The sequence below is a fragment of the Pseudomonas sp. Q12-87 genome (genome assembly GCF_001269755.1).
GTDB classification, from domain to species: Bacteria; Pseudomonadota; Gammaproteobacteria; order Pseudomonadales; family Pseudomonadaceae; genus Aquipseudomonas; species Aquipseudomonas fluorescens_S.
The window spans coordinates 55,994-259,874 of record NZ_LHVI01000011.1 but is presented as its reverse complement, the minus strand read 5'-3'; the positions used below and the strand labels follow the sequence as shown (position 1 = coordinate 259,874).

General features: G+C 59.6%; 202 protein-coding genes, 5 tRNA genes and 6 pseudogenes (1 of these 213 only partly in view). 69 read left to right on the top strand and 144 right to left on the bottom strand.

Annotated elements, in window-relative coordinates; genetic code table 11:
- Positions 1 to 445 precede the first annotated feature (445 nt).
- Positions 446 to 1,789 carry an aminodeoxychorismate synthase component I gene (gene pabB / locus AD663_RS07840; protein ID WP_003179564.1) on the top strand — a complete coding sequence of 448 codons (1,344 nt, stop codon included), beginning with the start codon at positions 446 to 448 and terminating at the stop codon, positions 1,787 to 1,789.
- Between the two features lie 115 nt (positions 1,790 to 1,904).
- Here pabB and thrH read toward each other — a convergent pair whose 3' ends face one another.
- Positions 1,905 to 2,522, bottom strand: coding sequence for a bifunctional phosphoserine phosphatase/homoserine phosphotransferase ThrH (thrH, locus tag AD663_RS07835; protein ID WP_003179563.1), 618 nt, complete (start codon positions 2,520 to 2,522; stop codon positions 1,905 to 1,907).
- 171 nt (positions 2,523 to 2,693) lie between these two features.
- On the opposite strand from thrH, the gene AD663_RS07830 reads away from it, so the two are divergent.
- The 3 genes from AD663_RS07830 (at position 2,694) to AD663_RS07820 (ending at position 6,203) form a co-directional block, all read left to right on the top strand.
- Positions 2,694 to 3,437 carry a phosphoadenylyl-sulfate reductase gene (locus AD663_RS07830; RefSeq protein WP_003179562.1) on the top strand — a complete coding sequence of 248 codons (744 nt, stop codon included), beginning with the start codon at positions 2,694 to 2,696 and terminating at the stop codon, positions 3,435 to 3,437.
- 451 nt (positions 3,438 to 3,888) lie between these two features.
- Entirely contained in the window at positions 3,889 to 5,415 is a 1,527-nt protein-coding gene (locus AD663_RS07825) for an NCS1 family nucleobase:cation symporter-1 (protein WP_053213516.1), read from the top strand.
- A gap of 59 nt (positions 5,416 to 5,474) precedes the next feature.
- Positions 5,475 to 6,203, top strand: a complete 729-nt coding sequence (locus tag AD663_RS07820; protein ID WP_003179559.1) for an aspartate/glutamate racemase family protein — start codon at positions 5,475 to 5,477, stop codon at positions 6,201 to 6,203.
- 37 nt (positions 6,204 to 6,240) lie between these two features.
- Here AD663_RS07820 and AD663_RS07815 read toward each other — a convergent pair whose 3' ends face one another.
- Positions 6,241 to 7,164, bottom strand: coding sequence for a LysR family transcriptional regulator (locus AD663_RS07815; RefSeq protein WP_053213515.1), 924 nt, complete (start codon positions 7,162 to 7,164; stop codon positions 6,241 to 6,243).
- Between the two features lie 126 nt (positions 7,165 to 7,290).
- Between AD663_RS07815 and AD663_RS07810 the strand changes: the two genes are divergently transcribed.
- Positions 7,291 to 8,037, top strand: a complete 747-nt coding sequence (locus AD663_RS07810; RefSeq protein ID WP_003179557.1) for a 3-oxoacyl-ACP reductase family protein — start codon at positions 7,291 to 7,293, stop codon at positions 8,035 to 8,037.
- Between the two features lie 82 nt (positions 8,038 to 8,119).
- Here the strand turns inward: AD663_RS07810 and AD663_RS07805 are convergent, their stop codons facing one another.
- The 6 genes from AD663_RS07805 to AD663_RS07775 all read right to left on the bottom strand — a co-directional run bounded on the left by AD663_RS07805 (position 8,120) and on the right by AD663_RS07775 (position 13,452).
- Positions 8,120 to 8,815: an HAD-IA family hydrolase gene (locus AD663_RS07805; RefSeq protein ID WP_003179555.1), complete on the bottom strand. Its 696-nt coding sequence runs from the start codon at positions 8,813 to 8,815 to the stop codon at positions 8,120 to 8,122.
- A 238-nt stretch (positions 8,816 to 9,053) separates the two neighbouring features.
- Complete coding sequence (locus AD663_RS07800; protein ID WP_003179553.1) at positions 9,054 to 9,437, bottom strand: hypothetical protein; 384 nt, start codon at positions 9,435 to 9,437, stop codon at positions 9,054 to 9,056.
- 91 nt (positions 9,438 to 9,528) lie between these two features.
- Complete coding sequence (locus AD663_RS07795) at positions 9,529 to 9,735, bottom strand: hypothetical protein (RefSeq protein ID WP_003179551.1); 207 nt, start codon at positions 9,733 to 9,735, stop codon at positions 9,529 to 9,531.
- Between the two features lie 59 nt (positions 9,736 to 9,794).
- Positions 9,795 to 10,007 carry a hypothetical protein gene (locus AD663_RS07790; RefSeq protein WP_053213514.1) on the bottom strand — a complete coding sequence of 71 codons (213 nt, stop codon included), beginning with the start codon at positions 10,005 to 10,007 and terminating at the stop codon, positions 9,795 to 9,797.
- A gap of 177 nt (positions 10,008 to 10,184) precedes the next feature.
- Positions 10,185 to 10,595, bottom strand: a complete 411-nt coding sequence (locus AD663_RS07785; protein WP_003179547.1) for a glycine zipper domain-containing protein — start codon at positions 10,593 to 10,595, stop codon at positions 10,185 to 10,187.
- Between the two features lie 667 nt (positions 10,596 to 11,262).
- On the bottom strand, positions 11,263 to 13,452 hold the full coding sequence (locus tag AD663_RS07775; RefSeq protein WP_003179542.1) for a response regulator: 2,190 nt from the start codon (positions 13,450 to 13,452) through the stop codon (positions 11,263 to 11,265).
- Between the two features lie 586 nt (positions 13,453 to 14,038).
- Here AD663_RS07775 and AD663_RS07770 point away from each other — a divergent pair.
- The 6 genes and pseudogenes from AD663_RS07770 (at position 14,039) to AD663_RS07750 (ending at position 17,508) form a co-directional block, all read left to right on the top strand.
- Positions 14,039 to 14,299: a hypothetical protein gene (locus AD663_RS07770; RefSeq protein WP_053213513.1), complete on the top strand. Its 261-nt coding sequence runs from the start codon at positions 14,039 to 14,041 to the stop codon at positions 14,297 to 14,299.
- Positions 14,296 to 15,036 (top strand): Fic family protein, encoded by a 741-nt coding sequence (locus AD663_RS07765; protein WP_003179526.1) that lies wholly within the window; start codon positions 14,296 to 14,298, stop codon positions 15,034 to 15,036. The genes AD663_RS07770 and AD663_RS07765 overlap by 4 nt, the downstream gene beginning before the upstream one ends.
- Positions 15,037 to 15,141: 105 nt before the next feature.
- Positions 15,142 to 15,612, top strand: a pseudogene (locus AD663_RS07760) (phytanoyl-CoA dioxygenase family protein); the annotation flags it as partial.
- A 100-nt stretch (positions 15,613 to 15,712) separates the two neighbouring features.
- Positions 15,713 to 16,768: an alpha/beta fold hydrolase gene (locus AD663_RS07755; protein WP_003179523.1), complete on the top strand. Its 1,056-nt coding sequence runs from the start codon at positions 15,713 to 15,715 to the stop codon at positions 16,766 to 16,768.
- A gap of 36 nt (positions 16,769 to 16,804) precedes the next feature.
- A pseudogene (locus AD663_RS29565) lies at positions 16,805 to 16,989 on the top strand (hypothetical protein); the annotation flags it as partial.
- Positions 16,990 to 17,118: 129 nt separating this feature from the next.
- Positions 17,119 to 17,508, top strand: coding sequence for a hypothetical protein (locus AD663_RS07750; RefSeq protein WP_053213512.1), 390 nt, complete (start codon positions 17,119 to 17,121; stop codon positions 17,506 to 17,508).
- Between the two features lie 356 nt (positions 17,509 to 17,864).
- Here AD663_RS07750 and AD663_RS07745 read toward each other — a convergent pair whose 3' ends face one another.
- Both AD663_RS07745 and AD663_RS07740 read right to left on the bottom strand, forming a co-directional pair.
- Entirely contained in the window at positions 17,865 to 18,881 is a 1,017-nt protein-coding gene (locus AD663_RS07745) for a sterol desaturase family protein (RefSeq protein WP_053213511.1), read from the bottom strand.
- A gap of 37 nt (positions 18,882 to 18,918) precedes the next feature.
- A complete protein-coding gene (locus AD663_RS07740) occupies positions 18,919 to 19,623 on the bottom strand; it encodes an HD domain-containing protein (RefSeq protein ID WP_003179514.1) in 705 nt (234 codons plus the stop codon).
- A gap of 679 nt (positions 19,624 to 20,302) precedes the next feature.
- On the opposite strand from AD663_RS07740, the gene AD663_RS07735 reads away from it, so the two are divergent.
- Entirely contained in the window at positions 20,303 to 20,845 is a 543-nt protein-coding gene (locus AD663_RS07735) for a hypothetical protein (protein ID WP_053213510.1), read from the top strand.
- Between the two features lie 13 nt (positions 20,846 to 20,858).
- Here AD663_RS07735 and dapF read toward each other — a convergent pair whose 3' ends face one another.
- From dapF to AD663_RS07720, 3 genes are read right to left on the bottom strand one after another with little or no spacing between them, the layout of a single operon-like run.
- The gene (dapF, locus tag AD663_RS07730) at positions 20,859 to 21,662 is read right to left on the bottom strand and encodes a diaminopimelate epimerase (RefSeq protein ID WP_003179511.1); all 804 of its coding nucleotides are present in this window, start codon (positions 21,660 to 21,662) and stop codon (positions 20,859 to 20,861) included.
- Complete coding sequence (locus AD663_RS07725) at positions 21,653 to 22,018, bottom strand: VOC family protein (protein ID WP_033045950.1); 366 nt, start codon at positions 22,016 to 22,018, stop codon at positions 21,653 to 21,655. Before AD663_RS07725 ends, dapF begins: the two co-directional genes overlap by 10 nt.
- 20 nt (positions 22,019 to 22,038) lie before the next feature.
- Positions 22,039 to 22,845, bottom strand: coding sequence for a helix-turn-helix domain-containing protein (locus AD663_RS07720; protein WP_003179507.1), 807 nt, complete (start codon positions 22,843 to 22,845; stop codon positions 22,039 to 22,041).
- Positions 22,846 to 22,962: 117 nt separating this feature from the next.
- Here AD663_RS07720 and AD663_RS07715 point away from each other — a divergent pair, with 117 nt between their 5' ends.
- On the top strand, positions 22,963 to 23,304 hold the full coding sequence (locus AD663_RS07715) for a hypothetical protein (protein ID WP_053213509.1): 342 nt from the start codon (positions 22,963 to 22,965) through the stop codon (positions 23,302 to 23,304).
- Positions 23,305 to 23,396: 92 nt separating this feature from the next.
- Here AD663_RS07715 and AD663_RS07710 read toward each other — a convergent pair whose 3' ends face one another.
- The 3 genes from AD663_RS07710 to AD663_RS07700 form a co-directional block, all read right to left on the bottom strand.
- Positions 23,397 to 23,798, bottom strand: coding sequence for a PaaI family thioesterase (locus tag AD663_RS07710; protein WP_053213508.1), 402 nt, complete (start codon positions 23,796 to 23,798; stop codon positions 23,397 to 23,399).
- Between the two features lie 94 nt (positions 23,799 to 23,892).
- Positions 23,893 to 24,456, bottom strand: a complete 564-nt coding sequence (locus AD663_RS07705; protein WP_003179503.1) for a GNAT family N-acetyltransferase — start codon at positions 24,454 to 24,456, stop codon at positions 23,893 to 23,895.
- Between the two features lie 46 nt (positions 24,457 to 24,502).
- A complete protein-coding gene (locus AD663_RS07700; protein ID WP_088021769.1) occupies positions 24,503 to 25,084 on the bottom strand; it encodes a hypothetical protein in 582 nt (193 codons plus the stop codon).
- A gap of 160 nt (positions 25,085 to 25,244) precedes the next feature.
- Between AD663_RS07700 and AD663_RS07695 the strand changes: the two genes are divergently transcribed.
- Complete coding sequence (locus AD663_RS07695) at positions 25,245 to 26,207, top strand: DMT family transporter (RefSeq protein WP_053213519.1); 963 nt, start codon at positions 25,245 to 25,247, stop codon at positions 26,205 to 26,207.
- Positions 26,208 to 26,224: 17 nt separating this feature from the next.
- Here AD663_RS07695 and AD663_RS07690 read toward each other — a convergent pair whose 3' ends face one another.
- The 6 genes from AD663_RS07690 to AD663_RS07665 all read right to left on the bottom strand — a co-directional run bounded on the left by AD663_RS07690 (position 26,225) and on the right by AD663_RS07665 (position 31,449).
- Complete coding sequence (locus tag AD663_RS07690; protein WP_003179500.1) at positions 26,225 to 26,863, bottom strand: type II toxin-antitoxin system HigA family antitoxin; 639 nt, start codon at positions 26,861 to 26,863, stop codon at positions 26,225 to 26,227.
- Positions 26,860 to 27,192 carry a type II toxin-antitoxin system HigB family toxin gene (locus AD663_RS07685; RefSeq protein WP_053213507.1) on the bottom strand — a complete coding sequence of 111 codons (333 nt, stop codon included), beginning with the start codon at positions 27,190 to 27,192 and terminating at the stop codon, positions 26,860 to 26,862. Before AD663_RS07685 ends, AD663_RS07690 begins: the two co-directional genes overlap by 4 nt.
- Positions 27,193 to 27,346: 154 nt before the next feature.
- A complete protein-coding gene (locus AD663_RS07680; protein WP_003179498.1) occupies positions 27,347 to 28,303 on the bottom strand; it encodes a 2-hydroxyacid dehydrogenase in 957 nt (318 codons plus the stop codon).
- Between the two features lie 203 nt (positions 28,304 to 28,506).
- Positions 28,507 to 29,265 carry an SDR family oxidoreductase gene (locus tag AD663_RS07675; RefSeq protein ID WP_003179496.1) on the bottom strand — a complete coding sequence of 253 codons (759 nt, stop codon included), beginning with the start codon at positions 29,263 to 29,265 and terminating at the stop codon, positions 28,507 to 28,509.
- A gap of 41 nt (positions 29,266 to 29,306) precedes the next feature.
- Positions 29,307 to 29,999: a fumarylacetoacetate hydrolase family protein gene (locus AD663_RS07670; protein ID WP_003179494.1), complete on the bottom strand. Its 693-nt coding sequence runs from the start codon at positions 29,997 to 29,999 to the stop codon at positions 29,307 to 29,309.
- Between the two features lie 100 nt (positions 30,000 to 30,099).
- Complete coding sequence (locus AD663_RS07665; protein ID WP_003179491.1) at positions 30,100 to 31,449, bottom strand: MFS transporter; 1,350 nt, start codon at positions 31,447 to 31,449, stop codon at positions 30,100 to 30,102.
- Positions 31,450 to 32,006: 557 nt separating this feature from the next.
- Here AD663_RS07665 and AD663_RS07660 point away from each other — a divergent pair.
- Together AD663_RS07660 and AD663_RS07655 are read left to right on the top strand one after the other, a co-directional pair.
- Positions 32,007 to 32,939, top strand: coding sequence for an AraC family transcriptional regulator (locus tag AD663_RS07660; protein WP_003179489.1), 933 nt, complete (start codon positions 32,007 to 32,009; stop codon positions 32,937 to 32,939).
- Between the two features lie 144 nt (positions 32,940 to 33,083).
- Positions 33,084 to 33,899 carry a DUF1206 domain-containing protein gene (locus AD663_RS07655; protein ID WP_033045948.1) on the top strand — a complete coding sequence of 272 codons (816 nt, stop codon included), beginning with the start codon at positions 33,084 to 33,086 and terminating at the stop codon, positions 33,897 to 33,899.
- Positions 33,900 to 33,940: 41 nt separating this feature from the next.
- Here AD663_RS07655 and AD663_RS07650 read toward each other — a convergent pair whose 3' ends face one another.
- Positions 33,941 to 35,014, bottom strand: a complete 1,074-nt coding sequence (locus tag AD663_RS07650; protein WP_053213506.1) for a UV damage endonuclease UvsE — start codon at positions 35,012 to 35,014, stop codon at positions 33,941 to 33,943.
- A gap of 1,267 nt (positions 35,015 to 36,281) precedes the next feature.
- On the opposite strand from AD663_RS07650, the gene AD663_RS28885 reads away from it, so the two are divergent.
- The 5 genes from AD663_RS28885 (at position 36,282) to AD663_RS07630 (ending at position 39,159) form a co-directional block, all read left to right on the top strand.
- Positions 36,282 to 36,488 (top strand): hypothetical protein, encoded by a 207-nt coding sequence (locus AD663_RS28885; protein ID WP_157062709.1) that lies wholly within the window; start codon positions 36,282 to 36,284, stop codon positions 36,486 to 36,488.
- On the top strand, positions 36,481 to 37,320 hold the full coding sequence (locus tag AD663_RS07645; protein ID WP_053213505.1) for an LPO_1073/Vpar_1526 family protein: 840 nt from the start codon (positions 36,481 to 36,483) through the stop codon (positions 37,318 to 37,320). The genes AD663_RS28885 and AD663_RS07645 overlap by 8 nt, the downstream gene beginning before the upstream one ends.
- A 162-nt stretch (positions 37,321 to 37,482) precedes the next feature.
- Entirely contained in the window at positions 37,483 to 37,848 is a 366-nt protein-coding gene (locus tag AD663_RS07640) for a hypothetical protein (protein WP_053213504.1), read from the top strand.
- 189 nt (positions 37,849 to 38,037) lie between these two features.
- Entirely contained in the window at positions 38,038 to 38,607 is a 570-nt protein-coding gene (locus AD663_RS07635; RefSeq protein WP_053213503.1) for a hypothetical protein, read from the top strand.
- A 186-nt stretch (positions 38,608 to 38,793) separates the two neighbouring features.
- Positions 38,794 to 39,159: a hypothetical protein gene (locus AD663_RS07630; protein ID WP_157062708.1), complete on the top strand. Its 366-nt coding sequence runs from the start codon at positions 38,794 to 38,796 to the stop codon at positions 39,157 to 39,159.
- Between the two features lie 110 nt (positions 39,160 to 39,269).
- Here the strand turns inward: AD663_RS07630 and AD663_RS07625 are convergent, their stop codons facing one another.
- Complete coding sequence (locus AD663_RS07625; protein ID WP_256217166.1) at positions 39,270 to 39,899, bottom strand: phage portal protein; 630 nt, start codon at positions 39,897 to 39,899, stop codon at positions 39,270 to 39,272.
- On the opposite strand from AD663_RS07625, the gene AD663_RS07620 reads away from it, so the two are divergent.
- Positions 39,795 to 40,841, top strand: coding sequence for a site-specific integrase (locus AD663_RS07620; protein WP_256217165.1), 1,047 nt, complete (start codon positions 39,795 to 39,797; stop codon positions 40,839 to 40,841). The two genes, AD663_RS07625 and AD663_RS07620, sit on opposite strands and share 105 nt — an antisense overlap.
- 1,127 nt (positions 40,842 to 41,968) lie before the next feature.
- Here AD663_RS07620 and AD663_RS07615 read toward each other — a convergent pair.
- Positions 41,969 to 42,058: transfer RNA gene (locus tag AD663_RS07615), tRNA-Ser, on the bottom strand.
- Between the two features lie 307 nt (positions 42,059 to 42,365).
- On the opposite strand from AD663_RS07615, the gene AD663_RS07610 reads away from it, so the two are divergent.
- From AD663_RS07610 to AD663_RS07600, 3 genes are all read left to right on the top strand, one after another.
- Positions 42,366 to 43,055, top strand: coding sequence for a crotonase/enoyl-CoA hydratase family protein (locus AD663_RS07610; protein WP_003179484.1), 690 nt, complete (start codon positions 42,366 to 42,368; stop codon positions 43,053 to 43,055).
- A 101-nt stretch (positions 43,056 to 43,156) separates the two neighbouring features.
- Positions 43,157 to 43,879: a 1-acyl-sn-glycerol-3-phosphate acyltransferase gene (locus AD663_RS07605; RefSeq protein ID WP_053213501.1), complete on the top strand. Its 723-nt coding sequence runs from the start codon at positions 43,157 to 43,159 to the stop codon at positions 43,877 to 43,879.
- Between the two features lie 133 nt (positions 43,880 to 44,012).
- Entirely contained in the window at positions 44,013 to 44,984 is a 972-nt protein-coding gene (locus AD663_RS07600) for a magnesium and cobalt transport protein CorA (protein WP_003179481.1), read from the top strand.
- A gap of 103 nt (positions 44,985 to 45,087) precedes the next feature.
- Here the strand turns inward: AD663_RS07600 and AD663_RS07595 are convergent, their stop codons facing one another.
- The 3 genes from AD663_RS07595 to AD663_RS07585 all read right to left on the bottom strand — a co-directional run bounded on the left by AD663_RS07595 (position 45,088) and on the right by AD663_RS07585 (position 49,267).
- The gene (locus AD663_RS07595; RefSeq protein ID WP_003179479.1) at positions 45,088 to 45,804 is read right to left on the bottom strand and encodes an amidotransferase; all 717 of its coding nucleotides are present in this window, start codon (positions 45,802 to 45,804) and stop codon (positions 45,088 to 45,090) included.
- Positions 45,805 to 45,892: 88 nt separating this feature from the next.
- Positions 45,893 to 48,037: a 3-hydroxyacyl-CoA dehydrogenase NAD-binding domain-containing protein gene (locus AD663_RS07590; protein WP_053213500.1), complete on the bottom strand. Its 2,145-nt coding sequence runs from the start codon at positions 48,035 to 48,037 to the stop codon at positions 45,893 to 45,895.
- A gap of 24 nt (positions 48,038 to 48,061) precedes the next feature.
- The gene (locus AD663_RS07585) at positions 48,062 to 49,267 is read right to left on the bottom strand and encodes an acetyl-CoA C-acetyltransferase (protein WP_003179474.1); all 1,206 of its coding nucleotides are present in this window, start codon (positions 49,265 to 49,267) and stop codon (positions 48,062 to 48,064) included.
- A gap of 609 nt (positions 49,268 to 49,876) precedes the next feature.
- On the opposite strand from AD663_RS07585, the gene AD663_RS07580 reads away from it, so the two are divergent.
- Positions 49,877 to 50,689, top strand: a complete 813-nt coding sequence (locus AD663_RS07580) for a cytochrome c (protein WP_053213499.1) — start codon at positions 49,877 to 49,879, stop codon at positions 50,687 to 50,689.
- A 105-nt stretch (positions 50,690 to 50,794) separates the two neighbouring features.
- Here AD663_RS07580 and AD663_RS07575 read toward each other — a convergent pair whose 3' ends face one another.
- The 14 genes and pseudogenes from AD663_RS07575 to AD663_RS07520 all read right to left on the bottom strand — a co-directional run bounded on the left by AD663_RS07575 (position 50,795) and on the right by AD663_RS07520 (position 59,948).
- The gene (locus AD663_RS07575; protein ID WP_053213498.1) at positions 50,795 to 51,604 is read right to left on the bottom strand and encodes a transglutaminase family protein; all 810 of its coding nucleotides are present in this window, start codon (positions 51,602 to 51,604) and stop codon (positions 50,795 to 50,797) included.
- Positions 51,601 to 51,750: pseudogene (locus tag AD663_RS28880) on the bottom strand (alpha-E domain-containing protein); the annotation flags it as partial. The gene AD663_RS07575 and the pseudogene AD663_RS28880, both read right to left, overlap by 4 nt.
- A 62-nt stretch (positions 51,751 to 51,812) precedes the next feature.
- Positions 51,813 to 51,927 (bottom strand): annotated as a pseudogene (locus AD663_RS29560) (hypothetical protein); the annotation flags it as partial.
- Positions 51,928 to 52,007: 80 nt separating this feature from the next.
- On the bottom strand, positions 52,008 to 52,349 hold the full coding sequence (locus tag AD663_RS07570; protein WP_003179463.1) for a ribonuclease E inhibitor RraB: 342 nt from the start codon (positions 52,347 to 52,349) through the stop codon (positions 52,008 to 52,010).
- 201 nt (positions 52,350 to 52,550) lie between these two features.
- A complete protein-coding gene (locus tag AD663_RS07565) occupies positions 52,551 to 52,787 on the bottom strand; it encodes a hypothetical protein (RefSeq protein WP_003179461.1) in 237 nt (78 codons plus the stop codon).
- Positions 52,788 to 52,925: 138 nt separating this feature from the next.
- Positions 52,926 to 53,534: an START domain-containing protein gene (locus tag AD663_RS07560; RefSeq protein ID WP_003179459.1), complete on the bottom strand. Its 609-nt coding sequence runs from the start codon at positions 53,532 to 53,534 to the stop codon at positions 52,926 to 52,928.
- 54 nt (positions 53,535 to 53,588) lie between these two features.
- The gene (locus AD663_RS07555; protein ID WP_053213497.1) at positions 53,589 to 53,843 is read right to left on the bottom strand and encodes a YkgJ family cysteine cluster protein; all 255 of its coding nucleotides are present in this window, start codon (positions 53,841 to 53,843) and stop codon (positions 53,589 to 53,591) included.
- 147 nt (positions 53,844 to 53,990) lie between these two features.
- Positions 53,991 to 54,467, bottom strand: coding sequence for a hypothetical protein (locus AD663_RS07550; RefSeq protein ID WP_053213496.1), 477 nt, complete (start codon positions 54,465 to 54,467; stop codon positions 53,991 to 53,993).
- Positions 54,468 to 54,551: 84 nt separating this feature from the next.
- On the bottom strand, positions 54,552 to 55,994 hold the full coding sequence (locus AD663_RS07545; RefSeq protein WP_003179454.1) for a PLP-dependent aminotransferase family protein: 1,443 nt from the start codon (positions 55,992 to 55,994) through the stop codon (positions 54,552 to 54,554).
- A gap of 199 nt (positions 55,995 to 56,193) precedes the next feature.
- A complete protein-coding gene (locus AD663_RS07540) occupies positions 56,194 to 57,003 on the bottom strand; it encodes an OmpA family protein (RefSeq protein WP_053213495.1) in 810 nt (269 codons plus the stop codon).
- A complete protein-coding gene (locus AD663_RS07535) occupies positions 57,000 to 57,359 on the bottom strand; it encodes a DUF4398 domain-containing protein (protein WP_003179450.1) in 360 nt (119 codons plus the stop codon). The genes AD663_RS07540 and AD663_RS07535 overlap by 4 nt, the downstream gene beginning before the upstream one ends.
- 9 nt (positions 57,360 to 57,368) lie before the next feature.
- Positions 57,369 to 58,193, bottom strand: coding sequence for an ABC transporter substrate-binding protein (locus AD663_RS07530; RefSeq protein WP_003179448.1), 825 nt, complete (start codon positions 58,191 to 58,193; stop codon positions 57,369 to 57,371).
- Positions 58,194 to 58,268: 75 nt separating this feature from the next.
- Positions 58,269 to 59,198, bottom strand: coding sequence for an electron transfer flavoprotein subunit alpha/FixB family protein (locus tag AD663_RS07525; RefSeq protein ID WP_003179446.1), 930 nt, complete (start codon positions 59,196 to 59,198; stop codon positions 58,269 to 58,271).
- Positions 59,199 to 59,948 (bottom strand): electron transfer flavoprotein subunit beta/FixA family protein, encoded by a 750-nt coding sequence (locus tag AD663_RS07520; protein WP_003179445.1) that lies wholly within the window; start codon positions 59,946 to 59,948, stop codon positions 59,199 to 59,201.
- A 544-nt stretch (positions 59,949 to 60,492) separates the two neighbouring features.
- On the opposite strand from AD663_RS07520, the gene AD663_RS07515 reads away from it, so the two are divergent.
- Complete coding sequence (locus AD663_RS07515) at positions 60,493 to 62,157, top strand: electron transfer flavoprotein-ubiquinone oxidoreductase (protein WP_003179444.1); 1,665 nt, start codon at positions 60,493 to 60,495, stop codon at positions 62,155 to 62,157.
- Positions 62,158 to 62,341: 184 nt separating this feature from the next.
- On the opposite strand, the gene AD663_RS07510 is transcribed toward AD663_RS07515, so the two are convergent.
- Complete coding sequence (locus tag AD663_RS07510) at positions 62,342 to 63,232, bottom strand: AraC family transcriptional regulator (RefSeq protein ID WP_003179443.1); 891 nt, start codon at positions 63,230 to 63,232, stop codon at positions 62,342 to 62,344.
- Between the two features lie 182 nt (positions 63,233 to 63,414).
- Here AD663_RS07510 and AD663_RS07505 point away from each other — a divergent pair, with 182 nt between their 5' ends.
- Positions 63,415 to 64,467 (top strand): NAD(P)-dependent alcohol dehydrogenase, encoded by a 1,053-nt coding sequence (locus tag AD663_RS07505; protein WP_003179442.1) that lies wholly within the window; start codon positions 63,415 to 63,417, stop codon positions 64,465 to 64,467.
- 6 nt (positions 64,468 to 64,473) lie between these two features.
- Here AD663_RS07505 and AD663_RS07500 read toward each other — a convergent pair whose 3' ends face one another.
- The 5 genes from AD663_RS07500 to AD663_RS07480 all read right to left on the bottom strand — a co-directional run bounded on the left by AD663_RS07500 (position 64,474) and on the right by AD663_RS07480 (position 69,656).
- On the bottom strand, positions 64,474 to 65,277 hold the full coding sequence (locus AD663_RS07500; protein WP_003179441.1) for an IclR family transcriptional regulator: 804 nt from the start codon (positions 65,275 to 65,277) through the stop codon (positions 64,474 to 64,476).
- 59 nt (positions 65,278 to 65,336) lie between these two features.
- On the bottom strand, positions 65,337 to 66,647 hold the full coding sequence (locus AD663_RS07495) for an MFS transporter (protein WP_003179440.1): 1,311 nt from the start codon (positions 66,645 to 66,647) through the stop codon (positions 65,337 to 65,339).
- 191 nt (positions 66,648 to 66,838) lie between these two features.
- Positions 66,839 to 67,987, bottom strand: a complete 1,149-nt coding sequence (gene dgoD, locus AD663_RS07490) for a galactonate dehydratase (RefSeq protein WP_003179439.1) — start codon at positions 67,985 to 67,987, stop codon at positions 66,839 to 66,841.
- Positions 67,988 to 68,035: 48 nt separating this feature from the next.
- On the bottom strand, positions 68,036 to 68,656 hold the full coding sequence (locus AD663_RS07485; protein WP_003179438.1) for a 2-dehydro-3-deoxy-6-phosphogalactonate aldolase: 621 nt from the start codon (positions 68,654 to 68,656) through the stop codon (positions 68,036 to 68,038).
- Between the two features lie 19 nt (positions 68,657 to 68,675).
- Positions 68,676 to 69,656: a 2-dehydro-3-deoxygalactonokinase gene (locus AD663_RS07480; protein WP_003179437.1), complete on the bottom strand. Its 981-nt coding sequence runs from the start codon at positions 69,654 to 69,656 to the stop codon at positions 68,676 to 68,678.
- 189 nt (positions 69,657 to 69,845) lie between these two features.
- On the opposite strand from AD663_RS07480, the gene AD663_RS07475 reads away from it, so the two are divergent.
- Complete coding sequence (locus AD663_RS07475; protein WP_003179436.1) at positions 69,846 to 70,478, top strand: glutathione S-transferase family protein; 633 nt, start codon at positions 69,846 to 69,848, stop codon at positions 70,476 to 70,478.
- A 5-nt stretch (positions 70,479 to 70,483) separates the two neighbouring features.
- Here the strand turns inward: AD663_RS07475 and AD663_RS07470 are convergent, their stop codons facing one another.
- A complete protein-coding gene (locus AD663_RS07470) occupies positions 70,484 to 70,966 on the bottom strand; it encodes a GNAT family N-acetyltransferase (RefSeq protein WP_003179435.1) in 483 nt (160 codons plus the stop codon).
- A 178-nt stretch (positions 70,967 to 71,144) separates the two neighbouring features.
- Between AD663_RS07470 and AD663_RS07465 the strand changes: the two genes are divergently transcribed.
- Positions 71,145 to 71,489 carry a hypothetical protein gene (locus AD663_RS07465; protein ID WP_003179434.1) on the top strand — a complete coding sequence of 115 codons (345 nt, stop codon included), beginning with the start codon at positions 71,145 to 71,147 and terminating at the stop codon, positions 71,487 to 71,489.
- 32 nt (positions 71,490 to 71,521) lie between these two features.
- Positions 71,522 to 71,903, top strand: a pseudogene (locus AD663_RS07460) (Rho termination factor N-terminal domain-containing protein).
- Between the two features lie 110 nt (positions 71,904 to 72,013).
- Here AD663_RS07460 and araH read toward each other — a convergent pair.
- The 23 genes from araH to AD663_RS07350 form a co-directional block, all read right to left on the bottom strand.
- Positions 72,014 to 72,982 (bottom strand): L-arabinose ABC transporter permease AraH, encoded by a 969-nt coding sequence (gene araH / locus AD663_RS07455; protein WP_003179432.1) that lies wholly within the window; start codon positions 72,980 to 72,982, stop codon positions 72,014 to 72,016.
- A gap of 10 nt (positions 72,983 to 72,992) precedes the next feature.
- The gene (araG, locus tag AD663_RS07450; protein ID WP_003179431.1) at positions 72,993 to 74,537 is read right to left on the bottom strand and encodes an L-arabinose ABC transporter ATP-binding protein AraG; all 1,545 of its coding nucleotides are present in this window, start codon (positions 74,535 to 74,537) and stop codon (positions 72,993 to 72,995) included.
- A gap of 75 nt (positions 74,538 to 74,612) precedes the next feature.
- Positions 74,613 to 75,617 (bottom strand): substrate-binding domain-containing protein, encoded by a 1,005-nt coding sequence (locus AD663_RS07445; protein WP_003179430.1) that lies wholly within the window; start codon positions 75,615 to 75,617, stop codon positions 74,613 to 74,615.
- A 174-nt stretch (positions 75,618 to 75,791) separates the two neighbouring features.
- Positions 75,792 to 76,610 (bottom strand): SDR family oxidoreductase, encoded by an 819-nt coding sequence (locus tag AD663_RS07440; RefSeq protein ID WP_003179429.1) that lies wholly within the window; start codon positions 76,608 to 76,610, stop codon positions 75,792 to 75,794.
- Positions 76,611 to 76,846: 236 nt separating this feature from the next.
- A complete protein-coding gene (locus tag AD663_RS07435) occupies positions 76,847 to 77,722 on the bottom strand; it encodes an SMP-30/gluconolactonase/LRE family protein (RefSeq protein WP_003179427.1) in 876 nt (291 codons plus the stop codon).
- Positions 77,719 to 78,465: a FadR/GntR family transcriptional regulator gene (locus AD663_RS07430; protein WP_003179426.1), complete on the bottom strand. Its 747-nt coding sequence runs from the start codon at positions 78,463 to 78,465 to the stop codon at positions 77,719 to 77,721. Before AD663_RS07430 ends, AD663_RS07435 begins: the two co-directional genes overlap by 4 nt.
- A 176-nt stretch (positions 78,466 to 78,641) precedes the next feature.
- Positions 78,642 to 79,202 carry a DUF1285 domain-containing protein gene (locus tag AD663_RS07425; RefSeq protein ID WP_003179424.1) on the bottom strand — a complete coding sequence of 187 codons (561 nt, stop codon included), beginning with the start codon at positions 79,200 to 79,202 and terminating at the stop codon, positions 78,642 to 78,644.
- A 15-nt stretch (positions 79,203 to 79,217) separates the two neighbouring features.
- Positions 79,218 to 79,823, bottom strand: a complete 606-nt coding sequence (locus AD663_RS07420) for a DUF4823 domain-containing protein (RefSeq protein WP_003179422.1) — start codon at positions 79,821 to 79,823, stop codon at positions 79,218 to 79,220.
- A 119-nt stretch (positions 79,824 to 79,942) separates the two neighbouring features.
- Positions 79,943 to 80,911 carry a GTP 3',8-cyclase MoaA gene (locus AD663_RS07415; protein WP_053213494.1) on the bottom strand — a complete coding sequence of 323 codons (969 nt, stop codon included), beginning with the start codon at positions 80,909 to 80,911 and terminating at the stop codon, positions 79,943 to 79,945.
- Positions 80,912 to 81,049: 138 nt separating this feature from the next.
- Positions 81,050 to 81,688 (bottom strand): TetR/AcrR family transcriptional regulator, encoded by a 639-nt coding sequence (locus AD663_RS07410; RefSeq protein WP_003179418.1) that lies wholly within the window; start codon positions 81,686 to 81,688, stop codon positions 81,050 to 81,052.
- A gap of 384 nt (positions 81,689 to 82,072) precedes the next feature.
- Positions 82,073 to 82,867, bottom strand: a complete 795-nt coding sequence (locus AD663_RS07405; protein WP_053213493.1) for a TatD family hydrolase — start codon at positions 82,865 to 82,867, stop codon at positions 82,073 to 82,075.
- Between the two features lie 10 nt (positions 82,868 to 82,877).
- Entirely contained in the window at positions 82,878 to 83,234 is a 357-nt protein-coding gene (locus AD663_RS07400; protein WP_053213492.1) for a PilZ domain-containing protein, read from the bottom strand.
- A 32-nt stretch (positions 83,235 to 83,266) separates the two neighbouring features.
- Positions 83,267 to 84,253 carry a DNA polymerase III subunit delta' gene (locus AD663_RS07395; protein WP_053213491.1) on the bottom strand — a complete coding sequence of 329 codons (987 nt, stop codon included), beginning with the start codon at positions 84,251 to 84,253 and terminating at the stop codon, positions 83,267 to 83,269.
- Positions 84,246 to 84,878, bottom strand: coding sequence for a dTMP kinase (tmk, locus tag AD663_RS07390; protein WP_003179410.1), 633 nt, complete (start codon positions 84,876 to 84,878; stop codon positions 84,246 to 84,248). The genes AD663_RS07395 and tmk overlap by 8 nt, the downstream gene beginning before the upstream one ends.
- A gap of 19 nt (positions 84,879 to 84,897) precedes the next feature.
- Positions 84,898 to 86,058, bottom strand: coding sequence for an endolytic transglycosylase MltG (gene mltG / locus AD663_RS07385; RefSeq protein ID WP_003179408.1), 1,161 nt, complete (start codon positions 86,056 to 86,058; stop codon positions 84,898 to 84,900).
- 3 nt (positions 86,059 to 86,061) lie between these two features.
- A complete protein-coding gene (gene pabC, locus AD663_RS07380; RefSeq protein WP_003179405.1) occupies positions 86,062 to 86,877 on the bottom strand; it encodes an aminodeoxychorismate lyase in 816 nt (271 codons plus the stop codon).
- Positions 86,877 to 88,121 (bottom strand): beta-ketoacyl-ACP synthase II, encoded by a 1,245-nt coding sequence (gene fabF / locus AD663_RS07375; RefSeq protein ID WP_003179403.1) that lies wholly within the window; start codon positions 88,119 to 88,121, stop codon positions 86,877 to 86,879. The genes pabC and fabF overlap by 1 nt, the downstream gene beginning before the upstream one ends.
- Before the next feature lie 108 nt (positions 88,122 to 88,229).
- Positions 88,230 to 88,466 carry an acyl carrier protein gene (gene acpP / locus AD663_RS07370; protein WP_003175607.1) on the bottom strand — a complete coding sequence of 79 codons (237 nt, stop codon included), beginning with the start codon at positions 88,464 to 88,466 and terminating at the stop codon, positions 88,230 to 88,232.
- 191 nt (positions 88,467 to 88,657) lie between these two features.
- The gene (gene fabG, locus AD663_RS07365) at positions 88,658 to 89,401 is read right to left on the bottom strand and encodes a 3-oxoacyl-ACP reductase FabG (protein WP_003179402.1); all 744 of its coding nucleotides are present in this window, start codon (positions 89,399 to 89,401) and stop codon (positions 88,658 to 88,660) included.
- Positions 89,402 to 89,416: 15 nt separating this feature from the next.
- Positions 89,417 to 90,355, bottom strand: coding sequence for an ACP S-malonyltransferase (gene fabD / locus AD663_RS07360; protein WP_003179400.1), 939 nt, complete (start codon positions 90,353 to 90,355; stop codon positions 89,417 to 89,419).
- Between the two features lie 124 nt (positions 90,356 to 90,479).
- Positions 90,480 to 91,490 carry a phosphate acyltransferase PlsX gene (gene plsX / locus AD663_RS07355; RefSeq protein WP_003179398.1) on the bottom strand — a complete coding sequence of 337 codons (1,011 nt, stop codon included), beginning with the start codon at positions 91,488 to 91,490 and terminating at the stop codon, positions 90,480 to 90,482.
- Between the two features lie 4 nt (positions 91,491 to 91,494).
- Positions 91,495 to 91,677, bottom strand: a complete 183-nt coding sequence (gene rpmF / locus AD663_RS28225) for a 50S ribosomal protein L32 (protein WP_003179396.1) — start codon at positions 91,675 to 91,677, stop codon at positions 91,495 to 91,497.
- A 13-nt stretch (positions 91,678 to 91,690) separates the two neighbouring features.
- Positions 91,691 to 92,218, bottom strand: a complete 528-nt coding sequence (locus tag AD663_RS07350; protein WP_003179389.1) for a YceD family protein — start codon at positions 92,216 to 92,218, stop codon at positions 91,691 to 91,693.
- Positions 92,219 to 92,323: 105 nt separating this feature from the next.
- Between AD663_RS07350 and AD663_RS07345 the strand changes: the two genes are divergently transcribed.
- Positions 92,324 to 92,902, top strand: coding sequence for a nucleoside triphosphate pyrophosphatase (locus AD663_RS07345; RefSeq protein ID WP_003179384.1), 579 nt, complete (start codon positions 92,324 to 92,326; stop codon positions 92,900 to 92,902).
- Positions 92,903 to 92,952: 50 nt separating this feature from the next.
- Here the strand turns inward: AD663_RS07345 and AD663_RS07340 are convergent, their stop codons facing one another.
- The 3 genes from AD663_RS07340 to rluC are packed head-to-tail and all read right to left on the bottom strand — an operon-like array spanning position 92,953 to position 95,571.
- Positions 92,953 to 93,942, bottom strand: coding sequence for a S49 family peptidase (locus AD663_RS07340; protein WP_003179382.1), 990 nt, complete (start codon positions 93,940 to 93,942; stop codon positions 92,953 to 92,955).
- 20 nt (positions 93,943 to 93,962) lie between these two features.
- Entirely contained in the window at positions 93,963 to 94,625 is a 663-nt protein-coding gene (locus tag AD663_RS07335) for an HAD-IIIA family hydrolase (RefSeq protein ID WP_003179381.1), read from the bottom strand.
- Positions 94,615 to 95,571: a 23S rRNA pseudouridine(955/2504/2580) synthase RluC gene (gene rluC / locus AD663_RS07330; protein ID WP_033046427.1), complete on the bottom strand. Its 957-nt coding sequence runs from the start codon at positions 95,569 to 95,571 to the stop codon at positions 94,615 to 94,617. Before rluC ends, AD663_RS07335 begins: the two co-directional genes overlap by 11 nt.
- Before the next feature lie 699 nt (positions 95,572 to 96,270).
- Between rluC and rne the strand changes: the two genes are divergently transcribed.
- Positions 96,271 to 99,492 (top strand): ribonuclease E, encoded by a 3,222-nt coding sequence (gene rne, locus AD663_RS07325; protein ID WP_003179377.1) that lies wholly within the window; start codon positions 96,271 to 96,273, stop codon positions 99,490 to 99,492.
- A 107-nt stretch (positions 99,493 to 99,599) separates the two neighbouring features.
- Here the strand turns inward: rne and AD663_RS07320 are convergent, their stop codons facing one another.
- From AD663_RS07320 to AD663_RS07265, 12 genes are all read right to left on the bottom strand, one after another.
- A complete protein-coding gene (locus AD663_RS07320; RefSeq protein WP_003179375.1) occupies positions 99,600 to 100,190 on the bottom strand; it encodes an NTP transferase domain-containing protein in 591 nt (196 codons plus the stop codon).
- 20 nt (positions 100,191 to 100,210) lie between these two features.
- Positions 100,211 to 101,182 (bottom strand): XdhC family protein, encoded by a 972-nt coding sequence (locus tag AD663_RS07315; RefSeq protein WP_003179374.1) that lies wholly within the window; start codon positions 101,180 to 101,182, stop codon positions 100,211 to 100,213.
- On the bottom strand, positions 101,182 to 103,497 hold the full coding sequence (locus AD663_RS07310) for a xanthine dehydrogenase family protein molybdopterin-binding subunit (RefSeq protein ID WP_003179372.1): 2,316 nt from the start codon (positions 103,495 to 103,497) through the stop codon (positions 101,182 to 101,184). The genes AD663_RS07315 and AD663_RS07310 overlap by 1 nt, the downstream gene beginning before the upstream one ends.
- A complete protein-coding gene (locus tag AD663_RS07305; protein ID WP_003179370.1) occupies positions 103,494 to 103,964 on the bottom strand; it encodes a (2Fe-2S)-binding protein in 471 nt (156 codons plus the stop codon). The genes AD663_RS07310 and AD663_RS07305 overlap by 4 nt, the downstream gene beginning before the upstream one ends.
- Positions 103,965 to 104,235: 271 nt before the next feature.
- The gene (murB, locus tag AD663_RS07300; protein WP_003179369.1) at positions 104,236 to 105,255 is read right to left on the bottom strand and encodes a UDP-N-acetylmuramate dehydrogenase; all 1,020 of its coding nucleotides are present in this window, start codon (positions 105,253 to 105,255) and stop codon (positions 104,236 to 104,238) included.
- A complete protein-coding gene (locus AD663_RS07295; RefSeq protein ID WP_003179367.1) occupies positions 105,252 to 105,716 on the bottom strand; it encodes a low molecular weight protein-tyrosine-phosphatase in 465 nt (154 codons plus the stop codon). Before AD663_RS07295 ends, murB begins: the two co-directional genes overlap by 4 nt.
- Positions 105,716 to 106,480, bottom strand: a complete 765-nt coding sequence (gene kdsB, locus AD663_RS07290) for a 3-deoxy-manno-octulosonate cytidylyltransferase (RefSeq protein WP_003179365.1) — start codon at positions 106,478 to 106,480, stop codon at positions 105,716 to 105,718. The genes AD663_RS07295 and kdsB overlap by 1 nt, the downstream gene beginning before the upstream one ends.
- Positions 106,477 to 106,662, bottom strand: coding sequence for a Trm112 family protein (locus AD663_RS07285; protein WP_003179363.1), 186 nt, complete (start codon positions 106,660 to 106,662; stop codon positions 106,477 to 106,479). The genes kdsB and AD663_RS07285 overlap by 4 nt, the downstream gene beginning before the upstream one ends.
- Positions 106,663 to 106,685: 23 nt before the next feature.
- Positions 106,686 to 107,696: a tetraacyldisaccharide 4'-kinase gene (lpxK, locus tag AD663_RS07280; RefSeq protein ID WP_003179356.1), complete on the bottom strand. Its 1,011-nt coding sequence runs from the start codon at positions 107,694 to 107,696 to the stop codon at positions 106,686 to 106,688.
- Positions 107,696 to 108,124 (bottom strand): biopolymer transporter ExbD, encoded by a 429-nt coding sequence (locus AD663_RS07275; RefSeq protein ID WP_003179355.1) that lies wholly within the window; start codon positions 108,122 to 108,124, stop codon positions 107,696 to 107,698. The genes lpxK and AD663_RS07275 overlap by 1 nt, the downstream gene beginning before the upstream one ends.
- A complete protein-coding gene (locus AD663_RS07270; RefSeq protein ID WP_003179353.1) occupies positions 108,121 to 108,756 on the bottom strand; it encodes a MotA/TolQ/ExbB proton channel family protein in 636 nt (211 codons plus the stop codon). The genes AD663_RS07275 and AD663_RS07270 overlap by 4 nt, the downstream gene beginning before the upstream one ends.
- Before the next feature lie 95 nt (positions 108,757 to 108,851).
- Positions 108,852 to 111,098 carry a DNA internalization-related competence protein ComEC/Rec2 gene (locus AD663_RS07265; RefSeq protein ID WP_003179351.1) on the bottom strand — a complete coding sequence of 749 codons (2,247 nt, stop codon included), beginning with the start codon at positions 111,096 to 111,098 and terminating at the stop codon, positions 108,852 to 108,854.
- 145 nt (positions 111,099 to 111,243) lie between these two features.
- Here AD663_RS07265 and AD663_RS07260 point away from each other — a divergent pair, with 145 nt between their 5' ends.
- Entirely contained in the window at positions 111,244 to 111,759 is a 516-nt protein-coding gene (locus AD663_RS07260) for a DUF2062 domain-containing protein (protein ID WP_003179350.1), read from the top strand.
- Between the two features lie 103 nt (positions 111,760 to 111,862).
- On the opposite strand, the gene AD663_RS07255 is transcribed toward AD663_RS07260, so the two are convergent.
- From AD663_RS07255 to AD663_RS07245, 3 genes are all read right to left on the bottom strand, one after another.
- On the bottom strand, positions 111,863 to 112,642 hold the full coding sequence (locus AD663_RS07255) for an ABC transporter permease (RefSeq protein ID WP_003179348.1): 780 nt from the start codon (positions 112,640 to 112,642) through the stop codon (positions 111,863 to 111,865).
- Positions 112,639 to 113,571 carry an ABC transporter ATP-binding protein gene (locus AD663_RS07250; protein WP_003179346.1) on the bottom strand — a complete coding sequence of 311 codons (933 nt, stop codon included), beginning with the start codon at positions 113,569 to 113,571 and terminating at the stop codon, positions 112,639 to 112,641. The genes AD663_RS07255 and AD663_RS07250 overlap by 4 nt, the downstream gene beginning before the upstream one ends.
- Before the next feature lie 135 nt (positions 113,572 to 113,706).
- Positions 113,707 to 114,330 carry a glutathione S-transferase family protein gene (locus tag AD663_RS07245; RefSeq protein WP_003179344.1) on the bottom strand — a complete coding sequence of 208 codons (624 nt, stop codon included), beginning with the start codon at positions 114,328 to 114,330 and terminating at the stop codon, positions 113,707 to 113,709.
- A 415-nt stretch (positions 114,331 to 114,745) separates the two neighbouring features.
- Between AD663_RS07245 and AD663_RS07240 the strand changes: the two genes are divergently transcribed.
- The 5 genes from AD663_RS07240 to AD663_RS07220 all read left to right on the top strand — a co-directional run bounded on the left by AD663_RS07240 (position 114,746) and on the right by AD663_RS07220 (position 120,472).
- The gene (locus tag AD663_RS07240; protein ID WP_003179342.1) at positions 114,746 to 117,193 is read left to right on the top strand and encodes an acyl-CoA dehydrogenase; all 2,448 of its coding nucleotides are present in this window, start codon (positions 114,746 to 114,748) and stop codon (positions 117,191 to 117,193) included.
- An 89-nt stretch (positions 117,194 to 117,282) separates the two neighbouring features.
- Positions 117,283 to 117,690, top strand: a complete 408-nt coding sequence (locus AD663_RS07235) for a PA2817 family protein (RefSeq protein ID WP_003179340.1) — start codon at positions 117,283 to 117,285, stop codon at positions 117,688 to 117,690.
- A 499-nt stretch (positions 117,691 to 118,189) separates the two neighbouring features.
- Complete coding sequence (locus AD663_RS07230) at positions 118,190 to 119,413, top strand: type II and III secretion system protein family protein (protein WP_053213490.1); 1,224 nt, start codon at positions 118,190 to 118,192, stop codon at positions 119,411 to 119,413.
- A gap of 56 nt (positions 119,414 to 119,469) precedes the next feature.
- The gene (locus AD663_RS07225) at positions 119,470 to 120,180 is read left to right on the top strand and encodes a tetratricopeptide repeat protein (protein WP_033045945.1); all 711 of its coding nucleotides are present in this window, start codon (positions 119,470 to 119,472) and stop codon (positions 120,178 to 120,180) included.
- 22 nt (positions 120,181 to 120,202) lie between these two features.
- On the top strand, positions 120,203 to 120,472 hold the full coding sequence (locus tag AD663_RS07220; RefSeq protein WP_003179335.1) for a DUF3613 domain-containing protein: 270 nt from the start codon (positions 120,203 to 120,205) through the stop codon (positions 120,470 to 120,472).
- A gap of 381 nt (positions 120,473 to 120,853) precedes the next feature.
- On the opposite strand, the gene AD663_RS07215 is transcribed toward AD663_RS07220, so the two are convergent.
- The 12 genes from AD663_RS07215 to AD663_RS07160 form a co-directional block, all read right to left on the bottom strand.
- Complete coding sequence (locus tag AD663_RS07215; RefSeq protein ID WP_053213489.1) at positions 120,854 to 121,819, bottom strand: type II secretion system F family protein; 966 nt, start codon at positions 121,817 to 121,819, stop codon at positions 120,854 to 120,856.
- Positions 121,820 to 121,846: 27 nt separating this feature from the next.
- Positions 121,847 to 122,833 carry a type II secretion system F family protein gene (locus tag AD663_RS07210; protein WP_053213488.1) on the bottom strand — a complete coding sequence of 329 codons (987 nt, stop codon included), beginning with the start codon at positions 122,831 to 122,833 and terminating at the stop codon, positions 121,847 to 121,849.
- Positions 122,830 to 124,269, bottom strand: coding sequence for a CpaF family protein (locus tag AD663_RS07205; RefSeq protein ID WP_053213487.1), 1,440 nt, complete (start codon positions 124,267 to 124,269; stop codon positions 122,830 to 122,832). Before AD663_RS07205 ends, AD663_RS07210 begins: the two co-directional genes overlap by 4 nt.
- A gap of 3 nt (positions 124,270 to 124,272) precedes the next feature.
- Positions 124,273 to 125,493: an AAA family ATPase gene (locus tag AD663_RS07200; protein ID WP_003179327.1), complete on the bottom strand. Its 1,221-nt coding sequence runs from the start codon at positions 125,491 to 125,493 to the stop codon at positions 124,273 to 124,275.
- On the bottom strand, positions 125,487 to 125,981 hold the full coding sequence (locus tag AD663_RS07195) for a TadE family protein (protein WP_003179326.1): 495 nt from the start codon (positions 125,979 to 125,981) through the stop codon (positions 125,487 to 125,489). The genes AD663_RS07200 and AD663_RS07195 overlap by 7 nt, the downstream gene beginning before the upstream one ends.
- Positions 125,981 to 126,463 carry a TadE/TadG family type IV pilus assembly protein gene (locus tag AD663_RS07190; protein ID WP_053213486.1) on the bottom strand — a complete coding sequence of 161 codons (483 nt, stop codon included), beginning with the start codon at positions 126,461 to 126,463 and terminating at the stop codon, positions 125,981 to 125,983. The genes AD663_RS07195 and AD663_RS07190 overlap by 1 nt, the downstream gene beginning before the upstream one ends.
- 8 nt (positions 126,464 to 126,471) lie before the next feature.
- Entirely contained in the window at positions 126,472 to 127,806 is a 1,335-nt protein-coding gene (locus AD663_RS07185; protein WP_053213485.1) for a TadE/TadG family type IV pilus assembly protein, read from the bottom strand.
- A gap of 73 nt (positions 127,807 to 127,879) precedes the next feature.
- Positions 127,880 to 128,695 carry a Flp pilus assembly protein CpaB gene (cpaB, locus tag AD663_RS07180; RefSeq protein ID WP_053213484.1) on the bottom strand — a complete coding sequence of 272 codons (816 nt, stop codon included), beginning with the start codon at positions 128,693 to 128,695 and terminating at the stop codon, positions 127,880 to 127,882.
- Between the two features lie 15 nt (positions 128,696 to 128,710).
- Positions 128,711 to 130,039 carry an AAA family ATPase gene (locus AD663_RS07175; RefSeq protein ID WP_053213483.1) on the bottom strand — a complete coding sequence of 443 codons (1,329 nt, stop codon included), beginning with the start codon at positions 130,037 to 130,039 and terminating at the stop codon, positions 128,711 to 128,713.
- Positions 130,040 to 130,041: 2 nt separating this feature from the next.
- Complete coding sequence (locus AD663_RS07170; RefSeq protein ID WP_053213482.1) at positions 130,042 to 130,572, bottom strand: prepilin peptidase; 531 nt, start codon at positions 130,570 to 130,572, stop codon at positions 130,042 to 130,044.
- Positions 130,573 to 130,596: 24 nt separating this feature from the next.
- A complete protein-coding gene (locus AD663_RS07165; protein ID WP_053213517.1) occupies positions 130,597 to 130,788 on the bottom strand; it encodes a Flp family type IVb pilin in 192 nt (63 codons plus the stop codon).
- A gap of 156 nt (positions 130,789 to 130,944) precedes the next feature.
- Entirely contained in the window at positions 130,945 to 131,139 is a 195-nt protein-coding gene (locus AD663_RS07160) for a Flp family type IVb pilin (protein ID WP_003179316.1), read from the bottom strand.
- Positions 131,140 to 131,429: 290 nt separating this feature from the next.
- On the opposite strand from AD663_RS07160, the gene AD663_RS07155 reads away from it, so the two are divergent.
- The 6 genes from AD663_RS07155 to AD663_RS07130 all read left to right on the top strand — a co-directional run bounded on the left by AD663_RS07155 (position 131,430) and on the right by AD663_RS07130 (position 136,796).
- Complete coding sequence (locus tag AD663_RS07155; RefSeq protein WP_003179315.1) at positions 131,430 to 132,299, top strand: DNA-binding response regulator; 870 nt, start codon at positions 131,430 to 131,432, stop codon at positions 132,297 to 132,299.
- A 219-nt stretch (positions 132,300 to 132,518) separates the two neighbouring features.
- Entirely contained in the window at positions 132,519 to 133,619 is a 1,101-nt protein-coding gene (locus AD663_RS07150; RefSeq protein ID WP_003179314.1) for a zinc-binding dehydrogenase, read from the top strand.
- A gap of 31 nt (positions 133,620 to 133,650) precedes the next feature.
- Positions 133,651 to 134,325 (top strand): dihydrofolate reductase family protein, encoded by a 675-nt coding sequence (locus tag AD663_RS07145; RefSeq protein WP_003179313.1) that lies wholly within the window; start codon positions 133,651 to 133,653, stop codon positions 134,323 to 134,325.
- On the top strand, positions 134,325 to 134,978 hold the full coding sequence (locus AD663_RS07140; RefSeq protein ID WP_053213481.1) for an HAD family phosphatase: 654 nt from the start codon (positions 134,325 to 134,327) through the stop codon (positions 134,976 to 134,978). Before AD663_RS07145 ends, AD663_RS07140 begins: the two co-directional genes overlap by 1 nt.
- A 2-nt stretch (positions 134,979 to 134,980) precedes the next feature.
- Positions 134,981 to 135,583 (top strand): DUF1349 domain-containing protein, encoded by a 603-nt coding sequence (locus AD663_RS07135; RefSeq protein WP_053213480.1) that lies wholly within the window; start codon positions 134,981 to 134,983, stop codon positions 135,581 to 135,583.
- A gap of 19 nt (positions 135,584 to 135,602) precedes the next feature.
- Positions 135,603 to 136,796 (top strand): sugar MFS transporter, encoded by a 1,194-nt coding sequence (locus AD663_RS07130; RefSeq protein ID WP_053213479.1) that lies wholly within the window; start codon positions 135,603 to 135,605, stop codon positions 136,794 to 136,796.
- A gap of 65 nt (positions 136,797 to 136,861) precedes the next feature.
- Here the strand turns inward: AD663_RS07130 and AD663_RS07125 are convergent, their stop codons facing one another.
- The 6 genes from AD663_RS07125 to AD663_RS07100 all read right to left on the bottom strand — a co-directional run bounded on the left by AD663_RS07125 (position 136,862) and on the right by AD663_RS07100 (position 138,912).
- Entirely contained in the window at positions 136,862 to 137,293 is a 432-nt protein-coding gene (locus AD663_RS07125) for an Lrp/AsnC family transcriptional regulator (protein ID WP_003179309.1), read from the bottom strand.
- Positions 137,294 to 137,608: 315 nt separating this feature from the next.
- On the bottom strand, positions 137,609 to 138,241 hold the full coding sequence (locus tag AD663_RS07120; protein ID WP_003179306.1) for a LysE family translocator: 633 nt from the start codon (positions 138,239 to 138,241) through the stop codon (positions 137,609 to 137,611).
- Between the two features lie 257 nt (positions 138,242 to 138,498).
- Positions 138,499 to 138,574 (bottom strand) — tRNA-Gly (locus AD663_RS07115).
- A gap of 3 nt (positions 138,575 to 138,577) precedes the next feature.
- Positions 138,578 to 138,653 (bottom strand) — tRNA-Glu (locus AD663_RS07110).
- A 105-nt stretch (positions 138,654 to 138,758) separates the two neighbouring features.
- Positions 138,759 to 138,834, bottom strand: a tRNA-Gly gene (locus tag AD663_RS07105).
- Positions 138,835 to 138,836: 2 nt separating this feature from the next.
- Positions 138,837 to 138,912, bottom strand: a tRNA-Glu gene (locus AD663_RS07100).
- Between the two features lie 371 nt (positions 138,913 to 139,283).
- Here AD663_RS07100 and AD663_RS07095 point away from each other — a divergent pair.
- On the top strand, positions 139,284 to 140,042 hold the full coding sequence (locus AD663_RS07095; RefSeq protein WP_003179304.1) for a hypothetical protein: 759 nt from the start codon (positions 139,284 to 139,286) through the stop codon (positions 140,040 to 140,042).
- A gap of 138 nt (positions 140,043 to 140,180) precedes the next feature.
- Here the strand turns inward: AD663_RS07095 and AD663_RS29555 are convergent, their stop codons facing one another.
- From AD663_RS29555 to AD663_RS07080, 4 genes and pseudogenes are all read right to left on the bottom strand, one after another.
- Positions 140,181 to 141,044 carry a methyl-accepting chemotaxis protein gene (locus tag AD663_RS29555; RefSeq protein ID WP_371261161.1) on the bottom strand — a complete coding sequence of 288 codons (864 nt, stop codon included), beginning with the start codon at positions 141,042 to 141,044 and terminating at the stop codon, positions 140,181 to 140,183.
- Positions 141,042 to 141,266 (bottom strand): annotated as a pseudogene (locus AD663_RS29550) (HAMP domain-containing protein); the annotation flags it as partial. The gene AD663_RS29555 and the pseudogene AD663_RS29550, both read right to left, overlap by 3 nt.
- Before the next feature lie 992 nt (positions 141,267 to 142,258).
- On the bottom strand, positions 142,259 to 143,653 hold the full coding sequence (locus AD663_RS07085; RefSeq protein ID WP_003179300.1) for a PLP-dependent aminotransferase family protein: 1,395 nt from the start codon (positions 143,651 to 143,653) through the stop codon (positions 142,259 to 142,261).
- 207 nt (positions 143,654 to 143,860) lie between these two features.
- Positions 143,861 to 144,622, bottom strand: coding sequence for an SDR family oxidoreductase (locus AD663_RS07080; RefSeq protein WP_003179297.1), 762 nt, complete (start codon positions 144,620 to 144,622; stop codon positions 143,861 to 143,863).
- Between the two features lie 90 nt (positions 144,623 to 144,712).
- Here AD663_RS07080 and AD663_RS29045 point away from each other — a divergent pair, with 90 nt between their 5' ends.
- The gene (locus AD663_RS29045; protein WP_160167763.1) at positions 144,713 to 144,850 is read left to right on the top strand and encodes a hypothetical protein; all 138 of its coding nucleotides are present in this window, start codon (positions 144,713 to 144,715) and stop codon (positions 144,848 to 144,850) included.
- A complete protein-coding gene (locus tag AD663_RS07075; RefSeq protein WP_003179295.1) occupies positions 144,847 to 145,851 on the top strand; it encodes an NADP-dependent oxidoreductase in 1,005 nt (334 codons plus the stop codon). The genes AD663_RS29045 and AD663_RS07075 overlap by 4 nt, the downstream gene beginning before the upstream one ends.
- 121 nt (positions 145,852 to 145,972) lie before the next feature.
- Here the strand turns inward: AD663_RS07075 and pyrF are convergent, their stop codons facing one another.
- Positions 145,973 to 146,671: an orotidine-5'-phosphate decarboxylase gene (gene pyrF / locus AD663_RS07070; RefSeq protein ID WP_003179293.1), complete on the bottom strand. Its 699-nt coding sequence runs from the start codon at positions 146,669 to 146,671 to the stop codon at positions 145,973 to 145,975.
- A gap of 288 nt (positions 146,672 to 146,959) precedes the next feature.
- On the opposite strand from pyrF, the gene AD663_RS07065 reads away from it, so the two are divergent.
- From AD663_RS07065 to xopAW, 3 genes are all read left to right on the top strand, one after another.
- Entirely contained in the window at positions 146,960 to 147,718 is a 759-nt protein-coding gene (locus AD663_RS07065; RefSeq protein WP_003179290.1) for a response regulator, read from the top strand.
- Complete coding sequence (locus tag AD663_RS07060; RefSeq protein ID WP_003179288.1) at positions 147,718 to 148,764, top strand: cell wall metabolism sensor histidine kinase WalK; 1,047 nt, start codon at positions 147,718 to 147,720, stop codon at positions 148,762 to 148,764. Before AD663_RS07065 ends, AD663_RS07060 begins: the two co-directional genes overlap by 1 nt.
- A gap of 215 nt (positions 148,765 to 148,979) precedes the next feature.
- Complete coding sequence (xopAW, locus tag AD663_RS07055; protein ID WP_003179286.1) at positions 148,980 to 149,711, top strand: EF-hand domain-containing protein; 732 nt, start codon at positions 148,980 to 148,982, stop codon at positions 149,709 to 149,711.
- A gap of 51 nt (positions 149,712 to 149,762) precedes the next feature.
- On the opposite strand, the gene AD663_RS07050 is transcribed toward xopAW, so the two are convergent.
- The 8 genes from AD663_RS07050 to AD663_RS07015 all read right to left on the bottom strand — a co-directional run bounded on the left by AD663_RS07050 (position 149,763) and on the right by AD663_RS07015 (position 156,095).
- Positions 149,763 to 150,800 (bottom strand): AI-2E family transporter, encoded by a 1,038-nt coding sequence (locus AD663_RS07050; protein ID WP_003179284.1) that lies wholly within the window; start codon positions 150,798 to 150,800, stop codon positions 149,763 to 149,765.
- 64 nt (positions 150,801 to 150,864) lie between these two features.
- Positions 150,865 to 151,683 (bottom strand): DUF4892 domain-containing protein, encoded by an 819-nt coding sequence (locus AD663_RS07045; RefSeq protein WP_003179282.1) that lies wholly within the window; start codon positions 151,681 to 151,683, stop codon positions 150,865 to 150,867.
- A gap of 129 nt (positions 151,684 to 151,812) precedes the next feature.
- Complete coding sequence (locus tag AD663_RS07040; RefSeq protein ID WP_003179281.1) at positions 151,813 to 152,664, bottom strand: alpha/beta hydrolase; 852 nt, start codon at positions 152,662 to 152,664, stop codon at positions 151,813 to 151,815.
- The gene (locus tag AD663_RS07035) at positions 152,661 to 153,455 is read right to left on the bottom strand and encodes an alpha/beta fold hydrolase (protein WP_003179279.1); all 795 of its coding nucleotides are present in this window, start codon (positions 153,453 to 153,455) and stop codon (positions 152,661 to 152,663) included. The genes AD663_RS07040 and AD663_RS07035 overlap by 4 nt, the downstream gene beginning before the upstream one ends.
- Before the next feature lie 304 nt (positions 153,456 to 153,759).
- Complete coding sequence (locus tag AD663_RS07030; RefSeq protein WP_003179277.1) at positions 153,760 to 154,203, bottom strand: hotdog fold thioesterase; 444 nt, start codon at positions 154,201 to 154,203, stop codon at positions 153,760 to 153,762.
- Between the two features lie 39 nt (positions 154,204 to 154,242).
- Entirely contained in the window at positions 154,243 to 154,695 is a 453-nt protein-coding gene (gene sixA, locus AD663_RS07025) for a phosphohistidine phosphatase SixA (RefSeq protein ID WP_003179274.1), read from the bottom strand.
- On the bottom strand, positions 154,692 to 155,039 hold the full coding sequence (locus AD663_RS07020) for a DUF4389 domain-containing protein (protein ID WP_003179272.1): 348 nt from the start codon (positions 155,037 to 155,039) through the stop codon (positions 154,692 to 154,694). The genes sixA and AD663_RS07020 overlap by 4 nt, the downstream gene beginning before the upstream one ends.
- Positions 155,040 to 155,069: 30 nt before the next feature.
- On the bottom strand, positions 155,070 to 156,095 hold the full coding sequence (locus AD663_RS07015) for an NAD(P)H-dependent glycerol-3-phosphate dehydrogenase (protein WP_053213478.1): 1,026 nt from the start codon (positions 156,093 to 156,095) through the stop codon (positions 155,070 to 155,072).
- A gap of 199 nt (positions 156,096 to 156,294) precedes the next feature.
- On the opposite strand from AD663_RS07015, the gene AD663_RS07010 reads away from it, so the two are divergent.
- The 5 genes from AD663_RS07010 to fabB all read left to right on the top strand — a co-directional run bounded on the left by AD663_RS07010 (position 156,295) and on the right by fabB (position 163,244).
- On the top strand, positions 156,295 to 158,418 hold the full coding sequence (locus AD663_RS07010; protein WP_003179269.1) for a TonB-dependent siderophore receptor: 2,124 nt from the start codon (positions 156,295 to 156,297) through the stop codon (positions 158,416 to 158,418).
- Complete coding sequence (locus AD663_RS07005; protein ID WP_003179268.1) at positions 158,419 to 159,351, top strand: ABC transporter substrate-binding protein; 933 nt, start codon at positions 158,419 to 158,421, stop codon at positions 159,349 to 159,351.
- On the top strand, positions 159,348 to 161,249 hold the full coding sequence (locus AD663_RS07000) for an ATP-binding protein (RefSeq protein ID WP_003179266.1): 1,902 nt from the start codon (positions 159,348 to 159,350) through the stop codon (positions 161,247 to 161,249). Before AD663_RS07005 ends, AD663_RS07000 begins: the two co-directional genes overlap by 4 nt.
- A gap of 247 nt (positions 161,250 to 161,496) precedes the next feature.
- Complete coding sequence (gene fabA / locus AD663_RS06995; protein WP_003179264.1) at positions 161,497 to 162,012, top strand: 3-hydroxyacyl-[acyl-carrier-protein] dehydratase FabA; 516 nt, start codon at positions 161,497 to 161,499, stop codon at positions 162,010 to 162,012.
- A gap of 11 nt (positions 162,013 to 162,023) precedes the next feature.
- Positions 162,024 to 163,244, top strand: coding sequence for a beta-ketoacyl-ACP synthase I (gene fabB, locus AD663_RS06990; protein ID WP_003179256.1), 1,221 nt, complete (start codon positions 162,024 to 162,026; stop codon positions 163,242 to 163,244).
- A 188-nt stretch (positions 163,245 to 163,432) separates the two neighbouring features.
- On the opposite strand, the gene AD663_RS06985 is transcribed toward fabB, so the two are convergent.
- Positions 163,433 to 163,897: a DUF3859 domain-containing protein gene (locus tag AD663_RS06985; RefSeq protein ID WP_003179254.1), complete on the bottom strand. Its 465-nt coding sequence runs from the start codon at positions 163,895 to 163,897 to the stop codon at positions 163,433 to 163,435.
- Between the two features lie 168 nt (positions 163,898 to 164,065).
- The gene (locus AD663_RS06980; protein WP_172680591.1) at positions 164,066 to 165,082 is read right to left on the bottom strand and encodes an amidohydrolase family protein; all 1,017 of its coding nucleotides are present in this window, start codon (positions 165,080 to 165,082) and stop codon (positions 164,066 to 164,068) included.
- Positions 165,083 to 165,203: 121 nt separating this feature from the next.
- Between AD663_RS06980 and AD663_RS06975 the strand changes: the two genes are divergently transcribed.
- A complete protein-coding gene (locus AD663_RS06975; protein ID WP_033046423.1) occupies positions 165,204 to 166,064 on the top strand; it encodes a pirin family protein in 861 nt (286 codons plus the stop codon).
- Between the two features lie 159 nt (positions 166,065 to 166,223).
- On the opposite strand, the gene AD663_RS06970 is transcribed toward AD663_RS06975, so the two are convergent.
- The 4 genes from AD663_RS06970 to AD663_RS06955 all read right to left on the bottom strand — a co-directional run bounded on the left by AD663_RS06970 (position 166,224) and on the right by AD663_RS06955 (position 169,948).
- Positions 166,224 to 166,952, bottom strand: coding sequence for a dienelactone hydrolase family protein (locus tag AD663_RS06970; RefSeq protein ID WP_053213477.1), 729 nt, complete (start codon positions 166,950 to 166,952; stop codon positions 166,224 to 166,226).
- A 69-nt stretch (positions 166,953 to 167,021) separates the two neighbouring features.
- Positions 167,022 to 168,926: a molecular chaperone HtpG gene (htpG, locus tag AD663_RS06965; RefSeq protein ID WP_003179247.1), complete on the bottom strand. Its 1,905-nt coding sequence runs from the start codon at positions 168,924 to 168,926 to the stop codon at positions 167,022 to 167,024.
- Between the two features lie 87 nt (positions 168,927 to 169,013).
- Complete coding sequence (locus AD663_RS06960) at positions 169,014 to 169,475, bottom strand: PaaI family thioesterase (protein WP_003179246.1); 462 nt, start codon at positions 169,473 to 169,475, stop codon at positions 169,014 to 169,016.
- A complete protein-coding gene (locus AD663_RS06955; RefSeq protein WP_003179244.1) occupies positions 169,472 to 169,948 on the bottom strand; it encodes a PaaI family thioesterase in 477 nt (158 codons plus the stop codon). The genes AD663_RS06960 and AD663_RS06955 overlap by 4 nt, the downstream gene beginning before the upstream one ends.
- Before the next feature lie 157 nt (positions 169,949 to 170,105).
- On the opposite strand from AD663_RS06955, the gene AD663_RS06950 reads away from it, so the two are divergent.
- Entirely contained in the window at positions 170,106 to 170,357 is a 252-nt protein-coding gene (locus AD663_RS06950) for a hypothetical protein (protein ID WP_003179242.1), read from the top strand.
- A 72-nt stretch (positions 170,358 to 170,429) separates the two neighbouring features.
- On the opposite strand, the gene AD663_RS06945 is transcribed toward AD663_RS06950, so the two are convergent.
- The 11 genes from AD663_RS06945 to sdhC all read right to left on the bottom strand — a co-directional run bounded on the left by AD663_RS06945 (position 170,430) and on the right by sdhC (position 184,525).
- Positions 170,430 to 171,167 (bottom strand): DUF599 domain-containing protein, encoded by a 738-nt coding sequence (locus tag AD663_RS06945; RefSeq protein WP_003179240.1) that lies wholly within the window; start codon positions 171,165 to 171,167, stop codon positions 170,430 to 170,432.
- 271 nt (positions 171,168 to 171,438) lie between these two features.
- Entirely contained in the window at positions 171,439 to 172,752 is a 1,314-nt protein-coding gene (gene brnQ, locus AD663_RS06940) for a branched-chain amino acid transport system II carrier protein (RefSeq protein ID WP_053213476.1), read from the bottom strand.
- 379 nt (positions 172,753 to 173,131) lie between these two features.
- A complete protein-coding gene (gene sucD / locus AD663_RS06935; RefSeq protein ID WP_003179236.1) occupies positions 173,132 to 174,016 on the bottom strand; it encodes a succinate--CoA ligase subunit alpha in 885 nt (294 codons plus the stop codon).
- Complete coding sequence (gene sucC, locus AD663_RS06930) at positions 174,016 to 175,182, bottom strand: ADP-forming succinate--CoA ligase subunit beta (RefSeq protein WP_003179235.1); 1,167 nt, start codon at positions 175,180 to 175,182, stop codon at positions 174,016 to 174,018. The genes sucD and sucC overlap by 1 nt, the downstream gene beginning before the upstream one ends.
- Positions 175,183 to 175,379: 197 nt before the next feature.
- Complete coding sequence (gene lpdA / locus AD663_RS06925; RefSeq protein ID WP_053213475.1) at positions 175,380 to 176,825, bottom strand: dihydrolipoyl dehydrogenase; 1,446 nt, start codon at positions 176,823 to 176,825, stop codon at positions 175,380 to 175,382.
- A 110-nt stretch (positions 176,826 to 176,935) separates the two neighbouring features.
- On the bottom strand, positions 176,936 to 178,159 hold the full coding sequence (gene odhB, locus AD663_RS06920) for a 2-oxoglutarate dehydrogenase complex dihydrolipoyllysine-residue succinyltransferase (protein ID WP_003179230.1): 1,224 nt from the start codon (positions 178,157 to 178,159) through the stop codon (positions 176,936 to 176,938).
- A 43-nt stretch (positions 178,160 to 178,202) separates the two neighbouring features.
- A complete protein-coding gene (locus AD663_RS06915; protein ID WP_003179228.1) occupies positions 178,203 to 181,034 on the bottom strand; it encodes a 2-oxoglutarate dehydrogenase E1 component in 2,832 nt (943 codons plus the stop codon).
- A gap of 262 nt (positions 181,035 to 181,296) precedes the next feature.
- Positions 181,297 to 182,001 (bottom strand): succinate dehydrogenase iron-sulfur subunit, encoded by a 705-nt coding sequence (locus AD663_RS06910; RefSeq protein WP_003179226.1) that lies wholly within the window; start codon positions 181,999 to 182,001, stop codon positions 181,297 to 181,299.
- An 11-nt stretch (positions 182,002 to 182,012) separates the two neighbouring features.
- Positions 182,013 to 183,785, bottom strand: a complete 1,773-nt coding sequence (gene sdhA, locus AD663_RS06905) for a succinate dehydrogenase flavoprotein subunit (protein WP_003179224.1) — start codon at positions 183,783 to 183,785, stop codon at positions 182,013 to 182,015.
- 3 nt (positions 183,786 to 183,788) lie between these two features.
- Positions 183,789 to 184,157 carry a succinate dehydrogenase, hydrophobic membrane anchor protein gene (gene sdhD, locus AD663_RS06900; RefSeq protein ID WP_003179222.1) on the bottom strand — a complete coding sequence of 123 codons (369 nt, stop codon included), beginning with the start codon at positions 184,155 to 184,157 and terminating at the stop codon, positions 183,789 to 183,791.
- Positions 184,151 to 184,525 (bottom strand): succinate dehydrogenase, cytochrome b556 subunit, encoded by a 375-nt coding sequence (gene sdhC / locus AD663_RS06895; protein WP_003179220.1) that lies wholly within the window; start codon positions 184,523 to 184,525, stop codon positions 184,151 to 184,153. The genes sdhD and sdhC overlap by 7 nt, the downstream gene beginning before the upstream one ends.
- Before the next feature lie 364 nt (positions 184,526 to 184,889).
- Here sdhC and gltA point away from each other — a divergent pair, with 364 nt between their 5' ends.
- The gene (gene gltA, locus AD663_RS06890; RefSeq protein WP_003172803.1) at positions 184,890 to 186,179 is read left to right on the top strand and encodes a citrate synthase; all 1,290 of its coding nucleotides are present in this window, start codon (positions 184,890 to 184,892) and stop codon (positions 186,177 to 186,179) included.
- A gap of 298 nt (positions 186,180 to 186,477) precedes the next feature.
- Here gltA and AD663_RS06885 read toward each other — a convergent pair whose 3' ends face one another.
- The 3 genes from AD663_RS06885 to AD663_RS06875 form a co-directional block, all read right to left on the bottom strand.
- Positions 186,478 to 188,136, bottom strand: coding sequence for a cation acetate symporter (locus AD663_RS06885; protein WP_003179218.1), 1,659 nt, complete (start codon positions 188,134 to 188,136; stop codon positions 186,478 to 186,480).
- On the bottom strand, positions 188,133 to 188,444 hold the full coding sequence (locus AD663_RS06880) for a DUF485 domain-containing protein (protein ID WP_003179217.1): 312 nt from the start codon (positions 188,442 to 188,444) through the stop codon (positions 188,133 to 188,135). The genes AD663_RS06885 and AD663_RS06880 overlap by 4 nt, the downstream gene beginning before the upstream one ends.
- 229 nt (positions 188,445 to 188,673) lie before the next feature.
- Positions 188,674 to 189,528 carry a glycine betaine ABC transporter substrate-binding protein gene (locus tag AD663_RS06875; protein WP_003179214.1) on the bottom strand — a complete coding sequence of 285 codons (855 nt, stop codon included), beginning with the start codon at positions 189,526 to 189,528 and terminating at the stop codon, positions 188,674 to 188,676.
- A 437-nt stretch (positions 189,529 to 189,965) separates the two neighbouring features.
- Here AD663_RS06875 and AD663_RS06870 point away from each other — a divergent pair, with 437 nt between their 5' ends.
- The 7 genes from AD663_RS06870 (at position 189,966) to AD663_RS06840 (ending at position 198,502) form a co-directional block, all read left to right on the top strand.
- Positions 189,966 to 191,264: a hypothetical protein gene (locus AD663_RS06870; protein ID WP_003179211.1), complete on the top strand. Its 1,299-nt coding sequence runs from the start codon at positions 189,966 to 189,968 to the stop codon at positions 191,262 to 191,264.
- Complete coding sequence (locus AD663_RS06865) at positions 191,257 to 192,045, top strand: VacJ family lipoprotein (protein ID WP_003179209.1); 789 nt, start codon at positions 191,257 to 191,259, stop codon at positions 192,043 to 192,045. The genes AD663_RS06870 and AD663_RS06865 overlap by 8 nt, the downstream gene beginning before the upstream one ends.
- Before the next feature lie 469 nt (positions 192,046 to 192,514).
- Positions 192,515 to 193,789, top strand: a complete 1,275-nt coding sequence (locus AD663_RS06860) for an MFS transporter (protein ID WP_053213474.1) — start codon at positions 192,515 to 192,517, stop codon at positions 193,787 to 193,789.
- A gap of 109 nt (positions 193,790 to 193,898) precedes the next feature.
- Entirely contained in the window at positions 193,899 to 195,095 is a 1,197-nt protein-coding gene (locus AD663_RS06855) for a SidA/IucD/PvdA family monooxygenase (RefSeq protein ID WP_152632698.1), read from the top strand.
- A gap of 12 nt (positions 195,096 to 195,107) precedes the next feature.
- Positions 195,108 to 196,955: an aminotransferase class I/II-fold pyridoxal phosphate-dependent enzyme gene (locus tag AD663_RS06850; protein ID WP_003179203.1), complete on the top strand. Its 1,848-nt coding sequence runs from the start codon at positions 195,108 to 195,110 to the stop codon at positions 196,953 to 196,955.
- Complete coding sequence (locus AD663_RS06845; RefSeq protein ID WP_003179201.1) at positions 196,948 to 197,616, top strand: formyltransferase family protein; 669 nt, start codon at positions 196,948 to 196,950, stop codon at positions 197,614 to 197,616. Before AD663_RS06850 ends, AD663_RS06845 begins: the two co-directional genes overlap by 8 nt.
- Positions 197,617 to 197,674: 58 nt before the next feature.
- Entirely contained in the window at positions 197,675 to 198,502 is an 828-nt protein-coding gene (locus tag AD663_RS06840; protein WP_003179199.1) for an HAD-IIB family hydrolase, read from the top strand.
- A 3-nt stretch (positions 198,503 to 198,505) separates the two neighbouring features.
- Here AD663_RS06840 and AD663_RS06835 read toward each other — a convergent pair whose 3' ends face one another.
- On the bottom strand, positions 198,506 to 199,420 hold the full coding sequence (locus AD663_RS06835) for a DUF808 domain-containing protein (RefSeq protein ID WP_003179197.1): 915 nt from the start codon (positions 199,418 to 199,420) through the stop codon (positions 198,506 to 198,508).
- 131 nt (positions 199,421 to 199,551) lie between these two features.
- On the opposite strand from AD663_RS06835, the gene AD663_RS06830 reads away from it, so the two are divergent.
- A complete protein-coding gene (locus AD663_RS06830; protein ID WP_003179195.1) occupies positions 199,552 to 200,157 on the top strand; it encodes a TetR/AcrR family transcriptional regulator in 606 nt (201 codons plus the stop codon).
- Positions 200,158 to 200,286: 129 nt separating this feature from the next.
- Here AD663_RS06830 and AD663_RS06825 read toward each other — a convergent pair whose 3' ends face one another.
- Both AD663_RS06825 and AD663_RS06820 read right to left on the bottom strand, forming a co-directional pair.
- Complete coding sequence (locus AD663_RS06825) at positions 200,287 to 200,745, bottom strand: transposase (RefSeq protein WP_003179193.1); 459 nt, start codon at positions 200,743 to 200,745, stop codon at positions 200,287 to 200,289.
- A gap of 211 nt (positions 200,746 to 200,956) precedes the next feature.
- A complete protein-coding gene (locus AD663_RS06820) occupies positions 200,957 to 201,397 on the bottom strand; it encodes a heme-binding protein (RefSeq protein WP_003179191.1) in 441 nt (146 codons plus the stop codon).
- A gap of 265 nt (positions 201,398 to 201,662) precedes the next feature.
- Here AD663_RS06820 and gcl point away from each other — a divergent pair, with 265 nt between their 5' ends.
- Positions 201,663 to 203,438 carry a glyoxylate carboligase gene (gcl, locus tag AD663_RS06815; RefSeq protein WP_053213473.1) on the top strand — a complete coding sequence of 592 codons (1,776 nt, stop codon included), beginning with the start codon at positions 201,663 to 201,665 and terminating at the stop codon, positions 203,436 to 203,438.
- 129 nt (positions 203,439 to 203,567) lie between these two features.
- Positions 203,568 to 203,881, top strand: partial view of a hydroxypyruvate isomerase gene (hyi, locus tag AD663_RS06810; RefSeq protein WP_003179188.1) — the 5' end (the start) only. It continues 469 nt past the right edge of the window; 314 of the gene's 783 nt are visible here — the first part of the coding sequence; its start codon is at positions 203,568 to 203,570; its stop codon lies beyond the right edge, outside the window.

The window sequence follows — 203,881 nt, the reverse complement described above, 5'->3', positions numbered from 1 at the left end:
CAAAACGCTTTTGGTTCTTGCGCGCCATGGCAATTCCTCGCAGGATTGAATGACGCGCGCGGGGTACACGGTGGCGAAAGGATTCACTCTCTTATACGAGGTCACGGCCTGGCCGTGCCATCAACGACTCCACGCCGATACCGTGCAGGTCACTCTCCCTCTCGGGTGCTGACACACCAGTGCTGGTTACGGCCTTTGCCCCGCGCGCGTTCTTCCAATTTACGATGAACTGTTTGCTGCGCGACAGCGCAGCGTCGAAGACGCGGCGGGATCTCCCTCGCCACAAAGGTGTTCATATCCAGATCACTCGGGTAGCCACAAAGTGTTCATACCCAGATAGCTTCGATAGCCACGGATGTGCTCATCTCCGACATCCCTCTAGGAGCAAATCCTACAGAGGGATTACAATCGCTCCCCCGCCTGAACGGCTGACCCCCCCCCGCCCATGCCAACCTGCTCCGTACACCCGCTGCCCTACCACGCCAACCCCGCCGAATACTTTGCGGCGATCCGTCATGCCCCCGGTAGCGTGCTGCTCGACAGCGGCCGGCCAAGCGCCGAGCGCGGTCGCTACGACCTTCTCAGCGCCTGGCCCCTGGAGCAGCTGGCAGTGTTGCCGGACGAAAGCGGCGTCGCTTTCCTGCAACGCTTGCGCACTCAACTGACGCAACTGGGGCCCGCAGTCCTGCCAGACACAGTGCAATTACCCTTCGCCGGCGGCCTGATCGGCTACCTGAGCTACGACTTCGGCCGACACCTCGAAGCCCTGCCGTCCCACGCCAACGATGATCTGCAACTGCCCGATGCGCGTTTTGGCGTGTACGACTGGGCGCTGGTCAGCGATCACCAGGCCGGTACCAGTCAGTTGGTGTTCCATCCACATTGCGTCGAAAGCGAGCGCCAGCGGCTGGTCGAACTTTTCAGCCGGCCGACCACGGCCCTCGCCGGCGCCTTCAGCCTTGACGGGCCCATGGCACCCGACCTGAGTGCAGAAGACTATCGGCAGGCATTCGAGCGTATCCAGGCGTATATCCAGGCCGGAGACTGCTACCAGGTCAACTTCGCCCAGCGCTTTCGCGCCCCCTGCGATGGCGATGCCTGGATCGCGTACCAGGCGCTGCGGACGGCTTGCCCGACGCCGTTTTCCGGGTTCCAGAGCCTGCCGGAGGGCGGCGCCGTCCTGAGCCTGTCACCCGAACGTTTCGTCAGGGTCAGCGAAGGCCATGTCGAAACCCGACCGATCAAGGGCACCCGGCCTCGCGGCGCGACGCCCGGCGAAGATGCGGCCCACGCCGCCGAGCTGCTGGCCAGCCCCAAGGATCGCGCGGAAAACCTGATGATCGTCGACCTGTTGCGCAACGACCTTGGCCGCACCTGCCGTGTCGGTTCGGTGCGCGTGCCGGAATTGTTCAGCCTGGAAAGCTACCCGAACGTGCACCATCTGGTCAGCAGCGTGACCGGTGAACTGGCCGCCGAAAAGGACGCCCTGGACCTGATCGCCGGCAGTTTTCCCGGTGGCTCGATCACCGGCGCGCCGAAAATCCGTGCCATGCAGATCATCGACGAGCTCGAACCGACCCGCCGCGGACTGTATTGCGGCTCGTTGCTCTATCTGGACGTGCGCGGGGAAATGGACAGCTCCATCGCCATCCGCAGCCTGTTGGTCAAGGACGGGCAAGTGTGCTGCTGGGGCGGCGGCGGGATTGTCGCGGACTCGGATTGGCAGGCGGAGTATCAGGAGTCGATTACCAAGGTCAGGGTGTTGTTGGAGACCTTGCAGACCCTTTAGTTACCACACCATCTTCTGTGGGAGCGGGCTTGCTCGCGAATGCGGCGGGTCAGAAATGATGATGTTGACCGACACACTGAATTCGCGAGCAAGCCCGCTCCCACAGGGATAGTGGTTAAAGAGTCAGACTGCGGTTCGAAGCCTTGAGAAATTCCTGCTTCAACTCGGCAAAGCTATGCACGGCCGGGAATTGCGGGAATTCTTGAATCACATTGTCCGGTGCATGAAACAGAATCCCGGCGTCGGCTTCACCCAACATCGTGGTGTCGTTGTAGGAGTCCCCCGCCGCAATCACCCGGTAATACAGGCTCTTGAAGGCCAGGACCGACTGGCGTTTGGGATCTTTCTGACGCAACTGGTAGCCGGTCACGCGCCCGCCATCATCGGTAATCAGGCGATGGCAGAGCAATGTCGGGAAACCCAACTGGCGCATCAATGGCTGGGAAAATTCGTAGAACGTGTCGGACAGGATCACCACCTGGAAACGCTCGCGCAGCCAGTCGACGAACTCGATGGCGCCCTCCAGTGGCTTGAGGGTGGCGATGACTTCCTGGATATCGGACAGCTTGAGGCCGTGTTCGTCGAGGATGCGCAACCGTTGCTTCATCAGCACGTCGTAGTCGGGGATGTCCCGAGTGGTTGCCCTGAGGGATTCAATCCCGGTTTTTTCAGCGAAGGCGATCCAGATCTCCGGGACCAGCACACCCTCCAGGTCGAGACAGGCAATTTCCACAAGACACTCCCATTATTTGATGTTTATCGGTTGAGCGAACAAAAGGCCTGACGACTCTAGCCATTCGCCAGTGCCCGCGCAACGCACAGGAGCGCGCCAGCCTCGACAGCTTTTGTTACCATCAGCCCCATATAGAGCGCCCAGCGCCACCGACCTGTAGGAAACCGCCTGATGAGCCCATCGTTTGATGTCGTGGAACTCGCCACGACCTATGCCAACAAGTCCCCGCAGGACATCCTCAAGCTGGCCTTTGCCGAATTCGGCGATGACCTGTGGATATCTTTCAGCGGCGCCGAAGACGTGGTGCTGGTGGACATGGCCTGGAAACTGAACAAGAACGTCAAGGTGTTCAGCCTCGACACCGGTCGCCTGCACCCCGAGACCTATCGTTTCATTGATCAGGTGCGCGAGCACTACAAGATCGACATCGAACTGGTCTCGCCGGACCACACGAAACTCGACCCATTCGTAAAGGAAAAAGGCCTGTTCAGCTTCTATAAGGACGGCCACGGTGAGTGCTGCGGCATTCGCAAGATCGAGCCGTTGCGCCGCAAACTGACCGATGTTTACGCCTGGGCCACCGGCCAGCGTCGCGATCAGAGCCCTGGCACCCGCAGCCAGGTGGCGGTATTGGAAATCGACACGGCGTTTTCCACCCCGGAGCGCACCCTGTACAAATTCAACCCGCTGTCGCAGATGACCAGCGAAGAAGTCTGGGGCTACATCCGCATGCTGGAGCTGCCTTACAACAGCCTGCATGAGCGCGGCTTCATCAGCATCGGCTGCGAGCCCTGCACCCGTCCGGTGCTGCCGAACCAGCACGAGCGCGAAGGCCGCTGGTGGTGGGAAGAAGCCACGCAGAAGGAATGCGGCCTGCACGCCGGGAATATCATCGCCAAATCCAAAGCGCTGTAACTCTCACCTGACCCTGTACACAAAAATGTCACCACCGGTGCCATTTTTGTGTGCACTCATTTAAACAATGCGCTGAAAAGTTACACCATCCCGCCTCCCTCGCATGCCTCCTTTCTTTGTCGCCATCGGCTTAAAAAATAAATACCTGTTCAAACGGTCAATTTATAAACGCTAGATTTCAATGAGTTATTGGATTTCAATAACCGAAGGAAATTAACAGCTGTTTAGTTAGATCGTCGGATGGCATGGATATGGCTAGAGTCGACGAGTGTTTTGTATACAAAACTCATAAAATATACACACACTTTAGATCCGCTAGCCTGAAGCGCCCTATCCCGTACAGGCTGCAGATGCCCCATAACCAATGATGCTCGCCCGCCGCGACGAAGATATGTCGAGCCCCGCGCTCATGCACAGTCATCGCTGCGCCGAGAATCAGGAGCCTGCCGGAATGCGTACAAGTCTTTCTAACAATATCGCGCTGGATCTGCCCTCCTCCACCACTGCCCTTGACGATCAAAGCGCCTCCCTGGCGTTGAGTCCGAGGCTGCACAACAAGGACCTTGCGCCGACCAAGGCCGAAGGTCGCCGTTGGGGTCGCTACAGCATCTTCGCCCTGTGGACCAACGATGTGCATAACATCGCCAATTACTCCTTCGCCATCGGCTTGTATGCCCTGGGGCTGGGCGGCTGGCAGATCTTGCTGTCCTTGGGAATCGGCGCGGCTTTGGTGTATGGCTTCATGAACCTGTCCGGCTACATGGGGCAGAAAACCGGCGTACCGTTTCCGGTGATCAGCCGCATCAGCTTTGGCATTCACGGCGCACAGATTCCCGCGCTGATCAGGGCAGTCATCGCCATCGCCTGGTTCGGTATCCAGACGTACCTGGCGTCGGTGGTTTTCCGCGTGTTGCTCGTGGCGATCCATCCCGGCTTCGCCGATTACGATCACGACTCGATCCTCGGCCTGTCGAGCCTGGGTTGGGTGTGTTTCGTGGCGATCTGGTTCGTGCAGCTGATAATCCTGGCCTACGGCATGGAGACGGTGCGCCGCTATGAAGGCTTTGCCGGGCCGGTCATTCTGGTGACGGTCGCCGCACTGGCCGGCTGGATGTACACCCAAGCCGGAGCAACCATTGCCTGGTCGATCCGCGAGCCGCTGACCGGCGGCGAGATGTGGCGCAATATTTTCGCCGGCGGGGCCTTGTGGCTGTCGATCTACGGCACCTTGATTCTCAACTTCTGTGATTTCGCTCGCTCATCGCCGTGCCGTCGAACCATCATCGTCGGAAATTTCTGGGGCCTGCCGGTGAATATTCTGGTTTTCGCCACCATTACCATCCTGCTGTGCGGTGCGCAGTTCCAGATCAACGGCCAAATCATCGAAAGCCCGACGCAAGTCATCGCCTCGATCCCCAACACGTTCTTCCTCGTGCTCGGTTGCCTGGCGTTTCTGATTGTCACCGTCGCGGTGAACATCATGGCCAACTTCGTTGCACCGGCCTTCGTGCTCAGCAACCTGGCGCCCAAGTACCTGACCTTCCGCCGCGCCGGGCTGATCAGCGCCGCCATTGCGGTGCTGATCCTGCCGTGGAACCTGTACAACAGCCCGCTGGTGATCGTGTATTTCCTGTCCGGCCTCGGTGCCCTGCTCGGGCCGCTGTATGGCGTGATCATGGTCGATTACTGGCTGGTGCGAAAAGGCCGCATCAACGTGCCGCAACTGTATAGCGAGGCCCCAAACGGTGCGTATTTCTACAGTAACGGCGTGAACCTGCGCGCGGTGGCGGCGTTTATTCCGGCCGCGCTGATCGCGATTATCCTGGCGTTGGTGCCCGGCTTCGACAGTATTTCACCTTTCTCCTGGTTGATTGGCGCTTCGATTGCAGGGCTGCTGTACCTGATCATCGCCAAGCGCCAGCCGTATTACGAAGACGTCAGCGGCGAGTCCATCGCTGTGGATAACGTCAGCCATTAATCGCTCAAGTGGCCCAACTGGTTCGGGCCGCATTCTTTACCCGTTAAGGAGGACAGCTCATGCGAATTCTCGTGGTCAACGTCAACACCACCGAATCCATTACCCAAGCCATCGCCCGACAAGCCCAGGCCGTGGCTGCACCGGGCACCGAAATCGTCGGGCTCACGCCATATTTCGGGGCCGATTCCATCGAGGGCAACTTTGAAAGCTACCTGGCGGCCATTGCGGTCATGGACCGGGTGATGTCCTACGACCAGCCGTTCGATGCGGTGATCCAGGCAGGTTATGGCGAACACGGGCGCGAAGGTTTGCAGGAACTGTTGAACGTACCGGTCGTGGATATCACGGATGCCGGCGCCAGCACTGCGATGTTCCTCGGTCACGCTTATTCGGTGGTCACCACCCTGGACCGCACCGTGCCGCTGATCGAAGATCGCCTCAAGCTCTCCGGCCTGTTCGACCGTTGCGCCTCGGTACGGGCCAGTGGCCTGGCGGTGCTGGAACTCGAACAGGATCCGCAACGGGCAGTGGAAGCCATCGTGCATCAGGCCGAATTGGCGGTCAGTCAGGACAAGGCCGAAGTAATCTGCCTGGGCTGCGGCGGCATGGCCGGGCTCGATGAGCAGATCCGCCAGCGCACCGGAGTGCCGGTGGTCGATGGGGTGACTGCGGCGGTGACCATTGCCGAATCCCTCGTGAGGCTGGGATTGTCGACGTCGAAAGTGCGCACTTATGCGACACCTCGGCCCAAGACCATCATTGGCTGGCCGGGGCGGTTTGGGCGCTGAGTTTCACTTTGCAGGCCAACCCGGTCCAGAGCCCAACTCAAACCGCACTGAACCGCCGCGCCAAGCCCTGTTCAGCAAACTGCTCGATGATGAAATCCACGAACGCCCGGGTCTTGCCTGGCAACAGTTTGTGCTCGGCGTAGTAGATGGAGATATTGCCATCATCCACGTACCAGTCCGGCAGCACCCGCTGCAGCGCCCCGGACTCCAGGAAGGGAACGGCAATCGGCATGCTCACCAGGCCGATGCCCAACCCTTGCGCCGCGGCGGCGCAGTCGGCTTCCGAATCGCTCATGGTCATGCGCGTCTTGAGCGTCAGCGGGCTGTGTTCCAGATCGCGACTGGTCAGTTGCCAGGAACGGACGCGCCCGGTCTGGGGCGAGCGGATCAGGATGCCCTGATGCTGTGACAGATCTTCCGGCCCTGTCACCGCCGGATGGGTTTTCAGGTAGTCCGTCGAGGCGACCAGCACCCGATGGGCCACCGTCAATTTGCGCGCCACCACGCCTTGAGGCAGGTCGAAACCGCCACCGATGGCCGCATCGAAACCCTGGCCGATCAGGTCCACCTGGCGATTATCGAAATGCCAGTCCGGATTGATCGCCGGGAAGCGCTGCAAGAATTTTCCCAGCAACGGCACGACATACAGCCGCCCAAACGCTGTGCCCATGCTCACCTTCAGCGTCCCCGCTGGTTGCCCACCGGCGCTGGCCAGGTTGGCGACGGCGTTCTGGATGGTATTGAAACTGCTACTGACTTCGCTCAAAAACAACTGGCCCGCTTCCGTCAGCGTCAAGCTGCGGGTGCTACGCTGGAACAGGCGCACGCCCATGCGAGCCTCAAGCTTGGCAACGCTTTTACCCACCGCAGCCGGGGTTACGCTCAGGCGTCGTGCGGCCTCGGCAAAACTGCCGACTTCAGCGCTGCGCACAAAGCATTCGATACTGTTGAAGGTTTCCATAAAGACCATTCTAAACTTTTGGTTTACACAGACTGTATCAATAAGCGTCTACACAGCCGAGAACCAATTGCCGATACTCCGTCCATCAACTGCGGCAATCTCGCCGCGGCACGTTTGGAGAACACCATGAGCACTCAAACATTAAGCGGTAAAGTTGCACTGATCCAAGGCGGTTCCCGCGGCATCGGCGCCGCCATCGTCAAGCGCCTCGCCGCAGAAGGCGCAGCGGTGGCCTTCACTTACGTCAGCTCCGCCGCCAAGTCTGAAGAATTGCAGAACAGCATCACCGCGACGGGCGGCAAGGCCCTGGCGATCAAGGCCGACAGCGCCGACGCCGACGCCATCCGCAACGCCGTCGCAGCTACCGTCGAGGCCTTTGGCCGGGTGGACATCCTGGTCAATAACGCGGGCGTGCTGGCAATGGCACCGCTGGATGAATTCAAGCTTGAAGACTTCGACCAGACCTTGGCGATCAACGTGCGCAGCGTCTTCATCGCCACCCAGGCCGCGGCCCGCCACATGGGCGAAGGTGGTCGAGTCATCAATATCGGCAGCACCAACGCCGATCGCATGCCCTTCGCCGGCGGTGGCCCCTACGCCATGAGCAAAGCTGCGTTGGTGGGCCTGACCAAAGGCCTGGCCCGCGACCTGGGCCCGCGCGGCATCACCGTCAACAATGTGCAGCCGGGCCCGGTGGACACCGACATGAACCCGGCCGACAGCGACTTCGCCTCCAGCCTGATGGGGCTCATGGCTATTGGACGCTACGGCAAGGTTGATGAAATCGCCAGCTTCGTCGCGTACCTGGCAGGGCCGGAAGCCGGCTATATCACCGGTGCCAGCCTGACCATCGACGGTGGTTTCGGCGCCTGATCCCGGCATGAAAAAGTCGGGTCACAGGGTCAACCCTGTGACGAGGGCGCTTGGTCCCGCAGGGCTGCACAGCAGCCCTTTTTCATGCCCACTCCAATTCCGGCAAGCCACAAAGGCCTGGCTGGAACATTTTCAGCGAACGGATGATGTTGTCGGCATGGGCATATTTTTCGTCAGCCATGGCCGGGTCCGGAATGGCGATGGCGGTCATGCCGGCAGCTTTCGCGGCCGTTACGCCGAACGGCGAGTCTTCGAACACCAGGCAATCGCGAGGCGCAACGCCCAGGCGCCGCGCAGCGGTAAGGAAGATGTCCGGCGCCGGCTTCGCCGCAGTGACTTCAGGGTCGTCCGCCGTCACGATGAAATCGAACAGTGCGAACCAGTCCCGGTGCAACGTGGTTTTAAGCGCAAACGACTGGCTCGACGAACTGGTCCCCACCGCTATCGGAACGCCGCTGGCCTTCAAGTGCCGCACCAGTTCTTCGGCGCCCGGCATCGCTAGCGCACGGGGAAAACGCTCGCGCATCAGCGGTTCACGTATGACCAGGAATTCCTCCGGCGTAATTGGCAGCTCCAGGGCCTGGACCACATATCGAGCCAGATCCCCGGCGCCGCGACCGATGATGTTCTGCTTGACGCTCCAGTCGAAGGTGCGACCGTAGCGCTCAGCGATGATCGAGGTGACCTCGGTATAGATGCCTTCGGTGTCCAGCAACAAGCCATCCATGTCGAAAATCACAGCCTTGATCGGGCCCAACTCTTTCAATGGTGCATTCATCGCATCTGATCCGTTATCAACACAACATTCCAGGAATGGCTCAGGTACGACCCGGGCATCTGTTTGCCTTAAAGGATTCAGCAGAATAGCGAGAGGGGGTTGGGACAGGCAATGGAAAATCGTTGGGCGGCTTGATTGGTGGGGCGAGGAAGCTGTTTTTTTGAGCAATGCTCCAGGGGAGTGCTTCGCCCTCCAGCGGGAGCGAACTCCCTCGCCACTTCAATGGGTCTGATTAAAGTTATTGGCCGGAACCGCCAGAGCCACCCGAGCCCGAACCGCCGCCGCTTGAGCCACCGCCGCTGTCGCTGGTTCCAGTGCCACCGTTGGTCGCCCCCCCAGCCGGGGCGCCGCCCATCGTGCTACCGCCACTGGTCGAACCGGTGCCTGTGCCCGGATTGGTGCTGCTGCCACTCGCATCGCCACCGTTACCACCCTGCACTGAACCTGGGGGCAAGGCGTTGCCGCTGGTGTCGGAGGTGGAACCGGCGTCCATCTGGGTTGAAGGCGGCATCCCGCCTTTGTCCACCGGCGGCGTGCTGTTTGAAGATTGTGCGAAAACAGCCATCGAACTGACCGACAAAATCCCGGCCAGTGTCAGTGCTGTGAGGTTGGGTTTCATCATGGTGAGTCTCCTTTTCAAGGTACCTACCTGATGTGTGGCAAGCCTCGCTGGCCGATGGTGCCCCTCAATCGACAGGCGGCAACGCTGATGATCAACTCGGCTTACCGGACGCATCGTCCCCGGCAATGTCCGGATCATCCGGGGTCGCCTCGATATCCTCATCGTTCTCATTGGGTACCTGCTCCACACCGGCATCGTCATCGGGGGGAAGCTGGTCGCGACTCAGCGGGTTGGTCGGTGAGGGAAGCGGGTATTCCGGGGTTTCTTCGTCTTCGGGTGCATGGGTTCCAGCTGTCATGACAGTCTCCTGATGTGCCTACATGAACAGAGCAGCAGAGGGTGTCAGCCTTGTCTTGCTCAATCGTAGGATTCGTCCTCGTCCTCAACCTCGGTTTGCCCGACGTCTGCCGCCTCATCGGCGTCGTTCAGGGGAACCTGGGCATCGTCCATCAAGGAACCCGGATCCTCGTTGCCCGGGTCGTTGGGGCCAGGATCGGCGGGGCCAGGGTCATTGACGAAAGGAACACCCGTGGGGCCTTTCTCTTCCTTGCCTTCGGTTTCCGGCGTCATGGCACACCTCGCGTTGCTGATGGATGTATGAATTCGAGGCGGGGAAACCGTAAACGTTCCAGCTAAATGCCGAAGAACAAAGAACTCTACAAACGTGATATACGGGTGCTCGCCGCTATGGCGCGCAATAAACGAAAAACCCGGCACGAGGCCGGGTCTTTTCATTCAAGCATCGGCTTAACGATGCTTTCTCTTGTGCTTGTGCTTCTTGCCGCCGGAGTGGCTGTCGTTGTCATTGGACAGGTTGCTGCCCAACGCGCCGCCCGCTGCGCCGCCAACGCCTGCGCCGATGGTGGAGCCGGTGGAGCCGCCCAGACGGTTACCGACAATCGAACCACCTGCCGAACCCAGGCCGCCACCGATGGCCGCTTCCGTACGGCTGCCCTTGCGTGCCCCTACCGCGCTGCCGGCAGCACCGCCGACACCCGCGCCAATCGCAGCGCCTGTGCTGCCGCCCATTTGCTGGCCGACCACATTACCCAACACACCGCCCAGACCACCGCCGACCGCAGCGGTTCCGTCGCCGGCAGCCATCGCGCCCTGGGCAATCAACAACCCAAGTACCAAGGTGGACAAAGTCAAACGCATGATAGAAACCTCAAGAATGCCGCATTGGGGAAAAATGGCCAGTGCGCGCGGGCGCGAGTCTACGCCAAACGGCGTCAGCCATGACGGTTGGACAGCGAATAGGCGTTTTATTTTATGACAGGCAAAAAAAAGCCCGCTGGGGAAACGGGCAGGTACTGCTTTCTAACGGATGAGCTCAGACTACGTGCCGGCTTGTGAAAGAAACGTGAAAGACACCACCGTCTGAAAAAAGATGAAAAATATTTACGATCCATCCGCGTATCCGCCCGGATCCGGTCGAAAAAAAGCCCCGCTCAGTGACGGGGCTGCGCTTGCTGTACTTGCACATTATTTGCGGACCGGAACCCGGGGTAAAAACTTGGCTTTTTCCCCGCGCGACACTTTGGGTACCTTCGTCCTGATGGACTTGATCGGCTCGTCACCAAAGTCTGACCGGTAGGCCGACTGACCGCATTGCAACCCTTCGTTGATCGGATACGCGGCTCCGTTTTCCTCGCTGTACGGTGCTCCCATCGCTATTCCCCTATCGCCGAGGCCCATACCGGCAACAACCGATTGCCTGGAAATATCGGCCTTCACGAACTGAGACTAGCCGGTCATCAACAGACTGCCCGTTCAACAGACCCCAGCCCGACGAATGGAAGCCACTGTTTCAGAAAGGAAACACTCAATCAGAGCCCAATATCGTCCGGCTCAACACCCGCGAAACCTGATCAGCCGAATAAGGTTTGGACAAGAATTCAAAACCTTCATGGCCATTGCGGGCCAGCTCTTCGCTGTAGCCCGACGTCAGCACCACCGGCAGGTCCGCCCGGCGCTGGCGTAACTCCCTGGCCAGGGCGATACCGCTGATGCCCGGCATCACGACATCAGAAAATATCGCATCAAAGGCCATCGCATCCGGCCCGACCATTTCCAGCGCCTCTTCGGCATTGGTCGCCCAGGCCGTTTCATAGCCCAGGTCCTGGAGGATCTGGTTGGCAAAACGTCCCACCTCCAAATTGTCCTCCACGACCAACACCCGCCGCTTGCCCTTTTCCAGCACCAAGTGCGTGGTTTCTTCGGTGCCCGGCTCATGGATTTCCTCAGCCTCGACCTCCGGCAGGTACAAGGTGAACACTGTCCCCTCTCCCACCACGGTCGAAACATCGACATTGCCGCCGGACTGCTTGGCAAAACCGAAAACCTGGGACAGCCCCAATCCCGTGCCCTTGCCCACTTCCTTGGTGGTGAAAAAAGGCTCGAAGATGTGCTCCAGCACCTGCGAATCGATACCCGTGCCGGTGTCCGCCAACACAATGGCGGCGAAGGCCTGCCGGGCCCCGGCATGACCGCGAATCGGCGGCAGGCCATCACCGCACTGAAGCCGAAGCCATAACGTGCCCTGTCCGTTCATGGCATCACGGGCATTCAGGGCCATGTTGATCAGGGCCGTTTCGAACTGGCTCAAATCCGCGCGGATGTAACAAGGTCGGCCGCACAATTCGACGACCACCTCGATCCGCGCTCCCGTAACGGTTTGCAGCATGTCCCCCAGGCTCTGCACCTGCTTACCCACTTCGAAGACTTCCGGTTTCAGCGGCTGGCGCCGGGCAAACGCCAACAACTGGCTGGTCAGCTTGGCGGCGCGCTCCACCGTCTCGGAAACCGCCGTCATGTAGCGCTGCCGGCGCTCGTCGGAAAGATTGGGCATGCGTAAAAAATCGACCGAAGAGCGGATGATCGTCAGCAGATTATTGAAGTCATGGGCCACGCCGCCAGTGAGCTGACCGATGGCTTCAAGCTTTTGCGACTGGCGCAGCGCCGCTTCCGTCTGCTTCAGCCGTGTGGTGCGCTCCTCGACCCGCTCCTCCAGCGTCGCGTTCAGTTCGGCCAGGGCCGCCAGGCCTTCGCGGACTGCCGCGTCCGCCCGGGTACGCTCGATGTGGGCCCAGGATCGCTCCGTGACTTCCAGCAACAACGCCAGATCATTGGATGACCAGACCCTCGGCGTTTTGTCGTGGATCGCCATCAGTGCGGTCAAACGCCCGTTTTTGATCAGCGGGACACAAATTGTCGCCGCGATGCCAATCGCCTGGAACGTCGCGGCTTCCTCGGGCGCCAACTCCGCGAGGTTGTCGTTGACCACCAACGGTTTACCGGCCCGCAGGTTGGCCACCGCCAGCCGACCGAAATCGGCCAGCCGGTAGTGCCCGATGATACTGGGGGAGCCGACCCTGGCCCAATCGCCGCGAATCGTGAAGCCATCCTCGTCCTCATCCATGTCTGCATAGGCGCAGTTGGACAGGTTCAGGTGTGCCGCCAGGATTCGCGTGGTGGTCGCCATGATCGCCAACGGGTCGGTAGCGGTCGCCACGGCATTGCCGATGGCATCGAGCACTGCCAGGCGCTGGGTCATGAACACCGTCGAGGTGGTTTCGGTGACAGTGTCCAGCATGCCCACGACCTTGCCGAACTGGTCGCGAATCGGGCTGTAGCAGAAGGTGAAATACGCCTGTTCCGGGCCGCCGCCACGTTCGATGACCAGGGGAAAGTTTTCGATGTAGGTTGCTTGCCCGTTGAATGCTTCCTGCACAATCGGACCGATGTCGCTCCAAGCCTCCTGCCAGACCTCATTAAACGGCCGGCCCAACGCCTCGGGCTTATTGCCGAGGATTGGCAGAAACGCATCGTTGTACAACGTGGTCAGCTCCGGCCCCCACACAATCGCCTGGGGAAAATGGGAAGCAAGGCTCAGCGCCACGGTGGTTTTCAACACATCGGGCCACTCTTTCGGCTGCCCGAGCGGGGTAGCGTTCCAGTCATGGCGGCGGACCCGCTCGGCCATTTCTCCGTAGCTCTGGAGCCAGTCTGTCATGCGATCGATCCTTCTGCCGCCAAAACAATCAGGGGAAAAGCTTGTGACCTCAAGCCAGGCCGTATTATCCCGCGCTTGATGGGAATACGCGATTGGATTGTGGGATGCGTCCGTCTGCAAATGGGGGCGAAAAGCAGAAAAGGGAGGTTGGGCTACAGAAATGTCGTACACATCATTGGGAGCTGCATCCCGCTGCGTGATGGGGGTGACGTGATGGATGTAATTGCCCGACGATTGGATGCGGCACCGGCAGGTTCCACGCTATAAACCTGCCCGCCAAATAAGCCTGCCAACCGACAATCTGTGGCGAGGGAGCTTGCTCCCGCTGGGCTGCGCAGCGGCCCCTTTTGTGAGCGCTTCGCACTGGAGCGCCAGCCCGGTCAAGCGGGAGCAAGCTCCTTCGCGACGGGCTCATCGGTATCTTAAGAACACAGAGTTACGACGGTACCACGACATTTTGAAACGCCAGGGCCACTGATCTATACAGCACACCACGGACGTCGTTTTACCCATAGCCCGTGCATAGCCCGTGGAGACAGAAAAACAGCCTCATGCTATGGTTTGGTCGTAAGTAGAGGACTTTCCAATGACCCAAACAGCTACTGCTAGCGTTGCGACTCAGGTCCGAAAGCTTGCAAAAGCCCACAATATCACTGCTGAACTTGACGGTATGAGCCGTATGGCTGCGACCATCACTCGTCTGGCTGGGGATGTCGTCGAGCTGGATGGCATCGAACAGTTGCTCGTCAATCTCAAGAGAAAGGGCGTCCTGAGTAAATCACAGATCCTGACACTCCAAGGCGAGTACCTTCAGGAGAAAAGACGCGCCAAGAAACGTAGCGCATGAGTTTTGATCCGTTCGGTGATTTCGAAACCGCAGGGTATCTTCAAAATTCATTACGACTGAAAGATCCTATTGAGGTAAAAGAATCTGAGCATCTTTCCTTCGAGGCAAGTATCGAAGATGCTCTTGCTTATCTAGCGAAAAGGAGACCCATTACCTTCCAGACGGTGCTCAAAGTTCACAAGATTTTATTTTCTGGCTTTTATCCTTGGGCGGGGAAAGATCGAAACGAGCTAGTACCTCACCTGGCCGTCTTCAAAGGATTCCATAACGACCCCCGCAGTACAGCTTTCGAGCGCCCGGAACTCATCAAGAGGTCTGTCGATTATGCACTTCAACTGGCGGCCGATAAGAAACACTTCAGAGAGCATCCTGGTGAGGTGATGGGTCAACTGGCTTTCGCGCACCCCTTTCTTGACGGCAATGGACGTACGATTCTATTAGTCTTCATAGAGCTCTGTTATCGAGCCAAGTTCGCTATCGATTGGTCAAAAACAAACAAAGACGATTACCTACGAGCGCTCAGCGATGAGATCCGAGAGCCTGGCCAAGGGCATCTTGACAACTACCTGAAACCATTCAGAGTAGCCATATCCAGCCGTGACGAGTGGCCGGAAACCATCAGTGGCATCAGAGGCCTAGATGGGCTGGACAAAGAAGACATCACGTACGAAAGCTTGGACAACCCAGAAGTCCAGAAAATGTATAAAACACACAGGGTAAAGCCTCTCGACCTTTAGCCTTCTACATGCCGGAAGTACGAAATGCTTGAGGTAACACCTTCCGCGACATTGCAGGCCGACAGCTTCTGGATGGCAATCCGGTAACTGTATTTCGTCTACCCAGTACTGACGGTGGCAGGTGAGTTGATCGGCGAACGGTTCTTCCTCTCCCATGTGGAAGGCCGCGAGCCCCTTGCCAATGGCGGCCAACAACAACTGCACCGCGATCTGTCGGCCCAACGACCAGGCGACATCGCAACTGCCCTGGCTTTTTTCGACGATTACGGCCCCGAGAACGGCGCGACACGGATCGTCCTCGGCAGCCATCGACCTGAGCCGGACGCCCCCTTCGACTTCCATGACGAATCAAGCGCCGTACAGCTTTCAGGCTCTGCCGGTGACATTCTGGTGTTCGATGTCGATCTGGTGCACGCGGGCAGCCTGAACGTGATCGGCGCACGCCGTCGCTCCATTCTGATCAGTTATTTCTCGGAGTCGCTCTATGCGTCACACCTGGAAACCGTGGCGCTGCGCAATATTCGTATGGACACCAGCGACCGATTCGCCCCCCCGGAGTTTGCTTTCGCAGGCTAGGATCTTTGATCGATGAAAGTTGTGCGCAACGGTTCGAATCTGAGTTTTAATGCCCGTGCTTATCGACAGCCCCATTCGTCTAATCAAGGAAGAAACGACATTGAAAACAGCTTTCGGCGCCCTGTTGTTGGCTTGCCTGACGACCACCGCATTCGCTGACGCAAACCCTATCGGTTTCCAATCCTCCACACTGCCGGATCCAAACAATGGCCGCGCACTGGAGATGGTCGTTTGGTACCCCAGCGCAACGACCGAATCCCCGCAACTGATCGCCGATAACGTGGTGTTTGTCGGCGCCGCTGCCGTGCGTAACGCGCCGCCCACTGCCGGCGAACATCCATTGGTGGTGCTCTCCCACGGCTACAGGGGCAACTGGAGCAACCAGATCTGGCTGGCCAGTTCGTTGGCCCAGAAGGGTTACATCGTCGCCGCCATCAACCACCCAGGCAGTACCACCCATGACCGCAGCTCCCAAGCAGCGGCGCAGTTATGGCAGCGGCCCGTTGACCTGCGCCGAGCCATCGATGCAGTCACGACCCAACCTGAAAAATTTGGCCGGGTCGCCAATGGCCGAATTGCAGCCGTGGGCCATTCACTCGGCGGCTGGACTGCCCTGGAGATCGCCGGTGCTCGCTTCGACCCGGAGCGCTTCGCCCAAGACTGTAAAACCCACCCGCAGCTAGCCAGCTGCACCGTTTACGAACAGATGAACCCCGCCAGCACCGCTGAATCAAAGGCCGAACTGGCCGCCGATTGGCGCGATAAACGCGTTACTGCGGTGGTGACATTGGACCTCGGCCTTTCACGGGGCATGACCGATAAAAGCTTGGCCGCGCTGCCTATCCCCGCCCTGGTGATCGCTGCCGGTGTGCCGTCACGAGAGCTCCCCGCTGAGTTGGAATCTGCGAACCTGGCCAAGCGCCTGCCCTCGGCGTTGAGCCGTTACATCGAGATCAACGACGCAAGCCATTTCAGCTTCATGTCGATGTGCAAACCTGGTGCGCAGGGCATGCTCGAAGAGGAGGTGCCGGGCGATGGCATCATTTGTCAGGACGGTGATGGCGGTCGTGCTCGCGGGCTGATTCAGCAGCAAGTTGCATTGCTGATAGCGGAGTTTCTGGCGCAATCCCCTGCAGACAAAAAAGACAGTTTGTAACGGGTGGTACTGACTCGCTGCGGCTTAACGAAAATGCCGTACATGGTCGTCGCCATTGGTGGAATGGTCTGGGAACATGCAGAAGCGCCTGATATTTGCGATTTCCTCCAGGCCAGGCGATCAAGTGGAGCGACAGTTGCCTGCGCAGTGTTCGAAGGTGCCGGGTATCTTCGGAAATCATTGCTCAGTTCAGGTCGATGTTGGCAGCGGAACATGAATGATTGCTTCGTCCGGCAAAAACAGCTGATCGTGAAAAATAATGCTGTCTTCTTTTTCTCCGGATATGTCTCTTTTCCAATCGTTTCCGACTTAACTATCCTACGCCTCCACTCCAAACGGAATTCGTCAAGATGTATCTGCGTTCAAGCGTGTTGTGCCTGTGCCTTTTCAGCAACCTGAGCCAGGCCGCCGTTAACTGTTCTGCCCTGGCGGAAAAGATCTCCGGAACGGTGCCTGAGTTTCACCCGTCGGTACAAGGCAAGGTCATTGGCACCGGGCGCCTGCATTTTCACGAAGCGCCGGATGAAGCCTGTGCCAATAAAAAGATTTTCGTAGTTCCCGGCGATTCCCTCACCGTTTACTCCAGCCTTGAAGACGAATCATGGCTGGAGGTGAACTTCATCGCCAAGAGCGGCGACGACTATACAGGCTGGGTAAAGGCTGATCGGGTCGAGATTGGCGTACCTTACGGAGCACCAGCGGACGGTGCCGACGAGACGCCAGCGGGTGGTGCCCAATAATTCAAAATGGGCGTCCCCCTTTCATTTTTGAAGCGCAGGAGAAACGATGACGAACTCGCCAGAAGGGAGCGCTCTGTTCCCGGCCAGCACACACAGCGACCTCGACGTGGCTGATGGCACGGGTTTCGCCGCCTGGGCTGACTTCAGTTTATAAACCTGCCGGCCAACAATCCCGTGGCGAGGGAGCTTGCTCCCGCTGCGTTATGCGACGCGCGCATCTAAAGGGCTGCTACGCAGCCCAGCGGGAGCAAGCTCCCTCGCCACGGGTTTATCGTTTGCTGGAGTCGTAGGATTACGACCTTGGAAACGCCAGCAACCACACCGCCTGCGATTCAACACGAACCGGGGGTTTTCCTTTACAACCAGCCAACCCTGCGCCCACGTTTCTCCAGCAGCTTGCGAGCGATTTCGATAAACGGCGTGGCGATCAATCCGTAAACCGTCAGGTACCGATGGTGGTCCTGCTCACCGGTGCCAAAACGCAGCAGCTCAGGCTGTGAACGGGTGACATAGAGTGTCCCGAACATCCAGTCCCACAGCGACAGGTTGATGCCGAAATTGCGGTTGAAATGCCGAGGCGCGTCGCTGTGGTGGATCTGGTGTTGTGCCGGACTGTTGAGCAGGTGCTCAACCACAGGGCCAAATGACAGCCAGACATGGGTATGCCGCAGATTGGCCGCCAGGCTATTGAAGATGACCACCAGGTAGGTCACACCGAACAGCGTGTAGCCACTGACCTCCCCGCCGCAGACATACCAGAAACTTCCCGCGAAGAGCCCCACACTGGCGGTGATGCCAAGCGTCTCGACGATTTTCTCGACGAAGTGCACTCGGCTCGCCGTGGCTGGCACCAACACCGGCGCCGAATGATGAACCTTGTGAAACGCCCAGAGCCAACGCGAGTGAAAAGCGCGATGCACCCAGTAGTGAGCGAAATCCTTCATCAGGAACACCCCCAGCCCATAGGCCAATGCGAGGGAAAAATTCGTCCCCAGACGCGGGCGAGCGCCCCAAAGATTGCTGAAAAAAGCCAGGTAATCCCCTGAGCGAAAAATGTATGGATCAACCAGATGAACGATGGGCAGCACCAAGACGAATTTGAGAATGGCGCGCACGAAGAAATAGCGGTAATCCAGCAGTGCCGAACGATGCAAATGCACCTGGCGGCCACCGATGAACTGCCAAAACGAACCCGCGTCAGTCAGCCCCCGATGTTGTCTGAACCGGAACAGGCCATAGGCGACGCTGTAGGACGCGCAGAGAAACAGGATCCCAAAGCGGCCGTTCAGGTTGAAAATGCCGAAGAACTGATCGGTGATGGGTTCGATGACCCATTGGATCAGGCGTTGATAGACAAGGGAAAAAGCATCCACGGAATGCCGGCCTCCAGCGAAGGAGTGGCATTGTAGATCAGCGCGGCTGGGGTGGGTTTGGGTTTATGCTGGCACAATCGCTATTCCAGCTTGGTGCTCCGATCTCCTCCATGAAGTCATTTAGAAAACTATTGAGACGCGCATGCCTAACTGCCGCCAACCGAGCACCTTCGGCTGTTTGGAACCCTGAAGCGAGTTTGAGTAATTTCGTGTGGAAATGCTCAATGGTGAAACGTTTGTCTTGATAATCTCTGCCTACGGCACTGGGGTTTTTAACGTCATACAGCGCGGAGCCCATTCGCCCAGAAACGTAGAAGCAGCGTGCGACCCCTACCATTCCGATGGCGTCTAGTCGGTCACTGTCCTGAAGAATTTTGGCTTCAAGGGTCAGGGGTTCGAAACCAGCTGAGAAGCTGTGGGTTTTTACCGCGTGAGCAACTAGCTCAATTCGCGACGTAGACCAACTCATGCGTTCCAAAATAGAGGCGGCTTTCTTGGCCGAAAGCGTTGATGCTTGCGCCCGTAATGGAGAGCTTTTCTCGACTGCCACGCAATCATGCAAAATGGTTGCTGCAAGCAATGCTTCTAAGTCCCCACCTTCTTTTTCCTGTAGCCGCCGAACATTGATCCATACTCGATGGATATGGGAAAGATCGTGAGAGCCGTCCGTGCTGTCCTCGGGTAGAAATGCGAGCAAATCGGACGCTAGGCTCTGGTAAGGAAAAAATGGCTCATCAATCATTTCAAACTCCAGGGGTATCTGTCCTTGAGGCTCTAAACCAAGCTCCACTCACTCGATCAGCCATCAAATCAACCTACCCACAACCCTCGAATTCCACAACGCCCGGTACTGCTCCCGCCAGCCCGGCTCTTATCCAACCACTCCAACGTCGCTTCGATACTGTCAGGGCTGATGATGAAGTGATTGATGTGCTCCTCGATCCGCTCTTGCGATAAACGCAGCGAATCCAAGTAGCCATTGCTTTGCTGGGGGTTTCCTCAGCGTCATTCGTGTCAGTACGCGCTGATCCGATTGCTGGGATTGAGCGCACTCAAGTAACGCCTGGTGGTCCCGTTGTCACTGTACAATCGTCCCGCCTTTTTTCAATGGATCTGAATATGCCTCGCTCGACAAGCATGCTGCTCCAGCCGTTACTGCTTAGCATCGTTTTATCGTTGGTCGGCTGCGATGCAACACACCCCCCCCCCAAGACAGACGTGCAACGAGCAGCCTATTTCCGGCAGACGACTCTGTACCATTCAATGCTGTTTTGGCCCGCGCCGCACAGGCTGCCAATCGTCACGACTGGATAGGCGAACAGACACTACGAGTAAAGATAAATCGCAAGAACGAATTACTCAGTTGTACAGCCGAAGCCGACCCCAAATTACCTCCAGGACGCTTCCCGGATAACGCCAAGTTGGCCGCACTCGTTGAAAAGGTTTGCTGGGATATCATCCTGCCTTCTGCAGGCGCCGAGACGTTCGCGAGCGCGACAGCTGAAGAAGTGGAACTGGTCCAATTGCTTATTTTTTCCAGTCCGTCGCAAATACCTGAATCGGATCGACTTCGACACAGGCAGGCGCGCGTTGAGATGGAGCAAAGCGATTTTGTCTGGCAGCAAACCTTTGCTCAGGAATCCCTTGATAGTATCGGGGTAGCGACTTTCAGGGGCTGGGCCGATCCGCAAGGACGTGTGTTGGATTGCCTGGCTGAACTTGACCTTAGCTTTCTCCAGCCGGAAGCGTTCAAACCCGATCCCGACTTGCAGCGACGCCTCACCGAGCGATGCAAGAAAATGGACATGGGGCGGGTAGCAGGCTTTACGATTCCGAGAAATTATCCGACCGAATTTTATATAACCGTTGAGTACACGCCCTGGAAAGGAGGCTCCAAAAAGGCTGTGTCTCCCCCCAGAGAACCGTTGAGTAGACGGGCCTTAAGGCAGCGGCACCAGGGTTGATACCCATGCCAACTCAACCCTGGCTCATCGTCCCCGAAAAGCTCGCCTGCACCGGGCCGATAAGAAAGACTTTGTCCACGCCGTTCCAGTGAACCGTCACACACCCGCCATCACATTCAACCTCAACGGTGTTGTCCAACAAGCCACGACGTACTCCATTAACAACCGCGCCACACGAACAGGACCCCGAACCCAGCGCAATCCCCGCCCCGCGCTCCCATATGCGCAACCGAATATGCTTGCGGTCAATGATCTGGACGAAATGAACGTTGGTCTTGAGAGGGAATAGCGGGTTGGTTTCGATGGCCGGGCCGATCGTCGCGATATCAATGCTGGCCAGATCATCGACAAAAAAGGTGCAGTGGGGATTTCCCATGCTGCAAGCGGCTGGACTGCCCACGAGTGGCAAGGCAGCGGTGTCGAGCTCTTGTGCCAGGGGGACGTCCGACCAGCCGAAAAGCGGCACGCCCATCTCGACGCAAATGTCGCCGGTTGGGGTACGTTCGCATGTGAGCAAACCACGGTTAGTGCGCAGCTTTACCGAAGTAACATTTGCTTCGCGCATCAGCCTATCCGCCGCCCCCCGCGTCGCACTGCCGCAAACATCCAGCGCGGAGCCATCTGCATTCCAGAACATCACACGCGCATCGGCATCGTCGCAATCGAGCAATACCGCGAGTTGGTTGAAGCCCACACCCCGGTTCCGATCCCCCATTCGCTGGGCCATGGCACTCGTCACCGGGTTGGCCGAATGTCGCGAATCGACAATAACGAAGTCATCGCCATTGGCATGCATCTTTTGAAAGTTCAGCTGCATGCAAACGCCCTGCTGGAGATGGAAATGGAATTACCGTCGGGGTCTTTGGCGTTGGCGAAAGAGTAACCGTCCGCCCTGTGCGTAGCGCCAAACCTCAGGCCTTGGGCCAGGCATTTGGCCTTGAAACCCTCGACGTCCTGGAGATCAAAGACAAGCTTTACGGTGACTTGTCCTGTTTTAACGGCCTTACCTGCCGGGTGAACCATCAGGATCGCGCCGCCGTTTGCAGGGCTCAATTCGGTGACGCGGTCATCGGTTTTTCGTTGACTGGTAAAACCGAAATGACGCTCATAAAAATCGCAGGTCGCTTGAACGTCCCGGACATACAACATGATTCGATTGAGTGACGGCTGCATGTGTTCTTCCTTGATCATTATTAGTGTTGTGCCTGCTCATATGCCTTAGTCATCACCTCCCAGGTCTTCGCGTCGGCAGGAATCAGATGTTCGATACGCAATGAGCTCATCGTGATGTCGAGCGGCATGCCGAAAGTTGTGAACGTTGACATGAACTTCAGCTCACCGTGGGGAGACTCGACTCGTGTCAGCAACAGCGGAGGCAGCTCGTTGACCAGCGCCGCAGAGCTGTGTGGGGCCGGCAGGCTCTTCAGAATCTCTGCCAACGCAGGATTACTCAAGGCTTCCCGAGATGCCCGTTGCCAGGCCACTGATCTTATTTCCTCGGCGTTACTCAAATGGTCGCCCAAGCCACCGGGTTGCAGCAGTGTCGCCAAGAGGTTGAGCCCATCGGGCGCATCCCTGGCAAGACCCACCAGATCGAACAGAACACCCGCGCTAGTGTTGGCTGCAAGGATGTCCCATTGGGCACCCAGAACAATCGCCGGAGCGGGGTTATTGGCGTGAAGTACATGATTAATGGCATCACGTACCACTTCCATTGACGACGACGTGAGCGGCGTCGTTTCGTAGCGAGGGGCATAACCACTGGCGATGAAGATGTCGTTGCATCGCTCCAAAGGTACATCCAGGGCAGTCAACAAGTTATGCAAAGTGCCAGGGCTTGGCTTGGCGCGCCCCGTCTCGATGCAACTAAGGTGACGCTGAGATAACCCTGTTATCAGTGCACAGTCCAACTGACTCAGCCCGGCCTGTTGGCGCAAGTGACGCAGTTGCGCACCGGCCGAGGTTGGTGGCGTTGTTCGAGAAAAAGGTCGACTGGTCATCCGTTGACTCTGGCATTGCGGGTGAGTGGCGTCCATGACCTCAGAGGTCATTGAAACCATGACGGTCAAATCACTAGCCTACCTCTATTGACCAATGAACGAGTCCAAGGAGGTAGAGTGAAAAGACCCTACGTTGCACTTGTCGCGCTCCTACTTTTTTCAATTTACACGGCGAGTATTGTGTTTCTCGCCGAGCAATCGCTCCTGGAATTCGGCGTCAGGCTCATGTCCAGCCCGGACACCGCGCAGGTAGTCATCGACCTTTATCTGCTCGCTAGCATGGCGTGCATCTGGATGTACCGGGACACACGTTCGAAAGGCAGGTCGCTCACATCGTTGCTGCCTTACTTCCTGATCACGGCGATCTTCGTATCAATCGGTCCACTGTTGTACATCGTCGTTAACGGATTTGGACGTCAATCGCCGGTGACAGGTACTCATGATTCCCCACCTCCTTAAGCAACGCACCGCAGAGGACGATACAACTCAAGACCATCAACGAGCATCACTTTCGGATCTCCCTGACGCATCTGGGCCAGTTCAGCCTCCACCTAGCTGAGCACCAGAAAAGATGCACTGGCTCGAACCACGCGTTCCTCTCCAGCGCTGATATAGGTATTGGCAAACACCAATCGACTACCGGTTTTTTGAATATCTACGGCAGCCTCCAACCAATCGCCGATCTTAGCGGAGCCAGCGAAATCAGTAGTCATCGTGGTCGTCACGAGCTTAAGAGGCGGATCTTTCGAGAACGCAGCGTTGTAGCCCAGCGCGATATCAGCCAGCGCCATGAACAATCCTCCGTGAGCGATTCCACGCGCATTGGTGTGTTTCTCCTCTACCCGAATCCCAACGGTAAAACCTTCGGAGTTTTCCCGATAATAAAAGGGACCTAGTAAGTCAAGAAAAGGGCTACTACGAAATAACGGCCTGAAACCCTGTGGAATATCCATTTCACATTCCTTTACCCGTTAACCCGACAGATAGATCCTGACGACGACCGTGGTGAATTGTCGTTCACAGGCGACTTGACCCATTTGATGCTGCTCAATTCGATTCCAACGCGGTCTTTTTCTCAAGCCAATTCCCACGCGTCATTTCCCAGATATCCTTAAGCAACGACCCACAGACAAACTCCCCCTGCTGCGTCCCGATCAGGCGCATCCCTTCATATTCCGAAACCCTGCGTGAAGCCTGGTTGCCCACCGCCTTGGGCACTTGCATGACCGGGCGCTTCAGCGCTTCAAACCAATAGGCATTGATCACTTCACAAGCCTCGCGCATGTAGCCCTGTCGCTGCCATTGCGGCGCCAACCAGAAACCCCGGTGATTGCCAGGCTGGTCGTACAGGCTGATGCTGCCGATGCTCTGTGTCGGGGCTTCGGCGATGCGGATCATCCAGTGCCACTCGCGCCCGGCCGCAATAGCCGGGAGCGCATGGTCGCGCACGTACGTCAGCGCGCCGTCATCCGGATAAGGCCAAGGCACGCGACTGTCCAGGTAACGAACCACTTCCCAGTGGGGGAATAATCGTTGAATCGCCGGTGCGTCCGTCAGCTCAAGGGGCGTGAGGATGAGCCGGCGGGTTTGGAAGGTGGGGATGGGGCTCATGATGAAGCTCCTTTCCAATCGTTATGGGGTCCTTGGAACCTCAACGCTATAAGTTATCCGTCGCCCTGCACAATTTGCTGTCCTTCAAGGATGAAGAGGGACGCTCTGCTGTTCCCACGTGCAATTGCTGGAGAGTCACCCCGCATTTGAAACGCCCCACAGCATCCAGTTGGTAGTCCATCCCCGCCTTAGGGACAAAGCTGAACATGTTGTAGCATTGAGCACCGATGTAATGAAAAGCGATGGGCTGCCCGGCAGGCACCAGCAACTCAGTCATTACCGTGGAAGATGAGTGTTTGTCGACAGCTGGCATGCCCAGGCTCTCGCCGTTGCGATTGGCGTAGCCATCACGAAACGTCACCATGACCCCGGCGCCCGGCAGGCGGAAATCCACGCAATCGGACTTGGGTACGGCCCTGATCATGCCGTCGCTGATCACCCGCAAACGCGCTGTCTCGCCACCGTCAGGCGTCGAGTAAGGGGTGGAGAAAGAGCGGACATCCGACAGCGCTCCGCATCCGGTGAGCAGCGTCAGTAAGGTGAGGCTCCAGGTATGTCGCAGGGCGCGGGACGTCTTGCGCGGGCAAATGTTGACTGGAAAGTTGAGGCGGCGCGGCGAGTGGCTCACGATGATGCTCCATGCGGGTCAGATATCCAGGGCCAACAACGGTCGAGAGGAACGCGATGCCAGCGCGAGATTTTATAGAGGATCCGGGGACTTGCTGCAATGGCGGTACTGGACCAGGGCGGTCGCGTGTCAATGGCCGGTATATCGAGGCGCACGCCTGATGGTCCAGTCCCACCACTCAAACATCATCGCCGGATTGGCCCTCGCCGTCGTCGCCACGCTGAGCTGGGCGCTGAACTTCATCGCGCCCTACGTCACCGGCGCCTACACGATCTATGACTTGATGATTGTGCGTTTTCTTATTGCCGGTACGTTGGGCATGGGGGTCGTACTGCTATATCGGGCCCAACTTCGGCTCTTACACCGCGACCAAGTGTTTTTGGCCGCAGGCCTGGGCGTTATTGGCTACCTCGGCTATAGCGCCTGCATCGCCGCCGGCATTATCTTCGGCGGGCCAGTACTGACCCCGGCTTTTATTGGAATGGTGCCGGTCTTGCTGGCACTGCTGGGCAACGCCACGGCCAAGACCCTTCAATGGCGCAAACTGGCGATCCCGCTGTTTTTCTTGACGGGTGGGCTGGTGCTGTCAAATCTCGGCGCGATTCATCAACCCGTTGCAAGCGATGGTTCCTGGCTGATGGGTGTGTTGTTCTCAATCGGTGCCGTGGTCTTGTGGCTCGCGTTCAGTTGGGTGAACCAGCGCGCCTTGCTAAAGCTACCGTCCCAGGCGTCAGGCGCATGGACCGGCCTCATGATGGCTGGCGCCGGATTCGGCACCTTGTGCTTGTTACCGGCGGTACAAGCGCTCAACCTGCTCAAACTGCCGAGCCTGGGCTTTAGTATTTCCGTCGCTGGACATTTATATCTCTGGGGTTTCGTGATTGCGCTGATGTCATCCGTTGGCGGAGCCTGGGCTTGGAACGCCGCGTCCCGACGCCTGCCCATGGTGCTTTCCGGGCAGTTGATTGCCCTGGAGTCGCTATTCGCGACGTTGCTTGGCTTGTGGTTTCAAGGTCGGCTGCCGACACTTTTGGAGGTGTCAGGTCTTGCTGCTGTGCTTGTTGGGGTGAGCATGGGGGTGCGGATCATTCTGGCAACGCGTGACTCGACAACCGACCCTTGAAGCTTGATCAGCAAGATCTACCCCTTGTCCGGTTCCTTGGCTGTCTTCCCGCGGCCCTTCGAAGCCACTACTTTGTATTCACCGGCGCCGGTCTCCTTCACTGACTGTGCAGTTATAGGGTCGCTGCGATAACGGTAATACGTTGAGGCTTTCCTGACGGGAAGATGAACTGTTTCGACAGGAGCCGATTTCGCTGGCCCTGCGGACAAGAAAGCACTCGGCTCCATCGCAAACCGCTCCGCCAACGCGTAGGCCATCTTGTGACTGATAGGCCGATCCCCACTGAGCACTTTGGACACCGCCGTTTTATCACCGATTTCAGGGAGATCCGAACCGGTAAGTCCGAGTGTCTCCATCAAATCCTTGATCAACTGCACAGGGGTGCAGCTCGCCTCCAAAGCGGCGTTCGATTCGCGGAATTGCTCGGAGTCGCGCTGGTAAGCCAGCATCTCTTCCTCAAGCTCAACGAGAATTTTCTCCTCAGTCTTGCTCAGTTCGCGCCCGTCGGTGAGTTCATCGAGCAGGCTGGTCGCGCGTTCGTAATCGGCAGGGGTCTTGATGCCATGCACAAACTCACCGCGCAAGCGCTCCAGCACCGCGTGCAACTCGCCAAGCGTTGCGATCACGGCTTGAAGGTCATTCCGGGCTGCGCTCATCGTTTTACCCCTTTGTTGCTTGCGTACCAGGCGTTGGCTACGTCGTAATCGGCATGCGTATAGATGTGTTTGACGTAGAACTTCTGCCGGGTGAAGTTGACGCCGCCTATCACCCTGAGGTTATTGCCGCCTACATCGATCGCCACCCAATGCGCTGCGGCTCTGGGTTTGAACAAGTCGATACCGTGCGCCCCAAAAAGCTTTTGCAGGTCCGCGAACACTTTGGGGCGAGCCATCCTCAAAATACGCAGGCAACGATCAAGCCCAGCCTTGTCGTTCGGGTACAAAATCGCAGCGTCGTCAAAACGTGATGGCGTGAGTATATCCATGGGCTTCCCTGTCTTTGAGCCGATGGTACTCTGGTTGTGTTTTTTCACAACTTCCGTATTGTAACCACGTCGCAACATGGCTCCCGCCCGGATATGCCTGACGCAGTGCACGGCCACTTCAAGGAAGCGTCACATCCCTGAAGCAGCCCGGCATTCACCCCGTCACACACCCCTGCGCCACCCTTCCCGCAAAACTATCCAACAAACTCGCCACCACCATTTCCCCCATCCGCGTGCGGGTCTGCAACGTTGCGCTCGCGCGGTGCGGTTGCAGGACCACCTGCTCGTTGCCAAACAAGGCCTGGGGCACGTTCGGTTCGTCGACAAACACATCCAGCGCCGCACCGGCGATGTCACCGGCGGTGAGTGCAGCCACGAGGTCGGCCTCGTTGACCAATTTGCCCCGGGCCACGTTGATCAGATAGCCGCCCTTGCCCAAGGCCTCCAGCACCTCGGCATCGATGATGGCTTCAGCCTTGTCAGCGGCCGCCGCGAGGATCAGGGCGTCGCTGTCGCGGGCCAGTTGCCTGAGATCGGCGACGAAGGTGTGGCTCACGTCGTCCATGGGTTGCAGGTCGGTGTAGCTGATCGGGCAACCGAATGCGGCGGCTCGGGTGGCGACGGCGCGGCCGACCCGGCCCATGCCGACGATGCCGATGCGCATGCCGGACACCTGGCGGGCCAAGGGCAGCGGTGCCAGCGGGGTCGGGCTGTGGGGCCATTGGCCTGAGCGCACATAGCGATCACCGGTGCACAAGCCACGGCACACGGCAATCAATAAGCCGATGGCCAGGTCGGCGACGTCTTCGGTCAGCGCGCCGATGGTGGCCGTGACGCGGATGCCGCGATCACGGGCGTAGGCCAGGTCCACCGCATCGGTGCCCACGCCGTTGACGGCCACCACTTCCAGTTTCGGCAATTGCGCCATGAGCGCCTGGCTGATGCCGGTATGCCCGCCGGTGATCACGCCACGAATGTTGGCGCCATGTTCCTGCACATAGGCAGGCTTGTCGGCCTGTTCGAAATAGCGCCGCACCGTGAACAGCTCGTTGAGCCGGGCGTTGATTTCAGGGATCAGGATCGGGCTGAGTTGCAAGACTTCTGGCTTCATATGGACCTCATAACGAAATAAGAAAAACCGGTTCAAGCGCGATGGTGCTCACTCGAGGCTGGCTTGAATTCCCGTGGCGAGGGAGCTTGCTCCCGCTGGGCTGCGTAGCGGCCCCGGTTCTTTTTATGAGCGCTTCGCACTCAAGCGGGAGCAAGCTCCCTCGCCACGAATGCATATCCTCAAAAAATGAACAGCACGCAGGCTCAACCGCGGCCGGCAAACGGCATGGCGGTGGCCATGACGGTCATGTTCAGGACGTTGGCCGACAGCGGCAGGCCGGCGATGTAGCGCACGGCATCGGCCACGTGCTTGACGTCCACCATTGGCTCCACCGCGATGGTGCCGTTGGCCTGGCGCACGCCCTTGGTCATGCGCACGGACATCTCAGTCAGGGCGTTGCCGATGTCGATCTGGCTGCAAGCGATGTTGTATTCGCGCCCGTCCAGGGCCAGGGATTTGGTCAGTCCCAGCACTGCGTGTTTGCTGGCGGTGTAGGCGCTGCTGAACGGCCGTGGAGTGTGGGCCGAGATCGAACCGTTATTGATGATCCGGCCACCTTGGGGCTGTTGCCGGCGCATCAGGCCGAAGGCGCCACGGGCACAGAGGAAAACACCGTTGAGGTTGGTGTCGATCACGTTTCGCCATTGCTCGAACGTCAGTTCATCCAGCGGCACGGCGGGGGCATTGATGCCGGCGTTGTTGAACACGACGTCGAGGCGCCCATAGACCTCTGCAATGGTTGCAAACAGCGCATCGACACTGACCGGGTCACGCACATCCGTGGGCACTGCCAGGGCCTCGCGCCCATCCACAGCGGCCAATTCGACCAATGCCTGCAAGGGCTCTGGCCGGCGACCGGCCAATACCAGCGTGTAGCCATCTTCCATCAGGCCGAGGGCCACCGCACGGCCGATCCCGCTGCCGGCGCCGGTCACCAAAGCCACTTTCAAGGTGTTGGACATGTGTTCCTTCCTTTCTCAAATCAACAAGACAAACGCCGGGTTCAAGGTCGCTGACCGACGCGCATTTCTAATTGGCCGATGCCGTCGATGCCGGCCGTAATGACGTCGCCCGGCTGCAGTAAATCGACCCCTGCCGGACTGCCGGTCATGATCAGGTCGCCGGCCCGCAGCGCCACCGATTGGGAGATGCGGGCGATCATTTCACTGACCGACCAGATCTGGCTGTCGAGGCTGTCGCGCTGGCGTTCTTCGCCGTTGACGTTCAGCCACAGCTCCCCGTCAGGGTGCCCTGCCCGGGAAACCGGCACGATGGCGGTCATGGGTGCGGCGCCGTCGAACACCTTGGCGCCTTCCCACGGCAAACCGTTGCGCTTGGCCAGGCGCTGGACGTCGCGCCGGGTCAGGTCGAGGCCGGCGGCGTAGCCCCAGACATAGGCCAGCGCCTGGCTTTCCGGAATGTTGGCGCCGCCCTCGCCGATGGCGACGACCAGCTCGATTTCGTGCACGAACTCCTCCGTCACCGACGGAAACGCCACCTCACCGATCGCGTCCACGACGCAGCTGGCAGGTTTCATGAAGAACACCGGCGGCACTCGGGATTCGCCCTGGGTATCAGGCCATGGGTAGTTGCGACCAACACAGAAGACCCGGCCGACGGGAAAGCGCTGTTGGGTGCCAATCACTGGCAGGGTCACTGGCAGGTCCGGGGTAAAGACGTACTCGGTCATGTTCATCCTGGTCTAAGTCCTGTTGGAAGCGTCAGCGTACGGCGGCAACCTTTGGTGAAGTTGGAGGAATGCCGCCTCGTGTTGGAGAAAACGGTTTTTTCCGGCCTCAGCGCGCCTTGAGTTCGATGCGGTACAAACGACCGAGCAGCAACGAATAGGACAAGGTGCCGATCAGCGCGACACCGCCGATGAACCAGAAGGCCAAGGCGAATGAGCCGGTCTTGTGCACGATCGCACCAATCACAATGGGCGTGACGATGCCGCCGATATTGGCCGCCAGACTGGTGATTCCGCCGGTCAGCCCGATCAGTTCCTTGGGCGCCACTTCCGACACGGCCGCCCACGAGGACGACGCGATCCCTTGGGCGAAAAAGGCGATGGTCAAGATGGCAATGCAGATCACGTTCGAGTCGGTGAAATTCACCAGCACGATGGACATGCCCAACATCGACCCGACCACCAGCGGCAATTTGCGCGCAAAGGACAATGAATAGCCGCGACGTATCAGCAGATCGGACACGATCCCGGCGAGCAGAATGCCCACCGTCGCCCCCACGAACGGCAGCACGGCGAAGATCCCGGCCTTGATCATGGTCAACTGACGCTCTTCGATCAGGTAGGTCGGGAACCAGGTGAGAAAAAAGTACAAGGCCGAAGTGCTGGCGAATTTACCGATGCAAATCGCCCAGACCTGCCGATAGCTGAACAGCTCGGCGATCTGCCGCCAGTTGAATCGGGTGCGCTCCTGGCTGCTCTTGACCAGCCCGCCGCCGGCTTCGATGTACTTGAGTTCTTCCTTGCTGACCTTCTTGCAGTTCATCGGGTCGCGATACAGGAACAGCCAGGCGACACCGAAAACGATACCCAATGCACCGGTGCTGTAGAACACATGGCGCCAATCGTAAGTAGTCGCCAGCCACAGCAGCGCGCCGGTAAACAATGCGGTGCCCAGGTATTGGCCACAGACGTAAATGCTGCTGGCCAAGCCCCGCTCACGCGCCGGGAACCACACCGTGACCGCACGGCTGTTGGCCGGGAACGCCGGTGCTTCCATCGCGCCGACTGCCAGGCGCAAACCGAACAGCGAGGCAAACCCTGTGGCCAAGCCCTGGCACACGGTAACGGTCGACCAACTGATCAATGACACGCCGTAAGTGAAGCGCGAACCGAAGCGGTCGGCAATGAACCCGGCGGGCACCAAGGCGATTGCGTAGGTCCAGGCGAACGCGGAAAAAATCAGACCCATCTCGATCTTGTCCAGGCCCAGGTCCTTGGCGAGGAACGGCGCGGCAATCGAGATGTTCACTCGGTCGATGTAGTTGATGATCGTCGCGATCAGCAGCAACGACAGCATGAACCAGCGCCGCCGCGACGGCAGCCGCTCAGGCACGACGGCGTCCCGGGCGCTGGCAATGGTCGGCGCGGCGGTGGACTGGGAGGTGTGGGAATTCGACATGAATAGACCTCGTTATTGTTAGAAGCGTCGAAATGTTTACGAGCAGCCGAAGCCATTGCCCTCGATGTCGGGGCAGGATGTTTACGACTGGAAGCAGCGGTGCGGGACAGCCGGTGTCAGGCGTTCGATGACACCTTGCAACAGGACCTGTCGATGCAGCAGACGGGAGGATCAGCGAGGGATGGGAACAGGTTCATGGAATGCGCACCTCTTGATTGTTTTTGGATGAGGATCGGGTTGCGTGGCTCCAACAGTGGTCGTACAACCTTCCAAAATCAACCGGGGCGTTAGATCATTTTTCCCACTGAAAACCGCGATGACGGAACCTGTCCAAGAAAATCCGGCTTCCTATATTTTTCTTCTTATTAATTAACTTACTGTTTTTAAAGGAATAAATTGTAAAGCTAGGCCGTTTCGTTTTTGGACAATGATTTTGGAGGCTCCAGGTAGAGAAAAAGCCGCAGCCCCTCTTCCTCGTCGTATAACGCCTTGAAAAAAGCTCGGGTACACCGTCACAATCTCCGTCATCGCCATGCGCCCGCACAGGATTCCCAGGGATGTCATCACCGAGCCGAGTCCCCACCTATGTCATGCAGCAACGCAGCGAATTGACTGATTTCTACATCCGCGACAAAAAGGGCCGGCGCGCCGAAACCAGCCCCCATCGCCACGAGTATTTCCAGATCCAGATCAACCTCGGCGGCGATACGGTGCAGCACATCGGCAACGTCGAGCGGGCGTTTCCACGCAACACGTTGGCCTTCATCCTGCCCCATCGCGTGCATGTGATCCCGCACCCGGCGGACAGCAATTTCATCGTGATCAATTTTTCCCAGACCTTCTTGCTGCCGCATTTGCAATGCGACCCGATGGACCTGGAAGAAGTCTCGATTCTGCTGGCGCCCGAGTTGTCGCCCTTCCGTTTCCAGGAACATCTGGACTTCATCCTGGGCGATGAGGATTTCGCCAGAATCTGCACCTTGATCGAACAGATGCGGGTGCTGGACGAGAACCGTCAATTCGGCACCCGGGAGATGCTCAAGGGTCTGTTGCTGCAACTGATCGGCAGCGTCTGCGCCTTGTACGCCGAGCCCCTGAAACGGTTGGCCGAGGAGAACGCCGCGGAGGTCAGCCGGCGCGACGCACTGAGCCGGATGTCGGAGTACCTGCGCAAGAACATTGCCGATCCTGACCTTAACCTGATCAAGGTGGCTGCCGCGACGTACTTGTCACCCACCTACCTGACTCACTGGTTGCGCAAGGAAATCGGCAAGACCTTCACCGAACTGGTGCTTGAGCGCCGGATGCATGCGGCGCGTAATTACCTGCTCAACGGGACGCGGCCCGTGGGCGAAGTGGCGAGGTTGTGCGGGTTTGCCGACGAGGCTTATTTTTCCAGGCGCTTTCGCCAGATCCATGGCCAGCCGCCGGGGCAGTTCAGGCGCCAGCAGTTGAATCCGGATACGCCGCAGTTGCCGTTGAATACCTGACCTGCTCTATTGCGTGGGCAAAGTAATGCCGTCGTGATCATGGCCATCTCGCCAATACCACAGGCGAGCCTGCCCCCGAACACCAATCGAACCCCTCGCAACACCACAGGTCTGCTGCTTATCACCTGTCTGGAATATCCGCGTATGTCACCCCACCATAGCTTGGTCTTACTGGCACGAGGCGGTTACGCCGCTCGCGGTGTCATTTATCTGATCATGGGTATCTTCGCGCTGCTGGCGGCTCGAGATTCAAGCAACCCGAAGGACAGCCATAGCAGCCTGGAGGCGCTGCTCAGCCAGCCCTTCGGCCATGCCTTGGTCGGCCTGGTGGTCATGGGCCTGCTCGCCTTCGCCGGGTGGCGCGTGTTGCAGGCCACCCGCGACGTCGATCATCACGGCAAGGAACTTAAAGGCGTGGTGATTCGCATGGGCTTGCTGGCGGGCGGCTTGATCAACGGCGCGCTCGCGTTCTTTGCATTGACGCTGCTGGTCAGCGGGTTGAAAAACTCCGGCGGCTCCGGTGGCGGACAGACCCAGGATCTACTGGCGCGCCTGTTGTCCTGGGACCACTCCAATATCCTGATTTACCTCATCGCCCTGGTGCCGCTGGGGGTGGGCATCGCTCACATCATCAAGGGCTGGAAAGCGTCATTCGAGAAGTACTTCGAAGCGGACGAAGACGTCATGCGCTATGTGCGCCCGGTGTCGCGCTTCGGTCTTATCGCCCGAGGTATCGTCTTCATCGAAATCGCCCTGCTGTTGATGGTCAGCGGCTCGGCTTACAAAGCCATGGACCCACCCGGGATGAAAGACGCCCTCAATGCACTTCAGAACCTGCCGGCCGGCGGTGTGGTCCTGATGCTGATGGCGTTGGGCTTGATCGCTTTTTCGGTGTACAGCTTTGCCGAAGCGGCGTGGCGCAGGATCAACATGGATGTGCCGGGCATGTCGCAAGCCTAATGATCAACTTACTGCTGCAAGGTGATACACGACGCAAAAGGTCATTCAACACGTAAGTCGCCAGAAAGGCTTTTTACCTCAGTGAACTGACGACCCGAGGCCACAACACATTCATAAAACGCCAGCGCCGCCAGGTTCTTGTCCTTCGCTTCCAGCATGATGTCGAAACGGTCCAGGAACCTGAGCGCGTATTCATTCGTCCAGCGATTCCACATCTGCGCGCTGTGGCCGTATAGATCTCGCTTGGACACAACCTTTAACAAGGCGTCCATTTCAAGTTTGCGATCTGCATCGAAACCCAATTCCTGAAGTCGCTCCGGCGGTTGGGAGTAATGCATGGTGGGTCGAACGCCTCGCCAACTTTCGATGATGCGATCGACTCGCGGGGAGTCCGGTGCGATGTAGTCGTTCTCGTTGATCCAACAATGGTGAATGTCCAGCACGACGGGCGCGAGGTCGGCGAGTTGCAGACAATCGTCCACACCGTAGGTTTTTTCCTCATTTTCGAAGGTGATGCAATGGCGCGCCACTTCCGACAACCGCGGCCAGATCGAACGTATCCCCTCGCCCCCCAGGCGGCCGGCGATGTGTACGTTGCATTTGAAATCCTGGAAACGCCGACCGTATCCCATCATCCGGATCATGTCGGCGTGGTATTCAAACTCCGCCAGGCTGTTCTCTACCACCGGGGGTTTATCCGAGCCCAGTACGCAATACTGGCCGGGGTGAAACGACAGCCGTATATCCGCTGAACGCGCGAGGTTGCCAATCGCGGCGAAACGTTCTTCAAGCAGGCCGCGGATCGCAGGATCCTGATAAAACCCGTTCACCTTGGGATGGCTGTAGAACGGCAGCAGGTCGCTGCTTAGCCGAAGCATGCGCAACGCCGCCGGAAGCTCGGCGACGTAGGCAATCAAGCGCAACTGAGCCTCAAGATTGTGCCCCACCACGTCCACCAACCTGTCGCGGGCCATCTGCGGCGACACGCTGTCCATCCAGCGCAGCGTCGTGGTACGAGGATTGAACGGGGCTTCGATGAGCTTTAACTGACTGGGTGAAAGACTTCGCTCGGGATGACGGTATTGGCAAGCGAAGCCGACTCGTGGATATGACATGGGACGTCCCGGTCATTGGATGCGTGTTTGAGGTAGACCTTGGGATTGATCAGTCGTCCCTTTGCGATGAGCGGCGCTGAGGCCAACCCCTCTCCAGGTGGGGCGAATGGGGATAACTTTTGCAGCTCAAGGCCAAGGCTTTGCAATTGACTTGCTGCAAGACGCGATTGAAAGAGCAATTACAGCGTCAAGCACCATTGGCTCTACCGCGATGATTGTTCACCCGCTTACTGAGCGTCTTTCGAGTTTTTATATCAAGTACGCCGGGTTTATACCGGGCCCAGGGCTTTCCCATGGGACTATTTTTTGGACGCCAAAAACCACAAACCCCCGACTTTCTCTAGGAAAATCAGGGGTTTATGTTTGCAGAATGTGGCGGTGAAGGAGAGATTCGAAAGCACCCGATTGTCGTTTTCGACGAATCAGGTCCCGGTTTATAGGGGCTTCAGAGCGATAGTTTGCGCGCAAGCGTTCCCATGGCAATCCCATGGAATCTGTGGGGCAGCAGGAGGCACGCTTGCGTAATGGGAGTTTTGCGTTTTTTGGGATTGGCGTCGGCAATGAGTAGTTTTGGTAACTCGCCCCATGGAGCTACCTGCAAAGCTTGATTCCGTTGGGGAACGTAGGTTCGATACAAGGTGATTTTCTTGTAATGTAAAAGCAAGGTAATTACTTTCAGAAAAGCAATTTTTAATCTTAATAAAACCTTATAAATCAATCAGTTAAATCAGAATTATCTTTCCATCACTCCAAATTTCTTTCTGGAGTAATTCATCTAAACCAATCAATGCGAGGCTTTCAGCGTTGCAACTGCGTCTGGATTTGCGCATTACTTTTTTCCGACTGCACTCCTGTGATCCAGAGCCTTCGGGAAGATTTTCGAGGCGAACGAATCACGCTATCGCTTACATCAGACATACCTACCCTTCGCAGGGATTCGCGGGCTTTTGACGCCCCACATACACCAACCAAATGCCCAGCCTCACTTGTGCCAAGCAAGACGCAGCCATGCAGAACAAAAGTGCTATCTAGCCCACAGGCGTGGTGGGGGGATGATGGCGCGCGCCGGGATAAGGATGCCACCGATGAACGACAATGTCGTCAACACCCACAAGCATCGTTTCTGGCCTATCGACCTATTCATGCGATTTGGTTCCTGCGCTAACACGTTGAACAGATCTGCGTCATAATTTAAGGGTTGCTAGAGCGATACCCAGCAGAAAATTATGCACTTTTATAGTTTTGTGGTCGTTTACAAGGAGTAATTATGAAAGAGTGGATAGATTACTTAATAGCAAATATCTCATGGATATTTTCAGGAATCGGAGTACTGGGTCTTTCGGGCTTAGTTTGGCTTATCAGATCCCACTTTAACAAATCTTCTAACAGCCAAATCCAAAAAGTTGAGGGTGGTAGTACGGGCTATCAATCAGGTGGCGATATGTCCTTCGGCAAGGAGCCAAATAATGATTAACCGTCAAGAGCAAAATGCGGCTGATGGCTCCATCGCTGTCCAGGCCAATGGGGCGGTTACGATTACTAAAAATGGTCTTGAGTTGGCCGAAGTTAAGGAATTAACAGAAATCTTCCTCGAAAAACACCTTCCTGCACTAAGAGCAGAAGCTGAGGCAACAGCAAGAAAGCACACAAAAGAGTTTATGGATGCATTCGTAAACAAACTTGCCGAACCAAATAAAGTTACTGCTGAGGCTTTTGCCAAACCCGACAGTCAAGCTTGCTTTAGCGCAGCATTGCTTAGTAGCGCTGAAAAAGGAGATCAAATAGATTTAAAGCTATTAGCGTCGATGGTGGTTAGAAGACTTGAGGAAGACTCCGATCCTTTGATGAAACTCGTATATGAAGAAGCCATCAGCATTACACCTAGACTTACCAAACAGCACATTGCCTTTCTTACTTTTGTTTTCTTTACAAAACACATCAGCTTCAATAACAACCCACCCCCACCAGTAGCTGAGAGATACGCTTCCACGTTCCTCCCTTTAATGGAACCAGGATTCCAACTCTCAACGGCAAACAAAGAATATCTCTGCAGCAAGGGATTAATGAGCATTAACCTTGTAGCAGACGCTAATACAATACTAGAACAATATAAAAAAGCGCTCACAGGTTTTCCAACCACTGACGGCGATCTACAGGCGACATGCCCCTCCCTACATACAATCATTAAAAACTATGGAGTGGATTCTATACCAACATGTTTCCTGACCGCCTCAGGAAAATTAGTAGCTTTATCAGCGATGGAAAGTGTTGTGGGGCACCTAGATATGTCAATTTGGATATGCTAGCCAAACATCTAGCGGTTTAATATGAGTGCTTTTTTTCCGAAAAGCCAACACATGCCCCTGTTCTTATGCGACAAACAGCCGAAACCGAGGCTGAGATCGCCTATCTCAAAACGGATAGAATGGGAAGCGAACCCTTTTCATATTCATTTTAAGAGATAAACGATGCTGTTCAAAACTGACGATGAACTGATAGCCGAACGATACTTTCGATCTTCCCAAGACATTGGTTCACTGTTTGGTATCAGTGCCGGTTTCACTTGCCTACAATTCGATGATCCCCGTCCATTCGCGATGATTGTTACCGCGCTATTTTTCCTATGGGGCTATCTTTCGGGCGGCGGTTACCGGCGCATCGCGAAAGTCTACCTAAAGCAATACCCGGGCCCCTTGGGTGGTATTCGATTTGCGATTACCAAACTCCCTCTCGTTGTGTTGTGCCTGGCTTTTCTTACGTTAATCATGATGGGTGTCCTGACAGCTGAGCGCATTTCGGCGTGGGGGAAACTCTTGCCTCCATCACCTTTATAAGAACATGGGTATGGAGTCATCCTTCACTACGACTCCACACATCTGAATGGCACTCGAAGCGAACACCAGGGCAGCGTCAAGCCGCCCGTAACGATAAGGTCCAATGGCGATGCATCTAGGCTAAGGACGGGGCAGCTCTGCCATACTTATCAATAAAATAGCGAAACGAACTCAAACGGGGGCAAAAGTATGGGAATAGATCGTTGGAGGCCGTACAAGGAGTTCACGGCGCAATCGACAGCGTTGCAAGCCTTCTACGCCATGGTTGGTAGATTGCAACAAGGGGACCTGCTTGAAAAAGAATATCCCACGATTGTTGTATTTATGGCTTTTTCACTTGAGGCATATCTAAATACCTTAGGTGATCGTCAAATACCCTTTTGGGACGACATAGAAAGACTCCCTTGGCGTAACAAAATAAAGATCTTACATAAGGCAGCAGAAGCAGAACTAAACTGGGCACAGGGGCCGCTACAGTTCGCAATAAAAATCTTTCAGATCCGAGATAAACTTGCCCATGGAAAACCAGAGAGAGTATGTGGTTCGTGGGAGCCAGGACGACCTGACAACACCCAAAAAGAAAAAACAGATGCACTTAAGTCAAACCACCTCGCACTTCTAACGAAAGAATGGCTCTTAGATTCAGCGGAACAGTTTCGTAAGTTAATGTTGTATCTAGGGAATATGTTTGGATACCACGAATCCGACCACCTGAGCGTAGCGCTTGGGGGTTTTGACTATGACGATGGTATAGACTAGCCTTCGGGACTAGCAGCTATTCACCATTCAGGACGTAATCATGATCTCAAGCTTTCAAACACCTGCAGATGTGGCCTATAAATTATTAGAGAGGCTAGCCGAACCTGGAACTCAGACCAACCGATTAATATAGCGGATCATCTGATCAATTTTTGCGTTACGAATTCATCCTTAAGGGATTGGGTAATGTCTCGTCAAAAAATTGTAAAAGGAGAGCACCACTCCTTCCACTCGTCATGGCGAGCGATGGCCGATGGGTTATTTGGCGTGTGCGCTGACATCGCAAACGCACAAAAACATTTCCTTATTAGTGCTACACCGAAAATAGAACCAATCGAAGAAACATTAACTGCCCTCGGCCCTGATGGACCTATCGATGGAACGCAAAAAACAAGAGGCTCTTTTGAGATAGCGTTAGATGACGGGGTCAATTACGACCTATTAATGTTTCTCGATAAAATCTGCGTTGCATGGGAAGAATACTTTCAAGAGCATGAGGTTTTGGGTGGAAAACTCACCGATCACGGAAATTTTTTATTCCACAGATACTGATTAATCAAAGTACATCACTAAGCTTTGATTGCAGTACCAGCGTGTCCGAGTGACTTATGTCCGGCCGGTGTAACTCACCGGCCTTACTACTCGTCCGCAGGGCGGAGCTTTTAGATCTCCCCATCAATTTCGTAGGGCTTAAAATGCAAAACATCCTCTCCTAGCCAATAATTCAGTTGCGTCATTCTCCTCTGAATGGGCTCCAGCTCGTTGGCCGCGCATATCTGCGTCGCCTCTCTGATCGCCCCAAACCCACCTGCATTCTGAGGAACAATCCCCATCAACTGCGGTGGAATGCGCAGGCTCGCCAGCACGTCATCACGAGTCTGATTCTTGATCGAGTTGAATTCGTCTTTGGCCGCCACCTCACTGACAGGGATCAGCTGAATACCATCCTTCTTGCCAGTGGGCGAATAGACAAACAGATTCCGAAAATTCCCCGGTCCCTTCGACTCCTTCAGCGCCTTACGCAACGCATCAATATCCGCCTCAGTCTGCGCCGCATCGGTCATGTACAGGATGAAACCGGCGTGACTACCGTTCTCGTAATACTTGCGCCGGAACAGCGTCGCAGACTCGTTCAAAAGCGCCGATTGCAACGCACTGATCCACTCCGGCAACCCATAAATTTCCTGGTGCAAATCCGCCTCGCGCAGATGGAAGATGCTCCCCGGCTCAAACGCGTGCTCGTTCTTCCAGCCCTGCGCCTGGTAGAACTGCCCCTCCGGTCCAACCCGCATGTACTTCGCCAGCGACGGCACCAGTTACCGGGGGTTGCCGCCACCTCGTATCGGGGCTATGCCAATAAAGCAGAGGTGCATGTCCGGCCACGCTGGGGCAAAGTTCAGATCGACCAGATCGATCACCTGGGCTTACAGGAGTGGGTGCAGGATACGTTGTCGAAGCGACTGAAGAACAAGACCATTCGGGGCATCATCAGCAATGTGCGGCAGGTCTTTAGGCTTTACCGGACTCGGAAGAAGGTTGCGCATGATCCGACTGAGGGGTTGTTTGTGCGCTTGCCCGATCCTGAAGCACCGGACCCGTTCACCAGGGCGGAGATCAAGCAGATCCTTGAAACGCCGACGCACCGCGTGCAAGAGCTGCTGATGATTCAGTTCATGATTTGGGCTGGACCGCGGGTATCGGAAACGATTGCGTTGGCCTGGGAGAACGTCGATTTGCAGCATGGAACGGTGACGTTTCGCCGCTCCAAGGTGCGCGGCGCTTATCGGGTGACGAAAACTCGGCGCTCAACTCGGAAGGTGCGACTTCTGGAGCCGGCATGGGATGCACTACGCAAGATTGATGCGATGAGTCCGGCCAAGAAAGCGCAGACGGTCGATATCGTCGAGCGGGACAATAAGACAGTGCGACAGCATAAGTTGTACCTTGTGTTCCTGAATACCAAAAGCGGTCTGCCGCATGTCAGCGACTTTGTTGTGCGGGATCGTTTTTTCAAGGCTCACTTGAACACGGCCGGGGTTCGCTATCGTGGGCCAGGCCAGTGTCGGCATACCTATGCCAGCCAGTTGCTGACCACGGGCGTGGCTTCGATTGACTGGATTGCCGAACAGATGGGGCATACCAACGGGAATATGATCCGGCAGCACTATGGGACGTGGATTAATGAGGATGGGCCGGATGTGGTGGGGATGTTGCAATTGGCGCTGAAGCTGTAGATGTGAAAATTTGAGAGATCTCGAGTCGGCGCCCATCGAAAAATCCTATCGCGTGTAAGCCTTATCCTACAAGCACAACGGCTTAGGCGTAATTTATCGAATGCCTTGTAAGACATCGACCATTACGGCGCATTGGCAATCTGATCAAAAAACGTACAAATAAAAGCATTTTCAAATAACTGCCCCTTCAAGGCTGAATAGGTTGGGGACTTCCGACAAGGATCCAATTTTTATCCACAGGCTTATGCACAAAACCAGAAAGATATGCACAGGAAAAAAAAGACGAAAAAACCCTTGCTGTCTTCCCTGGCCATCATTAGAGTGTCAACAAGCAGACGGAACGAGACGATTAGTCAAATTAATGACTAACGTTTGTAAGAGATTGGCTTTTGGCCTAAATGAAAAGTCCCGCGAAAGCGGGACTCAATCGGCCGTAAGGGGGAATGTTGTCGAGACGGTTCCCCTTACGGCTACCCAAGCGCAGAAACCTGAGGAGCAAGATTCTATGCGTACGCACATTGTTTGTACAGCTTGTTGCGGCCGTTGCTTCGGGGTTTGTGCGCATTTATCGCCTAAGGAGAATCCTCATGGCAAATGGCAAAACTCCCGGTTCCAATACCGGTAACAACGGCGGCATTTTTCAGGAACAAGGGCCACGCGGCGGCAAGCGGCCCAACTACACTACCGTTCCTGATAATACGCGCTTACCACCAACCAGTCGTCCGGACTCTACTTGGGTACCTACCCACAGAACTCCAGACAGCACGCGTTAAACAGAAATAGGAAAGGCCTCACCAGAGTATAGGTGAGGCCTTTTTTTTTGCTAAAAAATACCAGAACCTCTAGACGGAGCGCCCCGGCTGCTGACATGACCACAAGGGTAGTCGGTTGCGCTTGTAGGCCGAGGCCGACGGCCCACCTTCACCTTTACCAAAGTCAAATGCCCCCCATCCAGTTCGGATTGTCTTTCCAAAACTATTGGAGCTAGCCCGCATCCTGCTGCATTCCTGGGGAAGTAAAAGCCCCCCCTGGTCCCAGATTGGTCCCATATCGCCCTTTTTTAGACACCAAAAACCACAAACCCCCGACTTTCTCTAGGAAAATCAGGGGTTTGTGTTTGCAGAATGTGGCGGTGAAGGAGAGATTCGAACTCTCGATACAGTTTCCTGTATACACACTTTCCAGGCGTGCTCCTTAAGCCACTCGGACACTTCACCGTATCTCGACAAACTGTTCAGTCTGTCGAGGCGCGCTAATGTAGTCGAAAGCTTTTCCAATGGCAAAGGTTTTTTTCAGAATTTTCATGCGGTTAAGGTGGGTCGGGGATTCAAACGCGCTTGGGCATGGCAAACCGGCCAATCTCCGGGGCTGTGCAGTCGCCCCTCTATAGATGAGGGCGTGGCTGGGTGGGCTGGCCAGACGGTTTACGTGACCTGGGGCTGACCGGTGAGTCAGTCATGGCGCTTTACCTGGCCGGCAGCGCTGGGTAACGTCTGCGTCACTTCTCTTACAAGGAATAGCGTCATGAGCGACCTGATTGCCTACCATCTCGACGACGGTATCGCGACCCTGACCTTGAACAACGGCAAGGTGAATGCCATTTCGCCGGATGTGATTGCCGCATTTAATGCAGCGCTGGACCAGGCGACAGCGGATCGGGCAGTGGTGATCATTACCGGGCAACCGGGGATCTTGTCGGGTGGTTACGACTTGAAAGTCATGACCGCTGGCCCCAAGGAAGCGGTGAGCCTGGTTACCGCCGGCTCGACCCTGGCCCGTCGCCTGTTGTCGCACCCCTTCCCCGTCGTCGTCGCTTGCACCGGGCACGCGGTGGCCAAGGGTGCGTTCCTGCTGCTGTCGGCGGACTATCGCATTGGTGTGGATGGGCCGTTCAGCATTGGCCTGAACGAAGTGCAGATCGGCATGACCATGCATCACGCCGGTATCGAGCTGGCCCGTGATCGCCTGCGCAAATCAGCGTTTCATCGCTCGGTGATCAATGCCGAGATGTTCAACCCGCAAGGCGCTGTGGATGCGGGCTTCCTCGACAAAGTGGTAGCTGCCGAAGAATTGCAGGGCGCGGCGCTGGAAGCAGCGCGCCAGTTGAAAAAGATCAACATGACCGCTCACAAGAACACCAAGCTGAAAGTCCGCAAGGCATTACTGGAAACCCTGGACAGCGCGATCTTGCTGGACCAGGAACATATGGGCTGAGGCTGCGAGTCAGCCTACATACCGTACCTCTATAGGGACAATTGCTGAAAACAGTGCACATCCGTACACTGCGCCACCTTTTGTCCCGATAGGGCCTGTAGATGTTGTTTGTTCTGCGTATGTTGCTGATGGGGCTGCATTTTGTCCTGGCGGGTGTGCTTGGGGTGGTTGTGGGTATCTGCCGGCCGTTCAACCCGGACAACAGCCGTATATGTGCCAGGCTGTATGCCCTGCCCGCTATGTACATCCTGGGTCTGCGGGTCCGGGCCGATGTGGGCACGCTGGAGGACAAATCCCAGAGCTGCGTAATCATCGCCAATCACCAATCCAACTATGACTTGTTCATGTTCGGCAACGTGGTGCCGCGCCGTACCGTATGCATCGGCAAGAAGAGCCTGAAGTGGGTGCCGCTGTTCGGGCAACTGTTCTGGTTGGCCGGCAACGTGCTGATCGACCGAGGCAACGCCATCAAGGCACGCCAATCGATCCAGATGACCACCCATACGCTGCAGCATGAAGACACCTCAATCTGGGTGTTCCCGGAAGGCACGCGCAATTTTGGCGAAGACCTGCTGCCCTTCAAGCAAGGCGCATTTCGGATGGCGATAGCGGCCGGCGTGCCGATAACTCCTGTATGCGTGAGCCGCTACATCAAGCCTATGCGCCTCAATCGCTGGCGCAGCGGCGATATTCTCATACGCTCCTTGCCGGCGATTCCTACGGCCGGGCTTACCATGGACGACATGCCCCAGCTCATCGCCCAATGCCGTGAACAGATGCGCAACTGCATCGAAGCGATGGACCGGCAGTTGCAGGTCGCCTGAAAAGAAACCCGCGATCGGCGGGTTTTCTTTTGCCTGCGAACTCGGCAGATTTTGCTGACTCTCAAGTAGCAGGGCACGCTAAGCTGGGCGCTGCATTATCACTGCCATTTTTCCAAGAAGAAGAACCATCACCATGGGTAGAGTCGTTGCTGCTGCGGTTTACAGCGCCGGTAAAAAAGTCACCAACATCACCCTGGACGAAGGCAGTGCCTGGGCCGCGAAACCCGGTCACTTCGTGTGGATTGGCCTTGAAGAGCCTACCGCCCTGGAACTGACCAATTTGCAACGCCAGTTCAACCTGCATGAACTGGCGATCGAAGACGCGATGGAGAAGCACAGCCGTCCCAAGCTGGAGACCTTCGGCGACGCGCTGTTTATCGTCACCTACTCGCCGATACGCAAAGACGGCAAGCTGCAGTTCATCGAAACCCATATCTTCGCGGGCAAGGGCTACATCATCACTGCGCGCAACGGGCACTCGGCGTCCTACGCCCACGTCCGACAACGCTGTGAGGCGCGCCCTATCCTGCTCAAGCACGGGGAAGATTTCGTACTCTACGCCATCCTCGATTTCGTGATCGAAAACTACCAGCCGGTGGGGGAAGCCATTCACGCCGAGATCGATGAGCTGGAGCGCAATGTGTTGTGCAGCGCCCTGAACGAGCGGGATATCCAGAATCTGCACAGCTTGCGCCGCGACGTGTTACGCCTGCGGCGCTACGCGGCGCCGATGGTGGAGATCAGCGAAGAGTTGCAGCGGCTGGATTTTCCCTTCATCGACAAGAATATGAGCCCCTATTTCCGCGATGTGCAGATCCATGTCACGCGGCAGATGGAAGACCTCACCACCCTGGCGGACATCGCCAGCCAGACCATTGAAGTCGGTGTGTTGCTCGAAGCGTCGCGCCAGAGCGTGGTGCAGCGCAAGTTCGCAGCCTGGGCGGCGATCCTGGCGTTCCCGACGGCAGTGGCAGGGATCTACGGGATGAATTTCCGGGACATGCCCGAGCTGAATTGGCACTACGGGTATTTTGCGGTGCTTGGGTTTATCGCCGTGGGTTGCACCGCGTTGTGGGCGAGCTTCAAGCGGTCGGGGTGGTTGTAGGAGGAGGAGCAGCTGCAAGCTGCAAGCTGCAAGCTGCAAGCTGCAAGCTGCAAGCTGCAAGCTCAGGATTGCAGCGCTTAACTTGTAGCTCGCAGCTTGTCGCTCAAAGCCGCTTCTGAGCCACAAACCGCATCATCCACTCCGCTACCGTGGTGCCATGATGCTCCTGGGCAAGGCTTGCCACGCCTTGGCTGTAGATCTGTTCACCGAGGTGTTGCTGGCGAATCTCCAGCAACGCCCGGGAATAGTCGTGGATGAACTCCGGATGGCCCTGGAAGCACAGCACCTGATCGTTGATGTGGTAGGCAGCGAACGGGCAGAAATCGCTTGAGGCAATGACCGTGGCGTCTTCAGGCAATTGGGTAACCTGGTCCTGGTGGCTGATCAGCAAGGTCAGTTCTTCCATGACCGGGCTCATCCACGGTGCCTTGGCGGCAAGTTTGTAACGATGGGTGCCGACGCCCCAACCTTGGGTGGCGCGTTCAGTCTTGCCACCCAGCAACAGCGCCAACAGTTGATGGCCGAAGCACACCCCCAACAGTTTGTCGCCACGCTGGTAACGCTCCAGCAGGAAGGTCTTGAGGGTTTGAATCCACGGGTCGGTGCCGAAGGAATCAGCCTTGCTGCCGGTCACCAGGTAGGCATCGAACTCCTCGTCATCGCTTGGGTAGTGGCCCTCCATCACGTTGTACACGATGAACTCGGCCGCTATCGGCTGCTGGGAAAACAGCCGTTGGAACATCTGCCCGTAACCCTGATATTGATCGACCAGCTCTGGACGCAGGACATCGGTTTCCAGAATGCAGATGCGTAGCGACATAAAAAATACCTGACACGTGATGGGAATATTGCACACCCAAGAGCCTGCCTTGAAACACGGTCCCAAGGCAAGCCCCTTCCCACGCCTGTCAGAACAGTTCGTCCCTGGCGGCTTTTTCCAGCAGCAAAGTCGGCGGGGCGAATCGCTCGCCGTATTGCTCAGCCAAGTATTGGGCACGAGCGATGAAGTCCCGAAGGCCGTACTGGTTGATGAACTGCAATGCCCCGCCGGTCCAGGCAGCAAAGCCGATACCGAAGACCGAGCCGACGTTGGCATCCGCCGTCGCAGTCAGCACGCCCTCCTCCACACAGCGTACGGTTTCCAGCGCTTGAACGAACAACAGGCGATCGCGAATATCCTGCGGCGAGATCTGCCCGTCGGCTTGCTCGAAGCGTTGCTTGAGCGGCGGCCAAAGATATTTTTGCCCGCTGGCCGGGTATTCATAAAAACCGGCGCCGGCAGCCTTTCCAGGTCGTTTGAATTCATTGAGCATCAAGTCGATCACTCTGAACGCCGGGTGCTCAATCGGCGTTTTCCCTTCTGCCCGCAGGTCATTGGCGGTTTGCAGACGGATATGACTCATCAGACTGAGGGAAACTTCGTCAGAGATTGCCAGAGGCCCGACGGGCATCCCGGCCTTGCGCGCTTCAGTCTCGATCATCGCCGCACTTACCCCTTCGCCGAGCATGGTGATGCCCTCATGGGTAAAGGTGCCAAATACTCGGGAAGTAAAGAAGCCGCGACTGTCGTTGACCACAATCGGCGTCTTGTTGATTTGCAGGACAAAATCGAAGCCCCTTGCCAGGGTTTCATCGCTGGTGCGGGCACCCTTGATGATCTCCACCAAAGGCATTTTTTCCACCGGGCTGAAGAAGTGCAGGCCGATGAACTTCGTCGGATCCGGCACCGCAGTGGCCAGGCCGGTGATGGGTAACGTGGAAGTGTTGGAGGCGATCACTGCGTCTGGGCCCGCGACGGCCTGGGCCGCGGCTGACACGCGGGCTTTCAGGGCGCGATCCTCGAACACCGCTTCGATAATCAGATCGCACCCCGCCAGGTCAGCGTCGCTGTCGGTGGTGTGGATCCGCGCGAGCGTAGCGTCGCGCTGCTCGGCAGTGAGCTGACCACGGGCGACTTTTTTGTCCAGCAATGCCGCCGAACGAGCCTTACCCTTCTCGGCGGCTGCGCGCTCGACATCCTTGAGCACCACCGCAATACCGGCCACGGCGCTGACGCAGGCAATGCCGGCGCCCATCATGCCCGCACCGAGCACGCCGATTTTTCGCGTCAGGCAAGGCGCCAAGCCCTGCGGGCGAGAGCCCCCGGCCTTGATCTCGTTGAGCTGGAACCAGAACGTGCCGATCAGGTTTTTTGCCACCTGGCCGATGGTCAGTTCAGTGAAGTAGCGGGTTTCGATCAAGTGAGCGGTATCGAAATCCACCTGTGCGCCTTCCACAGCAGCGCACAAGATTTTCTCCGGGGCCGGCAGGCAGCCCTGGGTCTTGTTCCGCAGGATAGAGGGGGCGATCGCCAGCATTTGCGCGAGGTGCGGATCGGACGGCAAGCCGCCCGGGAGCCGATAACCCTTCGTATCCCAGGGTTGGACGGCGTTGGGATTGGCGAGAATCCAGGCCCGGGATTTGGCCAGCAGTTCGTCCATATCTTCTGCCAGCTCGTCAATCAAGCCAGCCTGCAGCGCCGGTCGTGGGCCCAACTTCTTGCCTTCGAGCAGGTAGGGCAAGGCCTTTTCGAGGCCGAGCAGGCGCACCATCCGCACCACCCCGCCGCCGCCCGGCAACAGGCCAAGGGTGACTTCAGGAAGGCCGATCTGCACGGGCGGGTGGTCCAGCGCTACGCGATGATGGCAGGCCAGGCAAATCTCCCAGCCGCCTCCCAGGGCCGCACCATTGATGGCTGCCACCACTGGCTTGCCGAGGGTTTCCAGCGCGCGCAGTTGCGCCTTGAGCCCCAGCACCATGTCATAGAAGGCCTTGGCCTCGGGCTTGCCGACCTTGACCAGGTCGTTGAGGTCACCTCCGGCGAAGAAGGTTTTCTTGGCGGAGGTGATGATTACCCCAACAATCGAATCCTTTTCAGCGGTCAAACGGGCGACGCAGGCGGCCATGGCCTGGCGGTACACCGTGTTCATGGTGTTGGCGCTCTGGCCCGGCATGTCCAGGGTCAGGACGACGATCCGATCGGGGCCGGTTTCGTAGCGGATGGCTTCGGTCATGAAAAATGTTCCTTGAAATCGGGCTCAGAGGCGTTCGATGACGGTGGCAATGCCCATGCCGCCGCCGACACAGAGGGTCGCCAGGCCATAGCGCAGGCGACGCGCCTCCAACTCATCGAGCAAGGTGCCGAGGATGGCGCACCCGGTAGCGCCCAACGGGTGGCCCATGGCAATGGATCCGCCGTTGACGTTGACCTTGGCGGGATCGATGGCCATGTCCTTGATGAACTTGAGCACCACCGAAGCGAAGGCTTCGTTGACCTCGAACAGGTCGATGTCCTCGACCCGCAGGCCGGCCTTGGCCAAAGCCTTGCGGCTGGCCGGGGCCGGACCGGTGAGCATGATGGTCGGGTCGGTGCTGGTGACGGCCGTCGCGACGATCCGAGCCCTGGGCTGTAAGCCCATCGCGCGTCCCTTGGCTTCGGAACCGATCAGCATCAGGGCTGCACCATCGACGATGCCGGAACTATTGCCCGGCGTGTGCACGTGGTTGATTCGCTCGACGTGGCTATAGATGCGCAACGCCGTGCCGTCGAACCCCATCTGGCCCATCGCTTCGAAGCTCGGTTTGAGCTTGCCCAGGCCTTCGAGCGTCGACTCGGCGCGGATGAACTCGTCGTGGTCCAGCAGCACGAGGCCATTCTGGTCCCGCACCGCGACCAGGGATTTGGCGAACGAACCGTCGCCTCGTGCTCGCGCGGCTTTGTGCTGGGAATGCAGCGCGTAGGCATCGACGTCCTCGCGGCTGAAGCCTTCAAGGGTGGCGATCAGGTCGGCACCGATGCCTTGGGGAATGAAGTGACCGTGCAGGTTGGATTGCGGGTCCAGCGCCCACGCGCCGCCATCGCTGCCCATGGGAACCCGGGACATGGATTCAACGCCGCCGGCCACCACCAGATCTTCAAACCCGGAACGTACTTTCATTGCGGCCAGGTTCACTGCTTCCAGGCCCGAGGCACAGAAGCGATTGAGTTGCACGCCCGCCACGCTGATATCCCAGTCGGCCACGACGGCAGCCGTCTTGGCGATGTCGGCGCCCTGCTCGCCCATCGGCGTCACGCAACCGAGCACGACGTCGTCCACCTGGCTGGTGTCCAGGTCCATGCGTTGTTGCAGGGCATTCAACAGGCCGGCTACCAGGCTCACTGGTTTGACGCTGTGCAGCGCGCCATCGGCCTTGCCCTTGCCACGGGGCGTGCGTAGCGCGTCGAAAATCAAAGCTTCGGTCATGACATCCTCGAACCACCAATGGGTAACGCAACGCCCTTAACCATAAGCCCAGCGGCCCCGGATTCAATGACCACAATGCTCAGCGGCATTGACGGCCACGCTCAGACGAACGGTAGCGAGCTATCGGGTTAACCGATTCAGGAGAGCAAGCTGTCTAGCCAAAGGGCCGCCAAGAAGATGGCAATGAGCCTCATGCCATTTTTAGAGCTATTCCATAGCAATTCATATTAATTGGATCTAAGCCAAGTGGCCCGCGGCCCCTAATGTAAACCTTGTACAAGAAAAGTCGTCGGGTTTTGCCGAGGCCCTTGTCATACAGGAAGTGCAATGCCAGCCATCATGGATATGCAGGCTGGCCTCAGGAAATAACAAAAAAGGCGGGTCAGCCATGTTCAAACATTCAAAAGTTCGTCAAGCCGGACTCATTCTCTTTGCCACGACGCTGCTGTTGATTTTGCCGAATATCACCAAGGTGATCGGCTGAATCCTGCGGGCAGGCATCCATAAGTTCATCAAGTTGTTTCGCCAAAAATAAGGCGGGTTCGCTGTTCGAGTCGCGATAGCTGTGCCAACCTCTGTGGCACCCCCTCGACATGGAAGGCGTTCCACTTGAAAGCTCTCATTGTGTTCGGGGCGTTGCTGCTCAGCACGCCCTTGTATGCCGCACAGCTGGTGCTTGAGCTGGGCGCGACGGCTCGCACCTGGCAAACCGAAGAACTGCTCAAGCACCCTGAAGCCCGCACAGTCCAGATCGCCGAAGACGCTTCCTACAAGAAACCGATGAGTTATCGCGCCGTGCCGCTGGCGGCGTTATTGACGGGCGTCCAACCAGACGATCATTTGCAGGCCGTTGCCCTGGACGGATTCGCCGCCGAGATGCCCGCCGCACCGCTACTCAACACTCACGGCGCCCAGGCCTGGCTGGCGATCGAAGACCCGGCCCAACCCTGGCCGCCGCTGGCGCAAGGCAAGTCCAGCGCCGGACCTTTCTACCTGGTCTGGACCGATCCCCAGGCGGGACATATCAGCCCGGAGCAATGGCCGTATGCAGTGGCAAGTATCAAGCGTCTGTCAGCCGTGGCCGAACGCTTCCCTGCCCTGCTTCCGGCAGCCAACCTGGCCAAGGATGACCCGGTCAACAAAGGCTTCGAACTGTTCCAGAAAAATTGCCTGGCGTGCCACCGGCTCAATGGCGCCGGGGACGCCCAGTTCGGCCCGGACCTGAACATTCCTTTCAATCCGACCGAGTATTTCTCCGGCGATTTCCTCAAGCGCTATATCCGCGACCCCCAGGCCTTGCGGCGCTGGCCACAAGGGAAGATGCCGGGGTTCTCTGCGGCGGTCCTGCCAGATTCCGAGCTGGATCTACTGGTGGGGTACCTCAAGCATATGGCGGGGCGTAAGCAACAGCCGGCTCCGTGAGATCGCTTTTATGAGGAGCTTGCTCCAGTCCGAGTGCAAAGGGCTCGCAAGCTGGTTAAGGGGCCGCTGCGCAGCCCAGCGGGAGCAAGCTCCCTCGCCACAGGGTTATTGCTGTTGCACGGTGATCACCGGCGCTGGCATCACGATCACCTTGGCGTGCATCTGCTCGCCGCCACCGCCACCGCCACGCCGCATGCCCCGCACCGGACAGGCATCGAGGTAGTCCAGGCCTACCGCCAGTTTCAAATGTCGCTCCGGTCGGGCCAGTTTATGGGTCACATCGAAGCTGTACCAGGCGTCATCGAGCCAGGCCTCGACCCACGCGTGACTGGCCAGGTGTTCGCTCTGCTCGCTGAACAGATAGCCCGACACATACCGCGCCGGCACGCCCAAGCTGCGGGCGCAGGCCAGGAATGCATGGGCGTGATCCTGGCACACACCGCTACGACCGGCGAAAGCCTGGGCCGCGCTGGTCTCGACCGCGGTGGAGCCAGGCATGTAGGCCATGTGCTGGTTCAGCCCGTGCATCAGGTCGATCAATGCCGTGCGATCGCGACGCTGCTTGCATTGCTGCAGGGCGAATGCCCGAAGGGCTTCGTCTGCCTCGGTCAGCCGGGTGAACCGCAAGAACGGCAGCGCCGACTGGCTCTCATGTTCCGCTTCGCGCGACGGGTCGATATCCACCTGTCCCCGGGTACCGATGATCACTGTTTCGTGGGGCTCGTCCAGGGTCAGCACGTGAAGGATATTGCCGAACGGGTCCAGTTGCGCTCGCACCGGTCGTGGCAAATCGAGCTGCCAGCTCAGCACGTGCTGGCGTTCGCTGTCGTGGGGGGTAAGACGCAGGTACTGGATGCTGGCGCGAACCTGGTCCTCATAGTGGTAGGCCGTTTCGTGGCTGATCGAGAGTCTCATATGACCTCCAGGTAGGAACTGTGGATGGCGTCGCCCAGTTCGCGGACCAGTGGGATGAATTCGGTGAGCCAGGCATGCAGGCCCCCTTCGAGGATGTCGCTGATGTCGGTGTAGTGCAGGCGTGCGTCCATTTCGGTTTCCGCACGTCCAGGTAACGTGACATCCCATGCAGATCCGAGGCGGTTCTACTCAGCATTACAGGTTTCCTTCAATCCTCCACCACCCAGGTGTCCTTGGTCCCTCACCACCAGGGAGCCCTCGCGCAGCGCCACGCGGGTCAGACCGCCGGGCACCACGCAGGTTTCGCACCCGGAGAGCACGAAGATGGGTCAGTCGTCACTGGCGCGCATACGAAAACGGCCGACACAAGGTCAGCCGTTGCTGCAGTTACAGTCAATAATTGTCAGGCTTGCAGGCGCCGGATCTCCTGCTTGACGCCCCACCCCTCGATGACGCCCCCCAAGGGTTCGACGACGGCTTCGAAGTCTTGCTCGAAGTCTCCGATGTCATCGTATGTGGCGTACATCACCCGGCTCAGTTCCAATGACCAGGCCCCGTCATCCCGCGCACTGATCTGCGCATTCAGCGATTCGCCCCGAAAATGACCTGCCGCCCTGCGCGCCCGCTCCTCGTCCGGGAAAATGGCGTAGAACTCAATAGGATGGAATCGGGAAAAATCGAAACCGCCTTCTTTCATGCGGCGCAATACGCTGGTGCTGATGTCTTCTTGATAGGCTGTGCTCATGAAACGTCCCCCTCAGACCGATGGATAGACTTTCCGTTTTCCCGTGCGCACAGCCCTTGGCAGTACGCGGTACGGCATCAAATAACCGTCGGGACACAAGCATGTAGCTGACAAGACCGGACCTTCGCGATCCTTTCGCTGATCTCACTTGCAGAGTAGCCTCAAGTGATAGCCACTGCCAAGCGAGGCCAGGCAACGATTTCATGAAATCGGTGTAATGCTGATGATTTCGATGCTGTGCTGGGATTTGAGGTTCTTCAGGGTTGGATCTTGGGTGCGACCTTCCAGGTCATTGAGATCCAGCTGGGCGGACACTGGAAGCAATCTTTCGCGAATCAATTGTGCGGCCTGCTCCATGGTGGGCTCCTGGTGATAGTCGAAGTGTTCGGCGATGGCTTCGCCATGATCATCCACGAAAGTGATTTCCCACTTCTGCATCGGTGTCTCCTCGATCAATTCAGGGCCTGGTTTACCTTCATCTCGACATTGGCCGTTGAGCAATCGTTCCGCGGGCTGTTGGACGGCACACATGAAAAGACCGCCTCGCGGGCGGTCTTCAGGTAACGGCAAGGCCGGTTATTTTTCGGCACGTTCCTTCAGCGCTTGCAGCGTGTTGAACGGCGCATCCACCACGAACTTGTTCGCCAGCCAGGACGGTACGTCGCCACCAGGCTCAGTGTGGACTTGGTAAGTCACTTCGACCTGATTGGGGCCCTTTGGCGTGAATGTCCAGAAGCCGTCGACCTGGGTCACGCGGACGAACCCCTTCTCCTCAGGCAGATACTTCGGCACGCCCTTGAGCTTGCGGGTCAGGCTGCCATCGGCGCCTTCCTCGGTAGTAACCTCCAGCACCGAATCCCGGGACGTCACCGGCCAAGGCGTATTGAACTGGGTGTAGGTCCAGCTTTTGTTGCCTTCATGCTTGAGCAACTTCTGACTCTTGCACTCATGAATCCAACTGCAAGCGCCGGACACATCTTCCTGCAGGGCGCGCAGCTTTTCGATGCTGGTTTTCATGACCGTCACGCCGCGGTAGGCCTTGTATTTGGAGCCTGCCACCTCACTGAGGGAAACCTTGATGCCATCCTTTTCCTTGGCGACCTGCCAGTCCTCTGCCTGCGCGGTGGCCGACGCCAGCAACACGGTCAAACCACACATCACAGCCATACGATGCAGCGAACCCATAATTCTTTTCCTTATTGTCCAAGTTCGTTCATTTCAGTGCCGATCATTCACCCACTAGGCTGCCGTCACTTGCTCCCACCAGCCGATCAGCCGGATGGCCTCTTCGCTGCTGTCGCCGCAGACCTCGATATCCGCCTCGAACGCCGAGCACACCGACGGACGCTCCGGCTGGCCGAAGATCCGGCACAGGTTATCGACCGACAATTGCACGCAACGTTCTCCCGCAGGTTTGCCATAGGGCATGCCTGGGATCGGCGAGCTGATGGAAGGGGCTATGCAACAAGCGCCACAGCCCTCACGGCATTTCATGACGAGAAGATCCTCGAAACAGGTAATGATGGGTAACAGGACACAGAGTAGCGGCTAAAACACTCGTTTTAAATTACCGTCTGCGTGTATTTTTATTCATGTCCAAATGACTGAACAGTCAGCGACGAGCTGCGTACTTGCGGGACTCTACTGCTTGAATTCGAAATCCAGCGCCGCGCCTTCAACTTCACTGCGCTCCTGATTGCGCAGCGGCAGTTGCATTTCATTGCTCAGCAAACGGCCGTTGAGTTGGAACGGTCCGGGTTTCTGCCCGAACATGGACGGCAACAGTGCCTCACGCTTGGGCAACGCGACCTTACCGGGCGGCTGCAGCTCCTCGACCATGTCATGGGGCAGGCTCAAGTCCAGCTTGGCCGGGGGCAACGGGGTTTTGGCGACCTCATGGGCCGACTTGCTCTTGGAAGCGATGGGCGCGCGTTTTTTCTTCTTCGCGGGAGCCGCTTTTTTCGCAGGAGCCTGTTTAATCGTCGACGGTTTTTTCGCGGCCTCTTTCGCAGTGCTGGCGGCAGGCTTTTCCTGGGCCGAAGCCGCCGTGACGCCTCCCGTATGGAAGGCGGTCAACAGGCCGATCAAAACCCAGGCGGCAGGAACAATGGCTTTCATAAAAAAACGACATTCACGGCAGAGACGTCCATGCTCGCCTGATAATGAGGCGCTGACAAGCACATCAAGCCAAGCCCCTGATTTCTAAAATAATCCGCTGGCCGTCTCCTGGCATAGCTGAGTGGCCAACAGGCCCAACGTCATCAAGGCGCGCTCTGCCTCGCGGTTCCAGGGCGTGCCGCAGTTCAAACGAATGCAGTGGTTGAACTGCTCGGTGTTACTGAAGATCAGCCCTGGCGCGATGCTGATGCCCTGTTGCAACGCCCGCACATGCAATTCCTGGGTATTGACCCGTCCCGGCAGGCTCACCCACAGGATGAATCCCCCGGTGGGACGGCTCATTTGCGTACCTTCGGGAAAATACTGCTGTACCGCCAGCTGGAAGGCGCTGAGGTTCTTGCGGTATTCCTGGCGAATGAAACGCAGGTGCCGGTCGTAGCCGCCATTTTCCAGGTACGCCGCGATGCCCATCTGCGTAACGCTGCACGCCGAGTGTGTGCTGAAGGTCTGGAGGCGCTGGATTTCCTGCTGGAATTTCCCGGCGATCATCCAGCCGATGCGCACACCCGGCGACAACGTCTTGGAGAAACTCGAACAGTAGATGACCCGATCCAAGCGGTCGTAGGCCTTCAGTGCCTTGGTGCGGCCCTGCTCGAACATCAACTCGCCGTAGATATCGTCCTCGACGATCTGGATGTCGAAGTCCGAGGCCAGGCGCAGCAACTGCTTCTGGCGCTCCTCCGGCATGGTGCCGCCCAGGGGATTGCTCAGGCGCGTGGTCAGCACCAATGCCTTGATCGACCATTGGTTGGCCGCCAGTTGCAAGGCTTCAAGGCTCATGCCGGTGACCGGGTCACTGGGAATTTCGATGACTTTCAGGCCCAGCAGGTCCGCCAGTTGCAGCAAACCGTAATAAGTGGGCGACTCGGCGGCGATCAAATCGCCCGGCCGGGTCAGCACTCGCAAGGACATTTGCAGCGCGTCGACACAGCCATGGGTGATCACCACTTCGGAGGGGTCTACCACCACGCCGGCATCGCGCATTCGAATCGCCACCTGGCGCCGCAATGGCTCGAAGCCCGGGCTGAACATGTAGCTGAACGCTCGCGGACTGTGAAAACGCGTGACCTTGGCCAACTGCTGATGCAACGCCCGAACGGGCAGGTAATCGACGCTCGGCACCGCCGCCCCGAGGGGGAATACACCTTCGCGACGCGACTCGACCAACACCTGTTGGATGATGCTGCTGCGAGTCACCAGGCCCGGGCGTTCGACCCGGGCGATGTCCGGGGTCGGCGCCGTCAAGGCCGGCGTCTGGTGCACGTAGTAGCCCGACTGCGGCCGCGCGCGAATGAGTCCCTGGTCTTCAAGGTTCGCGTAGGCCTGCAACACCGTGGCATGGCTGACGTTGAGCTGCGAACTCATCTTGCGCACCGAAGGTACGCGCTCACCGGGCTGATAGACCCCGCGACGGATGTCTTCGGCCAGCTGTTGGGCGATACGTTGATAGAGAAGAAGGTTGGTCATGACGCAGCACTCGATTTCACGGGCATTTTATTCTTGTCGGAAACGATACCGGAACAGTTTAGAAGTGTACTGGGACAGTTGCCAGATTACTTGACCATACAGCGCAGTGACAGCCCCAACTGTACCCGTGGATCATCTATTTTGAGCCAAAAAAAACCCGGCGCCATTAACGGGGCCGGGTTTTCCAGTGACGCAGCCCTTAACGGGCAGCGCCGAGCTGGCCTTTTTCATCGGAGAACACAATTTCAACGCGACGGTTCTGCGCCCGGCCACGCTCGGAAGCATTGACGTCTACCGGGTACTCATCGCCGTAGCCTTCGACCTGGATGCGTTTTTCATCAATCCCCAGGTCCACCAGCACATCCGCCACTGCTTGCGCTCGGTCGCGAGACAGCTTGAGGTTCTCCTGCTTGCCGCCCGTGCTGTCGGTGTACCCTTCGATGCGCACCACGCGCTTGGGGTTGAGCTGCAGGAACTGCACAATCTTGAGTACTATCCGGTTGGCCGAGTTTTTCAGTTCCGCTTCACCGGTGTCGAACAACACATCACCCAGCGTCATGACCAGGCCGCGATCGGTCTGGGTCGTCGCCATCGCCATGATCTGCTCTTCGAGCCATTTGCCCTGTTGCTGCACGCTCAACAGCTTGGACTCGCGCAGGGCCAATTGCAGGCGCTGACGCTCCAATTCGAGCTTCGCGGCGCGCTCTTCGTTGAGCACCTGGTTGCTATGCTCACGGGCGATCTCGCTGTAGCGCTGGCTCAGGTAGGCATAGTGCTGCACATCCTCGCCGCTGCCCCAATAGCTGGACAAGCGATCGGCGCGGGCCAGGGATTCACCGGCACGGATGACGTCCCGGGGCGCGGCACGCAATACGTTGGCGTCTTCCTTGACCTTCTGGAAATCGGAACTGGCTTGCTCGAGCGCGGCCTCGCTGCGCTGGCCCACACAGCCGTACAAGCTGGCCAGGCCCGTCAGGACCAGGCCGCCAAAAACATGGGACGGCTTCATTGGGCATCATCCCTCAATTGTTTGCGCAAGCGCTTGATGCGCGTGTCGAGCACGTTCAGTTGCTCCTGGCTCTTGAGGGTCAGCACCTTCGCTTCAGCCAGGCGAGCATCGAGTTCGGCCTGTTCGGCCCGCATCCGCGCCTTCTTGTAGGATGCGTCGGCCATGTTCGATTTGGCCCGGGCGAACTTGTCTTCAGCCAGCTTCAATTCGGGCACTTCGTCGGCGGTGGCGCCCACGGCCCGGGCTTGCTCCAATGCCTGTTCAGTCAGGCGTATCTGTTCATTCGGCGCCGGATCGGCTGCGCAGCCCGCCAGAGCCATAACGGCCAGGGCAGCGAAAAGAGGTCGAATAGTCACTAATGTTCCCTACTGTTTTGGGGCACTGACAGGTGGCTGCAACTGTGTGTTCCAACGCTCCAGATTGCGCTGCAACACAGCCTCCGCCAGGCCGGACGCGGCCAATTCTGTCATCTTTTGCGCCAGCTGTCCGCGTAACCATGGGTCATTGCAGGCGGAGTTATGGGAAATCGCGAGGAACAGCCCCGGTTTATCCACCGGTTGCGGCGAAGCCTGCAGGTCGTTCGCCATCCCCAGCGTCTGCGCCATTGCCAAGCCCGAATAGCGGCCCGCCAGGACATATTCCACTTCTCCCAGCAGCAGTTTTTGGAATGCCTGGGTCAGGTTGGGCGTGCGGACCAGGGATAATTTCTGCTCGGCAAAGACGCCAAAATCCGAGGTCATCCGCGACTTTTCCGACAATGCGCCTGGGTGTCCATGAAGGTCGCCGGGTTCATTGATGACCAGCGTCGAATCCTTGCGGGTCCAGACCAGGTAATCGTTTTCCAGCAAGGGCGGGTGCACGTAGTCCAGGGTTTCAAGCCCGCTGCTGGTCAGCGGAGCATCGGTCAGCAGGTCCATGCGGCCGCTGCGCACTTCATCCAGCGCCTGGGCACGCTTGCCGGCGTAAAGCAGTTCGATCTTGAGCCCCAGCTCCGCCCCCACTTGCATCAGCAGATCGGCACCGGCACCGATCAAGTGCTTGGGGTCATGGGGGTCTTGCCAGAGATAAGGCGGCGCATCCGGGCTGCCAGTGGCAATCAGTCGCTCGCATTTGCCGGCAGCGGCAGACAGGCCCGGCACAACCACCAGTGCCCATAGCAACGACCAACCAACCAAACGGCGCAGTTCCATGGCGATACGCTCCTCTGATACGGAAATAAAAAACCCGGCCAAAAGGCCGGGCTCTTTATAAGTGAAGACGCCGGATTAGACCAGCTTCTCCAGCTCAGGGATGGCTTCGAACAGGTCTGCTACCAGACCGTAGTCGGCCACTTGGAAGATCGGCGCTTCTTCGTCCTTGTTGATCGCTACGATCACTTTGGAGTCTTTCATGCCGGCCAGGTGCTGGATCGCGCCGGAGATACCGACGGCGATGTACAGCTGTGGCGCAACGATCTTGCCGGTCTGGCCGACCTGCATGTCGTTGGGTACGAAACCTGCGTCAACCGCCGCGCGGGAAGCACCGACGGCAGCGCCCAGCTTGTCAGCCAGGGCGTACAGATGTTTGAAGTTATCACCGTTCTGCATGCCACGGCCGCCGGAAACGACGATCTTGGCAGCGGTCAGTTCCGGACGGTCGGACTTGGCCAGTTCTTCACCGACGAAGCTGGAGATACCCGCGTCATGGGCAGCGCCTACGGCCTCAACGGCAGCCGAGCCACCTTCAGCGGCAACCGGATCGAAACCGGTGGCGCGCACGGTGATGACCTTGACCGAAGCAGTCGATTGCACGGTGGCAATGGCGTTACCAGCGTAGATCGGGCGCTTGAAGGTGTCGGCGCTTTCTACCGAGATGATTTCGGAGATCTGGTCGACATCCAGTGCAGCGGCAACGCGCGGCAGGATGTTCTTGCCGTTGGAAGTGGCGGCAGCCAGGATGTGGCTGTAGCCCTTGCCCAGCTCAGCTACCAGCGGAGCGACGTTCTCCGGCAACTGGTGCGCGTAGGCAGCGTTGTCGGCCGCCAGTACTTTTGCCACGCCAGCGATTTTCGCAGCGGCTTCGGCAACGGCGCCAGCGCCCTGCCCGGCCACCAGGACGTGGATGTCGCCGCCAATTTTGGCAGCGGCAGCGACGGTGTTCAGCGTGGCCGGGGCCAACACTTTGTTGTCGTGTTCAGCAATAACCAAGATAGTCATTTAGATTACCTTCGCTTCGTTTTTCAGTTTCTCGACCAGTTCAGCCACCGACTTGACCTTGATGCCCGCGCTGCGTGCAGCCGGCGCTTCGACTTTCACGGTCTTGTTGGTGGAGGCAGTGGAAACGCCCAAAGCGTCCGGAGTCAGCACTTCGAGAGGCTTCTTCTTGGCTTTCATGATGTTTGGCAGCGACGCATAACGCGGCTCGTTCAAACGCAGGTCGGTGGTGACAATGGCCGGCAGTTTCAGGGAAACCGTCTGCGCGCCGCCGTCGATTTCACGGGTCACGGCAACGCTGTCGCCGCTGACTTCGACTTTCGACGCGAACGTACCCTGACCGTAGCCGCTCAATGCTGCAAGCATCTGGCCGGTCTGGTTGTTGTCGCTGTCGATGGCTTGTTTGCCTAGGATCACCAGCGAAGGCTGTTCCTTGTCGACAACGGCCTTGAGCAGCTTGGCCACGGCCAGGGAGGTCAGGTCTTCGGCGGATTCGACGAGGATGGCGCGATCGGCACCCAGTGCCAGCGCCGTGCGCAGCTGTTCCTGGGCGGTGGTCGGGCCGATGGAGACGACGACGATCTCAGTCGCCACGCCTTTTTCTTTCAGGCGTACGGCTTCTTCTACGGCGATTTCGCAGAAAGGGTTCATCGACATCTTGACGTTGGCGAGGTCGACGCCGGAGTTGTCCGCCTTGACGCGAACCTTGACGTTATAGTCGACCACTCGTTTGACAGCTACAAGAACCTTCATGGATTCCTCGTTACTCTCCGGTGAAAAGAAAGTCGCCTAGGCGAACCTGGCGGTTGATGATCATGGGCGCAAGGGCACCTCTAAAAACGCCGGCATGAACCACACATGACCCTGCTCACGGGAGTGAAGACCATTCGTCAGTGATGACTGATGGGTCATTCATTATCGCGGCGTGTAAACTGCGCGTCCGAACCACGCAATACGTCCCTTTGTGCTGCCTTGGCCCTGTCTTTAGAGGTGCTCTTGAAACCAATAGTCAGCCTACGGCGAGCGCAAAACCGCCCGTATCTTGACCGGAACGCCTATTCCGGTCAATACGGCAAAATGGTCAGTCATAAGCCGTACGTCAGTGATTTATCTGGGCTGCGGCAATTTCAAACAAACGTTTGTATTGGACCCTGAGAGTGGTGTAGATATAATGCGCCGCTTAAGAGAGAACCGCGTTTCATCCATTGTCGCTTTCGTCGCTTTCGCGAAGGAAACAACGGATGCAACGCCAAACCTCCAATTAGAAAAACTGTGAGCCTTGAGTAGGAGATAGCCTGTGGAACGCGAATACATGGAATTCGACGTGGTCATCGTCGGTGCCGGCCCCGCTGGCCTGTCTGCCGCTTGCCGACTGAAACAGAAGGCCGCCGAAGCCGGTAAGGAAATCAGCGTCTGCGTGGTCGAAAAAGGCTCCGAAGTCGGTGCGCATATCCTTTCCGGCGCGGTGTTCGAACCCCGTGCCCTGAACGAGCTGTTCCCGGACTGGAAAGAACTCGGCGCGCCCTTGAACACGCCCGTCAAGCGCGATGACATTTATGTCCTGAAAAGCCCCGAGACCGCGAGCAAAATCCCTGACTTCTTCGTGCCCAAGACCATGCACAACGAAGGCAACTATATTATTTCCCTGGGCAACCTGTGCCGCTGGCTGGCCCAGCAGGCCGAGAACCTGGGCGTGGAAATCTACCCTGGGTTTGCCGCCCAGGAAGCGCTGTTCGACGAAAATGGCGTGGTACGCGGCATTATCACCGGTGACTTGGGTGTCGACCGTGAAGGCCACCCGAAGGAAGGCCTCTACACCCCTGGCATGGAATTGCGCGCCAAATACACGCTGTTCGCCGAAGGCTGCCGTGGCCACATCGGCAAGCAACTGATCAAGCGCTTCAACCTGGACAGCGAAGCCGACGTCCAGCACTACGGCATCGGCCTGAAGGAAATCTGGGAAATCGACCCGGCCAAGCATCAGCCAGGCCTGGTGGTGCACACCGCTGGCTGGCCGCTGGACATCATGGGCACCGAAAACACCGGCGGCTCTTTCCTTTATCACTTGGAAAACAACCAAGTGGTGGTCGGCCTGATCGTTGACTTGTCCTACAGCAACACCTTCCTGTCGCCGTTCGACGAGTTCCAACGCCTCAAGCATCACCCAGTGCTCAAGCAGTACCTCGAAGGCGGCAAGCGCGTCAGCTACGGCGCCCGCGCCATCGCCAAGGGCGGCCTGAACTCGCTGCCGAAAATGGTCTTCAAGGGTGGCGCACTGATTGGTTGCGACCTCGGCACCCTGAACTTTGCCAAGATCAAGGGCAGCCACACCGCCATGAAATCCGGCATGCTCGCCGCCGATGCCGTGGCCGATGCGCTGTTCGCGGGCTCCGAAGGCGCTGAAGAACTGAACACCTACGTGGACGCCTTCAAGGCCAGCTGGCTGCATGAAGAGCTGTTCGCCAGCCGCAACTTCGGTGCTGCAATCCACAAGTACGGTGCCATTATCGGCGGCGGCTTCAACTGGCTCGACCAGAACATCTTCGGCGGCAAGCTGCCGTTCACCCTGCACGACAACAAGCCCGACTATGCCTGCCTGAAGCTGGCGGCCGATTGCAAAAAGATCGACTACCCGAAACCGGACGGCAAGCTCAGCTTCGACAAACTCAGCTCGGTGTTCATCTCCGGTACCAACCATGAAGAGGAACAGCCCTGCCACCTGAAGTTGACCGACCCGAGCATCCCGATCAGCAAGAACCTGCCGTTGTACGACGAACCGGCCCAACGCTACTGCCCGGCCGGCGTATACGAAGTGGTGACCAAGGAAGACGGCGAGAAGCGCTTCCAGATCAACGCCCAGAACTGTGTGCACTGCAAGACCTGCGACATCAAGGACCCTGCACAGAACATCACCTGGGTTTCGCCGGAAGGCGCCGGTGGGCCGACTTACCCGAACATGTAAGTCGACGCACTGAACATCAAGGCTCCCGCAATGGGGGCCTTTTTGTTGCCCGCAATCAGAGGAACATCACAGTCCAAATGTGGGAGCGGGCTTGCTCGCGAAAGCGGTGGGTCAGTCGACAAAAATGCCGGCAGATACACCGCTTTCGCGAGCAAGCCCGCTCCCACAAAGGATTTTCAGTGTATCAAGCTGCGCGCTCTTCCCCGGGATTACGCTCGAAGTAGCGTTTGTACTCCCGGCTGAACTGCGACGAGCTCTGATACCCCACCTGATGCGCGACCTGGGCCACGCCCAAGCCCTCGGTGAGCAGCAGCCGCTGGGCCTTGAGCAGGCGCAGCCGTTTCAGATACTGCACCGGCGACAGCAAGGTGCTGCGCTTGAAATGTTCATGAAAGGTCGAGGCGCTCATGTTCGCGCAACTGGCCAGCGTCTCGACGTTCAGCGGTTCGGTGAAGTGCGTATGCAAGTGGCTCAGGGCCGCAGCAATCCGAGCGAACTGCCCTTGCTGCTCCACCAGCGCCCGCAATACATCAGCCTGAGGCCCGCGCAAGGCGGCGAAGAGTAATTCGCGCAGTCGCGCCTGGCCCATGACCTGGCACTCCAGCGGGTCGTGCAAGCACTGCAACAGGCGCTCGACGCATCCGCGCATGGCGCCATCGAGCACGGCGCTGGTCATGGACTCCGGCGTCTGCGCCGCGAGGCTTCGCCCCGGCATCAACCCCATCGCCAGCACCAGCTCGCCCAACAGCGCCCGGTCGATCGAAACGGATATCCCAAGCAGCGGAGCATTGGGCATGGCATAGGTTTCGCACTCGAACGGCACCGGTAACGCCTGGATTAGGTAATGCCCAGCGCCGTACTCCAGCGTGCGCGGCCCCAGGTACGCCAGTTTGCTGCCCTGGGCAATGATCACCAGGCTCGGCTCGTAGAGCTGTGGGCCACGGGCAATGTCCTGGCTGCACCGCAGCACTTGCACGCCAGGCAGCCGTGTAGGAATAAAGCCGTCACGGGTCGCCAGGGGTTCGATCAGCGAAACCAGCGCCGCGTTGGCATCGAGATGACGGGTCAGCAACATGGGAAAAACTTCATGGATAAAGGGATGGGAACATCATCGCAGGTCTGGTACTCCATAGGATCAATCCACGACCAAGGTCGGAGGATTAGGCACGACACCCGTAGGAATCGCCATCGCCGAATGCCGCCATGGCTCCCAGAATAGATCGCCTCACCACTGTTCACTGTTTAGCGAGGTTCATTATGTACACCGCCATCGGATACGCCGCTCAATCGCCCACCGCGCCCCTCGCCCCCATGAAATTCGAGCGGCGCAGCCCACAGGCCGACGACGTGGCAATCGACATTCTCTACTGTGGCGTCTGCCACTCCGATATCCACCAGGCTCGCAACGAATGGGGCATCGCGGTCTACCCGCTGATGCCCGGCCACGAAATCGTAGGCAAGGTTACCGCCGTCGGTGCGAATGTCACCCGTTATAAGGTCGGTGACTTGGTGGGTGTTGGCTGCATGGTCGACTCCTGCCGCGAGTGCGAAGCTTGTCATGCTGACCTGGAGCAATACTGCTACCAGGGCATGACCCAGACCTATGCCAGCCCGGATCGTATCAGCGGCGGGCATACCATGGGCGGTTACTCCAACAGCATTGTAGTCAACGAGCACTTCGTGCTGCGCATCCCGGCCGCGCTCGATCCGGCCGGCGCCGCACCGATTCTCTGTGCCGGCATCACCACCTACTCCCCGCTCAAGCACTACGGCGTGAAAGCCGGCGACAAGGTCGGCGTGCTCGGCATGGGCGGCTTGGGCCATATGGGCATCAAGTTCGCCAAGGCGATGGGCGCTGAAGTAACGCTGTTCACTCGCTCGGCGAGCAAGGCGGAAGAAGCCCGTCGCCAGGGCGCCGACCATGTGATCGTGTCCACCGACGCCGAGCAGATGGCCGCTGCGGCCGGACGCTTCCACTTCCTGCTGGACACCATTCCGGTGCAGCACGACCTGAATCCCTACCTCAGTACCCTGCGGTTCGACGGTGTACACATCCTGGTGGGCCTGGTAGAGCCGATCGATCCGCCGGTCCATGCGGCCAATTTGATCATGGGCCGTCGCGTCCTGGCTGGTTCGTTGATCGGCGGTATCGCAGAAACCCAGGAAGTCCTGGATTTCTGTGCCGAACACAACATCAGTTGCGACATTGAAATGCTCGACATCCGCCAGATCAACGAGGCCTACAGCCGCATGATCGCCGGAGACGTGAAGTACCGCTTCGTCATCGACATGGCAACGCTCAAGGCCTGACCTTCGTCAGACCTTGGCGCCCAGTTCCGCCGAGAGCCGGGCTGTGACCCCTTTGACCAGGGGAATCAGCTCGGCCATTTTTTCCAGCGGCATGTAGGGTACGGTGCTAGCGATGCTGATACCGGCGACGATGCGCTTGCCGGCGTCGCGAATCGGCGCCGCCACACAGCGGATCGACGGTTCGTTGTCTTCCAGGTCGAAGGCATAGCCCCCCGCCACATACTCCACCATTCGTTGATGGAACTGTTCCCAGGATTGCTCTTGATGCTGGGGCCAGAACTGATTCTTCCCGCCGGCCGGCAGGCTGATTTCATACAATCTTTTCCACTGTTCTTGAGAGTCATCAAGCATCAGCGCCTTGCCGATTCCCGTGCGCGCCAATGGCATGCGGTGGCCCACCCGCGAGCGCATCTCTGGACCATTGCGCCCCGGATTCTTCAACAGATACAGCACCTCGTCGCCCTCGCGAATCGCCAGGTGAACGGTGTCTCCAGTCAGCACCGACAGCTCGTCCAGATACGGCCCTGCCAGGCTCACCAGCGGCAATTCTTCCCGGGCCTGGAAACCCAGCTCGATCAGCTTCGGCCCCAGCAGGTAACCCACTTGGGGCACCACGCGCAGGTAACGTTCGTCCACCAGGCAACTGGCGAGGCGATGGGTGGTGCTGCGGGTGGTGCCGATCAGCCGGGCGATTTCCTTCAAGTCACGGGCGCCGCTGGCAACTGCCTGCACCACACCCAGGCCACGCAACAATGTCTGGGTGCCTGTGGGCGCGGCGTCCCTGGTAATTTTTGGATCGTCTTGCTGCATAGCCGGCCTTCAACAGTGAGCGGGGAACGGGCGGCATTATGGTCGCCCGCCCCGTAGGACTACAACTCGATGCGCTCGACCTTCCCGACCAGCAGGATGTAGGAAAGCGCGCCACACAATGCCAGAACCGCGATATAGGTAATGGCCGGAGCAAACGAATCGCCACTGGCAAGGAAGCCGATCACGATCGGCGTGGCGATGGCCGCCAAGTTGCCGATGAGATTGAACACCCCGCCAGTCAGTCCAAGCAGCCGTGCTGGCGCCAGGGTCGACACCAGCGACCACGTGATCGACGCCAGGCCGTTGCCGAAGAATGCCAAGGCCAGGAAGGCGATGACCAACGGCGTCGACTCAACAAAATTGGCACCGATGATCGAGGTGGAAATCAACAACCCGCCAATGATCGGCAGCTTGCGCGCGAACCCAACGGTAGCGCCGCGACGGATCAGCCAGTCGGAGAAGAATCCGGAACACAACACGCCAACGAACGCCGCGAGAAATGGCAGCGATGCCAGCAAGCCGGACTTGATGAAATCCATGCCGCGATATTTCACCAGGTAAGTCGGGAACCACGTCAGGAAAAACCACAGCGTAGAGTTGAGGCAGAACTGCCCCAGGTAAATGCCCCACAACTTGCGTTGGGTCAGGACGATACCCAAGTCGGTCCAGCTGAATTTTGCCTTGGCCTTGGCCGTTTCGGCCTGGATATCCACCAGCCCGCCGCCCTCGCGGATCAGTTCGATTTCAGCGGCATTGGCGCCCTTGAAATCCCGTGGCTCGCGATACACCGCGTACCAGATCGCCGCCCAGATGATCCCCACCGCACCGGTCGCCACGAACACCATGTGCCAACCGAAGGCATGTTGCAGCCACGCCAATACCGGCGTCAGGAACGCCAGCCCGACAAACTGCCCGGACGTGTAGAACCCGATGGCCGTGGCCCGCTCGCGCTCGGGAAACCAAGTGGTGACCACGCGGCTGTTGATCGGATAAGCCGGCGCTTCCAGGGCACCGACGGCCATGCGCAGCACGAACAGCGCGATGAAACTGGCGGCGAAACCGAGCATCACCGTGGCCGCCGACCACAACAGCAACGCCACGCTGTAGAGAATGCGCGGGGGTACGCGGTCGACCAGCCAGCCGCCAGGGATTTGCATGGCGGCGTAGGTCCAGCCGAACGCCGAGAAGATCAGCCCGACGTGGATCGGATCGATGCCCAGGTCGCTGGTCAGCGCGGGAGCGGCGATCGACAGGTTGCTGCGGTCCAAGTAATTGATCACTACGGTAATGAACAGCAGGACCATGATGAAAAAACGCTTGCGGCTGGGCGTCACCAATGACGCCTGCGCGCTCAGGGGGTGCGCTTGCATGGGAGGTGCCTCTTTTTATGTTTATTGGGGGCGGAACGAACGAGCAGTCAAGTCGACAGCTGTGGCGAGGGAGCTTGCTCCCGCTGGGCTGCGCAGCAGCCCCCTGGATGTATGGGCTGACATCTCTGCGACCGCTGCGCAGTCGAGCGGGAGCAAGCTCCCTCGCCACGGGGACAGTGGTGTCTAGGCACTCACCACTCGGCAAAACTGCCATCGGCATGGCGCCAGATCGGGTTGCGCCAGCGATGGCCGATGGCCGCGCGTTCGATGACGTATTCCTCGTTGATCTCGATGCCCAGGCCCGGGCCGTTGGGGATTTTCACGAAGCCTTTGTCATAGTCGAACACCTGCGGATCCTTGATGTAGTCCAGCAGGTCGTTGCTCTCGTTGTAGTGGATACCCAGGCTCTGCTCCTGGATGAACGCGTTGTAGCAGACCGCATCCAGTTGCAGGCACGCCGCCAGGGCGATGGGGCCCAACGGACAGTGCAGCGCCAGCGCCACGTCATAGGCCTCGGCCATGTTGGCGATCTTGCGGGTTTCGGTGATGCCGCCGGCGTGGGACGCATCCGGTTGGATGATGTCGACGTAGCCTTCGCTGAGCACGCGCTTGAAATCCCAGCGGGAAAACAACCGCTCGCCCAGGGCGATCGGCGTGCTGGTCAGCGGCGCCAGTTCCTTGAGAGCCTCGTAGTTTTCGCTGAGCACCGGTTCCTCGATGAACATCAGCTTGTACGGGTCGAGTTCTTTCATCAGCACCTTGGCCATTGGCTTGTGCACGCGGCCGTGGAAGTCCACGCCGATGCCGACGTTCGGCCCGACCGCATCGCGTACCGCCGCGACGTTGGCCAGGGCCAGGTCGACTTTCTCGAAGGTGTCGAGAAACTGCAGCTCTTCGGTGCCATTCATCTTGACCGCCGTGAAGCCCCGCGCCACCGCCTCCTTCGCCGCTCGGGCGGTGTCTGCCGGGCGATCACCACCGATCCACGAATACACGCGAATCTTGTCGCGCACCTGGCCGCCGAGCAAATCGCTGACCGACACGCCCAGGGCCTTGCCCTTGATATCCCACAGCGCCTGATCGATACCGGCCAGGGCGCTCATGTGAATGGCACCGCCCCGGTAAAAGCCACCGCGATAAAGCACAGTCCAGATGTCTTCGATGTTGCGTGGGTCTTTGCCGATCAGGTAGTCGGACAATTCTTCAACGGCAGCCGCCACCGTGTGGGCACGGCCTTCAACCACAGGCTCGCCCCAACCGGTAACGCCCTCGTCGGTTTCAACCTTGAGGAAGCACCAGCGCGGTGGAACGATAAACGTGGTCAGTTTGGTGATTTTCATCTTGTTGTCTCTCTTGTCAGATGCAGCGCACGGGGCGCTGGAAAAGTCTTAGTTCAAGGCATTCCACGCGGCCACGTAGGCCTTGGCGCGCACCGCCACCTCCTCCGCCGTCAGCCCCGGCTTGAACAGCCCGGAACCGAGGCCGAACCCTTTGACGCCGGCCTCGACGAACACCGCCATGTTGTCCGGCGTAATCCCACCGACCGGCACCAGCACGGTCCCGGCCGGCAGCACCGCAAGCCAGGCCTTGACCACCGCCGGACCCATTTGCTCGGCCGGGAACATCTTCAACACATGGGCGCCTTCGGCCAGTGCGGCAAAGGCTTCGGTCGGCGTGGCGACGCCTGGCGACAGGTACAGCCCGGCCGCTTTCGCCGCCCGCAGGACCTTGGGGTCGCTGTGGGGCATGACGATCACTTGGCCACCGGCGGCCTTCACTTGTTCGACCTGCTCCGGCGTAAGCACGGTACCGGCACCGATCAGGCAATCGGCGGGCAAGGTGCTACGCAGGATGCGGATACTTTCGTACGGTTCGGGGGAATTGAGCGGTACTTCAATGACGCGAAATCCGGCGCTATACAGGACTTCACCGATGGCGGCCGCCTCTTCGGGACGCAAACCCCGCAGGATCGCGATCAGCCCGTTGTGCGCCAATGCTTGTGTGAGCATGTTCAGACCTCCAGTCAGGTTAAGAAGCGGTGGCGCCGAGCAGCCCGGCCGCCACGGCCAGTTGCCATAAGCCACGTTCGGTGGCCTGTTCGGCCAGGGTCACCCGGGCAAAACCGCAGGCGTCGAGGGCTCGTTGATAACGAGCGCAGAGTTGCGAATTGCCGATCAGCACCACCGTCGGCAAGTGGATGCGGTCACGGCGACGGCGCTGTACGGTGGCCAGCGCGGTCAGCTCATGGCCGATCAACAGCCCGGACAGATAGTCCGCCTGGGCGCTGGCAGGCAGTTCGCCCGTCAAGCCCAGGCTGCGGGCGCTGAACACGGTGGACAACGGGCCGATCTGGCCATCCACCGACAACGCCACCTGCACGCCGCGATCAAAGGCCGGGCCGTCGAACGTCGCGCCACGCTGTTGAGTGCGGCCGAGAATGCTGTGGTCGCTGAGCACGGCGAAGATCTCGCCGGTCATGAACGTATCGAAATGCGTGATGCAACCGTCGACCACTTCCACCCATTTCGAGTGGCTGCCCGGCAAGCCGATCAGTACGGCATCGCTCGGCAGGCTGTGCAAGGCGCCGAGCACCTGGGTCTCTTCGCCGCGCATCACATTGGGCAAGCGTGAGCGTTGGATCACTCCCGGCACGATGTGCACAACAACCCCGCGAAGACTGCGCACGGTTTGTAGGGAATGTCCGAGATTGGCGACGTTGGCGGGGGTATCGCAGTAAGGCGCTTCGCGCCAGCCCTGGGCGCTGCCGACCATGCCGCAGGCAATGACCGGCAAGCCAGGTTGGGCATCGAGCCAGTCGCCGCAGGCCTCGTCGAAGGCCAGTTCGAAACCGTCGGCGCATGCCTGGCCGGCCACGGTTCGCGGTCCGGACGGCAACTGCATGATCCCCGACGACAGCGCGCGCTGTTCAAGCACTTCGCCACCGGCCCCGAGTTTATAAGCCCGTAAAGAGGTAGTCCCCCAATCGAGCGCGATCAATTGCGCCTGCATCCGCTTCACCTGTTCTGTTTATTGGCAGTGAGTGAGACGGACTATAAACCTGGGCGAGGCGAAATCTCAATATATAAATATGCCTCCCATATATTGGGATTGCGAAATTTCAATAAAAAGCCAATCGCCATCCGCCCGGGAGCCTGCTACGTTTTTTGATCGGATGCCTTAACACTCAGGGAAAACGTGATGGGACAATTGCTGAAAATTCTCGGACGTACTTCGTCAATCAACGTCAGAAAGGTACTGTGGACGTGTCAGGAACTGGAAATTCCTTACGAACGCGAAGACTGGGGGATCGGCTTCAATTCGACTCATGATCCGGCGTTCCTGGCTTTGAACCCCAATGCCCAGGTCCCGGTGATCATCGATGAGAACGGCGTGCTCTGGGAATCGAATACCATCTGCCGCTACTTGGTAGGCAAGCATGGGCGCAGCGATTTATTGCCCGTCGAGCCGGCCGCCCGGGCACGGGTCGAACAATGGATGGATTGGCAGGCGACGGAACTCAACCCATCTTGGGGATATCCGTTTTACGCCCTGGTACGCAAGGATCCGGATTGCCAGGACCCACAGCGCATCGCCGCCGGAATCAAGGGCTGGAACGACAAGATGGGTTTGCTGGAGCAGCAATTGAATCGCACCGGGGCCTACGTGGCCGGCAAGGACTTCTCCCTCGCCGATGTGCTCATCGGCCTGTCCGTGCACCGCTGGCGCCAGACGCCCATGGAGCGTCCGGACTATCCGGCGGTGGCGGCCTATTGCGAGCGCCTCGAACAACGACCGGGGTTCGCCGAGTACGCGTGCGCTGCGCACTCGTGAGCCGCTCAGTTGCCTTGGGCGAAGTCCCGTAGCACCTTGCCGTCCATTCGGTAGCGCACCCATTCTTCCTGGGGTTGCGCGCCGAGGGATTTGTAGAACTCGATGGCCGGGGTGTTCCAGTCCAGCACGCTCCACTCGAAGCGACCGCAATCGTTGTCGCAGGCAACTTTTGCCAAGTGGCGCAGCAACGTCTTGCCCGCCCCGCCACCGCGCTGTTCCGGGGTGATGTACAAGTCTTCGAGGTACAGGCAATTGCTGCCCAGCCAAGTGGAATAACTGAAGAAAAACACCGCAAAACCAATCGGCACGCCGTCGCGCAGGCAGATCAGCCCATGGGCGGTCGCGCCTTCGCTGAACAGGCTGCGCTCGATGTCGGCCACACTGGCAATGACTTCGTGGCGGGCCTTTTCGTAATCGGCCAACTCGGTGATGAAGGCAAGGATTTGAGGCGCATCGCTGGGTTGCGCAGGACGGATTTCGATCGACATGAACAGGCCTTGTAGCCAATGGAAAGCACCATACTAAGCCGCCGGACGGCGCTCGTCACATTTCGCGGCAAATTTGACGACTTACACCCAAGCGTGCCATTCGTCGCCCCCAAGGCACCAACCTCAGACTGCAGCGACCCAAGATGAGGTAAGCATTTGGAAAAATGGAGGCGACACCATGATCACTTCAAGGCTGACTGCATTCACGTTCGCCGCGCTGCTGTCTTCAGTGGCTTTCGCGGCTTCCACTTCCGGCACCGGACCGACCGATCCGGTGCAGGCGCCTAATTCTCCAGCCACGCAAGGCCTGCCCAAGTTGAATACCGACGGCACCGGCGGCGGCCTGAACAATGGCCAGCCACCCGCCACCGGCACCGATCCGCGTGTGCAGGGTAATGACACAGGTCGTCAGGGTGGAATGAATACACCGGACTCTACGGCTCCGGATAATGCCGAGACTGGCACGGGCTCGAAGACCACTACCGGTGGTTCGGGTTCGGAAGGTGGCGCTGCCAGCCAGTAGCCTCTGCTCAGACACTTGAGGAGGAAAAATCCATGCCTCGTGGAAGCAAAGACAAATACACCGACAAGCAAAAGCGCAAGGCCGAGCACATCGAAGAGAGTTATGAGAACAAGGGTGTGTCGGAGAACGAAGCCGAGGCGCGGGCTTGGGCGACGGTGAACAAACAGTCCGGCGGCGGAGAACGCTCCGGCGGTTCAGGCAAGGAAAAACCGGCCACTGAAAAGAAAACCGACCGCAAGGAATCGGCCCGCCGCGCCGCCAAGTCCCGCGAAGGTCACCCACGCACCAGCAAAGCCTCATCATGAGGCCCAGACGGTGGATAACCTGATGAAAGAAGCCCGGGCGAAAAATATTCCTGGGCGGTCCAAGATGCGAAAACAGGAACTGGTCGAAGCGTTGCGCAAGGCCGGGTGATTTGTGGCGTCAGGGAAGACGCCTTCGCGAGCAGGCTCGCTCCCACAGGGATCATCGGTGTGCGACAGACCGGGCCGGCTCGTGATGAGCCGGTCCGGTGCAGGCAGGTTTCAGCGTTGTTTGAGGCGGTCGATCACCACCGCCAGCAGCAGGATCGAGCCGCGGATGACGTACTGGTAGAACGTGTCGATGTTCTTCAGGTTCATCGCGTTTTCGATGATCGCCAGGATCAACACCCCGGCGATGACGTGGCGGATCATGCCGATACCACCACTCAGCGACACCCCACCCAGCACGCAAGCCGAGATCACGGTCAGTTCGAAACCCTGGCCAATCATCGGTTGGCCCGAGGTCATGCGCGACGCCAGGATGACCCCAGCCAGCGCGCCAATCACGCCATGCACGGCAAAGATGATGATCTTGGTGCGATCAACGTTCACCCCTGCCAACAGCGCCGCTTCCTGGTTGCCACCGATGGCCATGGTGTTGCGCCCGTAGGTGGTGTAGTTCAGCAACCAGCCGAAAAACAGGAAGCAGACGATGGTGATCAGGATCGGCACCGGCACGCCGAACAATTGGCCGTTGCCGAAGACGAAGAACGATTCCTGCGACACGCCCACCGCTTTACCGTTGGCGAAAATATAAGCCAGGCCACGGACGATCTGCATCGTCGCCAGCGTGGTGATCAACGCATTGACCCGCAGCTTGGCGATGACGATGCCGTTGATCAGGCCGACGATCAGCCCCATCACCAGTGCCGCACTGACGCCCAGGAACACGCTGTTGGTGTCGCGCATCACCACCGCCGCGACGACACCGGCACAGGCAATCACCGAGCCGACCGACAGGTCGAAGTGCCCGGACGCCAGGCAATACAGCATGGTGCAGGCGGCGATGCCGGTGGTGGAAATGGCCAGGCCCAGGCCTCGCATGTTCAGCGGCGAGAGGAAGTTGTCAATCATCAACGTACAGAGCACGAAGATGCCGATGGCCGCCAGCAGCATGACCCAGTCGTCCAGGAAGCGGCGCATATCCAGGGGTTTGCGTGCCGTTGGCAGTGCATTGTTTTGAATGGTCATGATTTACCTCTCAGTTCGCCGCGTCGGCAACGCGTTGGCGCGGCAGCGCCAGTTGCAGCAGGTTGGATTCATTGGCCTGGTCGCGCGGCAGCTCGCCGCGCATGGCCCCTTCGCAAAGCACCAGGATCCGATCGGAAATGCCCATCACTTCCATCAGGTCGCTGGACACCACAATTACCGCGATGCCGTCGGCCGCCAGGTTGTGGATAATCTGGTAGATCTCGGCCTTGGCGCCGATGTCGATGCCACGGGTCGGTTCGTCCAGCAGCAGGACTTTCATCGGCATCGACAGCCAGCGACCCAGAATCGCCTTCTGCTGATTGCCGCCGGACAGGTACATGATTTTCTGCCCCGCTGTCGGGGTCTTCACTTTCAGCGACTTGATCTGTTTGTCGGCATTGCCCCGCTCCCAATCGCCGCGCAGCAGACAACCCAGGGTCGAATGGGACGGACGGGCGCTGATGTTGATGTTCTCGCCCACGCTGCCCAACGGGATGATGCCTTCCTTCTTGCGATCTTCCGGGCAGAGCAACACGCCAGCTGCGATGGCATCGCGCGGCGAACGCAATTTCAAATCCTTGCCGTGCAGGACAAGACCACCCTCGGTCTGGCGCTCCAGGCCACTGAGCAAGCGAAACAGCTCGGTACGACCGGCACCGACCAGCCCGAACAGCCCAAGGATTTCGCCCTTGTGCACCTGGAAACTTACCGGCTCACGCAAACCCGGCCCCAACAGGCCTTTGACCTGCAGCGCCACATCGCCGCGCTCCCGAGGACGGTAGTCATAGATGTCCTGGATATCGCGACCGACCATGCACGTGACCAACTGATCGTGCGTCAACTCGCTCATGTTCTCGAAGGTCCGGACATAACGGCCATCCTTGAACACGGTCACCGCGTTACAGATGCGGAAGACTTCTTCCATGCGGTGGCTGACGTAAAGCACCACTTTGCCCTCGTCCCGCAGGCGGGCGATGATCGCCATCAAGCGGTCGATTTCCCGTGCCGAAAGGCTGCTGGTGGGTTCGTCGAAGGCGATGACATGGGCACCACGGGACAGTGCCTTGGCAATTTCCACCAATTGGCGTTGGCCGAGGGACAGGCGACCAACTTTTTCCAAAGGATCGATTTCGTCGGCCAAGCCCTTGAGCAGCTTCAACGCCTGCTGACGCAGCAGGCCGCGATTGACCAGGCCGAAGCGTGCCGGCAAATGACCCAGGAACAGGTTTTCGGCGACGGTCATTTCCGGCACCAGGTGCAACTCCTGGTGGATCACCGCCACGCCGCTGGCAATGCTGTCGGCGGTCCCTTTGAACGCCATCGTCTGTTCGCCGATCTGCAAGTCGCCGCTGCTCGGCATGTAGGCGCCGCCGAGAATCTTCAGCAACGTGGACTTGCCCGCGCCGTTTTCGCCCATCAAGGCATGAACCTGCCCTGGATGCGCAACGAAACTGATATTGGCCAGGGCCTGCACGCCGGGAAAGCTCTTGCCGATCCCGTTGAATCGCAAGCTGCCGCCAATGTTGTGTTGCTGTGTCGCTGTTTGCGCTTGCATAACCACCTCGAACTTACAGAGATCAAGCGACCCCGCCACTCATGTGGCCAGGGCCGCTTTTGAATCAACCAGCCGTCAGTTCCACAGGCCGATTTTTTCCAGCTCTTGCTTGAAGTTCTCCCGGGTGATCAGCGTCACCTCGTCCATGGCAGTGTATTTAGGCGGTTCCTTGCCGGTGGTAATCCACTCGAACATCATTTCGGCGGTCTTGTAGCCTTCGATGTGCGGGCTTGGCAGCATCGAACCGAAGAAACCGCTGTTAGGCTTTTTCAGTTCGCCGATGGCGTCGGTGCCGTTGATACCGATACCGATCACGTTGGCCGCCTTGAACCCGGCGGCTTCGGTGGCGCGTACGCCGCCCAGCACGGTGTTGTCGTTCATGCCGCCGATGATCAGGTTTTTCGCAGCGCTAGGCAGTTTCACCAGGGCCGAGTTGGTGGAGTCCATGCTGCCGGGTACGTCCAGCGTCTTGAGTGCGGTAAAGAGAATGTGATCGTCCGGCATCCCGGCCTTCTTCAGGGCATCGACCGAGCCGTCGGTGCGCTTCTTGCCGGTGTCCAGTTCGTTGAAGGTGTTGATCACCGCGTAGGTTTCTTTCCAATCCCAATTACGCTTTTTCGCTTCAGCGGCCATCGCTGCGCCCTGCTTCTGGCCCACCTCGAATGCGGCCATGCCCAGGTACGGCACGTCTTCCATGAACTTGCCGCTGGCATCGACGAATCGGTCGTCCACGGCAATGACCTTGAGGTCGTTGAGCTTGGCCTTGGCCATGATGGCCGGGCCGAGGGACACGTCTGGCGGGCAGATCACGAAGCCCTTGGCGCCATTCGCGGCGAGGCTGTCGATGGCCGAGAGGGTTTTCTCGCCATCAGGCACCGCGATCTTGATCAGCTCGAAGCCCTTGTCCTTGCTCGCCTTCTCGGCGAACGCCCATTCGGTCTGGAACCAGGGTTCTTCGGCCTGTTTGACCAGGAAACCGATTTTTACCGGATCAGCCGCCAGCAAGCTGCTGCTGAGGCTGACTGCGGTTACCGCCAGGGCGGCGCGGCACAGGGAACGGATCCCACGACGATGATTCATAGTTGACTCCTTGTTTTTTTTATTGAAAGCCAAACGTCCAGGGATCTGCTCCACCATCGGTGGAAAAGCGCAGGCTGGGCGGTTACATCAAGTTGCTACACAGCATAGGCCTGAATAGTCATATCGTATGATGATTGAATGACAGGCGAGTTTCCGACTGCAATTCGGAAATATTCAGTCGTGGTACATGACCGAACGTCCCCCATCGATGGTGATGCATGAGGCATTGATAAAGGGTGCTTCGTCACTGGCCAGGAACACGGCCGTCATGGCCACTTCGATCGGTTGCCCGATACGGCGTGGCGGATGCAGGTCCAGTGCACGTTGGCGTTCGGCTCGGGGGTCGGCAAAGCCGTTCCAGTAGTCGAGGTTCAGTTGGGTTTCGATGTAGCCCGGTGCGATGGCGTTGACGCGAACCCCTTTGGGCGCGTATTCGATGCCAAGGGCGCGGGTCAGGCCCAGCAGGCCGTGTTTGGCCACCGGGTAAGGGAAACAGCCGGGAATGATGTGGGACGAGTGGGTGGAAGCGATGTTGATGATGCTGCCCACGCCCTGCTCGATCATCTGCGGCAATACCGCCTTGCAGCCGTACCAGGCGCCATCCAGGTCGATGGCGAAGCAGCGGCGCCAATCTTCCTCGGTCATTTCCAGCGGATCGCGGAAGACGTTCACACCCGCGCAGTTCACCAGCACATCGATACGACCGTACAGTTCGACGGCACGACGGGCCATGGCCTGCAAATCCTGCTGTTTCGACACATCGGCTTTGAGCGCTTGCACATCCGTCCCGCGCGCTCGCCATTGGGCGGCCAGGGCCTCGACCTTCTCGGCCTGAATGTCGCTGATCACCAGGCGAGCCTGTTGCGAAGCGAACGCCGCGACAATTGCCTCGCCGATGCCTTGCGCGGCTCCCGTGAGCAGCACGACCTTGCCCTTCAGCCGTTCGCCCTTTGGCGGCTCCGGCACAGGTGGCAGGACAAGCGGCTCAGCCATGGCTCAAGGCTCCTGCGCCCAGGCACGACAAAAACTGGGCATCCATCGATGACCGGCCCAAAGGCGCTTGAAGAAGCAGTGGCTCGCGTACGCCGCTGGGGCGTACGGGGGAAGATCGTTGCATCGCTTCACCTGTTTTGTTTTTTTAGTGTGAGTGCGTATTGCTGATGGAGCCGACTATAAACCCGGCCACCAAATAATCTCAATATATATATTTACATCCCATATTTTGGGATTCAGCCAGCAAACCTCGTGCAGGCCACTCCCGGCACATCCACCCGCATGGACAGGACCGCGCCGTCCAGCGGATGACCCAACGGACTGGCCGCCGTGGTGATGTACAGCGTCTTGAGGTCATGCCCTCCGAACACGCAACTGGTGGGGCGACTGACCGGCAACTCGATCACCCGATCGACATGGCCGTCCGGATGCAACCGCAGCAAGCAACTGCCGTCCCAACGTGCATTCCAGACATAACCCCGCGCATCCATTGCCGAGCCGTCCGGCCCGCCCCGCGGGTGGGGGCCGAACCAGACTTCGGCAGGCGCCAGGTTGCCTTCCGGATAGATAAAGTGCCGATACAGCGTGCCGTCGAGGCTTTCGCCGAAATACACCGTGGTGCCATCGGGGCTCCAGAGCAAGGTGTTGGGGATGCCCAGCCCGCGCAGCAATGGCATGACCCGTCCATCCGCGCTGACGCGAAACAGCCCACCGGACCGCCGCTCGATGGGCAAATCCTCGCCCTCTTCACCTATATTGTTCTGCATGGTGCCGAGCCAGAGTTGGCCCAAGGCATCGCAACGGGCTTCGTTGGCGCGGTTGCCTGGCTGGGGATCGGCCATGCACAGCAGCGTCAACCTCGGTTCCAGGCCTGGCGAATCGAGGTCCAGCCGGTACACGCCACTGCTCAGGGTCACCAGCGCGTCACCACTTTGGGTGGGTATGAACGCGGACACATGCTCGGGCATCTGCCAGATCTGAACGTTGGCGCCGATCAGCCGCAACGCCTGCTTGCCGGCGATATCGACCCAATACAATGCCTGGGTCGGCTCATCCCAGAAGGGCCCTTCGCCCAGTTGCGCCCGATGCTCGGTAAGTGCCGTCCACTTCATTGAAATCTCCCGTTCCCGGTGTGCCCGGTGTTCTCGGTTCGACCGGCCATGACATTGGGGTAAAAGCGCTTGATGGCCAGGTCAGCGTTATCGATCAGGGTCATGCAGGCCCAGACGCCCCGCGCCGCATCGCGGGCGGCGATGGCCTCGGCGATATCCTTATGGATGGGCAAGGTACGGCGCAGTTCATCCGGGTCGGCGGCCGACACCTCGAATGACACGGCAAGCAACGCCCCCAGGGCCGGGACCATCTGTTCTATGAATTGATTGTGGCTGGCGGCCAGGATGCATTCGTGGAAAAACTGGTCGGCGCGGTTGTAATCAGAACCGCTGTCCACGGCCCGCTCCAGTGCATGGTAGGCCAGGCGGATCGCCTGAACCTGATCGGCGGTGGCCCGTTCGCAGGCCCAACGTACCGCCATCGGCTCGATGGTACGACGCAGGTCCAGCAGGTCATCGACGAAGTTTTCCGGCAGGCCGCTGCGTGACAGCCAGCCAACCACTTGCGGGTCGAACAGGTTCCAGCGCCGCACCGGCAGTACCCGCGTGCCGACTTTCGGCCCGACTTCGAGCATGCCTTTGGCCACCAGCGTCTTGATCGCCTCACGAATGACGGTACGGCTGACGCCCAGTTGCTGGCCCAGGTCTGCCTCGACCTTGATGGTCTGCCCAGGCTTGACCTCGCCGGCAGCTATCCAGCCACCCAGCCAATCGACGGTCGATGCATGAAAACTGCTGGACATGAAAACCCCGTGGGCCACGCATGATGGTGACCCACGCTAATGATCATATGATTGGCTGTCAATTTGAATTTTGCGTAAACCGCCTGTGGAGCGAGCTTGCTCGCGATAGCGGTGGGTCAGTTGAGAAGATATTAGATGTGCCAGTGCCTTCGCGAGCAAGCCGGCTCCCACAAGAGTTACGGTTCCAGGCCTATGGGAAAGAACACGCCGCCGCTCCAGACCCCAAGCCAGCGTTGCCCATCGATCTCGCGACTGACCGCCAGCTCCACCAGTTGGTAGAACACGTTGCGATGAATCAATGCTTCGAGATTGCTGCGCACGTGCACGTAGGGGGCAGGTTCCTGGGTTTGAGGGTCGATCATCACCCGCATCGGATGCTCGGCACCGGCCTCAGTGGTTTCGTCGACATTGGTGGTGAAGCGCAGCAATTGCCCGTCGCCCTCACCTTCGACCTCCAGGGTCACGGCCACGAATGGCGCGTCGTCGACCTTGATGCCGACTTTTTCTACTGGGGTAATCAGGAAATAATCATCGCCGTCGCGGCGGATGATGGTGGAGAACAGCTTGACCATCGGCTTGCGCCCGATGGGCGTACCCAGGTAGTACCAGGTCCCGTCCCGGGCGATGCGCATGTCGATGTCGCCGCAGAAGTCGGGATTCCACAAGTGGACCGGCGGCAGGCCTTTGGTCTTGGGGATCTGCCCCAACAAATCATTGGCTTTTTGCGGTCCGCTCATGGTGACTCCTGGTCATTACTCGTCGCTCATCCCCAACAGGCTGCGGGCGTATTCACGCAACGGCGTGGCAATGAGGTCTTGTGGTTGCTTGTCGTGCAGTGTCAGTAAACCGCCACGACTCTTGATGCGTGCAGTATCAATCAAATACTGGGTGCTGGTCTCGATCAACATGATTTGAATCACGCTGGTGTCGACACCCAGGCGATCCACGGCTTCCTCATCCAGCCATTCATCTGTGTTGCCGATGCGGTTATCTGCCTTGGCGAAGCGGGTATAGAGCAAATAGTGGGCACCGGCGGCGCGGGCCTCGCCCATGGCCTCATCCAGGCCTTCGGGCCCACGGGCACGACGGACCATGGGGAAATACTCAATGAAACCGTTGAAAGCCTCTTCGGCCACGACATTCGGACGCGGATAGGCGCTGCCAGGCGGCGCGAATGCACCTTGGGCAATGTAAATGAACGAGTCCGGCTGAATGCGCAAATTGTTCACACGACGGCTGTCGCTGTGGTCGAGCAGGCCGGCGTCGCTCATGTGATAACGAACCCCCTCCCCCATGTCGCTGACATTCATGCAACCGCCAAGCACCAAAACGGCCAGCAGCAAAACCAGGCTACGCATCCTACCCTCCAGAAACCGGTGTCGGAAAACCGGCGAATGGTCGTGGGATGCAGCTTTTGCGCCAGCTCATGGAACAGGTGTGTTTCAGCCTTGAATCACAGGCTGACCCGGGAGTTTGATCAGCCGCCGATGATTTTCATGATGGTCGCACCGCCAGAAAACGCCACCTCCTGCTTGTCTCCCAATGCCTTCACCAGCAAGCGCTGGAGCGCAGGCAACGCCTGGTGACGGGGCTTGTCCAGCAGGTCGCCGACGAAGTGACGGTTGCTCGACGAGAGGCAGCCATGCAGCCAACCCGTAGAAGACAACCGCAGCCGCGAACAGGTACGGCAGAACGGCACGCTTTCGTTGGCGATCACGCCGAAGTAGCCTAATCCGGGAATCTCATAGCGCACGGCGGTGGCATCCACCGGTGCATCGGCTTGCAGGTACTCGTATTGATCGCCGATCAGGCTGAGCAGTTGCTGGAGGCTGACAAACTGCTGCAAAAAAGCGTTGGAATCAGAAGCCAGGTGCCCCATGCGCATTAATTCGATGAAACGCAGTTCATAGCCACGTTCCAGGCAATACTCGAGCAAGGGCATTACCTGATCCAGGTTCTGTCCACGCAACGGCACCATGTTGACCTTGATCTTCATCCCCGCCGCCCGGGCCTGCTCCATGCCATCGAGCACCGTCGCCAGGTCGCCACCGCGGGCGATACTGCGAAACGCGGCAGGGTCCAAGGTATCGAGGGACACGTTGATGCGACGGATACCGGCGTCCACCAGCAAGGGCAGCTTTTTCGCCAGCAATTGGCCATTGGTGGTCAGGCTGATGTCCTCCAGGCCCATCTGCCCCACTGCCGTCATGAAACGTTCGAGCTTGGGGCTGACCAGCGGCTCGCCGCCAGTGATGCGCAGCCGTTCGATACCGGCGGCTTCGATCAGGTACGCCACGCCCCGCGCCATCGCCTCGGCCGACAATTCATCCTGCGCAGCCACCAGCCGCTTGCCGTCAGGCACGCAGTAGGTACAAGCGTAGTTGCAGGCAGAAGTCAGGCTGATCCGCAAATTGCGGAAACGCCTGCCTTGACGGTCAACGATCATGGATCACTCCGGCGAAAGAAGAATCGGGCCGACGAAACTTGACCTGAAACTCAAGTTTTCGCAAGACCCAAGCCTGAGTATATTCCTGGGGCACTGCGCCATGTAAGCGGACATGGCGCAATAAGACATCTGAATGACTCAGCTGCTCGGAACATCGGTGTCGCGCTTGCGCTTGTTGCCCATGCGCACACCGATGTCCATCAGGAATTGGAAGAACCCTTCCTGATCTTCCAATACATTGCTCCAGAACGGCGAGTGGTATAGCGCCACCGCGCCGTGCACCAGCGCCCAGGCAGCGCAGTAATGGAAATACGGTGGCACGTCCTCGAGCTTGCCTTCGCTGATCCGGCCCTTGATCAATAGCGTCAGGCGCTCGAAGTTCGAGGCACGGATCCGGTGCAGCTCCTCGACCATCTCCGGCACCTGGTTGCCCTTGACCACTTTTTCTTCCAGGCGGTCAAACAAGCGGTAACGCTGGGGGTCGCGCATGCGGAACTCAAAGTAGGCCCGGGACAGGGCCTCCTTGTCCTTGTCCACATCGGCCGAATGCAGCAGCTCGTTCAAATCGCGCTCGTAATCGAGCATCAGGCGCAGGTAGATCTCGGCCTTGGACTTGAAGTGTTTATAAATCGTGCCTTTGCCGATACCCACGGCATCCGCAATCATCTCGACGGTGACGCTGTCTTCACCCTGATCGAGGAACAACTTGAGCGCGGTGTCGAGAATTTCCTGCTCGCGGCGACGAAACTCACGGACCTTACGGGGTTCTTTGTGCATAAGAAAAAGGTCTGAAGGGTCAAAATTCGAAGCCGGGTATTATGCCTAACTTACGCAAAAATGCACGGATCATCCGTTCTCGACCACAGTTCTTCACAAAACCGTACAGGTCGCGCTGCACGCTTGCGAGGCCGAAACGCCGCCCCGGCACGCCCTGGCTATGGTGAGAACTTATCCGAAGCGAGCGTATTCCAAATTTGTTTAAAAACCACCCCGGCCAGACTGGACGCGCCCGCATACTGATCAATACTTGAACTGTCGGCGCGACATCTCCCCCAAGTGACGCGCCGATAAAGGTACCAACGGACCGCGTGCCTTTGTTTTACTCCTAATGGTCTTAACCCGGATTCACCCCCCAGAACCCGGGTTTTTTTTGCGCAAAACTCAGCCCTGCGCTGGCCGGACATGGGCCAGTGGAAACAATTGCTTAAAATTTTCCGTCGTCTGTTCCGCGAAGCGTTCATAGGACTCGCCGCGCAGCATCGCCAGGAATGCGGCCACTTCCCGAACGTATTGCGGAAGGTTGGGTTTGCCGCGATACGGAATCGGTGCCAAGTACGGCGAGTCGGTTTCCACCAACAGGCGATCGGCCGGCACTTTACTGGCGACGTCACGCAAGGCGTCGGCGTTGCGAAACGTCACAATGCCCGACAGCGAGATGTAATAGCCCATGTCCAGCGCAGCCTTGGCCATGTCCCAATCCTCCGTGAAGCAATGCAGCACACCGGCCTGGGGCAACGCGGCGTCGCGCAGCAAGGCCAGCGTATCGGCCTGGGCGCCGCGGGTGTGGATAATCACCGGTTTGCCGGTCTGCTGCGCCGCCTCCAGGTGCAACCGGAACGACGCCTGTTGTACTTGCGCAGCTTCCGGTTCGTAGTGATAGTCCAAGCCGGTTTCGCCAATGGCGACCACCCGAGGATGATCCAGCTCGCGCAGCAGCCAATCGAGCGCCGGCGCGGCATCGGCCTTGACGTCCAGCGGGTGGATGCCGACCGAGCAATCGACATCGGCGTAACGCTCGGCCAGCGCCTTGACATCGGCTGCGTTGTCGGCGCTGACGCCGATGCACAGGAAGTGCCCGACACCGCGTTGGCGGGCCGCGTCCAGCGCAGCATCCAGGGAGCCGTCATGGACGGAAAGATCGAGACGGTCGAGATGACAATGGGAATCTACAAGCATAAAAGGCCGACTACATCGTATGAGTGGGACGGTCGGACTTCAGCGAGCCGGCCAAGTGGGTTTCGATCTGATTGCGGGCCGAATTGTCACCGTCGTTGAACTGCACGCCAACGCCGGCGGCCCGATTGCCCTGGGCACCCTTGGGAGTTATCCAGATGACCTTGCCGGCGACAGGAATTTTCTCCGGTTCATCCATCAGGCTCAACAGCATGAACACCTCATCACCCAAGCGATAATTCTTGTTGGTGGGGATGAACAGGCCGCCATTTCTGATGAAGGGCATGTAGGCGGCATAGAGCACCGAGCTGTCCTTGATGGTCAGGGACAGGATGCCATTGCGTGGCCCGGGACTGACAGGTTCGTTCATGCTGATCTCCGCTGCGATTGAGCTGAGTCTAGTCAGTTTCGACCAGGCAATCCCGCCCATTGCACCAACAGCGCCTCGAGTAACAGCACGCGGTTGAGGTTCGCCTTGCCCAGCACCTTCTGACGTTGGGCAAGGATCCAGTCCTGGATGTTCAAGATTTTATCCTGGCTGCTTTTTTGCGCCAGGTACTGGATCACCTTGCGCATGTCCGTCAAACCCAGGCCCGCCTCGTCTTCGGTCAGTTGATAACGCAGGATCAGGCTCGACCAGTCGCAGAACCAGTCGAACAGCAACAGCAGCGGGATAGCGTTCCAGCCCTCGGCCAGTTGCGTGGGGGATTGTTGTTGCTTGAGCAGTTTTTTTACGCCGTCCACCACCAGCGCCCGCTGCTCTCGCACGCCCTGGGCCTGGAGACTGACCGCCGCCAGGGGCGAGCCGGCCGCCAGGGTCAGCAGCTCGACACGTTCTTCATCGGTGCTGTCGGGCAAGGCCTGGGCCAGCCATTGCAGGCTCATCGCCTCGCTCGGCAACGGGCAGGCCTGCTGCACGCAACGACTCTTGATGGTCGGCAGCAAGCGGCTCGGCTGATGACTGACCAGCAACAGCACGGTATCGCCGGAAGGTTCCTCAAGGCTCTTGAGCAGGGCGTTGGCGGCGTTGATGTTCATCGACTCGACAGGCTCGATCAGCACCACCTTGCGTCCGCCCATCTGCGAGGTCTGGACCACGAAGCTGACCAGATCACGGACTTGGTCGACCTTGATCGCCTTATCCGCTTCCTCCGGTTCCAGCACGTAATTGTCGGGATGGCTACCGGCCTTGAGCAACAGGCAGGACTTGCATTCGCCGCATGCATTCGAAGGCCCTGGGCGCTGGCACAGCAGGCTGGCCATCAGGCGCTCGGCCAGTGCCCGCTTGCCGATACCGATCGGACCATGCAGCAGATAGGCATGGGCATGCTGGGCTCGACCGGCCAGCTGCTGCCACAAGCCGTCCTGCCAGGGATAGGCTTCAGCCACGGGCACGCTCCAACAAACGCGGCAGCAAGCCATCCAGGGACTGCTGGACCTGGGTCAGCGATTGCGCCGCATCGATCAGCAGATAACGCGCCGGATCGGCCTTGGCGCGCCCCAGGAAGGCATCGCGCACCGCATTGAAGAACGCCTGGCCTTCAAGCTCGAAACGATCGAGCCGCCCCCGGGCACTGGCGCGGGCCAGGCCGATTTCCACCGGCAAGTCGAACACCAGGGTCAGGTCTGGTCGCAGGTCCCCCTGGACGAAGGATTCCAGTACGGCGATGCGCTCCAGGGACAAGCCCCGGCCACCGCCCTGATAAGCATAAGTCGAATCGGTAAAACGATCGCAGAGCACCACGGCGCCACGGGCCAGCGCCGGGCGAATCACCTCGGCCAGGTGCTGCGCCCGCGCAGCGAACACCAGCAACAGCTCGGTGTCGGGGTTCATCACTTCCTCAACGGGCGCGAGCAACACTTCGCGGATCCGCTCGGCCAGCGGCGTACCGCCCGGCTCGCGGGTCAGCACCACCTCGATGCCGGCCGCTCGCAGGCGCTCTGCCAGGTATTCGCGATTGGTGCTCTTGCCCGCGCCTTCGGGGCCTTCCAGCGTAATAAACAAGCCAGTCACGGGCAGTCCTTAATCAAAGTCATTGCGGGCTCGGCGGCTCGCTGGCATTCGGTCCCGGCGCAGGCTCCTGAGGAGGCACCTGGGGCACGGCTTCGGGCGCTGTATCGGGCGACGCAGCGGGAATCGGCGCCTGTCCTTCCGGCGCGGCCGGAGCCGGACTGGAGCGGTAATCGGCGCGGCGCTTGAGTTGGAATTCGCGCACCGCGTTGTTGTGCGACTCCAGGTCATCGGAAAACACGTGGCTGCCATCACCGCGAGCGACAAAGTACAGGCTGTTGCCCGACGCCGGGTTCAAGGCGGCATGAATCGCTTCGCGCCCCACCATCGCAATCGGCGTCGGCGGCAACCCCGGGATCAAGTAGGTGTTATAGGGATTTTCTTCTTTCAAATGGGCACGGGTGAGTTTGCCCGTGTAGCGCTCGCCCAAACCATAGATCACCGTGGGGTCGGTCTGCAGCAGCATGCCCAGGCGCATGCGCCGCACGAACACACCGGCGATTTGTCCGCGCTCCTGGGGCACGCCCGTTTCCTTTTCCACCAGCGACGCCATGATCAGCGCTTCATAGGGTTGGGTGTAAGGCACGTCCGCTGCACGCTGCGCCCACTCCTTGGCCAGCACGTCTTCCAGCCGGTCGTAGGCTTTTTTCAGCAGGTCGACGTCCGACGTACCGCGCACGAAGCGATAGGTATCCGGGAAGAACCGACCTTCGGGAAATACCCCGGAATGACCTAGACGCTCCATGACCTGGCTGTCGCTCAAGCCGGCGAGGGTCTGCTGGAGTTTTTCATCCTTGGCCAGCGCGGCACGCACCTGACGGAAATTCCAGCCTTCCACCAGCGTTACGCTGTATTGCACCACCTCGCCGCGCTTCCAGACACCGATCAAGCCTTCCATGGTCATGCCCGGCACCATCCGGTACTCACCGGTATGCAGCGGCTGGTCGGCCAGATTGAAGCGCCAATAGATACGCAGCCAGAAGGCATCCTTGATCAGCCCGTCGGCTTCCAGGCGCTTGAGGGTTCCGGTCGGGGTGGTCCCGTTGGGCACGTCCAGCATCTCTTCCTGGGTGATGTTCAACGGCTGTTGCAGCGCCGAATGAATCTTCCAGGCCGAAGCACCCAACAACAGCCCTGCCAGAACCAGTCCGGTCTCCAGCAGCAGCAAGAATTTACGTCTCACGAATCAAGCATCCAATAGCGCGCGGGCAAGGGTCTGCAGTTTACGGGTGAGCGGCCCTGCCGACCAGCGCGCCGAACCACACGCGAGCACTGGCCACACGCCATAGACACTGTTGCAGACAAAGACTTCATCAGCCTGATGCAACTGCTCGAGGCCAATGTCGGTGATGTGCGTGGCGATGCCATGGGACTCGGCTTGAAACAATAATTGCCCACGCATCACGCCGGCCACGCCGCAGCGGCTCAGGTCCGCCGTGATCAACACGCCGTCGCGCACCAAAAACAGGTTGCTGAATACGCCTTCGATCACCCGTCCGGACGTGTCCAGCATCAAGCCTTCGGCGTATTGCGCATCCGTCCATTCGGCACGGGCCAGCACCTGCTCCAGGCGATTGAGGTGCTTGAGGCCGGCGAGCAAGGGCTGCTCGGACAGGCGCACGGCGCAGGGAAACAGGCTTACGCCTTGCTCGGCGTGAGCAACAGGATACTTCGCCGGAGGGCTGCCCTGCAGGATGCGTCGGGCCGGGGCTGATGGATCAGCGGCATATCCGCGCAGGCTGTCGCCCCGGGTGACGATCAGTTTCAGCACGCCGTCGCCAAGATGTTGCGCATAGGCCTGCAGCTCGCCCTTCAGCACGACCCAATCGACATTGATTTCGAAGCGCCGGCAACCCAGCGCCAGGCGGTGCAGGTGAGAATCCAGCAGAACGGGCTTACCATTGCGCACGAGGATCGTTTCAAACAATCCATCGCCATAAGCCAGGCCGCGATCTTTCAGCGACAGAACGTCGGCTGGCTGACCGTCGACCCAGCTTTCCATCAACCGGCGAACCGGCGGAACACCAGCGAGCCGTTGGTCCCGCCGAAGCCGAAGGAATTGGACAACACCACGTCGATGTCCATGCTGCGGGCCGTGTGCGGCACGAAGTCCAGATCGCAGCCTTCGTCCGGCTCATCGAGGTTGATGGTCGGTGGCGCGGTCTGGCTGTTGATCGCCAGCACGCTGAAGATCGCCTCGACTGCCCCTGCCGCACCCAGCAGGTGACCGGTCATGGACTTGGTCGAGCTGATCGCCAGCTTATAGGCGTGCTCGCCGAACACGGTCTTGATCGCCTGGGCCTCGGCCAAGTCGCCAGCCGGGGTCGATGTGCCATGGGCGTTGATGTACTGCACCTGCTCGCCATTGAGCTTCGCGTCACGCAAGGCATTGGCGATGCAACGGGCAGCACCGGCGCCATCGGCCGGAGGCGATGTCATGTGGTACGCGTCGCCACTGGTGCCAAAGCCAATCAGCTCGGCATAGATGGTCGCGCCGCGCGCCTTGGCGTGCTCCAGCTCTTCGAGCACCAACGCACCGGCGCCGTCGGACAGCACGAAGCCATCGCGTCCCTTGTCCCATGGTCGGCTCGCACGGGCCGGCTCGTCATTGCGGGTCGACAGCGCACGGGACGCGCCGAAGCCACCCATGCCCAGTCCGCAGGCTGCCATCTCGGCGCCACCGGCGATCATCACGTCGGCTTCGTCGTACATGATGTTGCGCGCGGCCATGCCGATGCAGTGGGTCCCGGTGGTGCAAGCCGTGGCAATGGCGTAGTTAGGCCCCTGTGCACCGAGGTGGATGGACAGGAAACCGGAAATCATATTGATGATCGAGCCCGGCACGAAGAACGGAGAAATCCGCCGCGGCCCCGAATCGTGCAGGGTGCGGCTGGTTTCTTCGATATTGGTCAAGCCGCCAATACCCGAACCCATGGCCACGCCGATGCGTTCACGGTTGGCGTCGGTGACTTCCAGACCCGCGTTACGTACTGCCTGGAAACCGGCAGCCAGGCCGTACTGGATGAACAGGTCAAGCTTGCGAGCTTCCTTGACCGACAGGTATTCCTCGACATTGAAGCCCTTTACCGAGCCGCCAAAACGGGTGGAATAGGCAGAAAGGTCGGTGTGTTCGATCAGACCAATGCCACTGCGGCCAGCCAGAATGCCCTGCCAGCTGCTCGGCACATCCGTGCCCAGTGGCGACAACATACCCATACCGGTGACTACGACGCGTCTACGCGACACAGCACTCTCCTTTTTCTAATGACGACTTTGCATCAGGCCTAAAGAAAAAACCGCACGCCGTAACGGCAGTGCGGTTTTTCCATGACAGCGAGCGACGACTAAAAACGATTACGCCTGGTGGCTGGTAACGTAGTCGATAGCAGCTTGTACAGTAGTGATCTTTTCAGCTTCTTCGTCAGGAATCTCGGTTTCGAATTCCTCTTCCAGAGCCATCACCAGCTCAACGGTGTCAAGGGAGTCGGCACCCAGGTCTTCAACGAAGGAAGCGGTGTTCACAACTTCTTCTTCTTTAACGCCCAGTTGCTCGGCAACGATTTTCTTGACGCGCTCTTCGATGGTGCTCATACCTTGTTTTCACTCCTAATGGACAAATTCAGGCAGCTGGCCAGTGGGTAAGTGTATAGAAGAACTTTTCGGTTTTTCAACCGAAAGCTTCACTCCTCAAACCCTGCGGCCCGCCGTCTATAAATTGATTGCAGCTTTATAACGGATTTTAGACAGCTCGTATGACATTTTTTTGAAGCAATCCGTCACATTTAACTCATGTACATCCCGCCGTTTACCGGGATTGTAGCCCCGGTCACGTATGCCGCACCGTCCGACGCAAGAAAAGCGACCACGGACGCGATTTCTTGAGCTTGCCCCAGACGACCCAGCGGAATCTGTGTCAGCAAGGCTTCGCGCTGTGCTTCCGGCAGCTCACGGGTCATGTCGGTGTCGATGAAACCCGGTGCAACCGAGTTTACCGTAATCGAGCGCGAACCCACTTCACGTGCCAGTGCGCGGCTAAAACCTTCCAGACCGGCTTTCGCCGCAGCATAGTTTACTTGGCCTGCGTTGCCCATGGCACCCACAACCGAGCCGATACTGATAATTCGTCCCCAACGGGCCTTGGTCATGCCGCGCAGAACGCCCTTGGACAGCCGGTACAGACTGTTCAGGTTGGTGTCGACCACGTCGAACCATTCGTCATCTTTCATGCGCATCATCAGGTTATCGCGGGTGATACCGGCATTATTGACCAGGATCGCCGGAGCGCCGAACTGCTCCTGGATGCTCGCCAGCACCGCCGCGACAGATGGGTCGCTGGTGACATTCAGCTCAAGGCCAGTGCCTTGGATGCCGTTTTCCTTCAAGGTCGCAGCGATACGCTCGGCGCCCGAAGCGGAAGTCGCGGTACCTACGACAATGGCGCCTTGACGACCCAGTTCCAGGGCAATGGCCTGGCCGATGCCACGGCTTGCACCGGTCACCAGTGCAACTTTACCTTGCAGACTCATGCAAGCTTCTCCTGTTCAGGCCTGCGCTGCGCGAGCGGCAGCGAAAGCGTCTCGGGTGTTGAGATTGGAAGTCGATACGCCTTCGGCGCAGCGCTTGTTCAGGCCGGCAAGGACTTTACCCGGACCGCATTCGACCAGCTCAGTCGCGCCCTTGGCAGCCAGGGTTTGCACCGATTCGACCCAGCGAACCGGCTTGTAGAGCTGTTCCAGCAGATCACGCTTGAGTGTTTCAAGATCCGGCGCCACATTGGCGCTGACGTTCTGCACTACGGGAATCTGCGGCGCCTGCCAGTCGATGGCGGCGATGGACTCGGCGAAGCGCTCGGCAGCCGGACGCATCAGTTCGCAGTGCGACGGCACGCTGACCGGCAGCGGCATGGCGCGCTTGGCACCGCGAGCCTTGCAGCCTTCGATGGCGCGCTCGACAGCGGCCTTGGCACCGGCGATGACCACTTGGCCGGGGGAGTTGAAGTTCACCGCGCTGACCACATCACCCTGCGCCGCTTCGGCACACGCAGCCAGCACATCGGCGTCTTCCAGGCCGAGGATCGCAGCCATGCCGCCCTGCCCGGCCGGAACGGCCTCCTGCATCAACTGGCCGCGACGCTCCACCAGCTTCACCGCGTCACCCAGGTTCAGGCTGCCGGCGGCGACCAAGGCGCTGTATTCGCCCAGGCTATGGCCGGCGACGAACGCAGGGCGTGCGCCACCTTCGGCCAGCCACAGGCGCCAAAGCGCAATCGAGGCGGTCAGGATGGCCGGTTGGGTCTTGTCGGTTTGATTGAGTTGTTCTTCCGGCCCTTGCTGGGTCAGTGCCCACAGGTCGTAACCGAGGGCATCGGAAGCTTCTTTGAATGTTTCGAGGATCAGCGGGTATTGCGCGCCCAGCTCGGCCAGCATGCCGAGGGACTGCGAGCCCTGTCCTGGAAAGACGAATGCGAGGGAAGCAGACATGAAAACAAAGCCCCTAATGATCTTGCCGTCAAAAATTGACGCCCCTGGGGGGCGCTAGGAAACTGACAGTTGGATGGCGGCTTGAACCGACCGGTCACATTTAAGCATTGTCGGACGAAAACGCCTAAGTTAACAAATCTTCGAGGCGGCCATGCAGGCGCTCGGGCAGGTTCTCCTGGATCTCGATCACCGCTCGATTGATCGCACTCTGGAAACCCTCCACACCCGCCGAACCGTGGCTCTTGATCACAATACCCTGCAGGCCGAGAAAGCTCGCCCCGTTGTGCCGCGCTGGCGCCAGGTCTGCCTGCAAGCGACGCATCAACGGCAACGCCAAGGCACCGATCACCCGCGAAGCGATGGTTTGCCTGAACAACGTCTCGATGCGCTGGCCGATCATGGTCGCCAGGCCTTCGCTGGACTTGAGCAGGATGTTGCCGACGAAGCCATCACACACCACCACATCAGCTTCACCACGGTACAAACCATCGCCTTCGACGAAGCCGATGTAATTGATACCTGGCGCAGCCTGCAACAGCGTAGCGGCCAGCTTGACCTGCTGATTGCCCTTGATGTCTTCGGTGCCGATATTCAGCAAGGCCACGCGAGGGCGCACGATGCCCAGGGTTTGCGCCGCCACCGAACCCATCACCGCAAATTGCAGCAGGTGTTCAGCGCTGCAATCGACATTGGCGCCCAGGTCGAGCAACTGGCAAAAACCGCGCTGGGTGGGGATCGCCGCCACCATCGCCGGCCGGTCGATACCCGGCAGGGTCTTGAGCACGTAGCGCGACAACGCCATCAGCGCACCGGTATTGCCCGCACTGACACACGCCTGGACCTTGCCATCGCGCAACAGCTCGAGGGCCACCCGCATCGAGGCATCAGGCTTGCTGCGCAGGGCCTGGGCCGGCTTTTCGTCCATGGTGATGATTTCGGACGCCGGAGTGATTGTCAGGCGCGTGCGATCCACAGCCGATTGGCCGCTGAGCATTTCTTCGAGAATGGAGGGTTGACCGACGAGGGTCAGGTGCAGCGAGGGCGTAGCATTCAGGCAAGCAAGGCTGGCCTGAACAATGCTGCGGGGACCGAAGTCCCCGCCCATTGCGTCAATCGCGATGACTTGAGCGGACAAGTGCTTACTCGTCAGCGCCCTTGTCGATCACTTTACGGCCACGGTATACGCCTTCTGGCGATACGTGGTGACGCAGGTGAACTTCACCAGTGGTTTTTTCTACAGACAGGGTGCTAGCCTCGAGAGCGTCGTGCGAACGGCGCATGTCACGGGCAGAGCGGGATTTTTTGTTCTGCTGAACAGCCATAATTGATTAACTCCTAAACGTTTGGGTCACGCTTTAACTGCGCCAATACACTGAACGGGTTGGACCGCGTTACCTCGTCCTCGCTCGGTTCGGGCTCATCTGCTCCCGCCGGCTGCTGGCATTCTTCCGGATGATGAGCAGGCACAATGGGCAAGGCAAGCAGAAGCTCCTCCTCGATCAGTGACTGCAGATCCAAAGGATCTTCGCCCAGTTCCAGCACGTCATAACCTTTCGGCAACGACTGGGTATTCGCACCCTCCTTCACCACCGCATAACTGCATTCGCTGTGGATCGGCAGGGTGACCAGCTCAAGACAACGCTGGCAAACCATTTTGACTTCAGTGTCGATAAAGCTGTGGATAACCACAGATTTACGTTCATCTCGTTCAAAAACGAATTTGGCCTGGACCGTCCCGACATTGTCGGAAAGCGGGTCGCAGAGTCTCTTCAAATCGGCCAGCAGCAGTTCACCTTTGAGGGTGGTGCCACGGTCAGCCAATTTGCGCGGGTCAACGTGAGGTGGAATCGGGTCATTCAACATAGGCGCAGCATTATAGGGATGCACCCGGCCATGTCAAAGGAAATTCAGCCCTGTCCGTCACTTGCGCGCCTCGCTAGAATTCGCGCCTGCCCTTGGGAGATGTCCATGCTGCCTTTATTACTTGCTTCCAGCTCGATTTATCGTCGCCAATTGCTTGCCCGCCTGGGGCTGCCATTCGTCTGCAGCTCACCGGACATCGACGAAAGTCGTCACCCCGACGAGCCCGCCATCGAACTGGTCAAACGCCTGGCCCGGGAAAAAGCCTTGGCACTGGCCGACCACCATCCAGCTCATCTGATTATCGGTTCGGACCAGGTGGCCGTGCTCGGCGAACGCATCCTCGGCAAGCCTCACACCTTCGACAATGCCCGCGAGCAACTATTGGCTGCCAGCGGCACTCGGGTGACCTTCCTGACAGGCCTGGCGCTGCTCAACAGCCAGACCGGCACCTGCCAGGTCGACTGCGTTCCGTTCACCGTCCACATGCGCACCCTGGACCCGGAGCGCGTCGAACGCTACCTGCGGGCCGAGCAACCTTACGACTGCGCCGGTAGCTTCAAGGCCGAGGGATTGGGTGTAAGCCTGTTTCAGAGCACCGAAGGGCCGGACGCCACCAGCCTGGTGGGCCTGCCCTTGATTCGTCTTGTGGATATGTTGCTGGCCGAGGGCGTGCAAGTCCCCTGAAGCGTGGGCCTGCACACCTTTGTGGCGGGGAATCGGTGCAATCTTTCAGATCAACGCAGCACCGGCCCCTGGAAGCCCATCCACATCGCCAGGTGCTCAGCGATGCTGGCGCCCAGCTTTTTCGAGAAGCGATCAAACGGGGACTCTTCGATGGTGAAGTCCACCAAATCCTTCTGGCCAATCACATCCCGCGCCACCGAACTGGCACTGCCCAGGCCATCGACCAACCCCAGGGGCAACGCCTGCTCCCCCGACCAGACCAGCCCGGAGAACAGCTCTGGATGCTCCTTGTCTTTCAGTCGCTCGCCCCGCCCTTTCTTCACGCTGGCGATGAACTGCCTGTGGGTGGTATCGAGCACGCCCTGCCAAAACGCGGTTTCTTCAGGTTTTTGCGGCTGGAATGGATCAAGGAAAGACTTGTGCTCGCCAGAGGTATACACCCGACGCTCCACCCCCAGCTTCTCCATTGTCCCGACAAAGCCATAGCCGGCCGCCGTCACACCGATGGAGCCCACCAGGCTGGCTTTGTCCGCATAGATCTGGTCCGCCGCGCTGGCGATGTAATACGCCCCGGACGCGCCAAGATCGGAAATAACCGCGTAGACCTTGGTTTCCGGGTGCAACGCCCGCAGACGAACGATTTCGTCATAGACGTACCCCGACTGCACCGGACTACCCCCCGGGCTGTTGATGCGCAGCACTACGCCCTTGACCTTCGGATCCTCGAAAGCAGCCCGCAGGCTACCGACAATATTGTCTGCACTGGCAGGCTCCTTGTCGGCGATCATCCCCTCGATATCGATCAATGCGGTGTAGGCCGATCCGCTGACAGCGCTTTTCTCCATGTTCATCAGCGGCGTGAACAGCGCCAGCGCGACGAAAAGATAAACAAACGTCAGCAACTTGAAGAAAATGCCCCAACGGCGGGAACGACGCTGCTCCTGGACACTGGCCAGCAAGGTCTTTTCCAACAGCTTCCAGCTTTTATCGTCACCGCTCCCGTTACTGGCCTTGTCCGGTGCTTTCCATTCGTCGGTCATGCGTGAATCCCCAGCAAAACTTAATTGGCCCGCTGGCTCAGCCAGGCGTGCAATTCAGGAAAATGATCAATGGCCAGCCGTGGCTCGAACGCCTGTAGCGCCTCGATCGTCTGCGCACCATAACTCACGGCCACCGACCCCATGCCGGCATTGCGCGCCATTTGCAGGTCGAAGGACGAGTCCCCCACCATCAGCGCCTGATCAGGCCGCATACCGCAGTGGGAAAGGATCTGCTCGAGCATCAGCGGATGCGGCTTGCTGGCCGTTTCGTCCGCAGCGCGGGTGATATCGAAGTAATCGTCCCAACCGTGGGATTTCAAAACCCGATCCAGCCCCCGCCGGGCCTTGCCGGTGGCAACCGCCAGCCGATACCCGTCGGCCCGCAGGCTCTGGAGGGTATCTGCCACACCCTCGAACAATGGCGAAGGCTCAGCCTCCAGCGCGATGTAGCAGTCGGCATAATGCTGGCGAAAAACGACCAGTTCATCGTCGCTGATCTCGGGATACAGGCTGCGAATCGCTTCCGGCAGCCCCAAGCCGATGATGCCCTTGACCGCAAAATCGTCGCACCGAGCCAAACCCGAACGATCCGACGCGACATGCATCGCATCCACAATCCGACCGATGGAGTTTGCCAGAGTGCCGTCCCAATCGAAGATCAGCAGCTTGTAATCAGGATGCACTCAACCGCTCCACGGTCTTGGCCCACATGTCATCGACAGGAGCCTGCAATTTCAGCTCGCCACCATCAGGCAGCGGCACGGTTAGCATATAGGCATGCAGGAACAGGCGCTTGCCACCCAGGTCGCGGATTTCCTTGGTGAAATCGTCATCGCCGTATTTGCTGTCACCGGCAATGCAATGCCCGGCGTGCAACGTATGGACGCGAATCTGGTGCGTACGGCCGGTGACCGGCTTGGCCTCGATCAAGGTGGCGAAGTCGTCGAAGCGGCGCAGCACCTTGAAGACGGTCAGCGCCTCCTTGCCCTCTTCGTTTACCTCCACCATGCGCTCGCCGGACCGCAGGTTGCTCTTGAGCAACGGCGCGCGGACTTGCTTGATGGAGGTATCCCACCGGCCTCTCACCAGCGCCATGTAGCGCTTGTCCACACCATCGCCGCGCAATTGCTCGTGCAGGTGGCGCAGCATGCTGCGTTTCTTGGCGATCATCAGCAGGCCGGAGGTGTCGCGATCCAGGCGATGGACCAACTCCAACTCCTTGGCATCGGGACGCAACTGACGAAAGGCCTCGATGACACCGAAATTCAAGCCGCTGCCGCCATGAACCGCAATGCCTGCGGGCTTGTTGATCACAATCAGCGCCTTGTCTTCGTAGACAATGGAGGCTTCGAGACGCTGTAACAGGCCTTGGGCCAAAGGGACCGGCTCATCGCGCTCAGGCACGCGAACCGGCGGCACGCGCACGATGTCGCCCGCCTGGAGCTTGTATTCGGGCTTGATCCGACCTTTGTTCACCCGCACTTCGCCTTTGCGCAAAATGCGGTAGATCAAGGTCTTGGGCACACCTTTGAGTCGGGCCAGAAGGAAATTATCGATTCGTTGGCCGGCATATTCCGGCAAGACCTCGAGCAGTTGAACGCCAGGGGTCGAAGGGGCAGTAGTTGTCATGGCGGCGATCATAACAATTTTTTATGGAATTGAAGCACTTAATCATTGCTGCTATAGTCGCGAACGCCGCCAAAAGTGGCTGGACAGCGGACCAACGGCCAAAAACCGGCCCTGACCAACGCAATTCACGAGGACGAGAGGCCGTCCTACGGGGCTTTCGCTACGTAACGGTAGAGTTTGCAGGTGTAACGAGCGCAGGTGACATGAGGCCTGAAATACGCCGCGAAGCAGAGTTTTGACTCGCCTCGCGCGCCACATTCACGGCCAGTTCACAAAGTGCAGTCAGTTGCGAACGACCCCGAGCGAGAGCTTCGGAAACAACGCCTAAATTAGCCATGATGCGTGACCTCCCCTTTCGGAGCTCACGGTAAATGCCAACCCGCTGCGGATTCTGCGCGCGGCAGCACCCGAATTATCAGGGATACGTGTAGGGTGGAGATGTACAACCGTCGGACTGTGTAGCACTAGGCTTATATTTAGACGCTTCATCTCGTCCACAGACGCCGGTTGATTCCTCCTCCTGACTGAGTGCTTGAGTACCAGCAAGCAGGACGCGTCCGTCGCGACTTCGCCATCATTGGGTCGAACTCGCTGGACACTGGAGTGGCCTCGCCACTTCCATGACGCACCTGACACCGACCGTGAGAAGTCGTGTGTGCCGCACGCCGTTTCCGGCAGCCCGGAAACCGACGGTACTACATGAAAAGAATGCTGATTAACGCAACTCAACCCGAAGAGTTGCGTGTTGCACTGGTAGACGGCCAGCGCCTCTACGACCTGGATATCGAATCCGGTGCACGCGAGCAGAAGAAGGCCAACATCTATAAAGGCCGGATTACTCGCATCGAACCAAGCCTTGAGGCTGCCTTTGTCGATTTCGGCTCCGAGCGCCACGGCTTCCTGCCCCTCAAAGAAATCTCCCGCGAATACTTCAAGAAGGCCCCTGAAGGCCGCGTCAACATCAAGGACGTCCTGAGCGAAGGCCAGGAAGTCATCGTCCAGGTCGAAAAAGAAGAACGTGGCAACAAGGGCGCAGCCCTGACCACTTTCATCAGCCTGGCCGGCCGCTACCTGGTCCTGATGCCGAACAACCCGCGTGCCGGCGGCATCTCCCGTCGCATCGAAGGCGAAGAGCGCAATGAACTGCGTGAAGCCCTGAACGGCCTGGTTGCACCCGCCGACATGGGCCTGATCGTTCGCACCGCCGGCCTTGGCCGCAGCAGCGAAGAAATGCAGTGGGACCTCGATTACCTGCTGCAACTGTGGACCGCCATCAAAGAAGCTTCGCTGGATCGCTCCGCGCCATTCCTGATCTACCAGGAAAGCAACGTGATCATCCGCGCCATCCGCGACTACCTGCGCCAGGACATCGGCGAAGTGCTGATCGACAGCGTCGAAGCCCAGGACGAAGCCCTGACCTTCATTCGCCAGGTGATGCCGCAGTACGCCAGCAAGATCAAGCTCTACGAAGACAGCGTCCCACTGTTCAACCGCTTCCAGATCGAAAGCCAGATCGAGACCGCCTTCCAGCGCGTCGTCGAATTGCCTTCCGGCGGCTCCATCGTCATCGATCCGACCGAAGCGCTGGTGTCCATCGACATCAACTCGGCCCGCGCCACCAAAGGCAGCGACATCGAAGAAACCGCCCTGCAGACCAACCTTGAAGCGGCCGAAGAGATCGCCCGTCAGTTGCGCCTGCGCGACATCGGCGGCCTGATCGTCATCGACTTCATCGACATGACCCCGGCCAAAAACCAGCGCGCCGTGGAAGAAAAAGTCCGCGAATGCCTGGAAGCCGACCGCGCCCGCGTACAGGTCGGCCGCATCTCGCGCTTCGGCCTGCTGGAAATGTCCCGTCAGCGCCTGCGTCCATCCCTGGGCGAAAGCAGCGGCATCGTCTGCCCGCGTTGCAACGGCACCGGGATCATTCGTGACGTCGAGTCGCTGTCCCTGGCGATCCTGCGCCTGATCGAAGAAGAAGCCCTGAAAGACCGTACCGCCGAAGTTCGCGCCCAGGTGCCGATCCCGGTGGCCGCGTTCCTGCTCAACGAAAAACGCAACTCGATCACCAAGATCGAACTGCGCACCCGGGCCCGCATCGTCATCCTGCCGAACGATCATCTCGAGACGCCGCACTTCGAAGTGCAGCGCCTGCGCGATGACAGCCCGGAAGCCCACACCAACCAGTCCAGCTACGAAATCGCCGCGGCCGCTGCCGAAGTGGAAGAAGTCCAGCCAGCTGCCGCCGCCACCCGCACCCTGGTTCGCCAGGAAGCAGCGGTCAAGACTGCACCTGCCCGCGCCAACGCTCCGGTTCCGACCGAAGTCGCCGCTCCGGTTGCCGCTCCGGCCGCCGCACCAGAACCAAGCCTGTTCAAAGGCCTGGTGAAGTCCCTGGTCAGCCTGTTTGCCACCAAGGAAGAGCCCGCAGCCCCCGCCGTCGTCGCCAAGCCAGCCGCTACCGAGCGCCCTGCCCGCAACGAGGAGCGCCGCAACGGTCGCCAGCAGACCCGCAACCGTAACGGTCGCCGTGACGAAGAACGCAAGCCGCGCGAAGAACGTGCTCCACGTGAAGAACGCGCACCACGCGAGCCGCGTGAAGAGCGCCAGCCTCGCGAAGCCCGTGAGGAAGCGCCAGCCGTAGCCCGCGAAGAACGCGCACCGCGTGCGCCGCGTGAAGAACGTCAGCCACGCGCCCCTCGTGAAGACCGCAAGCCACGTGGCGAGCGTGAAGAACGTGTCCGCGAACTGCGCGAGCCACTGGATGCTGCCCCAGCCGTTGCCGCCGCAGCTACCGCAGCTACCGCTGAAGAACGTCCGGCCCGCCAGCCTCGTGAAGAACGTGCACCGCGTCCTCCACGTGAAGAACGTCAGCCACGCGCCGAGCAGGCAGCCGCCGCAGCCAGCGAAGAAGAAGTGTTGAGCGCCGAAGAGCAACTGCAGGAAGACGGCCAGGACAGCGCCGAAGGTGATCGTCCACGTCGCCGCTCCCGTGGCCAGCGTCGTCGCAGCAACCGTCGTGAACGTCAACGTGACGCCAACGGCAACGTGATCGAGGGTTCGGAAGAGTCCGAATCCGCCGAGAACGCCGAAGCGCCAAGCGCCGCCGACCTTGCCGCAGGCCTGGCCGTGACCGCAGCCGTTGCCAGCAGCGCCATCAGCGCTCCGGCCGAAGCCCAGGCTCACGAACAAGCCGAACGCGCCACCGCAGCCGTGGAAAGCGCGCCGGCTGTCGAAGCGCCTGTGGTCGAAGCCACCACCCCGGTAGAAGCCACGGCTTCGCCGGAAGTGGAACTTGCACCGGCACTTGAAGCCCAGCCTGAAGCTGAAGTGACTGCCGAGCCCGCACCAGTCGCCGAGCAACCGGTGGCTGCCGCCGAACCGGTCGTCGAAGCACCAGCTGAGGAAAAAGCACCAGAACCTGTTCGCGAGGAGCAGACCGCGTTCAACTGGCATGCCGAGCCAGCCGCACCGGCGCCGGTCGTTGAGCCAGAGCCGACGCCAGAACCCGTGAAAGCGGTCGAGCCAGAAGCAGTCGCGCCGGCTCCAGTGGTTGAAGCGCCTGTGGTTGCCGAAGCACCGGCCCCGGTGCAAGAGCCTGCACCTGCCAGCGCCCTGACCGAGAACGGTCGTGCGCCGAACGATCCACGTGAAGTTCGCCGTCGCAAGCGTGAAGCCGAGCGCCTGCAGAAGGAAGCCGAACAAGCTGCCGCTGACGCCGCTCAAGCGCCTGCTGCCGAGCCCGCTCCGATCGTCGAAGTCGTCGAAGCGGCGCCTGCTCCAGTCGCCGAAACCGCCGCCGAACCAACCCCGGTTGAATCGGCTCCGGTGATCGACGAACCTCGACACGCCGTAGAAGAAGTCGCACCGCGTCACACTGAAGCCCTGGAAAAAGAGCACGAGCCTAAACCTCACGCCTGATTCCATCGCCCAGTAAAAAGCCCCGCCTGGTTCATGCCAGGCGGGGCTTTTTTATGCCTCACGACTTATCCACTTAACTCTGTGGGAGCGGGCATCTGCATCGGCTGTTATTTGAAGGCCAATGCCTCTGGCACATCAACATCCCAGGTGACCCCAGGGTCGTCCACCGGCACTTCGACCACTTGCGCCCCGGCAAACAACGCCTTGGCGCCACGATCCCCGGTCAACGCCATCAGTTTCGACGCAAATCCACTGCCAAAGCCCACCGGATGCCCATACTCACCTGCAAGGACCGGCACGCTGATACCGTCCCCGTGAATCCCCGCCGCCACTTGATCGATGCTCGACGGCAGGATAAATGGCATATCGCCCAATACCATCAGCCAGCCATCGAGATCAGGGCAGGCCTGGACGCCAGCGGCAATGCTGTCTCCCAAGCCGGGCGAGTCCAGCTCCACATAATCACATCCATAGGCCTGGGCCATGCGGATGGCTTGCGGACGATCCGTGCTTGTCACCAGCACGCGCTTTTCCAGGGATGCAGGTAAATTCACCAGCACATGCTCGAGCACCGACCGGACAGCGCCGTCACGTCCCGTGCAATCGGCCAGCAGCTTATCCTTGCCAGCCCCTGCCACTTGGCGGAAACGGCTGCCCGATCCGGCCGCGAGGATGATCACGCCAATCGACTTTCCCATACACCCTCCTTGCCTGCGACCTACAACGACTTTTTCTGCCGCAGTTCCACACCATTTTTGATCGCCACGATTTCGGCCAGCAACGACAAGGCGATTTCCGCCGGTGTGTGGCTGCCGATGTGCAGGCCAATCGGCCCATGCAGTCGTTCGATGGCCCCTGCCGACAAGCCTAGCTGAGCCAGGTTTTCCCGTCGCTTCTGGCTATTGACCCGCGACCCCAGGGCGCCGACATAAAAAGCCCTGGAATCCAGCGCCGTGAGCAGCGCCATGTCGTCCAAGCGCGGATCGTGGGTCAGGGCGACAATGGCTGTGCGCTCGTCGGTCTGGATGCTCAATACCGCTTCGTCAGGCATACCTGAGACGAAGCGACCATGCTGCTCTTCCCAACCATAGACAAATTCCTTGCGCGGATCGCAGATCAACACCTCGAAATCCAGCAACCGGGCCATTTCCGCCACATACCGCGACAACTGCCCGGCGCCGATCAGCAGAAGTCGCCAGCGTGGGCCGTAAATGGCCCGCAAGACCTTGCCATCGAACACCAGGGCGTCGGTTTTGCTGGCCGGAGTCAAGACCACGTCACCGCTGGCAACCGTCAGTTCACGGGCAACAATCTCGTGGGCTTCGCAGCGGTCCAGCAGTTCGGCGACCCATTGCGGGTCGCCTACTCTCTCCTCGGTGAGCCGCAGGGTGCCGCCGCACGGCAAGCCGAAACGCGCCGCCTCTTCGCGCGTGACGCCGTATGTGATCAGTTGCACCGGCGGACCGTCCGCCGGGATACGACCGTCGTGCAGCCGGGCGATCAGGTCGTCCTCGACACAACCGCCCGACACCGAGCCAATCACCACGCCATCCTCGCGCAGGGCCAACATCGCCCCCGGTGGCCTGGGCGCGGTGCCCCAGGTCTGGACCACGGTGAACAACACCACCCGCTGCCCGGCGCGACGCCACTGGAGCACGCTGCGCAAGACGTTCAGATCGACGCTGTCCATCAGGCCTTGGCCTGTTGCCAGCCTTGCAGCTGATAGCGCACAGGCAGGTTACGGATGCGTTTGCCGGTGGCGGCGAAAATCGCGTTGCACAGCGCCGGCGCGATCGGCGGCACGCCGGGTTCGCCGACGCCGCCCAAAGGCACTTCGCCCGGAGGAGTGACCAGATGCACGGCCACTTCCTTGGGTGCCAGGGACATGCGCGCCACCTCATACATGTGGAAGTTGTCTTGCTGGACCTTGCCATCCTTGAAGCTTATTTCACCCACCATCGCGTTACCCAAGCCCATGACGCAGGCCCCTTCGAACTGCGAACGGATGCGCTCAGGGTTGATCTGTGGCCCGCAGTCCACCGCAATGTCCGCCTTGTGCACGATCACCGTGCCATCGTCCTTGACCTCCACTTCAATCGCTGCCGCGACGTAAGTGACGAAACTGTAATGCACAGCCAAGCCCAACCCTCGACCCTTGGGCAACTGCCGACCCCAACCGGCGGCCTTGGCGGCCGTTTCCAGCACGACACGAATCCGCGCCGTATCGATGGGATAACGCTCGGGGGATTCACCGTAGTTCCATTCTTCGCTCAAGGTACGCGGATCGATCTTACGATCCGGGCCGAGCAATTTGACGTGATACTTCAGCGGATCCTGACCGGCCTTGTGGGCCAATTCGTCGATGAAACTCTGAATCGCGAAACCGTGGGGAATGTTCGACACCGAGCGGTACCAGCCCACCCGCGTGTGAGCCACCGCTTCGGGGTTTTCCAGGCGCAGGTTGGGGATGGCGTATGCCATGTTGGTCAAGCCCATGCCCACTTCGAACGGGGCTTCGTGGGTCATGCCCGGTGCGAACAACGCCGTGATGCTCGGGGCGACGGTGCGATGCAACCAGCCGGATGGCATCCCGTCCTGGTTCAGGCCGGCCTTCAGGTATTCGGCCGACACGGTGTGGAAATACGAGTGATGGATGTCGTCCTCGCGGGTCCATTGCACCCGTATCGCCTGGCCTGGAAACTCCTTGGCCAGCACCGCCGCTTCGACGACGAAATCAGGCTTGGATTTGCGCCCGAAACCTCCGCCCAGCAGCGTGATATTCACCGTGACCTTGTCGAAAGCGATGCCCAGGCGTTCGGCGATGCGCTCGCGGGTCACCTGAGGGGCCTGGCTCGGCGCCCAGGCTTCGCACTGGCCATCCTTGAACCGGGCGACGGCGACCATCGGTTCCATCGGCGATTGCGACAGGTGCGGCAGGTAGTACGTCGCTTCCAGGCTCGAATCGGCCTTGGCCAACGCGTCATCGAGGTCGCCGGTATTGCGCAGGACTTTGCCGGGTTTGAGGGCGGCCGCTTCCAATTCCTTGCGATAGGCAATCGAGTCATAACCGGCGTTCGGGCCGTCATCCCACTCGATTTTCAGCGCTTCGCGGCCCTTGATCGCTGCCCAGGTATTTTTTGCCAGCACCGCCACGCCGCCCAGGGGCTGGAACTCCGACGGCAACGGCCGACCTTCGATCTGCACCACCTTGACCACGCCCGGTACTTTCAGCGCCGCGCTGCTGTCCACGGTCTTGACCTTGCCACCGTAGACCGGCGGACGTGCGATGACGGCGTAGAGCATGCCTTCGAAATGCACATCGGCACCGAACACCGCGCGACCGTTGACGATATCCGCACCGTCGACGGCCCGGGTCGCTTCCTTGCCGATGTAGCGAAAGTCAGCGGGTTGCTTGAGGCGCAAGCTGTCGCGGGCCGGCACTGGCAAGGCACTGGCAGCGGTAGCCAAGGCGCCGTAAGCCAGTTCGCGACCGGAAGGCTGGTGCACCACTTTATGCAACTGAGCCCGGCATTCGCCCACCGGAACGTTCCACTGCGCTGCGGCGGCCTGCTCCAACATGCTCCGGGCGGCGGCGCCGCAGCGGCGCATCGGCTCGTACCAGTGACGCATGCTGCGCGAACCGTCGGTGTCCTGGTTGCCGAAGCGCGCTTCATCAGCCGGCGCTTGCTGCACCTTCACCAACGCCCAATCCGCTTCCAGCTCATCGGCCACCACCATGCTCAGGCTGGTGCGCACGCCCTGGCCCATTTCCGAACGGTTGCAAATCACCGTCACGCTGCCGTCGGTGGCAATGCTCACGTACACCTTGGGATCGTCGACCGCGCCGTGGGGCATGCCCTCGGCGCCGTATTTCTTTTCCTCGGCAAAGGCATCCGGCAAGCCCCAGCTCGCGGCCAGGACCAGCACACCCGTGGCGCTCGCGCCTTTGAGGAAGCCACGACGGCTGAGGTTGCTAAGGACGAAATCATTGGGCAAGCGGCTCATGCCTTGGCCTCCTTCAGGTGAGTCGAGGCTTGGCGGATCGCGATCTTGATCCGGTTATAGGTGCCGCAGCGGCAGATATTGCCCACCATGGCTTCTTCGATCTGCTCGTCGCTCGGGTTGGGGTTGGTCTTGAGCAAGGCGGTCGCGGACATGATCTGCCCGCCCTGGCAGTAACCGCACTGCGCCACCGCTGTATCGAGCCAGGCTTTCTGGACGATTTGCCCGACCGGGTCGGCGTGAAGCGCATCGATGGTGCTGATGTCCTGCCCTTTCACCGAGCCGATCGGCGTAATGCAACTGCGCGCCGGGGCACCGTCGATATGAATCGTGCACGCGCCGCACAGGCCCATGCCGCAGCCGAACTTAGTACCGTTGTAGCCGGCCACATCGCGAATCGCCCACAGCAGCGGCATGTCCTCGGTCACATCCAGTTGATGGTCTTTTCCATTGAGTTTCAGGGTAATCATGGGCACGCCCGCATAGAGGATCGAGTTATGGGGTCGAGCAATCTGCCGCTTGGTTGACGGTTCGGTAGTCGCAGACTGGCTCAGGCTGATCGGGCTCTCTTATGCACACGTCCATAGGCGTCTGCACCGGGCCTTCAAGATGCGATTATGTTCGCATCGTTAGGCGGCTAAATTAACCCAGGATCAAGCAAAACGCCCTGCACAATCCTGCACGAATGAATGTATGCAGGGTGCGCAGGGCGTTTTTTTCAAGCGGGTGCGCAAGCGCGGCTCAGTACCGATTGGGTTCCATTTCCAGCTCGACCTGAAACCGTTCGGCAATGTCTTTCTGAATGCGCAGGGCCAAATCCAACAGTTGCGGGCCAGTGGCATTGCCATAGTTGACCAGCACCAACGCCTGCAACTTATGCACCCCGGCATCCCCGTCGCGAAAACCCTTCCAGCCGGCGCGCTCGATCAGCCAGCCGGCGGCGATTTTCATCTTCCCCTCAGGCTGTGGATAAGCCACCAGGTCCGGGTATTGCAGCTTGAGTTGCGCCACCAGGCTGGCCGGCACCAACGGGTTCTTGAAGAAGCTGCCGGCATTGCCCAACACGGCCGGATCCGGGAGTTTCTCGCTGCGAATGCTGCAAATGGCTTGGCTGACATCAGTGGGCGTCGCCTGCTCGATACCCTGTTCGCTCAATCGTTGGCGGACCGGGCCGTATTCCAGGTGCAGGTGCGCGGCGCGACTGAGGGCGAAGCGCACCCGCAGGATCAACCAGCGGCCGGCTTGCTGTTTGAACAGGCTATCGCGATAGGCGAACGCGCATTCTTCGAGGGTGAACTCACGTAATTCACCGGTTTGACGGTCGAGGGCCGTGAGGCCGGCGAAGACGTCCTTGATCTCAACACCGTAGGCGCCGATGTTTTGCATGGGTGCCGCGCCCACGGTTCCGGGGATCAGGCTGAGATTTTCCAGTCCCGACCAACCCTGCGCCAGCGTGTGCTGGACGAAAGGATGCCAGGGCTCCCCTGCTTCGGCCTCGATTATCACCCGTTCGCCGTCGTCGCTGAGCAGGCGAATCCCTTTGCTGGCCATGCGCAACACCAACGCATCGATATCGCCGGTCAGCAGCAGGTTGCTGCCGCCGCCGATCACCAGCAGCGGCACCGCATGTTCATCGGCATAGGCCAGCGCTTCGCGAACATCATCATCGCCGTGGGCTTCGGCGAACAGCCGGGCCTTCACGTCCACACCGAAGCTGTTGAAGGGCTTGAGACTGGCGCCCGCCTGTACCTGCAAAGTCATAAGCGGCCCTTCAATTCGATCACCAGGCGATCCGTAGCGTGTTCGATCAAGTCCAGTACTTGCTCGAAGCCCTGCTCGCCGTCGTAATACGGGTCCGGCACGTCATCGAGCTCGGCTTCATAGCGCCGCAGGAACAGGTCCAGCTCGGCCTTGCCATTCGCTGGTTGCAGGGCCTTGAGGTTGCGCAGGTTGCTGCTGTCCATCGCCAGGATCAGGTCGTAGGTGGCGAAGTCGGCGCGGGTCACCTGCTGCGCGCGCTGGGCCGACAAGTCGTAACCCCGATTTAATGCGGCCGCCTGGCTGCGCTTGTCCGGCGCCTTGCCCACGTGCCAGTCACCGGTGCCGGCGGAAGCGACTTCCACCTGCCCCTCCAACCCAGCCTCGCGCAACTTTTGTCGCAGGATGGCTTCGGCGGTGGGCGAGCGGCAGATGTTGCCGAGGCAGACGAACAGAACCCGCATCAGGCCTCCAGCAAGCGACGAACGCGCTCAAGGTCTTCAGGGGTATCGACGCCAGTCGGCGGGGCGATCAATGCATCGGCCACATGGATGCGCACGCCGTGCCACAGGGCACGCAGCTGTTCCAGGGATTCGGTGTTTTCCAGCCAGCACGGCCCCCAGGCGACGAAGTCCTGGAGGAAACCGGCACGGTAGGCATAGATGCCGATGTGGCGGCGGTACGGTACGCCTTCGGGCATCACGTCGCGGCTTTGGGCGAATGCATCCCGCGCCCAGGGCAACGTTGCACGGCTGAAGGTCAAGGCCAGGCCGTTGAGGTCGCTGACCACCTTCACCACGTTGGGGTTGAACAGGGTCTGCACATCCTCGATCGGCTCGGCCAGGGTCGCCATGCGCGCTTCGGTGTGGGCGGCGAGGTTGGCGGCGACCTGATCAATCACGCTCGGCGGGATCAGCGGTTCGTCACCCTGCACATTGACCACGATGGCGTCAGGCGCCAGGCCCAGCTTTGCGGCGACCTCGGCCAGGCGATCGGTGCCGGAATTATGGTCTTCGCGAGTCAACACGACCTCGGCGCCAAAGCCTTTGCAAGCCTCGACGATGCGCGCATCGTCCGTTGCCACCACCACACGCTGGGCGCTGCTTTTGCTGGCCTGTTCCCAGACGTGCTGGATCATCGGCTTGCCGGCGATCACCAGCAACGGCTTGCCGGGCAGGCGCGTCGAAGCGAAGCGCGACGGAATGACGACGGTAAAGGCTGTGGTCATTTATCCAGGCGCTCGTCGGTGGTCAGGGTGCGGGCTTCGCTTTCGAGCATCACCGGGATGCCATCACGGATCGGATAGGCCAGGCCCGCGCCCTTGCTGATCAGTTCGGTCTTGTCGGCGCTGAGTTTGAGCGGGCCTTTGCAGACAGGGCAGGCCAGAATATCGAGCAGTTTGGTGTCCATGGAAGTCCCCTGGATAAAAGGTTTTAAGGCAAAAGCCGATCCGGCAACAGGCGCATCAACTGCGTATCGAACCACGCCCTGAAGGCTGGCGACGGCACAGCATCCACCGCCAGGTACCACCAGTCAGGCGCGGCAAAGGCGCGGCATTTGACCGCGTCCTTTTCCGTCATGACCACGGGCAACGAAGGCGTGAAGCTCAACGCTTGGGCGCTGTATTGAGCATGATCGGCGAACCCGTGCGGTATTGGTCGCCAGTGTAGCGTTTCGAGGGTCTTGAAGAAACGCTGGGGATTGCCGATGCCGGCCACGGCGTGAAGGGCCTGGCCGGGAGAGAAATGGTCGAGGGGCCGTCGTTCGCCACTGGCCAGGTTTACCAGCTCAGTGGGCTGCAGGACCAAGGCAAAGCCGTCTTCGCGGTCGTCATCGGCGCCGTTGTACAGCACGGCGTCAACCGATTGCAGGCGCTCGACCGGCTCGCGCAACGGGCCGGCGGGCAGGCAGCGGCGATTGCCCAGGCCACGGGCATTGTCGATCAGCACCAGTTCGAGGTCCCGGGCCAGTCGATAATGCTGCATACCGTCGTCGGACAGGATCAGGTCCAGCGGCTCAGCGTCCAGCAGTGCCCGGACGGCGCGGCTGCGATCCGGATCGATCATCAACGGCACACCCGTGCGCTGGACGATCAGCAGCGGCTCGTCACCGGCGATGTCGGCGCCCTGCTCGGCCGCCACTCGCCAGGGCAGGTGCGGCGGCTTGGCGCCGTAGCCGCGGCTAACCACACCGACGCGCAGGCCACTGCGCTGGCAGTGCTGGATCAACCACAGGATCAGCGGTGTCTTGCCGGTGCCACCAACCGTGATGTTACCGACCACGATCAGCGGCACGGCTGGCTGGTAAATCTCGCCTTCCCCGGCCAGGAATCGCTCACGCTTGCCCACCACCACCCGGCGGTACAGCCACTCCAGCGGACGCAACGCCACCAGGGCCGGATGACCTTCGTACCACGCGGCAAGCAATCGATCGGACATGGCCATCAGGGAGCAGGCGCCGCCTCGACCGTGGTCATGCGCAGATGGCTGAAGCCGAGCTTGCCGGCCGCGTCCATGGCGGTGATCACCGATTGATGAGGGGTCTTGCCATCGGCGCTGATGGACAGCGGCAGATTGGTATCGCCGCCGGATTCCTTCTGCAGCGCATCGATCAGGCTCGCCAGGTCGCTCTTTGGCAGCAACTGGTTATTCACCGAAAACGCACCTTCGGCGCTGATGGTGATTTCCAGGTTTTTCAGTTGCTGGTCTTCAGCCGGCGAGCCACTGACGGCTTGCGGCAATTCAACCTTGAGCTGGGTTTCACGGGTGAACGTGGTGGTCACGACGAAAAACAGCAGCAGGATGAACACCACGTCAATCAGCGAGGCCAGATTGATTTCGATGTTTTCCCGAGGTTTGCGGCGGAATTTCACTTCTTGCCCCCGGCCAGGTCGACGTCACGGTCGCCCTGCACCACCTCGACCAGCTTGATGGCTTCCTGCTCCATGCCGACGACCAATTCGTCAACGCGCCGTTGCAGGAAACGGTGGAAGAACACCGACGGAATCCCCACCATCAGGCCAGCCGCCGTGGTAATCAATGCCTTGGAAATCCCACCCGCCAGCACGGCGGCGTTGGTGCTCATGCCGGAGCCGGTAAAGGCGCTGAAAATATCGATCATGCCCAGCACCGTACCCAGCAGGCCCAACAACGGGGACATGGCGGCGATGGTACCGAGGGCGTTGATGTAGCGCTCCAGTTCATGGATGACCCGGGCGGCGGCTTCCTCGATGCACTCCTTCATGATCTCGCGACCATGCTTGGAGTTCGCCAGCCCGGCGGCGAGGATTTCACCCAGGGGCGAGCTGGCCCGCAGCTCCTTGAGCTTGTCCTTGTTGAGCTGCTTGTCCTTGATCCAGACCCAGACCTGCCCGAGCAAATGCTCCGGGGTCACGCGGCTGGCCCGCAGGGTCCACAGGCGTTCGGCAACGATACCCAGTGCCGCGATGGAACTCAGAATGATCGGCAACATCATCCAGCCGCCAGATTTGACCAATTCCCACACAGTGACTGCCCCCTCGAAAAAGTGCGCCACTTTATCACACAGACTCGCTTTGCAGACCCGCTGCGCCGACAAGCGCCTCGCTCGGTTGAGCTGGATCAATGTTGCAGCGCCGGCCCGGCGGGCGGCGGGTCGCGCCAGTAGCGCCGCTGCCCGGCCTGGGTGCTCGGCGGCTCGAAGGCGCCCAGTTGCAGACGAATGGCGCCCAGTTCGGCGCTGTCATAAATCGCCACGCCAGACCAGCGATACCGCGCCATCACCTGCGGATGGGGGTGACCGAAGGCGTTGCCCTGCCCCCGGGAAATCAACACCGAATGAGGCTTGAGGCGCGACAACAGCGCCATCGACGACGAACTGCGGCTGCCGTGATGAGGCGCGGCCAGCCATTGGGTTTGCACCGCCAAGGGCCCGTCCAGCAGGGCGCGCTCGGCACGGGTGTCGATATCGCCGGTCAGCAGCAAGCGTTCGCCGCCTGCGTCCACCTGCAGGACGCAGGATTTCTGGTTGCTTTCCAGGGCTGATGGCCATTGCCACAACTCGAACCCGACCCCGTCCCATTCCCAACGCTCGCCGCTGTTGCAGGGTCCGGCGTTCAACTCGTCGGGCAGCGCGTCAGGATCGCCACTGATCACCCGTAACGTTGGCAGCCCATTGCGCACGGCGCGGGCACCGCCGGCGTGATCGGCGTCCGCATGGCTGAGCAACATCAGGTCCAGACCACGCACGCCCAGCTTGCGCAAGGTGGGCAGCACGATGCGTTCGCCCACGTCGGCGTCGCCGAAACGCGGCCCGGCGTCGTAAAGCAAGACGTGATGACGGGTGCGTACCAGCACCGCCAGCCCCTGGCCCACGTCCAATTGCCAGACTTCGGCGTGTCCTGGCGGGACGTCTTCTCGCGGTGGAAATACCATCAGCAGCATCATCGGCCAGCCCAGCAAGCGCAGCGGCACGCCGTTGGGAAGCAGCAGCAAAAAAGCCCCAAGGGCGGCGATGACCAGGGCCCACGGCGGCCCCGCAACGGGGACCCAGGCGGGCATGCGCCCGGCAATCAGCGCGAGCCCCTGGAACAGCAGATCGATCAGCCCACCAGCGATCCACAGCAACCCTTGCCCAATGAACGGCACGGGCAACAACACCGTGCCAAGCAGTGCCGACGGCAGCACCAACAGGCTGATCCAGGGCACCGCAAACAGATTCACCAGCGGCCCGCTGAGGCTGACGGGCAAGCCCAGGATCAACAACAACGGACACAGACCGACCGCAACCAGCCATTGGGCACGGGTCCAGGTTTGCCACCAGCGCCAGGGCCCCAGGCGAGCGCCGAAGGTGAATATCAAGATAGCGACGGCGGCGAACGACAGCCAGAACCCCGGTCGCAGGCTGGCGAGCGGATCGAACACCAACACCCCAACGAAAGCCAGCAACCAGGCCCACCATGGGTCCGGATGCTTGAAGCGCAAACGCCACAACAGCACCAGGCCGATCATCGTACAGGCCCGCCGCACCGGCACTTCGAAGCCGGCAAGCAAGCCGTAGCCCAGTGCCGCGATGAAGGCCAGCGCACAGGCCCAAGGCAACCACGGCAGCGCCCCCGGCCACACGCAAAAACGTGCCGCACCCGCGACCATCAGGTAAACCAGCCCGGCGAGCAGACCGATGTGCTGCCCGGAGATCACCAGTAAATGAACGGTGCCGGTGTCTTGCAGTACTTGCCAGTCCTCGCGACTCAAACCAGCGCCATCGCCCAGGACCAACGCCGCCAGCGCCCCGGAACGGCCTTGGGCGTCGACCTGCGCGAGTGCCTGTCGGATACCGTCGCGCCACGCGCCTCGGGCCGGTTGCAGCAGTTGGCCAGCCTTGATCGTACCGGTCGCGCCAACGCCCCGGCTCAACAGCCAGGCTTCATAGTCGAAGCCATGGGGATTCAACAACCCGGCGGGCCGCTTGAGTTTTACCGCCAAGCGCCATCGCTCGCCGCTGCTGACAGGTGGCCCCCCAAACCAGGCCAGGCGCATCGATGCCGGCAGCCGGGTGCGACGCGACCGGGCATCGGCCAGCTCGAAGCGCACCACGCCATCGCTGTGTTGCGGCAAGCCGACGACGCGTCCTTCGACCCAACGGGTTTCTCCATCCAACGTGGCAGGCAGCCGGTCGTCCAGAGCCTGCTGCGCCGACAGGCACGCCCAAGCCAACCCGAACAGGAAAAAACCCAGCGGGTAGGCTCGAAACGGCACCATCATCAGCGCCAGCACCGGCATGGCTGCAACGAGCCATAACGGCGGCAGCGCCGGAAAAAAAACCGGGGCCAACAGCCCCAGTGCAAGCGCGACCAACCCTGTGCGCATAAACCCATCCTTGAGCGTCCTTTCTCTAGGCTTAGCCGGTCTCGGGCACCGTGGGCGTTATCAATTGTCACAAAGTCTGAATCTGCCGGCCGTAGAATCCGGACATACTTGCCGCTTTATTGCTTTGAACCGACCGAGAAGCCATATGCCCCGGCGCCTATTCAAACGCTACATGCCAGACCCAGAGAGCATCCGGGAACATAAATCCTTACGTTTTCTCGGCACCCTGCTGCACGATCCCAACCTTTGGCACCTCAATCGGCACTCAGTGGCCCGGGCAATGGCCGTTGGCCTGTTTGCCGCGTTCCTGCCCATCCCCCTGCAAATGTTATTGGCCGCCGCCCTTGCCATCGCGGTGCGTGGCAACATGCCGATCGCGGTGAGCCTGGTCTGGCTGACCAACCCGATCACCATGCCGGCGGTGTTTTTCTGCACCTACCAGACCGGTGCCTGGCTGATGGACGTGCCGGCCCGCACGCTGCCGGAAGAATTGACCTGGGAATGGATCAGCGGCCAGTTGTCGACTTTGTGGCAGCCGTTCCTGCTGGGCTCGGTGGTGACTGGCCTGGTTCTCGGCGCCCTCGCCTACTTCGTCACCATGAGTTACTGGCGCTGGTGGGTAGCGCGGCAATGGCGGCGGCGCAAGAAAAGCCGGATGTGAGATACAAAAAGGCCCCCGATAATGGAGGCCATTTGCGCTGTCCTGGCTGGCGCCATCGCGAGCAAGCTCGCTCTCACAGGGGTTCTGCAATAGGCACAGCGTGTCAGGTACGCATCCCCCGCCCACTCACCAGCAGCCGCGCGCAGCTGACATAAAGCACCACAGTCGCCACCAGCATGAAGGTGATCGCAATGCTGATCTTGATATCCGACACCCCGAGGATGCCATAGCGGAAGGCGTTGACCATGTGCAGCACCGGGTTGGCCAAGGACACGGTCTGCCAGAAAGGTGGCAGCAGCGAGATCGAGTAGAACACTCCGCCCAGGTAGGTCAATGGCGTGAGCACGAATGTTGGGATGATCGAGATGTCGTCGAAGTTGCGCGCGAACACGGCATTGATGAAGCCCAGCAGCGAAAAAATCGTGGCCGTGAGCACTACCACCAGTATCGTCACCCCCAGGTGATGCACCTGCAAGTGGGTAAAGAACAACGATAGCAACGTCACGATCAGGCCCACGGCCAAGCCGCGCAACACGCCGCCCAGGGTGTAGCCGATGAGGATCGTATGGGGCGAGACCGGCGAAACCATCAGTTCTTCGATGGAACGCTGGAACTTGCTGCCGAAGAAACTCGACACCACGTTGCCGTAGGCGTTGGTGATCACCGACATCATGATCAGCCCCGGCACGATGTAGTCCATGTACGTGAAGCCACCCATGTCGCCGATTTGCCGGCCGATCAGGTTGCCAAAGATCACAAAGTACAAAACCATGGTGATGGCCGGCGGTAGCAGGGTCTGCGGCCAGATCCGCATGAAACGCCGGACTTCACGGTAAACAATGGTATTGAGGGCGATGAGGTTGGGTCGTAGTTCGGAACTCATACCGCCACCTTCGCCAGATTTTTCTCCACCAAAGACACGAACAACTCCTCGAGGCGATTGGTCTTGTTGCGCAGGCTCTGCACTTCGATGTTCTGCAGGGCCAGTTGCGTGAACAAGCCGGTGATGCCGACGGCTTTGTCCACCTGCACTTCCAAGGTATGACCGTCCAGCAGGCGGGCCGGATAGCCGATGAGCTGGGGCGCCACTGCCAGGCCGTTTTTCAGGTCCAGCAAAAAGGTTTCCACATGCAACTGGCTGAGCAACTGGCGCATGCTGGTGTTCTCGACGATGGTGCCATGGTCGATGATGCCGATGTTGCGGCACAGCTGTTCGGCCTCTTCCAGGTAATGCGTGGTGAGGATGATGGTGATGCCTTTCTGGTTCAGCTCGGTCAGGAAGGTCCACATCGAACGACGCAGTTCGATGTCCACGCCTGCGGTCGGCTCGTCGAGGATCAGCAAACGCGGCTCGTGCACCAGGGCGCGGGCGATCATCAAACGGCGCTTCATGCCGCCGGACAATGAACGGGACGGCACGTCACGCTTGTCCCACAAGCCCAGCTGGGTCAGGTACTGCTCGGCACGCTCATTGGCGATCTTCGGCGGGATGCCGTAGTAACCGGCCTGGGTCACGACGATGTCGAAGGTCTTTTCAAACTGGTTGAAGTTGAATTCCTGAGGGACCACGCCGATGCAGCGCTTGAGGGCGGCAGGCTCGCGGTCCAGGTCATGGCCGAAGATATTCACCGTGCCGCTGGTCTTGTTCACCAACGTTGAAAGAATGCCGATGGTGGTGGACTTGCCGGCGCCGTTGGGGCCAAGCAAGGCGAAAAAATCACCTTCGGCGACGTCCAGATCGATACCACTCAAGGCCTGGAAACCGTTGCCGTAGGTTTTGGTTAACTGCCGGATGGACAGAGCGGAACTCATATCGGATTACGCACCAAGAAGGGAAAGAAGAAAAATTGGATAAGGGCGGGCGGCGAGCAATACAACCACGGCGCACGAAGGCAATGGTGCTTGGCGTCGCCGCACAAGTACAGTCAAGTGTGTCGATAGTAAGTATTAAGTCAACGCGGTCATGACCGCTTTGCGATACGCCGGGCGCTGCTGCAACCGCGTGTACCAGGCCTGGACGTTCGGCAGCGCGGCACGCTGGATAGGCATCTCGAACCAGGCATAAATGAAACTGCCCAGGGGAATGTCGCCCAGGCCGATTTCCTTACCCGAGAGGTAAGGATGCTCGCCCAGGGCCTGCTCCGCCATTGCCAGCAAGCTTTCGCATTCCTTGATCGCCGCCTCGATGGCGGCCCAGTCCTGCTGCTCGGCCGGGGTGCGCAAGACGCCCCAGAACACAGTGCGAAACGGGCCAGCAAAGCTGGACGTGGTCCAGTCCATCCATTTTTCCGCGTTGGCACGGGCCTGGGCATCCGTGGGGTACCAGGCCGAACCCGACGCATGACGGGCCAGCAGGTAACGCACAATGGTATTGGACTCCCAGAGCACGAAGCCGTCGTCTTCGATCATCGGCACGCGGCCGTTGGGGTTCTTCGCCCGGTACTCGGGGGTGTCCACCACACCGAACGCACCGCCCGCATCGATGGCCTCATAGGCCAGCCCCAACTCTTCGGCGCACCACAACGCCTTGCGCACATTCGACGAATTTTTCCGACCCCAGATCTTCAGCATCACGGCTTCCTCGATGGATAAATGCCGCAGCAGCATACGCCGGATCAGGCTCGACTCAAATCGTCGCGCGGGGCGACATGTGGCGAGGGCGCTTGCTCCCGCTAGGCTGCGCAGCGGCCCCAGCTTTATGCGGTTGCTGCGCAACCGAGCGGGAGCAAGCTCCCTCGCCACAGGACATCGGTTCGCAAATTGCTGAGTCTATCCACAGCGCTGGCCCGGCAATAACGACATTTCGGCCAAACAATGGCGTTTTCTCACGCTATCAACGAACGATTTCCCACGGCTGTTGCCAACCAGACTGGCGCAATGCACCCAGGATTTCCCACGAAACCTGTCCCATCGCGCCGACCGCCGGTTTTGCAGAGGCCGTCTACGCTCTGAAGGTCGGTTTGCCCTGGTTCACGGAGGATTACATATGCTGTTGTTGTGGTTACTGGTACTGATCATCGGGATCGCCTGGCTGGCGCATCGGCGCACCGACCCGCTGCCCGCGCTGGGCATCGTCGCGGTCTACCTGCTGGCCATGGGCATCTTCAGCCACGCGCCCGGCTGGCTGATGCTGGTTCTCTGGGTCGTGCTCGCCGCCGTCGCGGCCCCGCTGCTGCTACCGGACCTGCGGCGCCGGTATTTCAGTGCGCCGATGTTCGACTGGTTCCAGAAAACCCTCCCCCCCATGTCCCAGACCGAGCGCGACGCCATCGACGCCGGCACGGTGTGGTGGGACGGTGAACTGTTCAGCGGGCGTCCGGACTGGGACACGCTGCTGGCCTACCCCAAGGTCAGACTGACCGAAGAAGAGCAAGCGTTTCTCGACGGCCCCACCGAGGAACTCTGCGCGATGGTCACCGACTGGCAGATCGGCCAGGCCATGGACTTGCCGCCCGAAGCCTGGGCGCACATCAAGGCCCATGGTTTCTTCGCCTTGATCATTCCCAAGGAATACGGCGGCAAGGGATTCTCCGCCTATGCCCACTCCCAAGTGGCGATGAAGCTGGCCACCCGCAGCGGCGACCTGGCGTCCACCGTGATGGTGCCCAACTCCCTCGGCCCGGCGGAACTGCTGCTGCACTATGGCACCGATGAACAACGTGACCACTACCTGCCGCGCCTGGCCCGTGGCGACGATATCCCCTGCTTCGCCCTGACCGGGCCGCTGGCCGGCTCCGACGCCGGGGCGATGCCCGACACCGGCATCATCTGCAAGGGTGAATGGCAAGGCCAGCAAACCTTGGGCCTGCGCCTGAATTGGGAAAAGCGCTACATCACCCTCGGCCCGGTAGCGACCCTGCTGGGCCTGGCTTTCAAGGCCTATGACCCCGACCATTTGCTGGGCGATGAAGAAGACCTGGGCATCAGTCTCGCGCTGATTCCCACCGACACCCCCGGCGTCCACATCGGTCGCCGTCACCTGCCCCTCGGCGCCGCTTTCATGAACGGACCGAATTGGGGCAAGGACGTATTCATTCCCCTGGACTTCCTCATCGGCGGCCAGGCGATGCTCGGCAAGGGCTGGATGATGCTGATGAATTGCCTGTCGGTCGGGCGCTCGATTTCCTTGCCGGCAGTCGGCACGGGTGCGGCGAAGTTCACCAGCCTGGTGACTGGCCAGTACGCCCAGGTGCGCGAACAGTTCAACGTGCCGCTCTCGGCATTCGAGGGCATCCAGGAAGCCATGGCGCGTATCGGTGGCAACGCCTGGATGATGGACGCGGCACGCATGCTGACCGCCAACGCGGTGGACCTGGGGGAAAAACCTTCGGTGTTGTCCGCCATTCTCAAGTACCACCTGACCGAGCGTGGCCGAGAGTGCATCAGCCACGCCATGGACGTGCATGGCGGCAAGGGCATCATCATGGGCCCGAACAATTACCTGGGGCGCAGCTGGCAAGGTGCGCCGATCTTCATCACCGTGGAAGGCGCGAATATCCTGTCGCGCAACCTGATGATCTTTGGCCAGGGGGCCATTCGCTGCCATCCATTCGTGCTCAAGGAAATGGCCCTGGCAACCCGCGACGACAAGGACCAGGCACTGCTGGAATTCGACGGATTGCTGCTCAAGCACATTGGCTTTGCCATCAGCAACGCCGCCAGCACCTTGGTGCTCAACCTGGGCCTGGGGCGTTTCGAACGAACTCCCGGCAATGCCTTGAGCCAGGGTTATTTCCGCGCGCTCAACCGACAGGCAGCAGCATTCGCCCTGCTGGCGGACCTGAGCATGATGTTGCTGGGAGGCGAGCTCAAACGCCGTGAACGGTTGTCGGCACGCCTGGGTGATGTATTGAGCAACCTGTACCTGGCATCCGCGGCGCTCAAGCGCTACCACGACCTCGACTCCCCGGACCACATGGCGCCATTGTTCACCTGGGCCATGGAAGAAAGCCTGGGCCAGTCGGAGCGTGCACTGGATGAATTGCTGGGCAACTTCCCGAACCGCGTACTCGGTTGCCTGTTGCGCTTGGTGGTATTCCCCTTCGGTCGTCGCCATAAAGGCCCGAGCGACAGGCTGGACGCCGAGGTGGCGGCGGTCATCGGTCGAACCAAGGGCGACCCGACCCTCGAAGAATTATTGCAGGGCTGTTATCGCCCGCAATCGGCCGACGACCCGGTGGGCGCGCTGCAACACGCCAGTGACCTGCTGGCCGCCGCCCAACCACTGCACAAAAAGCTGCACATCGCGCTCAAGCAAGGCCAACTCAATCCGGCGCCCGGTGAGCATCTTATCGACGCAGCCTTGGAAGCCGGCGTGCTGCAAGCCGGTGAAGCGCAGACCCTGCGTGCGGCCGAAGCGGCGCGACGCAAGGTCATCGACGTGGATGACTTCGATAAGCAAGAGCTGACGCTGGCGCAAGGCAAGGTCCGTTGATCCTGACGGACAGGTACGCCGGTCAGCTATAAAAGCGGGCGCAAGGGCTTTATACTCCTGCGCCCGTTTTGCTCTTGAGGACTTATCTCGTGTCCAACATCGTTGCCGATCACCTTGTCTTGCTGGACCACTTGCGCAGCATCCTGGTCGCCGTGGGTGAGGCCGAGCAGGTTCCCGAAGAAAGCCATGCCCTGTTCCTGGAGCGCTTCGACGAGCTGCGAGCGCAGCTCCCCGTCGATCCGATCGAAAGCCAATACTTGGGCCAGGACCTCCTGTGCCAGGTCATCGTGCGTTATCCGCAGATCGCCCACCTGGTGCCTCGCGACCTGCTCTGGTACTTCGCCGGTGATTGCCTGCATTACATGCCGGACGAGGAAATCGCCTTGTACCAGGCCCTGGAAGAGCGTCGTTTCGAAGCGGAACAGAACGACGAGCCGTTCGACTGGAACCAGGAGAAGCAATTGCTGGCGATGTCGGACCAAGACAGCAAGCACTGATTGCGATCAATCATCCGAAGGCCCGTACGGTTAACCCGACGGGCCTTTTTTTATGGTGTTGTCAAAATTTGTATTCGCGGCTCTCCGGTATGCAATTCAACCCTCGCCATGCTGGATAAGACATTTTTTTGACGGTCACAATTTCCGGAATTCTCCTAACGTCAGTTTTTAGACAGAAATTTCACATTACGAATGGCGCTTTGCTATGGGTGGTCTACCGTCAGGAGGAAGAGATCGGGCGGTTGATTTGACCGTCCGGGAGGTGACCCGATGGCCGCTTCTCACTCTGGCTGGAAACCCGGATATCAGGGTTTCGAAAATGCTTCGAAAGCGCCTGATGATCAGTCCCGTCGGTGTGATGTGCCTGCTTGCGTACAGCCAGGCCTGTCGCTGACGCCTCTGGGGTGGTCAGGTGAAATGAAAAGGGGTGGCCCGGGCCCCGAAAAGTGATCCGTGGCAGCTCGTTAGCCAAGAATGGCCCATCTGTCGAGGATCACTTATGTCTAATCGTACCGTGCCCGCATTAAAACAATTAATCCATGGCATGTTCTGGATGGGCCTCGGCCTGAATGCCGCTCAGGCCGCGACGGCCAATTGTTCCCAACTGGAAAACCTGCCGGCGACCTTCGAGGTCGGCCAGGGCCTGCAGAACGAATTGCGCATCCTTGCTCCCGTGACGAAGTTGGCGGTGGGCGACCCGAAAATTGCCGATGTGCAGCCCAGCGGCAGCGATTCGTTCATCCTCACGGGCCTGATGCCCGGGGCCACCAGCCTGATGGTCTGGACGGATTGTTCGAAAACCCCGCGCCAGAGCATGGTCTTCGTCAAAGGCAGGGCCACCGCAGCGCTGACCAGCGTGGCCAGCGGGCCTTCCGAGGACCCGATGCTCCTTGCCCAGGTGCAGACCGATATCCGCTTCGTTGAAGTCAGCCGGACCAAGCTCAAGGAAGCCTCGACGTCGATTTTCGGCAGTCGCGGTAACTTCCTGTTCGGTGCGCCGAGAACCTTGCCCACTATTGGCGGTATTGTCCGGCCCTCATTGCCGGTCAATAACGATATGTTCAATCTGTCGTTTGCCACCGGCAAGACGCTGTTGATGATCAACGCGCTGGAGGGCAGCGGCTTTGCCTATACCCTGGCGCGCCCCAGCCTGGTGGCTCTCAGCGGGCAGAGTGCAAGTTTCCTGGCCGGCGGCGAGGTGCCGATCCCGGTGCCCAGTGCCGGCAGCGATAACGTCTCCATCGAGTACAAGGAGTTCGGCATCCGCCTGACCCTGACACCCACCGTCATCGGCAAAAACCGCATAGCGCTGAAGGTCGCCCCGGAAGTCAGCGAACTGGACTTCACCAACGCGGTGAACATTGCCGGGACTCTGGTTCCGGCCCTCACGGTACGCCGTACCGATACCAGCATCGCGTTGGCCGATGGCGAAAGCTTCGTCATCAGTGGCCTGATCAGCACACGCAATAGCTCTCAAGTGAACAAGTTTCCGGGGCTGGGCGACATTCCGATCCTCGGCGCGTTCTTTCGCGACAATTCCATCAACCGCGAGGAACGCGAGTTGCTGATGATCGTCACGCCACACCTGGTCCAACCCCTGGCCGCCGATGCGCAACTGCCGACACTGCCGGGTGAGCAACTGCGCAACTACGACCCGAATTTCTACCGCATGTACTTCCTCGAACATGGCGAGTTCGACAACCGCAGCGGGCTCTCGCAATGAGCCGGCCGCTGAAGTTCAACGTGCCGACCCTTCCACCTGGTACCGGGGGATACTCAATGAAAGCGGTGATTGCGATAACGGCAGCGCTGATGCTCGCCGGCTGCGCCAGCAATGGTGTGGCTTCACGCTCGGCCAGTTGCGCCAAGCCCGAGGCTGATCAGGAGCTGGCGCTGAACCTGGCTGACGACATGGCCAACGAAGGGCGTTTATACGCGAGCCTGGCGAACCTCGAGCGCCTGCCCAATGACCTTGTCCAGGTGCGCCTGCGCAAGGCTCGGGTGCTGCGCCTGATGGGGCGTAACGAGGCCGAACCCTTGTATAAAAGCTTGCTCGGGACTTGCCTGGCGTCCGATGGCGAGCATGGCCTGGGCCAGTTGGCCGCCGCCAGGAACGATAACGCCAGCGCCACGGAACACCTCGAACGCGCAGCGAAAATGGCGCCGACTGAAGGCAAGGTCCGCAACGATCTGGGGGTCGTCTACCTCAACCAACGGCGCATTGCCGAAGCCCGCTTCGAGTTCATGACCGCCATGGAACTGCAGCAGTCTGACACGCTGGCAGCGCTCAATATGGTGACGCTGCTGATTTATCAGGATAACTGGAAGCAGGCTGCCGAACTGGCGAACATGAGCAAGCTCACCCCCCAACAAGTGGCAGATGCCCAGGCCCGCGCGGAAAAAATCAGGGGCTCGGCCAACAAAGCAGTGACGTCCCAAGCGAACCGCCTGAACGAGGTCGTCGATGCCTCATCCAGTGCGGTCAAGTAGAGCGTTACGAGGAGTCCTAGAGATGAAAATCCAACAGTTGATGATCATGGGCATGGCTTGCCTGTCCGCCACCGCCTGGGCGATTGACCCAGGCCCCTCCTCGGCAGCACAGCAAGGCACCGAAAGCTGGATGCAGCTGCAGATACGGGGCGTCGTAGCGTCCACCAACCTGCAAACCGCCTCGGCCGCCGAACGCGAGATGGCCATGCAGCGCTGGCTCAACAGCTTCAACTACCCGATCCCGGAATTCTTTGACCAGGATTCGGGGGGAGAAATCACCAGCAGTAAATGAGCCTGGGCTAGAAGCAAAAAGATCGCAGCCTTCCCCAGCGCCTACTTCAGATTCCAAGTAGGCGCTGGGGAAGGCTGCGATCTTTTGGTTTGGGCACATCAAGTGCTTTTTTGCTTGGGGATTGGCGTAGCAGCAATACCGGTGGCGAGGGAGCTTGCTCCCGTTCGGGTGCGCAGCAGCCGCAGAAAGCCAGGGTCCGCTGCGCGGCCCAGCGGGAGCAAGCTCCCTCGCCACAAGGGCGGGTGTCTGGCTGGGGATTGGTATCACCACAATAACCGTGGCGAGGGAGCTTGCTCCCGCTCGGGTGCGCAGCAGCCGCAAAAAAACAGGGCCGCTGCGCGGCCCAGAGGGGAATGCTTTTTAAGTCTCGGGCAGACCGTCCTACATATTCCCGAAGGCCCTGAACACGCCGATCATTGCAGGGCCGATGGCAACCAGGAAGAAGCTTGGCCACAGGCAGAAGATCAGCGGGAAGATCAGCTTGGTGCCAATTTTTGCGCCCATCTCTTCAGCCGCCTGGGTGCGCCGATCACGGAATTCATCGGCATAGATTCGCAGGGTATCGGCCACGCTGGTGCCGAAGCGAATGCTCTGTGCCAACAGGCTGACCAAACCCTGGATATCTTCCAGTCCGGTGCGCACGGCCAGTTGCTTGAGGGCCTCGGTACTGGTAATCCCGGCGCGGATCTGCGCGTTCACCAGGGCCAATTCTTCAGCCAGCTCAACCTGGCTGACCGACATCTCTTCCGCCACCCGTTCTATGGTGGTGGGCAGGGCCAGGCCCGATTCGACACACACCACCATCAAGTCCAGAGCATCGGGAAACGCAGCCCGCAGCCGGCCCTGCCGTGCCTGTTTACGCTTGCCGACATAGATTGCCGGCAGCAGCCAGCCGACGCCCGCCATCAGGGTGACCGCCAACAGCACGAAGACGCCGGAAACTTTGATCATCGGCACCAGCAACACCGAAACGCCGAGCAGCGACAGCGGCAACATCAGGCGCACGGCCCAATAAATCTGCACCGCCGAAGCGGAGCGATAACCGGCGTGGATAAGCAAGGTCTGGGTCGCGGACGTCCGGGCCGGATCGGCCGAGGCGAAACGCTGGCCGACGCGCTCCAGCAGCAGTTGCAGGTTACCCGGCGCGTCCTGCCCCGACGTGCTGCCGGAATACCCTCGCTTGATCAGCGCCAGGCGCCGTTGCACCGGGTCTTGCAGGCCCAGCATCAGCAAAAGCACGGCCGCGACCGCCAGCACCGTACTGAGACCGATCACAATGATGAACAACAGGCGCGCCACTTCCTCGTTCCCGGTGAATCGACTGAACAACCCGAGCAGAAAATCCATGACCGATACCTCACGGCAAGACAGCGTTTAAACCTGGATCCGGATGATTTTTCGTATCCAGAAAATCCCGATCAACATGGCGCAGAACGCCCCGATGATCAGCTTGTGGCCGATGGGATCATTGATCAGCACCGGCATGTAGCTGGGGCTTGTGAGGATGATCGCGACCGCCAGCACAAAGGGAATCGCCACCAACACCCAGGCCGACATCCGCCCCTCGGCCGACAGCGTGCGGATCTTGCGCTGGAAGCGAAAGCGTCCACGGATCAAGCGGCTCAGGCGCTCGAGCACTTCGGTCAGGTTGCCGCCGGTTTCGCGGTGGATGAGAATCGACGTCACCAGCATCATCACCGTCATGCTCGGCATGCGCTCCAACAACCCGAGCATGGCCCGGCGCACATCGTTGCCGTAGTTGATGTCGGCGAAGGTCATGCCGAACTCATGGGCGACCGGTCCCTTGTGCTCCTCGGCAACCAGGCGCAGGGTTTCGTTGAATGGGTGACCGGCGCGCAGGGCCCGACACATGGCATCCAGCGCGTCCGGCAAACCTTCCTCGAACGCGGCGAAACGCTTGCTGCGGTCGCGCAGGATTTTCAGCACCGGCAGCCAGGTGAACGCAAACGCCGCCGCCAACGCCAGCCACCAGAGCGGCGAAACCATCAGCACCAAGGCCCCCGCCGCCACACCCAGGGCCAGGCCCAGCAGCATCACCCGATAGGCGCGGTATTCGTGACCGGCCTGCTCGATCAGTTGTGTCAAGTTGGCCATGAACGGCAGCTGTTCGAGCCTGGCTTCCAGGGGCGACAGGCGCGTCAGGTATTTCTGCCGCAACACGGTTTGCATGTTGGGCAGATGGTTGGCCTTCTCCAGCACATGCAGGCGCCCACGAATACGCTTGCGCATCTTGCCAGCCTCGCCGAACACCGGCACCACCACGCCCTGGGAGAGCAGGAAGACCGCAATGAACACCATGCCAAGGAAAATCAGGATGAACTCGCCGGGAATATTGTTCATGACTGCCGAGCCTCCATCCATTCAGGGCGGAACAGGGTCAACGGCAATTCGATGCCACGCTTGGCCAGCACATCGCGGAAGGCCGGGATCATGCCGCTGGGCCGATAATCGCCAAGCACCTCGCCATGTTCACCGATGCCATGGCGCGTGAAAGAGAAAATCTCGGTCATGGTTATGATCTCTCCTTCCATCCCGTTGATCTCTTGCATGCTGACCACACGACGCTTGCCGTCTTCTTGACGCTCCAGCTGAATCACCACATCGATGGCCGAGGCAATTTGTTGACGCATGGCCTTGATCGGAAATGTCGCGCCGGTCATCGACACCATGTTCTCGATTCGACCCAGCGCATCCCGCGCGGTGTTGGCGTGGATGGTGGTCAGGGAACCATCGTGACCGGTGTTCATGGCGGTGAGCATGTCCAGTGCCTCGGCGCCGCGCACCTCGCCAATGACAATGCGGTCCGGGCGCATCCGCAAGCTGTTGCGCACCAGTTCGCGCTGGCTCACCTCGCCGCGTCCCTCGATGTTCGACGGCCGGGTTTCCAGACGCACCACGTGAGGTTGTTGCAGTTGCAGTTCGGCCGAATCCTCGATGGTGACGATTCGTTCGTTATGGGGAATGAAGCTGGACAGCACATTGAGCATGGTGGTCTTGCCGCTGCCGGTCCCGCCCGAAATCAGCACATTCAGGCGCCCGCGGACGATGGCCTTGAGCAGCAAGGCGATGGCCGGGGTCATGGTGCCCACCTGGATCAAGCTGTCGGTGTTGAGCAGGTCCACGGCAAAACGCCGGATCGACATGCTCGGACCGTCGATGGCCAGCGGCGGAATGATCGCGTTGACCCGCGAGCCATCCTTGAGCCGGGCGTCCACCAGCGGCGACGACTCATCGATGCGCCGCCCCAGGCTGGAGACGATGCGGTCGATGATGTTCAGCAAATGCTGGTCATCGCGAAAGCGCACGTCGGTCCTTTGCAGCTTGCCGAAGCGCTCGACATACACCGAGGCAAACCCGTTGACCAGGATGTCCGACACGCTATGGTCGGCCAGCAGCGGTTCCAGTGGACCCAGTCCAAGGACTTCGTCGGTGATCTGCTTGATGATCAACTGGCGGCTGGCGGAACTCACCGGCGCCGAATGTTCATCCAGAAGCCGCTGGCAAATGTCGCGGATCTGCCGCGTGGCCTCGACTTGCTCAAGGGCATCGAGCAAGGACAGGTCCATGACCTTGAGCAACTGCTGGTAGATTTTTTCCCGCCACTCGGCTTCGACCGGGGTGACCTGGCTGCGGGTTTCGTAGAGCACATCGGGGATCGCCTGTTCCCAAGGCATCAATGCTTCTGCCGTGTCCGCCTGGCTGTCGCCTTGCTGGGCAGTCGTAGGGCCGGGTTTACCGGGCTGTTTGCGCAAGCGGTTGCGGAAGTCGCTGATCATGGGTCATCCCCCGAAGAAACGGTTGAAGGCGCGTTTGAACAGGCCTTTGTCTTTGGCCATCTGGTGACCGACCAGGTCTTCGGTCAAATCGCGCAGGGCGGTGGTAATCGCCGCCTTCGGCGCATGCAGCCCCAACGGCACGCCAGTGTTCTGACTCTGGCTGACCAGGTTGAAGTCATTGGGTAGTTTGGACAGGTTCACGCAACGCAGGGCCTCACCGATGTCCTTGAGGCTGATGGCGGCCGACTTGTCATAGCGGTTGACCACAATCTGCAACTGGTCGCCGCGCACACCCAAGTCTTCGCGAAGAATCCGCACCAGGGCGCTGGCATCGCGCAGGTGGCTGACGCTCTGCTGCACCACCACGTAGACCCGGTCCACTTGTTCCAGAACAGTACCGGTGAGGTGGTCGATCTGGCGCGGCAGGTCCACCACCACCCAGTCGTAACTGGCGCGGGCCAGTTGCAACAGGGTGTCGAGCTGTTCGGGCTGGGCGTCCTGGGGCAGGCACAGTTCACCGCCCCGGCCACCCAACACATGCAGGGTGGGACTGAAGTGGCTGCAGAAACCTCGCAGCGCGATGCTGTCCAGGTCGTCGACTTGCTGCAGCACTTCCAGGTGACTGTGGGTCTGGGCCACGTCCAGGTAATGGGTCACGCTGCCAAACTGCAGGTCCATGTCCAACAACAGGGTACTGCCCGCCCGGGCGCTGAGCTGCTGGGCCAGGTTGCACGCCAGCAGCGTCCCGCCGGAACCGCCCTTGGCACTGACCACGGCGATCAGCTTGCCTTCGGCGCCATTGCCGAGGCGAACCTCTGTCACCAGGCGATTCAGGGCGGCCACCAATTCTGTTTCGGCGAACGGTTCGGGCAGTACGTCACGGGCACCGGCCTGCATCGCCAGGCGCATGCCTTCCTGCTCGCCGAGCAGACCGCACACCAGCATCGGTGGACGCTCATGGGCCGGACGCTGGAGCAACGCCGCCAGCTCTTCGCGCCACAGGTGGCTGACCCGCAACAGCAACAGGTCGGGCATCCGATCCAGGCCGTAGAGCGGATCGACATGTCCATTGCTGACCAGGCGGGTGCTGACTTCCAGGCACGGCATGCGCTGGCAGACGCATTGCAGGTCGCGCAGGGACGAGGCGTCACGGCTGCTGATCAGTAACCGCAGCCCGGCTTTGCCGGTGGCGGTCGGTAGTACGGTTTCCCTGGTATTCAGCATGGTGTGATCTCCGCGGAATCGGAATGACGGCCGAGGCTTTCGCGCGGCAGGGTGGCCCTGAAGACCGGCAAGGTAATGGGCACGCCAAACCCGGGAATGAACAGGTTGAACACGAAGCCCTGCACGCTCAGCCGGACGTAGCGAATGGCTCGGAAGCCGGTGGTGCTGGCCGTGTCGGCGGGGTTCGCCACCACGGCGCCGTTGACATCCAGGTACGTCAGCGCCAGGTTCGAGGTGGCCAGGCTGCTGATGAGTTGGCTGGTCCCCGCGTCTGTCGCGGCGTTGAAAATGGCCCGGCGCAGTACCACCGGATCGCTGATGTTGCACACGGCCGCCAGGCGCGCACCGCGGCGCGCGGCCTCGTCCAGCGCGTTGGCGGTGAAGTACAGCCGGCCCATTTCCACTACGCCGAACAGCAGGATGAAGACCAGCAGGCCGACGAAGGAAAACTCCACGATGTACGTACCGCGCATGTATTTGTTGTTCATCACAGCGCCCTCATGACGGTGCTCGCGACCAACTGGATGCCCAGCGGTATGGCGTTACCGAAGAACCCCGGGATCGACCCGGTGCAGTTGCCTGCGCCAATCACCGGGCAGAAGGTGTAGGTAATGGTGACGCGAACATGGTCGGTGCCCACGGCGGCGACTTGCACGTTTGCCGTGGTCAAGCCCGACACCACGGCGCTGCCGGTGGCGCTGGGCACGCCATACACGGCGAGGTTTTTCGTCTGGGTCTGGAGCGTGCCGCTCAAGGCGATGGTGCCAAGGGTCGAGTTCCAGGCCTGGCTGGCAACGAAACGGTCGGCATCACGACTGGCCTGCAGCAACACGTTGTACTGGTAGAGCATGCGGCCGAACTCGCCGAACGCCAGCAACAGCAGCAGCAACATCGGCAGCACCAGGGTGAATTCCACCAGCGCTACGCCTCGCTGGGCGTGCGGTGACTTGAATGATGGGGCATGTCTCATGACGCCTCCTACGAGTCGGTGCTCGGAGTGCCGCTGCCGTTGAGATAGGTTTTGTAGAGCTGGATGATCTGCGGGCCGGAATCACTTGAGGGCGTAGGGCCAGGCACGTTGTCGCCTTCGCATTCCTTGACGAACTGGCCAAAGATCAGGGAGTCCGAACCACCGCCGTCGACCGGCTGCACGACGAAATAACAACCGAACCCCAGCACCGGAATCGACGTTGAGCCGCCCTGCTTGCCGGTGCAATTGCCGATCACGATCTTCAGCATCCGGCGCTCGAAAACCCCGTTGCTCTGGCAACCGCTGGCGCCCCCCGCCACACAGGCGGCGACCTTGGTTCGCCAGTCGTTGTAATCCTGAATCGCCTCGCCGCCGGCCGAGAGATCGCCGTTGCTCGACGTGACGGGCTTGCCTTTGTATTGCGCCTGGGAAAGCGCATCGTTGTAGGTCAACGCCGGCGTGCTCGACGTAGTGACAATATCCGGTGGATAGTCCGAAGCGCTGACCGGACCGTTGTAGATGCCGAAGCGCGTGTTCAAGCCTTGGGAGGTCGGTCCGGCTTTGTTACCCGGTGAAGTCTGGGCGTTGTCACCGACGCTGCGACAGACCGAGCCACCACCTGCCAGGTCTTCGCGGACCGCGCTGCCACCGGAGCCGAAATCGAGCAACTGGAAGTTACCCGGCCCAATGGGTGATGAGTTCCCCGCAGCCGTCTTCAAGACCTCAAGACCACCAAAGTGATATCCCCAGAAGTTGCCCGCGGTCGGGTTGTACTGGGTCGGATCACCGCAAACCATGAGCGGTGCCAGGTCACAAGGCGACGTCGGGCTGGGCCCCGCCGTGGCAATCGCTGCCACTTTCTTGCTGCCCAGGCCGGCGCTGCCCATCGTCTGCACGAAGCTCCAGAAAAAACCGCTCAGCTGATAGCTGGACACCGACACCCGGACGTACTTGGCGTCCGTCGGGCCGGGGTACGAGAACGGGCCGTAGACGCTGCTGGACAGCTCCACCACGGCAAACGCGCCCGGGTTGCCGGCGACCGCCGTCGACAACTCATTGTTGCCCGAGGCTTGGGCATTTTTGTTCAGCGTGTCCAGGGCCGCCGCGCGGGTCGTGCTGGCCATGTTGATGCCGCCAGCGACCTGGCTCAGGGTCTTGGCGCCGCCAAGGGCTGCCGCATCCACTGCGTTCTGCAGGCGCGTCTTGTTCAGCAGCATGTGCCCACCATCCAGGGCCAATGCCGCCATCATGGAAATCGCCACCAACGCGATCACCATCAATACACTCACTGCCCCTTCCTGGCGCCGAGGTACAGCCAAAGGCTGCCGAATACTGGGGTTCATTGTCTCGTCCTCGTTGACTGCCGTAGAGGAGCGGTATCGCCTTAATCACAGGGCCAGGTGTTGTGGATATTTGTCAGCGCAGGCTGATCACGCTTTTTTCGATGCCGCGGATCACCGTGACCGAGCCGCCGTCCTGGGGCTTGGCGAACCGTTGCACGGGCCGTGGCACCACAGCGGCAGCGACCGCCATGACCGGTGCGGCTGGCGTTGGCGCGGCCACTACGGCTTTTTTCTCCAGGTTCAATGGGTTGCGCAGTGCCAGTTGCAGCTTGCCTTCGGTTTGCGCAGTGACCAGCGCTTCCGCTTCAGTGGCGGACATCTCCAGCGTCACCGCCCGCACCACCACCGGTTGGGTCTTGTCGGTCCCTGCCGTCTGGTCGACCGCCAGCACGCGCAGGTTTTCAAGGATGGTCCGCGACACGGCGCTGTTGCTGCCGGCCGTGGTGGTCTTGGTCGCCAGCACATCGACCCGGTTACCCGGCAACAGGAAACCGCCCACGCCGACCACATCGTCCACCCGAACTGAAATGGCGCGCTTGTCGGGAGCGATCAACGAAGCCAGGGTGCTGCCGCCCAGGTGTTCACTCAAACGCGCACCGCGCACGATGTCGCCACGCAGGATGTCGAACGTGGCGATCTTGCCCACGGCTTGCTCGCTGGAATCGAAGGCGTCATCCGGAATCGTGTCCATGGGCATGCGCACGGTAGTGACTTGCTGGGCCTCGACCATCTGCCCGAAAGGAATTTCCACCGTGGCCACCACCACGCTTCGCAAGTGGTCGTCAGGCGTGGCGTTGAGTCGTGCGCTCAGCCAGGAGTCCGCCATCCATGCGGCACCAAGGCCCATTACCAGGGAAACGCCAATCAGCGAAAGCGTACGAGAGCTCATGTCGATATCTCCGAATCAAAGGAAGTCGAGCTGGACGAAGTAGTTGTGCCACGCCCAGTCCAGCTCTTGCGGCAACAGGGGGCCGGAACCGCCGAGGTAACGCTGGCGGTCGAGCGCCATGTTCAGCAGGTCACGGGGATGGCATGGCACCAGCGGCATGCCTTCGCTGGCATACAGCCGCTGCAGCACATAGCGCACCAGCAGCGGGTCATGGGCGAGGCCCAGGCGTTCGCATTCCTGGCGCCAGATGCGTTCATATTCTTCGGGCTTGAGGTAACCGAACTGCACCTTGTAGCCAATGCGCCGCAGGAAGGCCTCGTCGGCCAGCTCCAGGGGATTGAGGTTGGTGGAAAACACCAGGACCAGATCGAACGGCAACTCACAGTGCCGGCCGCCGCCCAGGTTGATGAAATCGCGCTTCTCTTCCATGGGCACGATCCAGCGATTGAGCAACTCGGCCGGGGCCATGCGCTGGCGGCCCATGTCATCGATGATGAACAGGCCATTGCTGGCCTTGAGTTGCAGGGCGGCCTGGTACTGGCGCGTGAAGGGGTCGTAGCGCACGTCCAATTGCTCCATGCTCAACTCGCCGCCCGTGATGACAATGGGGCGCTTGCAGCACAGCAGCCGACGGTCGATGCCTTCATTGAGCATGAGGTTGTTCGATTGGCTGTTGTCATCCAGGCGCTGGTGCACCTGCGGGTCGTAGATTTCGATCACCGACTCGTTGATGACAATGGCATGGGGTACCCATATGGCCTCGGCGAACAGGCGGATCAACCGGCTGCTGACGTAGGTCTTGCCGGTACCCGCCGGGCCATAAATCATGATTGCCCGCCCGGAATTGAGCGCCACGCCCAACTGGTCGAGCATGCCCTGGCTCAGCACCAGCCCCGCCAAGGCCTGATGCATGTCCTTGGCAGTGATGCGGCCATGGTGAATGGTCTGGATCTTGATCAGCGAGCGATAGGTGCTCACCGGAAAAGGCGCCGCGCCGATGTAGCCGCTACGGGCCAGGGCATCACGGGCGAAACTGCGACCGCGCTCGGTCAGGCCGTAGCGCAGCGCCTGCACACTCGCCTGCCCGATCTGGCCGAGCACTTCGACGCGACCGTCCTTGCGCAGGAATGTCAGGACTTCTTCGAGCACCGCGCCGGTCAGCGCCAGGCGCTCCACCAACCGTGACATGTCCAGCACGCCGGCCTCGTGCAGGTGTTTGCACACCAACTCGCCAAGGAAACTGTCGGTCAGGCCGGTGTCGCGGATGCAGGCAGGCTGGGGCGCCAGGCGTTGCACCGCTTCCCGCTCGCTGGGGTAGGCATCGCTATCGTTGATGACGTGCATGACTAGACTCCCCATCCACCGGCAACCAACTGCCAGTAGACGCTGTTCAAGGTGCCGATCAGGATCGCAATCGAATAAGGAAAAGGTTTGCCGGCCACTTCATCCGAAGTAGGCGCCAGATAGGCCTGGGCGCGCACAATCAGCCAGTAGCGCCCGAGGGTCTGTAGCAGCTGCCCGCGGGCCAACACGATCAGGAAGCCGCACACGCCGCCGGCAATCAAGCTGAAAAGCGCGGCCCACAGTGCGTAATGAAAGGGTAGGAAACTGCCGACCATGGTCATCAGCTTGACGTCGCCGGCCGCCATGCCGCCTACCGCATACATGGGCAGGAACAGTGCGAAACAGATCAGCATTCCCAGCAGGCTGTCGCCCAGTCCATTGACCCCGCCGGTATAAACCTGGCCGGCCAATCCCAGGGCGAGGCCCAACAGGACGAGTGTATTGGGGATGCGGTGGCGACGCAGATCGCTCACCACCGCGACACCCAGCAGTCCTAGCAGCAGTAATGTGGACACTAGCAATTCCATGGACATGATGTGTCTCCTTGTAGCGATTGGTTAGCAGACAGCGTTGTTGACGACGGCGCAGAGCGCGCGGATGCGGGTATCCACGGCGCCGCCCAGCAGCACGAATGCCGCCGCCACCAGCACCGTGATCAAGCCACCCGCCACCGCGTATTCGACGATGGTCAGGCCGTCTTCATCTTTGGCGAACCGGCAGATGGAAGTTCTTAGGGTGAGAAGAGTCATTTCATGTACCTCGCGCTTATCGGTTGTACCGCCACGAACGGGGGTTGGAGGGGACAGCGCGAAGTCCATTTGATTTATTCGTTGTACTCACAGCTAGAGAGTCGCAAGCGGTTATTCCTTTAAAAGTACCGTGCCCCCTACCGCAGGCTCTCGCTGTCAGCAGGCCACGTTGCCATTGACGGCCTGGCAGAGCGCGCGGATCTTGGTATTCACCGCACCGCCCAGCAGAACGAACGCTGCGGCCACCAACACGGTGATCAACCCACCCGCCACGGCGTATTCCACGATGGTCAGCCCGTCTTCATCTTTGGCGAACTTCACTGCCGAAGCCTTGATTGTTTGCAGATTCATTTTGCGCACCTCACGAGGGTTGTTTTTACGAGGGGCAGTACGTTCTGAACTGCCTGATGCAACCCTAGTCAGAGGGCAGGCATAGCCGTTAGGAGGATTTTGCACATCGCTAGGATTTTTTTGCGCAGCGTGTGGCTTTGCCGTTGTGAGGTGCCAACGCTCGCCTGCCATGCAGCTGGAAGCGAGATAGCGCTAACGGAGCGGTTCTTTATATGAATTTATTCGGCGCGGTGATGGCACATTGACGATACTGCTAGCTAGAGGGCAGGAAGAACCACTTGAGTAGGCACATGACGTCGACCCTGACCAGAAAGCCAAAGCTGTTGTGGATCGATCTGACCCATGATCGAACTACAGAGGAACTCGTCAGCCAGTTCAAAGACGCCTGTGAGTGTGCGATCGCCAAAAACGCCATGTTGCCCAGCGGCGAACAGGCCGACATGATCTGCGTCCATTTTGATCGCCCGGATACCCCGGGCTTGAGGCGTTTACTGGAGATCAAGCGCACGGTTCCGGGCATTCCCATCACCATGTTCACCGTGCAGCATTCCGAAGAATTGGCCGTCTGGGCAATGCGCTCCAGCGTCTGGGAATACATGGTGCTGCCTCTTTCAGCCACCGAGCGCAAACGCTACCTCACCGCGGTGGTGCAATTGTGCGAACTGCGTCGCCATGCCAGCGGCCCGCGCAACACCTCGCAGATCGACCACTCCCCGACCCTGCCGGACAGCATCCGCCTGACCTCCGGGCACCAGAAACACCAGGCCCTGAATCACATCATGCTGTACATCGACCAGCATTTTCGCGACAGCATCGATCAACGCGACCTGGCCAAGCGTTGCGGCATGACAACGTTTCGCTTCAGTCGCCTGTTCAAGGAAGCCAATGGACTGGGCTTCACCGACTACGTGCTGAACAAGCGCATGAGCTTCGCCAAGGAACTGCTCGACAACAGCCAGATGCCCATCACCAGCATCGGCTACGAGGCCGGTTTCAAAGACCCGTCCTACTTCGCCCGGGCCTTCAAGCAATACGCCAATTGCACACCCAGCGAGTACCGTCTCGCGTATCAGATACGCAGCGCAAACCATGCAGCGCCGCCTGCGGATGAGGCCGCCCTGGCAGCGATTGAAAACCTGGTGCACAGCCTTGAGGGATGAAATGGATTTTCATACCCACGGTGCTCTTTACCCATGGCTACCTGTAACTAAATAATAATATTCATGGGCTGCCAGTCCGATTAAAAGCACTGCATAGCCAATATCCACTGCGCCTGGAGCGCCAAGCTGAAACAACATGAATCATCATGTCGTTATCGGTAATTCTTTTTCGACTGAAACAAACTCCGTCCACCTTGCATAATGCCGACCAAGGTTTCCATGAATGAAATGGGCCTAACGCAGCTAGTTGGCACCCTTGATCAAAAATTCAATAGAGCACCGATGGGTAATATGAAGGCAATCAGCTTAGTGAGCGCGCGACAGTTGGGCTTGGTGACACACGACGAGCCCAGCGAACTACCCGCCGATGGTGTTGAAATCGACATCGTAATGTCCGGTATCTGCGGAACGGATCTGGCGGTATTGTCAGGGCGTGAAGAAGGACACGAGGGCATCGTTCGCGGTCATGAAGCCGTCGGCGTCGTAGTCAATACAGGGGCAGGTGTCACCCGCATACGCAAAGGTATGCGCGTGGTGATAGACCCCAACGAATATTGTGGTAACTGCGAATACTGCAACTCAGCTAACACCCATCTATGCAGCGGCGGTTCAAATGCTGGCCTCGATATCGCCGGCGTCAACAAACACGGTACATTTGCAGAGCGTTTCATAACCCGCGAGCGCTTCGTTCATTGCATCCCAGACGATATGACGTGGGAAACAGCGGTCTTGATTGAACCCGTAGCGTGTATCCTGAACAACATTGAACAAGCGTCCATCAAAGCGGGCGATCGTGTACTGCTTCTCGGATCGGGCCCAATGAGCCTGGTCGCGCAACTACTTCTGCGCGGCATGGGTGTCCATACACGTGCCACCGACTTGAATACTTTCCGAATTGAATTCGGGCGATCCTTGGGTCTGGATATTGTGCATCCAGAGGAACTTGAGTGCTCCACACAGGACCAGGAGAAATTCGATGTTGTCATCGACACCGTGGGCCATCAGCTCGAGACCGCCGCCAATAGGGTTGACCGAGGTGGCAGGATCGTCCTGTTCGGCTTCAACGGAAACTATAAATATTCGCTTCCTGTTAAACACTTTCTAGTCAACGCCATCAGCATCATTGCGGCGGGGGAATACAACCAGCACTTTCCCCAGGCGCTGCGCATTGCCCAAAGACTCCCTGACTTAGGAAAACTGGTCACCCATCGCTATTCTCTTGAAGCGTACTCAACCGCCTTCGATCTTTTATTGAATGATCCTTGCGCACCTACCGTAAAAAGCGTTTTCACTCCCAATCCCCAACACCTGTCACGCTAAATTTCACCCGCACTTTCCAGTGGATTCTTTTATGAAAGTTACTGTATTTAGTCAGATTTCCATTGACGGCAAACTGACGCTCGGCAATGAAGCATCCAGCAAGCCGCTTTTCAAGCATTTCGATGACGATGACATGCGCTTCATTCATAAATTTCGTGGAGAAGTGGACGCCATCATGGTCGGCCGTAACACGATTACCACAGACGATCCGCAATTGAATAATCGCTACGGAGCGGGTCGTAACCCCGTTCGTATCATTCCCACCACATCGCTGAACTTCCCAGCGTCGGCAAAGATCCTCAGTTCTCCCGAGCGAACCATCATCGCGACTACCGAGCAGGCCCGTGATCACGAGATGATCGAGCAAATCCGCGCCCATGGTAAAGAGGTACTGTTTGCAGGCACCGCGCGGGTCGACTTCAAACAGCTCTTCCCGATGCTGGAAGCCCGCGGTATCAATCACATCATGGTCGAAGGTGGCGGCCAATTGAACTGGCAGGTATTCAATCTCGACTTGGTTGACGAAATCATGCTCATGCAATTACCGATCATAATTGGCGGCTCGGACACCACTACATTGATCGATGGTGAAGGGTTCCAAGACATTGAAATGACAAAATCATTCAAACTGCATGAGTTCGAAGCACGTTCGCACTATAACTTCTTGCATTTCAAGCGCGACCCTAGACAGCAGCGTGTGCATTGATGTCGGCTATTCAAGGTTTCATCTTTGATATGGATGGCGTTCTGATCGACAGCGAACCCGTCTATATGGAACAGGAAAGGCTTTCTTATGCACGCCATGGCGTGGTGCTGAATGAAACCGAACTGTCGCGTTTTGTAGGCACTACTCAACGTCATATGTGGAATGCGATCAAAACCGAATACGGACTTGCAGACTCTCTGGATGGCCTTATGGCGGAGCATCACCGACTATTGATGGACGCGTTGCAATCAACGCCCCTCCCCGCCATGCCAGGCGTGACACAACTTCTCACTGCATTGAAGACAGCAGCAATGCCCTGCGCAGTCGCCTCTTCTTCGCCTCGAGAACTTGTCGAGCTCATTTTGCGTAACGCCGGGCTACAACATTTCTTCAGCGAAATCGTTTGTGGCGATGAGGTTGAACATAGCAAGCCAGATCCCGAGGTTTTCCTCATGGCTGCCAAGCGCTTGGGTGTTCCCCCTTCGTCCTGCGCCGTGATTGAAGACTCTGCCCATGGCGTGGCGGCGGCAAAGGCCGCCAGCATGTTTTGTGTTGGCCTGCTCAACCCTAACTCAGGGCAGCAGGACCTGAGCACGGCGGACTTCTGTGTTCATCACCATGATGAAATAAACCAATGGTTTTCCAGGCAATAAATATGAAGAAGCTCACTATTGCAGACTGGACCTGGATCAATGTGTCAGAACGATCCTCCATCAGCGATCAAGAAATAATTATCCACACCACGCCCGACACCGATTTCTGGCGAGGCACTTATTACGGTCTGGAGTATGACAATGCGCCGGCCATTGTGGTCGCAAGCGAGGAACAATATTGGACATTGAAGGCCAAGGTATCTTTTGCTTCAAATGTCCATTTCGACCAATGCGGCCTGTTCATTTATCAAGATAAAAACAATTGGATGAAAAGCGGCATCGAGTATCAGAACAATGGCTTTCAACAACTGTTTTCCGTCGTGACAAACAATGGTTTCTCAGACTGGTCCATGGCTAATTTCGACCGGATCACACAAACCATGCATTACCGGCTGAGCCGAAGAGGCAGTGACTTCCTCTTGGAAAACTCAGTTGACGGGATACATTTCTGCATGATGCGCATGTTTCACATGTTTCACGCAGAAGCACTTGTGCAATTTGGCTTCTTCGCCAGCAGTCCCGGCGATTCGTCTTTTGCCGCGCATTTCTCAGAAATCGAATGGACTGAATGCTGCTGGAAAGAGCACGGCGCCCCACGTTTCTAATTTCAAGAGCTCATAAACAATGCTGCCTGCGCCCCACTCCAATCGTCACGCGCTTTATGCGTGCTATGCCGCCATGATGTGCTTGGCCATGGCGCTCAACTTTCTGCCGGTATACCTGACAACGTTCAGCGATGCCTTTGGCGCCTCCTCAGGGCTGACCACGGAGCAACTGGGACGGATTCCCGCCGTCATGTTCCTCAGTTTCATCGTGGCCATTCTGATCACCGGGCCATTGGCTGACAGGGGAAACGCCAGGTTGATCATCCTTTTTGGACTGACGACCACTTCATCGGGCCTGGGGCTCGTGGCTTTTGCACCGTCCTATACCTTCCTGTTATTTGCCGTTGCCGTCATGGGTTTCGGTGCGGGTGTGCTGGACATGATCCTCAGCCCCATTGTCGCAGCCCTGCAACCCGAACGCCGAAGCGCCGCCATGAACTGGCTGCATTCGTATTTCTGCATCGGCGCTGTCAGCGCCGTGCTGATCGCCAGCCTGGCACTGCAGTGGGACATTTCCTGGCGCATGGTTGCCCTGGGGTTGCTCATTGCACCGATTGCAACGTTCCTATTGTTCATGCGAACAACCCTGCCGCCCTTGATACAGGACCACGTGCAGCGCGAATCCATGCCCACGCTGATCCGGCAGCCTTATTTCATCGCCTGCATGATTGCCATCTTTCTCGGTGGGGCAACGGAAACGGGACTGTCCCAATGGCTGCCCGCCTTCGCTGAGCAAGGACTGGGTTATTCAAAAGAAACAGGAGGCTTTGCGCTCGCCGGCTTCTCAATTGGCATGGCGCTCGGTCGCATTGCCGCCGCCCTGCTGCAAGAGCGGATAGCCGCCGTTTCACTGATGCTGGGTTGCTGCGCCGTTACCGTGGTCCTGTTTTTTGTGATCAGCTTTGCACCCAGCCCCGCATTGGCGTTGACCGCTGCCATCGCCGCAGGGTTTTCAGGCAGTTGCCTATGGCCAACGATGCTCGCCATTACGGCCGATGCATACCCTCAGGGTGGGGCAACCATGTTCTCTGTATTGACCGCCTCTGGTAACGCCGGGTGCAGTCTGATTCCATGGCTTGTGGGTATTATTTCAGCGCATTCGGATTTGCATATCGGCCTATTGGCGGTCACCGTTTGCCCCGCTGCCATGATGCTCTTGCTCGTATGGATGTCTCGCTGGCCATATAAACGCCCCCACCCGTGCCAGGGTTAGCCTGGCGTCGATGGCTGGGAGCGACCTCGTAGAACGACCACTTCACGCCGGACAGACGCCCGGGCTCACGGAGCGAGCTTTCTTCTCTCGATGGGAATGGACAGGACAATGCTGGTACGCGTCTCACCGTATGCATTGATTTTCGCAATGATGCCCTCGATGTCAGCCATCGACTTGGCATAGATCCTGATCAAGTAGGAATCATTCCCGGTGATGTGCAGGCACTCGACGACTTCGGGTATGTCGGTGAGCGTCGCTATCAGTTTGGATTTTGCCGGCTTGAGTGTGGTGATGCCGACGACAGCCGATATGCCGTACCCCAGTTTGGTTGGATCTAACTGCGCGCTATAGCCCTTGATGACGCCGGAGTCTTCCAGTTTGCGCAACCTGTCGTTGGTAGCAGGAATAGAAAGACCCGCATGCTTGGAAAGCTCCGTGATGGATATGCGACCGCAGTCCTGTACCTTACCCAGGATTTTTACGTCTATACGATCCATGTGCGTTTTCCCCGGTTAAAAGTACAAAATTTAATGAAAAGCCCGCCTTTTCCTGGTGTAGCCGTCAAGTGTCGTCTTTCAGCACGCAACTGTGTCATACAGAAAGGCAAGGTAGGTTTTTGCAAAGTGCGCGGAAACCGAGGGGCAGGCTCGTTACATTAACTACGGCGTACGGACCGGACGCACGGTTGACACCTGTGCGGGGACATAATGGACACATTATGCGCCGTAGTCAGGGTTTCAGATTGCAATAAAACGGCCATTGCCAGGCTTCTCCCTCGTTCAAGGAGGGACAAGCCTGGCAACGATGGCCGGTCAGGTTCCGGTGGCCAGCATGACGCCAGTGGCTACTTGATAAACCCCCAGGATGGTGATGGTCGACCCGGAAAAGTAGTTGATCAGCCTCAGCTTTGATTGGGCAATTCGCGCCTTGAAAATGGAAGAGAACCCGCTCAACCCCAACCACCAGGCAGCCGAGCCCAGGAAGATGCCTGTCACCATTGGCAATACGGCGTGCTGGCTGCCTTGATCACTGGCCATGCCGTCGCTCAAGGCGGCAAATATCGCGATGAACGACAAAATAGTCATGGGGTTCGACAGGGTCAGGAACAGCGTGGTCGAGTAGGCTTTGAACATATTGGCGCGCTCACCTGCCATGGCGGTAGCGCCACTGTTGGAGCGTATGGTTTGGTAACCGATATAAGCGAGGAAGATCCCGCCAAAAATACACAGCCAGGGTTTAAAGCTGATAAGGGTCGCTATGATGGCCGTGATACCCAGGGCACCGATAAATCCATAGATCGAATCAGCCGTGGCCGCCCCCAACCCCGTCGCGAAACCGGCTCGCCACCCAAGCGTAAGACTTCTTTGTATACATAACAGCCCGATGGGCCCCACAGGGGCTGCAATACAAAGCCCAATGACCATCGATTTAATGAAAACCAGCATAAGTGCGCCTCCAGAATGGGTACTGGAAGGTTAGGAGAAGTGCATTTTCCAAGGAATGGATTATTAATCTTGTTCAGGGCTTTTCCTTGAATATTGAATGAAGTGCCTGCACTTCCCCTTCATTATTAAGGCAGCGAAAGGCCCGCTCCTCTCAGGCCACAAAGTTACCCTAACGAAGTGGGCCATGACCCTTCCCAATAAATACTTTTTCACAGGCATAAAAAAACGCCGCTCAATGAGCGGCGTTTTTTTGAATTTGGAGCGGGAAACGAGACTCGAACTCGCGACCCCGACCTTGGCAAGGTCGTGCTCTACCAACTGAGCTATTCCCGCAAATGGCGTCCCCTAGGGGACTCGAACCCCTGTTACCGCCGTGAAAGGGCGGTGTCCTAGGCCACTAGACGAAGGGGACACGCTGCCCGGAACACATGGTGTGTGTTCCAGTGCCCAGATCCGCATCCGAAGATACCGATACTGGTTTCACTCAACGCCGCCCTGAAGCAACGCTGTTTAAAACTGGAGCGGGAAACGAGACTCGAACTCGCGACCCCGACCTTGGCAAGGTCGTGCTCTACCAACTGAGCTATTCCCGCAATGGCGTCCCCTAGGGGACTCGAACCCCTGTTACCGCCGTGAAAGGGCGGTGTCCTAGGCCACTAGACGAAGGGGACACACGTACAACATTCACTGCTTATCGCGTTTGGCTGAGTGCTTTACGCTGTAAGTGGCGCGCATTCTATGGATGGATTGGAGGGTCGTCAACCCCCAGATATAAATTTATTTAAATCAATGACTTCGCCCCGTTTCACACCGATTGGGGAGATTTTACCCGCCCGGTCTCTGACGCCTATATTCTGTCGCCCGCCGAGACGCTATAGTCGCGCCCGGCAAATAGTGGCAATGTGCATCCATGCCAGTTGTGCTTCCCACACAGCGTGACGCCCGTCTAATCGCGTCGTGCAGGCCTATGCGCTTAAAAGCCAAGCCACTACACTCATGACATGCGTACCCTAATAAAGAGGTCTTACCGGTGACACCACTCATGATCACCCTGCTCGTCGTAGCCGGGATCGCCCTGTTGATCGCCATTGGCTACATGAACCATGTGGTGGAAAACAACAAGCTGGAAAAGGCCCGCACCAAGGTTGAACTCAACGACCGTTTGCGCCGTTGTGGCGAGCTGACCGAAACGTTTCCGGGGCAGTTGATGACCCCGGCCTTGAAGTTGCTGATGACACGCCTTGAGGTCAACGTTTGCCAGCGCCTGCTCAACCTGGACAAAGGTAATGCGCCCGTCAAGGCTCGCCTGGACGAACTGTCTGCACTGGCTGCCCAGGGTGAGTCGATCCCAGTGAACAACCCACCGGCGCCGATCCAGACCGAAGCCAAGGCCAAGGACGTGCGCTTCCTGCTCGAGGCCTTGCACGGCCAGATCACTCGCGCCGCCCAGGACGGTTTCCTGCCACCCAACGAAGCCAAGCGCTGGATTCGCGAAGTTCGCCACCTGTTGGTCCTGTTGCACATCGAGTTCTTCAACAACCTGGGCCAACAGGCTTTGCAGCAGGAACAACCGGGGCAGGCCCGCCTGGCATTCGAACGTGGGGTGCAATATCTGCGCAAGCAACAGGAGCCCCAGGTCTACGCAGAACAACTGGCCTACCTGGAAAAACTCCTGGCTCGCGCCAACTCCATGGTCCTGGCCAAGACCCAGCCGGTGGAAGGCGAAGTCAATCAGTTGACCGAAGGCTTGAAGGAAGTCGAGGCCGACGCGGACTGGAAGAAGAAAAAGGTCTACGACTGAGGCTGCCCTGCCGGAAAGCCACACCGTGACGAGGGAGCTTGCTCCCGCTGGGCTGCGCAGCAGCCCCTTAACGACGGGCGTTCACTTGCAACCAGGAAAACCAGGAAGCCACAGGTCGTGCGTTGAACAAGCGTCAACTCACAACCTGAAATGCCCCACCATCCCCTTCAGCTCCACCCCCAACTGCGCCAGCTCAATACTGGAAGCGGCGTTGCCGCGCATTGCCAGGGACGATTGATCGGCGCTGGCGCGGATGCTGGTGACGCTGCGATTGATCTCCTCGGCCACCGAACTCTGCTGCTCGGCCGCCGCTGCGATCTGTTGGTTCATCTGTTGGATCAACGATACTGCCGCCGCGATACTGCCCAAGGCGCTCTCAGTCTGCAGTGCATCGCTGACTGCCATCTTCACCAGTTCGCCACTGCTCTGGATTTGCTGCACGGACGCCTGGGCCGCTGAGCGCAAAGCGCTGACCAGTCGCTCGATTTCCTCGGTGGATTGTTGCGTGCGCCGGGCCAGGGCACGTACTTCATCGGCCACAACGGCAAAGCCCCGGCCCTGTTCCCCGGCCCGGGCCGCTTCGATGGCGGCATTGAGCGCCAGCAGATTGGTTTGTTCGGCCACGCTCTTGATCACACTCAGCACTGTGCCGATGTTCTGGATTTCGGCGCTGAGGCTTTCGATGCTGGAGCTGGCGGAAGTGGCCGAGTCGGCCAATTGCTCGATACGCGCCATGCTCTGGCGAACCACCTGCTGACCGCTTTCGACTTTGTCATCGGCCGTCTGGGCCGCTTGCGCCGCTTCTTCGGCGTTGCGGGCCACATCGTGAACCGTGGCAGTCATCTGGTTCATGGCCGTGGCGACCTGCTCGGTTTCCTCTTTTTGGCTGCTGACTTCCAGGTTGGTCTGCTCGGTCACCGCTGACAGCGATTGCGCGGAGTTGGCCAACTGTTCGATACCTGCCTGCAAACCGCTGACAATACCACTCAACCCAGCGCCCATCTGTTGCATGGCCAGCATCAACTGGCCGATCTCATCCCGGCGTGTCACTTCGACCGTGGCGCTCAGGTCACCCGAGGCAATCTGCTGGGCGACGCGAATGACGCTGCGCAGCGGCGCCACGATCAACCGGGTAATCACCCACGCCGCGATCAACCCGACCAGCAGCGCCAGGGCTGACGAAGCGATGATCAGCAGCGCGTTTTTCTTCAGCTCGGCCCGCATCGCACCATCTTCGGCGCCGTAGGCCTGGTCAACCCGCTCGACAACCTGGGCGGCGCGTTCATGTAATTGCTGGTAGACGACTTTTTCCTTGGCCAGCAGGCCGGTGTATTCGGCCAGTTGTTCATTGAACCCGCTAATGTGCCCGGCCACTTCGTTGAGCACGGTCTGGTAACCCGGGTCCTTGACGGTGCCCTTGAGCGCCTCGGCCTGCTTCATGGCTTGCTCAGCCTGCTCGATGCTGCCTTGCCTGGCCCCGTCATCACTGCCCTTGCGGCTTTGGTCCAGCCGCACCCGCGCTTCGTTCATGGCTTGCAGCATCAGCCGCGATACTTCGCTGACCTGGTTGGCCTGCTCGATGAATTCGGCGCCCTCCTTGCCTTCCGAGTCCTTGAGGGTATAAGCGCCATCATCCGCCAACCCCGCCTGCAACACGTCCAGGTTATTGGCGACACTGGACACCGACCAACTGGCCATTTCCAGCGCCAGGTCCTTGCTCTGGCTCAGGCCGACAAACTCGTCGAATGCCTTGCGATAAGCCGCCAGGGCTTGCTCCACATCGTCCATCACCGGCACGTTGGCGGCCGATTGGAGCTTGAGTTCATTCGCCAGGGCCACCAGCCCATCGACTCCCTGACGCAAGGCATCGGCCGTCTTGGCGTCAGAGCGCAAGGCGTACTCCTGCTCTAGCAGACGGACCTTGAGCAAGCCGCTATTGAGGGAAGACATCTGCTTCAGCCCCTCGAAGCGATTGCTGATGGCCTGCAGGGACCAGACGCCGATGGCCGCAACCACTGCGGTGAGCAGCAGCACCAGGACAAACCCGATGCCCAGTTTCTTTGCCATACCCAAGTTGGCAAAACGTGCTTGCACGGCCGAAATCATTGCGCTCAGTCCTCTGCCAGTGTGTGTTGATTGCAGATTCGCAACGAGACGCCCTGCAACACAAGATGCTGGCGTCGGAATAATGGCAAAAAGCTACAGCTGCGTCGTTTTCAGAACACTTGAGGTCGATCCAACGCCACGGCCCGGAAAAATGCCATGGCCCTGGGATCGCGGGCATAGGCGACGTTGATCCGCAGCCAGTCAGTGTCGGCCCCCGAGGGGCTGAATGCCGTGCGCGATGACAGCATTACGCCGAACCGCTTGGCCAAGCGTTCCAACCCAGCGTAGTCAGACAAGGGCGCACGTGCCCAAATAAAAAGACCACCGGCTGGTTTACCGAACACCTCCCAATCGGCGTCCTCCAATACCTGCAGCACCACCGCCCTGTCGGTGCCCAGACGTTGTCGCTGGCGCTGGACCAGTTTTCGATAAGCCCCATTGGCCAGAAGATTGGCCAGTACCGACTCACCGAACCGCGACCCGCCCAAGCTGGTAATCGCCTTTACCTCGCTCAGGCGCGCAATCACCGAGGGCCCGGCCACTACAAAACCCACGCGCAACGAGCTGCTCAGGGTCTTGGAAAAGCTGCCCACATAGACCACATCGGCGTCCAGCGCTGCCAGCCGCGTGCGTGTGGAATTCTGAAAGTCGGCATAGACGTCGTCTTCGATCACCAGCACGGCGTATTGCCGGGTCAGTTGCAGCAGCCGCTGGGCCACGGTCGGGCCCAGGCTGCTGCCGGTCGGATTGTGGCAGGCACTGTTGATGAACAGGGCACTGGGCCGGTGCGTCGCCAACAGGCCCTGCAGGGCATCGATGTCCGGGCCGCGCGGGGTCCTGGGCAGCTCGACCATCTGGATCCTGTGCAACCTGAGCAGGTCGAACAGCTTCGAATAACCGGGGCTCTCCACCACAACGCAGCTGCCCGGCTGCAGCAGTGTGCGCACGATCAGGTCCAGCCCGTGGGTCGCCCCGGTGGTGGTCAGGATCAGGTTTTCGTCGGCTTCGATATTGAATTGCTTCATGCGCCTGGACAGTTGCTCACGCAGGGCGGGCAACCCCAGCGGCGTGCTGTAATTGAACAGCCCCGCCATATCGGTGCGGGTGACCTGGCGAATCGCGTACCCCAGGTCATCACTTTCACGCCAGCTCTCGGGCAACCCGCCGGCGCCCAACGGCAGCTCCCAGTGCGAGCTGTCCGCCACGCAGCCCCCGGCGAGCGGATCCAGCGGTTGGCTGTTGCCGATGGGCCCGGGGGCGGACGAAGACGGCGGCGCGACAAAAAAGCTCGAGCCGTGGCGGGATGCCAACAATCCTTGAGCAACCAGGCGTTCACAGGCTTCATTGACGCTCGATTGGCTGAGCAGATTCTGTCGCGCCAATTGGCGCACGGAGGGCAAGCGAGTCCCCGGTTGTACCGCATCCTGTCGGATCCATCCGGTCAGTGCGTCGACAATTTGCTGCACGACAGGCACCAGGGCCTGTCGGTCGATTCTCAACTCCATGAGTAACCAAGCTCCTAAGCATTTGTTTTATTTCCGGAAACAGTTAAGCACAGGCGGCGCTCGGACGATGTACGAGAACATCGCCAAAACCGTCGTTTCTCACCCTTTGAAACACATTGACGGGCCGCGTCGAGTATTTTTTGAGCGCTCAAGAAAAAGCCCGCAACCAGTGCGGGCCTTGTCCTACGGATGGAAGGGACGCATCCGTCAGAACGCCGTGACACCGCCGTCTACCGCCAGGGAATGCCCCGTGGTGAAAGCCGCGCCATCGCTGCACAGGTACAAGACCGCGCTGGCGATTTCCTCGACCTTGCCGATACGCCCCACCGGGTGCATGGCGTTGGCGAAATCGCCTTTCTTCGGGTCCGCCTCATAAGCGCGACGGAACATGTCGGTGTCGATCACGGCCGGGCAAACCGCATTCACGCGGATCTTCTTTTTGGCATATTCGATGGCCGCCGATTTGGTCAGGCCTATCACAGCATGCTTGGAGGCCGCATAAATGCTCATCTTCGGCGCTGCCCCCAGGCCGGCCACCGAAGCGGTATTGACGATGGCTCCGCCGCCTTGGGCGAGTAGTAATGGCAGTTGATATTTCATGCACAGCCAGACGCCTTTCACGTTGACGCCCATGATCGCGTCAAACTCATCGACAGTCCCGTCGGCCAACTTGCCCTTCTCGATCTCGATCCCGGCATTGTTGAAGGCATAGTCCAGACGACCATAGGCTTTGATCACTTCGCTCATCAGGTTCTGCACGTCGTCCTCCAACGTCACGTTGCAGCGCACGAACACGGCCTCGCCGCCCGCTTCGCGTATCGACTGCACCGTGCCCTCGCCGCCCGCCACGTCCAGGTCGGCCACCACCACCTTCAGGCCTTCTGCCGCGAACGCCTGTGCGGTGGCGCGGCCAATGCCCGCAGCGGCGCCAGTTACCACGGCGACCTGTCCGGAAAACGTCATGCTCATTGTCAATTCCTCGAAGAATGCGGGGTCGCGCCAGTGTAGCCACAGCCCGGTGTGGCAAGGCAGCACTATCCAGATGCCGGTTACATCCCCATGGGTGCCAGTGATAACGAGGCCGGCGGCACTATCACCGTGTTGGATCGAGCTGCATTCGCCGAGGTCGCAAACCTTGCGGCCAACGCCTCGAAGGTCTATCAACAAGGCTTCATTCATATTGAGTGCCAGCCATGACTGCCCAGACCAATCGCCAGTTCCTGCTCGCCAAACGCCCGGTGGGCGCCGCGACACGCGAGACTTTCACTTATCAACAAGTACCGGTCGGCGAACCGGCAGCCGGTCAGATCCTGGTGAAGAACGAATATCTATCCCTGGATCCGGCCATGCGTGGCTGGATGAACGAAGGCAAGTCCTACATTGCGCCGGTGGGCATCGGTGAGGTGATGCGGGCATTGGGTGTCGGCCAGGTGATTGCCTCGAACAACCCTGGGTTTGCGGTAGGGGACTACGTCAACGGCGCGCTGGGCGTGCAGGATTATTTCCTTGGCGAGCCAAGAGGTTTCTACAAGGTCGATCCGAAACTGGCACCACTGCCGCGTTACCTGTCAGCCCTGGGCATGACGGGCATGACCGCCTACTTCGCGTTACTGGACGTGGGCGCGCCCAAGGCTGGCGAGACTGTGGTGCTGTCCGGCGCTGCGGGTGCGGTGGGCAGCATCGCCGGGCAAATTGCCAAGATCAAAGGCTGTCGCGTGATAGGCATCGCCGGTGGCGCCGATAAATGCCGGTTCCTGATCGATGAACTGGGCTTCGACGGCGCCATCGACTACAAGAACGAAGACGTTCATGCCGGCCTCAAGCGCGAATGCCCCAAAGGCGTCGATGTGTATTTCGATAACGTTGGCGGCGATATCCTGGACGCTGTGCTCAGCCGCTTGAACCTCAAGGCCCGCGTGGTGATTTGCGGCGCTATCAGCCAGTACAACAACAAGGAAGCGGTGAAAGGCCCCGCCAACTACCTGTCGCTGCTGGTCAACCGGGCGCGCATGGAGGGCTTTGTAGTGATGGATTATGCCGCGCAATTCGCCGCCGCCGGGCAGGAAATGGCCGGTTGGATGGCCAAGGGACAACTCAAGAGCAAGGAAGACATCGTCGAAGGGCTGGAGACGTTCCCCGAGACGTTGACCAAGTTGTTCAGCGGGGAAAACTTCGGGAAGCTCGTACTTAAGGTCTAGTCACAAAATACCTGTGGGAGCGGGCTTGCTCGCGAAGGCGGAGTGTCAGCCGGCATAAATGGCGCATGACACTCTGCCTTCGCGAGCAAGCCCGCTCCCACATAAGTACTGCGGGGTTAGGTCAGGCCAGTTCGGCTACCACGGCCGCCAGCGCCTTGGCGGGATCCGCCGCCTGGCTGATCGGACGGCCGATCACCAGGTAATCGGAGCCGGCGTCCAATGCCTGGCGTGGGGTCAGGATGCGCCGCTGGTCGTCCTGGGCGCTGCCCGTCGGACGAATCCCCGGGGTCACCAGTTGCAACGACGGGTGCGCCGCTTTCAGAGCGCTGGCCTCCAGGGCCGAGCACACCAGACCATCCAGGCCGGCTTTTTGTGCCAGCGCAGCCAGGCGCAACACTTGCTCCTGGGGCTCGATGTCCAGGCCGATCCCGGCCAGGTCCTCGCGCTCCATGCTGGTCAGCACGGTCACGCCGATCAGCAAGGGTTGTGGGCCACTGCGCTGGTCCAGCACTTCACGGCAGGCCGCCATCATGCGCAGGCCGCCGGAGCAATGCACATTGACCATCCACACGCCCATCTCCGCGGCAGCCTTGACGGCCATGGCGGTGGTGTTGGGGATGTCATGGAATTTCAGGTCCAGGAACACCTCGAACCCCTTGTCACGCAGGGTACCCACGATCTCAGAAGCACAACTGGTGAACAGTTCCTTGCCGACTTTGACCCGGCAGAGCTTGGGGTCCAACTGGTCGGCCAGCTTCAGGGCGGCGTCACGGGTAGGGAAATCCAGGGCGACGATGATGGGCGTCTGGCAGGCGGACATGAGCGGGCTCTCAGGCAGGTCGAAATCGGCGCGCATTGTAGCGGAACCAGCGCCGGTGCGGGACCCGATGATCGGTAAATCTCATCGGTCACCTTGCAGCATGGACGATACCGGCCTTTGTGTCGAAGCCGATACATTCCTGACATGCGCGCAACACGCCGACCCGCTACCGTCCCTCGCCCCTATCCGTCTTCAGCGCTTCACGCCTCGCGGTGCCAAGCCTATGCTGAAGCCCCAATCTTGCCGCCTTCTTTGCGGTTGGCAGCCCACCTGGCAGATGATGCATCCATGCAGAACACCCCCGTTGCACTCTCTGACAACCAAAAAACGCTCGACGATGACAAACGCTGGAACACCCGTGCGCTGATTGTCGACGACGATGTGCCGATCCGCGAACTGCTGATCGACTACCTGGCCCGTTTCAGCATCCGCGCCAGCGGCGTGACCGATGGCGCCGCGATGCGCCAGGCGATGCAGGCCGAGCGTTTCGACGTGGTGGTGCTCGACCTGATGCTGCCCGGTGAGGATGGCTTGCAATTGTGCCGCTGGTTGCGCAGCGAATCGGACATCCCGATCCTGATGCTCACCGCCCGGTGCGAACCCACCGATCGCATCATCGGCCTGGAACTGGGCGCCGACGATTACATGGCCAAGCCTTTCGAACCCAGGGAACTGGTCGCGCGCATCCAGACCATCCTGCGCCGAGTGCGCGACGACCGCACCGAGCAACGCGCCAATATCCGCTTCGATAACTGGCGGCTCAACAGCGTCCTGCGCCAGTTGATCTCTGCCGATGGGCTGGTGGTGCCGCTGTCCAACGCTGAATTTCGCCTGTTGTGGGTGTTCATCGAACGACCGCGCCGAGTGCTCAGCCGCGAGCAACTGCTGGACGCCGCCCGCGGCCGTTCCATCGAGGCGTTCGACCGCAGCATCGATCTGCTGGTCTCGCGCCTGCGCCAGAAGCTGGGCGACGATCCCAAGGCCCCGCAACTGATCAAGACCGTACGCGGTGAGGGCTACTTGTTCGACGCTCGGGACATCGGCTGATGCGGTTGCGCCTCGACTCCCTGTTCGGCCGCCTGTTTGGCGTGCTGCTGCTGGCTATCGTCCTGGCGCATCTGCTGGCCTTTGCCTGGTTTTTCCATTACGACAGGCCGCCACTGCCCGGGCCGCCGCCTGAGTTTTCGCGTAACAACGAAGGCCCGCCGCCCTTTGGCCCGCCCCCCAACCGCCCTCCGCGCCCCTGGTTCGGCGGTCCGGTGGTGCCGCTGACGTTTCAGTTCGTGTTCCTGATCGTCGGCGCCTGGTACGGCGCCAAACTGCTGACCCGACCGATCCAGCGCCTGAGCGACGCCGCCGAGCGCCTGAGTGAAAACCTCGACAGCCCACCACTGGATGAAGACGGTCCTCGGGAGGCGCGACAGGCCGCCCACACGTTCAACCTGATGCAACGGCGGATTCGCGAGCAGGTGCAGCAACGCTCACGCATGCTCGGCGCGGTGTCCCACGACCTGCGCACCCCACTCTCGCGGCTCAAGCTGCGCCTGGAGCAGATCGATGATCTCAAGTTGCAAGGCCAGATGTGCCAGGACCTGGACGATATGATCGACATGCTCGATGCCACGCTGACCTACCTGCACGAACAACGCACCAGCGAAGCACTGCAATGGATGGACGTGCAAGCCTTGGTGGAATCGCTGAGCGAAAACGCCCAGGACCAGGGCGCCGACGTGCAAACCAGCGGTTCCTGTGCCCCGTTGCAGGTGCAACCGATGGCGCTGCGCTCGTGCATCAATAACCTCATGGACAACGCCCTGCGCTATGCCGGCCACGCCTTGATCACCCTCGAAGACCAACGTCACCAGGTACTGATCCGGGTCATCGACCACGGTCCCGGCATCTCAGCGGACAAGCGTGAAGCCGTGTTCGAGCCGTTCTTTCGTCTGGAGGGCTCACGCAACCGCAACTCCGGCGGCGTCGGCCTGGGCATGACCATCGCCCGCGAAGCCGCCCAGCGCCTGGGCGGGCAATTGAGCCTGGAAGAGACGCCGGGCGGCGGGTTGACGGCGGTGATCAGCTTGCCTCGCCTTTAGGCATCCCAGACTTCACCTGTGGGAGCGGGCTTGCTCGCGAATGCGGTGTGTCATCCAGCCATGTATCGATTGATGCACCGCATTCGCGAGCAAGCCCGCTCCCACGCCACTGTGTAAAGCTCTCGGTACAAACTCCACACACCCCCGACAACTGCCCCACTGAGGCTGCATGAGCCGGTGCACCCACCGGCTATTCCAGCCCAAGGAGAGCGCCCATGATCGGTAGCGTCAGCAGTTACTCGACCTACACCAGCACCAGCAGTACCACGACCAACAGTGCCCGCAGCCAGCAATTCCAGAAAGAGTTGCTCAGCAAGCTCGACAGCAACGACAACGGTTCGGTCGATCAGGACGAGCTGGACACTGCCCTGTCACAGAAGAGCGACGACGGCATCCTGGTCAGCTTGAGCAAGAACTTCGATGACTTGGACAGCGATGGCAGCGGTGACCTCAGCAGCGAGGAAATAGCTGCGATGGCCCCGCCGCCTCCACCTCCACGGGACCAGGCGCCGGATACCGAGCTGGCCGACGCCTTGCTCAGCGCCCTGGACACCGACGGTGACGGCGTGGTCAGCAGCGATGAACTGAGCAACGGGCTGGCCGGCACCGGGACGAGTACCAATAGCCAGCAAGTGTTCTCGGCCCTGGACACGAATGAAGACGGCACCGTCAGTCTCGACGAACTCGCCGCCAGCCTCGCCCCACCGCCGCCACCCGCACAACAGGCCTCCGGTGGAGAGCTGTTCAGCCAGCTCGACACTGATGGCGATGGCAGCATCAACGCCAGCGAATTGACCAGCGCCTTGCAGGCCGACCGCAGCACCGACAGCGCCACCGACCAGGCCAATGTCAGTGAAGCACTGGGCAAAATGATCGCCAACCTCAGCCGGCAATATTCGCTGGATAACGTGGCCACCGTGGGCAAACACCTCAACGTAGCGACCTGATTCACCGGTAAGCCTGGCCCTTTGAAGCCAGGCTTACCCGGATGAGCAAGGTTACCGCGCCTGGCTCTTGCTCCAGTCCGTCAGCAGGCTGTACGCCACCGCCAGCAAGGTCGGGCCGATGAACAGGCCGATGAAGCCGAAGGCGATCAATCCGCCGAACACACCCAATAACACGATGACCAATGGCAGGTTTCCGCCACGGCTGATCAGATATGGCTTGAGCACGTTGTCCACGCCGCTGATGATGAACGTGCCCCAAATGCCAAGGAACACCGCCATCCCGTATTCACCCTTCCACGCCAGCCAGGCCGTGGCGGGAATCCAGACCAGGGGCGGCCCCATCGGGATCAGGCTCAGCAGGAAAGTGACGATACCCAATACCAGCGCGCCCGGCACACCGGCGATCAGGAAGCCGATCAGAGCCAGCACGGCCTGCGCCGCTGCAGTGCCGATCACGCCGTTGACCACCCGTTGCACCGTACCGGCCACCAGTTCGATGTAATAGCCGGCACGGTCGCCGATCAGTCGTTCCAGCAGCCCATGGACAAACACCGCCAGGCGCGGCCCATCGCGATAGAAAAAGAACACGAACACGATGCTCAGGGTCAGTTCGAGAATGCCGCCGCCGATCTGCGCACTGCGGGCCAGCAACCAGTTGCCGACTTGGCCCAGGTAAGGCCTGGCAGACACCATCATGGCGGCACCCTGTTGGTCGATGCTGTTCCAGATGCCTACCAAGCGCTCGCCCACCAAGGGGATGCCGCCCAGCCAGGTCGGTGCTTCGGGCAGGCCATCGACTTGCGCATCCTTGATGAAAGCCGTGGCATCACGCACATGGTCCGCCAGGTTGAATCCCAGCCACACCAGCGGCACCGCCACCAGCAACATCCAGCCCACCGTCAGCAAGGCCGCCGCCAGGGATTCGCGACCGTTGACCCAACGGGTCAGCAGGCGCATCAGCGGCCAACTGGCGAACGCCAGCACCGCGCCCCAGAACAGCGCCGACCAGAACGGCGCCATCACCCAAAGGCTTGCGCCGAACAACACCAGGAGCAGGATCTGCACCAACAGCCGATCGTTATTGAGCATGTAGGGTCTCGAAAAAATGAACAGGACCGGGGCGACGGCGTAAGCCCCATCGCCTCGGAAAAGCTTAGCGCAGCAACTCCAGGTGCAGGCCCGTCGCAGCGCCGCTGGCGACTTCCATGCGCGCCGCCCGGACGCCCTGGCCTGCCAGCGCCTGGAGCCAGTCTTCGGCTCGGGGACCGGCGATACTGACCCGCAGGCCCGTATCCAGGTTCAGCGCCCGGGACAACAGGCGCAGCCAGGTATCGTCCGGCTCTGCAACAAGGCGCGGCAAGTCCAGGGCCCCGGTGTCCTTGAGCTGGCGCAACAAGGTTGCCGAAGTCGGCAACAAGTCCCCGAGCGGTGCGCCCGCCTCGAACTGTTCGACATGCAGGTAGGCCTTGCGATTGCCGCGGGTGATGCCGTACAGCGCGATCAGCGTGTTGTCCGCCGGCGGCGCCAGGCGCAGCAGCAGGTAGGCCTGGCCGTTATCGGCGCCGTAGAGCTTGGCATTGCCGAATACGTCGTTGGCCCACAGGCTGCTTTCGCCGCAGTCACGGGCCTGGCACCAGAACAGCAGCTCGGCACCTTGCTTCTGCAAGGCTTCGCGGGCCGTGGTGAAGGCCTCGGTAGCGGCGTGCTCCGGGGGCAGCTCATAGGTGACCGAGGTGAGGTTGCCGCGGGCGTCCACCTGGCCGTCGAAGCGCAGCTGGCCGCTGATCTTGCGGATCGAGCCCATGGGATAGATGCGCTCCAGGTCACTGGTTTGCCTATAGTCGACGATCTGCGCGTCGGGCATGCGGGGCACGCGCGCCAGGTCCTGGCTGCCGGGCACATCGGCGGCGAACGACACCGGGCCGAAGCATGCCAGCGCCAGCAGGATGAGTGAGTGAACGAATAATTTCATTGGATCGGCTTGGCCTGGGACGCTTGGAAGGAACGGGCGTCTTCGAGGCACCGCGAGGCTGCTAAACAGAGGTCTGTCATGGTTGTCTCCCTTTCAACCCGCCCAGCCTCGACAGTTGCCCGGCGCAAGTCAAGAAACGGCGAAGAACCGATTGAAACAGTCTGCTACAAGCGTGGCACCGAATTCGTCGTTCAGGTGCAAATGATGGCCGCCGGGCAACTGTTCATGACTGAAGGGTAGACGCTCCAGCAGCTCGGGGTGCTTGGCAAGCATGCCGTCAGCCGCCACCACCAGGTGCGCAGGGCAACCGACCCGCGCCACGAACGCCATGGCCTGCTCATCGGTCAGGCGCAGGGGCGACGGCAAGGTCAGGCGGTTGTCGGTGCGCCAGGTGTAGCCGCCGGGCACCGGCATCAGGCCGCGCTGGGCCAGCAGCTCGGCGGCCTCGCGACTGACCGCCACCAATCCTTTCATACGCGCTTCGATGGCCCGGTCGAGGGTTTTATAGACCGGTTTGCGTTTATGTTGCAGATCCAACTGCGCTTGCAGGGCCATGCCCATGCGTTCGGCGGCGTTATCGCCTTTGGCTGTAGGAGGAATCACTCCATCGATCAAGCCCAGGTGCGTCACCCGTTCCGGCAAGGAACCGGCCAGCACCAGCGAGACGATGGCGCCCATGGAATGGCCCAACAGGGCGAAACGCTTCAGGCCCAGTTGGTCGGCAACCTGCAACACATCATGGGCATAGTCCCACAGGGCATAGCCGGCACCGGGCGGCCGATGCCCGGAATGCCCATGCCCGGCCATGTCCAGGGCGATCACCCGCAGCCCCTCCAGCCGAGGGGCCAGCCGGGCGAAGCTGTTGGCGTTGTCCAGCCAACCATGCAAGGCGATCACCGGCCGCCCATCTTCCGGGCCGAACAGGTGGGCTGCCAACTCGATGTGAGGCAGGCTCAGGCGGACTTCCTCGACCACGCTCATGCGCTGCGCTCTTCCCAGCGCTGGAACAGGTCCTTGAGCAGGTTGGCCGTGTCTTGCGGACGTTCGAGGGGAAACATGTGGCCGCCCGGCATGCTCAAGGATTCGCCATGGGGCATGCGCCCTACCGAACGGGTGTGATGGCGCATCACCACGCGGCTCTGCCGGCCACGCACCACCGCCAGGGGCACCTGGAGCTTGCGGGCGCGGCCAGGGCTGGTGTGCGGCACGCCACGGTAAATACTGATTTCCGTGGCCGGGTCGAAACGCAGCCGCAAGCGGTCGCCGACTTGCTGCAGACCATGTTGCAGGTAGGCGTCAAAGCATTCCGGGTCAAAGCCGCGAAACAGGGTCTTGCCGGCGAAGTACTGCCGGGCCGACGCCAGGTCGGCAAACTCTTCGCGCCGTCCCAGCGTTCGACCGGCCGGGGTGAGGCGATCGATGAACCCCAGGCGCTTGGCGGCCAGGATCACCCATCGGTCGGCCCGGGTCAGCACCGGCGAGTCGAGCATGACCACGCCCCGGTACAACTGCGGGCAACGCAACGCCGCGTGCAGATGGAGCACACCGCCCAGGGAGTGGCCGACGCCCCACACCGGTTCCGGCTGCTGTTCCAGGTGATGGATGAGCTCGTCCACCAAATTGTTCCAGTTATCGTCCACCGGAAAACGCGGGTCGTGACCGTGCAACTCCAGGTGCGCGACCGCGTACTGCGGCGCCAGCGCGGCGAACAGCTTGCCGTAGGTGGCCGAGGGGAAGCCATTGGCGTGAGCGAAAAATACCTGTTGCGACATGACGGCCGATCCATTGGGGTAACTGGGCTCGATTCTGCGCACTGCCCGGCGGCGCGGCAATGACCGTAACTGCCAGGAATGATGACAGTCGGGCTTGGGCTATGGGGCTGCGCCCCGCTCACCCCGGGATTTTGTGTTCGAACACCCGTGGCGAGGGAGCTTGCTCCCGCTGGCCTGCGCAGCAGGCCCAAGATCGGGCAACTCGGTGCGCCAGGCTGATCGAGCCGGTGGGTTTGGGGCCGCTTCGCGACCCAGCGGGAGCAAGCTCCCTCGCCACAACAGCCGGCCAGGCGCAAATCGGCTTTCAACGCGCCGGCGGCTGCTCACCCAAGGGCACCACGGCCATGGTCAGGCGCGATACGCAATTGACCTTGCCGTCGTCGTTGGTCAGGCGGATGTCCCAGACCTGGGTCGTGCGGCCCAGGTGAACGACCCGCGCCGTGGCCGTCACCCGGCCGCTGCGTACGCCACGCAGATGGTTCGCATTGATTTCCAGGCCCACGCAATAGAATCTGCTGGTATCCACACAGAGATAGGCGGCCATCGACCCGACGGTTTCGGCCAGCACCACCGACGCCCCACCATGCAGCAGGCCGAACGGTTGGTGGGTACGGTGATCAACCACCATGCTGGCAGTCAGGGACTCATCGTCGAAAGATTCGAAACGAATATCCAGCACTTCGCTGATAGTGTTCTTGCCCGCCGCGTTCAGTTGCTCGATGTTGGGGGTGGTGCGCCACAGACTCATCGTTGTGTTCCCTTTTGATTGTTATTCAGCGGCCACCCTTCAAGGGTGCCTGATAGCCTTGAGCTGCATTGCCCCCGCCAGCGGCAGGTCGCCTTCCAGCTCGGCGAGGCCAGCAGTGTGCACTTGCTCAGGTTGTTGCAAATGACCGTGTTGCACAAAGCCCAGCAAGGTGCCCACCAGGGGATTGTGGCTGACCAGCAGCACGTCGCCCTCATCCTCCAGCTGTTCGAGGACTTTTTGCGGTCGGGTTTCTGGTGTGAGCCAATCGACCGTTTGTAACGCCGGCTCGAACCCCAGCGCTTCGCGCACCAGGTGTGCAGTCTGCTGCGCCCGCAGGTAGGGGCTGGCGTAAATGGCAGTCAGAGGCTGGCCAATCAAGTGCGCGGCACTGCGCAACACTTCTTCGCGCCCGTGGGCGGTCAGGGCCCGTTCGGGATCGGGACGGGCGCCGTAAGGCTCGGCTTCACCGTGACGCAATACCCAGAGTTTCATAGCTTCGGCTCTTCATCCCGAACGGGATGCGCAGCAGGTGCTACTGCGTGAGGCGCTTCGCCCTCCGGTGTGCGCGGGGTCGGCCAGTCGGCGAATGGCCAAGGCTTCTGGTCGCTGTGGAAGGTGCCAAAACGACCGATCTGCGCCAGGAACTGGCTCAGGCTGTCGCCGAAATTCATCAGGCTGGCGCTCGGCGCGCCGTAGATCAGCCGATAGATCAGTTGCACCAGCACCACGGCGCCGAGGATGAACTGCGCCACCTGCCAGACCAGCAGATAAATCACCATCCACAGCACACGCAGCAGGATGGATTCGTATTGGGGCTGCCCTTTCGGATCGTTCATGGTTCGCTCCTGCTTGCGATCAATCGCGGCTCAGTTGAAGCCGCTGGTGGAAATGAAATCGACGTCGGTCTTCGGCTCCGCGCGCATCAACAGTTCGATCACCTGTTCCAGCGTGCGCCCTTCGAAGAGGATCGCATGCAGGCCGGCGACCAGCGGCATATAGACCCCGGTTTCCTGGGACTTGGCCTTGAGCACCTTGAGGGTGTTCACCCCTTCCGCCACTTCGCCCAGGCGCGACACGGCCTCGTCAAGGCTCAGGCCCTGGCCGAGGGCGAACCCGACCTGGTAGTTGCGGCTCTTGGGCGAGGAACAGGTGACGATCAGGTCCCCGACCCCAGCCAAGCCCAGGAAAGTCATCGGGTTGGCGCCCTGGTTGACGGCAAAACGGGTCATTTCCGCCAGCGCCCGGGTGATCAGCATGCTCTTGGTGTTCTCCCCCATGCCCAGCGCAACCGCCATGCCGGCGATGATCGCATAGACATTTTTCAGCGCCCCGCCCAGCTCCACGCCGAAACGATCGGCACTGGCATAGACCCGGAAGGTGCGGCCATGGAGCGCGGCCTGGACCCGTTGGCAGAGTTCTTCGTCTTCACTGGCGACCACAGTGGCGGTCAAGGCGTGCTCGGCGATTTCCCGCGCCAGGTTCGGGCCGGAAATCACACCGATGCGAGCCTTGGGCGCGATTTCCTCCAGGATCTCGCTCATCAGCTTGAACGTCTGCGCCTCGATGCCCTTGGTCAGGCTCACCAGCAACTTGCCGCTCAAGCGATCGGCATGAGGGGCCAGGACCGCGCGCAAGGCACTGGACGGCAAGGCGACGAAAAACAGATCGCAGTCCTGCAGTGTTGCCTGCAAGTCGGTGACCGGCTCCACTTCCGGGCGGATCTTGATGCCTTTGAGGTAACGCGGGTTCTCGCGATTGACCCGGATGGCCTCGGCCTGCTCGGGGTCACGCATCCATTGGCGCACCGGGTGACCATTCTCGGCCAGCAGGTTAGCCACGGCTGTACCGAAACTCCCGCCTCCCAGGACCGCAATCGAGCGCTGTTCAGTCATATGCAATCCGTTCATCCATACCAAGTGGCAATGCGGGGCATTATACGGAGCGGCCGGATCGCGACCAGCCCCGGCAACAATTACCGCTCGCTGTAGGAAGCTGACCATCAATTCCTAGGAAAATGCTGTCAACGTGAATGGAAAAGTCGTTCAGCTCAGTTAACATGCCGGCCATTCTTTCGTTATCAAAGGCTGTGCCGTGTTTCTTGGCCCTTCCCGTTCAGGTTCGTCATTGCTACTGGCGCTGGTCATCAGCCCGCCAGTGCTGGGCGACGACCTGTTCGTGGACAGCCAACCCCTGCCCCAAGTGCTGACGGCGACGCGCCTGAAGCAATCGCCAGCGGCGGTGCCAGGCAGCATGACGGTGCTGGACAGCGAGTTGATCAAGGCCAGCGGCGCGCGGGACATCAGCGAATTGCTGCGCCTGGTGCCGGGCATGATGGTCGGCAATATCAGCGGCAACCAGGCGGCCGTGAACTACCACGGCACCAACGCCAGCGAAGCGCGACGCATGCAGGTGTTGATCGATGGCCGCTCGGTGTACCGCGCCGGCCTGGCCACGGTGGACTGGAGCGATATTCCGGTGGCCATGGAGGACATCGACCGCATCGAAGTCTTCCGTGGCCCCAACACGGTCAGCTACGGCGCCAACGCGCTGATGGCGGTGGTCAACATCATCACCCGCGCCCCCGCCGACAGCCACGGCACCCGATTGAAAATCACCCGGGGCCAGCGTGGCATCAGCGACTGGTACGCCAGCCAAGGCACCGGCTGGGACGGTGGCGACCTGCGGCTTTCGCTGTCCGGGCAGGAAGATGATGGCTTTGACAGTGACCGCAACGGTGCCGACTACCGCGACAGTCGGCGCCTGAACCGCTTCAATCTGTCGGTCAGCCAGACCCTGGACGAGCAGCAAAGCATCGATTGGCAATTGAATGCCAAGGATGGGACCAACCAGCGGCCCTATACCTACCGCCCGGTGTTTGCCGGCATTACCGCCGCTGGGGATAACTCCGATGTCATCGCCAAGGATTACGCTGGTTCGCTGCGTTGGAACCTGGACCTGAATCCTGACCACAGCCTTTATGTACAAGGCTCGGTCCAGCACTGGGATCGCCAGCAGACCTGGCGTGCCTGCGACGCCGAAGTGTCCTTCAGCCCGCAATTGACCGACCTGTGGCAGCTCAACCCCAACTATGCCGAGAAGCTGGCGCGCAATATCACCCGTTTCACCGGCACCGGCGCACCGGCCGGCACGCCACAGGAGCAGGCACTCGCCAATCAGGTGCTCGACCAATGGCGCAACGGCGCCTCGCAGACCTTGTGCGGCGACATCGACCAGAGCGCCCGCGAATCACGCTACGACCTGGAAATCCAGGACACCCTGAGCCTGTCCGACAGCCTGCGCCTGGTCACCGGGGCCAACTATCGCTACGACCGGGCCGACTCCGAGACGTACTTCAATGGCACGCTGGACGACTCCACCTGGCGGCTGTTCGGCCAGCTCGAATGGCGGGCCAGCGAACACTGGCTGTTACAGGGCGGCGCGATGTTCGAGGACACGCGCCTGACCGGCAGTTCGCTGACACCCCGGGTGGCGGTCAACTACCTGATCACTCCGCGGCATGGGCTACGGGCGGTGTACTCCGAAGCCGTGCGTTCGCCGGACATGTTCGAAAACAACGTCAACTGGAGCTATCAGGTCACCAATCTGCAGCCCGCCGCCTTCGGCCAGCGCAGCGCCCGTTATTTCGTCCAGACCCGCGGCCCGGGAAACCTGGAGCAGGAACACATGCGCTCGCGGGAATTGGGTTATAACGGTTACTTTGCGGACCTGGGCCTGACGGTCGATGTGAAGCTGTTCCATGACGAGATCACCGGCATGATCAGCGAACCGCTGCGCAACAACCAGTACATAGCCAGCAACGCCAACCAGTCCCGGTTCTCCGGGACCGAGACCCAGCTCGACTGGCGCCTGACCACGGCCGACCGCCTGCGCCTGACCTATGCCTATGTCGACGCCCAGGCCAGCAACCCGCTGGACGAGCAACTGACCGCCCGCAACAGTGGCTCGGCCGGTTGGCTGCGGGACTGGGGCCAGGGCTGGAACAGCGCCGTGTTCTATTACGCCGCCGACGCCCTCAATGGCTACCGCTTCGAACGGGTCGACACCCGCCTTGCCCGTCGCATCCCCCTGGGCAAGGCCAACCTGGAACTGGCGGGCGTCCTGCAGCAGCGCCTCGATAACCAGCCCACCACGTTCATCGACAACCGCTACGACTCCCGACACGTCCTGTACTTCAGCGCGGAGTTGTCCTTCTAGATGTTCCGGTGCCGACTGCGCATGACGCCATTTCATGGCCGCCTGTCGCGGGTGCTATGCCTGGTATTGGCCGGTTGGCTGGCATCGTTCGAGGCCCGGTCCGCCGAGATTCTGTTGACCGGCGCCGAGGACAGTCCCGGCGTACAGTCTTTCACCCAGGCCCTCGGAGCCTTGCGCCCCGAAGACACGGTGCGGTTTACCCCGTTGTCCGGCCTGCCAGCACCGGGAAAACTGCCTGGCAATGTGCGCCTGGTGCTGCTCGACCTGCCCAGCCTCGACTGGCGCCTGCAAGAGGTCCGCGGACCGGCCACTCTGGTATTGCGAATCAGCCGTCAACAGGCCCGGGACCGTCTGGGCGAAGCGACGCCCGATCACCTGAGCCTGCTGTGGAGCGATCCTCCCGTGGCACGGCAACTGCGGCTGATTCGTGCTCTGCTGCCGCAAGTCCGGCGGGTCGGCGTGCTGTATGACAGGCACAGTGAATTTTTGCTCCAGGACATTCGGCACGCAGCCGGGCCGCTGGGCCTGGAGATCGTCACCCAACGCTGGAACGACACCAACGACAGCCGCCCCCTGCAAAACCTGCTGGGTCAGAGCGATGTGCTGCTGGGCCTGGACGACCCCGATCTGTACAACCCCAAGACCGTGAAAAACCTGTTGCTCAGCAGCTATGCCCGCCAGCGTGCGCTGATCGGGCCCAGCGCCGCGTTCGTCAAGGCCGGTAGCCTGGCCAGCACCTACAGCGACCAGGACGATTGGCTGGCGATCCTCGACGAGCTGCTCGACCGCCCTGCCGCGACCTGGCCCCGCACGCTGTATCCGGACCGTTTCAAAGTCCTGGGCAACCAGCAGGTTTCCCGCTCGCTGGGGATAGAACCGATTGACGCCGAATCCGTCGCTGCGGCGTTGGCCGAAGGAGAACACCGCCCATGACCTTGCGTCGCCGTTGGGACATCAATACCCGCACCCAGCTCATCGCCCTCGGCCCGGCCTTGCTGTTGACCGTGCTGCTGATCAGCTTCTTTACCTTCGTGCGGATCCAGGACCTGCGCCAGGAGCTCAATCACACCGGGCAACTGATCGCCAACCAACTGGCCCCCGCCACGGAATACGGGGTGATCTCCGGTAACAACGAGGTCCTCGAAAGCCTGCTCACCGCGACCTTGGCGACACCCCACGTGCGCTTCCTGGAAGTTCAGGACAGCACCGACAAGATATTGGTTTACGTCGAACAACCCGAGCAGACTCGCAGCCGCTCCCAACAGGTGGAAGTATTCCAGGCCCCGGTTCGCCTGCAGCGCATTGCCTTGAACAATGATTTCCTGCAGGGCAACAGCGGGTCGACCGAAGCGCCGGGAGAGGATTACCTGGGCCGGGTGGTTGTCGGTATGTCCAGTGACGCCTTCAGCCAGCGGCAACAGGAAATCCTCTTCAAGGCGGCGATCCTGGCGCTGTTCGCCTTGCTGTTCACGTTCCTGGTGGCACGCCGCCTGGCCGCTAATCTGTCGCGGCCGATCCGCGACATCGGCGATGCGGTCAAGGCCATCCAGCAAGGTGACTACAGCACCCCGCTGCCCATCGTCGACGATGCCGAACTGGGGGCGTTGTCGCGGCACATCAACAACCTGGCCGGCGGGCTGGAACAAGCCAGCCGGGAACAGCACCAGGCCATGGCGCAACTGATCAAGACCCGGGAAGAAGCGGAGAAGGCCAACAGTGCCAAGTCCGATTTCCTGGCGATGATGAGCCATGAATTGCGCACGCCCATGAACGGCGTGCTGGGCATGCTGCAACTGCTGGAAACCACGCGGATGACCGACGAGCAGCAGGAGTACACCGCGCTGGCTTCGGAATCCACCGAACACCTGCTCAAAGTGATCAACGACATCCTCGACTTCTCGCGCATCGAGCGCGCGGCCCTGGAACTGGAGCACATCCCGTTCAACCTGGCGGAATTGGTGGGCAGTTGCGCCCAGTCGTTCCAGCACAGCGCCGCCCAGCGCAAGCTCGGCCTGGACCTGCTGATCCCGGACGACATGCAAGCCTTGCAGGTCCAGGGCGATCCGACGCGAATACGGCAGATCCTGGTGAACCTGATCGGCAACGCGCTGAAATTCACCGAGCAAGGCCGTGTCACGGTGCAATGCCAGTGGCAAGCGCTGGACCACGAACTGCTGTGGTTTACCTGCACTGTGCGCGACAGCGGCATTGGCATTCCGGCCGAGAGCCTGGAGCGCATGTTCGACGCCTTCCAGCAGGCCGACAGCTCGATTTCCCGGCGCTACGGCGGCACCGGCCTGGGCCTGCCGATCGCCCGCACCCTGGCCGAGCGCATGGGCGGCACGTTGCGGGCCCAGAGCGAAGAAGGCCAAGGCTCAGTGTTTACTTTGGAAATTCCCCTGGCCTTGTCGCGCCAGACGCCAGCGACCCTGGCGCCGCGACAGCCTGTCCGCAGCGGCGATGGCGCAGGCCGCAATGTGCTGCTGGTGGAAGACAACCCAGTGAACCAGACGGTGATCGAAGCCATGCTCCGCAGCCTGGGCTTCACAGTCAGCGTCGCCACCGATGGCGCCCAGGCCGTACGCAGCGCCGAAAGCCTGATCTTCGACGCGATCCTCATGGACTGCCGGTTGCCCATCATCGATGGCTACGAAGCCACGCGCCAGATCCGCCAGTTGCCTGGCTGCACCGAGGTACCGATCATCGCCCTGACCGCCAATGCCTTGCAGGGCGACCGCGAAGCTTGCCTGGCCGCCGGCATGAACGATTACCTGGCCAAGCCGTTCAAAAGGGTTGACCTGCAGCAGGTTCTGCAGCGCTGGGTAAATTAGTACAGGTCTCAAGACCATCTGCGACTGGCGTGAAAGGCGAAAGTGCGGCAGTCTTAGGCACCCGAACAAGCCTCGACGGGGCTTGAATAAAATTTTCAGTGCACAGGTGTACATTCATTTCCCGTGCGCTGTGACTTTCACTACAACGCAATAGTCTATGAGTAGGCTGTCGATTCGAGGCATGAACGCTTCGATCGGCCGGGAAGATTTGCCCCACCCTGCCGCATGGGACTATTGAGGAGCTCGCATGACCAAACAAAACGCCTTTACCCGGGAAGATCTGCTGCGCTGCAGTCGCGGTGAGCTGTTCGGCCCAGGTAACGCGCAACTGCCCGCCCCGAACATGCTGATGGTGGATCGCATCACCCTTATCAGCGAAGAGGGTGGCAAGTACGGCAAAGGTGAATTGGTCGCCGAGCTGGATATCACTCCGGACCTGTGGTTTTTCGCTTGCCATTTCGAAGGTGACCCGGTGATGCCAGGTTGCCTGGGCCTGGATGCCATGTGGCAGCTGGTCGGTTTCTTCCTTGGCTGGCAAGGCCTGCCAGGTCGCGGTCGCGCCCTGGGTTCGGGCGAAGTGAAGTTCTTTGGTCAGGTCCTGCCGACCGCGAAGAAAGTCACCTATAACATTCATATCAAGCGCGTCCTCAAAGGCAAGCTGAACCTGGCTATCGCCGATGGCTCGGTCACTGTCGATGGTCGCGAGATCTATACCGCCGAAGGCCTTCGGGTCGGCGTTTTCACCTCCACTGACAACTTCTAAGGGTTATCCGCATGCGCCGCGTCGTTATCACTGGTCTGGGCATCGTTTCGTGCCTGGGCAATGACAAAGAGACCGTCTCCGCTAACCTGCGTGCAAGTCGCCCGGGCATCCGGTTCAATCCGGACTATGCCGAAATGGGTCTGCGTAGCCAGGTTTCCGGCTCCATTGACCTTCCCCTCGAAGAATTGATCGATCGCAAGATCTACCGTTTCGTTGGCCATGCGGCGGCTTACGCCTACCTGGCCATGAAGGATGCCATCGCTGACTCCGGCCTGACCGACGAGCAGGTTTCCAATGTGCGGACCGGCCTGATCGCCGGTTCGGGTGGCGCGTCGACCTTGAACCAGATGGAAGCGCTGGACATCCTGCGCGAGAAAGGCGTCAAGCGTGTTGGCCCGTACCGTGTCACGCGGACCATGGGCAGCACCGTTTCGGCTTGCCTGGCCACGCCGTTCCAGATCAAGGGCGTCAACTACTCGATCTCCTCCGCTTGCGCCACCAGTGCCCACTGCATCGGTACCGCGGTCGAGCAGATCCAGCTGGGCAAGCAGGACATCGTTTTCGCCGGTGGCGGTGAAGAAGAGCATTGGAGCCAATCGTTCCTGTTCGACGCCATGGGCGCCCTGTCCACCCAATACAACGAAACGCCGGAAAAGGCCTCCCGCGCCTACGACGCCAAGCGTGACGGTTTCGTCATCGCCGGCGGTGGCGGCATGGTCGTGGTCGAGGAGCTGGAACACGCCCTCGCCCGTGGCGCGAAGATCTACGCGGAAATCGTCGGCTACGGCGCCACTTCCGACGGCTACGACATGGTCGCCCCTAGCGGCGAAGGTGCCATCCGTTGCATGCAGATGGCCATGTCCACCGTCGACACCCCAATCGACTACCTGAACACCCACGGCACCTCGACTCCGGTCGGTGATGCCAAGGAAATGGAAGGCGTGCGCGCGGTATTCGGCGACAAGGCCCCGGCCATCAGTTCCACCAAGAGCCTGTCGGGTCACTCCCTGGGCGCCGCTGGCGTTCACGAAGCGATCTACTGCCTGCTGATGATGGAAGGCAACTTCATGGCTGGCTCCGCCAACATCGACGAGCTGGACCCGGCTGTCGCTGACATGCCGATCCTGACCAAGACTCGCGAAAACGCCACCATCGACACCGTGATGAGCAACAGCTTCGGCTTCGGCGGCACTAACGCCACCCTGGTACTGAAGCGCTGGCAGGGCAAGTAAGCCCCGTCGCTACACAAAAAAACGCCCCGGCTGATTCGGGGCGTTTTTTTGCCTGCTTCTTATACCGCACAATTCCTGTGGGAGCGGGCTTGCTCGCGAATGCGGTGGGTCATACACATCGATAGTGCCTGACAGTACGCCTTCGCGAGCAAGCCCGCTCCCACAAGTTGTGCTGTGAGGGATGAGTGTCAGCGCACAACAAACCGCTGTTGCGCCAATAGTCGGTCACCCTGGAACACCATGAACCGCCATTCCCCCGGCACCACTTCGTGGCTTTCGGTGAATTCGTAGGCCATGACGTCCTGAGGGGCGCCGGGCACCAGTTTCTGGATGATCTCGAATTTATCGTGGCGCACGCCATCGGGGGTGCGGATGCCCGGCGTGAAGTACAACAGAGTCAACGGCTGGTCATCGGCGACCTTGCCCGCCAGTTGATAACGCATGCCGAACTTGGTGCCCAGCTTCGCCGGCACGCTTTCGGTCTGGCGGATCGGTTGGTTACTGCGCCGCAGGACCCGCTCCCCCGACTGCAGCTCGGCTTGCGTCCCTTCGAAAACGCCATACTCCACCGGACCTTCGACACGGACTTCTGCCTGGGCCAGGCCACAGGTCAACAACAGCGCGACCAGTGCGCTTGAACGGGTGAGGTGCATAGTGCGCTCCTTGATTGAGATGAGCGCGAGGGTATGACGCGGGGGTGACAGGCTGATGACAAACGTGCACACCGATAATCCGTGGCGAGGGAGCTTGCTCCCGCTCGACTGCGCAGCGGGGCCGCTACGCAGCCCAGCGGGAGCAAGCTCCCTCGCCACAACAGCCGTTTAGCGGGCTACTGAGCGAGGCAACACCGCCAAAAAGTTATCCCGCGCCACCTTCTTCGCGACATCTTCAGGCAAGGCATCCAGGAACGGATCGAAGCTGTGCAGTTGCTTACCGAGCTTGTTGAAACGCCCTACCACGTCTGATCCCACCATGAAGCGCTCCGGGAAGCGCTCCACGAGCTTTACCCACGCCTGCCGAGGCTTGCCCGCCTCGTCCAGCAAGTAGGGCGTGAGCAGGCTCCAGGACAGGTCGATGTAGAGGTTGGGGTAGGATTCAAGCATTCGGGTCAGGGTCGGCAATAGGAAATCCAATTGGGTCTGGTGACGATGGATTTCCATGCTGGTGCCGGCATGCGCCCAGATGAAGCGCGTGTGCGGATGATTACGTAACGGCTCTTCAATTTCCGCCAGGTACAGCGGATTTTTCTCACGCTTGGACGTGATGTTGGAATGCAGCATTACCGGCAGGTCATTTTCCGCCGCCAGGTGATAGATCCGCGTCATGGCTTCGTTGTTGGCGCGTGCAGTGTCGCCCGAGGTCAACGCGGTCAGGTCGTCATGGCGCGTGAATACTTCGCCGATGCCCTGCCACAGCCCCGGATACAGATCGAGCATGCGCTGGATATGCGCGTCGGAGTTCTTGTCGTTGGGATTGAACCCTGACAGGAAAGGATGAAAACGCTGGCGTTGTTCGGGGGTCAATTTGCCCACTGCAGCGGCCACGATCACGTCAGTGGCGCTGTACCAATAGGCGTCCGCATCGTCGCCGGCGTAATAGCGAGGACGCTTGGGTTCGTCCTCATGCCATTTCTTGGCCACCGGAATGCCGGAAATCATCACATGCTCAATACGATTGTCCGCCATCGCCTGGAGCAGCTTGGGCATCCCGGCGGTTTCCTGAAAGAAATCGACGTAATGCAAGTGAGCATCGCTGTAGGCATATTCGCGGGCCATGGCGCAAAAACTGGAAACAGCCATCAGGCAAGCGAAGATCAAGCGGGTCGTGGGCACGGGCACACTCCAGAGTGTCATGAGCAGCATAGACCCCAACCGTCCCGCACGGGTTCAAGGCATGCGTGCTGTGGCCGGGAGCGACGGGGTATGCTTGGCGCAACCGTTGTTCGCCCTGGAAGACACCATGACCACCCTCCTGACTGTTCGTCCCCGCGCTGAAGATGTCGAAGGCCAGCCGATTCTTCGCCCATTGCCATCCGCCAAGTGTCGCAGCGTCGGACCTTTCGTATTTTTCGACCACATGCTGCAAACGGCCTACCCGGCCGGCAAAGGCATGAACATCCGCCAGCATCCCCATATCGGCCTGTCCACCCTCACCTACCTGTTCGAGGGAACACTCCAGCACAAGGACAGCCTGGGCTCCGATCAGGTGGTGGAGGCTGGGGATGTCAGCTGGATGACCGCCGGCAGCGCCATCGCCCATGTCGAGCGCACGCCCGAAGCACTGCTGCAAAGCGGTTTCGTCATGCACGGGTTGCAAATCTGGCTGGCCTCGCCCAAGTCCCACGAACAGGGGCCAGGGCACTACAGCCATCATCCGGCACAGAGCCTGCCCGTCAGCGATAATCTGGGGGTCAGCATCCGTATGATCGCCGGGTCAGGCTTTTGCCTGGAATCGCCGGTGCCGGTGCTGTCTCCTACGCTGTACGCCGAACTGAACCTGCAGACCGCAACGACATTGCTGATTCCCACCGAGCATGCAGAGCGGGCGTTGTATGTGTTGAGCGGCGAGGCGTTGCTGGACGGCGAGCCGGTTGAGCCTCACTCGTTGGTGATATTGCCGGTCGGGGAGGAAATGACGCTGTTTGCCGAGAGTGATTGCCATGCCGTGCTGTTCGGCGGCGCACCGCTGGATGGTCCGCGGCGGATGAACTGGAACTTCGTCTCCAGCGACCCGGCCCGGATCGATGAGGCGCGCCAGCGCTGGGCGGCTGGCGACTGGCCGACCGTGCCGGGGGAAAGCGAGCGGATCGAGCTGCCCTGATTTCAGCGGTGCCTGGCTGGGCCCCTTCGCGAGCAAGCCCGCTCCCACAAGGACCGAGTTGCTCACAATATTGTGGGCATTGCAGATCCACTGTGGGAGCGGGCTTGCTCGCGAAGGGGCCAGCTCTGACACCAACAATACTCAGCGCCAGGCCCGACCTCAGCCCTTGAACACTTCATCCAGCAAGTTATGCATCGACCTGAACGCCCGCCCGGCGACCTTGGCGTTGTACATCATCTTGCCCGGCACATTGGCCTGCGGGTCGGTGAACGAGTGCACCGCTCCGCCGTAGCTCAGCAGTTGCCAATCCACCCCGGCAGCGTTCATTTCGTCTACGAAGGCCGGCAGTTGCTCCTTCGGCACCAGCGGATCCGAGGCACCGTGCATCACCAGCACCGAACCCTGGATGTTCTGCGCATCTGCTGGGTTCGGAGTATCCAGCGTGCCGTGAAATGAAATGGTCGCTTTCAGCGGTGCGCCAGTACGGGCCAGCTCCAGGGCGCAGCAACCACCGAAGCAGAAACCGAACGTGGCGAGTTTCGACGTGTCGACCTGCGCGTCGCCCTGGCTTTGCAATTGCTCGAACGCCGCCTGCATGCGCCTGCGCAACAGATCCCGGTCGCTCTTGAGAGGCATCATCGCCGCGCCCGCTTCGTCGGCGTTGCCCGGGCGCACCTTCTGGCCGTAAAGATCGGCAATCAACACCACGTAGCCATTGGCGGCCACCGATCTGGCGATCTCCTCGGCACCCGCACCAACGCCCATCCAATTCGGTGCCATCAGCAAACCCGGGCGCGGGCCCTGCTGATTGACGTCGAAGGCCAGGCGGCCCTCATAGTCTTGACCTTCGATCTGATAGACCAGCGAACGAACCGTAACCTGACTCATGACGGACTCCTCTTTAACTGAATATCAGAAATGAAAAAACCCGCCGAAGCGGGTTTTTCCTGCACTTGATTAAGCTGACAGTTCAACCAGCAGCTTGTTCAGGCGGCGCACATACGCCGCCGGGTCCTTCAGGCTGTCGCCGGCCGCCAGAGCTGCCTGGTCGAACAGGATGTGCGAGAGGTCGCCGAAACGCTCTTCGCTCTGTTCGTTGTCGAGCTTCTCCACCAGCGGGTGGGCCGGGTTGAATTCGAAGATCGGCTTGGAGTCCGGCACTTTCTGGCCGCTGGCTTCGAGGATCTGGCGCATTTGCAGGCCGAGGTCCTGTTCGCCGATGGCCAGGATCGCTGGAGAGTCGGTCAGGCGGTGAGAAACCCGCACTTCGCTGACGGCGTCGCCCAGGGCAGTCTTGATCCGTTCGACCAAGCCTTCCTTGCTCTTGGCGACTTCTTCGGCAGCTTTCTTGTCTTCTTCCGAATCCAGGTTGCCGAGGTCCAGGTCACCGCGCGCAACGTCGACAAAACTCTTGCCGTCGAATTCGTTGAGATAGCTCATCAGCCATTCGTCGATGCGGTCGGTCAGCAGCAGCACTTCGATGCCTTTCTTGCGGAAGACTTCCAGGTGCGGGCTGTTCTTGACCTGTGCATAAGTTTCGCCGGTCAGGTAGTAGATCTTGTCCTGGCCTTCCTTGGCGCGGGCCAGGTAATCGGCCAGGCTTACGATCTGCTCGCCATCGTCACCCTGGGTCGAGGCAAAGCGCAGCAGGCCGGCGATCTTCTCTTTGTTGGCGAAATCTTCGGCCGGGCCTTCTTTCATCACTTGGCCGAAGTTCTTCCAGAAGCCCTTGTACTGCTCTGGCTCGTTCTTCGCCAGTTTCTCCAGCATGTCCAATACACGCTTGGTCAGCGCCGACTTCATGGAGTCGATGATCGGATCTTTCTGCAGGATTTCCCGCGATACGTTCAGCGACAGGTCGTTGGAGTCCACCACACCCTTGATGAAGCGCAGGTACAGCGGCAGGAACGACTCGGCCTGGTCCATCACGAATACGCGCTGTACGTAGAGTTTGAGGCCACGCGGTGCTTCGCGCTGGTACAGATCGAACGGCGCGCGGGCCGGCACGTACAGCAGCGAGTTGTATTCCAGCTTGCCTTCGACCTTGTTATGGCTCCAGCTCAGCGGGTTTTCGAAGTCATGGGCGATGTGCTTGTAGAACTCTTGGTATTCCTCATCCTTCACCTCGGTGCGTGGACGGGTCCACAGGGCACTGGCGCGGTTGACGGTTTCCCACTCCACTTCGGGCTTTTCTTCGCCTTCGGCAGCGGTGACTTCCTTCGGCAGCTCGATCGGCAGCGCGATGTGGTCGGAATACTTCTTGATGATGTTGCGCAGGCGCCAGCCATCGGCGAACTCGTCTTCACCGGATTTGAGGTGCAGCACGATGCGAGTACCGCGATCAGCCTTGTCGACGGTGGCAACTTCGAACTCGCCCTCGCCCTTGGACGACCAGTGCACGCCTTCGCTCGCAGCGAGGCCGGCACGGCGGCTGAACACTTCGACTTGGTCGGCGACGATGAACGCAGAATAGAAACCAACGCCGAACTGGCCGATCAGGTGGGAATCCTTCTTCTGATCGCCAGACAGGTTCTTCATGAAGTCGGCAGTGCCGGACTTGGCGATGGTGCCCAAGTGCGTGATCACTTCTTCGCGGCTCATGCCGATGCCGTTGTCTTCGAGGGTGACGGTTTTCGCGTCCTTGTCGAAGCTCACTCGGATCTTCAGCTCAGCGCCACCTTCCAGCAATTCAGGCTTGGAAAGGGCTTCGAAACGTAATTTGTCGACGGCGTCGGAGGCGTTCGAAATCAACTCGCGAAGGAAAATTTCCTTATTTGAATACAGCGAGTGAATCATCAGGTGCAGCAGTTGCTTCACCTCGGTCTGGAAGCCCAGGGTTTCCTTTTGAGTTTCCACGCTCATGGTCATCAAACTCCAAGTGGATGGTGGTGTCCGCCTCGCAGAGATTGGCGGCGGGATGTCCTCAAGGTGGGGGCAATGGGGATGATTTCAAGGGCGATCGGTTTTTGTGGGCTCCTGGATTTTGAAATGTGCCCGGGCGGTGGCGATGGGTTCGGCCTCAACGTCTTGCCAGGCGGTGATCGCGACGTTGGCCACCCGCCGCCCTTGGCGCCAGACCTGGCATTTGGCGTAAGTGTCGCGAAACTGCCCGGTGCGCAGGTAATCCAGCGAAAAGTCGATGATTTTCGGCACGCCCGGGGCGCCAGTGGCGATCAGCAAATGGACGGCAGCGGCCAATTCCATGAAACCGGCGATGACCCCGCCATGGATGGCAGGCAACAAAGGGTTACCAATGTTGTCCTTGTTGGCCGGCAAGCGGAACACCAGCGTATCGTCCTGGCGCGTGCACTCGACGCCGATAAGTTGCGCATAGGGGATCGAGGCCAGTAGCCGCGCGTAGTCGCCCTGCGCGCAAGCCTGGCGCAGTTGTTCCTGGGTGATGTCGGTCATGGCCGGTCCACGGCAGCCATCGGGCCGCTCTTGCTTATGCCCCGGGCGTGCTGGCCGAGGCGCATGAACGTACCCACCACATGGGCGATGGGCTGCTCGGGGTCGTCTTGATAGGCAAAACCACGGGTGAAGATCACGTCCGGGGTGACCCGATAGCATTGGGCGAAGCCGTAGACATCCTTATGAGGCTCGGCGGCGTGCATGTAGTCGATGCGCAGGTCCAGGGTCGGGCAGACCTCGAATTGCGGGAGAACGCACAAGGTCGACATCCCGCAGGCCGTGTCCATCAATGACGTCAGCGCGCCACCATGGATAATACCGGTGAGTGGGTTGCCAACGATGCGGGGACTGAAGGGCAAAATGACCGTCAAGCCTTCACGATTGGCGCTGTGCAGCTTCAAGCCCAGTACTTGGCAATGCCTGAGCGCCGATAAAAAGCGTGTCGCGCGCTCAAAAACAGGGTCTTCGACCATTTGTTAACCGCTCCGGTAAAGGACAGGGCCTGATAGCAGGCGCCACCTGTAAAGTTCCATCCGATTGGAAAGTTATATATCTATGACAAAGCAGGAACTTAATCTTGGGGGCTGCGCTCAAACGGCCAGTAGTTATTTCCATAAGGAGAAACACCCCATGCGTAAGACTTTAGCTATTGCCTTGATGTTGACCGCCTCCCTCGGTCTCGCTGCCTGCGATAAAAAATCCGAGGACAAAGCTCAAGATGCCAACCAACATGCTGAACAAGCTCAGCAAGACATGAGCAAAGCACAGGATAAAGTGAACGACGCGGCGAAAGAAAACGCCGAAGCCGCCAAAGATCAGGCCGAATCGAACAAAGCCGCCACGCAGGAACAAGCTCCTGCTACCGCGCCTAAAACCAACTGATCCGGTTTTAGCGGCAAAAGAAAACCCGCCTGGTGCGGGTTTTCTTTCGCCTGTCATTCAAGGAATTGTCTGTCAGACCGCTTCCTTACCGACTTCAGTCACAGGCGCTTCCGTTGGGGTATAGACCATCACGTCCAGTACATCGGAATGGAACTCGCGCTGATACAGCACAAACACCACGCCAGCACTCATCAACATGAACAACCAGGGGCTGACGAACCACGCCAACATGGTCATGCCGAAATAATACGAGCGCAGCCCGAAGTTGAACTGGTTGGCCGCCATGGAAATCACCCGCGCCGCCCTGAGTGCAAAAGCCTTGCGCTCCTGCTCGGACACATGGCGTTCGCCAATCATCGGCGCCGAACCCACCAGCACTGCGGCGAAGTTGTATTGGCGCATGCACCAACTGAAGGTGAAGAATGCGTACACAAACACCAGGGCCAAGCACAGCAATTTAACCTCCGCCATGCCCTGGGACGCTTGCTGCACCATCGGCAGGTCCGCCAGCAGCGACACCGCACGGTCAGACGCGCCAAGCACGGTCAGGATCCCTGCCAGGATAATCAGCGTGCTGGAGGCAAAGAACGACGCGTTGCGCTCCAGGTTACCGATCACGCTGGCATCGGCGATGCGGTTTTCACGCAACAGCATGCGCCGCATCCAGTCTTCGCGGTACAAGTGCATCACGCTGGCCAGGCACGCTGTATCGCGGGCTTTCCAGGTGGCGTAACGGGTATAGCCGCCCCAGCAGATGATGAACCAGGCGGCGGCAAGCAAGTGAATCAGATTGGCTTGGATGAATGACATTCGATTTCCTGTGTGACGAAAACAAGAGCTGGAGCAATAGTCGCGGTGAACCCTGTGGGAGCGGGCTTGCTCGCGAAAGCGGTGGGTCAATCAATACATGGCTGACAGACAGATCGCATTCGCGAGCAAGCCCGCTCCCACAGAGATTTTCGCAACTTTCAAGACATTGCTTCGACGTTAGTCCACGGAAAAAGACACTGCACCAAAAAAATGCCCCGCATCGATTGATACGGGGCATTTCCATTTCCAGCGAGGACTCCCTCTCGGTTATTTACGCCAAGGCTTCGCTGCGCTTGCCCAGCAGGCGATCACACACCACCGCGACTGCCAGCGTCATCACCGAAGGCACCAGCCAAGCCAGGCCTTGCTCGCTGAGCGGCAGGTGAGCCAGCTGCGCCGGCATCCAGTCCGCCAACCCGGCGCCCTTGAGGGCATCGATCAGGCCAAACAGGAACGACACCAGCATCACCGGCCCTACGATGCGCCCTTGCTCGTTCCAGAAATCCTTGCAGAAGCTCAGTGCCACCAAGGCGATGCAGGGTGGATAGATCGCGGTCAGGACCGGAATCGAGAAGGCGATCAGCTTGGTCAGGCCCAGATTGGACACCAGCAGCGAAAACGCCGCCAGGATCACCACCAATGTCTTGTAGGACAGGGGCAAGACGCGGCTGAAGTACTCGGCGCAGGCGCAGGTCAGGCCAACCGCAGTCACCAGGCACGCCAGGGAAATCAGCACGGCAAGAAAGCCGCTGCCCAGGTTGCCGAACGTGTGTTGCACGTAGGCATGCAGCACAGCGGCGCCGTTGGTCGCGCCGACAGCCACTTCATGACTGCCCGACCCCAGGCGGAACAGGCTGACGTAGACCAGCGCCAGGCCCACGCCGGCGATCAGCCCGGCGATGATGGCGTAGCGAGTGATCAGGGCGGGCGACTCGACGCCACGGGAACGGATCGCGTTGACGATGACGATGCCGAACACCAGGGCGCCCAGGGTATCCATGGTCAGGTAGCCGTTGATAAACCCTTGGGAAAACGGCGCGGCGACGTATTCGGGAGTCGCCACGCCAATATCGCCGGCTGGCAGGGCAAACGCGGCGATACCCAGTACGGCCAGGGCGATGATCTTCAGTGGCGCGAGAAAGCGTCCGACGGTGTCCAGCAAGCGGCCCGGATAGAGCGAGATGAAGAACACCAGCAGGAAATACACCGCGCTGTAGGCCAACAACGCCAGCGGGCTTTCACCGGTCAGCGGCGCCAGGCCGACTTCGAACGAGACGGTGGCGGTACGCGGCGTGGCGAACAGCGGGCCGACGGCCAGGTAGCAGACCGCCGCCAGCACACCACCGGCGACCTTGCCGATGGGGCTGCTCAGGGCATCCATCGCACCACCGACCTTGGCCAGTGCCACGACCGTGATGACCGGCAGACCGACCGCCGTGATCAGGAAGCCCAGCGCCGCCATCCAGACATGAGGCCCGGACTGCAAACCGACGATAGGCGGAAAGATGATGTTGCCGGCGCCGACGAACAGCGCAAATGTCATGAAACCAAGCGCCAGGATGTCCTGGCCTTTCAACACTTTCATTAAGGAAACCACACTACTGAATCGGAATTTAGAGAGGGATTTCCCTTATGGGTGAGGGAAATGCTGCCGATCCGTATGGGACCGGCCCGTTTAGCAGATCGCTTCCTTGTGGGCGGCGACCGCAAAAATGGCTGCTAGCCTAACGAATTTGGCCGACAAACGCACTGTTAAGGGGCGAACTATCCGATACGCGACGTTCGCGTGTCGCATTTACGTATCTATTCTTCGGCTCGCCCCGCTTGGCAGATACCCACGGCCCCGTGGTGAGGGAGCAAGCTCCCTCGCCACAGAAGGCAGATCAACGAATCCCCAAGGCCAGAAACGACAAAGGCCACCCGAAGGTGGCCTTTGTTGCTGGAACGAAAAGGTCAGCCGAAGCTTACTTCTTCATTTCCCAGCCAGTCAGCTCGGCCAGGGCCTTGCCGATGTCTGCCAGCGAACGCACGGTTTTTACGCCTGCGTCTTGCAGCGCAGCGAATTTCTCGTCTGCAGTGCCTTTGCCGCCAGAGATGATCGCACCAGCATGGCCCATGCGCTTGCCCGGAGGAGCAGTCACACCCGCGATGTAGGAAACAACCGGCTTGGTCACGTTTGCCTTGATGTAGGCAGCCGCTTCTTCTTCAGCCGAACCGCCGATCTCACCGATCATGACGATCGCTTCGGTCTTCGGGTCTTCCTGGAACAGCTTCAGGATGTCGATGAAGTTGGAGCCTGGGATCGGGTCACCGCCGATGCCGACGCAAGTCGACTGACCGAAACCGGCGTCAGTGGTCTGCTTCACAGCTTCGTAGGTCAGGGTGCCGGAACGGGAAACGATACCGACCTTGCCTGGCAAGTGAATGTGACCTGGCATGATGCCGATCTTGCATTCGCCTGGAGTGATCACGCCTGGGCAGTTAGGGCCGATCAGGGTGATACCCAGCTCGTCGCACTTGACCTTGGCTTCCAGCATGTCGATGGTCGGGATGCCTTCGGTGATGCAGACGATCAGCTTGATGCCGCCGAAAGCTGCTTCCAGGATGGAATCCTTGCAGAAAGGAGCCGGAACGTAGATCACGCTGGCGGTGGCGCCAGTGGCTGCTACGGCGTCTTTCACGGTGTTGAACACTGGCAGGCCCAGGTGCTCGGTGCCGCCTTTGCCCGGTGTTACGCCACCGACCATCTTGGTGCCGTATTCGATGGCTTGCTGGGTGTGGAAACTACCTTGCGAACCGGTAATGCCCTGGCAGATAACCTTGGTGTCTTTATTGATCAGGACGCTCATTATTTGCCCTCCGCAGCTTTAACGACTTGTTGAGCAGCGTCGGTCAGGCTGGTAGCAGCGATGATGTTCAAACCGCTTTCTGCCAGTACTTTAGCGCCCAGCTCAGCGTTGTTGCCTTCGAGGCGAACAACAACCGGGATTTTCACGCCAACTTCTTTCACGGCGCCGATGATGCCTTCGGCAATCATGTCGCAACGAACGATGCCGCCGAAGATGTTGACCAGTACTGCGGCGACATTGGTGTCGGACAGGATGATCTTGAACGCTTCGGTTACGCGTTCCTTGGTAGCACCACCGCCAACGTCGAGGAAGTTGGCTGGCTTGCCGCCATGCAGGTTGACGATGTCCATGGTACCCATGGCCAGGCCAGCACCGTTGACCATGCAGCCGATGTTACCTTCCAGGGCCACGTAGTTCAGTTCGAACTTGGCAGCGTGCGCTTCGCGCGGATCGTCCTGGGACGGATCGTGGAAAGTCTTCAGCTTAGGCTGACGGTACATGGCGTTGGCGTCGATGTTGATCTTGGCATCGAGGCAGTGCAGGTCGCCGTCAGCCTTGATCACCAGCGGGTTCACTTCCAGCAGTGCCAGGTCGTGGTCCTGGAACAGCTTGGCCAGGCCAACGAAGATCTTGGCGAACTGAGTGACTTGCTTGCCTTCCAGGCCCAGCTGGAAAGCCAGCTCGCGACCCTGGAATGGCTGTGCGCCAACCAGTGGATCGATGGTGGCCTTGAGAATTTTCTCAGGGGTATCGTGAGCGATCTTCTCGATGTCCACGCCACCTTCGGTGGAAGCCATGAACACGATGCGGCGGCTCGAACGGTCAACGACAGCGCCCAGGTACAGCTCTTTAGCGATATCAGTGCACGATTCAACCAGGATCTTGGTGACTGGCTGACCGTTGGCGTCAGTCTGGTAAGTCACCAGACGCTTGCCCAGCCACTGTTGTGCGAAGGCTTTGGCGTCTTCTTTGCTGCGAACCAGCTTGACGCCGCCCGCTTTACCGCGACCACCGGCGTGAACCTGGGCTTTGACAACCCATTCGCTGCCGCCGATTTTGTCGCAAGCTTCTGCTGCCGCTTCCGGGGTGTCTACCGCGTAACCGGTGGATACTGGCAGGCCGTACTCAGCGAACAGCTGCTTACCCTGATACTCGTGAAGATTCATGCTTATTACCGTCTTCGTTAGGTACTGCGCATTCGGTGCTGCACCATCGAGGTGCCGCACCACCTGTGACTGCTGCTCGCGTAGCTTTCCGGTGAACCGGCTCAGCTACGCAAGACTGCGTCCAGCGGACATTCCGCGGTGAGTCTTGCTCGCAAGGCTCACGACGGGCCGATACCGCCGTGGTTTCTTATTGTCTATTAACGCTTCTTGCGGTTCGCCACGTGGATGGCGCCGCCATTTACGGCCAAGGCCGCTTCGTGCAAGGCTTCGGACAGGGTCGGATGGGAGAAGACCATCATGCCCAGGTCTTCAGCGCTGGTGCCGAATTCCATACCGATCGCGCCTTGCTGTACCAGCTCGGCAGCGCTTGGGCCAATCACGTGAACGCCCAGAACGCGATCCGTCTTGGCGTCGGCGATGACTTTCACGAAACCGCCGGTATCGTTGGCGGCCATGGCACGGCCACTGGCAGCGAACGGGAAGGTGCCGACGTTAACTTCAACGCCTTCGGCTTTCAAGGCCTGTTCGGTTTTACCGACCCATGCGATTTCCGGGTGGGTGTAGATAACCGATGGGATCAGGTCGTAGTTCATCTGGGCTTTGTGGCCCTTGATGCGCTCGACGACCATGATGCCTTCCTCGGACGCCTTGTGCGCCAGCATCATGCCGCGTACCACGTCACCGATGGCGAAAACGCCCGGCACGGCAGTTGCGCACTGGTCATCGACAGCGATGAAGCCGCGCTCGTCGATTTCCACACCGCTGTCAGCTGCCAGCAAATCAGTGGTCACCGGACGACGGCCGACCGCAACGATCAGCTTGTCGAACGTGATGGTCTGTTCGCCGTTGGCGTCGGTGTAGGTCACCACGACTTCTTCGCCGTTGACCTTGGAGCCGGTCACGCGAGCGCCCAGCTTGATGTCCAGGCCCTGTTTGGTCAGGGTTTTCAGCGCTTCCTTGGAAACCGCGGTGTCGGCGGCCATCAGGAAGGTGTCGAGGGCTTCAAGCACAGTCACTTGCGAACCCAGGCGCGACCATACCGAACCCAGCTCGAGGCCGATCACGCCAGCGCCGATCACACCGAGGCGTTTTGGCACGGTCTGGAATTCCAGGGCGCCGGTGGAGTCGACGATCACGTTCTGGTCGACCGGAGCCGGTGGAATGTCGATTGGACGCGAGCCTGGTGCGAGGATGACGTGTTCGGCTTCGATCACTTCAACCGAGCCGTCTGGCTTGGTCACTTCGACTTTCTTGCCCAGCAGCAGCTTGCCGTGGCCCTGGATCGAGGTCACGCCGTTGGCCTTGAACAAGGTGGCAACACCTGAGGTCAGGCCTTTGACGATGTTGGCTTTGCGGCCAACCATGGCAGGCACGTCAATGGTGACGCTTTCGCGGTTGACACCGCCAATGCCGTGAATAGCCAAGCCGTCTTGCGCTTCGTGGAATTTCCAGGAGCTGTCCAGCAGCGCCTTGGATGGAATGCAGCCGACGTTCAGGCAAGTACCGCCAAGGGCCAACTTGCCCTCTTTGTCGGTGTATTTCTCGATGCAGGCAGTGGTAAGGCCCAGTTGCGCAGCCTTGATGGCCGCTACGTAGCCGCCAGGGCCCGCACCAATCACTACCACGTCGAATTTCTGAGTCATGAGTCATTCCTTTTCGAATCAAACCGAACGGTCACTCGTGGTGACCGTCGTGGGACGAAACCGGTTGTTTCAGCAAGAGGCCGGTCAACCGACCGGCCCTCGCGGCGAAATCAGATGTCCAGCAACAGACGAGCCGGATCTTCAAGCAGGTTCTTGATGGTTACCAGGAAAGTCACGGCTTCTTTACCGTCGATCAGGCGGTGATCGTAGGACAGTGCCAGATACATCATCGGACGAATCACGACCTGACCGTTGATCGCCATCGGACGCTGCAGGATGTTGTGCATGCCCAGGATCGCCGCTTGCGGCGGGTTGACGATCGGGGTCGACATCATCGAACCGAATGTACCACCGTTGGTGATGGTGAACGTACCGCCGGTCATCTCTTCGATGGACAGCTTGCCGTCACGGGCCTTCTTGCCGAAGGTGGCGATGCCGCCTTCGATTTCGGCCAGGCTCATCAATTCAGCGTTGCGCAGGACCGGAACCACCAGGCCACGGTCGCTGGAAACCGCAACACCGATGTCGGCGTAGCCGTGGTAGACGATGTCGGAACCGTCGATCGACGCGTTGACGGCCGGGAAGCGTTTCAGCGCTTCGGTGGCAGCCTTGACGAAGAACGACATGAAGCCCAGGCGTACGCCGTTGTGGGACTTCTCGAACAGATCCTTGTACTTCGAACGCAGGGCCATGACTTCAGTCATGTCGACTTCGTTGAAAGTGGTCAGCATCGCCATGTTCGACTGGGCTTCTACCAGACGCTTGGCCACGGTAGCGCGAACGCGAGTCATCGGAACGCGTTTTTCAACGCGATCACCGGCAGCGAACACCGGAGCAGCAGCGGCAGGCGCGGCAGGCTTGGCCGGGGCAGCGGCAGGCGCGGCCTTCTTGGCAGCAACGGCGGCCACTACGTCTTCCTTGGTCACACGACCACCCTTGCCGGTGCCGGCAACGGAAGCGATGTTGATGCCGTTTTCTTCGGCGATCTTGCGAGCGGCCGGGGCAGCGACTGGATCGTCTTCGCCATCGGCAGCAGGCGCTGCGGCCTGGGCTGCAGCAGGAGCAGCGGCGGCGGCCGGAGCAGCAGCGGCAGCACCGCCCTCTTCGATCGAGCCCAGTACCTGGTTGGACAGGACGGTAGCGCCCTCTTCGGCAACGATTGCGCCGAGCACGCCGTCAGCTTCGGCCAACACTTCCAGAACGACTTTGTCGGTCTCGATGTCGACGATCAGGTCGTCACGCTTTACAGCGTCGCCTGGTTTCTTGTGCCAGGTGGCAACGGTGCCATCGGCAACCGATTCCGGGAATGACGGGGCTTTGATTTCGATAGCCATTATCTGTGGGTCCTTAAAATTCGGTTTCAGTCAGCACGAAGGCTTAAACAGTGAAAGCATCTTGCAGCAGTTTTTCCTGCTGCTCGGCGTGCATCGACGCATAACCACACGCAGGTGCCGCAGAAGCATCACGGCCGGCATATTCCAGGCCCAGGGCCTTGTTATGGTTGCCAATGCTGCGACGCAGGTGATGCTGGCTGCTGTACCACGCGCCTTGGTTCATCGGTTCTTCCTGACACCACACCACGTGGGTGAGGTTGGTGTAAGGCGCGATGGCCTCCATCAGGTCTTCTTCCGGGAACGGGTAAAGCTGCTCGATACGCACGATGGCGATGTCTTCGCGGCCTTCGGCACGACGTTTTTCCAGCAGGTCGTAGTAGACCTTGCCGCTGCACAGGACCAGGCGAGTCACCTTCGCCGCGTCCAGCGTATCGATTTCTGGAATAACGGTCTGGAAGGAGCCTTCGGCCAGGTCTTCGAGGGTGGAGATCGCCAGTTTGTGACGCAGCAGCGACTTCGGAGTCAGCACGATCAGCGGCTTGCGCAGCGGACGGATGACCTGACGACGCAGCAGGTGGTAGATCTGAGCCGGGGTCGTCGGTACGCAGACCTGGACGTTGTGCTCGGCGCACAATTGCAGGTAACGCTCCAGACGTGCCGAAGAGTGTTCCGGCCCCTGCCCTTCATAACCGTGTGGCAACAGCATGGTCAGACCGCAGAGACGACCCCACTTGTGCTCGCCGCTGGTGATGAACTGGTCGACAACCACCTGGGCACCGTTGGCGAAGTCGCCGAACTGGGCTTCCCAGATCACCAGTGCATTCGGCTCGGTGGTGGAATAGCCATATTCGAACGCCAGGACGGCTTCCTCGGACAGCAGCGAATCGTACAGGTCGAAACGTGGCTGGCCTTTGTACAGGTGTTGCAGCGGGATGTAGGTGCCGGCGTCTTTCTGGTTGTGCAACGCTGCGTGGCGGTGCGAGAAAGTACCGCGGCCTACGTCCTGGCCGGTGATGCGAATCGGGTGACCTTCGAACGCCAGGGTCGCGTACGCCATGGTTTCGGCGTAACCCCAGTTGATCGGCAGGCCGCCGGCTTGCATCTTCTGACGGTCTTCGTAGATTTTCGCGACCTGGCGCTGGACCACGAAGCCTTCCGGAATTTCCAGCAGCTTGGCGGACAGTTCCTGCAGGGTCTTGAGGTCGAAGCGGGTGTCGTGACGAGCGGTCCAGGCGTGGCCCAGATACGGACGCCAGTCCACGAACAGCTCTTTGTTCGGCTCTTTGACCAGGCTTTTTACAACATGCAGGCCGTTGTCCAGGGCATTGCGATATTCATCGACTTTTTCCTGGACGCGCGCTGCATCCAGTACGCCGCTCTGGGTCAGGCGCTCGGCATACAGCTCACGGGTAGTGCGCTGCTTGGCGATCTGCTGGTACATCAGAGGCTGGGTGCCGCTTGGCTCGTCGGCCTCGTTGTGGCCGCGACGACGGTAGCAGACCAGGTCGATCACCACGTCACGCTTGTACTGCATGCGGTAGTCGATGGCCAACTGGGTCACGAACAGCACGGCTTCCGGGTCATCGCCATTCACGTGGAGAATCGGCGCCTGGATCATTTTCGCGACGTCGGTTGCGTACTCGGTGGAACGCGAGTCTTCCGGGTTGCTGATGGTGAAACCGACCTGGTTGTTGATCACGATGTGCACGGTGCCGCCGGTCTTGAAACCGCGGGTCTGCGACATCTGGAAGGTTTCCATGACCACGCCTTGACCGGCGAATGCCGCGTCACCGTGGAGGGAGATCGGCAGCACCTTCTCGCCGGTCGGGTCGTTGCGGCGATCCTGACGGGCACGGACCGAACCCTCGACCACCGGGGAAACGATTTCCAGGTGGGACGGGTTGAAAGCCATGGCCAAGTGGACTTCGCCACCCGAGGTCATCACGTTGGATGAGAAGCCCTGGTGATATTTGACGTCACCGGAACCGAGCTCGACCTTCTTCTTGCCTTCGAACTCGTCGAACAGCTCGCGCGGGTTCTTGCCGAAGGTGTTGACCAGAACGTTCAGACGGCCACGGTGGGCCATGCCGATGACCACTTCCTTGGTGCCATAGGAACCCGAACGCTGGATCAGCTCGTCGAGCATTGGAATCAGGCTTTCGCCGCCTTCCAGGCCGAAACGCTTGGTGCCTGGGTATTTGGTGCCCAGGTATTTCTCCAGGCCCTCACCGGCGGTGACGCGCTCGAGCAAGTGGCTCTTGATCTCGGCGGAGTACGTCGGACGGCCACGAACGCTTTCCAGACGCTGCTGGAACCACTGGCGCTGCTCGGAATCGGTGATATGCGTGAACTCAGCGCCGATGGTGCGGCAATATGTCTGCTGCAACGCTTCGTGAATTTCGCGTAGGCTCGCTTCCTCTTTGCCGATGAACAGGTCGCCGGCACGGAAGGTCGTATCAAGATCGGCATTGGTCAAGCCGTAGTGAGTGATCGACAGGTCTGCAGGTGCAGGACGCTGCCACAGCCCCAGCGGGTCCAGCTGGGCTGCTTGGTGGCCCCGCATCCGGTAGGCCTGGATCAGTCGCAGCACTTCAACTTGCTTCTTCTCGTGCTCACTGCTCACGCTGCCGGCAGACACCGGTTGAGCGCGGCGCTGGTTCTTTGCCAGCAGCACGAAATGATCGCGAATTGTCGAGTGCGAAACATCAGTGGCAGAGTTCCCGTCAGCCGGCAACTTCTGAAAGTAGGTGCGCCATTCTTCTGGCACAGCGTTAGGGTCGTGCAGGTAGAGCTCGTAGAGCTCTTCCACATAGGCAGCGTTACCACCGGAGAGGTGGGCACTGTTCCACATGCGCTGCATCACGCTTTCTTGCATGCTTGGTCACCCTCGATTAGGGGAACACCACCGGCGAAAACACCGAGCAAACTTGCAGAAGTCCGAGTGCAGCGACTAAAACAAGCCACTTAGGATCACGCTGATAGTCCGGGTACCAGCCCGGATGCCCCTGCTTGTCTCATTTCTTCAAAATAAGAACGGCCACTTTGTAAGCAGCTGTTCTGGTTATAGCCAGGACGTGGGTTGAAGCCCACGCCCTCGCCTCTACGGGTACAGCGGTTCTACGGGTACAGCAGCTGAATCACACGCCGTTTTGCAGCAGCATGTTACGTACGTGACCGATGGCCTTAGTCGGGTTCAGGCCTTTCGGGCAGACGTTGACGCAGTTCATGATCCCGCGGCAGCGGAAAACGCTGAACGGGTCATCCAGTGCCGCCAGACGCTCGGACGTCTTGGTGTCACGGCTGTCTGCCAGGAAGCGATACGCTTGCAGCAGGGCGGCCGGCCCCAGGAATTTGTCCGGGTTCCACCAGAAGGACGGGCACGAGGTCGAGCAGCAAGCGCACAGGATGCACTCGTACAGACCGTCGAGCTTTTCACGCTCTTCCGGAGACTGCAGACGCTCGATGGCCGGAGCCGGCGTGTCGTTCTGCAGGTATGGCTTCACCTTCTCGTATTGCTTGTAGAAGATGCTCATATCGACGACCAGGTCACGGATAACCGGCAAACCTGGCAACGGACGGACGATCAGCTTGTTGCCCTTGACCACGGCCGACAGCGGCGTGATGCAGGCCAGGCCGTTCTTGCCGTTGATGTTCATGCCGTCGGAGCCGCAAACGCCCTCGCGGCAAGAGCGACGATAGGAAAAACCTTCGTCCTGCTCTTTGATCAAGGCCAGCACGTCCAGCACCATCAGGTCTTTACCGTCGGTCTCGACCTGGAAATCCTGCATGAACGGCGCGGCGTCCTGATCAGGGTTGTAGCGATAAACACTGACTTGCAACATGGCGGCCACCCTTAGTAAGTCCGGATCTTGGGTTCGAACGTCGGAACGGTCTTCGGCGAGAAGTTCACGGCACGCTTGGTGACGCGCTTATCACCCGGGAAGTACAAGGTGTGGCACAGCCAGTTTTCGTCGTCACGGTCTTCAAAGTCTTCGCGGGCGTGGGCACCACGGGACTCTTTACGCACTTCAGCGGCGATGGCGGTGGCTTCGGCCACTTCCAGCAGGTTCTGCAATTCCAGCGCTTCGATACGGGCAGTGTTGAACGCCTGCGACTTATCGTTGATCTTCACGTTGGCAATTCGTTCACGCAATTGCGCCAGCTGGGCAATACCCTTCTGCATGTATTCGCCGGTACGGAACACACCGAAGTAGTTCTGCATGCAGCTTTGCAGCTCGCGACGCAGGGTGGCGACGTCTTCGCCTTCGGTACGCTCGTTCAGGCCAGCCAGGCGCTTGAGGGCGACTTCGATGTCGGTGTCGCTGGCGTCGCGGTATTCGATACCGTCGGTCAGCGCTTTTTCCAGGTGCAGGCCGGCAGCGCGGCCGAAGACCACCAGGTCGAGCAGCGAGTTGCCGCCCAGGCGGTTGGCACCGTGAACCGATACGCAAGCCACTTCACCCACTGCGAACAAGCCAGGGATGATTTCGTCCACGCCGTCGGCGTTCTGGGTCATTGCCTGACCATGAATGTTGGTGGCAACGCCGCCCATCATATAGTGGCAGGTTGGAACGACCGGAACCGGCGCGACGACTGGATCGACGTGAGCGAAAGTCTTGGACAGTTCGCAAATGCCTGGCAGGCGGCTGTGCAGCACTTCCTCGCCCAGGTGGTCGAGCTTGAGCATCACGTGGTCGCCGTTAGGGCCACAGCCGTTGCCGGCGATGATCTCTTTAACCATCGAGCGAGCCACGACGTCACGACCGGCAAGGTCCTTGGCGTTCGGAGCATAACGCTCCATGAAACGCTCGCCGTGCTTGTTGATCAGGTAACCGCCTTCACCGCGGCATCCTTCGGTGACCAGTACACCGGCGCCGGCGATGCCAGTCGGGTGGAACTGCCACATTTCGATGTCTTGTACCGGTACGCCAGCACGCAGGGCCATGCCGACGCCGTCACCGGTGTTGATCAGGGCGTTGGTGGTGGAAGCGTAGATACGACCTGCACCGCCGGTCGCCAGTACGGTGGCCTTGGCGCGGATGTAGGTGGTTTCGCCGGTTTCGATGCAGATTGCGATCACGCCGACGAAGGCGCCGTCCTGGTTCTTCACCAGGTCAACAGCGTAGTACTCGTTCAGGAACGTGGTGCCGGCTTTCAGGTTGCCCTGATAAAGCGTGTGCAGCAGCGCGTGACCGGTACGGTCGGACGCCGCGCAAGTGCGCGCTGCCTGGCCGCCCTTGCCGTAGTCCTTGGACTGGCCACCGAACGGACGCTGGTAGATGCGGCCGGTTTCGGTACGCGAGAACGGCAGGCCCATGTGGTCCAGCTCAAACACTGCGGCTGGACCTTCCTGACACATGTATTCGATAGCGTCCTGGTCACCGATGTAGTCGGAACCCTTGACGGTATCGTACATGTGCCAGCGCCAGTCATCGTTCGGATCGGCCGAAGCGATGGCGCAAGTGATGCCGCCCTGGGCGGATACAGTGTGCGAACGGGTCGGGAAAACCTTGGTGATCACGGCAGTCTTGTGACCGCCCTGTGCCAGCTGCAGCGCAGCGCGCATGCCGGCACCGCCACCACCAATGATGATGGCGTCGAAAGAAATCGTTGGAATGTTAGCCATGGATCAGATACCCCAGAGAATCTGCACACCCCAGACGAAGTAAGCGAACATCGCAACGCCGCATACTGCCTGGAAAAGGAAACGTACGGCAGTCGCCGACTTGCCGAACGCCATCTGCGTCAGGTAGTCGGTCGCGATGGTCCACATGCCGACCCAGGCGTGAGCGCCCAGTGCGACAAGTGCCAGCAGACTGAAGATACGCATCCAGTTGTTTGCGAACAGTTCGTGCCATTGGGCATAGCCCAGGCCGGGATTTGCTACGACATATCCGATCAGGAAGATGAAGTAAGCCGCGAGAACGACCGCAGACACACGCTGCGCCATCCAGTCATAGAGGCCCGAACGCGAGAGGTTCGTGACGTTGGTTACCATATCCAGACTCCTGCCAGAACGATCAGCACCGCAGACACGGCGATAATGATTTTCGAGCCCAGCTTGCCGCCTTCCAGCGTCTCACCGATGCCCATGTCCATGATCAAGTGGCGCACACCGGCAACCAAGTGATACAGCAAGGCGGACAGGATGCCCCAAATCACTAGCTTGGCTAGCGGACTGGTCAGACACGCTTTCACCTGACCGAAGCCTTCTTCCGAGTCGAGCGACTTGTCCAATGCGTAAAGCATGATGGCCAGGCTGACGAAGAGAATGACACCGGAAATTCGGTGAAGAATGGACGTGTAAGCAGTGACTGGGAGTTTGATGGTCCTTAGGTCTAGGTTTACAGGTCGTTGGCTTTTCACGGCTTTTTTTCACACTGAAGAGCCCCTAACAATCAGGGCAAAGTTGTTGGGGCGCGCACTGGTCAGGTACTCACCACCCAGGGAGTGACGACCCCCAAGAAAGCAGGCCCAAAAGCCCCTGGCGGTCGGTGGCCGAGTATAGACAGTTAGGCTACTAATGACAACGCGTTCACCTTCCCCTAATAGCGCATTGCACATACATCGGAAAAGGCGTAAACGGCAGGCAATTTCGCGGAAAAAGTCCGGTTAAAGCCTTCTGGAGCAAGACTTTAGGCAAATTGACATTCGAATTTATCTCACTATAGTGGTGCGGGCCCTGCGTGGGGGGTCTGTCTGATGATTCCAAGCATTAATAGGAGGCCACATGGCTGACAAAAAAGCGCAGTTGATCATCGAGGGCGCAGCCCCCGTCGAGCTGCCCATTTTAACCGGCACCGTTGGTCCCGATGTAATCGACGTACGGGGCCTGACGGCCACGGGCCGTTTCACCTTTGACCCAGGTTTCATGTCGACCGCTTCGTGCGAGTCGAAAATCACCTATATCGACGGCGACAACGGCATCCTGCTGCACCGCGGCTACCCGATCGAGCAATTGGCTGAAAAGTCGGACTACCTGGAAACCTGCTACCTGCTGCTCAATGGCGAGCTGCCAACCGCAGAGCAAAAGGCCCAGTTCGTCAGCACCGTGAAGAACCACACGATGGTTCACGAACAGTTGAAGACCTTCTTCAACGGCTTCCGTCGCGATGCCCACCCGATGGCCGTCATGTGCGGCGTTGTCGGCGCTCTCTCGGCCTTCTACCACGACTCCCTGGACATCAATAACCCCCAGCATCGCGAAATCTCCGCGATTCGCCTGGTGGCGAAGATGCCAACCCTGGCAGCCATGGTCTACAAGTACTCCATGGGCCAGCCCATGATGTACCCGCGCAACGACCTGACCTATGCAGAGAACTTCCTGCATATGATGTTCAACACCCCGTGCGAGATCAAACCGATCAGCCCGGTGCTCGCCAAGGCCATGGACCGGATCTTCATCCTCCATGCCGACCACGAGCAGAACGCCTCGACGTCCACCGTGCGCCTGGCAGGCTCGTCGGGTGCCAACCCGTTCGCCTGTATCGCCGCCGGTATCGCTGCACTCTGGGGCCCTGCCCACGGCGGTGCCAACGAAGCGGTACTGACCATGCTCGATGAAATCGGCGATGTCTCGAACATCGACAAGTTCATTGCCAAGGCCAAGGACAAGAACGATCCGTTCAAGTTGATGGGCTTCGGTCACCGGGTCTACAAGAACCGCGACCCGCGCGCCACCGTCATGAAGCAGACCTGCGACGAAGTGCTCAAGGAACTGGGGATCAAGAACGATCCGCAACTCGAACTGGCCATGCGCCTGGAAGAGATCGCCCTGACCGACCCGTACTTCATCGAGCGCTCGCTGTACCCGAACGTCGACTTCTACTCGGGGATCATCCTCAAGGCGATCGGCATTCCAACCAGCATGTTCACCGTGATCTTCGCCCTGGCGCGGACCGTCGGCTGGATCTCCCACTGGAAGGAAATGCTCTCCAGCCCGTACAAGATCGGCCGCCCACGCCAGTTGTACACCGGCTATGAGTCGCGTGACATCACCAAGCTGGAAGACCGCAAGTAAGACCTGCCTTGTAAGAAGGTCTCAAGCTGCACCGGAACGGCCCCCGCTTCTTATATAGGAGCGGGGGCCGTTTTGTTTGTGCCTTTTACTTATTCAGCAGCAGGGCTGACGCCTTCGCGAGCAAGCCCGCTCCCGCAGGATGAATGCACTCCAAGGTGGGAGTGGGCTTGCTCGCGAAAGCGCCTTCATTCACGCCACAATTATCGCGCACAAAAAAATACCCCAGCCTCTCGACCGGGGTATCTCTTCAAACGCACCGCTTTAACTTGAAGCTTTCAACTTGCAGCTTGCCGCTGCCTCAGTGATTAACCGCCCCACTCGCCCCCAGACCCGTCTGCGAACGCACGAACTGCGGGAAGAACAGCGCCCGCTCGTTTGCGCCTTCAGTCGACTTGTCGGTGATGGAGAAGAACCAGATGCCGACGAAGGCAATGGCCATCGAGAACAGCGCTGGGTACTCATACGGGAAGATCGCCTTCTCGTGACCCATGATCTGCACCCAGATGGTTGGGCCAAGGATCATCAAGCCCACGGCACTCACCAGGCCCAGCCAGCCGCCGATCATGGCGCCACGGGTGGTCAGCTTCTTCCAGTACATCGAAAGCAGCAGCACCGGGAAGTTGCAGCTCGCCGCGATGGAAAACGCCAGGCCCACCATGAACGCGATGTTCTGCTTCTCGAACAGGATGCCCAGGCCGATCGCCAGCACCGCCAGGGCGATGGTGGTGATTTTCGAGACGCGAATCTCGTCCTTCTCGTTGGCCTTGCCTTTCTTGATCACGCTGGCATACAGGTCATGGGATACCGCCGAGGCGCCGGCCAGGGTCAGGCCCGCTACCACCGCCAGGATGGTGGCAAAGGCTACCGCCGAGATGAAGCCCAGGAAGATGCTGCCGCCCACGGCGTTGGCCAAATGCACCGCCGCCATGTTGTTGCCGCCCAGCAAGGCACCTGCGGCGTCCTTGAAGGCCGGGTTGGTGCTGACCAGCAGGATCGCGCCGAAGCCGATGATGAAGGTCAGGATATAGAAGTAGCCGATGAAGCCAGTTGCGTAGAGCACGCTCTTACGCGCTTCCTTGGCGTCGCTCACAGTGAAGAAGCGCATCAAGATGTGCGGCAGGCCCGCAGTACCGAACATCAGCGCCAAGCCCAGGGAGAAGGCCGAGATCGGATCCTTCACCAAGCCGCCAGGGCTCATGATCGCCTCGCCTTTAGGGTGAACCTTCACCGCTTCGGCAAACAGCATGTTGAAGTCGAAGTTGACGTGCTTCATGACCATCAGCGCCATGAACGAGGCACCCGACAGCAACAGCACCGCCTTGATGATCTGTACCCAGGTGGTGGCCAGCATGCCGCCGAACAGCACGTAGAGGCACATCAGGATACCGACCAGGATCACCGCAACGTGATAGTCCAGGCCGAACAGCAGCTGGATCAACTTGCCGGCACCGACCATTTGCGCGATCAGGTAGAACGCTACCACCACCAGCGAGCCGCAGGCGGACAGACTGCGGATCTGGGTTTGCCCGAGGCGATAGGACGCCACGTCGGCAAAAGTGTATTTACCCAGGTTACGCAGGCGTTCGGCGATCAGGAACAGGATGATCGGCCAGCCCACCAGGAAGCCGATGGAGTAAATCAGGCCGTCGTAGCCCGAAGTAAACACCAGCGCGGAAATACCCAGGAAGGACGCCGCCGACATGTAGTCGCCGGCGATTGCCAAGCCGTTCTGGAAGCCAGTGATCTTGCCGCCGGCCGCATAGTAGTCGGCCGCCGAGTTGTTTTTCTTGGACGCCCAGTAGGTGATATATAAAGTTGCGCCGACGAACGCCACGAACATCAAGATAGCCGGGACGTTGAGGGGTTGTTTCTGCACCGCGCCAGTCAGGGCTTCCGCCGCCCAGGCGCCCGGGGCGAACGCTGCGATGCTCAATAGAGCCAATAGACGCCGGATCATTGCTGAGCCTCCTTGAGAATCGCATTGTTCAGGTCGTCGAATTCGCCGTTGGCGCGTCGCACGTAAATAGCGGTCAGGACGAAGGCCGAGAGAATCAGGCCGACGCCAATTGGAATTCCCCAGGTCATGGTGGACTCGGGCGTGATTTTCGCCCCGAGAATATGTGGCCCATAGGCAATCAGAAGAATGAAGCCGGAGTACAGCCCAAGCATGATCGCCGAGAGAATCCAGGCGAACTTTTCCCTTTTTCTCACCAGCTCCTTGAAGCGCGGGCTGTTTTGAATCGAGAGGTAAATGCTGTCGTTCATTGTTTTTATCCTCGCAGCACAGATTTAAGTTGGAACAACCCTACTCTATGCGGCTCAAGGCCAGGTTCCAGACGACCTTAGTATTAGAACGACATGACGGTTTTGCCAGTTTCTCGCAAAATTTCGCAGCTCCCACAGGGGGGGCCGGCGCAAACTGAATAATCGCGGACACAAAAAAACCGCATGACGCGACGTCATGCGGTTTTTTTTGACGGCTAAACCAGGCGAATTACTTGCCGGTCCACTCCTTCACGCGGTCCGGGTGCTTGGCGACCCAATCCTTGGCCGCAGCTTCGGGCTTGGCGCCTTCCTGGATGGCCAGCATGACTTCGCCGATCTCATCCTTGGACGCCCACTGGAATTTCTTCAGGAACTCAGCCACTTCCGGCGCCTTGGCTTCCAGGCCCTTGCTGCCGATGCTGTTTACGGTTTCAGCCGCGCCATAAACGCCTTTCGGGTCTTCCAGGAAGCGCAGTTTCCACTTGGCGAACATCCAGTGCGGCACCCAACCGGTGACGGCGATGGATTCGTTTTTCTTCTCGGCACGGGTCAGCTCGGCAATCATGCCGGCGCCGGAACTGGCCTTGAGTTGATAACCGGTCAGGTCGTAATCCTTGATCGCCTGTTCGGTCTTGAGCATCACGCCTGAACCGGCGTCGATGCCGACAATGCGTTTCTTGAAGGAATCGTCGGTCTTCAGATCTTCGAGGGACTTGGCCTTGACGTACTCCGGCACGATCAAGCCGATTTTTGCGTCCTTGAAGTTGGGGCCGTAATCGACCACTTGGTCCTTGTTCTTGGTCCAATAATCGCCGTGAGTCACCGGCAACCAGGCCGAGAGCATGGCATCCAGCTTGCCAGTGGCAACGCCCTGCCACATGATCCCGGTCGCAACAGCTTGCAATTTAACGTCATAGCCAAGCTTCTGCTGGATGACTTCGGCCGCCACGTGAGTGGTCGCGACGCTGTCGGACCAGCCGTCAACGTAACCGATGCTCAGGGTTTTGTTTTCGGCGCTGGCCAGGGTGGAGCTGATCGCCAGTACCAGTGCGGCACCTGCGCCCAAGAGTCGTCGCATCTTCATCGTTACTTCCCCGAAAGTGCTGCGCCCGGCGGATGCCGGGCCGCGTCAACGTATTGTTATGGTGCTCAGCGCCCCCATCACGCTCACCTGCAACCGGTTCGAACGCCAGCGGAGTACTGACCTGTCGATCATCAACCTGCGCCGTTCACGAACCTGCTCTGCCTGCGACGTCGAGGCATCGAGAAACGACATCAGAACGCCAGCTCCCATTCTCATGCCTTTGGCGCCCTATAAGAGGGCAGATCGGCGACACCCAATTGCGACACCCAATTGCGACAGTCATCAGATGACTAGCCCTCAGTACCCGCGAACGTGTATCGTCCCGCTACTATCGCACCCCGTTCGCGCCTGATTCATGCCAGTCATGGCACTTGGCTTCGCTTCGGTGGTCATAGCCTGCGAACCTCATTCGGCACCTTCCTCCTAGGGATCTAGTCATGCTCCGTTCCTTGCGCTTCGCTGCCCTCGTCGGCGGCCTTATCCTGAGTGCGTCCGCGCTGGCGGTGGATGTCGATGCCGCCAGCTATGGCTATCCCTTGACCAACCCGTTCGAGGCGACCATCGCCACCACGCCGCCGGACCTGCGTCCGGAGCTGCCGCTGATCGAGGACATCAACCAATCGGACCACAGCCTGACCCTGCGCCCGGAACGCGAATTCATCCTGCCGGACAATTTCTGGCCGGTGAAAAGCCTCACCTATCGCATGGCCACCCAGGACAAGCCCGCGCCGTTGATCTTCCTGATCGCCGGCACCGGGGCGCGGTTTGACAGCAGCATCAACGAATACCTCAAGCGGCTCTACTACAAGGCCGGCTATCACGTGGTGCAACTCTCGTCGCCCACCAGCTTCGACTTCATGAGCGCTGCTTCGCGCTTCGCCACGCCGGGCATTTCCAAGGAAGACGCCGAGGACATGTACCGGGTGATGCAGGCCGTGCGCGCCCAGAACCCGAAGCTGCCGGTGACCGAGTATTACCTCAGCGGCTATAGCCTTGGCGCCCTGGACGCAGCATTTGTTGCCCATCTGGACGAAACCCGACGCAGCTTCAACTTCAAGAAAGTGCTGTTGCTCAACCCGCCGGTGAATCTCTACACCTCGATCACCAACCTGGACAAACTGGTCCAGACCGAGGTCAAGGGCATCAACAACACCACCACATTCTATGAGCTGGTGCTGAACAAGCTGACCCGTTACTTCCAGCAAAAAGGCTACATCGACCTCAACGACGCGCTGCTTTATGACTTCCAACAGTCCAAGCAACACCTGAGCAACGAGCAGATGGCGATGCTGATCGGCACGTCGTTCCGCTTCTCGGCCGCCGATATCGCGTTCACTTCGGACCTGATCAATCGGCGCGGCTTGATCATTCCGCCCAAATTCCCGATTACCGAAAGCACCAGCCTGACACCCTTTCTCAAGCGCGCACTGCAATGCGATTTCGACTGCTACCTCACCGAACAAGTGATTCCGATGTGGCGTGCGCGCACCGATGGCGGCAGCCTGTTGCAGTTGGTTGACCAAGTGAGCCTGTATGCACTGAAGGATTACCTGCACGAGAGCCCGAAGATTGCCGTCATGCACAACGCCGACGATGTGATCCTCGGCCCGGGCGACCTGGGTTTCCTGCGCAAGACCTTTGGCGATCGCCTGACGGTTTATCCACTGGGCGGCCACTGCGGCAACCTTAACTACCGCGTCAACAGCGACGCCATGCTGGAGTTCTTCCGTGGCTAAATATCTGCTGCTTATCGCTGCGTTAATGAGTGCGGGCATGGTCCACGCCGACAACAGCAAGGCCAATGCGCCCGTGGTGGTCGATTCCGATGGCTTCAAGGAGCCGCTGACCAAGCTCAAGTTCAACCCGGGCCTGGACCAGCGCGAGTTCGAGCGCTCGACGCTCAATGCCTTGAATGTCTATGACCCGTTGGAGTCGTGGAACCGTCGGGTCTATCACTTCAACTATCGCTTCGACCAGTGGGTGTTCCTGCCTGTGGTCGATGGCTATCGCTACATCACCCCGAGTTTCGTGCGCACCGGGGTCAGCAACTTCTTCAACAACCTGGGTGACGTGCCGAACCTGATGAACAGCCTGCTGCAATTCAAGGGCAAGCGTTCGATGGAAACCACCGCCCGACTGTTGCTCAATACCACCGTCGGCATCGCCGGCCTGTGGGACCCGGCCACCGCCATGGGCCTGCCGCGCCAGAGCGAAGACTTCGGCCAGACACTGGGCTTCTATGGCGTGCCCGGTGGCGCCTACTTCGTCCTGCCGATCTTCGGCCCCTCGAACCTGCGCGACACTTCCGGCTTGCTGGTGGACTACACCGCCGAATCAGCGATCAACTTCCTGAACGTCTCCGAAGTCAGCTCCAACCACCCGGAACTGCTGCTTTTACGCGGTGTGGACAAGCGCTACCAGACCGGTTTCCGCTACGGCCAGCTGAACTCGCCGTTCGAATATGAAAAGGTACGCTACGTGTACACCGAGTCGCGCAAGTTGCAGATCGCCGAGTAACCGTTAGTGCCAACACGCCCCGATCTGGCGTGTTGGCTGTTGGGCCCTTGCCCAATGCCCTTCCGCGCCGGCTTAATTTCTTCTGATTGCTCTTCGTCCAAGAAAGACAACGCGCGCGATTGCACCGGCAAGAGCTGATCCATGACGCCGCATGTTTGATTGTGAACTTTTTATTAACATTTTGTGACACGTCGTGTAGGATTGGATCCACAAGGACGCAGTACCGTATTTAAGATCAAGGACTCGATATGAAAAAACTTCCCTTCCATTGCTGCGCATCACCCCGATGCTTCGAACAGCAGATTTCATCACGCACCTGCGCTCGCTACATAAAATGACTGAGCACACCTTGTTCATGAGTCACGCTATAGCGTCTGCTCTTCGTTAAACTTCAGACACTCAAGTCTCGTCGTTTGCGCTTTATTACCTCAGTGTCGTGCCTCAAGCATTACACCCCGTGTGATTATTTATGCTCGCCTTCCCATTTGCCCGCATTAAGTGCTATCTCTCATCGCTGCCATTCTTTATATGGATGCTGTTCGTTGGAACGTTCTTGACTCGCGCTACATCGATGATGGTTTGGCCATTCATTTCGATTGTTTTATACACACGGTTCGGTTTCAACACATCGACCATCGGCGTTATTTTGACCTGCTCTATCGCACTGTCCTCGTTGGCCAGCTTCTACAGCGGATACCTTTCCGACAAAATTGGCCGACTTAAAATCATCATGGCCGGTTGCGTGGTGGCGATGGTTTCCTATTTTCTGCTGGGGGTCAGCACTCAGGCAGAGGGCTACATCGCCGGAACGCTGTTGGCCAATCTCTCCTGGGCCTTGGTCAACAATCCAATCAAGACGGTCATCGGCGATGTCATCGAGTCCCGCTTTCTGGTGGAACGAGCCATGCATCTGCGCTACTTTTTCCTCAATGCCGGAGCCGCCGTAGGTCCCTACTTCGGGCTCAAGCTCGGCATCTCTGCAGATTCCCTGTCCTTTGTATTGGTGACGATTTCCTATTTGGCCCTGCTGGCGAGCGTCATGGTGTTCGGGCGGGGCATTACGCTGGCAGCCATGAACACCACCTCCCTGCGAAGCACCTTGCAAATCCTCTCCCGGGATCATGTGTTCCTTCTGCTTGTGATCAACAACGTTGTCATGATGTTCATCTTCGGCAACTTCGACTCCAGCGTGCCCCAGTTGATGGCTTCGCTGGCGTTTGAGGGCTACCTGCCTTTTATCGCCAATCTTATCGTGCTGCATGCCACGGTAATCGTCCTGCTTCAACTGCCACTGGCCAAGGCGCTGGCACAGGTACGACTCGAGACGAAGATCCATATCGGTTCTGTATTGCTGATTTCAAGTCAGGCAGGTATGGCACTGGCGGCCCACTTTTATCATCTGCAACTGTTGTGGTACGGCGCGGTTCTGCTGTTAAGCCTTAGCCAAGCCCTTCTGTTCCCATGTTTGAACTTATTTGTCGACAGCCTGGCGCCTCGAAACCTGAGAGGCGCTTACTTTGGCGCCGCGTCGCTTTACAGTATTGGCTTTTCCGTGGCACCCCTTGTCGGAGGATTTTTTATACAGGCGTTGAGCGGAACGGCACTGTTCATTTTCCTGGCGGCGACCAGTCTCTTCATGGCCTTTACCTTCGCCGTTATTTTCACCCGTTTGAAACATCGCAACTTAACTAACAACAAACATGGAACTTGCGCCATCGGCCAGGAACTCCCTATCGGCCGGTAATACCTGAAGCCTGCACCAGCCCTTCTATCGAGGCCGCTGACAATGACCTCAGGCATTTCTGCGCCTTGAAATTACTATTTTAAGTATCCCTCTCGAAACCGGAGAAAGAATGAACAAGGACGACTACGACATTATTTTATGTGGCGGAGGGCCCGCAAACATTTCATTGTTGCCGGATCTTATACAGAGGGAGGATATCCACCGGTGTTTGATCCTGGAAAAATCCGAAACTTTGGGAAGCGGCGCGATCGGACAGTACCGCATTACCGCCAACTCTCTGGGTGGCGTGTTCCTGGAAAAATTTCAGGACAAACATGATGAACTCAGCCGATACCTGCGCACCACGGCGCAATGGAGGTATTTCAGCGAGCGACGTGAGGAGGCGGTCGAGTTGCGCCACGTAGGACGGTTTCTGGAACAGATAGGCGCCTTCGTCCAGCAACACAAGACGCTTTACAAGCGCTTCGAAGTATCGACCTTATCCACCGTCGAAGAAATTCAGCTGACTGGAGATGGACGCTATGCCGTGCGTTATACGGTAGATGGCCAGACCCGGCAGGCACTGTGCAAAAAAGTCATGGTCAACCTCGGCGGACAAGTCAACGATATGGCCTTGCCTCAACTGAATGCCATCAATAGCGACGCCATGCTCAAAGGCCAGTATGACAAACAAATCAAGGCAGGCCGTTACCAGAGCATTGCAATTGTGGGCTCATCCCACAGCGCCGTTTCTTGCTTGATCCGCCTGATTGAACAATTGGATTTTCAAGGCCCCATCCAACTGCTTGTCAAACGTGACTTCAAGCTTTTCTTTGATTCTCCACAAGCAGCGCTGGCCCAGGGCTACCCTTTTGTCGACGCGGATGTTTGCCAAGCCAGCCAACGTGTCAATCGATACTCAGGCCTTCGGTATGACTCGCTCACATTTGCTCGCAAGATCCAACGGGGAGAAATTCCCAATCTCACCGTTGTGAATATCAATGCCGACGGCCCAGAGACATTGCGCATGCGTCTTGACTTGGTCGATCTGGCGATCAAATGCACCGGTTTCAGCGCAACGCCAGTCCGACTGCTCGACATCGACGGCTCTCCTATCAGCCTGCGCCAGGACAGCCACGGCCTGATCGTGGATCACCGCCTGAACCCCACCACGGTATCGAATCAAACGCTGGCAAACTTCCACGCCTTCGGCTTGGGTGCCGGCATCAAGACCGGGGGGGACAGCGGCGGTGAGGAAAGCTTCAGCGGCCGGATAGACGGCGTGTGGATTTATCAACACGTGGTACCCCGGCTCATCTTTCATTAATAAGGACATTAAATGAACACTGGAACAGCCATTATTCTATGCGCCGGACGTGGCAGCCGCCTGGCCAATCGCACCCGTCACATGCCCAAACCGTTGGTCAAAACCAACGACATTGCGTTTATAGATAACGCGTTGAGCAATCTTCAGCTGCATGGCATCACGCGGGTCGTGGTGGTAGTGGGTTATCAGGCCGAGATCATTACCGAGCATCTGAAGAGCCTGGAAACCCTACTGGATATCGAGTACGTGCATAACCCGGACTGGGAGACGACCAACAACATTTATTCGTTGTACCTGGCTCGCCAACACATCGGTCATGACACCCTCATCGTTGAAGGTGACATCTTTTTCTCTGAAGCCTGCCTGGAAAAGCTGCTGCGCACGTCAAGCGACCTGGTTGCACTGGTTTCGCCACTTGGGAAAAACATGGAAGGTACCTACGCGAACCTTCATGAGGGGCAGCTCAAGAGTTTTGGCTCGACCAAGGATGGCAATCATCAGGTGCGGGAGGAACAGTACAAGACCGTTAATCTGTATCGGATAGGTTCTCCGCGGTTCGCCAGCCATGTGCGCGCGCAACTGGAGGCTCAGGTCGCAGAGGGTAACCTGAACGCCTATTACGAAGACGTCTTCAAACAAGCGTGCAAGACCGGAACGTGGGACTTCGAGGCGGCAGTGGTGCCTTCGACCGAGTGGTACGAGGTCGACAATTATTATGACCTGACGGTGTGCAATTACATTTCCAGTCGAGATCGCCTGGCATTTCTCCAGAGCCGCCACGGTGGCTACTGGCGCTATCCCGTCCTTGATTTCGCCTTGATCTATAATTTTCATTTTCCTCCGCAGCAGATGAAAGACCGGATCAAGGAAAATTTCGACGATATCCTCCTTAACTATCCGGGCGGCCGGAAACTTATTGAAGCGTCACTGAGCGAATTCATTGGCGTACCCGCCAGACAGCTTTGCGTATCCAATGGCGCAGCAGAAATCATTAAGTTATTGCCCGCTGTCTATCCAGGCAAAGTGCTGGTCACCGTTCCGTCCTTCAACGAATACTCCAATGTATTCGGTGAGGAGCGCACGATCAGTTATCACACCTACGCAGATCAGGGCTTTAAGCTCGCTCTGGATGCCGTATTGCAGACCGCCAAGAAAGAGCGCCCATCGGTCGTCGTCATCGAATCGCCAAACAATCCTACCGGCCGTCTCACGCCAGCCGCAGCGCTCTCGGAACTGGCCGGCCAACTGGCTGAACTGGAGATCGCGCTGATTGTTGACGAGTCGTTTCTGGACTTTTCACCCAGCGCCGCGAACACCCTGCTGTCATCACTGGACAAGCATGCGAATCTGGCCGTCATACGCAGTATGAGCAAGACATTCGGCATCGGGGGGATCCGTATCGGCTACCTCGCCAGTGCAAACCACGGCTTGCTGGCACAGATCAATTCACTACTGCCCATTTGGAATCTCAATGGCTTTGCCGAGGAAATGTTGCTGCATCTCCCGCAATACAAACAGGAATACCTCGACAGCTGCCAGCAGGTCATCCGTGACACTCAGGCGTTGCGCCAGGCGCTGGACGGAATCGAAGGCATTACAGCCTTTGCGACCGACTCCAACTTTGTGTATTGCCAGACCGAGCAGGTCCCGGCGCAAACCTTGTGTCGCCTTCTGCTTGAGCACGACCTTTATGTCAAGGATTGCTCTGGCAAGCGCAACACCGATTCAGACCACTACCTGAGAATTTCCTGCCGCACCCGCCAGGAGAACGATCAACTGGTAAGCGCCTTGAAATCGATCATGCAGACACTGACGACACCGAGTAGTACACACATGAAAAAGGAACTGTCTCATGCCTAGGAATGTGGTGATCTGCGGTAAAGGTGAGCTGGCGATTTTTGCCTGTAACTACTTCGACGCCTCACCCGACCACATCATCTCTTATGTGGTTGCGGATCCGTTCGAGCCAGTGAGCAGCGAACTCACTTTGATCCAGTACTGCCGGAACAAGGGCATTCCCCTCATTGAAAGCGGCAAGATAGAAGACCTGCCTGGCTACAAGGAAGGCCTTTTTTCATGCGACCTGTGCTTGGTGATTTTTCACAAACGAATACTGCCTCGGACTTACATTGACTGCTGCAAGCGCATCGTCAACCTGCATCTGTCGTACCTGCCACAGTACCGTGGGGTACGTCCCGTCAACTGGGCGCTGAAGAATGGCGAGCGCCAACATGGGGTAACCCTCCATGAAATCAATGAAGGCATCGACGACGGCCCGATTCTCAATCAGGTGTCGTTCTGTATTTACCCTGAGTTCGAAGAAGTTATCGATACCTACAATCGGGCGATTTGCTACGCGCGCCAGTTGTTGATCGACACGCTGCCGCTGCTCGATACGATTACCCCGTTCGAGCAACGTCACGAAGAGAAAAGCATCTACTTCGAGAAGGATAACGCCCGGCTGGAGGAGCGGATGACGTTCACCCGTGAGCAGTCGCTGAAGATGCTTGGCCGACATTGATCCACCGTACCGGGTCACGCCCGTTGGTTGTGGCCCGGTAAATTATTCGAGAAACACCATGTATTCATTAATTGCTACGGACCTGGACGGAACCTTGCTATTGCCCGGCGATACGCTGGGAACGTACACCCGGACGGTGATGCACCACCTTCACGACGCCGGCCTGCATCTGGTGTTGGCAACGGGTCGGCAACAGGCCGATGTCGAGACACTGCTTCACAAAAACTCGCCTCCCTTGCATCTGATCACGTCCAACGGTGCCAGGATCAGCAGCGCGTGTAGTGGGCTGACGCTTTGCAAAGCGCTGCCTGACGACGTCGTTCAAGGGCTGATTGAAGAAGCCCGTCACAGCCCTGACCTGATCATCAACCTGTACGGTCCTAGCGGCTGGTTAATCAGCCGTGAGCATGATGTCGGCGACTTTAACCGCAACCCGCATTTTCAACCGGCAGTGATCCGACCCGACATGTGGCCCACGCAAAACGTCGAAAAGGTGTTTTTCTTTCAGAACGAAAAAAATCACCATGCTTTACTGACTTTGCAGAAGCGACTGGAGCGGCGATTCGCAAATCGCATCAGCACGGTCTTCTCGTTTACGTGGTGCCTGGAAGTCATGGCCAGCGACGTTTGCAAGGGCCATGCCCTGAAACAGCTGGCTGCGTTTCTTGATGTCCCCATTGGCGCGTGCATCGCCTTTGGTGACGGCATGAACGACATTGGCATGCTCTCAATTGCAGGCAAGGCGGTCGTCATGGGAACAGCTCATCAAGAAGTGACCCAGGCGCTGCCCGATGCGCAGATCATTGGCGCCTGCAGTGACGAAGCCGTGGCCCGATACCTTTCGGCGCATGTACTGGCGCCGATTCACTTGGTAACGCAATCCTGAGGTTCAGGCTCGTACCGCTTTCCAAAGCTTGGCCACGGCCATGACGCCCAGCAACACCACCCCACCCGCAACGATCCCTGCCACAGCATTAAGCAACATCGGCACGATAAACCCGGCACCACCGGCATTGGCCGCCACGCCTTCAATCCAGTGATGCACCGCCGGCACGCCGTGGGTGAGGATACCGCCGCCGACGAGGAACATCGCCGCCGTGCCGATCACCGACAGGCTTTTCATCATGTAGGGCGCAGCACTCAGGATGGCAGCGCCGATGCGTTTGACTGCCTGCCCTGGCTTCTGGGTCAGCCAGAGTCCCAGGTCATCGAGCTTGACGATCCCGGCCACCAGGCCATAGACACCGATGGTCATGACAATGGCGATTCCCGACAGCACGATCACCTGTTGGGTCAGCGGCGCGGCGGCGACGGTGCCGAGGGTAATGGCGATGATTTCGGCCGACAGGATGAAATCAGTGCGTATCGCGCCCTTGATCTTGTCCTTTTCAAACGCCACCAGATCGACCGCCGGATCAGCCACCGCCTCGACCAGTTGCGCATGCTCGGCCTGGTCTTCGGCCTTGCCATGAAGGAATTTGTGGGCAAGTTTTTCAAACCCTTCGAAACACAGGTACGCGCCACCCACCATCAGCAACGGCGTGACCAGCCAGGGCACGAAGGCGCTGATCGCCAGCGCCGACGGCACCAGGATCAGTTTGTTGATGAACGAACCCTTGGCCACCGCCCATACCACTGGCAGTTCCCGCTCGGCACGCACGCCAGAAACTTGCTGGGCATTGAGCGCCAAGTCATCGCCGAGCACGCCGGCGGTTTTCTTGGCGGCCATCTTGGTCATCAACGCAACATCGTCGAGTACGGCGGCAATGTCATCGAGCAATACCAGCAAACTGCTTCCGGCCATGGTCAGGCTCCCTGAATGATAATGCCGCGCAGCATACCGCGAGCGGCGCGGCCTGGGGGCATTCTTGAGCGCCGCGCGAGGCCGGTGCTACCATGCGCCACCGCCAGAACAGGCAAGGAACCCCTGGGTTTATGAGCACTATCCGCGAGCGCAACAAAGCATTGATCCTGCGTGCCGCCAGCGAGGAATTTGCCGACAAGGGCTTCGCCGCGACCAAGACCAGCGACATCGCGGCCAAGGCCGGCCTGCCCAAGCCCAACGTCTATTACTACTTCAAGTCCAAGGAAAACCTCTACCGCGAGGTCTTGGAAAGCATCATCGAGCCGATCCTCCAGGCCTCGACCCCCTTCAACGCCGACGGCGTACCGGGCGAGGTGTTGAGCCACTACATTCGTTCCAAGATCCGCATTTCCCGCGACCTGCCCTTCGCCTCGAAAGTCTTCGCCAGTGAAATCATGCACGGCGCCCCTCACCTGAGCCCCGATCTGGTAGAGCAACTCAACGCCCAGGCCCGGCACAACATCGACTGCATCCAGACCTGGATCGACCGCGGCCAAATCGCCCCCATCGACCCCAACCACTTGATGTTCAGCATCTGGGCCGCCACCCAGACCTATGCCGATTTCGACTGGCAAATCACCGCAGTCACCGGCAAGGCGAAGCTGGATGAAGCCGACTATGAAGCGGCGGCACAGACGATTATTCGGTTGGTGCTGAAGGGGTGTGAGCCGGATTGATGGACCGCTAGCACCGCCTTCGCGAGCAAGCCCGCTCCCATAGGGCTTTGTGGTGTTCGAACATTTTGTGTCCAGCACCAAACCCTGTGGGAGCGGGCTTGCTCGCGAAGATGGCGACTCAATTGAAAGTCAAACCCAGATGGCATCCCACAACGGATATTCCCCAAGTCGCTTCACCAGACGCGCCCGCAGCGGGTTGGCGACAACATAGCGAGCGAGCTTGACTAGATTATCCTCCCTGCGCAAAGCGCGATCATGGTACCCCTGCTGCCATAGGCTTCCGCTTCTGTTATCAGCCTCATTAACTGCCTTGGCGCTCATTGATTTTACCTGACACATCAATTGGCCCAAGGACCCCTGATGCAGTTGAATCAACCAATGGAAATGATCAGGCATGACAACAAAGGCCAGAGAGTCTGCTAGACCTTGTTCTTGTATTTGCTTGAACTGACGGATGACCATTCTCCCCAAGGCATAGTCTTTGAAGACCGGCTCGCGCTTCAGCGTGTTGGCTGTCAGTAAATAGATGCGGTTTTGCTCCGCAAAGCGACCGATGCGCAGACGGTGTGAAGCTGAGTATGCAGGCATTCCATGGCATCCTTTCTTAGTGAAGTCCTGAAAGGCTAGCGGTGGAACAAAAAAATCCCGGTCGGACTTTTAGCTGAATATGTCTGAACGAATGCCTTCGCGAGCAAGCCCGCTCCCACAGGGCTTTGTGGTGTTCGAACATTTTGTTTCCAGCACCAAACCCTGGGGTAGCGAGCTTACTCGCGATGGCGCCAGCCAAGTGGAAAAAGCATCAAGCACTGACCCCCGCATCCGCCCGCAACCCCAATATCTCGACCGCCTGAACCGCCACCTGCTCATCGACGTCCGAAGTGTCTCCACTGATGCCGATCGCTCCTACCACATAGCCTTCCTGATCCCTGATCAACACCCCACCCGGCGCCGGTATGACGCTGCCCTGCCCCAGGCTGTTCAGCGCCGCGATGAACGCTGGGCGTTGCTGGGCGTCCTGGGCGAGCAGGCGCGAACCTTTGCCCAGGGCGATGGCCCCCCAGGCCTTGCCGATGGCGATGTGTGGGCGAAGCAGGCTGGCGCCGTCCTCGCGCTGCAAGGTGATCAGGTGTCCGCCGCCGTCGAGGATCGCGACCGTCAACGGTGCGGCGGCGATTTCACGGCCCGTGGCCAGGGCTTGTCCTGCCAAGTCGTTGGCAATTTTCAAGGTTAGAGCGCTCATGGTTCTGTCCTTCTTTTGTCATGGGGAAGCCATGCGGGTTTCACCTCGGCGAAACCGAATACCGCAAATAGAGCACAACAAACGATATTTTTGTATACAATAATTCCAACAAAGTGCATTTTCCGACGAGCAGACGCCGTGTTTCCACCTCGATTGCAAATGAAACAGATGCTTGAGGAAATGGATTGACCTGCGTCGCCAGGCGTGAATACACTCTTCGCACAGCCACTTGTATACAATTACAAAACGTAAGAGGCACAAAACCATGAGCAAAATGAGAGCAATCGAAGCCGCCGTCCTGGTGATGCGCCGTGAAGGCGTGGACACCGCCTTCGGCATTCCGGGCGCTGCGATCAACCCGCTTTACAGCGCCCTGCAAAAGGTTGGCGGCATCGATCATGTCCTCGCTCGCCACGTTGAAGGCGCCTCGCACATGGCCGAGGGCTACACCCGGACCAAGGCCGGTAACATCGGCGTTTGCATCGGTACCTCGGGGCCGGCCGGCACCGACATGGTGACCGGGCTCTACAGCGCCTCGGCCGATTCGATCCCGATCCTGTGCATCACCGGGCAAGCCCCCCGCGCCCGTATGCACAAGGAAGATTTCCAGGCTGTGGATATCACCAGCATCGTCAAACCGGTCACCAAGTGGGCGACCACCGTGCTGGAGCCGGGCCAGGTGCCCTACGCGTTCCAGAAAGCGTTTTATGAGATGCGCTCCGGGCGTCCGGGCCCGGTGCTGATCGACCTGCCGTTCGACGTGCAGATGGCCGAAATCGAATTCGACATCGAGGCCTACCAACCGCTGCCCCTGGCTAAACCCACCGCCAATCGCGTGCAGATCGAAAAAGCCCTGACGATGCTCAATCAGGCCGAGCGCCCGTTGCTGGTGGCCGGCGGTGGCATCATCAACGCCGATGCAAGCGACCTGCTGGTGGAGTTTGCCGAACTGACCGGCATTCCGGTCATTCCGACGCTGATGGGTTGGGGCACGATTCCGGACGACCACCCATTGATGGTCGGCATGGTCGGCCTGCAAACGTCCCACCGCTACGGCAACGCCACGCTGCTCAAGTCGGATGTGGTGCTGGGTGTCGGCAACCGTTGGGCCAACCGGCACACCGGCTCGGTGGATGTCTACACCGAAGGCCGTACCTTTATCCATGTGGACATCGAGCCGACCCAGATCGGTCGCGTGTTCACGCCTGACCTGGGCATCGTTTCCGACGCCGCCTCGGCCCTGACCGTATTCATTGAAGTGGCCCGCGAATGGCAAGCCGCCGGCAAACTGAAGAACCGCAGCGCCTGGCTGCAAGATTGCCAGCAGCGCAAGGCCAGCCTGCAGCGCAAGACCCATTTCGACAACATGCCGGTCAAGCCACAACGCGTGTACGAGGAAATGAACCAGGTGTTCGGCAAGGACACCTGCTACGTCAGCACCATCGGCCTGTCGCAGATCGCCGGGGCGCAGTTCCTGCACGTCTACAAACCACGGCATTGGATCAACTGCGGCCAGGCCGGTCCCTTGGGCTGGACCATCCCCGCCGCCCTGGGGGTGGTGAAGGCCGATCCGAGCCGCAAGGTCGTGGCGCTGTCGGGCGACTATGACTTCCAGTTCATGATCGAAGAGCTGGCGGTAGGCGCGCAATTCAAGCTGCCGTACATCCACGTCGTGGTGAACAACTCCTACCTGGGCCTGATCCGCCAGGCCCAGCGTGGGTTCGACATGGATTACTGCGTGCAACTGTCATTCGACAACCTCAACGCGCCGGAGCTCAACGGTTATGGCGTGGACCACGTTGCCGTCGCCGAAGGCCTGGGTTGCAAGGCGTTGCGGGTATTCGAACCGTCCGGGATCCAGCCTGCGCTGCGCAAGGCCCAGGAGATGATCGAGGCGTTCAAGGTGCCGGTGATCGTCGAGATCATCCTGGAGCGAGTGACCAATATTTCCATGGGCACCGAGATCAACGCGGTCAACGAATTCGAAGACCTGGCGCTGGTGGGCAACGATGCGCCGACCGCGATTTCGTTACTCGATTGATACCCCAGTGTGGGAGCGGGCTTGCTCGCGAAGACGACTTCAGTTCCAACAAAGATGTCGGCTGACACACCGCTTTCGCGAGCAAGCCCGCTCCCACAGGGGCCTTCCATATATTGATAGGAAACCACCATGCCACGCTTCGCCGCCAACCTGTCCATGCTGTTTACCGAGCAGGATTTCCTCGCCCGTTTCGAAGCGGCCGCCAAGGCCGGCTTCAGTGGTGTCGAGTATCTGTTTCCTTATGACTACAGCTCTGCCGAACTCAAGGCCTTGCTCGACGCCAACGGCCTGACCCAAGTGCTGTTCAACCTGCCGGCCGGCGACTGGGCCAAGGGCGAGCGCGGTATCGCCTGCCTGCCGGACCGGGTCGAGGAGTTCCGCGCCGGCGTCGACCTGGCAATCGCCTACGCCCAGGTACTGGGCAACACACAAATCAACTGCCT

Bases quoted from the DNA above. Each gene is read 5' to 3' on its own strand.
- pabB (WP_003179564.1), top strand. From the start codon at position 446: ATGCCAACCTGCTCCGTACACCCGCTGCCCTACCACGCCAACCCCGCC.
- AD663_RS07830 (WP_003179562.1), top strand. From the start codon at position 2,694: ATGAGCCCATCGTTTGATGTCGTGGAACTCGCCACGACCTATGCCAAC.
- AD663_RS07825 (WP_053213516.1), top strand. From the start codon at position 3,889: ATGCGTACAAGTCTTTCTAACAATATCGCGCTGGATCTGCCCTCCTCC.
- AD663_RS07820 (WP_003179559.1), top strand. From the start codon at position 5,475: ATGCGAATTCTCGTGGTCAACGTCAACACCACCGAATCCATTACCCAA.
- AD663_RS07815 (WP_053213515.1), bottom strand. From the start codon at position 7,164: ATGGAAACCTTCAACAGTATCGAATGCTTTGTGCGCAGCGCTGAAGTC.
- AD663_RS07810 (WP_003179557.1), top strand. From the start codon at position 7,291: ATGAGCACTCAAACATTAAGCGGTAAAGTTGCACTGATCCAAGGCGGT.
- AD663_RS07805 (WP_003179555.1), bottom strand. From the start codon at position 8,815: ATGAATGCACCATTGAAAGAGTTGGGCCCGATCAAGGCTGTGATTTTC.
- AD663_RS07800 (WP_003179553.1), bottom strand. From the start codon at position 9,437: ATGATGAAACCCAACCTCACAGCACTGACACTGGCCGGGATTTTGTCG.
- AD663_RS07795 (WP_003179551.1), bottom strand. From the start codon at position 9,735: ATGACAGCTGGAACCCATGCACCCGAAGACGAAGAAACCCCGGAATAC.
- AD663_RS07790 (WP_053213514.1), bottom strand. From the start codon at position 10,007: ATGACGCCGGAAACCGAAGGCAAGGAAGAGAAAGGCCCCACGGGTGTT.
- AD663_RS07785 (WP_003179547.1), bottom strand. From the start codon at position 10,595: ATGCGTTTGACTTTGTCCACCTTGGTACTTGGGTTGTTGATTGCCCAG.
- AD663_RS07775 (WP_003179542.1), bottom strand. From the start codon at position 13,452: ATGACAGACTGGCTCCAGAGCTACGGAGAAATGGCCGAGCGGGTCCGC.
- AD663_RS07770 (WP_053213513.1), top strand. From the start codon at position 14,039: ATGACCCAAACAGCTACTGCTAGCGTTGCGACTCAGGTCCGAAAGCTT.
- AD663_RS07765 (WP_003179526.1), top strand. From the start codon at position 14,296: ATGAGTTTTGATCCGTTCGGTGATTTCGAAACCGCAGGGTATCTTCAA.
- AD663_RS07750 (WP_053213512.1), top strand. From the start codon at position 17,119: ATGTATCTGCGTTCAAGCGTGTTGTGCCTGTGCCTTTTCAGCAACCTG.
- AD663_RS07740 (WP_003179514.1), bottom strand. From the start codon at position 19,623: ATGATTGATGAGCCATTTTTTCCTTACCAGAGCCTAGCGTCCGATTTG.
- dapF (WP_003179511.1), bottom strand. From the start codon at position 21,662: ATGCAGCTGAACTTTCAAAAGATGCATGCCAATGGCGATGACTTCGTT.
- AD663_RS07725 (WP_033045950.1), bottom strand. From the start codon at position 22,018: ATGCAGCCGTCACTCAATCGAATCATGTTGTATGTCCGGGACGTTCAA.
- AD663_RS07720 (WP_003179507.1), bottom strand. From the start codon at position 22,845: ATGACCAGTCGACCTTTTTCTCGAACAACGCCACCAACCTCGGCCGGT.
- AD663_RS07710 (WP_053213508.1), bottom strand. From the start codon at position 23,798: ATGGATATTCCACAGGGTTTCAGGCCGTTATTTCGTAGTAGCCCTTTT.
- AD663_RS07705 (WP_003179503.1), bottom strand. From the start codon at position 24,456: ATGAGCCCCATCCCCACCTTCCAAACCCGCCGGCTCATCCTCACGCCC.
- AD663_RS07695 (WP_053213519.1), top strand. From the start codon at position 25,245: ATGGTCCAGTCCCACCACTCAAACATCATCGCCGGATTGGCCCTCGCC.
- AD663_RS07690 (WP_003179500.1), bottom strand. From the start codon at position 26,863: ATGAGCGCAGCCCGGAATGACCTTCAAGCCGTGATCGCAACGCTTGGC.
- AD663_RS07685 (WP_053213507.1), bottom strand. From the start codon at position 27,192: ATGGATATACTCACGCCATCACGTTTTGACGACGCTGCGATTTTGTAC.
- AD663_RS07680 (WP_003179498.1), bottom strand. From the start codon at position 28,303: ATGAAGCCAGAAGTCTTGCAACTCAGCCCGATCCTGATCCCTGAAATC.
- AD663_RS07675 (WP_003179496.1), bottom strand. From the start codon at position 29,265: ATGTCCAACACCTTGAAAGTGGCTTTGGTGACCGGCGCCGGCAGCGGG.
- AD663_RS07670 (WP_003179494.1), bottom strand. From the start codon at position 29,999: ATGAACATGACCGAGTACGTCTTTACCCCGGACCTGCCAGTGACCCTG.
- AD663_RS07665 (WP_003179491.1), bottom strand. From the start codon at position 31,449: ATGTCGAATTCCCACACCTCCCAGTCCACCGCCGCGCCGACCATTGCC.
- AD663_RS07660 (WP_003179489.1), top strand. From the start codon at position 32,007: ATGTCATCACCGAGCCGAGTCCCCACCTATGTCATGCAGCAACGCAGC.
- AD663_RS07655 (WP_033045948.1), top strand. From the start codon at position 33,084: ATGTCACCCCACCATAGCTTGGTCTTACTGGCACGAGGCGGTTACGCC.
- AD663_RS07650 (WP_053213506.1), bottom strand. From the start codon at position 35,014: ATGTCATATCCACGAGTCGGCTTCGCTTGCCAATACCGTCATCCCGAG.
- AD663_RS28885 (WP_157062709.1), top strand. From the start codon at position 36,282: ATGAAAGAGTGGATAGATTACTTAATAGCAAATATCTCATGGATATTT.
- AD663_RS07645 (WP_053213505.1), top strand. From the start codon at position 36,481: ATGATTAACCGTCAAGAGCAAAATGCGGCTGATGGCTCCATCGCTGTC.
- AD663_RS07640 (WP_053213504.1), top strand. From the start codon at position 37,483: ATGCTGTTCAAAACTGACGATGAACTGATAGCCGAACGATACTTTCGA.
- AD663_RS07635 (WP_053213503.1), top strand. From the start codon at position 38,038: ATGGGAATAGATCGTTGGAGGCCGTACAAGGAGTTCACGGCGCAATCG.
- AD663_RS07630 (WP_157062708.1), top strand. From the start codon at position 38,794: ATGTCTCGTCAAAAAATTGTAAAAGGAGAGCACCACTCCTTCCACTCG.
- AD663_RS07625 (WP_256217166.1), bottom strand. From the start codon at position 39,899: ATGCGGGTTGGACCGGAGGGGCAGTTCTACCAGGCGCAGGGCTGGAAG.
- AD663_RS07610 (WP_003179484.1), top strand. From the start codon at position 42,366: ATGAGCGACCTGATTGCCTACCATCTCGACGACGGTATCGCGACCCTG.
- AD663_RS07605 (WP_053213501.1), top strand. From the start codon at position 43,157: ATGTTGTTTGTTCTGCGTATGTTGCTGATGGGGCTGCATTTTGTCCTG.
- AD663_RS07600 (WP_003179481.1), top strand. From the start codon at position 44,013: ATGGGTAGAGTCGTTGCTGCTGCGGTTTACAGCGCCGGTAAAAAAGTC.
- AD663_RS07595 (WP_003179479.1), bottom strand. From the start codon at position 45,804: ATGTCGCTACGCATCTGCATTCTGGAAACCGATGTCCTGCGTCCAGAG.
- AD663_RS07590 (WP_053213500.1), bottom strand. From the start codon at position 48,037: ATGACCGAAGCCATCCGCTACGAAACCGGCCCCGATCGGATCGTCGTC.
- AD663_RS07585 (WP_003179474.1), bottom strand. From the start codon at position 49,267: ATGACCGAAGCTTTGATTTTCGACGCGCTACGCACGCCCCGTGGCAAG.
- AD663_RS07575 (WP_053213498.1), bottom strand. From the start codon at position 51,604: ATGAGACTCTCGATCAGCCACGAAACGGCCTACCACTATGAGGACCAG.
- AD663_RS07570 (WP_003179463.1), bottom strand. From the start codon at position 52,349: ATGAGCACAGCCTATCAAGAAGACATCAGCACCAGCGTATTGCGCCGC.
- AD663_RS07565 (WP_003179461.1), bottom strand. From the start codon at position 52,787: ATGCAGAAGTGGGAAATCACTTTCGTGGATGATCATGGCGAAGCCATC.
- AD663_RS07560 (WP_003179459.1), bottom strand. From the start codon at position 53,534: ATGGGTTCGCTGCATCGTATGGCTGTGATGTGTGGTTTGACCGTGTTG.
- AD663_RS07555 (WP_053213497.1), bottom strand. From the start codon at position 53,843: ATGAAATGCCGTGAGGGCTGTGGCGCTTGTTGCATAGCCCCTTCCATC.
- AD663_RS07550 (WP_053213496.1), bottom strand. From the start codon at position 54,467: ATGAAAGCCATTGTTCCTGCCGCCTGGGTTTTGATCGGCCTGTTGACC.
- AD663_RS07545 (WP_003179454.1), bottom strand. From the start codon at position 55,994: ATGACCAACCTTCTTCTCTATCAACGTATCGCCCAACAGCTGGCCGAA.
- AD663_RS07540 (WP_053213495.1), bottom strand. From the start codon at position 57,003: ATGAAGCCGTCCCATGTTTTTGGCGGCCTGGTCCTGACGGGCCTGGCC.
- AD663_RS07530 (WP_003179448.1), bottom strand. From the start codon at position 58,193: ATGGAACTGCGCCGTTTGGTTGGTTGGTCGTTGCTATGGGCACTGGTG.
- AD663_RS07525 (WP_003179446.1), bottom strand. From the start codon at position 59,198: ATGACTATCTTGGTTATTGCTGAACACGACAACAAAGTGTTGGCCCCG.
- AD663_RS07520 (WP_003179445.1), bottom strand. From the start codon at position 59,948: ATGAAGGTTCTTGTAGCTGTCAAACGAGTGGTCGACTATAACGTCAAG.
- AD663_RS07510 (WP_003179443.1), bottom strand. From the start codon at position 63,232: ATGTTGCTGACCCGTCATCTCGATGCCAACGCGGCGCTGGTTTCGCTG.
- AD663_RS07505 (WP_003179442.1), top strand. From the start codon at position 63,415: ATGTACACCGCCATCGGATACGCCGCTCAATCGCCCACCGCGCCCCTC.
- AD663_RS07500 (WP_003179441.1), bottom strand. From the start codon at position 65,277: ATGCAGCAAGACGATCCAAAAATTACCAGGGACGCCGCGCCCACAGGC.
- AD663_RS07495 (WP_003179440.1), bottom strand. From the start codon at position 66,647: ATGCAAGCGCACCCCCTGAGCGCGCAGGCGTCATTGGTGACGCCCAGC.
- dgoD (WP_003179439.1), bottom strand. From the start codon at position 67,987: ATGAAAATCACCAAACTGACCACGTTTATCGTTCCACCGCGCTGGTGC.
- AD663_RS07485 (WP_003179438.1), bottom strand. From the start codon at position 68,656: ATGCTCACACAAGCATTGGCGCACAACGGGCTGATCGCGATCCTGCGG.
- AD663_RS07480 (WP_003179437.1), bottom strand. From the start codon at position 69,656: ATGCAGGCGCAATTGATCGCGCTCGATTGGGGGACTACCTCTTTACGG.
- AD663_RS07475 (WP_003179436.1), top strand. From the start codon at position 69,846: ATGGGACAATTGCTGAAAATTCTCGGACGTACTTCGTCAATCAACGTC.
- AD663_RS07470 (WP_003179435.1), bottom strand. From the start codon at position 70,966: ATGTCGATCGAAATCCGTCCTGCGCAACCCAGCGATGCGCCTCAAATC.
- AD663_RS07465 (WP_003179434.1), top strand. From the start codon at position 71,145: ATGATCACTTCAAGGCTGACTGCATTCACGTTCGCCGCGCTGCTGTCT.
- araH (WP_003179432.1), bottom strand. From the start codon at position 72,982: ATGACCATTCAAAACAATGCACTGCCAACGGCACGCAAACCCCTGGAT.
- araG (WP_003179431.1), bottom strand. From the start codon at position 74,537: ATGCAAGCGCAAACAGCGACACAGCAACACAACATTGGCGGCAGCTTG.
- AD663_RS07445 (WP_003179430.1), bottom strand. From the start codon at position 75,617: ATGAATCATCGTCGTGGGATCCGTTCCCTGTGCCGCGCCGCCCTGGCG.
- AD663_RS07440 (WP_003179429.1), bottom strand. From the start codon at position 76,610: ATGGCTGAGCCGCTTGTCCTGCCACCTGTGCCGGAGCCGCCAAAGGGC.
- AD663_RS07435 (WP_003179427.1), bottom strand. From the start codon at position 77,722: ATGAAGTGGACGGCACTTACCGAGCATCGGGCGCAACTGGGCGAAGGG.
- AD663_RS07430 (WP_003179426.1), bottom strand. From the start codon at position 78,465: ATGTCCAGCAGTTTTCATGCATCGACCGTCGATTGGCTGGGTGGCTGG.
- AD663_RS07425 (WP_003179424.1), bottom strand. From the start codon at position 79,202: ATGAGCGGACCGCAAAAAGCCAATGATTTGTTGGGGCAGATCCCCAAG.
- AD663_RS07420 (WP_003179422.1), bottom strand. From the start codon at position 79,823: ATGCGTAGCCTGGTTTTGCTGCTGGCCGTTTTGGTGCTTGGCGGTTGC.
- AD663_RS07415 (WP_053213494.1), bottom strand. From the start codon at position 80,911: ATGATCGTTGACCGTCAAGGCAGGCGTTTCCGCAATTTGCGGATCAGC.
- AD663_RS07410 (WP_003179418.1), bottom strand. From the start codon at position 81,688: ATGCACAAAGAACCCCGTAAGGTCCGTGAGTTTCGTCGCCGCGAGCAG.
- AD663_RS07405 (WP_053213493.1), bottom strand. From the start codon at position 82,867: ATGCTTGTAGATTCCCATTGTCATCTCGACCGTCTCGATCTTTCCGTC.
- AD663_RS07400 (WP_053213492.1), bottom strand. From the start codon at position 83,234: ATGAACGAACCTGTCAGTCCCGGGCCACGCAATGGCATCCTGTCCCTG.
- pabC (WP_003179405.1), bottom strand. From the start codon at position 86,877: ATGGAAAGCTGGGTCGACGGTCAGCCAGCCGACGTTCTGTCGCTGAAA.
- acpP (WP_003175607.1), bottom strand. From the start codon at position 88,466: ATGAGCACCATCGAAGAGCGCGTCAAGAAAATCGTTGCCGAGCAACTG.
- fabG (WP_003179402.1), bottom strand. From the start codon at position 89,401: ATGAGTCTGCAAGGTAAAGTTGCACTGGTGACCGGTGCAAGCCGTGGC.
- fabD (WP_003179400.1), bottom strand. From the start codon at position 90,355: ATGTCTGCTTCCCTCGCATTCGTCTTTCCAGGACAGGGCTCGCAGTCC.
- rpmF (WP_003179396.1), bottom strand. From the start codon at position 91,677: ATGGCTGTTCAGCAGAACAAAAAATCCCGCTCTGCCCGTGACATGCGC.
- AD663_RS07350 (WP_003179389.1), bottom strand. From the start codon at position 92,218: ATGTTGAATGACCCGATTCCACCTCACGTTGACCCGCGCAAATTGGCT.
- AD663_RS07345 (WP_003179384.1), top strand. From the start codon at position 92,324: ATGCTGCCTTTATTACTTGCTTCCAGCTCGATTTATCGTCGCCAATTG.
- AD663_RS07340 (WP_003179382.1), bottom strand. From the start codon at position 93,942: ATGACCGACGAATGGAAAGCACCGGACAAGGCCAGTAACGGGAGCGGT.
- rluC (WP_033046427.1), bottom strand. From the start codon at position 95,571: ATGACAACTACTGCCCCTTCGACCCCTGGCGTTCAACTGCTCGAGGTC.
- rne (WP_003179377.1), top strand. From the start codon at position 96,271: ATGAAAAGAATGCTGATTAACGCAACTCAACCCGAAGAGTTGCGTGTT.
- AD663_RS07320 (WP_003179375.1), bottom strand. From the start codon at position 100,190: ATGGGAAAGTCGATTGGCGTGATCATCCTCGCGGCCGGATCGGGCAGC.
- AD663_RS07315 (WP_003179374.1), bottom strand. From the start codon at position 101,182: ATGGACAGCGTCGATCTGAACGTCTTGCGCAGCGTGCTCCAGTGGCGT.
- AD663_RS07310 (WP_003179372.1), bottom strand. From the start codon at position 103,497: ATGAGCCGCTTGCCCAATGATTTCGTCCTTAGCAACCTCAGCCGTCGT.
- AD663_RS07305 (WP_003179370.1), bottom strand. From the start codon at position 103,964: ATGATTACCCTGAAACTCAATGGAAAAGACCATCAACTGGATGTGACC.
- murB (WP_003179369.1), bottom strand. From the start codon at position 105,255: ATGACTTTGCAGGTACAGGCGGGCGCCAGTCTCAAGCCCTTCAACAGC.
- AD663_RS07295 (WP_003179367.1), bottom strand. From the start codon at position 105,716: ATGCGGGTTCTGTTCGTCTGCCTCGGCAACATCTGCCGCTCGCCCACC.
- kdsB (WP_003179365.1), bottom strand. From the start codon at position 106,480: ATGACCACAGCCTTTACCGTCGTCATTCCGTCGCGCTTCGCTTCGACG.
- AD663_RS07285 (WP_003179363.1), bottom strand. From the start codon at position 106,662: ATGGACACCAAACTGCTCGATATTCTGGCCTGCCCTGTCTGCAAAGGC.
- lpxK (WP_003179356.1), bottom strand. From the start codon at position 107,696: ATGGCCATGTCCGATCGATTGCTTGCCGCGTGGTACGAAGGTCATCCG.
- AD663_RS07265 (WP_003179351.1), bottom strand. From the start codon at position 111,098: ATGCGCACAGGGTTGGTCGCGCTTGCACTGGGGCTGTTGGCCCCGGTT.
- AD663_RS07260 (WP_003179350.1), top strand. From the start codon at position 111,244: ATGCCCCGGCGCCTATTCAAACGCTACATGCCAGACCCAGAGAGCATC.
- AD663_RS07255 (WP_003179348.1), bottom strand. From the start codon at position 112,642: ATGAGTTCCGAACTACGACCCAACCTCATCGCCCTCAATACCATTGTT.
- AD663_RS07250 (WP_003179346.1), bottom strand. From the start codon at position 113,571: ATGAGTTCCGCTCTGTCCATCCGGCAGTTAACCAAAACCTACGGCAAC.
- AD663_RS07245 (WP_003179344.1), bottom strand. From the start codon at position 114,330: ATGCTGAAGATCTGGGGTCGGAAAAATTCGTCGAATGTGCGCAAGGCG.
- AD663_RS07240 (WP_003179342.1), top strand. From the start codon at position 114,746: ATGCTGTTGTTGTGGTTACTGGTACTGATCATCGGGATCGCCTGGCTG.
- AD663_RS07230 (WP_053213490.1), top strand. From the start codon at position 118,190: ATGTCTAATCGTACCGTGCCCGCATTAAAACAATTAATCCATGGCATG.
- AD663_RS07225 (WP_033045945.1), top strand. From the start codon at position 119,470: ATGAAAGCGGTGATTGCGATAACGGCAGCGCTGATGCTCGCCGGCTGC.
- AD663_RS07220 (WP_003179335.1), top strand. From the start codon at position 120,203: ATGAAAATCCAACAGTTGATGATCATGGGCATGGCTTGCCTGTCCGCC.
- AD663_RS07215 (WP_053213489.1), bottom strand. From the start codon at position 121,819: ATGGATTTTCTGCTCGGGTTGTTCAGTCGATTCACCGGGAACGAGGAA.
- AD663_RS07210 (WP_053213488.1), bottom strand. From the start codon at position 122,833: ATGAACAATATTCCCGGCGAGTTCATCCTGATTTTCCTTGGCATGGTG.
- AD663_RS07205 (WP_053213487.1), bottom strand. From the start codon at position 124,269: ATGATCAGCGACTTCCGCAACCGCTTGCGCAAACAGCCCGGTAAACCC.
- AD663_RS07200 (WP_003179327.1), bottom strand. From the start codon at position 125,493: ATGCTGAATACCAGGGAAACCGTACTACCGACCGCCACCGGCAAAGCC.
- AD663_RS07195 (WP_003179326.1), bottom strand. From the start codon at position 125,981: ATGAACAACAAATACATGCGCGGTACGTACATCGTGGAGTTTTCCTTC.
- AD663_RS07190 (WP_053213486.1), bottom strand. From the start codon at position 126,463: ATGAGACATGCCCCATCATTCAAGTCACCGCACGCCCAGCGAGGCGTA.
- AD663_RS07185 (WP_053213485.1), bottom strand. From the start codon at position 127,806: ATGAACCCCAGTATTCGGCAGCCTTTGGCTGTACCTCGGCGCCAGGAA.
- cpaB (WP_053213484.1), bottom strand. From the start codon at position 128,695: ATGAGCTCTCGTACGCTTTCGCTGATTGGCGTTTCCCTGGTAATGGGC.
- AD663_RS07175 (WP_053213483.1), bottom strand. From the start codon at position 130,039: ATGCACGTCATCAACGATAGCGATGCCTACCCCAGCGAGCGGGAAGCG.
- AD663_RS07170 (WP_053213482.1), bottom strand. From the start codon at position 130,572: ATGTCCATGGAATTGCTAGTGTCCACATTACTGCTGCTAGGACTGCTG.
- AD663_RS07165 (WP_053213517.1), bottom strand. From the start codon at position 130,788: ATGACTCTTCTCACCCTAAGAACTTCCATCTGCCGGTTCGCCAAAGAT.
- AD663_RS07160 (WP_003179316.1), bottom strand. From the start codon at position 131,139: ATGAATCTGCAAACAATCAAGGCTTCGGCAGTGAAGTTCGCCAAAGAT.
- AD663_RS07155 (WP_003179315.1), top strand. From the start codon at position 131,430: ATGACGTCGACCCTGACCAGAAAGCCAAAGCTGTTGTGGATCGATCTG.
- AD663_RS07150 (WP_003179314.1), top strand. From the start codon at position 132,519: ATGAATGAAATGGGCCTAACGCAGCTAGTTGGCACCCTTGATCAAAAA.
- AD663_RS07145 (WP_003179313.1), top strand. From the start codon at position 133,651: ATGAAAGTTACTGTATTTAGTCAGATTTCCATTGACGGCAAACTGACG.
- AD663_RS07140 (WP_053213481.1), top strand. From the start codon at position 134,325: ATGTCGGCTATTCAAGGTTTCATCTTTGATATGGATGGCGTTCTGATC.
- AD663_RS07135 (WP_053213480.1), top strand. From the start codon at position 134,981: ATGAAGAAGCTCACTATTGCAGACTGGACCTGGATCAATGTGTCAGAA.
- AD663_RS07130 (WP_053213479.1), top strand. From the start codon at position 135,603: ATGCTGCCTGCGCCCCACTCCAATCGTCACGCGCTTTATGCGTGCTAT.
- AD663_RS07125 (WP_003179309.1), bottom strand. From the start codon at position 137,293: ATGGATCGTATAGACGTAAAAATCCTGGGTAAGGTACAGGACTGCGGT.
- AD663_RS07120 (WP_003179306.1), bottom strand. From the start codon at position 138,241: ATGCTGGTTTTCATTAAATCGATGGTCATTGGGCTTTGTATTGCAGCC.
- AD663_RS07095 (WP_003179304.1), top strand. From the start codon at position 139,284: ATGATCACCCTGCTCGTCGTAGCCGGGATCGCCCTGTTGATCGCCATT.
- AD663_RS29555 (WP_371261161.1), bottom strand. From the start codon at position 141,044: ATGGGCGCTGGGTTGAGTGGTATTGTCAGCGGTTTGCAGGCAGGTATC.
- AD663_RS07085 (WP_003179300.1), bottom strand. From the start codon at position 143,653: ATGGAGTTGAGAATCGACCGACAGGCCCTGGTGCCTGTCGTGCAGCAA.
- AD663_RS07080 (WP_003179297.1), bottom strand. From the start codon at position 144,622: ATGAGCATGACGTTTTCCGGACAGGTCGCCGTGGTAACTGGCGCCGCT.
- AD663_RS29045 (WP_160167763.1), top strand. From the start codon at position 144,713: ATGGGTGCCAGTGATAACGAGGCCGGCGGCACTATCACCGTGTTGGAT.
- AD663_RS07075 (WP_003179295.1), top strand. From the start codon at position 144,847: ATGACTGCCCAGACCAATCGCCAGTTCCTGCTCGCCAAACGCCCGGTG.
- pyrF (WP_003179293.1), bottom strand. From the start codon at position 146,671: ATGTCCGCCTGCCAGACGCCCATCATCGTCGCCCTGGATTTCCCTACC.
- AD663_RS07065 (WP_003179290.1), top strand. From the start codon at position 146,960: ATGCAGAACACCCCCGTTGCACTCTCTGACAACCAAAAAACGCTCGAC.
- AD663_RS07060 (WP_003179288.1), top strand. From the start codon at position 147,718: ATGCGGTTGCGCCTCGACTCCCTGTTCGGCCGCCTGTTTGGCGTGCTG.
- xopAW (WP_003179286.1), top strand. From the start codon at position 148,980: ATGATCGGTAGCGTCAGCAGTTACTCGACCTACACCAGCACCAGCAGT.
- AD663_RS07050 (WP_003179284.1), bottom strand. From the start codon at position 150,800: ATGCTCAATAACGATCGGCTGTTGGTGCAGATCCTGCTCCTGGTGTTG.
- AD663_RS07045 (WP_003179282.1), bottom strand. From the start codon at position 151,683: ATGAAATTATTCGTTCACTCACTCATCCTGCTGGCGCTGGCATGCTTC.
- AD663_RS07040 (WP_003179281.1), bottom strand. From the start codon at position 152,664: ATGAGCGTGGTCGAGGAAGTCCGCCTGAGCCTGCCTCACATCGAGTTG.
- AD663_RS07035 (WP_003179279.1), bottom strand. From the start codon at position 153,455: ATGTCGCAACAGGTATTTTTCGCTCACGCCAATGGCTTCCCCTCGGCC.
- AD663_RS07030 (WP_003179277.1), bottom strand. From the start codon at position 154,203: ATGAGTCTGTGGCGCACCACCCCCAACATCGAGCAACTGAACGCGGCG.
- sixA (WP_003179274.1), bottom strand. From the start codon at position 154,695: ATGAAACTCTGGGTATTGCGTCACGGTGAAGCCGAGCCTTACGGCGCC.
- AD663_RS07020 (WP_003179272.1), bottom strand. From the start codon at position 155,039: ATGAACGATCCGAAAGGGCAGCCCCAATACGAATCCATCCTGCTGCGT.
- AD663_RS07015 (WP_053213478.1), bottom strand. From the start codon at position 156,095: ATGACTGAACAGCGCTCGATTGCGGTCCTGGGAGGCGGGAGTTTCGGT.
- AD663_RS07005 (WP_003179268.1), top strand. From the start codon at position 158,419: ATGTTCCGGTGCCGACTGCGCATGACGCCATTTCATGGCCGCCTGTCG.
- AD663_RS07000 (WP_003179266.1), top strand. From the start codon at position 159,348: ATGACCTTGCGTCGCCGTTGGGACATCAATACCCGCACCCAGCTCATC.
- fabA (WP_003179264.1), top strand. From the start codon at position 161,497: ATGACCAAACAAAACGCCTTTACCCGGGAAGATCTGCTGCGCTGCAGT.
- fabB (WP_003179256.1), top strand. From the start codon at position 162,024: ATGCGCCGCGTCGTTATCACTGGTCTGGGCATCGTTTCGTGCCTGGGC.
- AD663_RS06985 (WP_003179254.1), bottom strand. From the start codon at position 163,897: ATGCACCTCACCCGTTCAAGCGCACTGGTCGCGCTGTTGTTGACCTGT.
- AD663_RS06975 (WP_033046423.1), top strand. From the start codon at position 165,204: ATGACCACCCTCCTGACTGTTCGTCCCCGCGCTGAAGATGTCGAAGGC.
- AD663_RS06970 (WP_053213477.1), bottom strand. From the start codon at position 166,952: ATGAGTCAGGTTACGGTTCGTTCGCTGGTCTATCAGATCGAAGGTCAA.
- htpG (WP_003179247.1), bottom strand. From the start codon at position 168,926: ATGAGCGTGGAAACTCAAAAGGAAACCCTGGGCTTCCAGACCGAGGTG.
- AD663_RS06960 (WP_003179246.1), bottom strand. From the start codon at position 169,475: ATGACCGACATCACCCAGGAACAACTGCGCCAGGCTTGCGCGCAGGGC.
- AD663_RS06955 (WP_003179244.1), bottom strand. From the start codon at position 169,948: ATGGTCGAAGACCCTGTTTTTGAGCGCGCGACACGCTTTTTATCGGCG.
- AD663_RS06950 (WP_003179242.1), top strand. From the start codon at position 170,106: ATGCGTAAGACTTTAGCTATTGCCTTGATGTTGACCGCCTCCCTCGGT.
- AD663_RS06945 (WP_003179240.1), bottom strand. From the start codon at position 171,167: ATGTCATTCATCCAAGCCAATCTGATTCACTTGCTTGCCGCCGCCTGG.
- brnQ (WP_053213476.1), bottom strand. From the start codon at position 172,752: ATGAAAGTGTTGAAAGGCCAGGACATCCTGGCGCTTGGTTTCATGACA.
- sucD (WP_003179236.1), bottom strand. From the start codon at position 174,016: ATGAGCGTCCTGATCAATAAAGACACCAAGGTTATCTGCCAGGGCATT.
- sucC (WP_003179235.1), bottom strand. From the start codon at position 175,182: ATGAATCTTCACGAGTATCAGGGTAAGCAGCTGTTCGCTGAGTACGGC.
- lpdA (WP_053213475.1), bottom strand. From the start codon at position 176,825: ATGACTCAGAAATTCGACGTGGTAGTGATTGGTGCGGGCCCTGGCGGC.
- odhB (WP_003179230.1), bottom strand. From the start codon at position 178,159: ATGGCTATCGAAATCAAAGCCCCGTCATTCCCGGAATCGGTTGCCGAT.
- AD663_RS06915 (WP_003179228.1), bottom strand. From the start codon at position 181,034: ATGCAAGAAAGCGTGATGCAGCGCATGTGGAACAGTGCCCACCTCTCC.
- AD663_RS06910 (WP_003179226.1), bottom strand. From the start codon at position 182,001: ATGTTGCAAGTCAGTGTTTATCGCTACAACCCTGATCAGGACGCCGCG.
- sdhA (WP_003179224.1), bottom strand. From the start codon at position 183,785: ATGGCTAACATTCCAACGATTTCTTTCGACGCCATCATCATTGGTGGT.
- sdhD (WP_003179222.1), bottom strand. From the start codon at position 184,157: ATGGTAACCAACGTCACGAACCTCTCGCGTTCGGGCCTCTATGACTGG.
- gltA (WP_003172803.1), top strand. From the start codon at position 184,890: ATGGCTGACAAAAAAGCGCAGTTGATCATCGAGGGCGCAGCCCCCGTC.
- AD663_RS06885 (WP_003179218.1), bottom strand. From the start codon at position 188,136: ATGATCCGGCGTCTATTGGCTCTATTGAGCATCGCAGCGTTCGCCCCG.
- AD663_RS06880 (WP_003179217.1), bottom strand. From the start codon at position 188,444: ATGAACGACAGCATTTACCTCTCGATTCAAAACAGCCCGCGCTTCAAG.
- AD663_RS06875 (WP_003179214.1), bottom strand. From the start codon at position 189,528: ATGAAGATGCGACGACTCTTGGGCGCAGGTGCCGCACTGGTACTGGCG.
- AD663_RS06870 (WP_003179211.1), top strand. From the start codon at position 189,966: ATGCTCCGTTCCTTGCGCTTCGCTGCCCTCGTCGGCGGCCTTATCCTG.
- AD663_RS06860 (WP_053213474.1), top strand. From the start codon at position 192,515: ATGCTCGCCTTCCCATTTGCCCGCATTAAGTGCTATCTCTCATCGCTG.
- AD663_RS06855 (WP_152632698.1), top strand. From the start codon at position 193,899: ATGAACAAGGACGACTACGACATTATTTTATGTGGCGGAGGGCCCGCA.
- AD663_RS06850 (WP_003179203.1), top strand. From the start codon at position 195,108: ATGAACACTGGAACAGCCATTATTCTATGCGCCGGACGTGGCAGCCGC.
- AD663_RS06845 (WP_003179201.1), top strand. From the start codon at position 196,948: ATGCCTAGGAATGTGGTGATCTGCGGTAAAGGTGAGCTGGCGATTTTT.
- AD663_RS06840 (WP_003179199.1), top strand. From the start codon at position 197,675: ATGTATTCATTAATTGCTACGGACCTGGACGGAACCTTGCTATTGCCC.
- AD663_RS06835 (WP_003179197.1), bottom strand. From the start codon at position 199,420: ATGGCCGGAAGCAGTTTGCTGGTATTGCTCGATGACATTGCCGCCGTA.
- AD663_RS06830 (WP_003179195.1), top strand. From the start codon at position 199,552: ATGAGCACTATCCGCGAGCGCAACAAAGCATTGATCCTGCGTGCCGCC.
- AD663_RS06825 (WP_003179193.1), bottom strand. From the start codon at position 200,745: ATGCCTGCATACTCAGCTTCACACCGTCTGCGCATCGGTCGCTTTGCG.
- AD663_RS06820 (WP_003179191.1), bottom strand. From the start codon at position 201,397: ATGAGCGCTCTAACCTTGAAAATTGCCAACGACTTGGCAGGACAAGCC.
- gcl (WP_053213473.1), top strand. From the start codon at position 201,663: ATGAGCAAAATGAGAGCAATCGAAGCCGCCGTCCTGGTGATGCGCCGT.